This window comes from Mycolicibacterium chitae, from assembly GCF_900637205.1.
Taxonomy (GTDB): domain Bacteria; phylum Actinomycetota; class Actinomycetes; order Mycobacteriales; family Mycobacteriaceae; genus Mycobacterium; species Mycobacterium chitae.
This window is the reverse complement of the sequence record NZ_LR134355.1, coordinates 4,204,614-4,432,104: the sequence shown is the minus strand read 5'-3', so window position 1 is coordinate 4,432,104 and position 227,491 is coordinate 4,204,614. Positions and strand designations below refer to the sequence as shown.

The following is a 227,491-nucleotide window of genomic DNA, read 5'->3' as shown; positions in this document are numbered from 1 at the left end:
ATTCGGCTCGCGGGCCAAGGTGAGGCCGGGCTGCGCGGTGCGCCGTCGGGCGACCTCTACGTCACCGTGCACGTGCGCCCGGACAAGGTATTCGGCCGCGACGGCGACGACCTGACCGTCGCCGTGCCGGTCAGTTTCTCCGAGTTGGCGCTGGGCACAACGCTTTCCGTGCCGACGCTGGAGGGCAAGGTCGGCGTCCGGGTGCCGAAGGGCACCGCGGACGGACGCATCCTGCGGGTGCGCGGCCGCGGTGTGCCCAAGCGCAGCGGCGGCAACGGCGACCTGCTGGTCACCGTGAAGGTCGCGGTGCCACCCAACCTGGAGGGTGAGGCCCTCGAGGCGTTGGAGGCCTACGCCGAGGCGGAGCGCGCCAGCGGGTTCGACCCGCGGGCCGGCTGGGCAGGGAATCGGATGTGATGTCCCGTGAGCAAAGCTGACGATTCCCGCCGTAACGAATCGCGCACGTTCCTGATCTCGGTGGCCGCCGAACTGGCCGGCATGCACGCGCAGACCCTGCGCACCTATGACCGGCTGGGTCTGGTGTCGCCGCAACGGAGTTCGGGTGGCGGCCGGCGCTATTCGGAACGCGACGTGGACCTGCTGCGCGAGGTGCAGCGGTTGTCGCAGGACGAGGGCGTCAACCTGGCCGGCATCAAACGCATCATCGAGTTGACCAATCAGGTCGAGGCGCTGCAGTCCCGCGTCGCCGAGATGACCGAGGAACTCGCCGCGGTGCGGGCCGGCCAGCGCCGCGACCTCGTCAAGCCGCAGACCTCCACCGCGGTGGTGGTCTGGCAGCCGCGACAGTCGCGCCGCTGAATCAGCAGCCAGCCGCTGAATTAGCAGCCAACCGCTGAATCAGCAGCAACGGCGTCCTCAGCCGAACGGCGGGTCGTGCTGAATGCGTTCCGCCGGCGCGCCTTTGGCGATCAGGGCGGCTTTGGTGGCGTTGACCATCGCCGGGCTGCCGCTGATCAGGATCTGCCGATCGCCCCAGCCGCCGTAGCGGGTCACGACCTCCGGTAGCAGACCGCTCTGCCGGACGTGCAGCCCGCGCGGCGGCTGCACGTCCGGGTAGTCCGTGGCCCAGGGCGGGTCGGTCGAGTACTCGCTGACCGGGGTGACCGACAACCACGGGTTGTGTGCGGCGACCTGCCAGAGCGTCTGCAGGTCGTACAGCTCGCACGGGTAGCGGGCCCCGAAGAACAGGTGTACCCGCGGATTGACCCCGTAGCGGGACATGTCCATGATCAGCGCGCGCAGCGGCGCGAGCCCGGTGCTGCCGGCGATCATCAGGACGTCGCCGCCGTCGCGGTCGACTTCCAGTGCGCCGTGCGAACTCGACACCGCCCACCGGTCGCCCGGCCGGGTCTCGGCGACGACGGCGTTGCTCACCATGCCGCCCGTGACGGCGCGGACGTGGAATTCGATGCGGCCGTCGGGCTGCGCCGGGATGGCCGGCGACAGGTAGCGCCAGCGCCGCGGGCACTGGGGCACCTCGACCTTGACGTACTGGCCCGGCAGGTAATCGAGCGGGCTGTCGAGTTGCAGCCGCACCACCGCGAGGTCCCGGGACACCCGATGGTGTTCGAGGACCGTGCCGCCCCAGCGGCCCGGGCCCGGCTCGGCCTCGGCCGCGCCGCTCATGACCCCGGCGATGAAGTTGATGGCCTGGCGGGCGGCGTCGTCGAGCGCGTCGGTCCACTCGTCGGACAGGTCGCTGCTCAGCGTGGCGTACAGCGCGTGCGCCAGGGTCTCGTAATGATCCTGTGTCACACCGTATTTGCGATGATCGCGACCCAGCTGGGCCAAGAACGCCACGGGCTCCTCGGCGCGCTGCGCGATGAATTCACCGAGCACGAAGTCCAGCACCTGGCCGAACAGGGCGCGTTGGCCGGCCATGTCCGGCGGGAACAGGTCGCGCACCGGCGGGTCGATGGCGAACCAGCAGGTGTAGAACCGCCCGATCAACTCGTCGGCGTCGGGCCTGGTGACGGCGGCGTGCAGCACCGACAGCGCAGCGCGATCTTCGAGGCCCACGCTGCCCGATCTTATGCGCGCGAGCGCCGCTGCCTCACTCCAGCCGCGACAATCAGCAGCACGCCCACCGCGGCCCAGCAGCCCAGCACCACCAGCGCGGTGCCGGCCCGCGGGTCGGGGAACGAGTCGCCGAAGTAGGCGGTCGAGCGCAACAGGGTGGCATTGGCGCCCTGGGGCAGAAACTGGCCGAAGGCGCCCCATCCGCTCGGCAGCAGTTCCGGTGCGCTGTTGATGCCCGACAGCGGGTTGCCCAGCAGGATGGCGGCGGCCGCGCCGATTCCCAGGCCGACCCGCCCGAACAGCGCGCCGAGGCCGAGCAGTACCAGCCCGGTGGCGGCGATGCCGGCGAACAGTCCCGCGGTCACGCCCCAGAAGTTCTGCTCGATGGAACCGAACAGGTAGCGCAGCAGTGCGGTGACGGTCAGCGCCGCGACGGCGGCGAAGCCGAGCATGGTGGCGGTCTGTAGCCCTGGCCGCCCCGAGAACACGAGGACCAACGCGATGGCGGGCAGGAGGCCGGCCAGCGTGAGCGGCAGCGCGGCGGCGGCCAGGCCCACCCCGCGCGGGTCGGCCTCGGGTAGCGGTGCGAGATCCTCGGTGCGCAAGGGCATTCCGGCGGTCTGCGCCATCGAGTTGCCGATCTGGGTCAGGGCCTGGGCGATCATCGGACTGGCCCCGGTGGCCAGCAGCAGGGTGGGGCCGTCGGGGCCGACGGTCAGGCCACCGTAGACCTCGCGGTGGCGGATCGCGGTGGTCAGGGCGTCCCGGTCGTCGTAGGCGGTGACCGCGAAGCCCCCCGGCGCGTTGCGGGCCAGCGCCGACTCGATCTGCGCGACGGCAGGTGGCGGGCCGGCGACGCCAAGGGGGACGTCGTGGGGTTCGGACTGGGTGGCCGGCAGCGCGAACGCGACGAAGATCACCGCCAGCGCGACGGTCAGGGCCACCACGATGCCGACGGCCTGGGCGGCGGCGGGCGGACGGTGCGTTGACGTGGCCATGGGACCCCCAGGTATTCATCGGGTGTTGAAATTGCCTCGTCGAGCGTAACGCCGACGCGGGCCTGTTTTCAACACTGGATGAAATGTTACTGTCGGCGCATGCCCTCACCTGCCGAAAAGCCGCGCCGCCGCGGCCGCCGCCAGGGTGCGGCGGTCTCCCGCGAGGACGTGTTGCTGGCCGCCAAGCAGCGCTTCGCCGAGCAGGGCTATGCGGCCACCACGCTGCGTCAGGTCGCGGGCGACGCCGGGGTGGACGCCGCAATGGTGTCGTACCTGTTCGGCTCCAAGGACGGGCTGTTCCGCGAATCGATGCGGCTGATCCTCGATCCGCAGCGGCTGGCGACAGTGATCGCGCAGGCGCCGCGCACGGAACTTGGCGCGCGCTTGACCCACGCCTACCTCGGCATCTGGGAGCGCCCGGAATCAGGCGCCAGCATGGTCACCATGCTGTCCTCGGCCACCTCGAATTCTGCTGCGCACGAGGCATTTCGGGAGTTCATGCGCGACTATGTCCTGGCCGCGGTGGCCGGCGCGCTCGGCGGCGGCCCCGACACCCGGCTGCGCGCGATGCTCGCGGCCACCAATCTGGTCGGGACCGCGCTGCTGCGCTACGTGATGGCGGTCGGACCGCTGGCGGAGGTGTCGCTGGAGGAGGCCGCCGCCATGATCGGCCCCAGCGTGCAGCGCTACCTGACCGCCGATCTCGACGAACTGGGCATACCGGCGCGCTATCGCCAGTGAATCACCCGCGCCACCAGAGCTACCGGCGGTCGCTGGGCCGGTTGCCGTCGAACTGGTTCTGCCCCAGGGAGTCCAGGAAGGCGGGGCCGCGGCGGTCGAACTCGCGCAGGTAATCCTCGGCCCAGCCGGCGTACGGCTGGTAGGCCAGGTACTCGTTGCGGAAGCGGTCGTCGTCGGAAAGCTCGGTGGCGCAGAACGCCGGGATCTCCAGGTCGACGACGGGCCCGCCCCGTTCGACCTCGGCCAGCACCAGCGGGGCGTTGCCGCCCAGGAACCGGTCGACGACCCAGCCGTCCTCGCCCAGCCACACCGAGTACCGGATCTTGGCCACCACGTGTTCGGCCCGGCGCACGATCTCGGAGGCCACCAGCGCGTCGATTTCGCGCTCGGCCTCGTACCGGGTGCCGCCGACGGCGGGGCCCTTGGTGGTGACGGTGCCGATCGAGTCCTCGCCGAGGGCCGTCGCGAGTTCGCCCGGGGCGGTGCCCATCTCGGTCGGGGCGGCGCCCTGGACGCGGACCCGCACGGCGTAGCCGTCGGCGGCGAACAGGTAGGCCTGCACGATCAGCGCGGGCGAGGGGTCGGCGGCGACCACGGCGGGCAACTCGCGAACGAAGAACTTGCGCTCGAACTCGAAATCTCCGGCACCGGTATCGGACATGACTAAACGTTAGCCCAGCTCAGCACCGTCGTGCCGGGACCGCCACGCTCACAGGCCGTGAATTCCTTTGTAGAGCACCAGCAGGCCGATGACGATCAGGATCGCGGCCATCAGCGTCGCGTGCTGGCGTTCCATCCAGTCCTTGAGCCGGGCCAGCGGCTGGGTGAGTCGGTCGCCAGAGGCGGCGTAGGCCAGGATCGGTAGGGCCACCGTGCTGCCGGCCACCGCGACGAAGTAGGCCACCGCGGCCCACACCTGCGGCTGCCCGATGCCGGCCGTGCCGATCGCCAGACCGGCGGCGATGCAGATGAACAGCACCTTGGGGTTGGCCACGACCAGCGCCGCCGCGGTCACCAGGGCGCGCGCCGGGGTCAGGCTGCCGAGCTTGCGCATCCAGGCCGGCGAATGTTCGGACTTCTTGCGGTTGGCCCAGCGGTAGAGGCCGAACACGGTCAGCAGCGCGCCGATCACGATGCGCAGCCAGGACGCCCACGACGGCGGCTTGTCCAGGTTGCCGAGCAGATCGGAGACCGCGACGAAGATCGAGGTCAGCGCCCCCAGGCCCAGCAGCCAGCCGGCGGCGAACGCCAGCGCGGTCGGCCGCGGCCGGGCCGTGTGCAGGGTCAGCACCGCCGGGATGATGCTCAGCGGGGACAGCGCGATCACCAGGGCCAACGGGATGAGTTCGGCGAGCGCAGAACCGAAGCTGGGACTCACCCGCTCAACTTAGCCGGGTCCGGTCCCGCGTGCGCCCAAAAAAAGATAGAGTTGAGCGGAACAGACTCAACCTTGACTGCGTTGATGGATAGGACAAGCATTTATCGGGCCACCTGCTGGCCCCTTCTACAGAAAGAGTGGAGGTGTCGTGGACTCGTTCAACCCGACCACGAAGACCCAGGCGGCGCTGACCGCGGCCCTGCAGGCGGCTACCGCCGCGGGGAACCCGCAGATCACCCCCGCCCATTTGTTGATGGCACTGCTCACCCAGAACGACGGGATCGCCGCGCCGTTGCTGGAGGCGGTCGGAGTTGATCCCGCGACCATTCGGGTCGGGGCGCAACGCGAACTCGACCGGCTGCCCAGCGCCAGCGGCGCCAACACCAGCCCGCAGCTGTCCCCGGAGTCGCTGTCGGCGATCACCGTCGCGCAGCAACTGGCCACCGAGATGGACGACGAGTACGTCTCCACCGAGCATCTGCTGGTCGGCCTGGCCACCGGCACCGGTGACGTCGCCAAGCTGCTGACCGAACACGGCGCCTCGCCCGACGCGCTGCGCGAGGCGTTCGTCAAGGTGCGCGGCAGCGCCCGGGTCACCAGCCCGGACCCCGAGGGCAGCTACCAGGCGCTGGAGAAGTACTCCACCGACCTGACCGCGCGCGCCCGCGAGGGCAAGCTGGACCCGGTCATCGGGCGGGACACCGAGATCCGCCGCGTCATCCAGGTGCTGAGTCGTCGCACCAAGAACAACCCGGTGCTCATCGGTGAACCCGGCGTCGGCAAGACCGCCATCGTCGAGGGCCTGGCCCAGCGCATCGTCGCCGGCGACGTGCCGGAGAGCCTGCGCGACAAGACCGTCATCGGCCTGGACCTCGGCTCCATGGTGGCCGGCGCCAAGTACCGCGGCGAGTTCGAGGAGCGGCTCAAGGCCGTCCTGGACGACATCAAGAACTCGGCCGGTCAGGTCATCACGTTCATCGACGAGTTGCACACCATCGTCGGCGCCGGTGCCACCGGCGAGGGCGCGATGGACGCCGGCAACATGATCAAGCCGATGCTGGCCCGCGGTGAGCTGCGGCTGGTCGGCGCGACCACGCTCGACGAGTACCGCAAGTACATCGAGAAGGACGCCGCGCTGGAACGCCGGTTCCAGCAGGTCTACGTCGGGGAGCCGACGGTGGAGGACACCGTGGGCATCCTGCGCGGCCTCAAGGACCGCTACGAGGTGCACCACGGCGTGCGCATCACCGACTCCGCGCTGGTGGCCGCGGCCACGCTCAGTGACCGCTACATCACCTCGCGCTTCCTGCCGGACAAGGCCATCGACCTGGTCGACGAGGCCGCCTCGCGGCTGCGGATGGAGATCGACTCCCGGCCCGTCGAGATCGACGAGGTCGAACGCGTCGTGCGTCGCCTCGAGATCGAGGAGATGGCGCTCGCCAAGGAAGAGGACGAGGCGTCCAAGGAGCGGCTGGAGAAGCTGCGCTCGGAGCTGGCCGACAAGAAGGAGCAGTTGGCCGAGCTGACCACCCGCTGGCAGAACGAGAAGAACGCCATCGACATCGTCCGCGAGCTCAAGGAACAGCTCGACGGGCTGCGCGGCGAGTCCGACCGGGCCGAACGCGACGGCGACCTCGCGCGCGCCGCAGAGCTGCGCTACGGCCGGATCCCGGAACTCGAGAAGCAACTCGACGCCGCGTTGCCGGCCGCCGAGGCCCGCGAGAACGTGATGCTCAAGGAGGAGGTCGGACCCGACGACGTCGCCGACGTGGTGTCCGCCTGGACCGGTATCCCGGCCGGCCGGATGATGGAGGGCGAGACCGCCAAGCTGCTCCGGATGGAGGACGAGCTGGGCAAGCGCGTCGTCGGGCAGCGCGCCCCGGTGGCCGCGGTCTCCGATGCGGTGCGGCGCAGCCGGGCCGGCGTCGCCGACCCGAACCGGCCCACCGGCTCGTTCCTGTTCCTGGGCCCCACCGGCGTCGGTAAGACCGAGCTGGCCAAGGCGCTCGCGGAATTCCTGTTCGACGACGAACACGCGATGACCCGCATCGACATGAGCGAGTACGGCGAGAAGCACTCGGTGGCCCGCCTGGTCGGTGCGCCCCCGGGCTACATCGGCTACGACCAGGGCGGTCAGCTGACCGAGGCGGTGCGCCGTCGGCCCTACACGGTGGTGCTGTTCGACGAGGTCGAAAAGGCCCACCCGGACGTGTTCGACGTGCTGCTGCAGGTCCTCGACGAGGGCCGGCTGACCGACGGACAGGGCCGCACCGTGGACTTCCGCAACACGATCCTGATCCTGACCTCGAACCTGGGGTCGGGCGGGACCGAGGAGCAGGTCATGGCGGCCGTGCGCGCGGCGTTCAAGCCGGAGTTCATCAACCGGCTCGACGACGTGCTCATCTTCGACGGGCTCAACCCGGAGGAACTGGTCCACATCGTCGACATCCAGCTGGCGGCGCTGCAGAAGCGGCTGGCGCAGCGGCGACTCACCCTCGAGGTGTCGCTGCCGGCCAAGCAGTGGCTGGCCGAGCGCGGGTTCGACCCGCTCTACGGTGCCCGGCCGCTGCGCCGGTTGGTGCAGAAGGCGATCGGTGACCAGCTGGCCAAGATGCTGCTGGCCGGTCAGGTGCACGACGGTGACACCGTGCCGGTCAACGTCAGCCCGGACGGCGACGGCCTGATCCTCGGCTGATCCGATCGCGGCGAGCGGGCCCGGAATCGCGCCAAAACGCCCCACGGCGTGCGATGCTGGGCCTGCTCGCCGTCCTGCCGCGCGGTGTGTGACGGGGTTGTGACCCGCGGTCTTTCTCTGATCGGCCGGCGAGCAGATAGGCTAGGTGTAATGGTCCCGCTCTGGTTCACGCTGTCCGCACTCTGTTTCACGGGTGCGGCGGTGCTGCTGTACGTCGACAACGATCGGCGTCGTGGGCTCGGTCGTCGTCGGAAGTCCTGGGCGCGTTCGCACGGCTTCGACTACGAACCCGAGTCCACCGATGTGCTCCACCGCTGGAAGCGCGGGGTGATGTCCACCGTCGGTGATGTCACCGCCCGCAACGTGGTGCTCGGCCAAATCCGTGGTGAAGCCGTCTTCATCTTCGATCTCGACGACGTGTCCACCGTCATCGCGCTGCACCGCAAGGTCGGCACGAGCGTCGTGATGGACCTGCGGCTCAAGGGCATCAAGGAGCCCCGCGAGAGCGATATCTGGCTGCTCGGCGCCATCGGGCCCCGGATGGTCTATTCGACCAACCTGGACGCCGCGCGGCGCGCGTGTGACCGCCGCATGGTGACCTTCGCCCACACCGCCCCGGACTGCGCCGAGATCATGTGGAACGAGGAGAACTGGACGCTGGTCTCCATGCCGATCTCGAGCACCCGGGCCCAGTGGGACGAGGGGTTGCGCACCGTCCGGCAGTTCAACGACCTGTTGCGGGTGCTGCCGCCGACCGCGCAGCGCGCCATCGCCGCGCCCCGGCGCAACGCGGCCCCCGGCCGGCCGCTGGCCGCGCCCGTGCGCGCCGAGGCGCCGCCGGCCCGACCCCCGGCCCCGGCCCAGCCGGCCCGCCGTCCGGCGCCGCCGCGCAATGTCAGGCAAGCTCCCCACTTCCAGCGATAGCCCGATAATCCGTGCCGCTCACCCCTGAACTCACGGCGACCGACCGCGCCGAATTGGCCGCCCTGGTCCGCCAACTCTCCGTTGTCCGCGGCCGCGTCGTGCTGTCCTCGGGCAAGGAGTCCGACTACTACGTCGATCTGCGCCGGGCCACGCTGCAACACCGGGCCTCGCGCCTGATCGGCTCGCTGATGCGCGAACTCACCGCCGACTGGGACTACGCCGCCGTCGGCGGGCTGACCCTGGGTGCCGACCCGGTGGCCACCGCCGTCATGCACGCCGAGGGCCGGCCGGTGGACGCGTTCGTGGTGCGCAAGTCCGCGAAAACCCATGGCATGCAGCGCCTCATCGAGGGCTTCGACGTCGAGGGGCAGCGCGTGCTGGTCGTCGAGGACACCAGCACCACCGGCGCCTCCCCGTTGACCGCCGTGCGGGCCGTCCGGGAAAAGGGCGGCGAGGTGGTCGGGGTGGCCACCGTCGTCGATCGCGCCACGGGTGCCGCCGAGATCATCGAGGCCGAGGGGCTGCCGTACCGCAGCGTGCTCGGCCTGGACGATCTCGGGCTTGCCGATGGCTGACAAGCACCGCCGCCGCAGGCCCCCGGAACCCGAACCGCAGGACGAATTCGAGGGCATCGACTGGGACGACACCGTCGACGTCGTGTGTGTCGGTATGGGCGTGGCGGCCACGGCGGCCGCGCTGGCCGCGGTCCGACTCGGCCTGACGGTGCTGCGGGCCGCGCCCGCCGCGGTCCACGACGAGCCGACCGCCGAGTACCTGCGCCAGGTCACCGACGACATTGTGGTCGACGACACCGTCACCGACGACATTGTGGTCGAGGGCATCGTGCCCGCCGAGTTCGAGGCCGACGTCCTGCCGCTGCGCCGCGTCGAGGGTCCCGTGCCGCACCGCGAGGAATTCGCCAAGGGGGCAGTGTCTTTCGACGGTGCCGCACTGCGGACCTGGGCCGCTCAGTGCCTGCCCGCCGGCGGCGGCGTGCTGTCGACGGCGGTCGCCGACCCGAACCGGACCACCGTGTCGGTCGGGGTCGTGGACCGGCTATCGGAGTCCGGCACGGTGGCCGACTGGGTGGCCGAGCGGGCGCGCGAACAGGATGTGCCGCTGGTGCCCGTCGAGAATCTCGCGCATCTGGTGTTCGACGACGGCCGCGTGTCCGGCGTCGCGCTGACGACGGATGTCGGGGTCGAGTTGGTCCGCGCGCGCCACACCGTGGTCCTCGCCCTGCGCGACGACGCCGTGCTGTCCTGGCCGCCGATCGGCGACGGCGCCGAGATGGCGTTCGTGACGCGGGCGGCCAGCCGGTTCGGGCGGTTGGAGTTGTTGGTGCGGGACGATTCGCTACCGCGGTAGCGGTTCTGCCGTGCTGAACGGCAACTCGATATGGCCCTGGGCCAGTAGTCTTTCCATCGCCATGCCCTCGAGCGGCACCGACAGCAGATAGCCCTGGGCCCGGTAGCAGCGGTGCGCGGCCAGGGTCTGGGCGGCGGCGACCGTCTCCACCCCCTCGGCCACCAGGCCGAGCCCGAACGCCTCGGCGAGCGCGATGATGGCGCGCACGATGGCCAGGTCGCCGGCGCTGGAACCGAGGTCGCGGACAAAGCTGCGGTCGATCTTGAGGGTGTCCACGGGCAGCGACTTCAGATGCGACAACACGCTGTAGCCGGTGCCGAAGTCGTCGATGGCGATCTGGACGCCGACCTCCTTGAGGGCCGCCAGGGTCACGCGGGCCGCGTCGATGTCCTGCACCACCAGGGACTCGGTGATCTCGAGGCACACCGAGTCCCCCGAGAGGCCGAACTCGTCGAGGATCTCCGCGACCCGGTCGGCGAACCCGTCGGCAACCAGCTGCACCGGGGAGACGTTCACCCGCAGCACGGCGTCGGGACCCACGCCGCGCGCGCGCCAGTCGCTGAACTCGGTGCAGGCGCGGCGCAGCACCCAGCGGCCCAATTCGCCGGCCAGGTTGATGGATTCGGCCACCCCGATGAACGAATCCGGGAACAGCAACCCCCGGGTCGGGTGCTGCCAGCGCACCAACGCTTCGGCGGCCAGCACCTCCCCGGTGCGCATGTCGACCTCGGGCAGGTAGTGCAGCACCAGCGCGTCGCTCTCGATGACACTCTGCAGGTGCAGTTCGACGTCGTTGCGCAGTGCCGTGCGCATCGCCATGTTCTCGGTGAAGACGCGAACCGCGTTGCCGCCGGTGTCCTTGGCCTCCAGCACCGCCTGATCGGCGCGGCGCAGCAGGTCCGAGACCGAGTGCCGCCCCGGATCGCCTACGGCCACACCGACACTGACCGTCCGGGCCAGCATCTCGCCGTCCACGGCGACGCGTTCGCTCAGCGCGGCGTGCAGTCGGTCGGCCAGCACCTCGGCCTCGGCGGCGCTGCACGCCGTCCTGGGTACCACCACGAATTCGTCGCCGCCGAGACGCGCGATCAGGCAGTCCGCCGAGGCGGTCTCCTCCCGCAGCCGCTGCGCCGAGACGCGGATGAACTCGTCGCCGGCGGTGTGCCCGAGGTAGTCGTTGACGGCCTTGAGCCGGTCGAGATCCAGGAACAGCACCGCCACCGGCCCGGGGCGGCCCGCGGCCAGTCGGTCCTCGAGGTGGGCGACCAGCGCGCGGCGGTTGTACACCCCGGTCAGGTCGTCGTGCTCGGCCAGGTAGCGCAGTTGATCCTCGGCCTTGATCCGGGCCTGGACCTGAGCGAACAGCGAACCGATGGCCTCCAGCGCGTTGAGTTCGGCCGAACTCCATTCGCGATCACCGAATTTGACGAAACCCAGCACCCCGGTGGTGACGTCGCCGGAGACCAGCGGCGCCGCCGCCATGGAGCTGTGCGGAACGCCGCCGCCGCCCTCGATGGTCTGCTGGTACTCGCCGGTGGCCGGCTCGGGCCGGAACACCTGCGGCTTCTTGCCGTGCTCGGAGATCGCGAACACCGGATCGGCGTCGGCGAAGTAGATCACCTTCAACGGGTCAGGGTCCGGGACCACCGGCCGCACCGGCCACTCGGCGACCAGGATGGACGCCTTGAGGTCGTGGTCGTTGCTGCGCAGGAAGCTCACGTCGACGTGGAAGTGCTCCACCAGATCCGCCAGGATCGGCTGGATGACGGCGACGGCGTTGGCCGCTTCGACCGCCATCAGCCGGGTGGCCACCGAGGTCACCACCACGTCGAGGCTCCGGGCCATCGTTACCCCCGCTGCCTGGCCAGCGCCCGGCGCCGGCTGCGCCCCGTGGTGGGCGGCGCTTCGGCGAAGCGCAGCAACAGGATCAGGCCGGCATCGCCGGGTACGTCGACCACGCGGCGGAACCGCTCGGAGAGCTCCTGCAGTTGCGGCGCGTAGCGGGCCGAGACCTCCCGCAGTTCGGGCTCGTCGTGGGCGTGCAGGAACACCGGTGAGATCGGTTGCACCGCAAGGCCTCGCGCGGCCGCCGCCACCCACACCGCCTCGGCGCCCTGACCGCCGCGGGCGTAGTCGAGCAGCGTGCGCCCCTCGACCCACACCACGCCCACGCCGGAGCTGACCCGGAGCCGCTCGCCGACCTCGTCGCCCAGCGCGGATCCGGCGTCCCAGTCGGCCAGGTGCGCCATGACGTCGGAGCGGCGCAACACCTCCAGGACGGCCAGGTCGCTGTCGTCGAGCCCGAGCAGCCCGACCTCGATTCCGGAGTCCGGTTCCGGGTCCGTGGGCCAGCGCAATTCGCTGATCATCTCCCGATGCAGCTGCGGCGTCAGATAGCGGATGCGGTCGGTCTCCGCCAGGATGTCGATCAGCGTGTCGAGCTCGGCGCCGGCGGTGACGACCCGCAGCCGGGCGCCCTCACCGAGCGCCGCGGCTTCCAACGCGCCGACGGTCCCGGGGTCCAACTGACCGGGAGTGCCCCGGTTGCGGTTGGTCTCGCGGTGCCACATCGCGTCGTAGAGCCCGGCCAACTCGGCGTCCTCGCCGGGTGCCAGGCGCAGCGTCGCGGCCAGCGGAACCTGCGAATCCTGGTGCCAGCGCAGCGGTCCCAGCAGCCGCTGCGCCGCCGCGGCCACCCGCGCGTTGAACACCGCGGCGCCGACGGCGACCGCCCCGCCGCGATGCGCGACGTCGATGGTGGCGCGGTAGCCGGTGTCCAGGCGCACCGACACCGAATCCGGTTCGGCCACAATGCGCCAGGGCTGCGCGTTGCCGCCCGAGGGGGCCCGGTTGGCGGCCGCCGCGATGCGCTCGGCCGCCCCGGCCGGCGCCGCGGCGCTATCCGGTGCGGCGGTCTCGACGGGCTCGGGCGGTGCGGGCGGTTCGGCCAGCGCGTCGAGCGCGGCGCCGACGTCGACCCGGGTGCGCCCCGACGGCAGCGGCTCCCCGAGCCCCAATCGTCGCACCGCCTCGGCGATCGTCGTCGCACCCAGCACCACGTCGGCGGCCAGTTGCGGCCAGGTGGTCAACGTCCGGCCCACCTCCACCATCGACGCCGCGGCCCGGGCCGAGGCGCGGGGGACGTCGAGATGGCCGAGCATGTGCGGGATCTTGTCGCGCGCCGACATCCCCGCCAGCGCGTCGGCGTCGACGGCCCCCAGCAGCCCGTGCAGGATCGGCCGGTCCGGTTCGACGTCGAAGCGTTCGACGTCGACCAGCCCGCGGTCACTGGTGGCCATCAGCACCGGAACCCGGTGCCGCCGCGCCACTTCCCGGACCACGGCCTTGATGTCGAGCGAATCGCATTCCTCGATCACCACGTCGGTGTCGGCGACGAAGTCGTCGACGGTGTCGGCGGTGACGCCGTCGCGCAGCACCGTGACGGGCAGGTAGGGATCGAGTTCGGCGATGCGCCGCGCCGCGGACACCGCCTTGTTCACGCCGAGGTCCAGCACGCCGGCGGGGACCCGGTTGAGGTTCGACAGCTCCAGCACGTCGAAGTCGGCCAGCCGCAGCTCACCGCAAAGCCCCTGGGCGGCAAGGGTATGGGCGATGACATGGCCGACGCTCAGGCCGGCCACCGCGACCCGGAGCCGGCCCAGGCGTCGCTGCTCCTCGGCGGTGATCAGGTTCCGGTTGCGGTCCAACCGGAGCCGGCGAAAGCCCGCCGGCCCCAGCAGCGCCACCACCGTCCGCCGCCACGGGTAGTACACCCACCGGGGCGTCTCACCGAGCAGGTCCGCCCCGGCGGGCGGGCGCAACTCGCGCAGCTCGGCGAGTTGCGCCGCCCGATGGTCGAGGAACTCCAGGGCCGGGTCCGCGCGCAGCCCGGCCAGGGTGTCCCGGTCGTCGGCGAGCGCTTCGTCGAGGATGACCGCCCGCCAGCGGGTGGGGTCGGGGTTGCTCATCGGCGCCTGCTCACCCGCGCCGGGATCGGGCCGTCGGCGACCAGCGTGAAATGGACTGCGAGCGGAAAGGATTGCTCCAGCGACTCGATCTCGACCTCCCGGATCAACGTTGCCACGGCCAGCGTGGCCTCCATCATCGCGAAGTGGTCGCCGATGCACGAGCGCGGCCCCCCGCCGAAGGGCAGGTACTGCCAACGATCGCGTCCGGCGGCCCGCCCCGGCGCGAAGCGGTCCGGGTCGAAGGCCAGCGGGTCGTCCCACAGCCGCGGATCGCGCTGGACGGCCATCCGGCCGAAGGCCAGCGTGGTGCCGGCCGGCACCCGGTAGCCACCGACGTTCAGGTCCCGCGTCGCGGTGCGGGTGCCGGTCGGGGCCGGCGGGCACAGCCGCAGCGCCTCCTTGACCACCTGATGGGTGTAGCCCAGGCCGGTCAGATCGGCGCCGGTGAGCGGATGCGCCCCGAGGCCGCGGACCTCGTCGGCCACCCGCTGCTGGATCTGCGGATGCCGCCCCAGCTGCCACAGGGTGTAGGTCAGCGTGGTGGCGACGGTGTCGTGACCGGCGAACAGGAAGATGATCAGCTCGTCGCAGATCTCCTTGTCGGTCAGGGCCCGGCCGGTGACCGGGTCGGTCGCCGCGATCAACGCCTGCACCAGCGGGGCCTCGCGCTCCGGCTGGGCGCGACACTGCTGCAGGATGTCGTTGGCCAGGGCACGCAACTCGGCGCTGGCCCGCAGGGCGCGGCGCCGTCGGGGCGTCGGCAACCAGGCGGGCGACCGGACCGGCCGCAACGCCCGACGCACCGCATAGGTCAGCGCGGTCTGCAGGTGCTCCTCGATGAGCTCGGTCCGGTCCTCGAGGTCGATGCCGAACACCGACTTGCCCAGCGCCCGCATGGTCAACGCGCGGGCTTGGGCACTCAGGTCGATCCGGTCGCCGTCGCCCCAGCCGCCCACCACGGAGGCCGCCGCCGCGGTGGCGTGGCCGCCGAGCTGGGCGATCCGCTGCTTGGTGAAGACCGGCTGGATGGTCCGCCGGCGCGGCAGCCACCGGTCGTGCGGCAGGTTGACGAGGTTCTCCCCGAGGATCGCGCGCAGCTCGGCGAACACCGGCGACATCTTGTCGACGGTGCCGTCGCGCACGCCGAGCACGTCCCGGATCGCCCGCGGCGAGGTGGCCAGCACGATCGGCGACATCAGCCACCGGGGTGCCAACACGATGCGGGTGACCGGGCCGCCCACGTCGCGCAGCAGTTCGGTCCCGGTGTGGTAGGACTTCACCGCCGCGAGCCGCTGCCGGTAGGGCAGCGGGTTGCGCGGCGCCTCCGGCAGTTGGTCGATCGGGGTGTCGGCGTCCGGCGCCGGGGCGGCCGTCCGGGGGTGGAGCACCGCTGTCATGCCGAGGCCCCCTGGCTGACGCTGTGGCGCCGGAGCATGGCCGTCTCGCGCAGGATCTTCGCCACCTGGTCGGGCTCGGCGTGGTTGGCGAAGGTGCTGCGGTCCCACCACATCATCGTGGTCGCGTAGCGCTCGTCGGGATACGGCGTCGCGGGGATGTGCGAGGCCACCACGCCGCCCGAGGACTTCCACCGGTCCAGCACGTAGGCCGCCGCGGTGGCCATGCAGAACTGGATGTCCATCACGGCCATGGCGTGGAACCCGGACCGGGCGATGGCGCGGGTCAGGGCCCGCGCGTGGCCCGGCTCGTCGGTGACCCAGGCGGACTTCATCTCCAGGATCCCGAACGGCGCGCGGTCGTCGATCATCTTGCGGACCGCGGCCAATCCGGGCTGGCCGGCCCACTCGACGACGGCGTGCGAGTCGTCGGCGTCGACCAGCGGCCCCTTGGCCCGCACACCGGCGACGATCCGATCGTTGCCGTCGATAGCTACAAAGAAGAGAACGGTGTCGCTGCCGTCGCGGATCGAGTCGATGTCGAGTGCGCATTCGACGCCGTGTTTCCGGTAGCTGTAATCGGCTCCGGCGAGGTATTCCTGCCAGAGTTCCGGTTCGTCGGCGGGGCGGGCGAGCAGGAGTGTGCACTCCGTGTCGGGATCCCACCAGCGTGCGCCGGCGTCGAGACGAACCGAGGACGTGAACAATTCGGACTGCTGAGGGTTCACTGCTTTCCTATCTGTTGGTCAGTCCGGCACGGAACTCGTGCTGGGCTGAGTTCTACTTTGCGAGTACCCCGACCCGGTAAATAAATACGACCAATTATCTCGCGAACGGTCCCGCGTGCCCGGGCATTCTTGCTGATCAGACGCATGACCGGGGGTTCACGCAGATCGCGTACATATATATGACAGCAATTGGTTAGCGAGGGTAGTGATTCGATGGTGAAATCGCGGTAAAAAAGGCGGCGATTCGGCAATTCGGAACCGGGTGGCGGCTATTTGCGGAGCCTTCACGCGCGCGTCAATTTTGGGGCCCAGGGGCGCGGCTGCGCCCCGGAGGCTACCGGGCCGGCGAACCGCCCGGGCGCGAGCGGTCGGTCGGCACAGAGAAGAAGGAGGCCGACTGGAAACCCGCCGACGATCGCCACGGTGGCCGTCGTCGGGTTCGAACCGTGCCCGCGGCGCGCGGTCGCACGGTTCGCACGGCAACTTCACAAAAATTTGCTAGGAATGCCCGATCGGCGGGCGAAAGCGGCGTGCCGAGGGCCGCCGTCTACAGTGCCCAGGTACGCCTCGGCGGGTTTCGAGGCCCTGATCGACGTGCTGGAGCCACCTGTGGACACCCTACGAGCCATCGCGGTCGTTGTGGTGGCTCTCTTTCTGGCCTCCTGCGGTCGCGGCGCCGAGGCCGCCCACACCTACGGCGCCGACACCGCCGCCCTGGGCACCGCGCAGTCCGTGTTGGGTTGGAACATCTCCGTGGCCAACCTGCGCTTCGTCGCCGACCACGTGCTCGTCGACGTCGACGCGGCGGTCGCCGACCCCGACGGCAAACACATCGAGCCGAAGGACATCCGCTTCGGCCTGTACGGCGGCCTGCTGCACCCGATCGAGGCGACCGGACTGGGCAGCTGTCAGCGCGTCGTCGGCTCCGATTTCACGCCGCTGGCGACCCCGGAGCCCGACCGGCTCTCCGGCACCGTGTGCCTGGGCCCCATCCGCGACCAGTCCCAGGTCCGCGGGGTGTACGCGTATTCGCCGGCCGAGCGGATCCCCGGCACCGTCGTCGCCTATCCCGCGGCCTACCCGGTGGGGTTGCCGCCGACCAACGCCAGCGACTCCGGATTGGAGCTGTCCAGCACCAGCGTGGAGGCGTGGCGCGCCGACGGTCAGCGGCTCACCCCAGCGGCACTGGGCGACCCGACGGCTTTCGAGGGCAGCGGCTACATGCTGCTGGGCCTGCGGGCCCAGGCCGTGGGGCAGCGCTACCGCGACGACTCCGAGGCGCGCGGCGGCCCGATGATGGTGCTCGCGGCCCCGTCGCTGCCGCCGCCCGGGCTGAGCCCCGCCTGCTCGACCTACGGCGCATCGGTGCTGGTGCTGCCCGACGCCTCCTACGATTCGGTGCAGCTGGAGGCTTCGCTGTGCACCCAGGGGGAGATCAACGAGGCGCTGCTGTACGCGACGGTTTCGGTGGTCGGCACGCACGCCGCCGTCTGGCTCGACGACGAGCGGGACCGGCGGTGAGCTCCGAGGCCGACGAACCCGGCCCGACGGAGTGGGGAGCCTCGCCCACCGGGGTCGGCCCGTGGCCGGGCGAGCTGCCCGAGGACCCGCGCTACGACCCGGAGTTGTTGCGCGACGGTGACACTCGCAACGTCGTCGACCCGTACCGGTACTGGACCCGCGAGGCGATCATCGCCGACATCGACCGGCGTCGGCACCCGCTGCACATCGCGATCGAGAACTTCGGCAACGACGCCAACATCGGCGGGGTGGTCCGCACCGCGAACGCCTTCGCCGTCGACACCGTCCACATCGTCGGGCGGCGGCGGTGGAACCGGCGCGGGGCCATGGTCACCGACCGCTATCAGCGGCTGCGCCACCACGACACGACCGCCGAATTGCTCGACTTCGCCGCGGCGGCGGGTCTGACCGTCGTCGCCGTCGACAACGTGCCCGGCGCGGTCCGCCTCGAACACACCGAACTGCCCCGCGAGTGCCTGCTGGTGTTCGGTCAGGAGGGCCCGGGCATCACCCCGGAGACCGCCGCGGGTGCGGCCACGGTGGTGTCGATTGCTCAGTTCGGCTCGACGCGCAGCATCAACGCCTCGGTGGCGGCCGGCATCGCCATGCACCGCTGGATCACGCAGTGGGGGGACCTCAACCACGCCTGGTAAGGCAGGATGAACTTTCATGGATCAGGTATGGGCCAACCGCGCGGCCTCGGCCGAGGCCGCCATCACCGCGCGCCACCTCAAGAAGCTCTGGGGGCTGCCGAAAACCCAACTCGGCGTCGTGGCCTGGCCGCCCACCGGCAGCGACAAGCGGTTCAAGACCTGGCACTACTGGTGGCAGGCCCATCTGCTGGACTGTCTGATCGACGCCGAGATCCGTGATCCGCAACCCGAGCGCGTGGAGCGGATCACCCGCCAGATCCGGGGGCAGTGGATCCGGAACACCGGCTGGGTCAACAACTACTACGACGACATGGCCTGGTTGGCGCTGGCGCTCGAGCGCGCGGGACGCTTCGCCGGGGTGGTCAAACCCGGCCCGCTGACCAAGCTGGCCACCCAGTTGGTCAACGCCTGGGTGCCCGAGGACGGCGGCGGCATCCCGTGGCGCAAGCAGGACCAGTTCTTCAACGCCCCGGCCAACGGCCCGGCGGGAATCTTCCTGGCGCGCTACGGCGATCGGCTGCGCCGCGCCCAGCAGATGGCCGACTGGATCGAGGAGACGCTGCTGGACCCGGAGACCCTGCTGATCTTCGACGGCATCAAGGCCGGGTCGCTGGTGCGCGCACAGTACACCTACTGCCAGGGCGTGGTCGTCGGTCTCGAGACCGAACTGGCGGTGCGCACCGGCGAACAGCGGCACGGGCAGCGCGCGGCCCGGCTGATCGGCGCGATCGCCGAACACATGGCCCCCGAGGGGGTGCTCAAGGGCGCCGGCGGCGGCGACGGCGGGCTGTTCTTCGGCATCACCGCGCGCTATCTCGCCGAGGCCGCCAACACCCTGCCCGGCGACGACGCCGAGACCGTCACCGCGCGCGAGACGGCGCGCAAGATCGTGCTGTCCTCGGCCCGCTCGGCGTGGGACCACCGCCAGACCGTCGACGGCCTACCGCTGTTCGGCCCGTTCTGGGACCGCGCCGCGGTCATCCCGGCGGCCGTGGCCGCCGAGGGCGAGCAGGCCCAGTTCGTGGCGGGCGCGGTCAACGCCTCGGCCGCGCCGGAGCGCGACCTGTCCGTGCAGCTGTCCGGCTGGATGCTGATGGAGGCCGCTCACACCCTGGGCGACGCGCCGGACTAGGCCGTGTCTGATAAATGCGGTAGCCAGAGTGTGATGGCCCGTAGGACTGCTGCGCCCCGGTAGACGATGGCGAGTTTGTCGTAGCGGGTGGCCAGACCACGCCACTGCTTGGTGACGCTGAATCCTCGTTCAACAACGTTGCGGCCCTTGTAGTCCTCGGCGTCGAATGCTGGCGGTCGGCCGCCGTGGGTGCCTCGACGTTTTCGGTGGCCGATCTGATCGGACGGTTCGGGAATGACGGCGACGATCCCTCGTCGGCGCAGCCGCTGCCGGGTCGCTCGGCTGGAATAGGCCTTATCTCCGCGCAGGCGATCGGGCCGGGTGCGGGGCCGGCCAGGCCCGCAGCGCTCAACTTTGAGGTGGGCGAGCAAATGCTCCAGGACTGGTCCGTCGCCTGCCTGGCCGGCGCTCACGAGCACCACCAACGGTCGTCCGTGGCCGTCGACGAGGTGATGGATCTTGCTGGTCAGCCCGCCGCGCGAGCGACCAATGCCGTGGTCAGGCGGCTCGCTCGCCAGATTTGTGTAATTCGACCCAGCCCCCTGTGTCACGGGTGATGTTCGTGGCATGTTGGTGAGCGCGGGCGATCGTGGAATCCACCGACACCGCCCAGTCGATGATCCCGGCCTCGTCGGCGGCGGCCAGCAACCGAGCCAGCACCATGTCCCAGGTGCCGTCGGCACTCATTCGTCGATGCCAGGTCCAGATCGACTGCCACGGCCCGAACACCTCCGGCACGTCGCGCCAGGCGATCCCGCACCGATACCGATAGATGATGCCTTCCACCATCGAACGCGCATCCTGAAAGGGTCTGCCCCGCTTACCCGTACGTGCAGGAAGCAGATCCTCGATCAACGACCACTGAACATCGGTAAGCAGCTGAAACCGCGACATACCTCAAGCCTCCGGCATAACACCCGAAACCTTTGTCAGACACGCCCTAGTCCAGGTCGACGGTGAGTTCGGCCTCGGTGGCCGCGACGATGTCCTCGACCGTGACGCCGGGGGCGAGTTCGCGCAGCTTCAGCGTCCCGTCGCCGACGACGTCGATGACGCCGAGGTTGGTGATGATCCGGTCGACGACGGCCTGACCGGTCAGCGGCAGGCTGCACACGTTGACGATCTTGGGGTTGCCGGCCTTGTCGGTGTGCTCCATCAGCACGATGACCCGGCCCGCGCCGTGCACCAGGTCCATGGCGCCGCCCATGCCCTTGACCATCTTGCCGGGCACCATCCAGTTGGCCAGGTCGCCGTTCTTGGCGACCTCCATGCCGCCGAGCACCGCGGCGTCGATGTGCCCGCCGCGGATCATGCCGAACGACAGCGACGAATCGAAGTAGGCCGCACCGTCATTGACGGTGACGGTCTCCTTGCCCGCGTTGATCAGGTCGGGGTCCACCGCGTCGTCGGCGGGATAGGGCCCGGTGCCCAGGATGCCGTTCTCGGAGTGCAGCGTGACGCGGACGTCACCGGACAGGTAGCCGGGGATCAGGGTCGGCAGACCGATCCCGAGGTTCACGTACTCGCCGTCGATCATTTCCTTGGCGGCCCGCGCGGCCATCTCGTTGCGGGACCAGCCGGTGGCGGTGGGGGCTGTGGTCATCTCAGTTACGCCTTCTCTTCGCGAACGGTGCGCTTCTCGATCTTCTTGTCCTGCGGTCCGGTGTGGACGATGCGCTGCACGAACACACCGGCCAAATGCACTGCGCCGGGGTCGATCTCGCCGGGTTCGACGAGCTCCTCGACCTGGACGATGGTGATCTTGCCGGCCATCGCCGCCAGCGGGTTGAAGTTCATCGCGGTCTTGTTGAACACCAGGTTGCCCAGCGTGTCCGCGCGCTTGGCGTGTACCAGGGCGAAGTCGGCGTTGATGGATTCCTCGAGGACGTACAGCTTGCCGTTGAATTCCCGGACTTCCTTGGGCGGGGAGGCCACCGCGACCGAGCCGTCGGCGGCGTAGCGCCACGGCAGACCGCCGTCGGAGACCGGGCTGCCCACGCCGGCCGGGGTGTAGAAGGCGGGGATGCCCGCGCCGCCGGCCCGCAGCCGCTCGGCCAGGGTGCCCTGCGGGGTCAGTTCGACCTCGAGTTCACCGGCCAGGTACTGCCGGGCGAACTCCTTGTTCTCGCCCACGTAGGAGGCGGTGACGCGGCGGACCTTGCCCAACTCCAGCAGCACGCCCAGGCCCAGGCCGTCGACACCGCAGTTGTTGGAGTACACCTCCAGGCCGGTGGCGGGCAGTTCGGCGACCGCCGCGATGAGTTGGTCCGGGATGCCGCACAGTCCGAAGCCGCCCACCGCCAGGTGCGCGCCGTCGGTGATGTCGGCGACCGCGTCGGCTGCCGACGCGTACACCTTCGAAGTCATCGCGTGATTCTCCTCAACCGTTCGTCGGATGCATGTCCACTCTGCAAACACCGTGGACGTCCCGTCCAGTGAACAGTCCCGTGGCCATCGGGATCAACCCCAACCGCATAACCCGGGACAAGTGTTCGCGGACTGATTCGGGCGCAACTCGTGCGTTCACTCTGTGGACGCTAGACTTCGCGGTGTGACACCGCGGGTGCAGTCCTCCCAGGTGGTCGCCCGCGTCGGTGCCCTGCTGCGGGCGGTCGGGACCACCGAACCGGTCGGCGCGTCCACCACCGAGTTGGCTCGGACGGCCGGGCTGGCCCGGCCCACGGCGCACCGGTTGCTGGGCGCGCTGGCCGAGGAGGGCCTGATCGATCGGGACACCGCGACCGGGCGCTGGTCGCTGGGGCCCGAGCTGTATCTGCTGGGCGCGGGTGCGGCCGACCGCTACGACATCATCGAGCAGGCCCGCGACATCGTCATCGGACTGGCGCGCGAGACCGGTGAGAGCGCGTTCCTGTCCGCGCGGCGCGGCGACGAAACCGTCTGTGTGTTCAGCGAAGAGGGCAGCTTTCCGGTGCGCTCGCACGTGCTGCACGTCGGCATCCGGTTTCCGCTGGGCGTCGCCTCGGCGGGCCTGGCCATCCTCAGCCACCTGCCGGACCGCGAGATCGACGACTACTTCCGCCGGGTCCAGCTCGAATCGGACTGGGGCCCGACACATTCCGAGGAGGCGGTGCGCGCGCGGCTGGCGTCCACTCGAACCACCGGTTACGCCGTCAATCCCGCGCTGATCGTCGAGGGCAGCTGGGGCATGGGGGCGGCGGTGTTCGACCGCAGCGCCCGGCCGGCCTGGGCGCTGAGCTTGACCGGCGTCGAGACCCGCTTCCGGCCCGAGCGGCACCGCGAGCTGGGCACGCTGTTACTGGAGCGGGCGCACGAACTCTCCGGCCGGCTCAAGAGCGGATCGGCCTAACTCCACAGCGTCACATGGACTTTCGGTCGGAACCGGGTGACCCCGACCCCGGTGCCGCGGATCATCGCCTGGGTGCAGCGCGGGGTGGTGATGAAGCGGACGAGCTCGGAGACCGCGGGCTGCCGCGCATTCGGCAGCAGCGTGGTGGCCGACCACTCGCCGGCGTGCCGCAGGCCCGGCCCGTCCACGCGGACCAGGTGGCCGGCATCGAGATCCTTGGCCACCGCGAAGCCGATCGCCAGGGTCACGCCGGTGCCCTGCCGGACCTCCTCGAGCGCGGCGGTGTCGCTCTGGAAGATCCGCTGCCGGGACTCCGGGATCTCCAATTCGCGCAATATCCGCGCGATTTCACCGTCCGGGCCGGCCGACGGGCCCAGCATCCAGGTCTGCTCGCGCAGCAACCCCGGGGTCACGGCCGCGCTGGTCAGCGGGGAGCCCGGGGCGGTGACGGCGATCAGCTGGTACTTCAGGAACGGCCGCACCGCGAGGCTTTCGCCCGGGGCCTCGACGACCGGACCCAGCGCGACGTCGACCGCGCGCGACTCCACCAAGTAGCGGAACTGCCGCGCCGGATGCACGCTGAGCTCCACGGACAGATCGTCGGCGCGCGAGGAGAACAGCTCGATCAGGCCGGGCGCGGCGTGCTCGGCGAAGGCGCTCGAGGCCGCGATGCGCAACAGCCGCCGACCGTGCGCCGCCTCGGTGACCTCGGCGGCGGTCTGCTGCTGCAGGCCCAGGATCTCCACGGCGCGGGCGGCCAACCGGAGCCCGCCGGGGGTGAACGCCAGCCCCGCGGCGGTCCGCACGAACAGCTTGTCGTCGAGCTCCTTGCGCAGCTGCGCGACGTGCATGGACACCCCGGCGTCGGAGACCTCGAGTTCTTCGGCGGCGGCGCGCACCGAACCGAGGCGTACGACCGCCGAAAATGCCCGAAGCTGAGCCGGTGTCACGCCTGCAGACTAGACGTGTCCTAACCTGGGCACGTGCGAGATGTGCTGAGCGACCTCTTAGCGGTCTGGCGGTCCGGGGCGACCGCCGGGCTGGGGACGGTGGTGCGCACCTTCCGTTCCGCGCCCCGGCCGGCGGGCGCGGCCATGGTGGTGGCGCCCGACGGGACGGTCAGCGGATCGGTCTCCGGGGGCTGCGTCGAGGGCGCGGTCTACGAGCTCGCGACCGAGGTGATCGCTACGGGCGTCCCGGTCCTGCAGCGCTACGGGGTCAGCGACGACGACGCCTTCGAGGTCGGACTGACCTGCGGCGGCATCCTGGATATCTTCGTCGAGCCGGTGTCGCAGAACAACTTTGACCAGCTGGCCGCCGTGGCCGACGATATCGACGCGCACCGGCCGGTGGCGCTGGCCACCGTCATCGCCCATCCGGACCCGGCGCGGGTCGGTGGCCGGCTGGTGGTGCGGCCCGAGGAGGTGCACGGATCGCTGGATTCGGCGCGCGCCGATGCCGCGGTCACCGACGATGTGCGCGGCCTGCTGGCGGCGGGCCGCAGCGAGGTGCTCACCTACGGCCCCGACGGGCAGCGCCGCGGCGAGGGTATGGAGGTGTTCGTCGCCAGTTACGCACCGCGGCCGCGAATGCTGGTGTTCGGGGCCATCGACTTCGCGGCCGCCGTCGCGGCCCAGGGGTCCTTCCTGGGCTACCGGGTCACGGTGTGCGACGCCCGGGAGGTGTTCGCCACGCCCGCGCGCTTCCCGACCGCCGACGAGGTGATCGTCGACTGGCCGCACCGCTATCTGGCCGCCGAGGTCGCCGCCGGCGCCATCGACTCGCGCACCGTCATCTGCGTGCTCACCCACGACCCGAAGTTCGACGTGCCGCTGCTCGAGGTCGCGCTGCGCCTCGACGAGGTGGCCTACGTGGGGGCGATGGGGTCGCGGCGCACCCATGAGGACCGGCTGGCGCGGCTGACCGAGGCCGGCCTGACGGGGGCTGAACTGGCCCGGCTGGCCAGCCCGATCGGCCTGGATCTCGGCGGCCGTACCCCCGAGGAGACCGCGGTGTCGATCGCGGCCGAAATCATCGCGCGGCGCTGGGGCGGCGGCGGACGGCCACTGGCCGAGACCGCGGGCCCCATCCACGGCGAGATTCATCACGCCTGATCAGCGACCTTATTCAGGGTTCGCTTAACCGGCTATTGACGCCGTCGTCGGTATTGCCGACACTAAGACTCCCACGGTGAGTGTGAGGGGTGTCACATGCAGGTGCCCGGCCCATTCGAATACGAACGCGCCACCAGCGTCGATCAGGCCGTCGGTCTGCTCGACCGGTTGGGCGAGGACGCGATGATCGTCGCGGGCGGGCACAGCCTGCTGCCGATGATGAAGCTGCGGATCGCCAACCCCGAGTATCTGGTCGATATCAACGACCTCGCCGACGAACTCGGCTACCTCGAATTCGGGGATCCCGGGGCGGTCCGCATCGGTGCCATGACTCGGCACCGCGACGTGCTGGAATCCGAACCGCTGGCGGCGGTGCTACCGATCTTCCGCGACGCCGAGCGGGTGATCGCCGACCCGGTGGTACGCAACCGCGGCACCGTCGGCGGCTCGCTGTGTCAGGCCGACCCGGCCGAGGATCTGACCACGGTGTGCGCGGTGCTCGGCGCGGTCTGCGTGGCCCGCGGCCCGGGCGGGGTGCGCGAGATCGGGATCGACGACTTCCTGCAGGGCCCCTACGAGACGGCGTTGGCGCACAACGAGATCCTGCTGGAGGTGCGCATCCCGGTGCGCGAGCACACCTCCAGCGCGTACGCGAAAGTCGAACGCCGGGTGGGGGATTGGGCGGTGACCGCCGCCGGCGCTCAGGTGAGCCTGGACGGCGAGACCATCGCGGCGGCCCGGGTGGGACTGACCGCGGTGAACGCCGACGCGGCGGCGCTGCGTTCGCTCGCCGACGCCCTGACCGGCAAGCCCGCCACCGAGGCGACCTTCGCCGAGGCCGGCTCGGCAGCCGCCCAGGCCTGCGACCCGGTGGGCGACATGCGCGGCAGCGTCGACTACAAGCGCCACCTCGCCGGGGAGTTGACCATCCGAACACTGCGCCGTTCGGTCGAGCGTGCGCGCACCGGCAACCAGCGGCAGGGGGTTTGAACCATGCAGGTCACCATGACGGTCAACGGCGAGCAGGTCAGCGCGGAGGTCGAGCCCCGCACGCTGCTGGTGCATTTCCTGCGCGACACCCTCGGGCTGACCGGCACGCACTGGGGGTGTGACACCTCCAACTGCGGCACCTGCGTGGTGGAGGTCGACGGCGACCCGGTGAAGTCGTGCACGATGCTGGCCGCGATGGCCGCCGGCCACAGCGTGCGCACCGTCGAGGGCCTCGAGGTCGACGGCCGGCTCGATCCCGTGCAGGAGGGCTTCATGGCCTGCCACGGGTTGCAGTGCGGCTTCTGCACCCCGGGCATGATGATCACCGCCCGCGCCCTGCTCGACCGCAACCCGGATCCGGCCGAAGACGAGATCCGGGAGGCGATTTCGGGTCAGATCTGCCGATGTACCGGCTACACCACCATCGTGCGGTCGATCCAGTGGGCTGCGTCGAGTCAGCGGGGCGATTTCGGTGCGGACGTGCAGACCGAGGAAACCCTCGGCGGGGACGCCGCCGAACCCCTGCTCGAAGCCGGGAGCCAAGCATGACCACCATCGAGACCCGGCCCGAGGACACCGCCGACAACAACCAGAAACCCTGCGGTTACGGACGGATGCTGCGCAAGGAGGATCCGCGCTTCATCCGCGGCCGCGGCACCTATGTCGACGACGTGACCCTGCCGAAGATGCTGCACCTGGCCATCCTGCGCTCCCCGTATGCGCACGCGCGGATCAACAGCATCGATGTTTCCGCGGCCCAGGCGCATCCGAAGGTCAAGGCCGTGGTGACCGGCGCCGCGCTGGCCGAGAAGGGCCTGGCCTGGATGCCGACGCTGTCCAACGACGTGCAGGCCGTGCTGGCCACCGACAAGGTGCGGTTCCAGGGCCAGGAGGTGGCCTTCGTCGTCGCCGAGGACCACTACTCCGCGCGGGATGCGTTGGAACTCATCGACGTCGACTACGAACCGCTGGACCCGGTGATCGACGCCCGGCGCGCACTGGATCCCGAGGCCCCGGTGATCCGCACCGATCTCGACGGCAAGACCGACAACCACTGCTTCGACTGGGAGACCGGCGACGCGGCGGCCACCGAGGCGGTGTTCGCCCGCGCCGACGTGGTGGTCAAGCAGGAGATGGTGTACCCGCGGGTGCACCCCGCACCGATGGAAACCTGTGGCGCCGTGGCCGATCTGGACCCGGTCAGCGGCAAGCTCACGCTGTGGTCCACCACGCAGGCCCCGCACGCGCACCGCACCCTCTACGCGCTCGTCGCCGGGCTGCCCGAGCACAAGATCCGGGTCATCTCCCCGGACATCGGCGGCGGGTTCGGCAACAAGGTGCCGATCTACCCGGGCTACGTGTGCGCCATCGTCGGCTCGCTGCTGTTGGGCCGGCCGGTCAAGTGGATGGAGGACCGCAGCGAGAACCTGACGTCGACGGGATTCGCGCGCGACTACATCATGGTCGGCGAGATCGCCGCCACCGCCGAGGGCAAGATCCTGGCGATCCGCTCGCACGTGCTCGCCGACCACGGCGCGTTCAACGGCACCGCCGCGCCGGTGAAGTACCCGGCCGGGTTCTTCGGCGTGTTCACCGGCAGCTACGACCTCGAGGCCGCCTACGCCCACATGACCGCCGTCTACACCAACAAGGCGCCCGGCGGGGTGGCCTACGCCTGCTCGTTCCGGATCACCGAGGCGGTGTACCTGGTCGAGCGGCTGGTCGACTGCCTGGCCTTCGAGCTGAAGATGGACCCGGCGGCGCTGCGGCTGCGCAATCTGCTGAAGCCCGAACAGTTTCCGTACACGTCCAAGACCGGCTGGGTGTACGACTCCGGGGACTACGAGCAGACCATGCGGCTGGCCATGGACATGGTCGGCTACGACGACCTGCGCGCGGAGCAGGCCCGCCGCCGCGAGGCCGGTGAGCTGATGGGCATCGGCATGTCATTCTTCACCGAGGCCGTGGGCGCCGGGCCGCGCAAGGACATGGACATCCTGGGCCTGGGCATGGCCGACGGCTGCGAGTTGCGGGTGCACCCCACCGGCAAGGCCGTGGTGCGCCTGTCGGTGCAGAGCCAGGGCCAGGGGCATGAGACGACCTTCGCCCAGATCGTCGCCGAGGAACTGGGCATCCCGCCCGACGACATCGACGTCGTGCACGGCGACACCGATCAGACCCCGTTCGGGTTGGGCACCTACGGAAGTCGGTCGACGCCGGTGTCCGGGGCGGCCGCCGCCCTGGTCGCGCGCAAGGTGCGGGACAAGGCCAAGATCATCGCCTCGGGCATGCTGGAGGCCTCGGTCGCCGACCTGGAGTGGGACAAGGGCAGCTTCCACGTCAAGGGCGATCCGTCGGCCGCGGTGAGCATCGCCGACATCGCGATGCGCGCGCACGGCGCCGGCGATCTGCCCGACGGCATCGAGGGCGGGTTGGACGCCCAGATCTGTTACAACCCCGAGAATCTCACGTATCCGTACGGCGCCTACTTCTGCGTCGTCGACATCGATCCCGGTACCGCGGTCGTCAAGGTGCGCCGCTTCCTCGCCGTCGACGACTGCGGCACCCGGATCAACCCGATGATCATCGAGGGCCAGATCCACGGCGGCCTGGTCGACGGCATCGGCATGGCGCTGATGGAGATGATCGCCTTCGACGAGGACGGCAACTGCCTCGGCGGATCGTTGATGGACTACCTGATCCCGACGGCCATGGAGGTGCCGCACTTCGAGACCGGGCACACCGTGACCCCGTCGCCGCACCACCCCATCGGGGCCAAGGGCATCGGCGAGTCCGCGACCGTCGGTTCGCCGCCGGCGGTGGTCAACGCGGTCATCGATGCGTTGGCGCCGTTCGGGGTTCGGCACGCGGACATGCCGCTGACACCGTCGCGGGTGTGGGAGGCGATGCAGGGTCGGGCGCGGCCCCCGATCTAGAGCGCAGGAGGCAGGCCATGATCAGCACCGAACGAGTCGGGGAACTGCGGCGGACACGGACACCGTTCGTGCACGCCACCGTGGTGCGCGCACAACCGCCCGCCTCGGCGCGGCCCGGCGACGAGGCGATCCTGTTGGCCGACGGCACCATCGAGGGCTTCGTGGGCGGCCAGTGCGCGCAGAACTCGGTGCGCAAGGCCGCCCTGGGCGCGCTCGAGGTGGGGGAGTCGCTGCTGCTGCGGGTGCTGCCCGACGGCGAGGTCGACTTTCCGGAGGCACCCGGCGCCGCCGTCGTGGTCAACCCGTGCCTGTCCGGCGGCGCGCTGGAGATCTTCCTGGTTCCGGAGATGCCCGCACCGCTGGTGCGCATCCACGGGACGACGCCGATCGCCGACGCGCTGGCCGACCTGTGCGCCACGGTGGGCTACGACACGGCGCGGGGGACCGACCCCGTTGGTGATTTCGTGGCCGGCAGCGCGGTGGTGATCGCCAGCCACGGCGGACCGGAAGCCGAAATCCTGCGCGCGGCACTGGATGCCGGCGTCGGGTACGTGGGCCTGGTGGCCAGCCGGGTCCGCGGTGCGCAGATCCTGGCCGAGGCGGCCGTCGGCGACGACGAACGCGCCCGGGTGCACACGCCGGTGGGCCTGGACATCGGCGCGCGGACCGCCCCGGAGATCGCCGTGTCCATCCTGGCCGAGCTGATCGCCGTGTTCCGGCGCGAAGGCCGCTCCGATGCGGGGGCCCCGGCGGCCGCGGCGGAGGTCATCGATCCGGTCTGCGGGATGAGTGTCATCGTCGCGGCGGCCACGCCGCATCTGCGTCTCGACGAACAGGATTACTGGTTCTGCGGCACCGGCTGCCGGGACTCGTTCGCCGCGGCACGCCGATGACGGCCGCGCGGGCCTTCGCCGACATCGATGATGTGGTGCGGCGTTTCGACGCGCACGACCACCTGCTCGACGAGGGGACCGCCGCGGCCTGCTACCTGGCGACGACGCTGCGGCGGCCGCTGCTGCTGGAGGGCGAACCCGGGGTGGGGAAGACCACCGCCGCCAAGACCCTGGCCGCGGTCCTGGACGCACCGCTGACCCGGCTGCAGTGCTACGAGGGGCTGACCGCGGCCGAGGCGCTCTACGACTGGAACTATCAGCGTCAGCTGCTGTCCATCCGGCTCGCGGAGGCCCGCGGTGCCGGGATCGCCGAGACCGACCTCTACACCGAGTCCTACCTGGTGGACCGGCCCATCCTGCAGTGTGTGCGGCACACCGGGCCGACCCCGCCGGTGTTGCTGATCGACGAGATCGACCGCGCCGACGACGAATTCGAGGCGTTGCTGCTCGAATTCCTCGGCGAGGCCAGCGTCACCGTGCCCGAACTGGGTACGTTCGTCGCGCAGCGACCGCCGGTGGTGGTGCTGACCTCCAACCGCAGCCGCGATCTGCACGATGCGCTGCGGCGGCGCTGCCTGTACCACTGGATCGACTACCCCGATCCGGCCCGCGCCGCCGAGATCGTGCGGCGCACCGTTCCCGGGGCCACCGCCGCGCTGATCACCAGCGCGGCCGAATTCGTCGGCGCCGCCCGCGATCTGGACCTCGACAAGCCGCCGGGTCTGGCCGAGACCATCGACTGGGTCGCCGCGCTCGCCGCGCTCGGCGTCGGGGATCTGGTGGCCGAGAACACCGACGCCCTCGTCAGCAGCCTGGGCGCGCTGGCGAAGACCCCCGACGATCACGAGTTGATCAGCGCGGCCCTGACCGAGACCAGCAGCAACCGATGAGAGGATTTTCGCGATGAAGATCGCCAACGAGTTCACCGTCAGCGCCCCGATCGCCCGCGCGTGGGAGGTGCTCACGGACCTCGAGGAGGTGATCCCGCTGATGCCGGGCGCCACGTTGGGTGGCCGCGAGGGCGAGGACGTGCTGGGCAAGGTGAAGGTCAAGGTGGGCCCGGTCACCAGCGAGTTCTCCGGCCGCGTGCGCTTCGTCGAACAGGACGCGGCGCAGTACCGCGCGGTCATCGACGGCAAGGGTAAGGAGGCCCGCGGCACGGGCAACGCGACCGCGACCGTGACCGCGCAGTTGCACGAGGATGGGGAGCGCACCCGGGTCACGGTGGACACCGACCTCAAGGTCGTCGGCAAGCTCGCCCAGTTCGGCAGCGGTATGCTGCAACAGGTTTCGGAGAAGCTGCTCGGTCAGTTCGTGGACTCGCTGGAGGCCAAGCTGGCCGCCGACGGGCAGACCGCCGAACCGCAGACCGCCGAACCGCAGACCGCTGAACCGACGGCGGCGCCCGTCGCCGCCGCACCGGCGCAACCGGCCGAGGCCGCGCCGATCGACCTGCTCGAGTTGGCCGGCGGGCAGACGCTCAAACGGTACGGCCCCATGGTGGCCGCGCTGTTCGCCGCGGCGGCGGCGGTCTTCGCCCTCGGCCGGGTGCTGCTCGGCAGGCGGGTCGAACGCGACCGCCGATGAACCGACCGTCGCTGCTGCGCGGTGTGGACCGGGCGGCCCTCGCGGTCGCCCTGGCGACCCGGCTGCGTGCGGCGGGGGTTCTGGTATCCGCCGACGGACCGGCTGAATTCGTGGCCGCACTCGGCGTCACCGCGCGGTCGCGCCGCGACGTGTACTGGGCGGCCCGGCTGACCCTGGTGACCCGCGCCGAGGACATCCCGGCCTTCGACGAGGTGTTCGGCTACGCGTTCGCCGACGCCGTGCGCGGCGTCGACCCGGTGTCGTCGAAATCCCGGGCCGCGGGCCGAGTTTCGCCGGCCGAGGGACTGTCGGACGCGGGCGGGGCGACGGTCGAGGGCCTGCCGTGGCTGACCCGGCAGACCTCGATGGCCGGGGCCGATACGGCCGAGACCGATTCCGCGCTGGCGGTGCCTGATGTGTTGCCGAGCCGGTTGCGGGTGCGCGCCGACCAACCCTTCGAGGCCTTCGACGCCGCGGATCTGCGCGTCATCGGCGACTGGCTGGAACGCACCGCGCCGCGGTGGCCGCAGCGGCGCACCCGTCGTCGCGAGCAGAGCCGGCGGGGCCGGCGGATCGACCTGCGGCAGACCATGCGTGCCTCGCGGACCACCGGCTGGGAGGTCGTGACGCTGATCCGCACCCGTCGTCGCCGGCGGCCGCGTCGCATCGTATTTCTGTGCGACGTCAGCAGATCCATGCAGCCCTACGTCACGGTCTACCTGCACCTGATGCGGGCGCTGGCGGTGCGGCCCCGGATGGCGCGCCCCGAGGTGTTCGCGTTCTCGACCTCGCTGACCCGGCTGACCCCGGCGCTGTCGCACCGCAGCGCCGAGGTGGCGCTGGCCCGGGCCAACGACCGGGTCGCCGACCGCTACGGCGGCACCCATCTGGGCCCGGCCGTCGCCGACTTGGTGCGCGGCCCGCACGGCAGTGCGCTGCGGGGCGCGGTGGCCGTGATCGCCTCCGACGGTTGGGACGCCGACCCGCCCGAGGTGCTCGAGCGGGCGATGCGCCGGTTGCGCGGTCGGGCCGAGCGCGTGGTGTGGCTGAACCCGCGCGCCGCGGCGACGGGATTCGTGCCGACCGCCGCATCGATGGCCGCGGCGCTGCCGTACTGCGATGTGTTCCTGCCCGCGCATTCGCTGACCGGACTGGTCGAACTGTTCGACGAACTCGCCGCCTAAGATCGGCCCATGACCTCCGCGCAGCGTGCCAACATCGACTTCCCGTCCCGCGTCGGCGTCTGGTGGGCCAGCGACCCCTGGGCCATGCCCGAGGCCCAGGACATCGCCCGCGAGATCGAACAGCTGGGCTACGGCTCGTTGTTCCTGCCGGAGACCGTCGGCAAGGAGTGCCTCACCCAGTCCGCGGCTTTCCTGGCCGCCACCGAGCGGCTGGTGGTCGGGACCGGCATCGCCAACATCCACGTTCGGGTGCCGTCGGCCGCCGAGACCGGCGCCCGCACGCTGACCGCGCTGTACCCGGGCCGGTTCGTGCTGGGCCTCGGGGTCAGCCACGGCCCGCTGGTGGAGCGCGGTCTCGGTGGCACCTACGCCAAGCCGTTGGCGACCATGCGCGGCTACCTGGAAAAGATGGCCGCGGTGCCGCCGCAGATCGAGCCGGGAGTCGGCCGCCCGCCGGTGTTGCTGGCGGCGCTGGGCCCGAAGATGATCGAGCTGTCCGGCACCCACGCCGACGGCGCGCACCCGTACCTGGTCACGCCGTCGCAGACCCGGGTCACCCGGGACATCCTGGGCCCGGACAAGTGGATCGTCTCGGAGCAGGCCGTGGCCATCGGCGGTGACGACGCCGATCAGCTGCGCCGCGCACACAGCCACCTCGAGGTGTACAGCGGCCTGCCGAACTACCGGAATTCCTGGCTGCGGCAGGGCTTCGACGAGTCCGATCTGGTGCGCGGCGGCTCGGAGCGGTTGGCCCGCGGCGTGGTGGGGATGGGCTCGGCCGAGCAGGCCGCCGAGGTGGTCACCGCCCACCTGGACGCCGGTGCCGACCACGTGGTCATCCAGGTGCTGGGCAACACCCCCACCGACGACCCGCGCCCGGGCCTGCGGGAGCTAGCCGCGGTGCTGAAGCTGGGGTAGCCGCTAGGCGGCGGTGTTCTTGGCCTCGCGGCGCCGGCGGTACCACTCGTAGACCATCGGCAGCACGGAGATCACCACGATCAGGATGATGATCGGCTCGAGCAGGGTCTGGATGATCTCGAACTGACCGAGCCAGTAGCCCAGCAGGGTGAGCCCGATGCCCCAGACCAGCGCGCCGACGACGTTGAACAGCGTGAATACCGCGTAGTTCATCCGGGCCGCGCCGGCGGTGATCGGTGCCAGTGTCCGCACGATCGGGATGAAGCGGGCGATCACGATGGCGAACGGGCCGCGCGATTCGAAGAACTTGTGTGCCTCGTCGAGGTACTTCTGCTTGAGGAAGCGGGCATCCGGCTTGAACATGGCGGTGCCCACGTTGCGGCCGATCCAGTAGCCCACCTGGCTGCCGGCGACCGCGGCGATCGGGATGAACAGCAGCAGCTGCCACAGCTGGAAGTTGGCGTCGCTACCCGCCGAGGCGGTGCCCGCGGCCAGCATGCCCGCGACGAACAGCAGCGAATCGCCCGGCAGCACCGGGAACAACACCCCGGACTCGACGAACACCACCAGCAACAGACCCAGCAGGGCCCAGGTGCCGAAATACCCGATCAGGGTGATCGGGTCCAGAAAATCCGGCATGAGCGCAAGGGTGGTGGTGCTGGTCATGACGTCTCAACATACCGGGGGTTGGGGCCGGATCGGTAAACGCCGAGCCGTAGCCCGGTTGTGCGGCGCACTCGGACCACGAATACGGTTCAACTGAGATACTGCTATCGACGCACCCAGTTACGCCACATGCAGGAGGATGTTTCATGCCTATCGCCACTCCCGAGGTCTACGCCGAGATGCTGGGCCGCGCCAAGGAGCATTCCTTCGCATTTCCGGCCATCAACTGCACGTCCTCGGAAACCATCAACGCCGCCATCAAGGGTTTCGCCGACGCCGGTAGCGACGGCATCATCCAGTTCTCGACCGGTGGCGCGGAGTTCGGTTCCGGCCTCGGGGTCAAGGACATGGTGACCGGCGCCGTCGCGCTCGCCGAGTTCGCCCACGTCATCGCCGCCAAGTACGACATCACGGTGGCCCTGCACACCGACCACTGCCCCAAGGGCAAGCTCGACACTTTCGTGCGTCCGCTGCTGGCCATCTCGGCCGAGCGCGTGAAGAACGGCCAGAACCCGCTGTTCCAGTCGCACATGTGGGACGGCTCGGCGGTGCCGATCGACGAGAACCTGGACATCGCCAAGGAACTGCTGAAGCTGTCGGCCGAGGCCAAGATCATCCTGGAGATCGAGATCGGCGTGGTCGGCGGCGAGGAGGACGGCGTCGAGGCCGAGATCAACGAGAAGCTCTACACCACCCCCGAGGACTTCGAGAAGACCGTCGAGGCCCTCGGCGTCGGCGAGCACGGGAAGTACCTGCTGGCCGCGACGTTCGGCAACGTGCACGGCGTCTACAAGCCGGGCAACGTGAAGCTCAAGCCGGAGATCCTGGCCGAGGGGCAGAAGGTCGCGTCGGCCAAGCTGGGCCTGGCCGAGGGCTCCAAGCCGTTCGACTTCGTCTTCCACGGCGGGTCGGGTTCGGCGAAGTCGGAGATCGAGGAGGCGCTGGGCTACGGCGTCATCAAGATGAACGTCGACACCGACACCCAGTACGCCTTCACCCGCCCGGTGGCCGCGCACATGTTCACCAACTACGACGGTGTGCTCAAGATCGACGGCGAGGTCGGCAACAAGAAGACCTACGACCCGCGCAGCTACCTGAAGAAGGCCGAGGCGGCGATGACCGAGCGAGTCATCGAGGCCTGCAACGACCTGCACAGCGCCGGCCGGTCCGTCTCCGCGGGGTAACCGGCCCCGTCGCTAATCTGAGGTGACTCAGGCAGCGAGGTAGATGTGGCAGGGATCATCGACGTGGCCGCGGCGGCGGGCGTCTCGCCGACGACCGTCTCCCACGTCCTGAACAATCGCGGCCGCATCGCCGAAGAAACCCGGGCCAAGGTCCTCGAGGCGGCCCGGCAGCTGGGCTACCAGGCCAATGTGCACGCCCAGCAGCTGGTCACCCGGCGCAGTCGGATCATCGCGATCCAGATGCCGGACCTCGGGGACACCCCGGGCCCGTCGCTGCCCCACTCGGCGTACTTCCTCGAACTCATCAACGGGGCCGCGGCGGCCGCCGACAGCGGCGGCTACGCGTTGGTGGTGTCCCCGTCCGGTGGCAACGCCGGCGTGCTGAGCGGGTTTGCCATCGACGGGGCCATCATCGTCGACCCGCACGGCGAGGAACCGGTCTTCCGGACCGACGTCCCGATGGTCACCATCGGGGTGGCCGAGCACAGTGAGCGTGAGGTGCTGCGGGTCGACAACGACCACGCGGGAGCGGCCCGCCAGGTGCTCGACCACTTTGCTGAAGCGGGTCGGCGGCGCCCGGCCCTGCTCACCGACGAGACCCGACGCAGCTACGTCAAGGACGTCCGCACCGGGTACCGGTCCTGGGTGGCCGAGCGGGGTGTCCCGGAGACCCTCGTCACCGTCGGTGCGCTGGACAAAGACACGCTCGACGCCGCCTTCGCGGAGCTGTTCGCGGTCCCGGTCGACGCGGTGTACACCAGCTCCGACGACCTGGCCCTGGCCCTGTTGGACGCGGCGACCCGGGCCGGTTTGCGGGTGCCGCAGGATCTGGCCATCGCCTCCGCGGTCGACGACCGGGCGCTGTCACTGACCTCCCCGCAGATCTCGGCGACCAACCTGTTCCCGTTCCGCACCGGGGAGACGGCCGCCGAGTTGCTCATCGAACGCCTCGAGAACGGCCCCGGGGCTTTGCCCGGCCCGCTGATGCCGACCGAGTTCGTCGCCCGGGGGTCCTCGGCGCCGGCCTAGCCCGCTGTCGAGCCTGCCGTCCGGGGCCTGCCGTCGGGCCTCCGGACACCGATTTGGGTGATCCCCTTGACACCTGCGCGCGGCCGTGACTACGGTCACAACCCAGTTAGCCAAAACCATTTGGCACGACGATATGGCTGCCGGGGCGATGCGTCCGGCGCCCCACAAGAAGTGCGTTCCACCCGCCGGATCAGCAGTGCAAAAACGTTTTACCTGGAGGCAATGAATGTCGAGAGTCCGCGCCCAGGCCAATCGCGCCGCCGTCGAGGCGCTCCTGGCCGCCGACCCCGTGCTGGTCGGAATCGAGAGCGCGCAGGAGGCGATGGGGCTGCCCCCGTCGACCGTGCTGACCTCCGGGCCGACCATGCCGTTCGATGCGTACACGGGAGGTCAGCGCGCGGCGATCATCGGCGGCGCGCTCTACGAGGGCCTGGCCGCCGACGAGGCCGCCGCGGTCGCCGCGTTCGAGCGCGGCGAGATCGCGGTGCGGGGCTGTCAGGAGTTCGGCTGCGTCGGGTCGCTGGCCGGCGTCACCACGGCGTCGATGCCGGTGGCGGTCGTGGTCAACGACACCACCGGGGATCGCGGCTACTGCACGCTCTACGAGGGCGACAGCGCCGACCGGCTCAACTACGGCACCTACACCGCGGCCACCCGGGCGAACCTCGAAGCGCTGCGCCTGCGCATCGCGCCGGCGCTGAACAGTCTGATCGCCGCGCAGACCGAACCGCTGCGGCTCAAGCCCATCATGGCGCGCGCCCTGACCATGGGCGACGAGTTGCACAGCCGCAACGCCGCCGCGACGCTGCTGTTCCTGCGGCGACTGCTGGTCGGCGCCAAGCAATTCGGCGATGACCTCGGGCATGCCCTGGACTCGCTGTGCGACGACTACTTTTTCCTGCGGCTGTCGATGGCGGCCAGCAAGGTGATGGCCAACGCGATGCGCGGTTTCGACGGCTCGAGCGTGGTGACCGCGATGTCCTTCTCCTGCGCGCAATTCGGGGTTCAGACCTCCGGTACCGGCGATACCTGGTTCACCGGGCCCCTGCCCACGTTCGAGGACTTCCGGATCGAGGACGGATACGACGCCGACGACATCGAGTTCATGGGGGGTGAGAGCATCATCACCGAGGTAGTCGGTCTGGGTGGGGTCGCACAGGCGGCCGGGTTGCCGTTGCAGAGATCCAGTGGACGCAGCGTAGTGAGGATGGTCGCCCGAACCACCGCCATGTACGACATCACCGTGACGGAGAGCCCCGACTTCCTGATCCCCGTCCTGAACTACCGCGGCACGCCGCTGGGCCTGGACGTCGAGAAGATCGTGCAACCCACCGGAGTCACCCCATTCCTGGACATCGGCATCGCGGGCCGCTCGGGCCGCCAGATCGGTGGGGGAGTGGCCCGCGCCCCGCTCGAACCGTTCCGCAAGGCATGGGAGGCGTTGACGGCGACGGCCTAGCCGGCCGGGCCCGGCCCGTCGCCCAAGAATCTTTGACCTACGTATTCCGGTGAGACCAAAGGAATTTCGACATGAAAGAAGAAGTCGCAGCCGCGGCTGAACCGACCACCGCCATGGTGGACGTGGTCGGCAAGGTGGAAAGTTACGGAATCGAATACATTCCGGACGAGGACCGACACTCCCGACCCCGAAACCTGCTGTGGATCCTGTTCGGCGGGAGCATGACGTTCGGGATCATCGTCATCGGCTGGGTCCCGGTCTCGCTGGGCCTCGGCTGGTGGGAGTCGGCCAGCGCCATCGTGGTGGGCTCGGCCATCGGTGCCACCCTGATGGCACCGATGGGCCTGCTCGGGCTGCGCAGCGGCAGCAACAACCCCGTCGCCAGCGGGGCGCACTTCGGCGCGCTGGGCCGGATGATCGGCTCGGCGCTGGGCATCACCGCCGACATCGTCTTCGCCGCACTGTGCATCTGGGCGGCCGGCGAGGTCCTGGCGCGCAGCGTGGTGCGCATCTTCGGCGTCGAAAGCCAAGCCGTCACAGTCGCATTGCTGATCATCGCCTACGCGCTGGTGGCGATCGTGATGACCATCATCGCGGTGATGGGCCACGCCAACATGGTGACCTTCACCAAGTGGATGGTGCCCACCGCCGGCTCCATCATGATCCTCTACATCTTCGTCGCCGCGAAGAACTTCGATCCCAGCTACGCCGGCGGCGACTACGCACTCGGCAGCTTCTGGCCCACCTGGATCCTGGGCATGCTCGCCTGTGCGGGCACGGTCAACTCCTACGGCCCCTACGTCGGCGACTGGACGCGGCACATCTCCACCAAGAAGTACCCGCCCCGGCACTCGGTCGCGGCGGCCTGGGTCGGCGGCTTCTTCGGCATGGGCGGCGCCTTCATGTTCGGCGCCTACACCGCGGTCACGTTCAAGGACCCGATCAACGCCTACGCCACCGAATTCGCGAACAACGTGCCCTACTGGTTCCTGTTCTTCGCGCTGTACCTGGCCTTCATCCCGGGCACCGCGCAGGCCGTGATCAACATCTACAACATGGGCCTGGACTTCTCGTCGATCGTCCCGGGCATCAGCCGGGTGCGGGCCACCATCTACCTGTCCATCGTGTCCACCGTGCTGGTCTTCATCGGCGCGTTCTACCAACAGCTTTCGGCGATCGTCAGCTCGTACCTGGCCATCCTGATCGTGCTGGGCGCCCCGTGGACCATCATCAACCTGATCGGCTACTTCAACAACCGCGGCTACTACGACCCGGACTCGCTGCAGGTCTACAACCGCGGCCAGATGGGCGGCCGGTACTGGTCCTCGGCGGGCCTGAACCACCGCGCGGTGATCGCCTGGCTCTCGGCCGTGACCGTCGGCATGCTGTTCGTGAACACCGGTTGGTACGTCGGACCCGGCGCGCGACTGTTCGACGGCGCGGACTTCGGCTTCATCGTGTCGACCAGCGTGGCCGCCCTGGTGTACTTCCTGTTCCTCAAGTTCAACCCGGAACCGGCCTACAACTTCGGTCCCAAGGGCGCGCGCATCGCCAGCGCGCCGGAGTCGCGGTACGGCGACTTCATGCCGATCCAACCGATGGACATGAGCAAGGTCCGCTGGCGGATCGGCTAGTCGGGACCTGCAACGAACTCCCCGCAGAGGTGGTGACCAGCAACATCTTTCACCAGTAACGAAACTGCCCGAACGCACAACAGAAAGAAAAGCGAGAAGCACTCACATGGATACCCTCAACGACATCGACTCGTCCTACTCGGCCAAGGCCCAGGAACTCGCCGACGCCGGCGTGCGGTACGTCACCGCCTCGTGGGCCGACATCTTCGGCCGCAACCGGGCCAAGAGCCATCCGGTCGGTCTGCTGCCGGAACTGATGGCCGGCTTCGCGCGCTACACCCCGCGCGGAATCAACGGCATCGGCGCCATGGACCCGGTCGAGGAAGAGGTCACGGCGCTGCCCGACATCGACACCCTCACCGTGCTGCCCTGGGACAACCGCTTCGCCTGGATGGCCTCGGACATGTGGTCGGACAAGGGCGAACCGTTCTCCCTGTGCCCGCGGTCGATCCTGAAGAAGCAGATCGAGCGCGCGGCGAACCAGGGCTACCGCTGCACCCTGGGCATCGAACCGGAGTTCTACGTGTACCGCCCCGACGACCTCAACTCCGGCGGGTTCGGTTCCCTGACCGCGACCGGTGGCATCGAGCCCAGCCCGGCCTACGACGTCGAAACCTCCTATGACGTCGCCGATTTCCTCGACGACGTGGTGAGCACCATGGAACAGATCGGCCTGAAGGCGTTCGCGCTGGGCGCCGAGGGCGGGGTGGGCCAGTTCGAGATCGACTTCTACTACAAGGATCTGCTGGAGATGGCCGACCGGGTCACCCTGTTCCGGCTGATGGTGCATCAGGTGGCCAAGCGGCACGGGCTGGCCGTCACGTTCATGCCAAAACCTTTTGCCAACCTGTGGGGCTCCGGCGCGCACTTCAACCTCGGGCTCTACTCGGTGGACGGATCGGGCGAAAGCGTTCTGCGCCTGGGTAATCCGGCCATCCCCGGCGAGGAGGAGTGGTCCAAGGAGTCCAAGTACTTCGTCGGCGGCCTGCTCAAGCACGCCCGCGCGCTGACGGCGATCACCAACCCCCTGGTCAACTCCTACAAGCGGCTGACCCCGCGGCTGGTCGACGGCTCGGTGTCGTGGGCGCCCATCAAGATCGCCTACGGCCCCAACAACCGGTCCTGCATGATCCGGCTGCCGGAGAACCGTCCGGCCATCGAGGTTCGCAACCCGGACGCGTCGGCCAATGTCTATCTGGCCGGGGCGTTCCTACTGGCGGCCGGGCTCGACGGCATCGCCAACGAGATCGATCCCGGGCCGGAGATCACCGAACTGGCCTCCGAGCGCGCCGAGATCTCGCGGCTGCCCCGAACCCTGCTCGAGGCCGTCGAGGCGTTCGAGGCCGACGAGTTGACCTACGAGGTCTTCAGCGAGGACTTCATCAAGGACTACGCGGAGACCAAGCGCATGGAGTGGGAGAAGGACCACCTGCCCGTCGGCGACGCCGAGCGCGCCGATCACCTGGTGTACTTCTAGGCCCTTTCGCACGAAGTCGAGTCCGTCCGGTACGGCCAGCTCGGCCGCACCGGACGGCGTCAACAGACGGTACGGAAACGGTGGATCATGACGGTGATTGCACAGAATTGGTTGGCCCCCTTGGTCGACGAGGTGCGGCCGCACCTCGCCGGCGGAGCGGTGTCGACCTACCTGCCGGAGCTGCGTCGGGCGCCCGCCGACGAGCTGGCCGTGGCGGTGGATCTGGGCGACGGGAACGTCCTGACGGCGGGAAACCTGCACGCCCGCTTCACCGTTCAGAGCGTGGTGAAGGTCTTCACGCTGCTGCTGGCGCTGCACTATCGCGGTGAGGAGCACGTCTTCGCCCGCGTCGGCCGCGATCAGGGGATCGGCTCCTACAACTCGCTGGAGACGTTCATCCGGGGTTCCGGCGTGCCGGTGAATCCGTTCGTCAACGCCGGCGCGCTGGTGGTCGTCGACATGCTGCCCGGTGACCGGCCGCAGGGGCGGGTCGCCGAGCTGCTGGAGTTCCTGCGCGCGCTGACCGGAAATCCGACGATCGCGGTCAACGAGGCCGTCGCGCGCTCCGAACTGGCGCTCTCGGACCGCAATCGGGCGCTGGGCTACTTCCTACGCAGCCAGCGCCTGGTGTCCTGCGACGTCGAGGAACTGCTGTGGGCCTACTGCCAGATGTGTGCCGTCGAGGTCGATGTCGTCGACCTCGCGCACGCCGGGCGGGTGTTGGCCGACGGGGCCGACGTGCACCTGGGGGGCCGGCTGTTGCAGGCGTGGCACGTGCGGCTGGTTCGGCGGCTGATGTTGTTCAGCGGCATGTACGAGGCCTCGGGCCGCTACGCCACCGAGGTGGGCATCCCGGCCAAGTGCGGCGTCTCGGGCGCCATGATCGGGGTGGTGCCGCGTCGGGCCGGGGTCGGGATCTACGGGCCTGCGCTCGACGAGTCCGCCAACAGCATCGGCGGCCTGCGGCTGATGCGGCTGCTGGCCCTAACCCTCGAGATCGAATGAACTGGGAGTGGCAGCAACAGGCGGCCTGCATAGGTCAGGATCTGTTGTTCTTCCACCCCGACGGGGAACGGGGCCGGCACCGGCGGGCCCGGCAACTCAGCGCGAAGGCGGTCTGCGATCGGTGCCCGGTGCGACGGCAATGCCGGGAGCACGCGGTGCGGTTCCCGGAGCACTACGGAACGTGGGGCGGCCTGGCCGAGGAGGAGCGTGACGGGATCGGCGGGTCCGGTCGACCGTTCGGGCGACGGGTCCGCCGCGCTTCGGTCTAGGGCTGGCCTAGGGGACGAACGACACGTCCGTGCACGGGGCCAGCAACTCCTCGAGGGGCGCGACCACGGCTGCCGGATATTCGGTGACGGTCTCGGTCAATGCTTCTCGGGCGTCGTCGGCCAGGGCGCCGATGCGCGCGCATACGGATCGCGCGGCCTCGGTTGCCACGACTATGTCCTTTACCTCTTCGATCTGCGCGTCCTCGGCGTTAGGTTGTCCCAGCGTCGCGCTCAGCACCTGGCGCTGGGATGGCCCTGCAGCTTCGAGGGCGAGTTGCATCAACAAGGTCGGCTTGGCGGATCGCACATCGTCTCCGTTGCGCTTGCCGCTGTGTTGGGTGTCGGCGAACAGGTCGGCGAGATCATCGCGAAGCTGGAACGCCGCGCCGGTTGCTTCGGCGTACCGCCGCAGGAGGGAGACGCCATGCTCGGGCGCGTTCGCCAGCGCGAAACCGAGGTTCATCGGACGCGCGACGGTGTACGCGGTGGTCTTGTACCGCACGATCTTCGCCGCCGTATCCGCAGCGAAGTCGCGGGCGGCCTGTCCCCGCAATTCCAGTAGTTGGCCCGCGATGACCTCCGTGCGCATGGTGCGGAAGTGCCGCGTCACCTCGTCGGCGTGCGCACCGGGGACGGCTTTGACCGCGTCGACGAGCATGTCCTGGGCCAGGCCCCATAACAGGTCGCCGAGCAATACGGCGGTGTGGTCACCGAACACCGCCGCGGGCCCCGACAGCGCGGCGCTGCGATGGTGCTCAGCCAGCGCGGCCCGCACCGACGGGCGGTTTCGTCGTAGGTCAGAGGCGTCGATCACGTCGTCGTGGACCAGGATCGCCGCGTGTAGCGTCTCGACCGCCGCAGCGACGCCGATCGCCGCGGAGCTGGGTTCGTCCTCGGGGGCGAAGGCCCGCCACGCGCCGTATAGAAAGGCCGGTCGGAGCCGCTTGCCGCCGTCGGCGGCCGCTGCCAGGCACTGCGCGGCGAACACCTCCAGGGTCGGGTCGATGCCGGCGAGCCCGGCGACGAGATCGCCGGTCACCGCATCCGCGATGCGTTGATCGACAGCACCGAGGAACGCCTGTTGGCTCGTATCGCCCACCGGCCGATACTAAGGCCGGCGGCCTGCCCCCGTCGCCGGGAGCAGGGGACGTTGTAGTCCTCTACAGCCGAGGAGGCTCCGGCTGTACGCCCCACCCAGATTGCCCGCACAACGCGACAACCCTGATGTGACCGTGCTCATAATTCTGCCCAGCCACGGAAGGAGATGCCGCATGGGTGACATCGAAACAGACTCATCGCCAACGGAATTGAAGCGCGAGTTCTCGTTATGGTCGGCTTTCGCCTTTGCGTTCGCGTTCATCTCGCCGATTGTCGCCATGTACGGGATCTACGGGTTGTCGCTGGCCACGGCCGGGCCGGGGTTCTGGTGGACCTTTGTCATCGTCGGCTGCGGACAGTGCATCATCGCCTTGGCCTTTGCCGAACTGGTGTCCCGCTGGCCGCTGGAGGGTTCGATCTACCAGTGGACCAAGCGACTGGCCGGCAACGTCGCGGGTTGGCTGGCCGGCTGGGTGTACATGTGGGCGCTGGTGATCATCATGGCGACCGTGGCCTACGGCGGCGCCGGCTTCCTGGCCCAGCTGATCGGCATCGAGCATCCCAGCGCCGGCCAGCAGAGCTTCATCGCCCTGCTGATCCTGCTCGCCGGTTCCGGGGTGAACATCCTCGGCCGGGCCTTCCTCAAGGCGTTGATGCTCGGCAGCATCCTCGCCGAGATCATCGCCTCGCTGGGCCTGAGCACCTACCTGCTGATCTTCCATCGTCACCATGGCTTCGACGCCGTCCTGCAGGGCCCGGACCTGGCCACGGGTTGGTCCTGGGCCTACGTCGCGGGTCCGTTCCTGGCGGCGCTGGCCTTCACCGGGTGGTCGATCCTGGGCTTCGAGAGTGCCGGCGCGATCGCCGAGGAAGTCAAGGATCCGCGCCGAAATGTGCCCAAGGCCATGGTGTTCGCGGTCTCGTTCCTGGCCATCGTGATCGCCTACGCCTCGCTGGCCGTTACCCTGGCGGTGCCGGACTTCGATCGGATCACCTCCGGTGAAGAGCCCGACCCGGTCTACTACGTGCTCAAGAGCGCGCTCGGGGAGTCGGCCGTCAAGCCCATCCTGTTCCTGTTCGTCATCGGCTTCCTGGCCAGCTTCCTGGCGCTGCAGGCCTCGGCGTCGCGCGTCATCTGGGCCTACGCCCGCGACGAGGCGTTGCCCGGATCGACTGTGCTCAAACGGCTTTCCCGTACCGAGGCGCAACCGGTGCCCGCCATCCTGGTCACGGCGGTGATCGGCGCCCTGGTCTACCTGATCTCGACCACCGATGTGTACTCCGTGCTCGTGACGTTCACTGCTGGTGGCTACTACCTGGCGTTCCTGTTCCCGCTCATCACCGGCTTGATTGCGCGCCTGCGGGGCAACTGGGTGCCCGGTCCGTGGAACCTCGGGAAGTTCGGTACCCCCGTTGCGGTCCTGGCCGTGCTGTGGGCGGGCTTTGAATTCCTGAACATCGTGTGGCCGCGCAACGTCTACGACTCCTGGTACAGCAATTGGGCGTTCTTCGTGGTGATGGGACTGATCCTCGTGGTGGGTGTGCTGATCCTCCGGACCGGCCGCGCGAATCGCGGTGGTGCGCTCGCCGCCGATGACGAGGACGATCCGGTTCTGGTCGAGGTCGAGGCACAGGTCGCGCCGGTCGAGCGTGAGCTGACATGACCGGGCGGACAGCGTTGATCACCGGCGCCGGCAGTGGTATCGGCGCGGCGATCGCGAACCGGCTGCGGGGCAACGGATGGCGAATCGCCTCGATCTCGCAGGAGTCCGCGGAACACGCTGACCTGTCGATCATCGTCGATGTCGCCGACGAGACTTCGGTGCTCGAGGCGGTCCACGAGATCCGCCGCGAGTTCGGTGCCATCGACTCGGCCGTCGTGTGCGCGGGGCACTACGAGGAGGTTCCGGCCCTCGAGATCGACCCCACCGCGTGGACGCGCATGATCCGCGTGCACGTCGGGGGATTGATGCACGTCCTGCGAGCCGTACTGCCGGAGATGCGGGCGCGCGGGACGGGTCGCGTCGTCGGTATCGCCTCGGAGCGGGCGATCGGCGGCGGCAGCAACGACGCCCACTACGCGGCGGCCAAGGGCGCGGCCCTGAGCCTATTGCGCAGCGCCGCGGTGGAGGTGGCTGCCGACGGCGTGCTGATCAACGCCGTGGCGCCCGGACCGTGCGACACGCCGCTGCTCGGCCCCGATTCCTGGGAACGGGCACCGGAGTTCCTGCAGACGCTGCCCGCGGGACGGATCGCCACGCCCCAGGAGGTCGCTGAATTGGTGGAGGCGCTGGTCAGCGACGACCTGAACCTGTGCGCAGAAGTATTGTCCGTCAACAGCGGAACGGTGATCTGATGGCGGACCGTTCTCGGCGCGTATTGGTGACCGGTACCGACACCATGCTGGGCGCCGCGGTGCAGACGGCCTTCGAGGCGCGCGGTGACCGCGTCGTCGGGGTGTGCCAAGCGCGTGGGGATGCTTGCCGACTCCCACCCGACGCCGTCGTCGCGGACTTCACCGACCCCGGGCAGATCAGATCCGCGGTCGCCGACGCTGCAGACCTGCTGGCCGGTCTAGACACCGTGGTGACCGCACATGCGCTGCCCGTCGTGGGGGCGGTGTCGGACCTCGATATGACCGATTTCTGGGAGCACGTCGACTCGGCGCTGACCGGCACCTTCCTGGTAGCCCAAGCTGCCGCGGCATCGATCAGTGGTGGCGGCACTCCCGGTCGGATGGTCCTGACGACGTCGCGCTGGCATGTCGGCGGTCCCGGGTTGTCGGCCGTCGCGACCGCCGCGGGCGGGGTGGTGGCGCTCACCAAGACACTGACCCGAGACTTGGGCCCGTTCGGTATCGGGGTCAACGCCGTCGCAGTCGGATGTGTCGATTCCGAATGGTCGATCTGCGACGTGGCCGAACCCGCCGCGGCGGTACCAGCCGGCCGGGGCACGGTCGCCCAGGTGGCCAATCTGATCGAAGTGTTGAGCCGGTCGTCGTTAGGCGCCGCCGTGGGGCAGATTGTCAATGCCGATGGCGGGCGCTCCCGAAATCGTGTTTGAGAGAGGTCATTCGATGAACGAAGACAAGTCAGCAACCTCCATCGTGGGGGCCGTCGACCCGCAGGTGCAGCCGCGCTATGCGGGTTGGACCACCTTTGCCCGACTGCCGCGGTTGGAAGACGTCGAACACGCCGACGTCGTGGTGGTAGGTGTGCCCTTCGACAGCGCGGTGACTTACCGTCCCGGTGCGCGGTTCGGCCCCAACGCCATTCGGCAGGGGTCCCGGCTGACCCGCGGGTACAACCCGGCTTTGGATGTCAAGCCGTTCGAGGTGTGTCAGTTCGCCGACGCCGGAGACATCGCCTGCAACCCGTTCGACATCGCCGCCGCCGTCGATCAGGTCGCCGGCGAACTGGCCGCGCTGTTGGCCGAGGGCACCAAGGCGGTGATCCTGGGTGGCGATCACTCCGTGGCGTTGCCGTCCCTGCGGGCCGCCGCATCGGTGCACGGTCCGATGGCGTTGGTGCACTTCGACGCCCACCTGGACACCTGGGACGGCTACTACGGGGCAGACATCACCCACGGTTCGCCGTTCCGGCGTGCCTATGAGGAAGGACTGCTGCTCGACCAGAATGTGCACGTCGGTGTCCGCGGCTCCATCTACGACAAGAACGATCTCGTCGAGGATGCCAACTTCGGCTTCTCCTGCATCACCTGCCCTGACATCGACGCCCTTGGCGCGCAGGGCATCATTGGTCGCATCCGCGAACGCGTCGGCGATTCACCGGTGTACGTGTCTGTCGACATCGATGTGCTGGACCCCGCGCACGCTCCGGGGACCGGGACGCCGGAGGCCGGCGGCATGTCGAGCCGGGAACTGCTCGAGGTGATCCGTGGTCTGGTGGACGTGAATCTCGTCGGCGCCGACGTGGTCGAGGTGTCCCCGGCCTACGATCACGCCGAAATCACCGCCGTCGCAGCGGCCAACGTCACCTGGGAATTCCTATCCGTATTCGCGAGAAAGGCGCAACGATGACAGAACTGACCGCAGCGCAGCCCATCACCTGGCCGGACGGAAAGTCCTGCGCCGTGGCGTTCACCTTCGACGTGGACGCGGAGTCGCCCTTGCTCACAACGGATCCCGCATTCGCCGACCGGATGGGCGTGATGTCGCACCAGGCGTACGGGCCGCTGGTCGGTGTGCCCAGGCTGCTCGACATCCTCGGCGAACTCGACGTCGACGCCACCTTCTTCGTCCCGGGCTACACCGCGGAGCGACACCCGACGCCCATCCGCTCGATCGCGGAGGCGGGCCACGAGATCGCCCACCACGGCTACCTGCACGAATCGCTGGTCGGGGTCGATGAGGACACCGAACGGCGCATCCTGACCCGGGGCCTGGAGGCGCTGGCCAATATCGCCGGCGTGCGGCCCCGCGGATACCGCGCCCCCATGTGGGAGATGAACTGGCATTCCCCGAAGCTGCTGGCCGAGTTCGGTTTCGAGTACGACTCGACCCTGATGGATTCGGACCATCCCTATGAGCTGGCGGTGGGGGAGACGGACTCGTTGGTCGAGCTTCCGGTGAGCTGGGCCCTCGATGACTGGCAGCAGTACTGCTTTGTCCCGGACTTCTCCGGTGTGGGGCTCATCGAGACCCCCGCCAAGACCATCGAGCTCTGGCGAGCCGAACTGAACGCCATGCGTACCATCGGCGGCGCCTGGATCCTGACCAACCATCCCTTCCTGAGCGGGCGCCCGGGGCGGGCCTTCGCCCTGCGCGATTTCATTGCCGAGGTGTGCGCCATGGACGATGTGTGGGTCGCCAGCATGGCGGACATCGCAGCTCACGTCCGACGCCAGCAGCTGCGCCCGCGCACGTTGACCCGTCCCGTCTTCAGCCCGGTCGAAGGTAAGGAGAACGAATCATGACCGACATTCTCAGCCCCGAGAAACTTCGCGAGGCCTACCAGCATGTCTGGTTCGTGGTGGCCCGCTCGCAGGACATCAACGACGGCCCCTACTCCACCCAACTGCTCGATCAGAAACTCGTGGTCTTCCGGGACTCGTCCGGCGCAGCCCGGGTCACCGATCGGCGTTGTATCCACCGCGGCGGCAACCTCGCCGACGGTCGGGTGGTTGGTGACAGCATCCAATGTCCCTACCACGGCTGGCAATTCGACGGAGTCAGTGGCGTCTGCAACCGAATCCCGTCGCTGGCCGAGGGCGGGCGCATCCCGCCCAAGGCGGCCGTCAAGGCCTACCCCGTGATCGAACGTTTCGAATTCGTGTGGACGTGCCTGGGGGATCCCGTGTTCGATCTGCCGAACCCGCCCGAGATCGAGGACCTGGATCTCGAGTGGCGGGCGGCGGAACCCATCCACGCCGAGTGCGGCTTCATGGCCGCGACCGAGAACTTCAGGGACATGGCGCACTTTCCGTTCGTCCACGACCGGTCGATGGGCGAGGTGCCCGCGGTGATCCCGGACCTCAACGTGCAGCGCGAAGGTAGGGAGGTCACGGCCTCGTTCTTCTACGAGAGCATTCCCGGTTCGGAGTTCTCCGACGTCGGAGACGCGTGGATGCACTACCACTCGTACGCGCCGGGGATGGCGACCATCCTCTACGACTTCGGACCCGAGATCGGTAAGCGCTACCTGGTGGACTTCCCGTCGCCGGTCAGCTACGACAAGTGCACGATCTTCTGGGCGGTGGCCACCGACCGGAACTTCAAGGGCGGCAGCGTTGACGAGATCCTGGCCATCGAGACCACGGTGTTCGACGAGGACACCCCGATCCTCGAGGGGCTCGATCCGAAGGAGGTGCCGCTGGCGGGGCAGGCCATGGAAGTGTCCGCGCCGGCCGACGTCTACGCCCTGAACTATCGTCGGGCGACCCGGCATGCGGTGGAGACCATCCTGTCGGCGCGAGGGCTGTTACCCGCGGCGGTGAACGGCCGGGCATAGTGTCCGAGGGGGCCCCGTTACCGAACCGTGGAGCAACCAGGAATCGATGAAGCTACAAGTCATCCAACTCACGCTCGAAGCCGACAACATCATGTCGCTGGTGCTGCGTGATCCCAGCGGAGCCGAGCTCCCGCCATGGTCGGCTGGCGCCCACGTCCCGGTGACATTGCCGTCCGGTCTGATTCGCCAGTATTCGCTGTGCGGCCCGCGGGACGACCGCCACACCTACACCGTGGCCGTCCTGCGGGTCGACGGCGGCCGCGGCGGTTCGCGAGAGATCCACGACCGGTTGCGCCTGGGCGACTTCGTCGAGGTGGGCGCACCGCGCAACGAGTTCGAACTCGTCCCCGCCGAGCACTATCTGTTCGTCGCGGGCGGGATCGGCATCACCCCGATCCTGGCGATGCTCGAGGACCTGGCGGTGCGGCTGCCCGCGCCTGCGTCGGTGCGTGTGCTGTATGGGGCCCGGTCGAACTCTGCCATGGCATTCGTCCAACGGTTACGACGTCTGCACGACATCGACCTGCAGCTGATCGCCCAGGACATCGACGGCCTGCCGGATTTCGCAGCCGCGATGGCGGCCAGTCCGGCGGGGACTCAGATGTACTGCTGCGGTCCGCCGGCCATGCTCGCGGCGGTGACCGAACTGGAGCAGCTACATCCCGATCTCACGGTCCGCATCGAACGCTTCACCGGCGCCGGGCAACCACCTTCGCCACCACCGGGAGAGGCCGGTGATTTCGAGGTGGAACTGGTGCGTACGGGTATCACCGTCAGTGTCGAGGCGAACAAATCAGTGCTCGACGCAGTGCTGGAGGTTGCGCCGGACACGCCGTTCTCGTGTACGAGCGGTTTCTGCGGCACCTGCGAAACCAAGGTGCTCGAGGGCGAGGTCGACCATCGCGATGAGTTGCTGACCGACGCCGAACGCGCTATGAACCACACCATGATGATCTGCGTATCGCGGGCAAGGGCCGGGGCCAAGTTGAGATTGGACCTCTAGGATGGCCCGGCCGCGTCGGCGCTGTGAGCCGTAATGTCCAGAAACCGGGGCTCTTCCGGCGCTGGCGCGCATGACGGCTCGGTCACGCTCTCCGATCTGCTGGCTGAACCGGAGCTGTCCGTCCAGGCGGTGACCACTCCCGCCGACTCGGCAAAAGTGATCCGGTACGTCTACCCGACGGAACTCGTCGACCCCTCGAACTATCTGCGTGGCGAGGAACTCGTCGTCAGCGTCGGGGTGCCCGTCCACGACAAGCCGGTCGCGGACATCCGGCGCTACGTTGCCGACCTGGTGGAACACGGCGTCACGGCCCTGCTCATCGGCTTGGGGGATCTGTTCGCCGAACTCCCGACGGAGCTGGTGGAGGCCTGCCGTGCCCACGGCCTGGCCCTGCTGACCCTGGCCCCCGGCGTCCCCTTTCGCCGCATAGTCGACTGGATCGACGAGCGGCGTATCGCCGAGCGCACCGTCGATGCGCGCGAGCGGGATCTCGGCGCGCTGCTGCGCTGGTTCGTGGCGGGCACGCTGGGCGTGGGCCCGCTGGAGAATGCGCTCGCCGGTTACGGTCTGGCAGGTTTCCCGGTGATGGTTTGCGCCTTCCCGCTCGAGTTGCACGACGAGGTACACCCCCTGGTCGACGAGTACCCCGGTGCGGTGGCGATTCTCGAAGAGCAGCTACTGGTGTTGTGTGCCGGGGATGCGGCGTTCGCCTCCGCACTCGCCGAGTCACACCTGATCTGCGGGATCTCGGTAGCGCAGAACGCGCAAGCCATGGCGCACGCCATCCCGGAAGCCCTGGAGGCGCTGCGCGAGGCGGTGCGGCGCCGTCACGTGGTGCGCATCGATGACGTGTCGACATTGGAAGGATTGCTGGCCGCCGTGCCCAAGGTCCGCCTGGTGCCGTTCATCCACCGACTGGTCGTCCCGTTGGTCGATCATGACGCCAGAGCCGGGACGGGGCTACTGCCCTCGCTGCAGGTGTTCCTGCAACCGGGCAACGACATCGGCACCGCCGCCGCCAAGCTCTATGTGCATGTGAACACCCTGCGCAATCGCCTGGCGAAGGTCGCCGATCTGACCGGCGCCAACCCGTTGGACGAGGACGACCGGGTCCGGTTCCGGATCGCCATCTGGGCTGCGAGCACCATGGGGACCATCAAATCTGCGGAACCCGAACAGGTTCCGAGCCTGCGCTGAGCCCACTCAGGCAGGCTTGACCCGACGGCCGAACGGCGGTCGGGTACCGCGAAGACGATCCCGGTCCTCCTCGGTGAGACCACCCCAAGTGCCGTGATGCTCCGGGAAGGCCATCGCGTGGTCGCGGCATTGGGGTTGCACGGGGCACTGCTCGCACACGGCCTTGGCCCTCAGTTGCCGGTCTCGCCGGCGGGGCCCGCGTTCTCCCTCGGGGTGGAAGAACAAGGTGCCATCGTTGCCCAGGCATGCAGCGTCGTGCTGCCATGTCCAGAATTCCGAGCGCTTTTTCACAGGGTCCTCAGCCGGTGCTCTTTCAGTGTGGAGGGGACAACCTGAGAATTGATCATGTGGCATCCGAGCGGCTCATCGCCGATACACAGTGTGATCAATCGTCGGATCGCAAGTTGAGTCCCGCATAGTGGTGTAGCGCGGTTGCTGGGTTCGTCATCGTGTCGGTGATGGACGTGAAGCGGCCACCGCGTGATCCTTCGAGTCAACCTTCCACAGAATCCTCGAGGAGTCCCACGATGACCGCACCCCACATTGTCGACCCTGCCGGCCTTCTTGGCGAGGCCCTGTCCGAGGCATCCCCAGATCTGATGCGCTCGCTGCTGCAGACGGTCATCAACGCCCTGCTGTCGGCGGATGCTGATGCCGTGGTGGGCGCTGAATGGGGCCAGCCCACACCGGGGCGCCGTGCCCAGCGCAACGGGTATCGCCACCGCGGCCTCGATACCCGGGTGGGCAGCATCGATGTTGCAGTCCCGAAGTTGCGCAAGGGAACCTACTTTCCCGAGTGGCTGCTCGAACGCCGTAAGCGGGCCGAATCGGCGTTGATCACCGTGGTCGCCGACTGTTACCTGGCCGGGGTGAGCACGCGGCGGATGGACAAGTTGGTCAAGACCCTGGGCATCGACTCGCTGAGCAAGTCGCAGGTCAGCCGTATGGCCACCGACCTCGACGAGCACGTCGAGCAGTTCCGCCACCGCCCACTCGATTCTGCTGGTCCGTTCACCTTCGTCGCCGCGGATGCGTTGACGATGAAGGTGCGCGAAGGCGGGCGGGTGGTCAACGGGGTCGTGCTGCTGGCCACTGGCGTCAATGGCGACGGACACCGCGAAGTCCTGGGCATGCGGGTGGTCACCAGCGAGACCGGCCCGGCCTGGAACGAGTTCTTCGCCGACCTGGTCGCCCGTGGGCTGGCCGGGGTGCGGCTGGTCACCAGCGACGCCCATGCCGGCCTGCGCGAAGCGATCGCGGCCAACCTGCCCGGAGCCAGCTGGCAACGGTGTCGCACCCACTACGCGGCCAACCTGATGAGCATCTGCCCCAAGAGCATGTGGCCGGCGGTCAAAGCGATGCTGCACAGCGTTTATGACCAACCTGACGCGCCCGCGGTGGCCGCGCAGTTCGACCGGCTCATCGACTATGTCACCGACAAGCTGCCGGCGGTGGCTGACCACCTCAGTGCTGCACGCGAAGACATCCTGGCCTTCACTGCATTTCCCAAGGACGTCTGGACCCAGATCTGGTCCAACAACCCCGCAGAACGGCTCAACAAAGAGATCCGCCGCCGGACCGACGCCGTCGGGATCTTCCCCAACCGCGACGCCATCGTCCGCCTCGTCGGCGCCGTGCTGGCCGAACAGAACGACGAGTGGGCCGAAGGCCGCCGCTACCTCGGCCTCGACGTCCTCGCCCGATGCCGCCTGACTACCGTCACCAACGACAACCCTGAAATAGGAGCCGACGACATGCCCGCACTGACCGCCTAACCCACCGGATCACGCAGCACTACACCACTTCCCGGGACTTGACCGGATCGCAGAGACAGTGTGTAAGCGCGGTGGCCCCATCCGTCCGCGGCGACGGTCATCCGTCGAATGTGTGTGGCGGCAACCGAAAGTGCAGCAAGGTCGTACGGGGCCGCGTTGTGCAGACGGGCGAGGGCCCGCTGGGAACGGTCCAGGCTTGAACGGTTGCGCTCCTCCCAGGCGCGGATGCGCTCCGACGCGGAATCGCCCGGGTCGGATTGCGCGGCGTCGAGCGCGAGGGCCTCCAGCGACTCGTACAGGTTCTCCCGCAGCGCCAGCCTGGCCTGGGCATGCCAGCGGTCCCCACGGGGCAGGGCCGAGATGGAATGCAGCAACTGGTCGATCCCCAGATGGTCGGATAACGCGAAGTAGGTGTCCGCCAAGTCGATCGGGTCATGGCCGGGGTGACGTTGCACGGCGTCGGCGATGTCGAGGGCGCTGAACCAGTACAGCGACTCGCTGAGCGCGCGCGCGATCTCCGCGGGGACGCCTCGGAGTTGATACGCGGTCGCGGCGGCCGCCACCGCGTCGGCCTCTCGCCCCCGCAGGAGTCCACCGATGCGGGGTCGCAGCGCGGCGACGGTCGGCTGCAGCCTGCTGATCTCACCGACGATGTCGAGTGGTTGGCGGCGTTGGTTCAGCAGCCACCGCGCGGCCCGGTCGAGCAGCCGGCGGGCTTCGCTGCTCAGTTCGTGGGTCAGCGCGGACGGGAGGCCGGCGCCGCGGATGGCCGAGAGCAGCGGCGCGATGTCGAACAACTCGGCGGCGATGCAGAAGGACCGGACGACGTCCTCGGCGGTGGCCGCCGAATCGTCGGCAAGCCGGTGCGCGAAGGTCAGGCCCCCCGCGCTGACCAGGCGGTTGACCACCACGGTGGTGATGATCTCGCGCCGCAGCGGATGGTGTTGGAGTTCCTCGCCGTAGGTCTGGTGCAGCGGGGTGGGAAAGTACTCCCGCAGCATCGGCAGGAAATAGTCGTCGTCGAACAAGGTGCTGTGCTGCAGGTCTTCTTTCAGGTCGAGTTTGGTGTGCGCCAGTAACGTGGCCAGCTGCGGTGCGGTCAGTCCCAGGCCATGGCGTTCGAGATCATCGAATTCCTCCGCAGTGGGCAGGTTTTCGAGGTCCCGGCGCAGGCCACGACGATGCTCGAGGTCGCTCACCATCTCGGCGTGCACGCGGATCAGCCGGTGGGCGTCATGGCGCGCGCACCCCAGGATGGCGTTGTGGTCCAGGTTGTTGTCGAGCACCAGGGCCACCACCGCGTCGGTCATCGAGACCAGTAGGCGAGCCCGCTGTGGGCCGGTCAGCGTCCCGTCGGGCAGCGAGTTCAGCAGGACCTTGATGTTGACCTCGTGATCTGAGCAGTCGACGCCGGCGGCGTTGTCGATGGCATCGCTGTTGATCAGGCTGCCTGAGCGGGCGAATTCGATTCGTCCCCGGGCGGATACGCCGAGGTTGCCGCCCTCGGTGATGCAGCGGGCACGCACCGCGGCGCCGTCGACGCGCACCGCGTCGTTGACCTTGTCGTCGATCTCCGAGTGCTGCTCGGCGGCGGCCTTGACGTAGGTGCCGACTCCGCCGTTGAACAGCAGGTCGACCGGCGCGCACAGCATGGCGCGGATGAGGGCGTCGGGGGTCAACGCATCCACCGCGTCCTCGATGCCCAGCGCCGCGCGCAGTCGCGGGTTCACCGGGATTGTCTTGCACTCGCGCGACCAGACGCCGCCGCCGGGGCTGATCAGCGTCCGGTCGTAGTCCGCCCAGGAGGAGGACGGCAGGCCGTAGAGCCGTTGTCGTTCGGCGAAGGCCGCCGCGCGGTCCGGCGTCGGATCGCAGAAGATGTGGCGGTGGTCGAACGCGGCCACCAGGCCCAGTCGGGGACTGCGGAGCATGCCGTTGCCGAAGACGTCACCGCTCATGTCGCCGATACCGACCGCGGTGAAATCGTCAGCGGTGACGTCGATCCCGAGCTCGCGCAGATGCGCGGTGGCGCTGATCCAGGCGCCGCGTGCAGTGATGCCGAGCGCCTTGTGGTCGTAACCGGTGGAGCCTCCGGACGCGAAGGCGTCGCCGAGCCAGAACCCACGGTCCTGCGCGATTTCATTGGCAATGTCGGAGAACTTGGCGGTGCCCTTGTCCGCCGCGACGACCAGATAGGGATCGGCGGCGTCGTAGCAGACCAGATGGTCGGGCTGCTCCGGCGCACCGTCGGCCGTGACGTTATCGGTGACGTCGAGCAGGCCGCTGATGAACTGGCGGTAACCGGCCCGGCCCGCTTCCAGGTCGACCGGCGGCTGTTTCAGGACGAAGATGCCCTTGGCGCCCACCGGGACGATGACGGCGTTCTTCACGGCCTGCGCCTTCGCCAGCCCGAGCACCTCGGTGCGGTAGTCGTCGAGGCGGTCCGACCAGCGCAGGCCGCCGCGCGCGACCCGGCCGAATCGCATATGCACCCCCTCGATGGTGGGTGAGTACACGAAGATCTCGAACTTGGGACGGGGATGCGGGAGTTCCTCGATGTCCCCGGGTAACACTTTGAAGGCCAACCACGGTCGCGCTTCGGTCAGCACGTCCTTGGCGAAGGCATTGGTCCGGACCATGGCCCGCGCCACTGACGCGTAGCCGCGCAGGATGCGGTCGGCATCGAGGCTGACGACCTGGTGGATCTCGTGGCTCACCTGCTCCTGTGCGACGTGGACCCGCGCCTGCCGCTCGGGGTTGTCGGGGGCGACGCCGGTCGTGCCGAAGCGTGCCTCGAACAGCCCCACCAACGCCCGGGTGGCATCCAGATGGGCCAGGAGAATCTGCTGGATCCGATTCTGCGCGTAAGGCAATCGCGTCTGGCCGAGGTACCGGCCGAGTGCTCGCAGGATGGCGACCTGCTGCCACGACAATCCGGCGGCAAGGATCAGCGAGTTGAAATCGTCGGCCTCGGCTAGCCCGGACCACATGGCATGGAACGCGTCGGTGATCGCCGGGGTGTTGTCGGGGTTGAAGAGTGCTTCGCGCGCCGATCGTCCCGCGGCGACAGTGAATTCATAGCGGTACCAGGAAGTTCCATCGCGCTGCGTAGGGGCCGACGCGTGTTCTTCGAGCGCCTCGATGTCCAAGCTTTCCAGCACCGGCAGGATCCGCCGCAACGGCACCGGTTCCTGGGCCTCGATGATGATGCGGGCGTACCCGGACGTCGCGGTGTCGCGGTCCGTGGCCAGCAGGAAGTGGACGGGACGTTCGCCGGTATGCATCGTTGCATCTCTTCTCGTACGCCGGGGCGGACCGGGCTTTCGGTGAATTCCGTTGTGTGCAAACAATCGTCGGGCAGTTCGACTCAACCAACTATCGGACGACCGCTCGATCGTGGCGCCGCGCACCATGTCACAATTTGACGGACCGTGCATACACTATGTAAATGACGTTGACTGTCGCCGAAGTGCTTGAGTTGCCGGTGGTCCGAAGCGGTGAGCCCGAGGTGTTGAGCGGACGCAGGTTGACCGAACGGATCCGCTGGGCGCACAGCAGCGATCTCGCGGACCTGTCGTCGTTGCTCCAGGGCGGGGAACTGGTATTGACCACCGGCACGGCGTTGGCCCGCAAACCCCGAAAGTATCTGAGCGGCCTGGCGAAAGCCGGCGCGGTGGGCGTGATCGTCGAGCTGGGCACGGTGGTCTCGGAGCTGCCCGACAACACCGGACGCATTGCCGATGAGCTGGACATCGCACTGGTTGCGCTGCACCGGAAGACCCGTTTCGTCGAGGTCACCGAGGCCGTTCACCGTCGAATCGTGGCGGCCCAGTACGAGGAGGTCGCCTTCGACCGACACGTCCACGAGACCTTCACCGAGTTGAGCATGAAGGGGGCCCCGCTGACAGGCATCGTCGACGCCGCGGCCAAGATTCTCGACGAGCCCGTCGTTTTGGAGGATCTGTCGCACAAGGCCCTGGTTGTCTCCACCGGTACACCGGCTGATCTGCTCGCCGAATGGGAGATGCGGTCGCGGCGTAGCCCGGGTAAGCGATCCGACTCCGAGCCGTGGTTGGCCACGGGCGTGGGTCCGCGTTCGCAGCAATGGGGCCGACTGGTGATTCCCCGTCGGGCCGCCGATGCGGGCCGGGCCACCATGGTGCTCGAGCGGGCGGCCGCTGCCCTGGCCATGCGCCGCATGGTGGAGCGGGACAAGACCGGTTTGCAGCAACAGGCCCAGGGCGGGCTCATCGACGATGTGCTGCGTGGCCGGATCTCCGACGACCGGGACGCCGCCGCCCGCGCGCACGCACTGGGGCTGCGCCACTCCGCGCACTATCTTCCCGCCGTGGTGCGAGTGCCGGGACCCACCGCGTTCGGCGACCCCGTGGCGGCGCACCGCCGCAACGTCGTGCTGCTGGACGCGGTCGCGCACACCGTCAACGCCGCCGGGCACTCAGGGCTGTTCTCCATCCGCGGGGACGGCGAGGTGGCGGCGGTGCTGGCCCTGCGGGAGCACCGCGCGCCCGCCGCCGACAAGACGCTCGCGGCCCTGGGCGAGCGGATCCGGCGGGAGGTGCATCGGATCGACGGGGCCGAGGGCACGGTCCTCGCGCTAGGGCCCGCGGCCAGGTCGGTGACCGACACCATCGCGGGGCTCTCCGAGGCGACCGACATTGCCGAGGTTGCGATGGCCATGGAGGACGATCGTCCGTACTACCGCGCTTCGGACGTGCGGCTTCGCGGTCTGATCTCCCTGCTGCGGGACGACCGTCGGGTGCAGCGCTTCGCCGAGACCGAACTCAGGTCCTTGCTGACCGACACACCGCAATCAGAACCGACACACCTGACCGTCCTGCGCGAGTACCTGCGGTTGGCGGGCAACAAGGCCGCGGTCGCCGACCGGCTGCACGTCAGCCGGCCCTTCGTCTACAAGCGCCTGACCGAGATCCGCGAGCTACTCGGCGTCGATCTCGACGACGGCGAGTCGATGACCTCGCTGCACGTCGCGTTGCTGGTGCACGAGGCGTCCCGCCAACGCGCCTAGTTGTCAGGAAACCTAGTTGCCGGCGTCCTGGCAGATCTTCCACTGGTCGTCGCGGAACTGCAGGTCCAGGCTGCGCGTCGAGCGGGTGCTGGGATCGGACTCCACGAACGTCGTGACGTTGGCCTCGGCGTGACCGTCGTTGATGATCACCTGGTCGATGCTGGCGATCACCGGATTCTGGCCGGCGTCGATGATGCGCTGATGGGTCTCGGCCCACTTGCGGTCGTCGAGCTTGTTGTATTCGTCGGCGGTCTGGCCGCAGGTGATGCTGCGCAGCGTGGCCAGATCACCCTTCTCGATCGCGGTGTCATAACTCTGGATGGTCTCGCGGACCCGGTCCTCCTGGGACACCCCGATGGAGGTGCCGCGGGTCAGCAGCACGGTGGCTAGCACGGCGATGGCCACCAGCGCGGCGATCACCAGCACGACGGCGATCACCCAGCCCCAGCTGCGCTGCCGGGGCGGCTTCGGGCCGCCGGGGCGGGGCGGAATGGCCTGCGGGGTGGCGACCTTGCCGGAATCATCGGGCGAGTCCGGGGCGCCGACCGCGGTGAACACCTCGGTCTCCGGGTCCGGGTTGCGGTCGATGATCTGGGTCGAGCCGTCGTCCATGCCCGACGGGGCGGTGAAGCGGCGTTCGCCGGGGTCGACGGTGGGCAGCGCCGACTCGCCGCCGTCCTGCGCCTCGAAGATCTCGGTCTCGGGGTCCTCGCCGCGGTGGACGGCCTCGGTGACTGCGTCGGGGTCCTCGGGGTGCTCCGGCTGGCTCGATTCGTCGTCCGGATCGGGTCCTGGGGGAATCGACATCGGTGCTGCGGTCCTCCACGGTCTTCAGCTGGCTGGCGCTGCGGGGCAAATATCGGCATCAGCCTAACGCTGCGGCCGGGTCGGGCTCCCGCCCAGGCGGCACGGCACAATGGGCGCCATGACGCGGATGGGTGATCTTCTAGGGCCAGACCCGGTGTTCCTGCCGGCGGACATCGACGCCGAGGCCGCCCTGGCCGCCGGCGACAGCCCGACGGTGGTGGCGGCGGCGCATCCGTCGGCCTCGGTGGCCTGGGCCGGCCTGGCCGAGCAGGCGCTGGACGACGACAAGGCGGTCACCGCCTACGCCTATGCCCGCACCGGCTACCACCGCGGGCTCGATCAGCTGCGCCGCAACGGCTGGAAGGGCTTCGGGCCGGTGCCGTACTCGCATGAGCCCAATCGGGGTTTCCTGCGCTGCGTGGCGGCGCTGGCGCGGGCGGCCGACGTGATCGGCGAGACCGACGAGAATGCCCGCTGCCTGGATCTGCTCGACGACTGCGATCCGGCGGCGCGCAAGGAACTGGGCCTGGGCTAACAGCGGGCTAACAGTCCGCGCAGTCGGCGACCCCGCCAGGCGGTTCCACCTGGACGGTCGCGTGCTCGAGCCCGCGGGCGGCCAGCACCGCCCGGGCGTCGATGAGCACCCGGGTGGAGTCCGCGGCGCTCCGCAGGTGCGCGGTCGCCATGTCGCGGCCGGGCACCAGGGTCCAGACGTGCAGGTCGTGCACCTCGGTGACGCCCGGCACGGCCCGCAGCGCGGTGCGCAACTCGTCGACGTCGATGTGGCTCGGTGAGGATTCCGACAGGATCCGCAAGGCGGTGCGGGCCAGCGAGATCGCTCGCGGCAGCACCCACAGCGCGACCAGCACGGCGACCACCACGTCGGCGTAGGGCCAGCCGGTGGTGACGGTGACGATGCCGGCGATCAGCACGCCGATGCTGCCGACGGTGTCGGCCATGACCTCCATGTAGGCGCCCTTGACGGCCAGGCTCTTCTCGGCATCGCCGCGCAGCAGCAGGACCACCGCGGCGTTGGCCGCCAAACCCGCCAGGGCGACCACGATCAGCGGCATCCCGGGCACCTCGGGCGCGTCGCCGATCCGGTCGATCGCCTCGTAGAGGATGAAGCCCGCGACGCCGAGCAGCAGCACGGCGTTGGCGACGGCGGTGAACACCTCGGCGCGGTGCCAGCCGTAGGTGCGTGCCGCCGAGACCGGGCCGTGCTTGGCCAGCAGCACCGCCGTCAGGCCCATGAACATGGCGACCAGGTCGGTGAGCATGTGCCCGGCGTCGGCCAGCAGGGCGATCGAGTTGATCAGCAGGGCCGTGGTCAACTCGACGGCGAAGAAGACGGCCAGAATGCCCGCGGCGATCAGCAGCCGGCTGACCCGCCTATCGGTATGACTGTGATCGTGTCCCGCACCCATGGGCCCGAATGTATGCGTACTTTCGCATGTATTCAAGGGGCCTCGCCGCGCGCCTCAGCGCAGCGACCAGAACAGCGCCAGGTCGAAGCCCACCGCCGCCATGGCGCCGCTGCCGCCCAGCAGCGCGAAGATCCGGTACACCAGCCCGAAGAACCACTGATTCAGCGGGGACATCAGCAGGACCACCACCAGCAGCAACACGCCCCACTGCTTGAATCCGCTCAGCGCACGCTGGGTCTGCGGGCTCAGGTGCGGTTCCAACGCGCCGTAGCCGTCCAACCCCGGGACCGGCAGCACGTTGAGCACGACGGCCATCACCTGCAGCAGCCCCAGGAACGCCACGCCACCCCAGAACACCGACCGCTCGGGGGTGGCCAGCACCGCGCCGGCGCCCAGCAGCAGCACCGCCAGCACCAGGTTGGCGAACGGCCCGGCCAGGCTGACCACCGTCCGCTGCCACTTGGTCATCGACCCGGTCCGCAGCCACACCGCGCCGCCGGGCAGGCCGATGCCGCCGAGCGCGACGAACAGCAGCGGCAGCCCCAGCGACAGCATCGGGTTGGAGTACTTCAGCGGGTTCAGCGTCAGGTAGCCGCGGCCGGCCACCTCGTGGTCGCCGAACCGCCACGCGGTGTAGGCGTGGCCGAACTCGTGCAGGCACAGCGAGACCACCCAGCCGGCGAACACGAAGATCAGCACGGCTGCGTGCGCCAGCGGGGGATTGGTGGCTTGGGCCGCCCCGCAGGCCCAGGCCAGCGCGCCGCCGAGGCCGGTGATCGCGAGGATGACCAGGAAGATCGGGCTCGGTCGCACCGACCGCCGCGGAGGCCGGAGGGGCCGCGTGTTCATGCCCCGAAGCTACCGGCCAGCGGCCATGGGCCAGCAGCTATGGCCCGAAGTTGCCGCCAGGGTCGTGCCGCCGCCGCCCAACACGACCCGGTGCGCAATTTCGGCCAGGCCTCCTGGCGCCCGTCAGCGCACCCGCAGCCAGCCCTGGGTGTGCCGGTAGAAGGTCGAGCGGCGCACCGGCCGCGGCATCGGCACGCCGTCGCGCACCACCGACGCGCCCGTGGTGCCGAGCTGCGCGGCGCGGCCCACCAGCCAGCCGGTGCGCTCGGCCTTCGGCGCGACCACCCGCGCGCGCAGCCCCGGCACCGCCGCGATGGGCTCGATGTGCACTTCCCACACCGTCCCGTCGAACAGCACCCCGTCGTCGACGATGCCCTCACCCTCGAAGCCCTCGGCGTCGTCGGCGGGCAGCCACCGGGCCTGACCCACCAGCACCGTTCCGGTCTCGTCGCGGATCAGTGGAATGCGTTGCGCCGCACCGCGGCGCGCGCGCCCGGCGCCGAAGCGGCCGCGGACGTGGGCCACCTCGACATCGAGCCGCTCGGTCTTGAGCAGTCGGGTCAACACGGCCGCCAGGTCGGCCTGCGAGCCGACGACGATCACCCGTCGCGCCGACTCCGTGGCCGCGTCGATGTCCGCGGCCGCGCCGGTATCGGTGCCCACGGTCACGGTCGGCAAATCCCGCAGCGGGCGGGGCGCCGAGCGGCCCCCGAACAGCAACACAGCGGTCAACGCACTAGTCAACGCAGCTCCTGGTCACTCTCTCGGATAGTGTGGGTCACCGGCTGGACACAATAATCAGGAGAAATGCCATGCCGGCAATCGTCCTCATCGGCGCCCAATGGGGCGACGAGGGCAAGGGTAAAGCCACCGATCTTCTCGGTGGGCGGGTGCAGTGGGTTGTGCGCTATCAGGGCGGCAACAACGCCGGGCACACCGTTGTCCTGCCCAGCGGCGAGAATTTCGCGCTGCACCTCATCCCCTCGGGAATTCTGACCCCGGGGGTCACCAACGTCATCGGCAACGGTGTCGTGGTCGACCCCGGTGTGCTGCTCACCGAGCTCAGCGGCCTCGACGCCCGCGGCGTGGACACCGAGCGGCTGCTGATCTCGGCCGACGCCCACCTGTTGATGCCGTACCACGTGGCCATCGACAAGGTCGTGGAGCGCTACGCGGGCAGCAAGAAGATCGGCACCACCGGTCGCGGCATCGGGCCCTGCTACCAGGACAAGATCGCGCGGATCGGGATCCGGGTCGCCGACGTCCTCGACGAGACGCTGCTGGCCGAGAAGATCGAGGCCGCCCTGGAGCTCAAGAACCAGATCCTGGTCAAGGTCTACAACCGCAAGGCGCTGGACGCCGACGAGGTGGTGGCCAACCTGCTGGAGCAGGCCGAGGGGTTCAAGCACCGCATTGCCGACACCCGCCTGCTGCTGGGCCAGGCCCTGGAGAACGACGAGACGGTGCTGCTGGAGGGCTCGCAGGGCACGCTGCTCGACGTCGACCACGGCACCTACCCGTACGTCACGTCGTCGAACCCGACCGCCGGCGGCGCCGCGGTGGGCTCCGGCATCGGTCCCACCCGGATCACCACGGTGCTGGGCATCCTGAAGGCCTACACCACCCGCGTGGGATCCGGCCCGTTCCCCACCGAGTTGTTCGACGAGCACGGCGAGTACCTGGCCAAGACCGGCGGCGAGGTCGGCGTGACGACGGGCCGGGCGCGGCGCTGCGGCTGGTTCGACGCCGTGATCGCCCGCTACGCGACCCGGGTCAACGGCATCACCGACTACTTCCTGACCAAGCTCGACGTGCTCTCGTCGCTCGAGACCGTGCCGATCTGCGTGGGCTACACCGTCGACGGCAAGCGCACCGACGAGATGCCGATGACGCAGGCCGACATCGTTCGCGCCGAGCCCATCTACGAGGAGCTGCCCGGCTGGTGGGAGGACATCTCCGGGGCGCGGGAGTTCGACGACCTGCCCGCCAAGGCGCGCGACTACGTGCTGCGGCTCGAAGAGCTTGCCGGAGCGCACATCTCGTGCGTCGGGGTGGGTCCGGGTCGGGATCAGACCATCGTGCGGCGCGACATCCTGGCGGGCCGCTAGTGTCCGCCGACTACGGCCTGGACCCTCGGCGCGTCGATCCGAACTACGACCGGCACGGCGGTTTCCCGGTGTTCGAGCCCGCCGACCCCGGTCCCGGGTTCGCCCGGTTCCTGACCGCCATGCGCCGCCTGCAGGACCTGGCGGTCTCCACCAACCCGGACCCGGACACCTGGACCGACGTCGCCGGTCAAGTGGAAGCCTTGGTGGCGCAGCTGGATCCGTTCCAGTCCGGCGAGGGTGTGGGCCCGGCCAACCGGGTGCCGGATCTGCCCGGCGCGGGCAGCCTGCTGATGCCGCCGTGGATCGTCGACAAGTTCGAGCCCGACGAGGTGCTGCTGCGGGTCACGTTCAGCCGCTATCACGTCGGCGGCAACGACGCCGTGCACGGCGGGGTGCTGCCGCTGCTGTTCGACTCGCTGTTCGGCATGGTCATCCACGCCACCGGCCGCCCGATCAGCCGCACCGCGTTCCTGCACGTCGACTACCGCAAGGTCACGCCCGTCGACGTCGAACTCAACGTCCGCGGCTGGCTGCGGGAAGCCGAGGGGCGCAAGGCGTTCGTCAACGCCGAGCTGCGCGACGCCGACGGCAATCTGCTGGCCGAGTCGCACGGGCTCATGATCCGGCTGCTGCCCGGCCAGCCTTAGCCTCGATCCACTGATGAATTGGCTGGTCAGTGAGTGTCGGAACGAGGAAAGTGCCCCTTGAGCTGGGATGATTGGTGTTCTCTAGGCATCAATCAGACCGGTTCAGAAAGGCACTTCCAGTGCAAGTGTCCCATAGGTTCGCCGTGTCCTCGGCAGTGTTCGACGATGCCCATCTCGTGTCGTGCGCTGGGCTTGTGCCGGTGATGACCTTGGCGGAGCAGTGCGGACTGACGGCGCTGCTGGAACGCAAGGTTCGGTTCACCTGCGAGCGGATCAAATCTGGTGCGGCCAATCCGTCACCCAAGCTGAGCACGCTGATCGCCGGGATGTGCGCCGGTGCAGACAGCATCGATGACCTCGACATCGTGCGCTGCGGCGGGATGAAAACGCTCTTCGACAGTGTGTATGCGCCATCCACGATCGGAACTTTGCTGCGGGAGTTCACCTTCGGTCACGCTCGCCAACTCGATGGTGTGCTGGGAGAACACCTGGGCGCACTCTGCGAGCGAGTGCCACTGCTGCCCGGTGCTCACGAACGGGCATACATCGACATCGACTCGCTGCTGCGCCCGGTCTATGGTCACGCCAAACAGGGCGCTTCCTACGGACACACCAAGATCGCCGGGAAACAGATCTTGCGCAAAGGTCTCTCACCGTTGGTGACCACCCTGAGCACCGACCACGGCGCTCCGGTGATCACCGGAGCCCGACTGCGGGCCGGAAAGACCAACTCTGGCAAGGGCGCAGCGAGCATGATCGCTGCGGCCGTGGCGACCGCCCGCGGGGCCGGAGTCAGTGGCCAGATCCTGGTCCGCGGCGACTCCGCCTACGGCACCAGCACCGTGGCCGCGGCCGCCCGCCGCGCCGGAGCCCGGTTCTCGCTGGTGCTGAACAAAACAACAACCGTGGCTGCGGCGATCGAGTCGATCCCCGAGAACGCCTGGACCCCCGTGTCCTACCCGGGTGCGGTCCGCGACCCCGACACCGGTGTCTGGATCTCCGATGCCGAAGTCGCCGAAATCGGCTACACCGCCTTCAGTTCCACCGAAACCCCGATCACCGCCCGCCTGATCGTGCGCCGCGTCAAAGACGCCCGCTACCCCGACGCGTTGTTCCCGGTGTGGCGGTATCACCCGTTCTTCACCGACTCCGGCGAACCCATCGATGCCGCTGATATCACTCACCGCCGCCACGCGATCATCGAGACCGTGTTCTCAGATCTGATCGACGGACCCCTGGCCCACATGCCCTCAGGACACTTCGCCGCGAACTCAGCATGGATCCTGTGCGCGGCTATCGCCCACAACCTGCTGCGCGCCGCCGGCGTACTCGCCGGAGGAACCCACGCGGTGGCCCGCGGGGCCACCTTGCGCCGCACAATCGTCAACGTCGCGGCCCGGCTGGCCCGGCCCCAACGCCGACCGATCTTGCACCTACCAACACATTGGCCGTGGACAGACCAGTGGCTGGCACTGTGGCGCAACACCATCGGCTACAGCCCACCAGCAGCCACCCCCGCCTGACCACCGCCGAGAGGCCCGACCAGAAAACCACAGGAAAAGCTGGACAGACCAGCGACTACCTCGTGCTCACACCCCTGCAGACCGAAAAACAGCCACAACAGACACATCAACCACTTCAGTCCACGGATCGAGGCTTAGCCTCGATCCACTGATGAATTGGCTGGTCAGTGAGTGTCGGAACGAGGAAAGTGCCCCTTGAGCTGGGATGATTGGTGTTCTCTAGGCATCAATCAGACCGGTTCAGAAAGGCACTTCCAGTGCAAGTGTCCCATAGGTTCGCCGTGTCCTCGGCAGTGTTCGACGATGCCCATCTCGTGTCGTGCGCTGGGCTTGTGCCGGTGATGACCTTGGCGGAGCAGTGCGGACTGACGGCGCTGCTGGAACGCAAGGTTCGGTTCACCTGCGAGCGGATCAAATCTGGTGCGGCCAATCCGTCACCCAAGCTGAGCACGCTGATCGCCGGGATGTGCGCCGGTGCAGACAGCATCGATGACCTCGACATCGTGCGCTGCGGCGGGATGAAAACGCTCTTCGACAGTGTGTATGCGCCATCCACGATCGGAACTTTGCTGCGGGAGTTCACCTTCGGTCACGCTCGCCAACTCGATGGTGTGCTGGGAGAACACCTGGGCGCACTCTGCGAGCGAGTGCCACTGCTGCCCGGTGCTCACGAACGGGCATACATCGACATCGACTCGCTGCTGCGCCCGGTCTATGGTCACGCCAAACAGGGCGCTTCCTACGGACACACCAAGATCGCCGGGAAACAGATCTTGCGCAAAGGTCTCTCACCGTTGGTGACCACCCTGAGCACCGACCACGGCGCTCCGGTGATCACCGGAGCCCGACTGCGGGCCGGAAAGACCAACTCTGGCAAGGGCGCAGCGAGCATGATCGCTGCGGCCGTGGCGACCGCCCGCGGGGCCGGAGTCAGTGGCCAGATCCTGGTCCGCGGCGACTCCGCCTACGGCACCAGCACCGTGGCCGCGGCCGCCCGCCGCGCCGGAGCCCGGTTCTCGCTGGTGCTGAACAAAACAACAACCGTGGCTGCGGCGATCGAGTCGATCCCCGAGAACGCCTGGACCCCCGTGTCCTACCCGGGTGCGGTCCGCGACCCCGACACCGGTGTCTGGATCTCCGATGCCGAAGTCGCCGAAATCGGCTACACCGCCTTCAGTTCCACCGAAACCCCGATCACCGCCCGCCTGATCGTGCGCCGCGTCAAAGACGCCCGCTACCCCGACGCGTTGTTCCCGGTGTGGCGGTATCACCCGTTCTTCACCGACTCCGGCGAACCCATCGATGCCGCTGATATCACTCACCGCCGCCACGCGATCATCGAGACCGTGTTCTCAGATCTGATCGACGGACCCCTGGCCCACATGCCCTCAGGACACTTCGCCGCGAACTCAGCATGGATCCTGTGCGCGGCTATCGCCCACAACCTGCTGCGCGCCGCCGGCGTACTCGCCGGAGGAACCCACGCGGTGGCCCGCGGGGCCACCTTGCGCCGCACAATCGTCAACGTCGCGGCCCGGCTGGCCCGGCCCCAACGCCGACCGATCTTGCACCTACCAACACATTGGCCGTGGACAGACCAGTGGCTGGCACTGTGGCGCAACACCATCGGCTACAGCCCACCAGCAGCCACCCCCGCCTGACCACCGCCGAGAGGCCCGACCAGAAAACCACAGGAAAAGCTGGACAGACCAGCGACTACCTCGTGCTCACACCCCTGCAGACCGAAAAACAGCCACAACAGACACATCAACCACTTCAGTCCACGGATCGAGGCTTAGCCTCGGGACCGTCGGCGGGGTCCAGCCGCGCCGGCCACCACACCTTCGGCCCGATCAGCGTGAACAGCGCCGGGATCACCACGGTGCGGACCAGGAAGGTGTCCAGCAGGATGCCCAGGCCCACGATGATGCCCAGCTGCGTCAGCACGATCAGCGGCAGCACGCCCAGCACGCAGAACACCGCGGCCAGCACGATGCCGGCGCTGGTGATGACCGCGCCGGTGGCCGAGACCGCCCGCACGATGCCGGTGCGGGTGCCGAACGTGGCGGTCTCCTCGCGGGCCCGGGTCACCAGGAAGATCGTGTAGTCGACGCCGAGGGCCACCAGGAACAGGAACGCGAACAGCGGGGTGGTGTTGTCCAGCGCCGGGAAGCCGAACACGTGGATGCTCACCCAGCCGCCCAGGCCCAGCGCGGCCATCGAGGACGCCACGGTCACCACGACCAGCAGCAGCGGGGCGACGACGGAGCGCAGCAACACCAGCAGGACCGCCAGCACCACCACCAGGATGGCCGGGATGATCAGCAGCCGGTCGTGCACCGCGGCGTCGCGGGAATCCAGCGCCTGGGCATCGGCGCCGCTGACCAGCGCGCCGGGGTCGACGGACTGCACCGAATCGCGCAGCGCCGCAATCGTTTCGAATGCCTCATCGCTGGCCGGGGCGGCGTCGGTGATCACCGACCACTGCGAGCGGCCAGCACCGTCGTCGCCGCCGGGGGCCGCCGAGATGACGCCCGCGGTGCCCTCGATGGCGGCCTGGATCTGCGGACCGCGGTCGGTGGCCCCAATGACCCGGGTGGGGTCGGTCAGCCCGCTGGGGAAGTGCTCGGCCAGCCGCTCGTAGCCGGTCACCGATTCGGCCTTGACCCGGAACTGCTCGGTCTGCGACAGCCCGATCGTGGTGCCCAGCAGGCCGCAGGTCAGCACCGCCAGGCCGGCGATCGAGGCCACCAGCACCGCCACCGGCCGGCGCGCCACGGCGGTGGCGATGCGGTGCCAGACACCGCTATCCGTCAGGTCGCGATCCTCGTGCGACGGGATGAACGGCCAGAACAGCCGGACCCCGAACAGCGCCAGCAGCGGCGGCAGCACCAGCAGCGAGAAGGCCGCGGCCACAACGAGACCCGCGGCGGCCTGCAGACCCAGGCTGCGGGTGCTCGGCGCGCTGGCCAGCAGCAGCGTCAGCAGCGCCAGCACCACGGTGGCGTTGCTGGCCAGGACAGCCGGCCCGGCGTTGCGCACCGCGATGCGCAGCGCCTCGCGGTGATCGGAGCTGGACCGCAGTTCCTCGCGGTAGCGCGAGATCAGCAGCAGCGCGTAGTTGGTGCCCGCGCCGAACACCAGCACGCTGGTGATGCCCGAGGTGGACCCGTCCGGCGTCAGCCCGGCCAGCGAGGTGACCGTGCTGCCCAGGGTGGCGCCGACCCGGTCGGCGAAGCCGATCACGGCCAGCGGCACCAGGAACAGCACCGGCGAGCGGTAGGTGAGGATCAGCAGCAGCGCCACCACCGCGGCGGTCACCGCCAACAGCGTGATGTTCGCGCCGGAGAAGGCGCCGGCGATGTCCGCGCCGAAGGCCGGCCCGCCGGTGACCTCCGCGCGCAGCGTCTCCGGCAGCCCGGCGGTGGCGGCCCCGCGCACCGAATCCACGGCGTCGCGCAGTTCGAAGCCCGACAGCGTGCCGTCCATCGGGACGGCGGCCAGGGCGGCGATGCCGTCCTCGGACACCGTCATCGGCGGCCCGCCGGCCGGACCGCCGAGTTTTTCCTGCACGCGCTGCCGGGCCGCCTCGGCCGCCCCGACGTCCTCGGGCTTCAGCGGGGCGTCGTCGGTGCGGGTGACCACCAGGATGGCCGGGGCCTGATCGCCGCCCGGGAACGCCCCGGCGGCCTCGGCGGCGCGCGCCGACTCGGCCGAACTCGGCAGCGCGATCGGGGACTGCGAGGCGGCGTCGTTGCTGCCCGCCAACCCCAGCAGCAAACCGGAGGCCACGGCGATCAGCAGTGCGAGCACCCACGAGCGGGGCGCGGTGACGACGGCAGCAAGTCGGTCCCAGATCACGCGCTCAACGTACCCAGATCCTTCGATGGCCTAACCTTTCGGGTCCCGCGGGACGCCTATGGTGGAAAGCATGTCTGCGCCCCGAATCCTGCTGCTGGGTGCCGGGGATCTGGGCCGCGAGGTGGTGCTCAGCTTTCAGCGCCTCGGCGCGGTGGTGATCGCCGCGGACGCCCACCCCGATGCGCCCGCCCTCGCCTTCGCCGACGAGTCCGCTGTGGTCGATCTCACCGACCCCGACGCGGTGGCCGCGGCCATCGACCGGTTCGACCCCGGCTACCTGGTGACAGCCACCGATGACGTGGCCGCCGAGGCTTTGGCCGCCGCCGAGTCCGACGGCCTGCGGGTGGTCCCGGGCGGGCGGCGGACCCGGCTGACGCTGGACCGCGAGGCCCTGCGGCGGCTGGCGGCCGACGAACTGGGTCTGCCCACGGCGCCGTTCTGGTTCGCCGGATCCCTCGAGGAACTCGGCGCCGTCGCCGCGCACGCCGGCTATCCGCTGGTGGTCAAGCCGCTGGTGGCGCTGCCGGGCGAGGGGCAGTCGGTGCTGCTGCGGCCCGACGACCTCGAGGCCGCCTGGGGCCGGGCCACCTCGGCCGGCGCCGGCCACCGGGTGCTCGTCGAATCCGTGGTCGAGGTCGACGACGAGGTCACCCTGCTGACGGTCCGCACCGGCGAATCCGTGGCCACCCAGTTCTGCGAGCCGATCGGGCACCGGCACGTCGACGGCGTGCTGGAGGCCTGGCAGCCGCAGCCGATGACGCCGGTGGCGCTGGATTCGGCGCGCTCGATCGCCGCGCGGGTGGTCACCGCGCTCGGCGGCCGCGGCCTGTTCGGGGTGGAGTTGCTGGTGCGCGGCGACGAGGTGTACTTCTCCGACGTCACGGTCCTGCCGCACGACAGCGCCCTGGTGACCCTGCGCTCCCAGCGGCTGTCCGCGCTGGATCTGCACGCCCGCGCGGTGCTGGGGCTGCCGGTGGACACCATCATGATCTCCCCGGGCGCGGTCGAGGTGAGCTACCGGCCGGGCTCTCGGGATAACCTCTCCGAGGCCCTGAGCGTGCCGGAGACCGACGTGCTGTTGTTTCCGGCGCCGGTCGGGTCTCCGGGGGCCGGCCGCAGCCGGTTCGAGGTGGTGCTGGCGACGGCACCGGCCGTCGCCGGTGCCCGGGAGCGGGCCCGCCAGGCGGCGCAGGCGCTACGAGGGAGTAGATCGTGACCGACCAGAAGCCCGACTCCGACGGGGCCAGCGTCACGCCGTTTCTGGCCGCCCTGGCGATCATCGTGCTCGTCGTGATCGTGATCGGGGTCATGAGCTGGGCCAACAGTGACGAGGACGCGCTGCACGAGGGCGTCGTCCGCGCGGCGCTGGGCCAGAACGATGCGCTGCAGCGGCTCGACTACGAGGACTTCCGGACCTACACCTGCGCGCAGCAGGCCGGCACGGAGGCCGAGGTGCTGGCCCGGCAGCGCGAGTCGGTGGCCGAGAAGGGCGCGCGCTATGTGGGCAACGTCCTGGAGGTCAAGGTCGACGGGGGCAAGGTCGACGGCGACACCGCGACCGCCAACGTCGTCTACTACTTCGACAACGACAAGGACGCCATGATCGACACCCCGACCGAGTTCGTCCTCGAGGACGGCTCCTGGCGGGTGTGTTCGGCCACATCCTGACGTGTGGAAAACTTGCTCCGGTGAGTTACGCAGGAGATATCACGCCCGAAGAGGCGTGGTCGATGCTCAGCGCGGATCCGGAGGCGACGCTGGTCGACTGCCGGACCGACGCCGAGTGGAACTTCGTCGGTGTGCCCGACGTGTCGAGCCTGGGCCGCGAGGTCGTGTTCGTCGAGTGGAACCGCACCAACGGCACCCACAACGACGCGTTCGTGGCCGAGTTGCAGGCCGCGGGGGTGACGCCCGGAACGCGTCCGGTGATCTTCCTGTGTCGCTCGGGTAACCGCTCGATCGGCGCGGCCGAGGCCGCCACCGCCGCCGGGATCGGCCCTTCCTACAACGTGCTCGACGGCTTCGAGGGCCACCTCGACGCGCAGCGCCACCGGGGCGGATCCGGGTGGAAGGCGCTCGGGCTGCCCTGGGTGCAGTCATGAGCGAACCGGAGGTCCCGTCGGTCCGGATCCCGAAGCCGTTGCCGCCCGGCCTGGGTCAGGCCACCGTGGGTGTACGCGGCGGGTTGCTGCGCTCGCAGTTCGAGGAGACCGCCGAGGCGATGTACCTCAACTCGGGCTACACCTACGCCAGCGCGGCCGACGCCGAGCGCGCCTTCACCGGCGAGGTCGACCGCTTCGTCTACTCGCGCTACGGCAACCCGACCATCGCGATGTTCGAGGAGCGGTTGCGCCTGATCGAGGACGCCCCGGCGGCGTTCGCGACCGCCACCGGCATGGCCGCGGTGTTCACCGCGCTCGGCGCGCTGCTGGCCGCCGGCGATCGCCTGGTGGCCGCGCGCAGCCTGTTCGGGTCGTGCTTCGTGGTGTGCAACGAGATCCTGCCGCGCTGGGGCGTCGAAACCGAGTTCGTCGACGGCGACGACCTCGCCCAGTGGGAGGCGGCGCTGAGCAAGCCCACCCAGGCGGTGTTCTTCGAGACCCCGTCGAATCCCATGCAGTCGCTGGTCGACATCGCCGCGGTCAGTGAACTCGCCCACGCCGCGGGCGCAAAGGTGGTGCTGGACAACGTCTTTGCCACCCCGCTGCTGCAGCGCGGCATGCCGATGGGTGCCGACGTGGTGGTCTACTCCGGCACCAAACACATCGACGGCCAGGGCCGGGTGCTCGGCGGGGCCATCCTCGGTGATCAGGAATACATCGACGGCCCGGTGCAGACGCTGATGCGCCACACCGGCCCCTCGATCAGCTCCTTCAACGCCTGGACCCTGCTCAAAGGCCTTGAAACCCTTGCGCTTCGGGTCAACCACAGCAACGCTGCCGCGCAGCGGATCGCGGAGTACCTCGAGGCGCACGCCGGCGTGCGATGGGTCCGCTACCCGTTTTTGACCTCGCATCCGCAGTACGAGTTGGCCAAGCGGCAGATGAGCGGCGGCGGCACGGTGATCACCTTCGAACTCGACGCACCCGCCGACGGCGGCAAGCAGCGCGCGTTCGAGGTGCTCGACAAGCTGCGGGTCATCGACATCTCCAACAACCTCGGCGACGCGAAATCGTTGATCACGCACCCGGCGACGACCACGCACCGGGCGATGGGGCCGGAGGGGCGCGCCACCATCGGGCTCGGCGACGGGGTGGTCCGGCTGTCGGTGGGCCTCGAGGACGTCGAGGATCTGATCGCCGATCTGGACCAAGCGCTGGGCTGATCGCGTTATAGTCGCCCGGTGATCAGCGGTGACACGCTGACCGGGAGGGACCGCGAACTGACGACCCTGCGCCGCGCTCTGAGCGGGGTCGGCAACTTCGCCGGTGTACTGGTCGCAGGACCTGCGGGGGTGGGCAAGACGAGGCTCGCCCGTGAGTTGCTGTCCCAGGCCGCCGCCGCGGGCACCCAGACCGATTGGATCGTCGGCACCGCATCGGCCCGGCCGATCCCGTTGGGCGCGTTCACCGCAACCCTCGGCGAGCACGTCAACGATCCCAATCCCAGTGTGCGACAGGTCATCACGGCGCTGCTGGCCCGGCAACGCCAGGGGCGGGTGGTGATCGGCGTCGACGACGCGCATCTGCTGGACGGTTTCTCCGCCCACGTCGTGCACCAGCTCGCGCAGAGCCGCCAGGCCCGGCTGGTGGTGACGGTGCGCACCGGGGCCGACGAGCCCGACGCGGTCCGCGCGCTGTGGAAGGACGGACTGCTGGCTCGGCTGGACCTCGAGCCGCTGTGCCCGCAGGGGGCCCGCGCCATGGTCGAGGCGGCGCTGGAGGGTCCGATGGATGCCCGTAGCGCACAACGGTTCTGGCGGCTCACCGGTGGCAACGCGCTGTTCCTGCGGCAGCTGCTCAAGGATCAGGTGGCCGCCGGCCGGGTCCGCAAGGTCAAGGGTGTCTGGATCTGGGACGGCGACGTCGCGGTGTCGCAGAACATGAGCGATCTGGTGGGCAATCAGCTCGACCGGCTCCCATCGGAGGTGGCCACGGTCCTCGACGCACTGTCCCAGTGCGAGCCGCTCGACGTCGACATCCTGACCGACCTGGTGGGCCGGTCCGCGGTGGAGACCGCCGAACAGATGCACCTGATCACCGTCGAACGCCGCGCCGACGCGCTCACCGCGCGGCTGGCGCACCCCATCTTCGGCGAACTGCGCCGCGCGGCGGCCGGCGAGATGTACCTGTCGAAAATGCGTGGGGCGCTGGCGCAGCGGCTGGCCGGCCGCGACCCCGGCGACGCACAGGGCGCGGTCCGGCGCGCGTTGCTGCAGCTGGAATCCGATCTGCCGCCCGACCCGGCGCTCTATGTCGAGGCGGCGCGGGTCACCATGACCCTGCTGGATCTGGACCTGGCCCAGCGGTTCGCCGCGGCGGCGGCCGCCGCGGGTGCGGCCGCGGCCACCGAGATCATGGCCGTCAACCGCTTTCTGGCCGGCGACGGCCCCGCCGCCGAGCAGACCCTGTGCGAATTGGCCGCCCGCGGCACCGACCGGCACCGCTGGACGACGCTGCGCGCGGCGAATCTGATCTGGATGCTCGGCGATCCGACGGCCGCCGAGCGCCTGCTGGCCGAGTTGGCCGACGATGCCGAGACCGAGGCGCAGCGGGCCACCCGCTATTCGGTCGAGGCCTGCGTGGACGCGGTCTTCGCGCGCTGCGCCTCGGCGCAGCGCAAGGCCCGCTACGCGCTGGAGTGCCCCGAACTCTCCGACCTCAACGCGATGCTCGCCGCGGTGTCGCTGATCATGGCCGCCGGGGCGCTCGGCCACGCCGACGACATCGGGCCGGTGGCGCGCGCGGCGCTGGACCGGGCCACCGAATCCTTCGAGAGCTCGCACATGCGCTTCTGGTTCGCCGGCGTCTACGCGCGGGCCTGCCGGCTGACCGGCCGGCTCGAGGAGTGTCGTGGGGCCGCCGAGCTACTCGCCGAACTCGCGCAGGACATGCCGAGCCTGGCGTATGCGAATCTGGTGTTCATGGTCGGCGCGGCCGAGCTGATGGGAGGCGACGTCGGTTCGGCCACCAAGAAGCTGCACGAGGCACTGGCCGGGGTCGAAACCCACGGGGTGACAACGGGTTTGCGGGCGGCCTGCGTCTTCGGGCTGGCCGAGGCGCACGCCAAGCTGGGGGAGGCCGAGGCGGCCGCCGAGATGCTCGGCGAGGTGCGGCAGAGCGCGCGCCCCGAGTTCCTGTTCATGCACACCGCCCTGGCGCTGGCGACGGGCTGGGTGCAGGCCGCCGGCGGTGCCCTGCAGGAGGCGGTGGACACGGTGCTGGCCGAGGCGAAAGTGGCCCGCGACCGCGACCAGCCGACCCACGAACTGGCGTGTCTGCAGGCCGCCGCGCAGTGGGGAGCCGGGCACGACCTCGACCAGATCGCCACCCGGACAGCCGAATTGGCCGAGGCCCTGCGATTGCCGTTGGCCGACGCGGTGGCCCGGCACGCGGCGGGTCTGCTCGGCCAGGACGGCGAGGCGTGCTGGCCGCCTCGACGGCCTACCAGGAGATCGGCGACCGGGCCGCCGCGGACTGTTCGCCGCCGCGCTGGCCGCCCAGCTGGCCCAGGAGTGCGGCGGGCTGTGCACGCCGGCCACCCGCAGCCCGGTGTCGCCGACGCCGCTGACCGGTCGGCAGCGGGAGGTCGCCGAACTGGTGGTCGCCGGGCTGTCGAACAAGGAGATCGCCGATCGGCTGGTGACCTCGGTGCGCACCGTCGAGGGCCATCTGTACCGCGCGTGCCAGCGCGTCGGCGCGAGCTCACGCAGCGACCTCGCGGCCATCATGCGCGCCGGCCCGGGCAGTTAACCCTGGTCGGGCTTCCTCTCCTCGACACCCGTCGAGCTCTGGGCGCGCTCCTCGTAGGCCGAGCGGGTCTTGGTGTCGAAGTTCAGGAACACGGTGTCGTTGCCGAGCTTGTGCGAGAGCCAGCGCCGCGCCTTGGGCGGGAGCAGCTGGGTGACGGTGCTGACGGCGCGCAGCGGCCCGGGCACCGACAGGTGCGTGATGGCCGGCTTGTCGAGCACCTTGACCACGCCGGCGGCGATGTCCTCCGGCTGCACGGGCTTCTGCGCGGCCGACGTCTTGGTGCCGGTGATCAGCTCGGTGTTGGTGAAGGTGGGCAGCACGACGCTGACGTTGACGCCCTGCGGTGCGAATTCGTCGGCCATGGCGGTGGACAGGCCGACCACCGCGAACTTGGTGCCGGCGTAGACCACCTGGCCGGGCACGGCGATCATGCCCGACAGCGACGAGATGTTGACGATGTGGCCGCTGCGGCGCTTGACCATCTCCGGCAGCACCAGCCGGCAGCCGGTCAGTACGCCGTAGAAGTTGACCTCGATCGAGGTGCGGATGGCCTGCTCGGTCTGCTCGAGGAACGGCCCGACCGGCATCACGCCCGCGTTATTGATCAACACATCGATCTGACCGGTGCCGTCGGCGCGCGCCTTGTCCAGGAAGACCTCGAACGACTCGGCGTCGGTGACGTCCACCGGATAGCCGGTGACCTGCCCGAACCGCAGCAACTCGGTGACGGCGGTGTCCAGCACCGCGACGTCGCGGTCGCCGATGACGACCCGCGCGCCGCGGGCCAGCAGGGCCTTGGCGGTGGCGAAGCCGATTCCGCGGGCGGCCCCGGTGATGACGATGTTCTTGCCCCGGATGTTGTCCATGGCGCGAAACTTTACACGTGTCAAGTTTTGCCGGCCAGCGCCGCCCGGCCGGTCAGTTCGCGGATGGGACCGTGCCAGACGTCGCCGTGGCCGGGGATCAGCACATCGGTCTCGAGCATGGCCAGCGCGTCCAGGCTGCGCCGGCAGGCGGCCTCGTCGTGGTTGAACACCGACGGCAGCAACTGCGGGCCGCGCCGCCCCGAGGTGGGATGTCCGGTGACCAGCGCATCCCCGGAAACCAGCAGGCCGTCGACCAGATACGAGCAGTGGCCGCCGGTGTGTCCGGGCGTGGGGATCGCGATCGGACGGCCGGGCAGGGTTGCGCCGACGTCCTCGGTGAACACCCGCGCCGACGGGATCCCGGCCCGGATCAGCGCGCCTTTGCCGAGGATCCGCACCGCCCACGTCAGCCAGCGCGGGTGCCACGCGTGCATCGCCAGCGCGGCCACCGACGCCTGCTCGAGGTGGTCCCGCTGGGTGTGGCCGATCTCGTCGGCGTGGCAATACACCGGGGTGCCGTATTCGGCGGCGAACCAGATCGCGGTGCCCAGATGGTCAATGTGGGCGTGGGTCAACAGGATTGCCGTCACGTCGGCCGCGTGATATCCGAGCTGGCGCAGGGACGCCAACACCTCGCCGCGCTGACCGGGGAATCCCGCGTCGATCAGCACCACCCCGTCGGCACCGGCGATCAGGACCCAGTTCACCAGGTCGGTCTGGGCCACGTGGACGAGGTCGGAAACCGCGACCAACTCCCCCGAAGCAGGTGCCATCTCCCAGAGTTTAAGTCCTACGGGTAGAAAAGGAGGCGTGGCTGAACTCAAACGTGAACTGAAGCTGGGTTACAAGGCGTCGGCGGAGCAGTTCGCGCCGCGCGAGTTGGTGGAGCTGGCGGTGCTGGCCGAGGCGCACGGGATGGACAGCGCGACGGTCAGCGACCACTTCCAACCGTGGCGGCACGAGGGCGGGCACGCGCCGTTCTCGCTGGCCTGGTTGACGGCAGTGGGGGAGCGCACCCAGCGCCTGCAGCTGGGCACGTCGGTGTTGACCCCGACGTTCCGGTACAACCCGGCGGTGATCGCGCAGGCGTTCGCCACGATGGCGTGCCTGTACCCGGGCCGGGTGTTCCTCGGTGTGGGCACCGGCGAGGCGCTCAACGAGATCGCCACCGGCTACGCCGGCGAGTGGCCGGAGTTCAAGGAACGCTTCGCGCGGTTGCGCGAGTCGGTGCGCCTGATGCGCGAGCTGTGGCTCGGGGATCGGGTGGACTTCGACGGGGAGTACTACCAGACCAGGGGGGCCTCGATCTACGACGTGCCCGACGACGGGGTGCCGATCTACATCGCCGCCGGCGGGCCGGTGGTCGCCAAGTACGCGGGCCGGGCCGGCGACGGCTTCATCTGCACCTCGGGCAAGGGCGCAGAGCTCTACCAGGACAAGCTGATCCCGGCGGTGCGCGAGGGCGCGCAGCTCGCCGAGCGCGATCCGGAGAGCATCGACCGGATGATCGAGATCAAGATCTCGTATGACACCGATCCGGAGAAGGCGCTGGAGAACACCCGGTTCTGGGCGCCGCTGTCGTTGACCGCCGAGCAGAAGCATTCGATCGACGACCCGATCGAGATGGAGAAGGCCGCCGACGCGCTGCCCATCGAGCAGGTCGCCAAGCGCTGGATCGTCGCCTCGGATCCCGACGAGGCGGTGGCCAAGGTCTCCGACTATGTCGACTGGGGCCTCAACCACCTGGTGTTCCACGCGCCGGGCCACGATCAGCGGCGTTTCCTCGAACTGTTCCAGCGCGACCTGGAACCCCGGCTGCGCAAGCTCGGATAGCCCCGTGAGCAACGGCGACAACGGCGGCGTGTCCGGCATCTACATCGCCTCGCCGGAGGGGGACACCGGCAAGTCGACCATCGCGCTGGGCATCCTGCAGCGGCTGGCGGCCACCGTCCCGCGGGTCGGGGTGTTCCGGCCGATCGTGCGGGAGGGTGAGGCCCGCGACTACATCCTCGAACTGCTGCTGGCCCGCACCACCGCCGGCCTGAGCTACGAGGACTGCGTCGGCGTGACCTATCAGCAGGTGCACGACGATCCCGACGCCGCCATCGTCGCGATCGTCGACCGCTTCCACGCCGTGGCCCAGCGCTGCGACGCGGTGGTGATCATCGGCAGCGACTACACCGATGTGGCCACCCCCAGCGAGCTGGAGATGAACGCGCGGATCGCGGCCAACCTCGGTGCGCCGGTGGTGCTGGCGGTGCGCGCCAAGGGCCGCACCCCGCAGGAGGTCGCCCAGGCGGTGGCCGTGTGCCTGGCCGATATCTCCGGCCAGTACGCGCACACTGCCGCCATCGTCGCCAACCGCTGCGAACCGGACCAACTCGACGCGGTGACCGCCGCACTCGACGGCTTCGACCCCAAGTCCTATGTGCTGCCGGAGGAGCCGCTGCTGGTGGCGCCCTCGGTCGCCGAGTTGCGCGACGCGGTGGGCGGCACCCTGATCAAGGGCGACGAGGAGTTGCTCGGGCGCGAGGTGCTCTCGGTCATGGTGGCCGGGATGACCGCCGACCACGTGCTGGAGCGGCTGCGCGACGACCAGGCCGTGATCACCCCGGGCGATCGCTCCGACGTTGTGCTGGCGCTGATGAGTGCCCATGCGGCCGAAGGGTTTCCGTCGCTGTCGACGATGATCCTCAACGGCGGCCTCCGGTTGCACCCGTCGATCGCCGCGCTGGTCGACGGCCTGGGGTCGCGGCTGCCGATCATCGCCACCGATCTGGGCACCTTCGACACCGCCAGCGCGGTGGCGGCCACCCGGGGCCGGGTGACGGTGGGCTCGCAGCGCAAGATCGACACCGCGATCGAGCTGATCAACCAGCACGTCGACGTCCAGGACATGCTCGACCAGTTGGCCATCCCGATCCCGGACGTCACCACGCCGCAGATGTTCGAGCACGGCCTGGTGGAGCGGGCCCGCGCGGACCGCAAGCGCATCGTGTTGCCCGAGGGGGAGGACGACCGGATCCTGCGCGCGGCCGGGCGGCTGCTGCGGCGCGGGGTCGCCGACCTGACGATCCTCGGGGACGACGCCCAGATCCGGTTGCGCGCCGCCGAACTCGGCGTGGACCTGGCCGAGGCCACGGTGCTGAACCCGAAGACCAGCGAGCTGTGCGATCAGTTCGCCGAGCAGTACGCCCAGTTGCGCAAGCACAAGGGCGTCACGGTGGAGCAGGCCCGCGAGATCATCGCCGACGTGTCGTATTTCGGCACCATGCTGGTGCACAACGACATCGTCGACGGCATGGTGTCCGGGGCCACCCACACCACCGCCCACACCGTCCGGCCCGCCCTCGAGATCGTCCGGACCTCGCCGGGGATCTCCACGGTCTCGAGCATCTTCCTGATGTGTCTGTCCGACCGGGTGCTGGCCTACGGCGACTGCGCGATCGTGCCGGATCCGACCGCCGAACAGCTCGCCGACATCGCGATCAGCTCGGCGCGCACCGCCGCGCAGTTCGGCATCGAGCCGCGGGTGGCCATGCTGTCCTACTCCACGGGCAGCTCCGGGGCCGGCGCGGATGTCGAGAAGGTCAGGACCGCGACGGAATTGGTCCGGGAGCGGGCCCCCGAGCTGCTGGTCGAGGGGCCCATCCAGTACGACGCGGCCGTCGAGCCTTCGGTGGCCGCCACCAAGATGCCGGACTCGCAGGTCGCCGGCCGCGCGACGGTGCTGATCTTCCCGGACCTCAACACCGGCAACAACACCTACAAGGCCGTGCAGCGCAGCGCCGGCGCCATCGCGATCGGCCCCGTGCTGCAGGGCCTGAACCAGCCCGTCAACGACCTCTCGCGCGGTGCGCTGGTCGAGGACATCGTCAACACGGTGGCCATCACCGCGATCCAGGCGCAGGGAGAATAAGCAATGAACCGGACGGTTCTGGTGATCAACTCCGGCTCGTCGTCGATGAAATTCAGCCTGGTGCAACCGGATAGCGGCGTCGAGATCGCCGACGGCCTCGTGGAGCGGATCGGCGAGCGCGAGTCGATCGCGAAGGTGCAGTTCGGCGACCGCACGGTGGACCGCGAGTGCGCGGTGGCCGACCACGACGCCGCGCTGCGCCTGACCTTCGAGCTGTTCGACGAGGCCGGCGGCAACCTGGAGACCGTCGGCTTGGTCGCGGTCGGTCACCGCCTGGTGCACGGCGGCCGGGACCTGTACCGGCCGACGGTGATCGACGACGCGGTGGTGGCCAAGGCCCGGGAGCTGGCACCGCTCGCGCCGCTGCACAATCCGCCCGCGGTGATCGGCGTCGAGGTGGCCCGCCGGATGTTGCCGGACCTGCCGCACATCGCGGTGTTCGACACCGCGTTCTTCCACGACCTGCCCGCCGCGGCCGCCACCTACGCCATGGACCGCGAGTTGGCCGAGCAGTGGCGCATCCGGCGCTACGGCTTCCACGGCACCTCGCACCAGTACGTCAGCGAACAGGCCGCCGAGTTCCTGGACCGCCCGCTGGATCAGCTCAATCAGATTGTGCTGCACCTGGGTAACGGCGCCTCGGCCTCGGCGATCGCCGGCGGCCGCCCGGTGGACACCTCGATGGGCCTGACCCCGATGGAGGGCCTGGTGATGGGCACCCGCAGCGGTGACGTCGATCCGGGCATCGTGTTCTACCTGGCCCGCACCGCGAAGATGGCCGTCGAGGACATCGAGGCGATGCTCAACCGGCGCTCCGGGGTGTTCGGATTGGGCGGCGACAACGACTTTCGCGAGCTGCACCGGCTGATCGAGGGCGGCTCCGAACCCGAGGCCGGCCACGCCCGGCTGGCCTACGACGTCTATATCCACCGGCTGCGCAAGTACATCGGCGCCTACCTGGCGGTCCTGGGCGACACCCACGTCATCACGTTCACCGCCGGTGTCGGGGAGAACGACGCCAAGGTGCGCCGCGACGCGCTGACCGGCCTGGCCCCGCTGGGGGTGGAGATCGACGAGCACCTCAACGAGAGCCCGTCGCGGGGCGCGCGGGTGATCTCCGCGGACAACTCGCCGACCACGGTGCTGGTCATCCCCACCGACGAGGAACTCGCGATCGCGCGGGCCTGCGTGGCTGTGCTGGGCTAGAACGTGCTGGTGGGCCGCACCGTGTTGGCCATGTCCACCAGCGCGTAGCGGTGCGCGCGGCTCGGTGCCTGCCGGGCCAGGGCCCGCAGCGAGGATTCCACGCCGAGTTGCAGGCCGTGCAGCGTGAACGGGAAGCCCAGGATGTGGTTGGTGCCGGCCTCGTGGTCGACGATCCAGTCCAGCGCGGTGCCCAGCACCAGCGCCCGGATCTGCAGCACCCGCGGTTCGGTCTCCGGCAGCGCCTCGACGCGGCGCGCGGCGTCGCGGATCTGCTGCTCGGTGACCTCGCTGATGGACCGGCCCGACAGCAGCGTCACCGCGCTGGTGAGCCGGGCGGTGGTGAAGTGCCGCGACGCCGCGGGCACCTGGTCCAGGGTCTTGATCGCGGCGTCGCGCTCGCCGGCCACCGATTGCGCACGGGCCAAACCGAATCCGGCCGCGATGACGCCGTCGTCGGTGCGCCACACGGTGCGGTAGAAGTCCTGATCGGTGGTGCTGCCGGACAGCTCGGCGGTCGCGGCCAGCGCGAGCTTGGGGGCCAGCTCACCCGGCAGCAGGTCGAGCACCTCGGTGAAATGCTTTGTCGCCGAGTCGTAGTCGGCGGTCAACAGCTCCGATACCGCGCGGAACCACACCAGCCGCCACTGCCAGCCCACCCGCTCGGCCAGATCCTCGAGCTTGCGGGTGGCCTTGGCGACGTCGCCGAGGTCCAGCAGCGCGCGGATTTCCATCAGCGGCAACTCGATGGACTCGCTGAGGTCGATGCCCTCCGAGTCCAGCGCGCCGTGGCGTGCGGCGCGCAGCGAGTCCAGGGTCTGCACGGGCTGCGAGAGCACGTTGGCCGACAGCACGGTGGCGGCCACGTCGGAGCGGTCCACCAGCGGGACCGGCAGCGCGGTCACGATCTCGGCGGCGGTCAGCTTCTCCGAGTGCGGTTTTCCGTCCAGGTAGACGTCGGTGTGCGAGACCAGCAGGTCCACCCCGAACGTCGAGCGCGACCGGCTGAACACCGTCGAGAGCCCGGGGCGCGGCACCCCGGTGTCGGAGGCCACGACCTCGCGCAGCACGCCGAGCAGCTGCCCGGACATCTCGTCGGCTGTGGCGAACCGCCGCCGCGGGTCGGGGTCGATGGCCCGGCGCAGCACCCGCTCGAAGCTGTCGTACTCGTCGAGCACCGGGTCGTCGGCGGGCAACCCGTCGACGTAGCGGCCGTTCTTGGTGTGCAGCCGCAGTGTGAGCGCGGCCAGCGTGCGCCCCACGGTGTAGATGTCGGTGGCGATCGTCGGGCCGGTCCGCACGATCTCCGGGGCCTGGTAACCCGGTGTGCCATACAGGTATCCGAACGAGTTGATCCGCGAGACCGCGCCGAGGTCGATCAGCTTGAGCTGTTCCTCGGTGAGCATGATGTTCTCGGGCTTGAGATCGTTGTAGCACAGCCCGATCGAGTGCAGATAGCCCAGCGCGGGCAGGATCTCGAGCATGTAGGCGATCGCCTGGGCCACCGGCAGCCGGTCCTCGCGGCCCTGCTTGAGCGAGGTGCCGCCGACGTACTCCATCACGATGTAGCCCACCGGATCGCCGTGGCTGTCCGGGTGCTCGACGAAGTTGAAGATCTTCACGATCGACGGGTGCACGACCTCGGCGAGGAACTGCCGCTCGGCCATCGCGATGGCCTGGGCCTCGGCATCCCCGGAATGCACCAAACCCTTGAGCACCACGGGTCTTTCGTTGACATTGTGGTCGACGGCCAGATACACCCAGCCCAGGCCGCCGTGCGCGATGCAGCCCTTGATCTCGTACTGGTCGGCCACCATGTCGCCGGGGCCCAGTTGCGGCAGGAACGAGTAGGCGCTGCCGCAGTACGGGCACCAGCCCTCCGAGAGCGCCTTGCCCTCCGGGGTGGAACGGCCCACCGGCTTGCCGCAGTTCCAGCAGAACCGCTTGTTCTCCGCGACCACCGGATTGGTCATCAGTGCGCGCAGCGGGTCGATCTCGGGGACCCGCGGGATCTCGACCAGGCCACCGCCGAGGCGCCGCGCCGGCGCGATGGCCCGGGTGGCCAGGGTGACGTCGTGCGGTTCGGTGCCCGTCGAGGAGCCGTACAGGTCGTCCTCGTCGTCGTCGAAGTTGGGCCGGAAGATGGCCTGGGTGGCCATCGGTCGCATGGTCGACGCGGAGTCCAGCGTCATGTCGGCCGGCTGGGTGCTGGGGCCCCCGTCGTCGTGGTCGGTGGCACCGTGGCCGGTGTTCTCGTGGCCCGTGTTCTCGTCGAGTTCTGCCATGGCGCCCCTAGTCTCGGTACCGCGGGGTGGGGGGCGCCGGCGCCGGGCCCAGCACGGTGAGCCAGCGCCGGTACAGGGTGTTCCAGGTGCCGTCGCGGCGGATCCGTTCCAGGGTGCCGTTGACGAACCGCACCAGCCCGGTGTTGTCCTGGTTGATGCCGATCCCGTAGGGCTCCTGGGCCATGCTGGGGCCGACGATGTGCAGGAACGGGTCCTGGGCGGCCAGGCCGGCCAGGATGGTGTCGTCGGTGCTGACCGCGTCGACCTGCCGCTGTTGGATGGCGACCAGGCAGTCCGCCCAGGTCACCACGGAGATGATGATCGGCGCGGGGGAGATCGCGCGGATCCGCTTGAGCGAGGTGGTGCCGTCGACCGCGCAGACCCGCTTCCCGGACAGGTCCGAGGCGCGGGTGATCGCCGAGTCGCGTGGCACCAGGATCCGTTGGTAGGCAGTCAGATACACCGTGGAGAACTCGACCAGCTCGCGGCGCTCGCAGGTGATGGTCATGGTCTTGACGACGATGTCGACCTGATTGTTGCGCAGCGCGGCGATGCGCCCGGCCGACGACAGGATCCGGTACTCGACCTGGGTGGGGGTGCCGAAGATGTCGCGCGCCACCTCCCCGGCGATGTCGACGTCGAACCCGGTGATGGCGCCGGTGATCGGGTCGCGGAAGGAGAACAGGTTGTTGCCGATGTCCAGGCCGACGATCAGCCGGCCGCGGTTGCGGATGGTGGCGACGGCGTCCTCGGCTTCCTCGCGGTTGCGGAACGGCCGCAGGCTCGCGGTGGCGTCGCAATCGGCCTGCTCCTCGGGGGCCGGGATCGCGACCGGGTCGGGGACCAGTTCCTCGAGCCCGGCCGGGGTCGGCGGGGCCAGCGTCAGCCCGGGCACCGCGGTGCCGGAGTCGTATTGTGCGCAACCCGTCGCCAGGCCGACGGCCACCGCCAGCGCGGTCGCGGCCGCGCCGAGGCGGCGCAGTCCGGTGATCGACAGTGCGGCGATCATCGGTACTCGCTCATCCGCGGCCACAGCCCCAGCGCCACGGCCATCGCGGCGCCCAGCGAGAGCACCACGGCGCCGACCGTGGCGCCCGACAGGGTGCGGCCGGCCCGGGTGATGTCGGCGCGCAACCGCTCGCGGCTCTTCTGGATGCCTTCCGCCAGGGCGGCCTCGAGCTTGTCGAACGCCGGGGTGGAGTCGTCCTGCCCGGTGCCCAGCGCCACCTGGGTGGCGGCCTGATAGTTGCCCACCGAGATGTAGGCGTTGATCCGCTCGTCGGCCGCGCGCCACTTGGCCAGCAGCTGATCGGCCTCGGCCAGCGCCGACTTGTCGATCGAGTCGTCGCGCTCGAGGTACTCGGCGAGCTCTTGCTGCATGGTTTCGATGCGTTGGTAGTAGGACTGCTTGCGGACGTCCTCGTCGCCGCGGCGGATCAGCGACAGCGTCTCGTCGGCGCGGGCCTGCTGCGCGGTGATCGCCAGGTTCGTCACGGTCTTCAGCGACGTGGCCGCGGTGTTCTGCGCGCTGCGGCTCACGGCGGTGGAGATGACCAGGGCGGTGCCCACCCAGACGACCATGACCATGATCGCCAGCCCTCCCGCCACCAGCCCGATGTTGACCCGCCGCCGGGTGCGCCGCGCCAACCAGCGGTGCGCGAACGCGCCGAAAAGGATGGTGGCCGTGACGATCAGGATCACCGGCGACGGGATCCGGGTCGACGCCGTCGTCTCCTCGTCCACCTGCGACGAGGTCGCCTGATACAGCCGCTGGGCGTCGGGCAGGATGGTCTCCTGCATCAGCGACGAGGCCTCCGACAGGTACGACGAGCCCACCGGGTTGCCGGCCCGGTTGTTGGTCCGGGCGGTCTCGATCACCCCGGTGTAGACGGCGAGGTTGGCGTTGATCCGCGCGGTCAGCTCGCGCATCGATTCGTCCGTCAGGCCGCTGGCCGCCCGGGTCAGCGCCGCCGCGGCGTTGGTGATGGCCTGCTCGTAGCGCTGCCGGACCGGGCGGGGTTCGGCACCGGCGATGAAGGCGGTGGCGGCCGCGGCGTCGGCCACCGACAGCGTGGTGTACAGCTCGCCGGCCGCGAACGACAGCGGCTCGGTGTGGTTGAGCACCGTGGTCAGCGCCTGCTGACGGTGGTCGATGGTGGTCGACGTCGCGAACGCGCTGGACACCCCCAGGGTGGCCAGGATGACGCCGAGGGCCAGGATGCGGCCGGGGGTGGTCCACAGGAACCACCAACGGGGGTGGGCCGGCTCGTCGGGGGATCGGGACGCGAGCGGCTCGGTGGACGGGTGCGCCAGCTCCACCGTCACCGCTGCGGCCCCTTTACTGTCCGAATCCGACTATGTTCTGTGCGACGTCCCGTGCGACCCGACTCGTGTTCTCCCGCGATTCTAAGAGCTCGTTGTGAAAGTTGGGATGCGATCGCGCCCAGCGCGTCGGGCCGGGGCCGACGGAGCGGGGCACGCACTCCAATTGCGCTCCGCCTATCCTGGTGCCCGTGCGCGGCGACGGTGACGGCTGGGTGGTTTCGGAGGATGGCGCCCACTACTGGGGCCGCCACGGCGCGGCGGGTCTGCTGTTGCGGGCCCCCGGGACCGACGGCACGGCCGTGGTGCTGCTGCAGCACCGGGCGCCGTGGAGCCACCAGGGCGGCACCTGGGGACTGCCGGGCGGCGCCCGGGACAGCCACGAAACCCCGGAGCAGGCCGCCGTGCGCGAGGCGCACGAGGAGGCCGGGCTGGCCGCCGATCAGGTGACGGTGCGGATCAGCGTGGTGACCGCCGAGGTCGGCTCCGATGGCAGCGCTACCCACTGGACCTACACGACCGTGATCGCCGACGCGCCGACCCCGCTGGACACCGTGCCCAACCGGGAGAGCTCCGAGCTGCGCTGGGTGCCCGAGGACGAGGTCGTCGCGCTGCCGCTGCACCCGGGGTTCGCGGCCAGCTGGCCGAGGTTGCGCGAGGTGACCGCCACTATCCCGGTGTTCCGCTGAGCGCTGCGGCCAGGCGGGCCGCGGCCGCGCCGGGGTCCTCGGCGGCGGTGATCGCCCGGACCACCACCACTCGGTCCGCACCCGCGGCCAGCACCTCCGGCAGCCGTTGCTCGTCGATGCCGCCGATGGCGAACCAGGGCTTGGCGGGCTTGCGCGCCGCGGCCGCGCGGACCAGGTCCAGCCCCGGCGCCGCCCGGCCCGGTTTGGTAGGCGTGGGCCAGCACGGGCCCACGCAGAAGTAGTCCACCGACTCCTCGATGGCGGCGTCCACCTGCGCCTCGTCGTGGGTGGAGCGGCCGATCACCTGCCGGGCGCCGATGATGTCGCGCGCCACGTACAGCGGCAGATCGTCCTGACCCAGGTGCAGCACATCGGACTCGGCGGCCCGGGCGATGTCGGCGCGGTCGTTGACGGCGAACAGCGCCCCGTGCCGGCGCGCGGCGTCGGCCAGGATCTCGAGGGCGGCCAGCTCCTGGGCCGCCTCCAGCGGGCCGAACTGCAGCTCACCGGCCGATCCCTTGTCGCGCAGCTGGATGATGTCCACCCCGCCGGCCAGCGCGGCCTCGGCGAACTCGGCGAGATCACCGCGCTCGCGGCGCGCGTCGGTGCACAGGTACAGCCGCGCGGTGGCGAGGCGGTCCAACGGGAGCGGGGTAGGTGGGGTCACGCCGTTCAGGCTATCGCCGGACGGTGAGTACCCTGGTCGGAAGTAATCACGGGAGCCCGGCGGACCGGGCTGAGAGTGGATCTGCGCGCCGAGTGTCCCCGCGCGACCGGTCCTTACCGTCACACCTGATCCGGGTCATGCCGGCGAAGGGAGGAAACATGACACCTGGGACCGTAGCGGTGATCGGCGGCGGCGTCATCGGCCTGTCGGTGGCGCGGCGGGCGCTGCAGGACGGCTGGTCGGTGCGGGTGCACCGCAGCGACGTGCCCGGTGCGTCCTGGGTGGCCGGCGGCATGCTGGCCCCGCACAGCGAGGGCTGGCCCGGCGAGGAGGAACTGCTGCGGATCGGCCTGGACTCGCTGGCGCTGTGGCGCGCCGAGGGGCCCGGCTCCTACCGCGACGGTCTGCCGCCGGAGGTGGTGACCGCGCGCGAATCGCTGGTGGTCGCCGTCGACCGCGCCGACGCCGCCGACCTGAGGACCGTCGGGGACTGGCTGGCCGCCCAGGGCCACCCGATCGAACTCACCACCGCCGCGCGCGATATCGAACCGCTGCTGGCCCAGGGCATCCGGCACGGTTTCGTGGCGGCCACCGAACTGGCCGTGGACAACCGCGCCGTGGTGGCCGCGCTGGCGGCCGCCTGCGAGCGACTGGGGGCGCAGTGGGCGGGGCCGGTGGCCGACCTCGGCGACGTCGCGGCCGACGCGGTGGTGATCGCCAACGGGCTGGACGCGCCGACGCTGTGGCCGGGCCTGCCGGTGCGGCCGGTCAAGGGCGAGGTGCTGCGGCTGCGCTGGCGCAAGGGCTGTATGCCGGTGCCGCAGCGGGTGATTCGGGCCCGGGTGCACGGTCGGCAGGTGTACCTGGTGCCGCGGCACGACGGCGTGGTGGTCGGCGCCACCCAGTACGAGCACGGCCGCGACACCGCGCCCGCGGTGACCGGGGTGCGCGATCTGCTCGACGACGCCTGCGCGGTGCTGCCGGCCCTCGGCGAGTACGAGTTGGCCGAGTGCGCCGCCGGACTGCGGCCGATGACCCCGGACAACCTGCCCATCGTGGAACGTCTCGACGAGCGCACGCTGGTGGCCGCCGGGCACGGCCGCTCGGGTTTCCTGCTCGCCCCCTGGACCGCCGAACGCATAGCCAACGCATTGAAAGTGAGTGTCGCAGCATGAAGATCCTGGTGAACGACGAACAGGTCGAGGTCGACGAGCAGACCACCGTTGAGGCACTGGTGGACCGGTTGGGCTTCGGGGACAAGGGCATCGCCGTGGCCGTGGACTGGGCGGTGTTACCCCGATCCGATTGGCACACCGTGCTTTCCGACGGCGCCCGGGTGGAAGTGGTGACGGCGGTGCAGGGTGGCTGATTCCGTCCTCACCATCGCCGACCGCAAGTTCGGGTCCCGGCTGATCATGGGCACCGGCGGGGCGGCCAACCTCGCGGTGCTCGAGGAGGCGCTGATCGCCTCCGGCACCGAGTTGACCACGGTGGCCATGCGCCGCATCGACGCCGAGACCGGCACCGGCGTCGTGGAGTTGCTCGACCGGCTGGGCATCGCGGCGCTGCCCAACACCGCCGGGTGTCGCGGCGCGGCCGAGGCCGTGCTGACCGCGCAGCTGGGCCGCGAGGCGCTGCAGACCGACTGGGTCAAGCTGGAGGTCATCGCCGACGAGCGAACGCTGCTGCCGGATGCCATCGAATTGGTGCGCGCCGCAGAACAATTGGTCGACGACGGCTTTGTCGTGCTGCCCTACACCACCGACGACCCGGTGCTGGCCCGCCGGCTCGAGGACGTCGGCTGCGCGGCCGTCATGCCGCTCGGTTCGCCGATCGGCACCGGCCTGGGCATCGCGAATCCGCACAACATCGAGATGATCGTCGCCGCCGCCGGGGTCCCGGTGGTGCTCGACGCCGGCATCGGCACGGCCAGCGACGCGGCCCTGGCAATGGAACTGGGCTGCGATGCGGTGCTGCTGGCCACCGCGGTCACCCGCGCCTCCGACCCGCCCACGATGGCGGCCGCGATGGCCGCGGCGGTCACCGCCGGGCACCTGGCCCGCCAGGCCGGCCGGATCCCCAAGCGGTTCTGGGCGCAGGCCTCGAGCCCGGCACTGTGAGCGGTCCGGGCGGTTATGTCGCGCTGGGCAGTTCGATGGCGGCCGGGCCCGGCATCCCGCCGCGGGCGCCGGGCTCGCCGCGGCTGGCCGGCCGCTCGGCGCGCAACTATCCGCACCTGGTCGCCGAGGCGCTGTCGCTGCGGCTGATCGACGTCACCTACTCCGGCGCCACCACCGCCAACATCCTGGGCGAGTCCCAGTTCGGCGCGCCGCCGCAACTCGAGGCGCTCGACGACGGTCCCGGGGCGCGGGCGCAACTGGTGACGATCACCATCGGCGGCAACGACATCGGGTACGTGCCCATGTTGAGCGCGGCCACCACCCCGGCGGCGCTGCGCCGGGTGCCGCTGCTGGGCGCGCGGCTGCGGGAACTGCTGGACCCGGCCGCGCGCGAGGCGGCGCTGCGAACCCTCGAGGTGTCGATGCGCGCCGTCGGGCAGGCCGTGCGCGCCCAGGTGCCCGACGCGCGGGTGATGTTCGTCGACTACCTGACGCTGCTGCCGCCCGCGACTGAGCCCGCCCCGCCGCTGTCGGCCCGGCACGCCGAGCTGGGCCGGCACCTGGCCGACCGGCTGGCCACCATCACCGCCGAGGCCGCCGCCGACACCGGCTGCGAGATCGTCCGCGCCGCCGAGGCCAGCCGCGACCACCACGCCTGGTCAGCGGACCCCTGGACCCTCGGCACGGGCTTCGCCTTGGCCTTCCTGTTCGGCAAGCCGGCCCCGCTGCATCCCAACGCCGCGGGCATGGCCGCGGTCGCCGATCTGATCGTGGCGCAGTGGCGCCGCTAACGTGGTGCGCATGGCTGTTCTGGGTTCTGGGTCGCGGGCTGCGCTCGCCATGCTTGCCGTCTCCGCCGTCGTCGCCGCCGGCGGGTGCGGTCGGGACGCGGCGACGACGGACACCGAGGGGGACCGGGCGGCGGCCGCGGCCGAGTTCGGCACCACCATCGCCGAGCGGATCGAGACCGACGCGCTGCTGACCCACCTGCAGAACCTGCAGGACATCGCCGACGCGCACGACGGCAACCGGGCCTCCGGCACCCCGGGCTATGACGCCAGCGTCGACTACGTCGCGAACGCCCTGCGGGACAAGGGGTTCGACGTGACGATCCCCGAGTTCGAGGTGCGGGTGTTCCACTCCGAGCCGGGGCAGCTGACCCACGGCGACGCGACGCTGGTCGCCCGGGCGCTGCAGTACAGCGTCGGCACCGCGCCCGACGGCGTGTCCGCCCCGCTGGTGCCCGCCCGCCTCAGCGAGGCGCCCGGCTGCGCCAAGCAGGACTTCGAGGGCCTGCCGATGGACGGGGCGATCGCCCTGGTGGACCGCGGGGTGTGCCCGTTCACCCAGAAGGTGGCCCATGCCGCGGCCGCCGGCGCGGTCGGCGTCGTGATCGCCAACAACGTCGACGAGGAGCGGATGGGCGGCACGCTGGGGGAGAAGAACGAGGTGGCGATCCCCGTGGTCAGCGTCGCCAGGGCCGACGGCGAGCGGCTGCGGGCCGAGCCGGGCCCGGTGACGTTGCGCGTGCAGGCCGAGACGCGGCAGCACACCGGCCGCAACGTCATCGCCCAGACCACCACCGGCGACACCGACAACGTCGTGATGGCCGGCGCGCACCTGGACAGCGTGCCCGAGGGGCCCGGCATCAACGACAACGCGTCCGGGGTGGCCGGGGTGCTCGAGGCGGCGCTGCAACTCGGCAGCGCCCCGCCGGTGCAGAACGCGGTGCGGTTCGCGTTCTGGGGTGCCGAGGAACTCGGCCTGGTGGGTTCGGCGCGCTACGTCGAGTCGCTGGACCGCGAGCAGCTGACCGCGATCGCGTTGTATCTGAACTTCGACATGATCGGCTCGCCGAACCCGGGCTACTTCACCTATGACGGCGATCAGTCCGCGCCGCGGGACCGCAACGACCGCGCGCCCTGGGTACCGGAGGGCTCGGCCGGCATCGAACGCGCCCTGACCGCCTACCTGGACGCGGCCGGAAAGCCGGGGCAGGACACGTCGTTCGACGGCCGGTCCGACTACGACTCGTTCACGCTGGCCGGCATCCCGTCGGGCGGCCTGTTCACCGGCGGCGACGCGAACATGACCGCCGAGCAGGCCGAACTGTGGGGTGGGCGGGCCGGCGAGCCGTTCGACCCGAACTATCACAAGCCCGAGGACACCATCGACAACATCGACGCCACCGCGCTCGGCATCCACGGGGCCGGGGTGGGCTACAGCGTCGGGCTGTACGCGCAGGATCTCGGCGGCCGCAACGGCGTCCCGGTGCCCGCGGACCGGACCCGGCACGTGCTCACGGGGTCCTGAGCGTCGCCGCCGCCGCGATGGCGTCAGCCACCGCGCCCGGATCATCCAGCGGGACAAAGGTACTCGCGTTCGCCACCTCGGTGACGGCAGAGTCCGGGAACAGTCCGGCCAGCCGTCGCCCCAGTTCCGGGGTGAAGCAGCGGTCGCGGGTTCCCCACACCAACCGCACGGGCTTGGTGAACCGGTGCAGGCGCGGGGCGATTCCGGTCAGATCGGTGCGACCGATCGCGCGGGCCAGCGCGGCGAAGTCACCGGCGATCGCCGAGTCGGTCTGGACGGGGTCGAGCCAGGACGCGGTGAGCGCCGGGTCCAGGGAGCGCGCCAGCAGTCCGTAGCCCACTGGCGAGTGCCGCAGGAGACGGGGCCGCAGCAGCGTGGTGAGCAGCCGCGTCGAGAGTCCCGAGCGCATCAGCGCGAAGATCGCGTTGAACGGGAACGGCGGAAACTTGTCGAAGGCATCGCAATTGGTGAACACCACGCGGCCGATCCGCTCGGGATGGGCGTCGATCAGGAACTGGCAGACGCCACCGCCGGTGTCGTTGCCCACCAGCGTCACATCGCGCAGGTCCAGCGCGACGAGGAAGTCGTGGATCAGTTCGGCGACGCCGGCCGGGGACAGCGCGGCGCGGTCGGTGACCGGCGTGCGGTGCGCGCCCAGCGGCAGGTCGGGCAGCAAGCAGCGGAAGCCCTGCTGTGCCAGCGGTGCGGCGACGGCCGACCACAGGCGCGAGTCGACGAGCGCGCCGTGGACGAACAGGATCGGCGGATGCGGTGAATCCGGCGGGCCCAACTCGCGATAGGTGACGGTGGCCTGAGGCAGCGTGATGTGCGCCATGGTGGGCTATCCTCTCCGTCGAGGCAACTTACAAACACTAAGTATGAAAGTTACGTGCAGCCAGTATGGAAGTCAAGAGGCCGGCCCGCCGGACCCAGGCCGAGCGCACCGCGGCAACCCGCGCCCAGCTACTCGAGGCCGCCCGGAAACTGTTCGCCACCACGGGGTTCGGTGAGGTCTCCACCCAGGCGATCGTCGAGGCCGCCGGCGTCACCCGCGGCGCGCTCTACCACCAGTTCGCCGACAAGGCCGAGCTGTTCGCGGCCGTGCACGAGCAGGTGGAGGCCGAACTGGTGGCCGAGGTCGGGGAGGCCGTGGCCGCCGCGGCGCCCGGCGGGGCGCTGGCGGCCATGCGGGTGGGGGCGCGGCAGTTCCTGGACCGGTGCGCGGCGCCGGAGGTCCAGCAGATCATCCTGATCGACGCGCCGTCGGTGCTCGGCTGGGAACGCTGGCGCGAGGTCGGGCTGAAGTACGGCCTCGGCGTCATCGAGACGATGCTGGCCCGGGCCATCGCCGACGGCGAGATCCCCGAGCAGCCGGTGCGCCCGACCGCGCACGTGGTGCTGGGCGCGCTCGACGAGGCGGCCCTCTACGTGTCGCGGGCCGCCGATCCGCAGCGGGCGCGCGCGGAGATGGACGCGGTGTGCGAGCGGCTCATTGCCGGGATCGCGGGCTGACCACCCGGCTGCCACGCAGGGCCAACACCAGCAGCGCGCCGGCGCCCAGCACCATGGTCGGGATGGCCCAGCCGCGCCGGAACAGCAACGCGGACTCGCACTGCTCGGTGAGCGGGCCCGGGCCGCCGTCGGCGATCTCGGGGTGCGACATATCGGCGAAAAAGCCGGAACCGCAACTGATCTGCAGGCCGTAGTTGTCGAATTCGGACAGGTGCACCGGCTGCCACATGGCCAGCACCCCGATCAGCAGCACCAGTCCCGCCGCGATCATCGCCAGCAGTCGACGCGTGGTGAGTTCTCCGCCCATCAGATCAACCTCTTTCCCCGCCGGACCCTCCTGCGGATATCCGCCAGCAGCACGTGGCTGCCGCCCTGTCGAATGAACTTGGGGAGGAAGCGGTTGCCGAAGGACACAAGCAGGAACAGCCGCTCGAACCACTTCTGGCGACCCGCCGACCAGCTCACCCCGAGCGCGTCGCGGAACACCGGCGCCAAGAAGCCCGCGGTGAGGAAGCGCAGCAGCGGTCCGAAGCCCGGGCGCAGCAGTCCGGAGACCATCCGCAGGTGCAGCAGATCGGTCAGATAGTCGCGCACCGCGGTATCCATCGCGACCTGTTCGCAGGCGGTGTTCCAGTAGTCGTCGAACGCCGCGCGGGTGGGTGGCCACTGGTCCTCGGTGACCTGCAGCGTGGTGCCCAGCGTGAACGCCGAGCGGTAGAAGATCTCGGCGTGTTCGCCGGTGAGTTCGCCGCGCAGCAGCTGATAGGTGTCCTCCAGGCCGACGAAAAGGCAGGCGGCGACCCACATCTGCAGGTCCCGATCGAAGGCGTTGTACCGCACCGGGCTCTGCGGCGTCGAACGCACCTGCCGGTGCGCGCCGTCCACGGCCTCGCGGTAGGCGACCCGGTCGGCGTCGGTGCCCAGGATGGCCACGGCCAGGTAGCTGAACGTCGTGCGGGCGCGTTTCCACGGGTGGTGCATCAGGCTGCCCGAGGTGACTTTGCTCTCCACCACCCCGTGCCCCACGCCGGGCACGGACAGCTGCATCACCACGTTGGCCGCGCCCGCCGCGAACGACCAGAAGTCCATCGCGTCGGCGACGGTCGGTTCGCGGTCGTCCCACCGGGTGGTGCGCCGCCCGATGCTGATCCGGGTGTCGGCGGTGGACAACGGGCGCGGGGAACTCACGTCATGCACACGTTCGAGAACAGCAGTACTGGCCAGGAGACGATCGAGCCCAGGAAGGACACCACCAGATCGGCGCCCTGGAGGTGTTCGAGGTGGTCGGTGTGCGTCATCGACCAGATCGCCCCGATGATCAGGTAGGGGGTGCCGAGGATGATGCCGAGGCCGATGAGTTCCGCGATGGTGAACTGGTAACTCAGCACCGACCGAAGCTTGGCGAGCATATGCGCGTCCCTTCCCCTCACGTCCCACCCTCACGTCCCACTATGTTAACCAGGATTCGCCTACCGGGGTGGCGGGTTGGCGTCCTTTGGTCGTCGGCGTCGGTTCGGTGATGCGATCGCCGATGCCCGGTCTAATGTGGGTGCGTGCCGACCCGCCGAGCTGCCACCGCCGACGGCATCCGACGGCGCCCGAAGGACCGCAAGGCGCAGATCGCCCGCGTCGCCGCGGAGGCCTTCAGCAAGCGGGGCTACCACGCCGTGGGGATGGACGACATCGCCGCGCAGCTCGACATCACCGCCACGGCGCTGTATCGGCACTACACCAACAAGTACGACCTGTTCCGGGCCGCGGTTCTGACGCTGGGCCAGCAGCTGGTGGACGCCACCGCGTTCGTGGACGACGAGACCGATTCCCTGGCGCCCGCGGCGCAGCAGGAGCGGGTGGTCGGCGCCGTCATCGACGTGGCGATCGCCAACCGGGACCGCGGCGGGTTGTACCGCTGGGAGGGGCGCTACCTGCAGGGCGACGATCAGGCCCAGCTGATGACGCAGATCCGGCTGGTCAACCGGCGCATCCAACGGTCGCTGCGGCAGCTGCGGCCCACGCTGTCCTCGGCGGATCGCTGGATGTTGTCGGCCGGCGTCCTCAGCGTCGCGGGCAGCGTCGCCGACCACCGGGCGAAGTTACCCGTCGGGCAGATCCGGACGTTGCTGTCCGGGGTGGCCGCCGACATCCTGGCCGCGCAGTTGCCGACCGCCGCCGAGGCGGCCGAACAACCCGTCGTCGTGCCGCGGCCGGTCGCCGAACCGGATACCGTCGGCCGCTACGAGGCCGTGCTGCAGAAGTCGCTGGTGCTGTTCGACCAGCAGGGTTACCACGAGACCAGCATGGGTGAGATCGCCGCCGCCGTCGGCATTCCGACCTCGGCGATCTACCGGTATTTCGCGGGTAAGCAGGACATCCTCTCGGCGGTCTTCCACCGGGGCGCCGACCGCATCTCGGGCGAGCTGGCCTCGGGGCTGGCCGGGGTCGCCGACCCGGCCGAGGCCCTGCAGCGGCTGGTCGCGGCCTACGTGGCCAGCTCGTTCGCCAGCCCGGAGCTGGCCTATGTGTATTACACCGAGCGGGTCAACCTCAGCGCGGCGGATCAGGACATGCTGCGCAACGTGCAGCGCTCCACCATCGACTCCTGGGCGCGGCTGCTGATCTCGGCGCGCCCGGACCTCAGCGAGGGGCAGGCGCGTTTCACCGTGCACGCGGCCATGGCGCTGGTGGTCGACCTCGGCCGGTTGGTGGCCTACCAGGACTCCGCACAGGTCCAGGCCGTCGTGCGCCGGCTGATGCACGTGACGCTGGGCGTATAGGCGCCGGACACCCGGACGGTGTATATGAGAGCCATGACCATGCCTGGCACCTCTGACCGCTTCACCTCCGACGGCACCGACCGGGACGCGGTCACGCGTGCGGTCGAAGAGGCGATGGACGACGATCTCGACCTGCCGGAGTTGACGACGTTGGTGCGGTCGCTGCCCGCCGGCTGGGTCGTCGAGGTCCTCGACCGGTTGTCCTCGAAGCGCCGCGCGGTGCTGTACCGGCTGCTGGGCAAGGACCAGGCGCTCGAGGTGTTCGAGATGCTCGACCCCACCCTGCAGGGCGACCTCGTCGGCGCGCTGCAGGACGACGACGTCGCGGCGCTGTTCGCCGATCTGGATCCCGACGACCGGGTCGAACTTCTCGACGAGCTGCCGGCCAAGGTCGCCCGTCGGCTGCTGCAGGGGCTGCCGCCGCAGGAGCGGGACCTGACCGCGGGGATCCTCGGCTACCCGCAGCGCTCGATCGGCCGGCGGATGAGCCCCGAGTACGTCGCGGTGCGCCCCGAGATGACCAGCGCCGAGGCGCTGCGGCGGGTCAGTGCGCACCTCGATGACGCCGAGACGGTCTACACCATGCCGGTCGTCGACGACCAACGCGTGCTGGTCGGCATCGTCAGCTTGCGCGATCTGATGAGGGCGCCCGTCGGGACCCCCGTCGGGGAGGTGATGCAGCGGCCCGACGAGGTGCGGGCGACCGACGACGCCGAGGAGGCCGCCCGCCGGTGTGCGGACCTCAAACTGCTGGCCCTGCCGGTGGTCGACAACGAGCACCGGTTGGTGGGGATCCTCACGGTCGACGACGCGTTGGCGATCCTGGAAAGCGCGGACTCCGAGGACCAGGCCCGCATCGGCGGTGCGGAGCCGCTGCGTCGGCCCTATCTGGCCGCGCCGGTGAGCACCCTGGTGCGCTCCCGGGTGGTGTGGCTGCTGGTGCTGGCGGTCGGCGCGACGTTGACCGTCCAGGTGCTGGAGGTGTTCGAGGCCACGCTGGAGCAGGTGGTCACCCTGGCGCTGTTCGTGCCGCTGCTGATCGGCACGGGCGGCAACACCGGCAACCAGGCCGCGACCACCGTCACCCGGGCGCTCGCGCTCGGCGATGTGGTGCCCCGCGACCTCGGCAAGGTGTTGTTCCGCGAATTCCGCGTCGGGTTGTCGCTGGGCGTGCTGCTGGGCGTGCTGGCCTTCGCGGTGACCGGCCTGATCTACGGCCGCGACATCGGGCTGGTCATCGGGCTGACATTCGTCAGCCTGTGCGCCATGGCGGCCACGGTCGGCGGCGTGATGCCGCTGTTGGCGCGGGTGGTTCGGGCCGACCCCGCGGTGTTCTCCAACCCGTTCATCTCGACGTTCGTCGACGCCGCCGGCCTGTTGATCTACTTCGGCATCGCCAAGGCGGTGCTCGGGATCTAACGACCGCTGCGGGCCGCGTTCAGTCCCAGGTAGCCGATGTAACCGGCGCCGCCGAGCAGCGCCAGCTTGCGGGTCCGACGGCTGATCAGGCCCAGGCCGAGCGCCGTCTCGATGCTGCCGTTGGTGTAGATGTGCTGGCGCGTCTTGCGCGGGAACAACGGCTTGGACATCGGCTCGAACAGCTGCGGACGGACGAAGTGCGCCAGCCCCGTGGCGGCCAGCACCACCCCGGCGATCCGGGGCAGGGCGGCGGGCTTGGTGGATGCGTCTGACACTGGACGAACCTTTCTGTTCAAGCGAATTCGTAGTCGGTGACGGGGTAGGTCGAGGCCTCCCGCAGCGCGGCCCGGGTGGTCATGGGTCGCAGCAGCGTGGCCTCACCGGCCGGATTGTAATAGTACGAGCGGGCCGAGGCGCAGTCGCCGACGGTGAACAACGAGTCGCCCAACAGCTCCGTCATCTGGTCCAGATAGCGGGCGTTGGCCTTCTCAGTGACCTCGAAAGTCGTTGCGCCCCGGCGCTTCAGCTCGCCGAAGAGCCGGTCCATGTGGCGCATCTGATAGTCCATGGTGTTGAAGAAGTTCAGCCCCAGGAACGCATACGGGCTGGCCAGGCTCAGGAAGTTCGGGAACCGCGGCACCGTGACGCCCTGATAGGCCTGGAATCGGGTGTCGCGCCACCACTTTCCCAGGTCGCGTCCGTCGCGGCCGATCACCTCGATTGCCGGGAAGTTGGCCTCCCACAGGTCGAAGCCGGTCGCCAGTACCAGGGTGTCGAGCACGGTCTTGGTGCCGTCGGCGTTGACGATGCCGTCGGCCTCGACGCGGTCGATCCCGTCGGCCTGCAGATGCACGTGCGGGCGGGTGAACGTGCGGTAGTAGCTGTTGGAGAAGGTCGGTCGCTTGCAGCCGAACTCGTAGTCGGGGGTGAGCTTGCGGCGCAGGTTGCGGTCGCGGATGGACGCGAACCGATGCGCGCCGGCCAGGAGACGGGCCGCGCCGTTGAGTCGGCCGACGCTGTCGTAGCGCAGCACCCCGACATAGACCAGGAACTCGTAGAGACCGTCGGTGACGGCGCGCACCGCCCGTTGCGTCGCCGGGACCCGGGCGAACAACCGCCGCGCGAGGGCCCCGAAGCGGACGTCGATCTTGGGCACCACCCAGATCGGCGTGCGCTGGTAGACGGTGAGATCCGCCGCGCGGCGGGCCAATTCGGGGATCAGCTGCACGGCGGTGGCGCCGGTGCCGATCACCGCGACCCGCTCGCCGGCGGCGTCGTAGTCGTCGTCCCAGTCGGTGGTGTGCAGGACCCGGCCCTCGAAGCTGGTGATGCCGGGGATGTCCGGCATGCGCGGCTGGGACAGGAACCCCGTCGCGGTGATCAGGAACCGGGTGCTCAGCGGGTCCCCGGACTCGAGGGCCACCTGCCAGGTGTTGGTCTCGTCGTCCCAGCGCGCTCCGGTGACCACGGTGTTGAACCGCATGTGATCGCGCACGTCGTACTTGTCGGCGACGTCGGCGGCGTACCGCTTGATCTCCGGGCCGGGGGTGTAGAGCCGCGACCAGTTGGGGTTTGGCTCGAAGGAGTAGCTGTAGGTGGTGGTCGGCACGTCGACGGCCAGGCCGGGGTAGTGGTTGACGTGCCAGGTGCCGCCGAGATCGTCCTCGCGGTCCAGGATCACGAAGTTGTCGTAGCCCAGGCGTCGCAGTTCGATCGCGGCCCCGATTCCGCCGAAACCGGCGCCCACGATCACGAAGTCGAACTCGGGTGCGGCCATCTCCGAACCGTATCTTACTCAAAAGTAAGATGGAAGAGTCGTTTGCTAACCCAGCAGTGTCAGGGCCGCGTCGACGGCCAGCGCCGGCACGTCGAGGGTCTTGGAGCCCAGGTCGTGACGGGCCTTGGTGATCTCGACGATCGTGTGGGGCCCGCCGAGCAACGCGGCGGCCGCGCGCAGTTCCTCGATGCTGCCGAACGGGTCGGCGGTGCCGTGGGTGAACACCGTCGGCGCCGTGATCGACGGCAGGTGCTCGGTGCGGGCCCGTTCGGGCTTGCCCGGCGGGTGCAACGGGTAGGAGAACAGCGTCAGCGCGTCGACGGCCGTCCCGTCGGCGGCCGTCCCCTCTGCGACGACCATCGACGTCATCCGGCCGCCGTAGGAGTGGCCGCCGGCGAGCACCGGGCCGTGCCCGAGATCGTGGGCCAGCCCGATCGCCTCGGCGATGCCGGCCTGATCGGTGGCGGCCGAACCCGACGGCGGCCCCTTGGGGCGGCGTCGCCGGTAGGGCAGGTTGTAGCGGATCGCGAGCCAACCGCGCCCGGCCCACTCGTCGCAGATCCGGATCAGCAGCGGGGAGTCGCGGTTGCCGCCGGCACCGTGGGTGAGCAGCACCGTGCCGTTGGGGGCGGCGTCGGGGGTGTGCGCGACGCCGGCGATCGCGTCAAGATCCATCGGGCAGGCCGTGCAGCCGGAACAGCGGGTTGACCGGGCCGTGGCCGTGGCCCAGCGGATAGGCCGCACGGATGCATTCGGTGATCCAGGACTTCGCGAAGGCCACCGCGTCGGGCACCGAATAACCGTGCGCCAGTGCGGATGCCGTGGCCGCAGCCAGCGTGTCCCCGGCGCCGTGGTCGTGGCCGGTGTCCACCCGGGGCGCGGCGAACTCGTGGAAGTCGGTGCCGTCGAACAGCAGGTCCGGGCTCAGTTGCGAGGACCGCAGGTGCCCGCCCTTGACCAGCGCCCACTGCGTCCCCAGCGCGTGCAGCGCGCGGGCGGCGTCGCGCTGAGAGGCCTCGTCGACGACGTCGATGTCGACCAGTAGGCGCACCTCGTCGAGGTTGGGGGTCACCAGGGTGGCCAGCGGGAACAGTTCGGTGCGCAGCGAATTCAGCGCCGACGGGTGCACCAGCGGGTCGCCGTGCATGGACGCGCAGACCGGGTCGACCACCAGTGGGGTGCGGCCGGCCTGGCCCTCGGCGCGCCAGGTCTCGGCGACGCAGCCGATGATCTCCGCCGAGGCCAGCATCCCGGTCTTGGCGGCCTTGACGCCGATGTCGGAGGTCACCGCCTGGATCTGCCCGGCGATGATCTCCAGCGGAATCTCGTGAAAGGCCTTGACGCCCACGGTGTTCTGGACGGTGACGGCCGCCAGCGCCACGCAGCCGTGCAGGCCCAGCATCGCGAAGGTGCGCAGATCGGCCTGGATGCCCGCGCCGCCCCCGGAGTCGGATCCGGCGATGGTCAGCACCGTCAGCGGCGTCTGCCCGGGTTGCGCCAGCGGGAGGACGTTCATAGCGTCGATTCTGACACGGCCGGTTCCAACGGGAGGTACACCCGGTTGCCGTGCTCGGCGAACTCGGCGGACTTGGCCGCCATCCCGCGTTCGATCTCGCCGGCGGTGCCGTCCGGGTAGGCGTCCCGGATGTCCTGGGTGATGCGCATCGAACAGAACTTCGGCCCGCACATCGAGCAGAAGTGCGCGGTCTTGGCCGGTCCCGCCGGCAGCGTCTCGTCGTGGAACTCGCGGGCGGTGTCGGGATCCAGCGCCAGGTTGAACTGGTCCTCCCAGCGGAACTCGAAGCGCGCGGTGCTCAGGGCGTCATCGCGCTGCTGGGCGCGGGGGTGCCCCTTGGCGAGGTCCGCGGCGTGCGCGGCGATCTTGTAGGCGATGACGCCGTCCTTGACGTCCTTGCGGTTGGGCAGGCCCAGGTGTTCCTTGGGGGTGACGTAGCACAGCATGGCGGTGCCGGCCTGCGCGATGATCGCGGCGCCGATGGCCGAGGTGATGTGGTCGTAGCCGGGGGCGATGTCGGTGGCCAGCGGTCCCAGGGTGTAGAACGGCGCCTCCTCGCAGAGTTCCTCCTCGAGGCGGACGTTCTCCACGATCTTGTGCATCGGGACGTGGCCCGGACCTTCGATCATCACCTGTACGCCATGGCTTTTCGCGATCTTGGTGAGCTCGCCCAGGGTGCGCAGCTCGGCGAACTGGGCCTCGTCGTTGGCGTCGGCGATCGAACCGGGGCGCAGGCCGTCACCCAGCGAGAAGGTCACGTCGTAGCGGGCAAAGATCTCGCACAGTTCGGCGAAGTGGGTGTAGAGGAACGACTCGGTGTGGTGGGCCAGGCACCAGGCCGCCATGATCGATCCGCCGCGCGAGACGATGCCGGTCACCCGGTCGACGGTCAGCGGGATGTGCCGCAGCAGCACGCCGGCGTGCACGGTCATGTAGTCCACACCCTGCTCGCACTGCTCGATCACGGTGTCGCGGTACATCTCCCACGTCAGCTCGGTCGGTTCGCCGTCGACCTTCTCCAGTGCCTGATAGATCGGCACGGTGCCGACCGGGACGGGGGAGTTGCGCAGGATCCACTCGCGGGTCTCGTGGATGTTCTTGCCGGTGGACAGGTCCATGATGGTGTCGGCGCCCCACCGGGTGGCCCACACCATCTTGTCCACCTCCTCGGCGATCGACGAGGTCACCGCGGAGTTGCCGATGTTGGCGTTGATCTTCACCGCGAAGGCCTTGCCGATGATCATCGGCTCGCTCTCGGGATGGTTGTGGTTGGCGGGGATGACCGCGCGCCCGGCGGCCACCTCGCTGCGCACGAGTTCGGCTGGTACACCTTCACGTTCGGCGATGAACGCCATCTCGGCGGTGATCTCCCCGGCGCGGGCGCGCTGCAGTTGAGTGCCGCGGTCCCGGATGATCGGGCGGTGCGGCAGTCCGGCATCGAGGTCGATGCGCGCGTCCGGATCGGTGTAGGGGCCGGACGTGTCGTAGACATCCAGATGCTCGCCGTTGCTCAGGTGGATGCGGCGAAACGGCACCCGCGCGCCGTCGGGAAGTTCCCGATACACCTTGGCGCTTCCCGAGATTGGGCCACCGGACAGGTTGGCAATAGCAGAAATATCACTCATCGTGCACTCCCTACGCCGGCATTACCCGGTCAGGTTCGTACGGTCGACGACCCCAGTCGTCCTCTCAGCGCGCTCGGTGCGCACTCCCGTGTGGTTGTATCCGCGCCCACCATAGTGGGCGCCGCCGCGGACCGCTAGTGCGGTGCCTCAGAACGGTGGTGGTTCGGGTGGGGGTTCGGGATTCAGCGCGTAATACTGGGCGTTTTGGGTGCGTTCGTAGTTGATGCGGTAGGCGGTTTGTTGGGCGCGGGTCATGGTGCGGGTGGGCATGGCGTGGCCGCGGCCGGGTGTGGGTGGGGGTGCGGCGGGCAGGTCGAGGTGGCCGGTGGACCGCGTCAGGCTCGGGAACAGCAGGGCGCCATGGGGTTTGGTGCGATAGGTGTGGCCGGTCGGGGAGGTCCACAGGATGGTGCCGTCGTGGCGTTGGGTGTCTTTCCACCAGCGTGGACCGGTGTAGAAAGTTTTCAGCAAATGATGTCGACGGCATAAAATTTTGAGGTTCGACGGGTGGGTCGGCCCGTGTGGCCAGGGCACGGTGTGGTCGACGTCACAGACCTGGGCCGGGGCGTCGCAGCCGGGGAAGCGGCAGGTCAGGTCGCGGGCGCGGACGAAGGCGGCCAGCGCGGCCGAGGGCCGGTAGCCCGGTTCGGGGTCGCTGTGCTCGCCGGGATGAGCCAGTTGCAGTTGTTGGGTGGCACGTTCGGCGATGTCGGCAAGGGCTTGTTCGCTCAGTACTCCGTAGCCGGGTAGGTAGCCGGTGCCGGCGGCCGGGTCGGACAGCACGGTGATGACCACTTCGGGTTGCGGCGGGGCGGGGTCGGTGAGGGTGGGGCAGTCCTCGCGGCCGCATTGGCAAGCCATGGTGGTGGCCCCGGCCGCCAGGGCGCCGAGGGCGTCGGCGCGGCGGCGGGCTTTGGGGCGCGGGTCTTGGGGGCACACGGAGTCGGCGAGGGCATTGAGGCGGGTGTCGAAGGCGATGGCGTCGGGGGCGGCGACGGTGCCCCAGATTTCGGCGTTGCCGTCGCGGTCGGGGCCGATGCCGATCTCGCGGTCCTCGGCGGGGGTGCGGGTGGGTTTTTTGGCGAGCCGGTCGATGTCGAGGACGCAGGTGTCGATGGCGTCGGTCAGTTTCTTGCGGGACAGGCGGTTCCAGCGGTGCACCTGGCGGGCGATGATGGCGTCGAGGGTGGCGACGTCGGCGTCGTCGAGGATCAGTTCGGTACGGGCGACCAGGACGGTCAGGACGCGGTAGTCGACCAGGCCCAGGGCGAATTTGGCGGCGGTCTGGGGTAGGCGTTCGTGCAGGGCGACCGCGACTCGGATCAGGGCGGCCGCGCGTGCCCGGCTGATCCGCAGGGCGCAGGCGACTTCGGCGGTGACTTGTTCGTGGCCGTCGATGAGCCATTGTTCGCGTTGGTCGGCGTCGATCTCGTGCAGGCGGCGGTCGAACAGCTCGGCGATCGCGGCCACCCGACGTGCCGCGGTGGCGGCCTCGAGCCGGGCCGAGGCGCCCATGGCGTCGACCAGAGCGGAAGTGTCCAGCTCACGCACCTGCGTGACCGGCGGCAACACCTCCACTTCGAACATATGTGCAGTATGCCACCGGCCTATGACAAGGTGGTCCGGTCTCCGCGCAACTCGAGGACGAACGCCACGATCACCGCCGCCGCGGTACCGAGCCCGCTCAGCGCCAGCACGTACCAGAACGTGCCGCTGTAGGACGCGATGATCAGCAGGACGAACGACGTCAGCACGGCCGCGCTGGCCTTCCAGGTGAACCCCGGAACCAACGCGACCTCCGAGGCGTCGAGGTCGTCGTCGACGGGTTCGGCGCCGGTGCCGTCGGCCAGCTGGCGCCGGATCCGGAGGAAGCTCAGCCCGCCGACGATCAGGTAGATGACGGCGAGGACCAAGCCGATGCCCGCGCCGAGGTAGAAGAGGGTCACAACACTGCCTTCCTGATTACTGTTGTCCGGCGGGGACGCGCTCGTCGGGAGTGGGATCGGGATCGGGATCGGGATCGGGATCGCTGGGCGCGGCGTCGCGTTCGAGCAGCGCCCCGGTGCCGTCGGCGAGGCTGTCGAAGTCGAAGCGGGTGTTGGACCGCAGACTGACCACGATCGAGACGATGGCCGACGCCGCGATCAGGCCGATGATCCCGAACAGCGGACCGTAGGTGGGTCCGAGCGTCTCCCGCAGCGGGCCGCCCACGGCGACGCCCGCGAGCACCCCCGCGACGTACCCGGTCCCGGTCATCCGCGACCAGAAGATGCTCAGGGCCACCGGGATGAGCAGGCTGGTGCCGTAGAAGTACACCGTGGTCACGAGATTGACGTAGTCGATCCCGGTCAGCACCACCCCGCCGGCGATCGCGGCCGCGACGATCATGCTGCCCTTGGTGATGGTGAGCAGTGTTCGCTCGGATACCTTGGGCCAGTAGCGATGCACGATGTCGACCGCGACCAACGAGGTGACGCCCGAGAGGGCGCCGTCGATGGCCGCGAAGCACGCGTTGACCACCACCAGCGTGTAGAGCGCGATGATGAACACGGGCAGGCCGAGGCTGGCGATGACGTGCGGTCCGATCGCGCCGGCACCCAGCGGACCCAGCTGCTCCGGCGTCACGCCGTAGGCGACGCCGATGAAGCCGAGCAGGCCCAGGGCCATCGGGATGGGGTAGAACCACACGCCGGCCCACAGGAAGCTGCGGCCGAGGTCCTTGGGTCGGATGGCCCAAACCCGTTGCCAGAACGACTGATCCGCAATTACGTTGGTCAGCAGCCCGAGCGCCAGGGCGAGGCCGAAGCTGGCCGCGGTGACCGGGTTGAACGGGTTCAGGTGCTGGTCGCCGCGGGCCTGGACCTCGTTGAACACCAGGTCCGCACCGCCGGCCTTGGCGAGGGCGTACAACACCACCACCGACGATCCGACGCCGAGGAGCAGGGTGTTCAACGTCCCCGTGACCGCCGACGTCGTCAGCCCGCCGAAGTACGAGTACACCGTGACCACGACGATGCCGGTGACGACGATGCTGATCGGGGTGAGCCCGAAGATCTTGTTCATGACGAGCACCAACCCGGCGAGGTTGATCATGATCACGCCGAGCAGGGCGCCGATGAGGAAGACCAACGTCGCCACGCTGCTGACCGAGTTCTGGAACCGCGCCCGGATGAACTCGGCGAGCGTGTATCCCGACGGCATCTTCTGGCGCAGTTTCAGCGCGAACGGCACCATGATGATGATGGCGAGACCGTTGGGCACGATGAACCAGATCAGGCCCGAGGTGCCCCAGGTATAGGCCTGCGCGGAGGACAGCATCACCGCCATCGACCACGTCCACACCGAGATCAGCGACGCCACCCCGAACCCGAAGCCGAGCAGTCGGCCCGAGATCACGTAGTTGTGCGTCGTCCGGACCGCGCCCTTGACCGCGAGGGCGATGAGCAGCAGCACGATGCCCGGGCCGAACAGCAGGGCGTAGCCCAATCCGCTTGACTGGCGGATGAATTCGAGATCAGGCATGGATGGTCTCCTGGTGCGGGTGAGCGGTGGCGGGTTTCCAACCGAGTTCCGGCGCGATCTCGTCGGCGAACAGGCGCAGGCGGTCGACGTCGAGGTCCGCTCCGGCGGTGCCTTCTCGGACCGACGGGAACAATCCGGTGGTCGGGAAGAAGTCGGTGATGAAGCCCAGCAGGGCGGGATCGTCGAGGAGTTGCTGCGCGATCTCGCGCGAGGTGCCCGTGCGCGCCACCGAGGCCAGGTACTCCGCGGGGGTCAGCGCGCCCAGTTGCGGGAAGCGGTCCGCCAGGCCCCGCTGGGTGGCCGCCACGTCGGGGCCGAGGCGCTCCGCGATCGCGGCTGCGCTCTCCCCGTGCAAAGTGAAGCGCTGCGCGCCGATTCGCGCCTCGTCGAGGTTTCCGTGCAGCGCCTGCCATTCCTCGAGGTAGCCGACGATGAACCGGAGTTGATGGTGGATGACGTGGTCGTGGAACGCGCCGATGAGCAACCCGTTGTTGTTCCGGGCGATCATTCGCGCCCGCTCTTCACTGCTGGCGGTCTGCCACAGGCGGTTCCGCAGGCTCGGCGCGGCGGGGAAGAGGCGCTTGGGCTCCAGATCCGCGGTGGCCAGCTGTCCCGCGACCGAATCGGAGGCCGACAGTTGCCCGGTCGGCGCGGGCGCGTCCGGGCCGGCCAACGCGATGGTGGGTGCGGCGATGAACTCCGTGCACGTCCGCTCCTCCAACAGATGCTGCAGGATGGCGAGGTTGCGGTCGAAGATCTCATGCCTGTCGGCGAAGTCGATGCCGAACGTGTTGAACGCCTGCAAATCCCCGCGGGCGCCGCCCAGTCCGACCTGGACCCGGCCGCCCGCCAGTTCGTCGAGCACCGCCAGATCCTCGGCGAGCCTGATCGGGTGCTCGAACGGCAGGGCGATGACCGCCGTCGCGAGGTGGATCCTCGTGGTCCGCGCCGCGGCGTTGGCCAGCACCACCAGCGGCGACGGAACACTCCCGTCCTCGGGGCTGAAGTGGTGCTGCCCGATCCAGACGCTGTCGTAGCCGAGTTCCTCGGCGGCCACGATGCTTTCGACGAGTTCCTCGTAGGTCCGGCGCGCCGGCCGTTCGGCCGGGCTGGGCACCTGGGTGAAGAAGCCCAACCGGAAGGGCTTTCCGGGCTGCCGCAGGCGTGCGGCGCGCTCTTCGAGCTGCAGCTCAGACATCGGTGCGCAACGCTCCGTTCTCGTCGAAGGCGTCCTGGAACAGGTAGCTCGAGATGTAGCGGTCCGCGGAATCCGGGATCAGCGTGACGATCGTCCGAATGGTCGGGTCCTGCCGTTTGGCGACCTGCTGGGCGGCGGCCACCGCGGCGCCGCCGCTGAGGCCGGCGGGAATCCCCGCGTGCTTGGCGAGATCTCGGGCGACCGCGGCCGCCTCGTCCTCGGTGACCCGCAGCACCTCGTCGACCACCTCGTCGGCGAAGTTCGGCGACTTGAAGTTCGGGCCCAGGCCGTAGATCTTGTGCGGGTTGAACTCCTCGCCGCTGAGGACCGCGGAATTGTCGGGTTCGACCGCGAAGATCTTGATGTCGGGATTCTGCTCTTTCAGGAATGTCCCGATGCCGCTGATGGTTCCGCCTGAGCCGACCCCGATGACGGCCGCGTCGACCTCGCCGGCGGTGTCCCGCCAGATCTCCGGCCCCGTCGTTTCCCGGTGGATCTCGCGATTGATGGGGATGATGAACTGGTTGACGAAGAACGCGCCGGGTGTGGTGCGGGCGATTCGCTCGGCTTCCTCGACCGAGCCGCGCACGCCGTCCTCCTTCGGCGTCAGGACCAGCTCCGCGCCGAGGTTCTGGATGACGACCTTGCGCTCGTAGCTGGTGTCCTCGTAGATGACGATGACGACGCGGTACCCGCGGCTGGCACCCGCGGCCGCCAGTCCGATGCCGAGGTTGCCGCTGCTCGCGGCCACGATGGTGCCGCCGGGTTGCAACTGCCCGCTGTTCTCGGCGAAGTTGATCGCGCCGACCGAGAGTCGGTCCTTCACGCTCGCCGTCGGGTTGTAGTACTCGAGCTTCAGTAGGAGTTCGGTGTTCTCCATGGCGAACTGACCGTTCAAGCGCACGACGGGGGTGTTTCCCACCGTCTGGGTCACGTCGTTGAATATTCTTTTCTGGCGGGTTGCCACGTTGTCTCGTATTCGTATGTGTCGGGTGGGACGGGGCGTCGCCGACGTGTCGGTCGGCGAACGTGGTTGGGGGAGCGGGAAATAGCCCGAGAAGGCAACCTAGCGGCGAGTCCGGGGGCGGCGGAATGGATAAATTCAGAGTGAGCACAACCCAGGCCGACACTCAAAAAACAAATAGTGCGCTTCTAAATCTTATGTTAGCGTTGCGGCACCAGTCACCGACGCTTAGGGGTCACCGTGACGACGCAACCACTCACCACCATGGCGATCGGGCGAATCCTGCTGGGGGCGGCCGCCCTGGCGGCGCCGCGGGCCTTCGCCCGTGCGGTCGGGGTCTCGGCGCCCACGCCGGAACTGGCCTACATGACGCGGATCTACGGCGCCCGCGCGGTCGCCATGGGAATCGGGTTCGTGACCAGCGACCGCCCCGAGCGTGCCCGCTGGACGCGGCTGTCGCTGGCCGTCGACATCTCCGACACCGCAACGGGTCTAGGGCATCTGGTCCGGCGGGACGGCTCACAGCGGGCCATCGTCGCCATGGTCGCCCTGACCGGAAGCTACGCCGCGTTCGGCGCCCGGCACCTGCTCGATGCGCAGCGCCGGAAAGGTCAGTCGCCCAGTTCGACCAGCACCGGCGCGTGATCGCTGGGGGCGATGCTGCCCTTCTTGCCGGGGCGGCGTTCGTCCTTGACGATCTCGCCGTGCGTGACCCGCCGCGCGAACTCCGGGGAGCCCAGGATGAAGTCGATGCGCATCCCGCGGCGCTTCTGGAAGGCCAACTGGGTGTAATCCCAGTACGTGTACACCCCCGGCCCGGGGGTGAAAGGCCGTACCACGTCGGTGAATTGGGCGTCGGTCATGGCCTGGAACGCCGCGCGCTCGGCCTCCGACACGTGCGTGCGACCGTCGAACACGGAGATGTCCCACACGTCGTCGTCCTGCGGCGCGATGTTCCAGTCACCCACCAACGCGACCGGCAGCGCGGGATCGTCGGCCAGCCAGCCGGCGGCGGTATCGCGCAGCGCGGCAAGCCAGTCCAGCTTGTAGCGGTAGTGCGGGTCGTCCAACGCGCGCCCGTTGGGCACGTACAGGCTCCACACCCGCACACCGCCGCAGGTCGCCCCGAGCGCACGGGCCTCCGCGGCGGCCTCCACGTCGGGTTTGCTCGACCACGTCGGCTGGCCCTCGAACCCGACCTCGATGTTGTCCAGGCCGATGCGCGAGGCGATCGCCACCCCGTTCCACTGGTTCAGGCCGACGTGGGCGACCTCGTAGCCCAGCGCGGCGAACGGCATGGTGGGGAACTGCGCGTCGGTGCACTTGGTTTCCTGCATGGCTAGCACGTCGACGTCGGAGCGGCCCAGCCAGTCGACCACGCGGTCGACGCGGGTGCGGATGGAGTTGACGTTCCAGGTGGCCAGGCGCATGGATCAGATCGTAGGGGGTGCGGGTTCGCGCTAAAGTTCCCGCCGGAAGGGGGCCGCGCAGATGCTCACGATCGCGACGAACACGATCCGGCTGTGGTGGCAGACCTGGCCGACGCTGGTTGCGTTGTACCTCGTGGGTTGGTTCGTCCGGTACTGGGTGCTGCAGGGCGCCATCGAGGTGGGCCTGGCGCATGGTCGCATCTGGGGCAGCCTGGTGATCGTGTTGGCGCCCATCGTGCGGTTGCTGACGTTTCTGGGCATGTTCCTGGCCATCCGGTCCGTGACGCCCGCACTGCAACATGTCGGGGACGACGGGCAGAACCCCAGGGGGACCACCGACATCCTGCTGACCGCGATCCTGCCGTTCCTGGTCATCTACACCACGTGGAAGCTGATCTACGAGGACTACTACATCTACGTCACCACCGTGGACTTCACCACCGTGTTCCAGGGCGATGCGGACGCGGTCCGGGAGGTCGCGTCGGGCTATACCGGCGGTGAGGTCTGGGCGGTGATCGGCATCGCGTTCGTGCTGCGCCAGCTGATCACCCGCTTCCGGGCCAAGCTGCCACGCTGGACGATGGCGCTGGCCGTCTACTTCGAGGTGCTGTGGATCTTCCTGACCCTGCAGGCCGGTGCGTCGGCCCTGTTCGGCTCGCCCAAGTGGATCGCCGAGCGCCGGGTGATGGTCTGGATCGGCGAGACCAGGGCCGAACTGTTCTCGCACTTCGTCATCCTCGACGACTGGTGGACCTGGCTGGGCGCGCTGGTCGCGCTGCTGATCCCGGTGCTGGGGCTGTCGCTGGCCTGGCTGGCGATCACCGCCGCGGTGTACGGCGCCCCGTTCACCCCGACCTGGAGCGGGGCGCGCCGGGTGATGCTCGGCCACCGCGCCGACGTGGCCGCCGCCCACGCCCTGGAGCGCAGCCGCAACGTCCTGCAGCCGCGCTGGCAACGGATCCCCGGGGAGGTGCAATCCCGGCTGGTGGAGTTCGTCCGCGGCCAGTTCGGCCGGTTCGGCTCGATCGTCGACGCGGGCCGGTTGATCCTGCACGGCGGTCTGCTGCCGATCGCGTTCTTCGTCGCCGCCTACATCGGTCTGCTGGTGCTCGCCCCGGGTGGTGCGTACTTCGACATCAAGGTCAACGACGGCTACCTGTTCCGTTGGGTCGCCCTGGTGTTGGGCCCGCATCCGTGGCCGTGGTGGGAGAGCTTCGACGACGCGATCCGGATCGCGATCGGCGCGCTGATCGAGCCGCTGCGCGTGTGCCTGGTCGCCGCCACGTACTGGTACTGCGTCGAGCAGGTGCGGGCGCAGCAGGCCGAATCCCGGTCAGCCGGTGTCGAATCGGATGACCGTCGTCAGCTCTGACTGGTCGGGCATGACCCGCAGGTCCTCGTCGGGGATGCGGCTCAACAACAGTTCGACGGCGGTGATCTGGACGTCCGCGGGCACCTGCGCGTAGGCCACCAACGGCAGCGGCTTGCGGCAATCGGCGCTCAGTCCTTCGGATTCCAACCAGGAGTAGGAGCCGAACGGCATCGGCTTGGACAACCAGCGCCGGCCCTCGCCGTCGAGGAACGACACCGCGCAGCGCGAATAGGTGTCCGGGACCGAGGACGTCGCGCCGGCGAGTTCGTGGCGCAGCACGTACAGCACCGGGCGGGTGCCGGGGGCGGTCTCGACGGCGACGAAATCCGGTGGCGCAATGGGTGACAACTCCCACCGCACACCGTCGATGTCGGTCGACTCGCCGGCCGGCACCGCGTGCGCGGCCTCGAGGTAGCCGATGTTGCGCCACCACGCCGGGTACACCACCGTCGCACCGATCAACGCGGCCGCCACCACGATGACCGGAAAGGCCCAGCGGTTCCGGAACAGCCACGTCTTCATCCGGCCCCCAGCTCGTCGAGGTTCACCGCGTCTTCCAGCGGCATGGCGGCCACGTCGATGGGCAGCGAGATCTGGGAGTCCAGCGGGGCGTTGAGGGGATTGCCCCACTTCTCCTGGGTCTGGTTGGCGACCTTGAACTCGGCCGCGGCCGGGATGCTCGGCAGCTCGAAGGCGGCGACACCGGTCTTGGGCACCCCGATCGGCACCGGCGGCCCGCGGAAATTGCCGATCGAGGACTGGAAGGTGCGGCCGTCGGCGACCAACCGCATGGCGGGCCGGCCGTCACGGTCGTGCAGGGGTTCGTAGGTCAGCGAGAACACCAGCCACGCCGCGGTGGCGGGCACGCGGGTCAGTTGGCCGGACTGGGCGAAGGTCACCGCCCGCACCAGGTCCACGCTGTGCACCGTCACCGCGAGATCGCGGCCGATGGCGCGTTCGCCGACGCGAGCCTCGACGGGGATCGGCGCCCAGGTGTCCATCTTGGTGGGCATGTTCTTCCACAGCAGCATCGCCGCCGCCAGCAGCGCCACCGCCAACAGCGCCCGCCCCACCGGCAGCAGGCGCTGCGCCACCGGGCTCGTCACGCGGCCACCGGGTTGGGCAGCGTCAATTCGCCGTAGCGGTCCTCGTCGGCGAGCCACTGCCGGGAGATCCGGAAGGTCGAGTAGCCCTGCGACATGTTCCGGAACCGGAAGCTCAACTCGGCGACCCGGTCCAGGTCGCTGCTGGACACCACCCAAGCCAGCTGAATCTCCTCGGTGAAACCGGGTTCGGTGAGCGGCACGGTCTGGTTGTCGCGGACGCGCAGCGCCCCGGCGAAGTTGTTGGGCACGTTGGCCAACACGACGGCGTCGGTGGCGGTGGGCTCGTCGGGGGTGGCGCAGTCGTCGGGCTGGCCGACGATCGGGGTCGCCGTCGGGAACGGTGCGGCCGCATCGGCGGTGTTCTCGACGGTGGCGTCGAGCACCACGAACCGGCAGTCGGGGGTCAGGGTCGAGCGGATCCAGGGCAGCGTGCTGGTCACCTCGACCGCGTGCGCGGTGAACACGATCCCGCCGGTGTCATAGCTGGAGTCCAGCGCGACGGGGGTCACGTGGTCGGCGTCCTGCAGTCCGCCGAACGCGGCGGTCACCGCGAGCACCGCCACCACCCCCGTCTTGCGCCAGCGGGCCAGCGTCATCCGCTGCCACAGTCGCTTCGGCGGCCCTGCCGGTTGGCTCATGCGCTAAATCGTAAGGCCCAGCAACGATTGCGCATCCACATATCGGCCGCTGTGATGCAGCCGGAAGCCCGCCGCGGTGTACAGCGCCACCGCGGCCGCGTCGTGGTCGGGCACCTGCACGTAGGCGCGGGCGGCGCCGCGCTCGGCGCCCCAGGCCAGCAGCGCCGCGCAGAGTGCGCGCGCGTGCCCGCGACCTTGCTCCGCAACCGCCGGCTGCTCCTCGACCACCCGCAGCGACGAGATGCCCAGCCAGCGGGTGCCGTCGTGGGCGGCGGTGACCGCGCCGCGCGCCACCGCCGCGGACCCCAGCGCGGCAAAGGTGACCTCGCCGTCGACCACGGCCGTGAGCACATCGGCCGGGACGTCGCGACGATAGGTCGCGAGCCAGGCCGCGTCGGGGAGGGCCGCGAAGCTCACCGAGCCCTTCGCGAAGTCCCTCGCCGAGCCCTTCGCGGGCTCGATCCCGGTGTCGCGCACCATCACCCGGTAGGCCTCGACGCCCGCCGCGCGCACCGGCAGCAGCCGCTCGGGCAGCGCCAGCCACGCCGGCAGGCCGCGCTCGCGATACCAGGCGGCAACATCGGCCAGCCCGGCCAGGTGCGCCGAAACATCCAGCGGCACCGCGGAGTTGGCGCGCCGGGTGACGCCGTGACCGGCGCGCAGGAACCAGCCGTGCAACCACTGCTGTTCGACGCCGGGCCAGGCCATCGCCGCCGCGTGCTCGACGGCGCGGATCTGCGAGTTGCGCACCGGGGCGTGGGAGAGTTCGCGCACGCTGACCACGTCGGCGATGGGCACCTCGACGAGTTCGCCGGACTTGGTGCGGATCACCAGGTCCGGTGCCCCGCGGTCGAGATGGCCCACCACGTCGGTCAGCGGTTTGTCCGAGCCCGCGGGCAGCCGGTACCGCAGGCTGACCCGGCTACCCACCGCGGGTAACTCGACCGACACGTCAGTGACCGAACGGGTCGGGTACCTCGCCCGGCATCCAGGACTGGTCGGGCACACCCCAACCGTTGCGCTTCACGGTCTTCTTCGCGGCGCGGGCGTGCCGGCCGACCAGCCGGTCCAGATACAGGTAGCCGTCGAGGTGCCCGGTCTCGTGCTGCAGCATCCGGGCGAACAGCCCCTCGCCCTCGAGGGTGACCGGGTTGCCGTCGGCGTCCAGTCCGGTCACCCGGGCCCACTGGGCGCGGCCGGTGGGGAAGGACTCGCCGGGGACGGAGAGGCAGCCCTCGTCGTCGTTCTCGGGGTCCGGCATGGTCTCGGGCACCTCGGAGGTCTCGAGGACCGGGTTGACCACCACGCCGCGCCGGCGCGCGGTCTTGCCCCGCTCGTCGGCGCAGTCGTAGACGAACACGCGTTTGGACACGCCGATCTGATTGGCGGCCAAGCCGACCCCGTAGGCGGCGTCCATGGTGTCGTACATGTCCGCGATCAGTTCGGCCAGATCCGCGGGCAGCGAACCGTCCGCGCCGACCGGGACGGGTTGGGTCGCTGTGTGTAGGACGGGATCTCCCACGATCACAATTGGTCTGACTGCCATGGTCGGCAAGCTTAAGTCAGCCGACGCGCGGGGCTTCTTGCCGTGTCATCTGTTGCAGGCGTGGTTGAATGTTGCCGCAGACGACAGCGATGGAATTTGATTGGCGAAAGGGCCAAAAGACGATTATGGACGGCGCCATGGCAAGGGCTGAGCGGTCGGGCGATGACGCTGAGCTCACCGATGGGCTGACCCGTCGTGAGCACGACATTCTGGCTTTCGAACGGCAATGGTGGAAGTACGCCGGCGCGAAGGAAGAAGCCATCAAGGAGCTGTTCTCGATGTCGGCCACCCGCTACTACCAGGTGCTCAACGCGCTGGTGGACCGTCCCGAGGCGCTGGCGGCCGACCCGATGCTGGTGAAGCGGCTGCGTCGGCTCCGGGCCAGCCGGCAGAAGGCGCGCGCCGCCCGCCGGTTGGGCTTCGAGGTCACCTGATTTTTCACCCGCTAGGCTGGGCCGGATGAACGAGCGCGTCCCGGACTCCTCAGGCCTACCGCTGCGCGCCATGGTGATGGTGCTGCTGTTCCTGGGGGTCATTTTCCTCCTGGTCGGCTTCCAAGCCCTGGGCGGCAGCGGTGACGCCGACGACGAGGCCGCCACCACGACCACCGTCACCACCTCGGCGACGCCCACCTCGGAAGAGGAGGCCGCGCCCGAGGAGGAAGAGGCCGCTCCGCGGGCCGACGTGCGGGTCTACAACATCTCCGAGGTCGCCGGCGCGGCCGATCGCACCGCCACCCGGTTGCGCGACGAGGGCTGGACGGTCACCGAGACCGGAAACCTGACGCTGCCCAGCGTCCAGGTCACGACGGTGTACTTCGGCGACGCCGAGGGGGAGCAGGCCGCGGCCGAGGAACTGGGCCGGGTACTGGAAGCTCCGGTCGAACCGCGACTCCTCGAACTTGTCGAGCAGCCACCGGGCGTCGTCGTAGTCGTCACAGGTTAGGCTTTGGCTCATGGTCAAGCCAGCCGCCGCACTTTTGTTTGCCGCCCCTGTTGCCCTGCTCGCCGCCTGCTCGCCTCCGGGGGAGAACCCCAGCGACGCCCCGGGCACCACGCCGTCCATCTGGACCGGCTCGCCCGCACCGTCGGGAGTTGACGAGGGACACGGCGAAGCCCACGGTTCCGGGAGCGCCGACACGCTGACGGTGCCCATCAACGATGCGTCCGGCGCGCAGGTCGCCACCGCGACCTTCGAGTTCAGCAGCGGCTACGCCACCGTCACCGTCGAGACCACCGGCACCGGCAAGCTCACCCCCGGTTTCCACGGTCTGCACCTGCATTCGGTCGGCAAGTGTGAGCCCAACTCGGTGGCCCCCGACGGCGGCGCCCCCGGCGACTTCCTCTCGGCCGGTGGCCATTTCCAGGTTCCCGGCCACAGCGGACACCCCGCCAGCGGTGACTTGACCTCGCTGCAGGTGCGCCAGGACGGGTCCGCCCTGCTGGTGACCACCACCGACGCGTTCACCCAGGACGACCTGCTCGACGGCGATCAGACGTCGATCATGATCCACGAGCAGGCCGACAACTTCGCCAACATCCCGCCGGAGCGCTACAACCAGGTCAACGGCACCCCGGGTCCGGACGAGACCACCATGGCCACCGGTGACGCCGGTAAGCGAGTGGCCTGCGGTGTCATCTCTGGGGAGTAGCGCCCACATCGAGTTCGCCGGCTCCTACCGGCCCACGGTCGGAGTCGAATGGGAGTTTGCCCTCGTCGACGCCGACACCCGCGACCTGAGCAACAACGCCGCGGAGGTCATCGCCGAATTCGGTGAGAACCCGCACGTCCACAAGGAACTGCTGCGCAACACCATCGAGGTGGTCACCGGCATCTGCCGCAACACCGCCGAGGCGGTCGACGACCTGCGCGGCACGCTGCGCTCGGTCAAGCAGGTGGTGCGGTCCCGCGACATGGAGTTGTTCTGCGCGGGCACGCACCCCTTCGCCACCTGGGACACCCAGCAGCTGACCGACGCGCCGCGCTACGCGGAGCTGATCAAGCGCACCCAGTGGTGGGGTCGGCAGATGCTGATCTGGGGTGTGCACGTGCACGTCGGGGTGTCGTCGTCGCACAAGGTGATGCCGATCATCTCCGCGCTGCTCAACCAGTACCCGCACCTGCTGGCGCTGTCGGCGTCCTCGCCGTGGTGGGCCGGGGAGGACACCGGCTACGCCAGCAACCGGTCGATGATGTTCCAGCAGTTGCCCACCGCGGGGCTGCCGTTCCAATTCCAAACCTGGGACGAATTCGAGGGTTTCGTCGCCGATCAGAAGAAGACCGGCATCATCGACCACATCAACGAGGTCCGCTGGGACATCCGGCCCTCGCCGCATCTGGGCACCATCGAGGTGCGCATCTTCGACGGGGTCTCCAACGTGCGCGAACTCGCCGCGCTGGTGGCCCTGACGCACTGCCTGATCGTGGACCTGGACCGGCGCCTGGATTCCGGCGCGGCCCTGCCCACCATGCCGCCCTGGCATGTGCAGGAGAACAAGTGGCGCGCCGCGCGCTACGGCCTGGACGCGGTCATCATCCTCGACGCGGACAGCAACGAGCGGCTGGTCACCGAGGACCTCGACGACGTACTGACCCGGCTGCAGCCGGTGGCCCGCTCGCTGGGCTGCGTCGACGAACTCGATTCCGTGGCCGACATCCCCCGGCTGGGGGCGTCCTATCAGCGGCAGCGCCGGGTCGCCGAGGAGCACGACGGCGACCTGCGCGCCGTGGTGGACGCCCTGGTCGCCGAGTTGGAGGAATAGGCTGACGCCATGACGGCCCCGACGCCGATGTTCCCGTTGCAGTCGGCCCTGCTGCCCGGGGAGTCGCTGCCGCTGCGGGTCTTCGAGCCGCGGTATTCGGCGCTGGTGCGCGCCTGCCTGGACACTGACGATCCGGCCTTCGGCGTGGTGTTGATCGCCCGCGGCCGCGAGGTCGGCGGCGGCGACGAACGCCACGACGTGGGAGCGCTGGCCCGGATCGTGCAGTACGCCGATCACGGTGCCGGGCGGTATCAGCTGAAATGCAGTGTCCAGGAACGGTTCCGGGTCACCGAATGGCTGCCCGACGACCCGTTTCCGCGCGCCGTCATCGAGCAGTGGCCCGACGAACCCGGCGGGGCCGGTGCCGCTCAGATGGACACGGCGATGGCCGCGCTCGAGGACGACATCTGGTCGCTGCTGGAGTTCCTCGCCGCGGCCCGCGACATCCAGCTGACCAGCCGCGACTCGGTGCTGGGGGCGTTGCCCACCGAGCCGGGGGCGCGGTTGTACGCGCTGGCCGGTTGCGTGCCGATCGGTCCGGCGGACCGCTACGCGGTGCTGGCCGCGCCCGGCCCGACGCAGCGGCTGACGGCGCTACGGGAGGCCGTCGAGACCGTCGACGCCATGGCGCGGTTCCAGGCCTCGAACCCGGACTGAGATCCCGGACCGAGTTCACAGCCCGGCGCCGGCCTCGGCGAGCATCGCGGGCAGCCGACCCGCGCCCGTGACGTCGCGCAGCCGGCGCTGCGCCTCGGCGGCGTACCGGCGGGCCTCGGCGTCGCGACCCTGCAGCCGTCGGGCGTGGGTGAGTTCGATGAGCAGCGGGACCATCGCGCCGGTGCCGTCGCGCTCGGTCGGACTGTCGGCCAGGAGGGCGTAGCCGTTGGCGGCGTCGGCGGCCGCGGCGTCGATCTCGCCGAGCAGGCGGTGCGCCCGCGCCGTCGAGGTCCAGGTGTTCACCGACTGCGGGACCCGGTTCAGCTGGGAGTTCGCCCGGATCTCGCTGGCCGTCCGGATCGCCGCCGAGGCCCCGGGCCGCTCGCCGCGGCCGGCCAGCACGACGGCCTTGAGCGCCCAGGCGCCCGCCAGCGCGATGGGTTGCCCGGCGCTGGCCGGCAGCGCCAGCACCTCCTCGCACAGGGCCAGCACCTCGTCGCCGGGGCCGTCGACCCAGCAGCACAGTAGCGCCGCCGAGGCCATCTGCATGGGCATCCACACGTGGTCGCGGGGACACAGCCGGCAGCCGGTGCGCGCCCACTCCAGAGCCTGCTCGACGGCGCCGAAGTGGAAGCAGCCGCGCACGAAGTACACCAGCGACAGCGTGGTGGTGGACCCGTTCGGATTCCTCGACAGCGCTTCGGTATTGGCCAGCCACGCGGCCATGTCGGTGGTGTCGCCGCGCAGCCCGGCCAGCACGGCGGTGGCCAGGCTCAGCGTCGTGGACTTGGTGATCAGCTCCGGCGGCAGCTTGTCGAGCCAGCGGTTGACCACCGCGCCCTGATTGCTGACGTTGACGATGGTCGGATACAGGGCGCCGATCAGCCGAGCGGCCGCGTTGAACTCGCCGGCCTCGATCAGGTGGTGCACGGACTCGGGCAGCTGATCGTGCTGTCGGTACCAGTCCGCGGCGCGGCGGTGCCGCTCGATGAGTTGCTCGCCGGTGGCCGCGCGGGCCCGCAGCACCGCACCGAAGGTGTGGTGCAACCGTTTCCAGTACCCCGCATCGTCCAGCGCGACGACGAACAGGTTGTCATCGAGTTCGTCGAGCAGCTGCCGGGAATCCGTGGCATCCCGAATGTGGTCGCACAGTTCGGGATTGAAGCGTTCGAGGATGGCGATCTCCTCCAGGAACCGCAGCTGGGCGGGTTCGAGCAGGGTGAGCACCTCCTCGGAGAAGTACTCGTGGGTGCGACGGTCCGGCTGGGTCAGCGCCTGCAGGACGGACGCCGGCGCGGCCCCGTTGCGCAGCGCCATGCCGGCCAGGTAGATGCCGGCCGGCCAGCCGTCGGTGCGTTCGACGATGTGGTCCACCTGCTCGGGGGTCAGTTCGACCTTCAGCCGGTCGATCAGCAGCTCGCGGGTCTCGGCCCGGTCGAAGGCCAGGTCCTCGGTGTCCAGCACCACCAGGTGGCCGCCGATGGCCAGCCGGGCCGCCGCGATCGGGGCCGGGTGCGCGAGCAGATCAACAGCCGGCAGCACGCGGGATGGACGTGGGTGAGGAACCACTGCAGCTGGCGCATCACCGCCTCGTCGCCGACGTGGTGCAGGTCGTCGAGCACCACGGTCAGCCCGTCCTCGCGATCGGACAGGGAGCGGTCGGACAAGATGTCGGCCATGTCGATCAGCACCGCGTCGGCGTCGGCACCGCCGGTCAGCCGGCTCAGCAGATCACTGCCGAAATCGGCTCGGGCGGTGCGGATCCCGATCAGCACCGCGGTCCAGAATCGGCTGGCCTCGTCGTCCTCGGAATCCAGCGAAACCCACGCGCAATCGCCCGCCAGGGTCCGGACGTGCTCGGCGGCCAGCGTGGACTTGCCGCTGCCGCCCGGCGCGGTCAGTTGGACGTGCGGGCTGTTGTCGCCGCGCAGCAGACCCACCAGTCGGCCGCGAGCGATGTGGTCGGGGTGCGGTCCCGGCCGCCGGAACTTGGTCAACGGATACAAAGCCGACAGGTCGATGGCACCGCTGCGGGTGGCCGCCCGGTCGTGTTTGGCGCCCACCAATTCGTCGATGGTGGTGCCCGATTCCCAGGCGTCCAGCAGGGCCCGCACCGCGGCCAGCGAGAACCCCTCGGCCTGCAGCGCCTGGATGGCGGCCATCCGCTGGATGTGCAGGTCTTGGTAGTAGCCGGTCCGGCCGACCATGCGGGGCGGCGGTAGCACGCGACGCTCGTGGTAGGCCCGCACGTTGCGTGCCGACGTGTTCGTGACGCGGGCGAACTCGTCGATGGTGAGATCGTCGGCCAACTGCGCTACCTGTTCTGTGTCCCGGCGGGATTTGTGCCCAGCGTACAAGAGCTATCCGCCATTAACTGATGGCTCATTGATTTGCTCATTGCGCGCTCGGTCCGCAGGTGACGGAATAGCTGGAGCAAACAATGCCGCGCGTCGCGACCGCGCCCGTAGCGGAGCGTGGCGTACGTGTCGCGAAGTTAGCGAATGAAAGGGGGATCGCGCAGTGCTGCGGCGATATCGACACCGTCCGGCCGAGGTCTGGAATTTGCTGAAAGTGTCCGTACCGCATCATGGCGCGCGGGTGCGGCCCGAATCCGCGCTGGTCTCGCGCTCGCCCGGGCACATTCCGGAGTGGTGGGGCGGGCCCGCCCGTTTTGTCGGGACCGACGGCCGGGCGGTGTTTGCTGCCGGGTGGGGTCGTGGCGATGGCGAGTAGGGCTTCGGGCGAGCCGATCCGCGGCCTCATCCTCACCGCGCTCGCCGAGTCGGACCGGCCCCTCAGTACCGCCGAACTTCGGCGACGGCTGTCGATCGCCTTCGACGTCTACGTGTTGAACGAGACGTTGTATCGCAGCCTGGCGATCTTGGCGCGCCGCGGCGACGTCGCCAAGATCGAGAGCCGCGGCCGATCGGCGCTGTGGCAACTGCGTGCCGACGCTCCCGACGCCGTCGGCGACGTCGCGATCACCCCGCCGACCGGCGCGCCCTCGCGACCCGAGCGCGGTTGGCGCACCGGCACCGACTGCCTGAAGATCCTGCGCACCGACGGCGTACTGCTGCACATGAATCAGCGCGGCTGCGTGGCGCTCGGACTCGACCACGACGAGCGGGATTTCGGCATGCCGTGGCTGGATCTGCTCCCCGAGCAGATTCGCAGTCAGGGCCTGCGGGCGCTGCGCGACGCCGTCGACGGCAGCCGGTCCTCCTTCGCCGGGGTCACCATGGGCCCCGACGGGCAGCCGCAGTACTGGGACAACGTGCTGACGCCGATCGAGGGGGACGACGGCCGCATCCGGGAGATCCTGTGCACGTCCCGCGACGTCACCGAGCAGGTCCGGCGGGGCGAGGCCGGCGCCGTGACGTCGTCGTCGCAGCCGGGCCCGGCCGCGGCCGGGCGCTCGGGGCGGCAGCGGCGCGGCGGTGCGGTCGCCGACCGGCTCAACCGGCTGTTCGAGACCATCCGGGCGCCGGGGCAGGGCCCGTACACGAACTCCGAGGTGCTGCGCGCGCTGGCCGACCGCGGGGTGTACATCTCGGCGCCGTACCTGTCGCAGCTGCGGCGCGGGAACCGCAAGCGGCCCTCGGAGGCGACGGTGAACGCGTTGGCCGAATTCTTCGGGGTGCTGCCGGTGTACTTCGCCGACACCTACGACGAGGAGGACCTGCAGTATCTGGTCCGGCTGGACAACGATCTGCGCTGGCTGGAACTGACCCACGACCCCGAGGTGCGGCGGTTGACCACGATGATGCTCGAGCTGCCGGCCCGCGACCAGGACCAGCTGTGGGGGAATCTGGACTGAGCTAGCGATCCGGGGCGGCGTCGCGTTCCCGTTCGTTACGCATCTCGTCGACCGTGAGCCGGTCCTCGAGATTCTGCTCCCGGTAAGCCAACTGGCCCACCCGCTGCGCGATCACCGGCGCGGTGATCACCGTGAACAGGCCCGTCAGGATGAGCATGCCGATATCGGCGTTGCCCTGCATCCGGGTCGCGGCGCCGGAGAGCACCAGCAGCAGCCCGAGCACCTGTGGCTTGGTGGCGGCGTGCATGCGCGACAGCGTGTCGGGGAAGCGCACCACACCGATGGCCGCGGTCAGGGCCAGCGCCGAGCCGCCGAGGATCAGCGTGCCGGCGATGACGTCGGTCAGGTTCAGGTCGCTCAGGTTCATCGGGTGACCTCCGGACTCTCGGTGTCCGGCACCCGGAACCGGGCGATGCTGACCGAACCGACGAAGCTGATCAGCGACAGCGCGGCCATGCTGTAGGTGACCGTGCTGTCCAGGCTGAAGGCGGCCCACGTGCCGATCCCACACATGGTCACCGCGATCATGGTGTCCAGCGACACCAGCCGGTCCAGCGTGCTGGGGCCCGACAGCAGCCGGAACATGGTGATGGCCGCGGCCGACGACAGCATGATGCCGGCCAGGACCCAGACGACGATCATGTGCGCTCCACCTCCGCATCCGCCCCGTCATTGTTGCTGTTGTGGCCATCGCCGTTGTGGCCGTTGCTGTTGCGGCCATTGTTGCCGTTGGCCGCGGGTCGCCACTCCTCGTCCCGCTCGAAGGCGCGGATCAGGAGCCGCTCCACCCAGGCGGCCTGCCGATAGAACTTGCTCACCGCCTGCTCGGTGCTGGCGTCGATGACGTGCACGTAGAGCATCCGGCGTTCCTGGTCGATCTCGAGCACGATCGATCCCGGGATGACGTTCATGATGTTGACCGACAGCGCGAGCACCAGATCGGACTTGAGGTTCATGTGCGCCCGCAGCACCGCGGTGATCGGCGGTCCCGTCGGCCGGATGGCCAGCCACGCGATCTGGGTACTGGACAGCACCAGCGACCACGCCACCCGCAGGATGAGATAGGCCAGCGAGATGGGGTGGACGCGGCCCTCCACCGGGACGGGCGGCAGCGGCAGCAGCACCGTGATGATCAGCGCGAGGGTCAGGCCGCTGATCACGTTGGCCGCCGAGAAGTTGCCCCACAACAGGATCCAGACCAGCGTCAGCCAGATCAACATCCAGATCCGCAGGACCAGCCAGCGGCCGGTGAATTTCTTCATGGGCGATCACCCACCACCGACGAGATGTACTGGTTGCGGTCGAGAACCTGATCGGCGGCGCGGTCGCTGTAGCCGATGATGGGCCCGGCGAACACGGTCAGGCACACGCCCACCGCGATCAGCGCGCCCGTCGGCAACAACATGCCGAGCGGCATCCGGCCGACGTCGTCGCGGTCGGCGAACACCACGTCGTCGTCGGAGTCCTCCAGCAGCGCCGACGGGGAGGCCGCCGAGAGTTCGCCCTCGGGGGCGTCGACCCGCTCGCGCCAGAACGCCTTGGTCCACACCCGGGCCACCACGTAGAGGGTCAGCAGGCTGGTGACCACCGAGCCGCCGACCAGCACCCAGGCCAACACCGAGCCGACCTCCGCACCGGCCTCGAGCAGCGCCACCTTGCCGATGAAGCCCGAGAACGGCGGAATGCCGCCGAGGTTGAGCGCGGGCACCACGAACACGAAGGCCAGCACCGGGCTGGCGGCGGCCAACCCGCCGATCCGGCGCAGCGTCGAGGCCCCGGCCTGCCGCTCGATCAGGCCCACCACCAGGAACAGCGTGGTCTGCACGATGATGTGGTGCGCCACGTAGTAGATGGCGCCGGACATACCCAGTTGGGTGGACAGCGCGACGCCGAACACCATGTAGCCGATGTGGCTGACCAGGGTGAAGGACAGCAGACGTTTGATGTCGTTCTGGGCGATCGCACCCAGGATGCCGACCAGCATCGTCAGCAGCGCGGCGACCAGCAGGATGCCGTCCAGTTCACCGCCCGGGAACAGCAGCGAGTGCGCCCGGATGATCGCGTAGACGCCGACCTTGGTCAGCAGGCCGGCGAACACCGCGGTGACGGGCGCGGGCGCGGTGGGGTAGGAGTCGGGCAGCCAGGCCGACAGCGGGAAGACCGCGGCCTTGATGCCGAACGCGACGAGCAGCACGGCGAACAGCGCGCTGCGGGTGCCGCTGCTGACGTCGTCGAGGCGCAGCGCGAGTTCGGCCATGTTCAGCGTGCCGGTGGCCGCGTAGACCAGGGCCAGGCCGAACAGGAAGACCATCGACGAGACCATCGAGACCATCACGTAGGTGATGCCGGCACGCACCCGGTCCTTGCTCGCCCCGATGGTCAGCAGCACGAAGCTCGCGGTCAGCAGCACCTCGAAGCCGACGAACAGGTTGAACAGGTCACCGGCCAGGAAGGCGTAACACACGCCCGCCGACAGGACCAGGTAGGTCGGCAGGAAGATCGACACCGGCTGCTGCTCGTCGCCGTCGCGGATACCCTGCCCGATGGCGTAGTAGACGACCGTCAGCAGCACCACCGTGGACACGATCAGCATCAGCGCCGAGAGCCGGTCGACCACCAGCGTGATGCCCAGCGGTCCCATCCCGGGCTCGGATTCGCCCCAGCCGCCGACGTGCACGGCGATGGTGCCGTACCGGTCGGACAGATACAGCAGCACCGCGCAGACCGCGACGATGGCCGACAGCGAGAACAGCGTGAGGAACCGCTGCAGCCGGGGCCGCCGGCCGGCGATCAGCGACACCGCCGCGCCGAGCAACGAGATCAGGACCGGCAGCGGCACCAGCCCCGGGCCGAGGTGTTCGGAGATCAACGCGACCCCTCCCGGCCCGGCAGGGCGTCGAGCTCGTCGGGTTCGTCGGTGTCGGGATGGGTGATGGCGGCCTCGTCGATGTCGTCGGCGTCGTCGATGTCGGAGATGTCCGCGATTTCGGCGGCCTTCGAGATGCTGGTGTCCTCGATATCGTCGGCGACCTCCTCGGCGGTGGTCAGTCGGTAGGAGCGGTAGGTCAGCGCGAGCACGAAGGCGGCCACGCCCATGGTGATCACGATGGCGGTGAGGATCATCGCTTGCGCCAGCGGATCGGCGGTGGTGGTTCCGTCGGCGCTGCTGCGCCCGTACACCGGCGGATTGCCCGCGCGTCCACCCGCGGACAGGATCAGCAGGTTGATGCCGTTGCTCATCAGCAGCAGGCCCAGCAGCATCCGGGTCAGGTTGCGTTCCAGCAGCATGTACACGCCGCAGCTGACGAGCGCGCCGATCAGGATCAACTGGAGGAGATAGGGGGTCATCGCACCCCCGCCTTCGGCACGTGCGCCCAGCTGGAGACCTCTTCGTCGAGGCGGGCGCCGAGGCTGCGCAGCACGTCGAGCACCAGCCCGACCACGATCAGGTAGACGCCGAGGTCGAAGAACAGCGCGGTGACGAATTTGACGTCGCCCAGGATCGGGACGTCGAACTCGATGAGCGCCGAGGACAGCGGCGGCGCACCCAGCAGCAGCGAGCCGACGGCGGTGCCGGCGGCCAGCGCCAAGCCGGCGCCCAGGATCTTGCCGGCGTCCAGCGGCAGGGCCTCGCCGAGTTCGTAGCGGCCACCGGCCAGGTAGCGCAGCACCAGCGCCAGGCCCGCGGTGAGCCCGCCGGCGAAGCCGCCGCCCGGGGTGTTGTGGCCGGTGAAGAAGAAGTACGCGGAGAGCACCATGATCAGCGGGAAGATCAGCCGGGTGGCGACCTCGAGTACCAGCGAGCGGGCGCGCGGGTCGCGGTATTCGCTGCCGCGCAGCCAGGTGATGTCGCCGACGGCCGGGCTGTAGCTGGTGCTGATCATGCCGATGTCGGGTTGGCCGGCATCGGCGATGCGCGGTGCGACGCCGAAGCGCCGGTTGCGGAACACCAGCGAGGCGACGCCGGTGGCGGCCACCACCAGCACCGAGATCTCGCCCAGGGTGTCCCAGGCCCGGATGTCGACGAGGATGACGTTGACGGTGTTGGCGCCGTGGCCGCGCAGATAGGCGGCGTCGGGCAGCAGGTCGGCGATGGGGCGCCCGTTGCGCGCGGCCATGGCGAACGCGGCCAGGCCGGTGACGGTGGAGCCGACGGCGATCGCCAGCAGCGCCCGGGGCAGCCGGAACCGGCGCATCTGGGCCACCTCGGCCTCGGCCGGCAGCGTGCGCAGCACCAGCACGAACACCACCAGGGTCAGCGTCTCCACCAGGAACTGGGTGAGCGCGAGGTCGGGGGCGCCGTGGAAGGCGAAGATGGCGCCGCAGCCGTAGCCGGTGAGCCCGACCAGCAGCACCGCGGCCAGCCGGTTGCGCAGCAACGCCGCGCCCAGCGCACCGCAGACCATCAGCACGCCGACGATCACCTGCAGCGGTTCGTCCCACAGCGCGATATCGGGACGGTCGCGCGCACCCAGCAGCAGCACGCCGACAGGCAGCAGCACCAGCGTGATCAGGATGGTCGACTGGGTGGCCGGCAGCGAGCCGCGCTGCGTCGAACCGGTCAGCTTGATCGACAGGAAGTCCAGGGCGCGCAGCGTGAAGTCATACATCCGGTCGGCGTTGCCCAGCGGCAGATAGCCGATGCGGGTGCGGCGCAACCGGGCGCGCAGGAAGAACGCCGCGATGCCGCCGCCGAGCACCAGCGCCGACAGCAGCAGCGGCAGGTTGAACCCGTGCCACAGCGCCAGGTGGTAGTCCAGGCCGCCCGGCAGCGTGTTCGCGTACGGCGCGAGGATGCGCTCCAGCGCGGCCGGCACCAGCCCGAAGCCGAGGCCCGCCAGCGCCAGGACGGCCGGCGGCGCCATGAACGCCACCTTCGGCTTGTGCAGGTCGGCGACGCGCGTGCTGGGACCCCGTAACCCCTTGCGGGCGAACGCGCCCCACAGGAAGCGCAGGCTGTAGATGGTGGTGAACAACGAGCCGAGGACGACACCGGCCAACACATAGGGCGCCCACGGGCCCAGGGCGTGGCTGTGCAGCAGCGTCTCGAAGGCGGCTTCCTTGCCGATGAAGCCGAGGAACGGCGGCAGCGAGGCCATGCTGGCGGCGGCCAGGGCCGCGATGGCGAACAGCCACGGCGCCCGATCGCCGAGCCAGGCCAGCCGACGGATGTCGCGGGTGGCGGTCGAGTGGTCGATGATGCCGACCACCATGAACAGTGCGGCCTTGAACATCGCGTGCGCGCACAGCATGGTCAGGCCGGCCAGCATCAGGTTGCCGCCGCCGGCGCCGACCAGCACCGTGATCAGGCCCAGCTGACTCACCGTGCCGAAGGCCAGGATGAGCTTGAGGTCGTATTCGCGCACGGCCCGCCAGCCGGCCAGCAACATGGTCGCCACGCCGAGGATCACCACCATCGGCCGCCAGGGCGCCGCGTCGGCGAAGCCGGGCGTCATCCGGGCGATCAGGTAGACCCCGGCCTTCACCATGGCCGCCGCGTGCAGGTAGGCGCTGACCGGGGTGGGCGCGGCCATGGCGCCGGGCAGCCAGAAGTGCATGGGCACGATCGCGGACTTCGACAGCGCGCCCACCAGGACCAGGATCAGCGCGATGTCGATGACCAGGCCCGTCGGCGGGTTGGCCACCAGCTCGGAGAGCAGATAGGTCCCGGAGTACTGGCCCAGGATCACGATGCCGACCAGCATCGCCAGCCCGCCGAAGGTGGTGACCAGCAGCGCCTGGGTGGCGGCGCGGCGGCTGGTGGCCCGCTCGGCGTAGTGGCCCACCAGCAGGAACGACAGCACCGTGGTCAGTTCCCAGAAGACGTAGAGCAGCAGCGTGTTGTCGGCGACCACCAGGCCGAACATGGTGCCGGAGAACGCGACCAGTTCGGCGGCGAAGCTGGGCAGCCGGTTCTCGATGCGGCCGTCGCGATGGTGGAAGTAGCTGCCGCAGTAGAACAGCACCAACGCGCCGATGGCCAGCACCAGCACGCTCATGATCGCGGCCAGGGTGTCGAACCGCAGGTCGATGTCCATCGCCAGCTCGGGCACCCACTCGATGCGCACGTGGTGGGCCGCATCGCCGCGGTTCTCCGCGGTGGGCCAGTAGACGACCACCCAGATCAGCGACAGCAGCGGCACGAGTGCCAGCGGGTAGAACGCGCGGCGCCCCCACCTGTTCACCAACAGCGGCGCGACAGTGGCAGCGACCGCGTGGGCGAACAGGACGGCGAGCATGGCACTCCTACTCTCGGGCGCTTCAGCGCGCCGGGCTCGGGGTGTCAGCCTCTGCGGGCTATGTCTTTCCCGGGAATTCTACGGTGTGTCTCAACTCGAACTGTCGCCCGCCATCGGGGCAACGGGCTAACTGCGGGCTAACGGTTGTCGGCGAAGGCGCGCAGCGCATCGACCTGAATCGGGTCGAGCGAGGGCCGCACGGTCTGCAGCGCGGCCTGCACATCGGCCAGTGTGACGTCGGCGGCATCGATGGAACGGCGCATGGCGGTCAGCGCCGCTTCCCGCAGCAGGGCAACGCAGTCGGCGGCGCTGTAGCCGTCCAGATCGTCGGCGATCGCGTCCAGGTCGACGGCCTGTTCGCCCTCCGTCACCAGCGGTACCGACTTGGCGGCCGAGGCGAGGATGTCGCGGCGCGCCTCGGCGTCGGGCGGCTCGACGAACACCAGCCGTTCCAGCCGGCCGGGCCGCAGCAGCGCCGGGTCGATCAGGTCGGGCCGGTTGGTGGCGCCGAGCACCACGACGTCGCGCAGCGGTTCGACGCCGTCGAGTTCGGTCAGCAGCGCGGCGACGACCCGGTCGGTGACCCCGGAGTCGAAGCTCTGCCCGCGCCGCGGGGCCATGGCGTCGATCTCGTCGAGGAACACCAGCGACGGCGCGGAGTCGCGGGCCCGCCGGAACAGCTCGCGGACCGCCTTCTCCGAGGAGCCCACCCACTTGTCCATCAACTCGGCGCCCTTGACCGCGTGCACGGACAGCCGGCCGGTGCTGGCCAGGGCGCGCACCACGAAGGTCTTGCCGCAGCCGGGCGGCCCGTAGAGCAGCACGCCGCGCGGCGGGTCGACCCCGAGCCGGGAAAAGGTGTCGGGATGCTGCAGCGGCCACAGCACGGCCTCGGTCAGCGCCTGCTTGGTGGCCACCATGTCGCCGACGTCGTCGAGGGTCACCGAACCGACCGCGACCTCCTCGGTGGCCGAGCGCGACAGCGGCCGGATGACGGTGAGCGCGCCGGTCAGATCGTCCTGGGTCAGTGCCGGTGCCGCGCCGTCCGCGCTGGCCCGCGACGCCGCCCGCAGCGCCGCCTCGCGCACCAGGGCCTGCAGATCGGCGACGACGAATCCCGGTGTGCGCCCGGCGATCTCGTTGAGTTCCAGGCCGGTCGGCGGGTTGGTCGGGACGCCGCGCAGCAGCACCTCGAGCAGTTGGGCGCGGGTGCCGGCGTCAGGCAGCGTGAGGCCCAGTTCGCGATCGCACAGATCCGGGGCGCGCAACCGCGCGTCCAGGCTGTCCGGGACCGCGGAGGTCGCGACGAACGCGACGCCGGCGGTGGTGACGGCCCCGCGCAACTCGGTCAGGATCAGGCTCGACACGGGCTCGGGGCGGCCGTCGACGCCGGCGGGCAGCAGCGCGTCGATGTCGGTGATCAGCAGCACGCCACCGCTGCGGACCGCGGCGATCGCGTCGGTGACGGTGCGCAGGCGGTCCTCGGCGGCCAGCGCGCCCACCTCGGGCCCGTCGAGTTCGACGACACGGCGCTGCGCGCACACCGTGCGCACCATGGTGGCCTTGCCGACACCGGCCGGTCCGGTGACCAGTACGCCCAGATGCGCCGGCGCGCCCAGGGTTTCGAGCAGGTCCGGCTCATCCAACGACAGCTTGAGCCACTCGGTGAGCTTGCTCGCCTGCGCGTGCGCACCCTTGAGGTCGTCGAAGGCCACGGCGGGGGGACGCTGGGGTTCCGGCGCGGCGGTGGTCCCGGTCGCGGTGGTGCTGACAGTCGCGGTGGTGCTGACAGCGGGGGCGCCATTGCCCCAGGTGACCACGGAATTGGGCTGCACGCTGACGGGGCCGGCCGGGTCCACGGCGCTGACCGTGAGCAACTCCGAGGTCCAGGTGATGCCGACGGCGGCGGCCAACGCGGCACTGGCCGCCGAGGTGGACGTTCCCGGCCCCAGGTCGCGGGGCAGCAGCGACACCGTGTCGCCGACGGTCATGACCTTGCCCAGCAGGGCCTGGCGCAACGTCGCCGGCGATACCGAATGGGTGGCCAGGCCCGACCCGGTGACCGTCACCGATTTGGCGCCGTACACCGTCACCGGGGCCACCACCACGGTCGCGTCCTCGCGCAGGCCCGCGTTGGACAGCGTGACGTCGTCGAGCAGTGCGGTGCCGGCCGGCACGTCCGGGCCGGCCAGGCCGACGACGGCCGCGGTGGTCCGCGCCCCGGTCAGCGATACCGCGTCCCACTCCCGGATCCCGAGGGCGGCAACGGCTTCCGGATGCAGCCGCACCACGCCGCGGCGGGCGTCCAGCGCGGCGGTGTTGAGCCGGGCGGTCAGCGACAGCTGGGTCACGGCCCACCCGGTCTACGCAGGCCCAGCCGGGCCGAGGAGCGCCGGCGCACCAGGCGCCGGTTCGGGTGGTTGGCGCGGCGGATGGCGCGGCGCGCCTGGCGCTGTTGCTTGGGTTTGTCGTCCCACACCTCGGGGTGCTTGGAGAGCCAGTCCTTGGTGCGCACCGCGAACGGGATGTGGATGACGTAGGCCAGGATGATCGCCAGGATCACCAGGTAGCCGTACTGGATGGAGGCGGCGACGCCGATGGCCAACAGGGCCAGCAGCGGGACGACCATCCGCGGCGGGATCGCGAACGTGTGGATCTTGCGCATCGGGATGGTGCTGACCACCAGCAGCGAGACCCCGATCATCCAGATCGACACCGCGATCTCCGAGGTCCACCAGCCGTCGCCGAACTGCATCTTGGCGGCCAGCGGGCCGATCGCGCCGATGGCGCCGGCCGGGGCGGGCATGCCGGTGAAGAACTGCTTCTCGTACTCGGGTTGGTCACCGGACAGCATCGCGTTGTAGCGGGCCAGCCGCAGCACGATGCACACCGCGTAGAGCAGCACCACGATCCAGCCGATGCGCGCCTCGGACAGCAGGGCCGCGTACACGATGAGCGCCGGGGCCACGCCGAAGTTCACCGCGTCGGCCAGCGAGTCGATCTCCTCGCCCATCTTCGAGGTGGCCTTGAGCAGCCGCGCCATCCGGCCGTCGAGGGCATCGAGGATCGCGGCGACGGCCAGGAACGCCATCGACTCGGTGTAGCGGCCGTCGAGCGCGAACTTCACCGCGGACAACCCGAAGCAGATCGCCGCGACCGTCATCGCGCTGGGCAGCAGTCGGGTGGCCTGCCCGGTGTTCAGGCGCGGCTTGTTCAGGCGTGGTTTCACGGCAGCTCGGCAATCACGGTCTCGCCGGCGATCGCGCGCTGCCCGAGCGAGACCAGCAGCTTGGCGCCCGCCGGTAGGTAGGTGTCCAGACGCGACCCGAACCGGATCAGGCCATAGGTGGCACCGATGTCGACCTTGTCGCCCACCCGCGCGTCGCAGACGATGCGGCGGGCCACCAGCCCGGCGATCTGCACGACGACCACGTCGAGGCCCTCGGGGGTGCGGATCACCAGGCTGTTGCGCTCGTTGTCGGTGCTGGCCGCGGGCAGATCGGCGGTGCCGAACAGGCCCGGGCGGTGCACGGCGGCCACCACCTCGCCGCCGACCGGTGCGCGCTGCACATGGGCGTCGAGCACCGACAGGAAGATGCTGACCCGCAGCAGCGGCTCGTCGGGCAGGCCGAGTTCGGGCGGCGGGGTGGCGTTCTCGATCAGGCAGACCTGCCCGTCGGCGGGGGCGACGACCACCCCCGGCCGCGTCGGCGAGACCCGGGGCGGGTGCCGGAAGAACGCCGCGTTCGCTGCGGCGGCGGCCAGCCCGGCCGTCCACATCCAACGGCGGCGACGGCCGAGCGCGGCGACGGCCAGGCTCGCTGCGACGAACGGGATGCCCGCCGGGTGCATCGGCGGCACCTGGGAACGGACAAGCTGGCTGAAGTGTGCAGCGTCGAAACGCGGAGCTTCGGACGTGCGAGGGCGTCTGGCCACGTCGGCCATTCTATGTAGTGCGGCCGACGGCGGGCCTAGGCCGTGTCTGATAAATGCGGTAGCCAGAGTGTGATGGCCCGTAGGACTGCTGCGCCCCGGTAGACGATGGCGAGTTTGTCGTAGCGGGTGGCCAGACCACGCCACTGCTTGGTGACGCTGAATCCTCGTTCAACAACGTTGCGGCCCTTGTAGTCCTCGGCGTCGAATGCTGGCGGTCGGCCGCCGTGGGTGCCTCGACGTTTTCGGTGGCCGATCTGATCGGACGGTTCGGGAATGACGGCGACGATCCCTCGTCGGCGCAGCCGCTGCCGGGTCGCTCGGCTGGAATAGGCCTTATCTCCGCGCAGGCGATCGGGCCGGGTGCGGGGCCGGCCAGGCCCGCAGCGCTCAACTTTGAGGTGGGCGAGCAAATGCTCCAGGACTGGTCCGTCGCCTGCCTGGCCGGCGCTCACGAGCACCACCAACGGTCGTCCGTGGCCGTCGACGAGGTGATGGATCTTGCTGGTCAGCCCGCCGCGCGAGCGACCAATGCCGTGGTCAGGCGGCTCGCTCGCCAGATTTGTGTAATTCGACCCAGCCCCCTGTGTCACGGGTGATGTTCGTGGCATGTTGGTGAGCGCGGGCGATCGTGGAATCCACCGACACCGCCCAGTCGATGATCCCGGCCTCGTCGGCGGCGGCCAGCAACCGAGCCAGCACCATGTCCCAGGTGCCGTCGGCACTCATTCGTCGATGCCAGGTCCAGATCGACTGCCACGGCCCGAACACCTCCGGCACGTCGCGCCAGGCGATCCCGCACCGATACCGATAGATGATGCCTTCCACCATCGAACGCGCATCCTGAAAGGGTCTGCCCCGCTTACCCGTACGTGCAGGAAGCAGATCCTCGATCAACGACCACTGAACATCGGTAAGCAGCTGAAACCGCGACATACCTCAAGCCTCCGGCATAACACCCGAAACCTTTGTCAGACACGCCCTAGTCGCCACCGAGGTCCCAGACCCGCACCGGGGTGTTCGCGTCGATGTCGGTGACGTCCTCCGGTATCTCGAGCAGGCAGTTCGCCGACGCCAGCCAGCGCAGGTGGTGCGAGGCCGGCGGCCCGTAACTGGTGACGGTGCCCGCGGCCCGATCGAGCACCCCGCGGCGGAACTGGCGCTTGCCGCGCGGGGACGAGCACGCCTCGGTCAGCACGGCCTCCCGGTGCGACCGGCCCGGCTGCGGCAGGTCCATCGCGGCGCGCAGCGGGGTGCGGATGAACACCTCGAAGGACACCAGCGCACTGACCGGGTTGCCCGGCAGGGTGATGATCGGCACCGCGCGCTCGCCCACGGTGAGCGTCCCGGCGCCCTGGGGCATGCCGGGCTGCATGGCGACCTTGACGAAGTCGACGGAAGCGGAAGGGCCCCCCAGTGCGTCTTTGACCACCTCGTAGGCGCCCGCGCTGACCCCGCCGGTGGTGATGATCAGATCGGAGTCCCCGACGTGGGACGCCAGCGCCGCGCGGAACTCCTCGACGTCGTCGCCGGCCATGGGGGAGGCCACCACCTCGGCGCCGGCCTCGCGGACCGCCGCGGCCAGCATGACCGCGTTGGACTCGTAGATCTGCCCGGGTTGCAGGGGGGTGCCCGGGGCCACCAGTTCGGTGCCGGTGGACATCACCAGCACGCGGGGTCGTGGCCGCACGGTCAGTTCACCGATGCCCAGCGCTGCGGCCAGGCCCAACGCCGCGGGCGTGACGATCTGACCGGCGCGCAGCACCGTGGTGCCCGCGGTGACGTCCTCGCCGGCGCGGCGGATGTGGCGCCCGGGTTCGGCGGCGGCGCGGATCTCGACGGTCTCGGTGCCCGCATCCGTCGCCTCGACCGGCACCACCGTCGTCGCCCCCGCCGGCAGCGGCGCACCCGTCATGATGCGGTGCGCGGTACCCGGTCGCAACGTCAGCGCATCGGTCCGGCCGGCCGGAATATCTTCGGCGACAGGGAGTTCGACCGGGGTCTCGGCTGAGGCGGTGGCCACGTCCTCGACGCGTACCGCATAGCCGTCCATCGCGGAGTTGTCGAAACCGGGCAGCGAGAGGTCGGCGACCACGTCGGCGGTCAGCACCAACCCCTCGGCCTCGGACAGGGGCAGTGTCGCGGCTGGGCGCGCGGCGATCAGGTCGGCGACGACGCGTTGATGTTCGGGGACGGTGCGCATGTCAGATGTCGAACTTCACGCCGGTCAGTTCCTCGGAGACGGTCCACAGCCGCTCCTGGACCGCCACGTCGTGGGACTGCTTGCTGGACCGCACCAGCACCGGGTAGCCGCGCAGTTCGCGGAAGCCGGCCGGGCCGTAGTACTGGCCGCCGGTGACCGCGGCGTCGGTGGCCGCCCGCAGCGTCGCCAGCGCGCCGCGGGCCGGGCTGTTGGTGACCAGTCCGGCGACCTGGCTGAACCCGGGCAGGCTGCTGCCGGGGATGTGGCGCATGAGTTCGGTGTTGGAGATGCCGGGGTGCGCGGCGACCGCGATGGTGGGCGCACCCGCGGCGGCCAGGCGGCGCTGCAGTTCGTAGGCGAACATCAGGTTGGCCAGCTTCGACTGGCCGTAGGCGGCCACCCGGTTGTAGCTGCGTTCCCACTGCAGGTCATCGAAGCGGATGCCGGCCTGGATGTTGTGCGCGATGCTGGTGACCACCACCACCCGCGAACCCTCGACGTTGCGGAGGCGGTCGAGCAGCAGGCCCGTCAGCGCGAAATGACCGAGATGATTGGTGCCGAACTGCAATTCGAAGCCGTCGGCGGTGGTCTGCTTCGGCGGGTACATCACCCCGCCGTTGTTGATCAGCAGGTCGATGCGCGGATGGGCGGCCCCCAGTTCGGCGGCGGCGGTGCGCACCGACTGCAGCGAACCCAGATCCAGGGCCTGCACGCGGACGTCGGCGCGCGGGGTCAGACCGAGGATCTTCGCGGCCGCGGCGTTGCCCTTCTCCACGTTGCGCACGGCGAGTACCACCGTGGCGCCGCGGGCGGCGAGCACGCGCGCGGTCTCGTACCCCAGGCCGGTGTTGGAGCCGGTCACGATCGCGACGCGTCCGGATTGGTCGGGAACCTGTGCTTCGGTCCATTTCTGGCTCATGGATAGAACATACGTGGGGCATGCTCTAGTCATGGGTGCACCACTGCAGATGATGAGAGATCCGGCGTATCCGCCCAGCCGCAGCGCACCGGTGGTGTGGGCGCTGGGCGCGGCGATTCCCTGGCTGATCTTCGCGTTCGCGCAGTTGATCTGGTTCGTCCTCGACGGCCGGTGGCTGTGGCTGCACGGGCTCGCCGCGCTGTTCACCGTGGTGGGCGCGGTGATCTCGGTGGTGGTCGCGCCGCTGTGGCGCTATCGCGTGCACCGGTGGGAGATCAGCCCGCAGGCGGTGTACACCCGCACGGGTTGGCTCACCCAGGAGCGCCGCATCGCGCCGATCTCGCGGGTGCAGACCGTCGACACCTACCGCGGCCCGCTGGACCGGTTGTTCGGCCTGGCCAACGTGACGGTGACGACGGCGTCGTCGGCCGGCGCGGTGCACATCGTCGCGCTGGACGCCCCGGTGGCCGACCAGGTGGTGGCCCAGCTGACCGACATCGCCGCCCTCGGCACGCACGATGCGACATGAACCCGACTGATTGGCAACGGCTTTCGCCGCGCATGCTGCTGGTGCACCCGGTGCACGAGCTGCTCCGGCAGATCCCACTGCTGATCGGCTCGATCGTGCTGGGCTCGGCCACCGAGAACCCGGTGTGGCTGCTGCTGGGCGTCGGCGTCATCGTCAGCCTGGGCCTGGCGCGCTGGTTCACCACCACCTACCGCATCGACGAGCACGACGTCTCGCTGCGCACCGGCGTGCTGCAACGCAACTCGCTGTCGGTGCCGCGCAACCGGATTCGCTCGGTACAGACCGAGGCGCGGCTGCTGCACCGGCTGCTGGGCCTGACCGTGCTGCGGGTCAGCACCGGCCAGGAAGCCCGCGGCGACAACGCCTTCGAACTGGATGCGGTGGAAACCCAGCAGGTCGAGCGGCTGCGCGCGGTGCTGCTGGCCGACGCCGTGCAGGCCGACCCGGGGCGGCCCGCCGCGGCCGAGACGGTGCTGGCCTCCTGGAAGCCGGCGTGGCTGCGCTACAGCCCGCTGAGCTGGTCCGGGCTGCTCACCATCGCGGCCGGGTTCGGGCTGATCTACCAGGCCGGGTTCGGCGCCGCGCTGCAGGAATCCACGGCGGTGCAGACCGGGCTCGACGCCGCCGAGCGGATCGGCGCAGCGGCCACCGTCGCGGTCGTGGTCGGCGTCGTCGTGCTGGCCTCGGTGGTACTCGCCGTCGGCCGGTCGCTGCTGACCTACGGCAACCTGGTGCTCACCCACCGCGTCGACACGCTGCACCTGACGCACGGTCTGGTGCGGGTCCGCGAGCACACCTACGACCTGCGCCGCCTACGCGGCGGCACGCTGCGCGAACCGCTGCTGGTGCGGTTGATGGGTGGGGCCCGGTTGGACGCGGTGATGACCGGTGTGGCCGGGGTGGGGGAGTCGTCGTTGCTGCTGCCGCCGTGCCCGGCCGAGACCGCGCAGCGGGTGCTCACCGGTCTGGTCGGCCGCGGCGACGTGGTGACGGGCCCGTTGGTGGCGCACGGCCCGGCGGCGGTGCGGCGCCGGTGGTTTCGGGCGTTGGTCGTTCCCGTCGTCGCCGGGGTGGCGCTCGCGGTGTGCGCCGGGTGGGTCGGGGTGCCGGGCTGGGTGTGGCCGCTGTGGGTCGCCTTCGGCGGGCTCAGCGTCTGGCTGGCGATCGACCGGGTGCGGGCGCTGGGGCACCGCGTCGACGACCGGTGGCTGGTGGCGCGCAGCGGCAGCGTCGAGCGGCGCCGGGACTGCGTGCAGACCGCGGGCATCATCGGCTGGACGGTGCGGCAGACGTACTTTCAGCGCCGGGCCGGGGTGGCGACCCTGGTCGCGGCGACTGCGGCCGGCACCAAGCGCTACGTGGTGGTCGACGTGCCCGCCGAGTGGGCGTGGACCGTGGCCGCGACGGCGTCGCCGTGGGTGGCCCGCAGTGTGTGGGCGCACACATAGCTGCCGGGCGCCGCAGCCCCTAGGGTCGCAGCATGGCGATCGGCGGAGTGCTCTTTGACATCGACGGTGTGCTGGTCACGTCGTGGCGGCCGATCGAGGGCGCCGCGGAAACCCTGCGGACCCTGGCGGATCGGCAGATCGCGCGGTCGTACCTGACCAACACCACCACCCGCACCCGGGTCCAGATCGCCGACCTGCTCACCGAGGCGGGCATGCCCGTCGGGCCCGACGACGTCGTCACCGCCGCCGTGCTGACTGCCGACTTCGTCCGTAATCGGTACCCGGACGCGCGATGTTTCCTGGTCAACAGCGGCGACATCGCCGACGACATGCCGGGGCTGGACATCGTCTCCTCGGTGGACGCCCGGGGCGGGCCGATGCCCGAGACCCCCGATGTGGTGCTGCTCGGCGGGGCCGGACCCGAGTACGACCACGTCACGCTGTCGTGGGTGTACGACTGGATGGCGCAGGGGGTGCCGGTGGTTGCGATGCATCGCAGCACGTCGTGGGAAGCCAGCGACGGGTTGCGGATCGACACGGGCATGTACCTGCTGGGGATGGAGGAGGTCAGCGGGCGCAAGGCGATCGCCGTCGGCAAGCCCGCCCCCGAGGGTTTCCTCTCCGCGGCCGCGCGCCTCGGCGTCGAACCCGACGAGATGTACATCGTCGGCGACGACCTGAACAACGACGTGCTGGCCGGGCAGGTGGTCGGGATGACCGGGGTGTTGGTGCGGACGGGCAAGTTCCGCCAGGACACCCTGGACCGGTGGGCTGCCGACGAATTCGCGATGCAGCCCAACCACGTCGTCGACTCGGTGGCCGACCTGCCGGAGTTGCTCGGCCTGTAGGAATTCTCGGCGCGGTCGATGAGTTCCGGTGCGCCCCGGAGTCAGTACGGGCATGACCAATGAAACAGTGAGCACGACCCGCACGATCGAGGCCGATGCGGCGGCGGTGTTCGGCGTCCTCGTCGACCCGTCCACACATGCCACGATCGACGGCACCGGGTGGGTGCGGGAGTCGTTGGACGATGTCCGCCTGACCGAGGCCGGCCAGATCTTCCGGGTGGTGGTGGGCCACGACAATCCCTCCGACGGACGCTTCGAAACGGCGAACCGGGTGGAAGTCTTCGCTGCGCCCGATGCCATCGCGTGGCGGCCGGGCGAGATGCAGGAGGACGGCAGCTTTGTGTGTGGCGGCTGGATCTGGCGCTACGACCTGGCGCCCTCGGGCCCCACGGCGACGGCAGTCACGCTGTCTTATGACTGGTCGGAGGTCTCGACGGAGCTCCGAGAGAAGATCGGCTTCCCGCCGGTCAGCGCCGAACCGCCGTTCGGACTCCAACACCTCGAGAACTCGCTGCGGAATCTGGCCGACCTCGCCGAGGCGCGCGTCTAGCGCGGTCACCGCCCCTGGCCCACCCATTATGGTCGACCGATGGACTTGGTGGTGGCCGCGGCGGTGGGAATTGTCGCGCTTGCCGCGATCATCACGTTGACGGTGCTGCTGATCGTGTCCCGCCGGCAATTGGGAGCGGCCCGGCAGGAAGTCGAACGCCTGCGGGAGGAACAGGGCCGCCGTCGCCGTCGGCGCGGTGTTGCACCGTTGGCGATCAAGACCGTCTGGCAGACCGCGGATTCCCTGTTGAACAAGGGGATTGGCGCCACGGTGCGCAACTCGATCGAGGATCTCGCCGGCTGGGCGCAGGTCGAGCGGCCGGATCTGGCGCGGCTGACCGCCGACGGGGACGTCGTCATCGCCTTCTCCGATATCGAGGGTTCGACCGAACTCAACGAGTCGCTGGGGGATCGCGAGTGGATCAAGGTGCTCGAGCGGCACAACAAGCTCGTCGGCAAGCTGGTATCCGAGCACGGCGGGCATGTCGTCAAGAACCAGGGCGACGGATTCATGATCGCCTTCGGGTCCGCCGCCCAGGCGGTGCTGTGCAGTATGGCGATCCAGCGGGCGCTGGCGGAGCGGGCCGAGCGGCATCGATCCATCCGGGTGCGAATCGGTATCCACCTGGGCAGTTCGGTGCGCCGTGGTGACGACCTGTTCGGCAGGAACGTGGCGATCGCCGCGCGCGTCGCCGACCAGGCCGCCGGTGGCGAGGTCCTCATCACCGATGCGGTCCGAACCGCGCTGGACACCGCGGACGTGGAGTTCGGCCCGCCCCGCGAGGTCGACCTGAAGGGGATTCGCGGTAGCCACCAACTCTTTCCGGTGCGTTGGGCCGAGCAGGTCAGTCAGGGGTAGGCCCTACTTCGGTAGGCCCCATTTCGCCGAGGGTGCATCGAGTGCACGTTTTCGGGGCGCTTTATGTACACCGGATGCGAGCTCGCCGGTCAGAGATCCAAGATCATCTTCAACGCGCGGTCCACCTGGCCCATCGTTGACTCCGAGAGCGTTCCGAGTCGACGCACCAACCTGGCGCGGGCCACGCCGCGGACCGCGCGACAGACCGCGACACTGTCGGCGTCCACCCCGTCCGCCGCGGTCAGCGTCGGCCGCAACGGAGTCGCGACCCGTGAACTCGACACCGGTACGACCACAACAAGTTCGGCAGCCTCACCGGTCAACAGCTGCTCCGTCGAAACGATGACGGCCGGGCGGTGTTTGCCCGGTTCCCCCGGCCGGGCTGCGCCCAGTGCAACGAGCCACAGCTGGCCTCGCCGGGGATCCTCAGTCGAGGCCATCGGCATCCGCCTGAGCCCAGTCACGCTCCTCGTCGGCCACGTTCGGGTCGTCGGCCTCGGCCAACGTCGCTGCCCGTTCGGCGGCAAACGCGGCCTCGCGCTCAGCTCGAGCGCTCCATTCCTCCAGCAGTGACGCCACGCTCACGCCACGCTCACGCGCTTGCGCCGCGAGTCGATCGCGCACGGTCACCGGCACCCGGATCGTAGTTGTTGCGGTAGCCATACCGAGATGCTATTTAGGTAGATAAATTTTGTCTACCTGTCGGCGATGCCGCGCACACCTACCGGGTGGGCCTGAACGCGACGCGACTGCTGTACGCCTTCGGCGACGTGGTGGTCGGCTGGCTGCTGCTGCGGGGCGGACTTCGTGATGGAGTTGGACGAAGCGGCCTTCTGAGGCCCAACGCTTCACGCGCTTACGCCGAGGTTCGCAGTCATCAGGTGGCTGCGAACCTCGGCGTAAGCCGTCGTCGGGCTGCGAGGTCGAGGCGGTCGAACGCACACCCCGGCCCGCAGGCACGGCCGTCGACTGCGATGCCGACGCGAGATCACCCCGCCCTGCAGGTGCAGAACCTCGTCGATGCCCACGGGTTCGGTCCTGACGAAGCAGGTGTGGGGTTACCAGTGCCCGGCGGCGATCTGTGGGCAACCGTTTATGCCGAGGTCTGCAGCCACCCGGTGACTGCGATCCTCGGCCTTGAGGTCACTTACGCACGATGCACAGGGCGTCGACCGCGACAAGCCCGTTCTCGGTCACCAGAAGTGGGTTGACGTCCAGGGACTCGATCCAGTCCCGGCCCGCGGCGGCCAGCCGGCCGAACCTCAGAGCTCGCGGTGCAACACCCGCACGGCCTCGATGCGGGCCTGCAACTGATCGCGGGTGGCCGCGGCCACGGGCGGGCCGCCGCAGCGGCGCCGCAGCTCGTTGTGGATCCAACCGTGCGGCTTGCCCGACTTGTGATGCGTGGCCGACACCAGCGCGTTGAGTTCGCGCCGCAGCTCGCGCAGCTGGCCGTGCGTCGAGGCCACCTTGGGCAGTTCGCCGGAGGCCGTCCGCTTCTGCAGCTGCTCGTCCTGACGCCGGTTCAGCAGGTCGCGCATCTGGTTGGCGTCCAACAGCCCGGGGATGCCCAGGTAGTCGGCTTCCTCCTCGCTGCCCGCCGGGGTCGCGGTCCCGAACGACGAACCGTCGAAGATCACCTGATCCAACTCGGCCTCGGCGCCCAGGGACTCGAAACCGTTGTCGAGTTCGCCGGGCTCGTCCTTGCGCTGTTCGCGCAGCTCGGCGTCCAGCGGGTCCTCGTCCTGGTTCTCCCGGTGCGGCTTGCCCAGGACGTGGTTGCGTTGCTCCTCGAGCTCGCTGGCGAGCTGCAGCAGGTTCGGCACCGAGGGCAGGAAGATGCTCGCGGTCTCGCCCGGGCGCCGCGACCGCACGAACCGGCCGATCGCCTGGGCGAAGAACAGCGGGGTCGAGGCGCTGGTGGCGTACACGCCGACGGCCAGCCGCGGCACGTCGACCCCCTCGGAGACCATCCGCACCGCGACCAGCCACCGCGACGTCGACTCCGAGAACTGGCTGATGCGGTCCGAGGAACCCGGGTCATCGGAAAGCACCAGCGTGGGCGCCTCGCCGGTGATCTTGTGCAGCAGCTCGGCGTAGGCGCGCGCGGCGGTCTGATCCGAGGCGATGATCATGCCGCCGGCGTCGGGGACGTGGGCACGCTTCTGCTGCAGCCGCTTGTCGGCGGCGGCGATGACGGCGGGCATCCACTCGCCGGCCGGGTTCAGCGCGGTGCGCCAGGCCCGTGCCGTCTGCTCGGCGGTGAGCGGTTCACCGAGTCGCGCAGCATGTTCCTCGCCCGCGCTGTCGCGCCACCGGGCCTCGCCCGAGTACGCCATGAACACCACCGGCCGCACGACGCCGTCGGCCAGCGCGTCGGCGTAACCGTAGACATGGTCGGCCACCGAACGCTGGAAGCCGGCGGGGTCGGGTTCGTACTTCACGAACGGGATGGGGCTGTCGTCGCTGCGGAACGGCGTCCCGGTCAGGGACAGCCGCCGCGTCGCATCGTCGAAGGCCTCGCGCATGGCCTCGCCCCAGCTCTTGGCGTCACCGCCGTGGTGGATCTCGTCGAAGACCACCATCGTCTTGCGGTTCTCGGTGCGGACGCGGTGCCGGGTCGGGTGGCTGGCCACCTGCGCGTAGGTGACGACGACGCCGTGGTATTCCGAGGACGTCTGCGCCGAGGAGTTGCTGAACCGCGGATCCAGGGCAATGCCCATCCGGGCGGCGGCGTTGGCCCACTGGATCTTGAGATGCTCGGTGGGGACGACGATGGTGACGGTGTCCACGGTGCGTTCGGCCAGCAGTTCGGCGACGATCCGCAGGGCAAAGGTGGTCTTGCCGGCCCCGGGGGTGGCCACAGCCAGAAAGTCCCGCGGCTTCGCTGCCAGGTATTTCACCAAAGCTCGTCGTTGCCAGCCCCGCAAAGCCTGGGTGCTGGGCGCTGCGTCAGCCCGCACCCGATGACTCCTCTCTGGAACGGAATGCAGCCTAATGCAATGGCTTCAGGCGGGGTATTCGGCCGCGGCGTGTCGAGGGCGCGTGTCGGGATCGACTTGGCGGAAGGCCCGGTGAGCGTGGTTGCTGCGGACCGTCAGACGAAGAAGTTGTCGTTGTCGATGAACCACTGGGTGCGTTCCTCATCGGTCAGCTCGCCGAGCCGGGCCAGTCCCTCGAAGTAGTGCTCACGAGGCGCCCCGGGGGCGAACAGCATGAGCATCGACGCCGGCGCGTCGGCCTCATTGCCGAAGCCGTGGATGCCGCCCGGCGGCACGTAGAGGAAGTCGTGCGGTCCGGCGGTGGTCCAGTGGGTGCCGTCGTAGATGCGCACCGAACCGGACAGGACGAAGAACGCCTCCGACATCGCGCGGTGGAAATGCGGCCCGGGTCCACCCGCCTGCGGCGCGAGGTCGACGCGGTAGAGGCCGTAATCGCCGTCGGTCTGCTGTTGGTCGGCCAGGTAGTGGTAGCGGACCTGACCCGGCGCCTCGTAGTCGGCGGCGTCGTCCGCGCGCCGGACCCAGGCGCTGGCCTCGGGCCGGTCCTTGGTGTACCGGGCCGACGGGTAGGGCGGTACGTCCCTGAGATTCCAGAACGACATCTTCGCCAGCCTACGGACCGGGCGCGGCTCAGGACGGGGTGTGCGCGCGGTGGGTGCGCAGGTTCACCGCCCGCGCGGGCAGCAGCTGGCTGCGCTCCTCCTCGGTCAGCCCACCCCAGACGCCGAATGGCTCCTGGAAGGCCAGGGAGTGCTCCCGACAGCGCAACATCACCGGGCATTCGGCGCACACCCGCTTGGCCTCCTGCTGGCGGCGCCGCCGGGCCCGGCCGCGTTCTCCATCGGGATGGAAGAAGATCGACGGATCCCGCTGGCGGCACAGGGCCTCCACGCGCCAGTCCCACGCCTCGGGGCTGAACACCGGCGGCTCGGTCAGCAACGACGCCATGTCAGGACCCGGCGCCCGCGGTCCTGCGCTGCACCCGCGCATACGCCGCGGTGGCGCCCAGGGCCATCAGACCCACCAGCAGGTACTGCCACGCCTGCGACAGCTCGAGGAAGATGGTCGCGTTGCTGATCACCTGCAGCAGCAGCACACCGAACAGCACGCCGATGAAGCTGCCGCGCCCACCGAAGATCGACGCGCCGCCGAGGACGACCGCGGTGATGGCCGCCAGCGTGTAGCTGATGCCGGCGGTGGGATCGCCCACCCCGATCTGGGCCATCAGGAGCAACGCGCCGACCGCCGTCAGCAGCGAACAGGCCAGGTAGGCGATCATCTGCACCGCGTCGACACCCACGCCGCGCTTGCGGGCGGCCGCCTCGTCGGATCCGGATGCGCGCAACCGCAGCCCGAAAGAGGTTCGACGGGAGGCGAATTCGAGGCCGACGAGCACGATGACGCCAACGATGACGGCAATGGGGAACGGGCCGACGCGGGTGCTGATGGCCTCCACCACGTCAAGCGCGATGATGCCGCCCGGCGCGTCGCGCCACACCAGCGACAGGCCCTGCAGACCGGTGTAGGTGATGAGCGTGGCCACCACGGGGACCACCTTGGAATATCGGACCATGGCGCCGTTGGCGGCGCCGACCCCGGCGGCCAGGACGAACATCAGGACGAATCCCAGTATCCACCAACCGAATCCGTAGCCCTCGACGATGAAGAAGGACGCGACCACCACCAGCGTTCCGCTCAGCGGGCCCACGGACAGGTCGATCCCGCCGGTCAGCATGACGACCAGCTGCCCGGCCGCGAGGAACAGCACCGGGGCCATGAGCATCAACAGATTGGCGATGTTGAACTCGGACAGGAAGCGGCCGTTGACGGCGGTGGTGAGGGCGCCGAGGGCCAGGATTGCGGCCAGCAGCACCAGACTCGGCGACTGCTGGCTGGCGAGCAGACGCTGCCAGCGGCTGGGTTTGCCGACCCGCGGGGCAGTGACGGCCCCGGCCTCCTCGTCGGCGCGACCGGCGGTCAGCGAGGCCTCGGTGATGGCGTGCTCGGTGACCTCGTCGCCCACCAGTTCCTTGACGACTCGGCCGCGGGAGAACACCAGCACGCGGTCGCACAGGCCGGCGAGTTCGACGTCGTCGGAGCTGAGCACCACGACGGGGGTGCCGGACTCGGCGACGTCGCGCAGCCGGTGGTAGATCTCCGAGCGCACGCCGACGTCGATGCCCTGGGTGGGCTCGTCGCACAGCAGCAGTTCCGGCGACGAGAGCAGCGCCCGGCCCAGCACGACCTTCTGTTGGTTGCCGCCGGACAGGGTGCCCACCTCGGTGTCGATGGTGGCGGTCTTGACGCCGAGTTCGTCGACCTGTTCGTGCGCCAGCGAGCGCTCGATGCTCGGCGAGACGAAGCCTGCGCGGGACACCCGGTGCAGCGCGACCAGCGAAAGGTTCTCGCGCACCGACAGAATGGGGGAGATGCCCTCGATGCCGCGTTCCTGCGGCATCAGGATGATGCCCTTGTCGCGGGCGGCGCGCGGCGACGACAGGCGCAGCTTGCCGCCGCCGACGGAGACCTCGCCGTGGCAGGCCGTGGCGCCGCCGAGGGCACGGATGAACTCGCGCTGACCGTTGCCCTCGACACCGGCCAGACCCAGGATCTCGTGGCGCCGGATGGTGGTGGTGACGCCGGGTGCGTCGGCGGCCCCGAAATCCGAGACGACGACGGCCGGTTCGCCCAGATCGTCGGAGCGGTCCGGGAACAGCGCCTCCACCGTGCGTCCCGCGATCAGCGTGACGATCTCTTCCTCGGTGGTGTCGGCGGCGTCGAACTGACCGCGAATTCGCCCGTCCCGCAACACCGTGATGCGGTCGGCGAGGGCGAAGACGTCGGGCAGGCGGTGGCTGATGTAGATGACGGCCACGCCGGCCGCGGACAGCTCGCGGATCAGCTCGAAGAGGCGGGCGGTCTCCGCGGCGGCGAACGGTTCGGTCGGCTCGTCGAGGATCAGCACGCTCGGATTGCAGGCGAGCGCGCCACAGATCTCGATGGCCTGCTTCTCGGCCAGTCCGAGCTGACCCGCCGGCACGGTCGGATCGATGGGAATGCCCATCGGCGTGAGCTTTTCGGCGGCCCACGCGTCGACCTCGCGCAGCGGTGGGCGCAGGCTGGGCGGCACCGCCAGGGCCAGGTTCTCGGCCACCGTCAGATCGGGCAGGATCGCCGGGATCTGGTAGGCGATGGCCAGGCCGGCTTCCTTGGCCGCCAACGGTGAGGCCGAGGTCAGCTCGTCGGCACCGATGCGCACGGTGCCGCGGTCGGGGGACAGCGCACCGGAGGCGACCGCCATCAGCGTCGACTTGCCGGCGCCGTTGCCGCCGACCAGCGCGTGGACCTCGCCGGGGACGGCCTCGAAGCTCACGTCGTCCAGTGCGGTGACGCCGGGGAACGTCTTGGTGATGCCGGCGACCGACAGTCCGCGCCGGGAGGTGGGTGCCATGGATGTGGATGCCACAGTGGTGGGCCCTTCGTCGGTGTGGCTGACTGCGGGGGAGTGGGGGGTCATCGGTAGATCTCCGCGAGCTGCTCGGTGCTCAGCTCGGCCGAGGTGACCGCGCTGCTGGGCAGGTTGCGATCACATTCCGGGGGCAGATTCGGGTCCAGCGAGTCCCAGACGATCGGCACGTTGACGATGTCGGGTTCGGGCTCCGGGATGTCCTGGGCGGCGGCGACGGCCTTGCGCAGCGCGAGGCGCACGATCCAGGTCCGGGACGTCACGGCGACGATCTGGAACTGCGGCTGGGCCGCCTTGTTGTCGACGTAGGCGCAGGCAAATCCGTTGTTGTCGTTGGCCGTCCACACCGGCAGCGGTCGGCCGGCCTGCAGGAAGGCCCGGATCCCGCCCAGCGAACCGTCGCCGGAGTCGGTGATGACGGCGTCGATCTTGGGGTACTTGGCCAGCAGGCCCGAGGTGACGCGCTGGGTCTGCGCGGGGTTCCAGCCGGTGTCGATCGGGGTGCCGGGGTCGTTGAGCAGCGTCACGTTGGCGCAGTCGGGGTTACCGGCGAGCTCGTCCTCGATGCCGTGGATCTCGCTGAGGCTCTGCGCATTTCCCGGTGTGCCGCCGAGGAAGACGGCGTTGCCGCCGGCGGGGCCCAAGGCGTTGCACACCCACTGCGCCCACATCGCGCCGTCGGTCACCGTGTTGTGGCCGACGAACGTTGTGTAGTCGACGCCGGGGGTGCCGCCCGGGCTGGCGGTGTAGGGGACCACGGCCACCCCGGCCTCGAAGGCCTCGCGCAGGGTGGGGAGCAGGGCGGGGCCCGCGTCGGGGAACACGACGAGCGCCTCGACGCCGAGCGCGACGAGGGCCTTGATGTCGCTGATCGCCTTCTGCGGGTTGTTCTGCCCGTCCGCATACGGAAGCACCTCGAGGTTCGGGCACTTGGCGGCCTCGTCCTCGAACTCGGCGCGCGCGGTCTTACGGAAGGCGTTGTCGCCCACACCGTCGGCGAGCGCGACCTTGATGGGGCGGTCGCCGCAGAATTCGGTGATGGGCCGCAGTTCGTCGACCGCACCGCTGAGTTCGGGGTCCAGGTAGACGGGGTCGACCTCGAACGCCGCGGGTTCGCTGAACGGTCCGCCGGCGCACGACGTCAGCGACAGGGCCAGCAGCGCCGCCGCCGGGGCGGCCAGCATTCGTGCCGAGATAAAACGGCTGAGCACGTTGATTCTCCTGGGGGTCAAGACTTCTGGGTCTGGGAGTCGGGGCGGAGCCGGACGAATCGGCGCCAGTCCACGCCGCGCAGGATGATCGCGGCGGCCAGCACGAGGGCCTGGATCAGCAACTGCATGGCGGTCGACGCGCCGGCGGCCAACACCACCTGTCCGAGTTGGGTGAGGAACAGCGCGGCGACGGCGGTGGCGATGATCGACGAGATCCCGCCGCGCAGCAGCGTGCCGCCGAGCACCACCGCGGCGATGGTGGTCAGCTGGTAGCTCTGCCCCAGCTGCAGGTCCGGGGTCCGCAGATAGGCCGCGAGCAACATGCCGGCCGTCGCGTAGGCGATCCCGGCCAGTACGTAGGCCATCACACCGTGCGTGGAGGTGCGGATGCCGGCGATGCGCGCGGCCGGCACCCCGGCGCCCACGGCGATGAAGCGCCGCCCGGCCACGCTCTGCTTGAGCACCACGTGGGCCACGACCACCAGCACGACCGCCAGTAGGAACAACGTCGGGATGCCGCCCACCGAGCTCACCGCGAAGGCGCTCACGGCCGGGTCGGCGGTGCCAGGGAAGCCGCCGGAGAGCACCAGCACCACGCCGGTCAGCAGCGAGTTCACCGCCAGCGAGGCGACGAAGGCGGCCACCGAGAACCACACCACCGCGAGGCCGATCACCAGCCCGGACAGCGCGCCGGCGGCGATGCCCAGCAGCACGCACATCAGCGTGGACATCCCGGTGCCCTGGGCCAGCTTGGTGACGCACACCGCGGCGATCGCCATCACGCCCGGCACCGACAGGTCGATGCCGCCGTGGGTGATGACCAGCGTCTGGCCCAGCGCGGCGATGGCCATCACGCCGGCGAAGGGCAGCATCGCGGTCAGCGCCGAGGCCGTCATGCTGCCGGGCGCGATCAGCGGGCTGATCACGAAGACGGCGACCGCGAGCAGCCAGATCGGCATGAACCGGTCGGTGCGGATTCGCTGTAGGAGGGTGGTGTGGCCGGTCTGCGGCCGGGTGTCCGTCTCGGACGTCAGAGCTGACATGGTCGAGTTCCTCGAGTTCGGGGGGCGGGTTCGGCTCAGACGCTGGTGTAGCCGCCGTCGACGGCCAGGGCCGCACCGGTGACGAAGCTGGCGTCGGGGCCGAGCAGAAACGCGATGGTGGACGCCACCTCGGCGGCCTCGGCGACGCGGCCGATGGGATGCGCGGCGTAGAGATCGCGGCGGGCGGCCTCAGGATCGGGTTGCGATCCGAGATAGGTCGCGAGCTGCCGGGTCTCGACGGTGCCCGGGCTCACGACGTTGGCGCGGATGCCGCGCGCGGCGTATTCGACCGCGATCTGCCGGGTCAGTTGGGCGACGGCGCCCTTGGAGGCGCAGTAGGCGGCCTGGTTGGGGAGCGCCACGGTGCCCGAGATCGACGACAGGTTGACGATAGCGCCGGGCCGGCCGGCCTCGACGAGGCGGCGCACGAACTCGCGGCAGAGCAGGAAGACGCCGGTCACGTTGACCGACTGCAGCCGGTTCCAGTCCTCGAGCGTGGTCTCGGTCAACGGTTTGGAGATCATCACCGCGGCGGAGGTGACCAATCCGTCGACGGTGCCAAAGGCCGCATACCCCGCGTCCAGCGAGGTGGCGGCGGCGTCCTCGCCGGAGGCGTCGGCGGTCACGGTGATCGCCTCGGCACCCGCCGCGCGGATGTCCGCGGCGACCCGCTCCAGCTCGTCTTCATCGATGTCGACGAGCACCAACCGGTGTCCGCGCGCGGCGAGCAGGGCCGCCGTGGCCGCGCCGATCCCGCTGGCAGCGCCGGTGATCAGGGTCGTGTTTGTCGTCGTGTCGGTTGTCGTCGAAGCAGTGGTCGAGGCGGTGTCGGTCATCAGCGCGACCGCCCGTCGACACACTGCATGCTGCACGCAGAGTATGCCACGTCACACACATTGACATGCTGCATGCAGCATGTCAATGTGGGCGAAGAACACGAAAAAGGGAGCAGCGTGACCGACGATCAGTCACCCGTGGGCGCGGGCGAGGCGGGTACCGCCGTGGTCGCCGTCGCGCAGGTTCCGTCCGTGCTCGGCGATCCGGACGCCAACATCGCATCGATGGCCCGCTGGTTGCGGCTGGCCGCCGACCGGGGTGCGGACCTGACGGTATTTCCCGAGTGCGCGCTGTCGGGCTACATGATGGACTCGCGCGCACAGGTCGAGGCCGCGGCCGTGGAGGCCACCGCAGAGCGGCTCGCACCGCTGGTCGAAACCGCTTCGGATACGGGCTCTTTCGGAGTCCTGGGCCTGCTCGAGCGCGACGGCGACAAGGTCTACAACAGCGCCGTGTTGATCGGCCCCGACGGCATCGTCGGCTCCTATCGCAAACAACACCTGCCCCGGCTGGGTGCCGATGCGTTCGTCGACCCCGGCGACGGCAAGGCGCCGCGGGTCTACGACATCAACGGACTGCGCGTGGGCATCATGATCTGCTTCGACCTGCGCTTCCCGGAGTCGGCCCGCGAGCTGGCGCTCGGCGGGGCCGATGTCATTGCCATGCCCACCAACTGGCCGCTGACCGCGGGGTTCCTCGCCGACCACATGACGCGGGTCCGCGCCGTGGAAAACCTGGTATACGTGGCGGTCTCGGACCGCTGCGACCGCGAGTCCGACACCGATTTCCTGGGCCGCAGCCAGATCGTCGCCCCGTCGGGGGAGGTACTGATCGACGCCGGCACCGAGGAGGGCATTGTCCTGGCGCCGCTGGACCTCACCCGATCCCGCACCAAGACCCTGACTTTCGACGACCCGCCGTTCTCGCTGCAGGTGTTCGACCAACGCCGCCCCGAGCTGTACTCGGCGCTGACCACCCCGACCGACCGTTCGACAGGAGACGACCACCATGTGTGGACCCGGAATCATCGATGAGCGCACGCGCAACACGATCGCCGCGCATGCCGCGAAGTTCCGCGAGATCACCATGAGCCCCTTCGGCCCCGACGACGAGATCGGCATGCTGAACCTGATCAGCCCGGAGAAGTCGCGCGAGGTGATGCGGGCCGCCGACGGCGGCGCCGCCATCGACCTGTCGGTCGACTACTTCATCGGCATGCCGTCCTGGACCAAGGCCGGCGACCCCGGCTTCCAGCAGTGGATGACCCACACCCCGGTGGGCACCGTCCTCGACGACATCACCGGAGTCGGGACCGAACAGAACGAGCTGGTGGCCTACTCGGGTGACGCGATGTCGATGTACACCCACTGCGGCACGCACATCGACACGCTGAACCACTTCGGCTATCACGGCAAGATCTTCAACGGATACGAAGCGGCGCAATGCATCAGCTCGCGGCACTGGATCAAGTGCGGGGCCGACAAGTTCCCGCCGATCATCACCCGCGGCGTGCTGTTCGACATCGCGGGCCTGCACGGCGTCGACGTCCTGCCGGAGAACTACGGCATCGGCGCCAAGGACCTCGCCGACGCGCTGGCGCGGCAGCAGGTGGAGTTCCGGCCCGGCGACGTCGCGCTGGTGCGCACCGGGCGCATGCAGTATTGGCCGGACACCGATCGCTACATCAACAACGCCCCCGGGCTCAACCGCGAAGGCGCGGAGTTCCTGGCCGAGGCGGGTGCTGCGGTCATCGGCGCGGACAACCTGGCCCTGGAGCAGTCGCCGTCGCCCGATGCGGAGAACTGGCAGGTGGTGCACACCTACCTGCTCGCCGAGGCGGGCGTACCCATCATGGAGGTCGTCGACTGCGAAACCCTGGCCGGAGAGGGCCTTTACGAGTTCGCCTTCATCGGTGCATGCATGAAGGTTCGCGGCGCCACCGGCGCTCCCATGCGTCCGCTCGCGATGCCGCTGCTGCCCTGACCGGGCTCGAAAGGATCCACATGTCTGAATCGTCCGGGTACCAGCCGGGCACCTCGGCCGTCGACAGCAGTCGGACGTCGTACGGGGATGCCGGCTTCAGCCGCTATCTGCGGCGGGCGTTCTTGGCCTCGGCGGGCTACGACGACGAGAGTCTCGAGCGTCCGATCGTCGGAATCGCCGTCACGCAAAGCGATTACAACACCTGCCACCGCGACATGCCCGCGCTGCTCGCGGCGGTCAAGCGGGGTGTCGAGCAGGCCGGCGGCCTGCCGATGGAGTTCCCGACCATCTCGCTGGGCGAGATCCTCACCGCGCCGACCACCATGTTGTTCCGCAACCTGATGGCGATGGACACCGAGGAGATGATCCGAGCGCTCCCGATGGACGCCGCGGTGCTGCTCGGTGGCTGCGACAAGACCGTGCCCGCCCAGCTGATGGCGGCGGCCTCCTCCGAGATCCCGGTGATGCTCGAGGTCGTCGGACCGATGATGACCGGCTCGTGGCGCGGGGAGCGGCTGGGCGCCTGCACCGACTGCCGCCGGTTCTGGGGCGCACACCGCGGCGGCGAGCTCGACGGCGACGAGATTGTCTCCGTGCGACAGGAATTGGTCTCGACCACCGGTACCTGCACCGTGATGGGCACCGCCTCGACCATGGCCGCGCTGACCGAGGCCTTGGGCATGATGCTGCCCGGCGGGGCGACCCCGCCCGCGGTCAGCGGGGCGCGGCTGCGGCACGCCACCCAAACCGGCCGCCGCGCAGTGGAATTGGCGCGCACCGGCGGACCGCTGCCGCGCGAGGTACTGATCCGCGAGGCGTTCGAGAACGCCATCCGGGTGTTGGCGGCGATCGGCGGTTCGACCAACGCGCTGATCCACGTGCTCGCGGTGGCGCGTCGCGCCGGCGTGCCGCTGGAGATGGCCGACTTCGACAAGATCGGCTCGGACACCCCGCTGCTGGTGGACTGCAAGCCGTCCGGCGTGGGCTACATGGAGGACTTCCACCGGGCCGGCGGCGTGCCCGCGCTGCTGACCGAGCTGGCCCCGCTGCTGCACCGCGACCATCGCGGCGTCAGCGGCCGGTCGATGGGCGAGCTGATCGCCGAGACCGACGGGCCGGCCGAGTGGCAGAACACGATCCGGCACCTGCCGGACCCGCTGGGTCCGCCCGGGGCGCTGGCCGTGCTGTCCGGGTCACTGGCGCCCAACGGGGCGATCATCAAGGCCTCGGCCGCCAGCCCGCACCTGATGCAGCACACGGGTCCCGCACTCGTCGTGGACAATCCGGCCGACGCGTCGGCGATCCTGGACGACCCGGATCTGGACGTCACTCCCGAGCACGTCCTGGTCATGCGGTACTCCGGGCCGGTGGCGGCCGGGATGCCGGAGGCGGGTGCGCTGCCCATCCCGGCGAAGCTGGCGCGCGCCGGGGTCCGGGACATGGTGCGCGTCTCGGATGCGCGGATGAGCGGGACGTCGTACGGCACGGTGGTGCTGCACTGCGATCCCGAGGCCGCGGTGGGCGGACCGCTGTCGGTGGTGCGCAACGGCGACCTGATCCGGCTCGACGTGCCGAACCGGTCGATCGACCTGCTGGTGCCCGACGACGAGATCGCCGAGCGGCTGCGGTCGTTCACGCCGCCGGCGCGGGCGGCACGCGGATGGCGGCGGCTCTACGAGGAGACGGTGCTGCCGGCAAGCCAGGGCGCGGACCTGTCGTTCCTGTGAGCAGGGACGACACGGCCCACGGAAGCAATACGGCGCATGCTGCATACATCTATGCTGACGAAAATGTGCTGGCTCACCAGGGAGACGTGAATCGTGTTCGACGCCGGGCAGGTTTCACTGACCGATCGGGTCTATGAGGAGTTGATGCGCGCGATCCGCGCGGGCGAACTCCAACCCGGCACCATGCACTCGGTCGTGGAGATTTCGGGCCGGCTCGGGGTGTCCCGGACCCCGGTGCGTGAGGCGCTGCTGCGCATGGCCAGCAACGGCATGGTGCGCTTCGAGCGCAGCCGCGGCGTGCGGATCCTCGAGGTGTCCACCCGCGACATCGAGGAGATCTACTCGCTGCGGATGATGCTGGAGGTCCCGTCGGCGTACCGGGCCGCCGAACTGCTGACCGACGAACTGCTGGCCCCCATCGAGGACGCGTTCGGCCGGATGCAGGACGCGACCAAGGCGGGCGACGAGGCCAGCTTCCAGGCCGCCGACGTCGACTTCCACGCCGCGATCCTCAACGTCGCGGGCAATCGGCGCGTCACGGAGGTCGCCGCGAACACCCGCATCCAGATGATGGACCGCGGCCTGTCGACCACCGCCACCCGAACCCTGGTCGACATCCTCCTGGTGCACGAGCGGATCCTCGATGCGATCCGCGGCCGCGACCCGCACGCGAGCGCGGCCCGCATGCGTGATCACCTGGTCGAGACGGTCACCCTGCTGCTGACCCAGTCCACCGGCGACGACTCGCTGGCGAGCGCGTACACGCCGCCGCCGCTGCCCGTCTAGAGGCCGGCGTCGAGGCCGGCTCCGCCGCGGGCGAACTGTCTTGCACTCGTCGAGTCCGAGTGCTAAGAATGCAGTTGGCACTCGCGACCGGCGAGTGCTAGGTCGGGACGGTGAGGCAAGGGTCCGCACCTGCGGGGCACACCCAGGCCGTCCGTCGCGGGCACTGCACCCGACCAAGAGCACGTGCATCCCCAATTCGGAGGAACACTTCGCAATGGCTAAGACAATTGCGTACGACGAAGAGGCCCGTCGCGGCCTCGAGCGGGGACTCAACGCCCTCGCCGACGCGGTAAAGGTGACGCTGGGGCCCAAGGGTCGCAACGTCGTCCTCGAGAAGAAGTGGGGCGCCCCCACGATCACCAACGATGGTGTGTCCATCGCCAAGGAGATCGAGCTGGAGGACCCGTACGAGAAGATCGGCGCCGAGCTGGTCAAGGAAGTCGCCAAGAAGACTGACGACGTCGCCGGCGACGGCACCACCACCGCCACCGTTCTGGCCCAGGCGCTGGTTCGCGAAGGTCTGCGCAACGTCGCGGCCGGCGCCAACCCGCTCGGCCTGAAGCGCGGCATCGAGAAGGCCGTCGAGACCGTCTCGGAGAACCTGCTCAAGTCGGCCAAGGAGGTCGAGACCAAGGAGCAGATCGCCGCCACCGCCGGGATCTCCGCGGGCGACACCACCATCGGTGACCTGATCGCCGAGGCCATGGACAAGGTGGGCAACGAGGGTGTCATCACCGTCGAGGAGTCCAACACCTTCGGCCTGCAGCTGGAGCTCACCGAGGGCATGCGCTTCGACAAGGGCTACATCTCGGGCTACTTCGTGACCGACGCCGAGCGTCAGGAAGCCGTCCTGGAGGATCCCTACATCCTGCTGGTCAGCTCGAAGATCTCGACCGTCAAGGACCTGCTGCCGCTGCTGGAGAAGGTCATCCAGTCCGGCAAGCCGCTGCTGATCATCGCCGAGGACGTCGAGGGCGAGGCCCTGTCGACCCTGGTGGTCAACAAGATCCGCGGCACCTTCAAGTCCGTCGCCGTCAAGGCCCCGGGCTTCGGTGACCGCCGCAAGGCGATGCTGCAGGACATGGCCATCCTCACCGGTGGTCAGGTCGTCAGCGAAGAGGTCGGTCTGTCGCTCGAGACCGCCGACATCGCGCTGCTGGGCCAGGCTCGCAAGATCGTCGTGACCAAGGACGAGACCACCATCGTCGAGGGCGCCGGGGATTCCGACGCCATCGCCGGCCGGGTGGCCCAGATCCGTTCCGAGATCGAGAACAGCGATTCCGACTACGACCGCGAGAAGCTGCAGGAGCGCCTGGCCAAGCTGGCCGGCGGTGTTGCGGTCATCAAGGCCGGGGCTGCCACCGAGGTGGAGCTCAAGGAGCGCAAGCATCGCATCGAGGACGCGGTCCGCAACGCCAAGGCCGCCGTCGAGGAGGGCATCGTCGCCGGTGGTGGCGTGGCCCTGCTGCAGTCGGCCCCGGCGCTCGACGCCCTCAAGCTCGAGGGTGACGAGGCCACCGGCGCCAACATCGTCAAGGTGGCGCTATCGGCCCCGCTGAAGCAGATCGCCTTCAACGCCGGCCTGGAGCCGGGCGTTGTCGCCGAGAAGGTCAGCAACGAGAAGGCGGGTGTCGGCCTGAACGCCGCCACCGGCGAGTACGAGGACCTGCTCAAGGCCGGCGTCGCCGACCCGGTGAAGGTCACCCGCTCGGCGCTGCAGAACGCGGCGTCCATCGCGGCGCTGTTCCTCACCACCGAGGCCGTCGTTGCCGACAAGCCGGAGAAGGCCGCCGCTCCCGTCGGCGATCCGACCGGTGGCATGGGCGACATGGGCTTCTAAGAAGCTCGGCTTCTGAGAAGTTCAGCACCAGTATCGGGAAAGCCCGGTCCCTCGCGAGGGACCGGGCTTTTTCGTGTTTCGCTCAGAGTTCGTGCAGCGGAGTGGGTTTGAGCAACGACGTGGCGACCACGCTGATCAGCGCGGTGCCCACCAGATACGCGCAGGCGATCCACGGGGAACCGCCCGCCGCGGCGATCAGCGCCGTGAGGATCATCGGGGTCAGGCCCGAGGAGAAGATGCCGGACAGCTGGTAGACCGTCGACAGGCCGGTGTAGCGGATCCGCGCCGGGAACAGCGAGGCATACAGCGTGCCCTGGGCCCCGTAGAACAGCGCGTGGATCGCACCGAACACCACCAGCATGCCGAGCGTGTAGAAGACGATGTTGCCGGTGCCGAACAACGCGAACACCGGGAAGACCGCGACGGCGTAGGCCGCGATGCCGATCGTGTAGATCCGTTTGGCGCCGAACCGGTCGGTCAGCAGACCGGACACCGGCAGCAGCACCGCCATCAGCAGGGAGGCCGCGGTCACCGCGACCAGTACCGGAACCTTCGGGAGCTCCAAAGTGGTTGTGGCGTAGGCGATCGCGAACACACCCCAGGTGTTGAACGCCGCACCCTCGCCCCAGCGGGACAGCATGCCCAGCACCGTCGAGCGCAGCACCGGCGGCCGGAACACCTCGCGCAGCGGCACCGCGGCCCGCTCGCCGCTGTCCCGGACCTTCTCGAACGACGGTGTCTCGCTGGCCTTCAGACGCACCACGACGCCGAAGATCACCAGCACGATGCTGAACAGGAAGGCGATCCGCCAGCCATAGGCCAGGAACGCGTCGTCGGGCAGTACCACCTGCAACAGCGCGAACACCCCGGTGCCCAACGCGAGTCCCAGCGCCAGGCCCACCTGCGGGATGCTGCCGAACAGCCCGCGCCGCCGCGGCGGCCCGTGCTCGACGGCCAGCAGCACCGCGCCGGCCCATTCGCCGCCGAGCGCGAAGCCCTGCACCACGCGCAACAGCAGCAGCAGGACCGGCGCCAGGACGCCGATCTGGGCGGCGGTGGGCAGCACGCCCATCAGCGCGGTGGCCCCGCCCATCAGCACCATCGTCAGCGCCAGCGTCTTCTTCCGGCCGATCCGGTCGCCGATGTGGCCGAACACGAAGCCGCCGATGGGACGCACCACGAAGCCGACGGCGAACGTCGCGAACGACAGCATGGTGCCGACGAACGTGGTCTGGTCGGGGAAGAACGCCTGGTTGAAGACCAGGCTGGCGGCCGTGGCGTAGAGGAAGAAGTCATACCACTCGATGGTGGTGCCGACCAGGCTGGCCCACAGCGCGGTGCGGGCCTGCGGGGTGATCGCGGTGCTTTCGCTGTCGTCCGCGGGCACCCGTTCGTCGATGAGAGTCACGTCATTTAGTTAGGCCACAGCCGGGGGTCGCAGCGCCACGGTTGCGCGCGCGGTGATTCGAACCTCGGGGACCGTGGGATAGGCTCGCCGATGCCCGGCGTTGCCGGGGCCGTGGTGTCCAGTGAAGTCCGGTACAAGCCGGCGCTGTCCCGCAACTGTGAAGCCGATACCCCTCGGGGACGGACGAGCCAGGTCAGCTGAGCCGCGGTCAGACGGACTCCTCGGACGAAGGACTGGTTCTGATGCACACCGTGCGCCGCCTGCCGGCGCTGCTTGCCGCTTTGCTCGCGGTCGGGCTGATCGCCGCGTGCGGATCCGACCCCGAACCCGCCGAGACCGACGCGCAGGCCACGCCCGAACGTGTTGTCTCGCTGAGCCCGTCGGCGACCGAGACGCTGTGGGCCATCGGTGCGGGATCGCAGGTCATCGCCGTCGACGGGCAGTCGAACTACCCGGCCGACGTGCCCACCCAACAGGACCTGTCCGGCTTCACCCCGAATGTCGAGGCGATCATCGCCTACCAGCCCGATCTGGTGATCATCGACGACGCGCCGGACGACCTGGCGGCCGGCCTGCAGGCCGCCGGCATCCCGCTGCTGTCCCAGCCGGCTCCGACCACACTGGACGACGCGTACGCCCAGATCGAACAGATCGGCGCGGCGACCGGGCGCATCGGCGACGCCGCCGAACTGGTGTCCCGGATGCGCACCCAGATCGCCGAGGTCGTCGACGACACCCCACCCGCGGAGCTCAGCTACTACCACGAGCTCGACCCGTCGCTGTTCAGCGCGGGCAGTGCCTCGTTCGTCGGGCAGCTCTACGGCCTGTTCGGGCTGACCAACATCGCCGACGGGGCCGACGCCTACCCGCAGCTGTCCGAGGAATTCGTCGTCACCGCCGACCCGGACCTGATCTTCCTGGCCGACGTGCAGTGCTGCGGTGTCACCGCGGCGACCGTCGCCGACCGCGCCGGGTGGGCCGAGGTGGCCGCCGTGCGCGACGGCCGCATCTACGAACTCGACGCCGACGTGGCGAGCCGCTGGGGTCCGCGCATCGTCGACACGGTCGAGCGGATCGGCGAAGTCATCACCGAGGTCCACGCTGTCTCGGCGCCCAACTGACCGGCGCCGCGCGCTGGTCGTGGCCGCGGCCGTGCTCGGCACGGTCGGGGCGGCATTGCTGGCGATCTTCGTCGGGCCCGCCGACCTGCCCGCCCGCGGCGTGCTGCTCGCGCTGCTCGACGGGCTGCCCGGCGTCGACGTCGAGCACGGGCTGACCACCGCCCAACACGCCGTGCTCTGGCAGATCCGCCTACCGCGCGTGGTGCTCGGGGCGCTCGTAGGCGGCACGCTGGCGATCGCCGGCGCCGCCTATCAGGGGGTGTTCCGTAACCCGCTGGCCGACCCTTACCTGCTGGGGGTGTCCAGCGGCGCCGGGCTGGGTGCGACGGCGATGATCGTATTCGGCCTGGCGGCAAGCACATTCGCGGTTCCCCTGGCGGCATTCGCCGGTGGCATCCTCGCGGTGACCGCCACCTATCTGCTGGGCCGCGGTGTGGGCGGTGGGCGCACCGAGGTGGTCATCATCCTGGCGGGTGTCGCGGTGGCGGCATTCGCCAACGCGGGGCAGACCTTCCTGCAGCAGCGCTACGACGACTCCATGCGGCAGGTGTACAGCTGGCTGCTGGGCCGGCTGAGCACCAACGGCTGGACCGAGGTCGCCGTCGCCCTGCCGTACGTGGTGCTGACGGTGCTGGTGATCCTGTTGTTCGGGCGGATCCTCGACGTCATGGCGGTCGGCGACATCGAGGCGGCCAGCCTGGGCATCGACCCGCGGCGGGTGCGGCTGCTGTTGGTCGCGGTGGCGACGTTGGGCACGGCGGCGGTGGTCAGCGTGAGCGGGTTGATCGGGTTCGTCGGCATCGTCGTCCCGCACGCCGTGCGGCTGTTGGTCGGCCCGGGACACCGGCTGCTGCTGCCGCTGTCGGTGCTGTTCGGCGCGGCCTTCCTGATGCTGGCCGACGTACTGGCGCGCTGGGCGCTGTCCCCGGCCGAGCTACCCATCGGCGTGGTCACCGCCGCCATCGGGGCGCCGTTCTTCCTGGTGGTGCTGCGGCGCAGTAGGAAGATGACGTGACCGCCGTGGTGTCGTGTGCGGACCTGACCGTCGTCCGCCGCGAGGCGTCGGTGCTCCGCGACGTGCACCTGAGGGTCGCCGCGGGCGAATGGGTCAGCGTGGTCGGCCCGAACGGGGCCGGCAAGACGACGCTGCTGCATGTGCTGGCGGGGCTGATCCCGATCGGCAAGGACGCCCGGCTGACCGGAACCGTGCGGGTCGCGGGCCTGGACCCGCAGGCGGCGCGGCGCCCGCAGATCGCCGCGGCGGTCGCGCTGATGCCGCAGCGACCCACCGTGCCCGACGGCGTCAGCGTCACCGAACTGATCACCCTGGGCCGCACCCCGCACATCCCGCGGTTCGCCATGCCCTCGGCCGCCGACCGCCAGGTGGTGCGCGACGCGATCGAGCGCCTGGACCTCGGTGGCGTGGCCGAGCGGCCCGTCACCGAACTGTCCGGCGGTGAGTTGCAGCGGGTGGTGTTGGCCCGCGCGCTGGCCCAGCAGCCGTCGGTGCTGATCCTCGACGAGCCCACCAGTGCCCTGGATGTCGGTCATCAGCAGCAGGTGCTCGAACTTGTCGACGCGATGCGGGATGCCGACGGGCTCACCGTGATCGCCGCCATGCACGATTTGACGTTGGCCGGCCAGTACGCCGACCGGATGGTCATGTTGCGCGACGGTCGAGTGGTCGCCGACGGTGTCCCCGCCGAGGTGCTGACGGTGGCTCGGATCGCCGAGGTATACCAGGCCCGGGTGGAGGTGGTGCAGCGCGGCGGCAACATCGCGGTGCTGCCGGTGCGGGACGGGGCGCGCTGATGGAAGTGCTGTTGCTGGGGACCGGCAGCGCCGACGGGTGGCCCAGCCCGTTCTGCGAATGTCGTTCGTGCCGTTGGGCGTCGGCGGCCGACGAGATCCGCGGGCAGACCGCCGCGCTCGTCGACGATGCGCTGATGATCGATTGCGGTTACGAGGCGCCGCGCGCGGCGGTGCGGTTCGGGCGGACGCTGGCCGGGGTGCGCCACATCCTGTTCACCCACGGCCATTTCGACCATGTCGGGCCCGCGGCCCTGGTGATGCGGCACTGGGTGGGGGCCACGGAACCGCTCGAGGTGCTCGCCCCTTCTGCTGTGCTCGATCAGTGCCGCGACTGGGTGGGGCCGCGGGACCCCGTCACGTTCCGCGCGGTGGCCGCCGGTGAGCAGCTACGCCTGCCGGGGCCGCGCGGCGACTACCTGGTGCGGGTGTTGGCCGCGGCGCACGCCGGCGTGATCGGCGACCCCGCGGTGCTGTACGACGTGTCCCGCGCGGGCGCAAGGTTTCTGTGGGCCACCGACACCGGACCGCTGCCGGCCGAGACCGCCGCGGCGATCGCCGGGGCGAAGTTCGATGCGGTCTTCCTGGAGCAGACCTTCGGCAGCAAGACCGACCACGGCACCGAGCACCACGACCTGCCGGCGTTCGCGCAGACCGTGCGGGGGCTGCGCGAATCCTGTGCGGTGCATGCCGATACCGACGTCGTCGCGGTGCATCTGAGTCACTACAACCCGCCGGGGGACGAGTTGGCGCGGGCGCTGGAGCGGTGCGGTGCGCGGGCCGGGCGCGACGGGGAAGTGGTGCGGGTGAGCACATCCGAGGCGGTCGGCGCCTACCATCACTGCCGTGGGGAACGGTGACGCTGGGCTGAGGGGCCGGCGGACGGCGTGGATGCTCGCCGCGGTGGTGTGCGCCCTGGCCGTGGTACTCGGAGTCGTGTACGTATCGAAGCCCGCACCCGCCGCCATGGCCATCGCTCCCGGCATCGGGATCGTGGCCGAAGATCCCGCCGGGCGCGTCGCCACGGTGTGCACTCTCGGGTTCCTCGCCAGGGGCGCCGATGGGGCGCGTTACGCATTGACCGCCGGACACTGCGACAAGGGGGGTGACGTGACGCTGTCCGATCGGGCCGATGGCAACCTCCGCAAGATCGGCCGGTTCGCGCACTCGGTGCCCGGGCACGATGAGGGTCCGGACATCGCAGTGATCCGGCTTGAAGACGACGAGTTGCCACGCGACCCGTGGATTTTGACCGAGCGCCGTGTCAGGGGTGACACCACTACCGTCCTCCTCGAAGAGGACATGTTGTGTTTCGATGGCAGGATCAGCGGCCAGCAGTGCGGCAACTATTCGCTTGTGCTGCATACGGTCCGGTCGCGGCAGGCCATGGCGAACCTGGCCTTCTTCACCGCCACGGCGCAACCCGGCGATTCCGGAAGTCCCGTGTATCGGCTCGAATCCGACGGATCGGCTACGGCGGTGGGAATCCTCAGCGGCACCGTGGGGGATATCGGGGTGGTGGCGACGCTGGTGGAGCCCTACCTGGAGCAGTGGGGCTTGAGGCTGGACACTTTCAGGCCTTGAACACGACGCAGTCGTGCAAACAGCCGCTCTCGGCGGCCGGTGAACCGGGGGCGGCCTTGCGGTGCAGCAGCGCCTTGGTCGGCACCACCCGCAGGGCGCCCGCGTCGGCCGGTTCGGCGCGGCCGTCGACCATCAGCGCGTAGCCGCCCGACTCGCGAGGCGGCCACAGCAGCGAGACATCGGCTCGGGCAGCCACATTGGTGCTGGTGCGGTCGCCGACCGCCCCGACGTCGAGGACCCCGTCGACCAGGGTGGGTTCGACCATCACGGTGTGCGGTTTGCCGCCGTCGCCGGTGGTGATCAGGAAGGCCTGGTCGAAATCGGCCAGGGCCTCGGTGAGGCGGATCAGGTCCACTGCGGCGCTCATGCTGCCCCTTCGGGTTCGGGTTGACGGCCGCGGACCAGCTTGCCGGGCCGCGCCGGGGTGGGGACTCCATTCTCCGCGATGATCTCGCCGGAGACGATGGTGGCGACGTAGCCGTCGGCGGTCTGGTCGAGCCGTCGGCCGCCCGCGGGTAGGTCGTGGGCGACCACCGGGCGGTGCAAGGTCAGCCGGTCGGCGTCGATGACGTTGAGATCGGCCTTGTAGCCCTTGGCAATCCGACCGCGGTCGTGCAATCCGGCGACCCGGGCCGGCACCGAGGTGAGCTCGCGCACCGCCTCGGCGATCGACAGCCGACCCGAGGCGCGGTCGCGCACCCAGTGCGTCAGCATGTAGGTCGGGAAGGACGCATCGCAGATCATGCCGTAGTGCGCACCGCCGTCGCCCAGGCCGAGCACCACGTCGTCGCGGCGAATCAACTCGGCCACGGTGTCCAGCGAGTTGTCCCGGTAGTTGGCCAGCGTGACCAGCAGCATGGCGCGGCCGTCGTCGTCGAGGACGCGGTCGTAGGCCTCCTCGAGCGGGCTGACGCCGCGGGCGCGGGCCCGCGCACCGATGCTGTCGGCCGGGTCCGGCTCGTAGTTCGGCGGTTCGCCCAGCGGGAACATGAAGTCCCACAGCTGCGCGGCGAACATCAACGGGTGCCCCTCGCCCGGGGCGTCGGACAGGATCCGTTGCCGCACTTCGGGTTTACGCATTTCGTCCACGCGCTGATCCAGCGGCAGATCGGCGATCTCCTGATAGCTCGGGTACAGCACGAACGGGTTGCCGGACAGTTCCAAGCCCAGCACCAGCCCGATGGGGCGGGGGAAGATCTGGGCGGTGATGTCGCCCCCGTCGGCGTTGGCCTTCTCCACCATGGTCAGCGCGTCGAGGAAGAACGGCGGGCCCGCGTTGCCGATGGCCAGCGTGAACGTCACCGGCAGTCCGACGTCGGCGGCCACGTCGAAGACGGTCTGCAGCACGGGTTGGTAGTCACCGGCCACCAGATCAGGCACGAACTGGATCAACCCGCCGCCCGCGTCGTCGAGGCCGCGGGCGATGGCCTCGATCTCGGCGTACCCGGCGTCGTAGCTGGGGATGGGCCGACCGCTCTCGCTCTTGTGGATGGTGAAGCGCGAGGTGGCAAAGCCCAATGCGCCGACCTGGACGGCCTCGGCGGCCAGCTTGCGCATCAGGGCTAGGTCCTCCGGGGCGGCCGGTTCGAGGTCCACGCCGCGCTGTCCCATCACGTAGACGCGCAGCGGGGAGTGCGGCAGGAAGGCGGCCACATCAATGTCCCGGCGCCGGGCGTCGAGCGCATCGAGGAACTCGGGGAAGGTCTCCCAGGTCCACGGCAGGCCGTCGACCATCACCACGCCGGGGATGTCCTCGACGCCGGCCATCACGTCCACCAGCACCTCATGGTCCTGCGGGCGGCACGGCGCGAAGCCGACCCCGCAGTTGCCCATCACCGCGGTGGTCACCCCGTGCGCCGAGGACGGGGTGAGGCGCTCGCTCCAGATGGCCTGGCCGTCGTAGTGGGTGTGCAGGTCCACGAAGCCGGGCGTGACCAACAGTCCGGTGGCGTCGACCTCCCGGGCCGCGGTCCCGGAGACGGTGCCGACCTCGGCGATGACCCCGTTGCGGACGGCGACGTCAGCGGTCCGGGGTGGGGCGCCCAGTCCGTCGACGACGGTGCCGTTGCGGATGATCAGGTCGAAGTCGGCGTCGGTTGTCATACCTCGAATGTACGGTGACCCGATGATCGATCACTTGGGAATCAACTGCACCGACTGGGGCCGCGCGCAGGAGTTCTACGACCGGGTGCTCGGGGTGCTCGGCTACAGCCGGCAACTGGACTACGAGGTGGCCCTCGGCTACGGCCGCGACGGGCATCCGGCGTTCTGGATCGCCGACGGATCCCGCAACGGTGCCAACGGGCCGAACCGGGAGGTACACATCGCGTTTCAGGCCGCCGACGCCGCTGCGGTGCGGGCGTTTTACGACGCCGCGCTCGCGCTGGGGGCCGAGTCGTTGCACGCGCCGCGACTGTGGCCCGAGTACCACGAGAAGTACTACGGGGCGTTCGTGCGGGACCCCGACGGCAACAATGTCGAGGCCGTCTTCCACGGCGGCGCTTAGAGCGCGTCGCGCACGGCGCGGATCTGCGCCTCGTTGCGGTGCTCCATGTCCTCGAACTCGGCGGCGGTGCACTGCGCGTGGTCACCGATGCCGCCGAGGTTCTTGGTGTGGCTGTTGATCAACTCCACGTTGTGCGTGTGCGCGCCGATGACCTTCTGGCCGAAGGCCTTGGCCTCGGAGAAGTTGCCGAACATCCCCGAGCCGACGGCAGTGCGCGCCAGGGTGCCGGCGCTCTGGTCCGCGTGGTCGGCCGCGGTGTAGGAGTCCTTGCCGCCCGCCCGCAGGCCCTCGGTGTTGACGTACATGAACCCAACTTAGAAAGGTTTGCCCGGGTGCCGCAATTCAGGGTGAATTGCCTGTGCCAGGACAACCGGTAGGTTTTTCGTCGTGAGGGGCGTCGGTCTGGGGGCGGTTGGGTGAGCGCGCCCAGTTTTCAATACCTGGACGCCGCGTCGTTGGTGGCCGCCGCCGGGGGCGATCCCTGGCAGGCCGACGAGGAGATTCAGTCGGGTGACCCGGGCGAGATCAGCGGTCTGGCGGATGCGTTCCGTCAGGCCGGCGGGCATCTCAAGTACGCCGATGACCAGTTCAACGCCGCCAAACGGCAGTTCGAGGCGTCCTGGGACCGCGAGGACACGGTCGAGCACCCGATCAACGACGACGCGGAGGTGCAGAAGGTCAGCGCCGCGCTGGGCGGACAACCCGCAGCGCTCACCCAGATCGCGGTGGCCCTCCAGCAGATCGCGGCCGCGCTGGCCACGGCGCAGCGCGACAGTGCTGTCACGATCCGAGATCTCAACGCCGATCTGCTCGACATCGACGACGAAATCGGCGAGGCCATGGATGAGATGCCGTTCCGGGCTTCGGAACTCATCGTCGAGGCGCAGCAGGTGGCCAAAACCGCACTGGACCAGGTTAATTCGACCCGTGGCGCGTACGTCCTGGAGCTCCAATCGGGCGAAGCATCGCTGATGGAGACCGGGTATGTTCCCGCGGCGATCGACGGTTCCGACGGGACGCCCGGGGACACGCCGCAGGAGGCTGCAGCGGAATACGACCGGTCCGGTCAGCGCGCCAAGGACGAGGAGACGGTGGCGAATGCGCGTCGGTTGCATCCGCACGGGCATCTGCACTGGTCCCTGGACGAGATTGCCGCTGATCGCAGGCTCGACGACTACACCAGCGTCACCGACCCCGTCAACGGTGCCGAGCGCTACGGCGATGCCGCCGAACAGGAGGAGGCCGCGCGCCTGGCCGGCAGTCGGCTTGCGGACTTCAACATGGTGCACTCCGTCGGTCCCGTCCCGAGGGACACGGTTTTGGGCGGCGACATGCGCGATCGCGCGCGCGGCCGTCTTTTGCTGCAGCGTCAGTTGCAGGATGCGCAGCTGCCATGGAGTCCGCGGCCGATGTCGGCCGACGATGCGACCCGGAAGATCAACGCGATGGAGGTCCAGGACCGGGCAGCCGCGTTGACGAAGCTGCACGAAGTGTTGGAGAACGGCTGCGGGCTTTCCCCCGAGGCGGCGCAGGCCATGGTCGAAGGGATCTCCCGGGGTGTGATGCCGCAGGAGTATCTGGACGCGGCCGACGGGGTGAGCAAGGTGTTCGGCGCGGGAGAGGGGGCGGTGAATAAGTTCGCTGAAGTACTACCCCGCGGGGCAGGTGGGTCTCCACTTGGTGCATTCACCGATGCGGATATTCAAGCCTTGGGAAAGCTCGGCCAGCGGCTGGGAACGGTCGGAAGTGTCGTCACGCTTGGCGTAGGCGCATACGACGTTTTGGTCAACGACAAGTCGTTGCTGGAAGTAGGAGCCAAGGCAGGGGGTTCCGCCGCCGGTATCTGGCTGGGCATCAAAGGGGGTGGGTTGGTCGGCGGGGCTATCGCCGGTCCGCCAGGTGCCTTCTTCGGGGCGCTGCTCGTGGGAACCGCAGGGGGGTTTGTCGGGGATGACGTCGCTGAGAAGGCACTGGCGTGGATGAAGAACTAATCGGTTACGAGGCCGGCGGCGCGTTCGCCAATGGGCTCTCTCAAATGTTCGTCGAACGGCCACACACGTTGGTCTTTGCGGCGGTAGCGATGCTTCTGGTCATCCTGACTGCGGAAGCCGATGGTGGCGGACGCAACCTTGCGGCGCAGCGGAAATGGTTCTGGGCTACCACGCTAGGGGCTGCGTTTGCAGTGTTCATCGCAGGCTTGCCGGACGTTGCGACCGGAACTGGACTGGCCCTGATCGCCGTCATGCTCCAGACGGTGCGCGCCTACTTCTCCACCCAGTACCTCAAGATCGGTCACCGCGTTGTTGCATTCCATAGTGCGGACCCGCTTCCCCGCGACGAGAAACCGGTGCCGTACGGTCCCCGCACAACGGCGACGAAGATGTGGTGGATCGTCGTAGCCTGTACGGCTGGTGGATCGGTGAACGTGTTCGCCTATCTCATGGACCGCGAAATCTCGTTGGCGGGCGTGGTCTGGGTGGGTTTCTGTGTCGTGCTGCCGTTCACTCTCGGTATCTTGGACGGCATTGGCCGCCAACGGGTCGCGCGCGGCCAATCTCTGCAATTCGCGGTCATTTCGGTGATCAGTGCTGGAATCTTCACCGTGTGCTATCTGGCCATTTACGGCGCGGCGTTGCGACGCGGCACCACGCAGCGATAAGCGCGGGTGACGAAGGTCGATACCGAAGGGATGGGGGAGTGCGTACGTGCAGGGACTCGCGCAACTGGTGGCCGAGCGATGCGCTCCGGATCTGAGCGATAACGGCGGAGGCACTGGATGGCGATAGAGACGGTGCGTGTGGACGCACAGGGACTCGCGCAACTGGCTGCCGAGCGACCGCATACGCTGATCTTCTATGTGGCGACGATGGCGTTCGTCGCTCTTACCCTCATTCCACACGGCAGCCGCGGTGATCTGTCCCGTCAGCGCAAGATTTACTGGGGCGGAACATTTTCCGCGGCCATTTGCGCGTTCATCGCTGCGCTCCCAAATATCAGCACCGGGTTGATCGTGGCGGGCCTCTGCGTCTTCTGTTTGGCGCTGCCCGCGTATTTTGGTACGCAGTTGATAAAGATCGGCGATCGAGTGGTCGCGTTCGAAAGCGCCGCTGCTCTCCCCGCTACTGCCGACGGCAGGGATCCCTACACGCCGCGAGTTTCTGCTTCGAAGGTGTGGTGGCTCGCTGTTTTTGGCGTCGTAATCGGAGCAGTGAATGTGCTCGGGTATGTGATCGGCGGTGACCCGGTGGCTTACGGATTGCTGGGGTTGTTCTTCTTCACCGTTCCGCCGGCGGTGACCGGCCTTGGCGACGGCAGGTACCGCCAGCGCGTTGCGCGCGGTCAGTACCTTCAATTCGGCATCATCACCATGCTCTCGGCGGGGATATTCACCGTCTGCTACCTCGTTGCCCACTCGGTGGGGTTGCGTATGCGTCAACCATCGCGGTAGCCGAGGCGTAGCGTCGGTGCCATGACTGACACCCCTAACGCAGCGGTGCAGGAACTGTTGCGAGACGCATTCACCCGGCTCGTCGAGCACTCCGATGAGCTCACCGACGGCCTCACCGACGAGGTCTCCTTCTACCGCCCCACCGAGGACGCCAACAGCATCGCCTGGCTGATCTGGCACAGCGCCCGCGGACAGGACCTCCAAGTGGCCGACATCGCCGGTGTGGAACAGGTGTGGACGAGCGAGGGTTGGGTCGACCGATTCGGGTTGGACCTACCGCGCGCCGACATGGGCTACGGGCATTCCAGCGCCGAGGTCGCCAAGGTCCGCGTCAGCGCTGACCTGCTGGCGGCCTATTACCAGGCCGTGCATGCCATGACGCTCGACTACGTCACCAGCCTCACCGACGAGGAGCTGGGCCGCATCGTCGACGACAACTGGGACCCGCCGGTGACCGCGAGTGTGCGGTTGGTCAGCATCGTCGACGACTGCGCCCAGCACCTGGGCCAGGCCGCCTACCTGCGCGGCATCGCCCCAGGAACATCCTGACCGGAGGCTGCAGGGTGTCGCACAGTTGCAGGGCGCTGCTGCGCAGCCACGCGGACGAGGATGGTCGGCTGGCTCCGGACGACCCCCGATCGGATGCCGTCACCTCCGGGTAACGGATATCCACAGGGCGACTGGCGCAGGTTGTGGATGACTGTCACCCGGACGTGACGGATTACGGTCGAAGGCCCGCGCGGAGAGCAGCGAACCGTGGTTCGACACGCCTAACCGCGGTCGGCCACCAGGGTCCGCTGCACCTCGAGGCGGCGCAGCTTGCCTGACGATGTCCGCGGCAGGGTTCCGGGCTCGACGAACAGCACCTTGGCGGGCACCACGCCGCATTCGGAAGCCACCTTGCGCACCAACGTGACTCGCGTTTCTTCCTCGTCCCCGCCGCGGAACTCCGCGGCGATCACCAGGCCCGGCCGCGCGCTCTGCTCGTCGGACCCGACCGCGACGACGGAGCCCTCCCGCACGCCCGGCACCTGGCCGGCGATCCGCTCGATCTCGCTGGGAAAGACGTTGCGTCCCGCGATGTGGATGAGTTCCTTGACCCGGCCGCAGACCACGAGGCCATCGTCGGTGAAGTAACCCAGATCGCCGGTGCCGAACCAGTTTCCGGGATCGCAGGGTGTGTCACCGAGGTAGCCGGACATCATGGAGTCCCCGCGGACCTGGACCTCGCCGACGTCGCGCCCCGCCGCCTCGGCGACCGGGAAGTCGACCGGCTCGATGCGGATCTCCATGCCGCTGATGGCGTTCCCGAGAACCGCGTGGCGCCGCAGCATCTCGCCGTCGTCGGTGGTGACGCGAACCTCGTCGAACTGCAGACCATTGCCGGGCGGGGTGACCGAGACCGCGCAGGTCGATTCGGCCATGCCGTAGGCCGGTGAGAGTGCTCCGCCGTCGAACCCGAACCGCTGCATCTCGGTGGCGAATCGGGCCATCCCGGCGCAGTCGACGGGTTCGCCGCCGTTGAGCGCGAACCGGATGCTACTCAGATCGCAGTCCGGCAACCGGCTGGCGTACTTGCCCAGCACGTTGTACGCGAAGTTCGGCGCGGCGGTGAGGGTGGCGCGACTGTGGGCCAGCCAGCCCAGCCACCTGAACGGCATCGCGGAGAACGCGGACGTGGGCGCCTGATAGGAGGGCAACCCCGAGAGTGCGGTGGTGAGCAGGAAGGTCAGACCCATGTCGTGGTAGAGCGGCAGCCAGGACAGACCGGAGTCGGTTCCGCGGTCGATCCCGACGCGTTCGCTGATGCCGGAAATATTGGCCAGCACCGCGTCATGGGACAGCTGCGCGGTCTTGGGAGTACCGGTCGATCCCGCCGTGCCCTGCAGGATGGCCGGGCGGTCGGTACCGACGGCACTCAGCGTGGTCGAACGCTGGGCGTGCGCGAGGGGACTCACATCGTGCACACAGCGTTGATCGTCGCGAGATTGCAGGTCAGCCAGGCGATCTCCGTGACTGTAAACCGCAGTGGCGCCGATGTTTTGGCATCTGCTCAGCGTTGCTTCGGCCCACTGGCCGGGGTCGGCGCCGCGCACCGGGCCGGGCAGCAGGGCGACGCTCGCGCCGGCCAGCCAACTGCCGAAGATCGCCGACAGCAACTCGATGCTCGGCTCGCCGATCAGTGCCACCGCCTGCGCGGGACCGTGGTCGTGGACCGCTTCGGCGAAGTTCTGCGCGCGGGCGTGCACCTCGCCCCAGGAGTGCGGCGTCCACGTCTCGTGATCGGCATTCAGGACATGTAGGTCGTGCGGCGACGAGGTGAGCGCCGCCGACAGCTGGTCGACGAGCCTGCTCATGCCAGTCCTCCAGCGGTCTTGGCCTCGAGAATGTCGTCGAGTTCGCCGATCGTGCTGGAATCCAACAGTTCCTGCTCGGACAAGACGATGCCGAGCTTGGCTTCGATGGCCGCGGCCGCAATCGTGAAACCCGTCCAATCCAGGCAGACGTCGGTGACCAGGCGCGAGTCCCGGCTGATCCGGCATGAATCGATATTCAGGTCGTTGCAAAGGATTTCAGAGAGTGAGTTGCTCACGCTCAGGTGCGCTGTCGAAGCCATGAAGGCGGACCGTACACCGATCAAGATCTACCCTCCAGACCTACCTCGCCGGAGTTTCGGGTGCAGCTAATTACTTGTGTGTTGACTCCGCGGTATGAATTCATTCGCACGTGTGGGTGTGAGATGTGGTCCAGTGGCGCAACAGGTTTGAGTTTTACCATCGCGAAAACTATCCGCGAAAGTGCAGGTGCCCGGCGCGGTCCGGGTGACCCAGTGTGGGCCGAGGGTGCACTCGGCGGTGGGCTGTGGTTCGGGTGGTTCGAGGCGGTCACGAGGTGACCCAAAGCGCGGTTCGTGCAGCCCCGTGCGACAACAGCAACCGTGGTTTTCCTGGGCGGAACTGGGCCATACGGTGGGGTCTCGGTAAGTTCGAATGCGACGACAGAGGGAGGCAGTCGGTGCGGTTCATGCTCACGGCGCTGCTGTGGCTGCTGGCCACGGTGGCGCTGGCGGTGGCGCTGCCGGCAGCCTGGCTTCAGAAGAACGTCGTTGACCTCGACGGATACGCGGCATTCACCGAACAGGCCGCAACCGATCCGGCGTTGCAGCAGGCTGTGGCCGGGGAACTGACCACTCAGTTGGTGAAGCTGGGTTACACCGGGGACCAGGAGTTACTGCGGGATGTGGCGTCGGTCTATACCGGTGGTGCCGACTTCCCGGGTCAGTTCGCCCAGGCCAACCGGTTTGCCCACCGGTGGCTGTTCTCGGACACGATCACCGCGGGGGAGGACCCGCAGGGACGTTGGGTGGTCGACCTCGCGCCGATGCTGCAGGACAGCTCGTTCAATGCGACCCTCGAGCGGTTCGACATCTCGGTGCCGGAGACGCTGCCGGTGCCGTTGACGGAGAATGCGCCGGACTCGATTCGGCCCGGCCAATTGCGCGCCGTTGCCGCCTGGGGCCCCTGGGTGAGCGTGGGTGCGACCATCCTGGCCGGTGTCTTCGCCCTGCTGGCCCTGGCGTCGGCACGCTCGCGCGGTAAAGCCCTTGCCGCCCTCGGTGTTTCGGGCTTATTCATCGGCGCGGCCGGCTGGGCCGGCTTGGAAGTCGGGCGACGCTACGTCAACGAGGCGCTGGCGAACACCAGCGCCGACGTCCGGCAGATTGCCGAAGCGCTGATCCGCCACGCGACCGACAGCATGCATCAATGGCTCAACATCGCGTTGGCCGCCGGTGGCGGGTTGGTGGCGCTGGGAGTGCTGGTGGCACTGCTCGGTGGGCTGCGGCAACGGACGGTCCGTGAACCGAGTTGATCCGCTACTGCTCATCGGTGTCCGGGGCGAGCGCGGGTGGTCGGTCGGGGCGACGATCACTGGCATCCATCGCGTAGACGCGGCCGTTGATCTTGATGTGGTTAGTCCATTTGAATGCGACGAAGGCAAACCAAAGAGTCATAGCCGGCACGAAGAACAGCAGGTTCCGCCACTCAGGGAACTGTGTCGCCGACAACAGTCCGATAGCCAGTGCATTACCCACCCAGAAAATCCGACGCTGAATCGAGTCGGGTGACAGCGTCGCCGATTTCCATGGCGGGAGCATGGCGCCCAGATTGGCCAGCGCCATCGTAATCAGGCCTGACCAGAGCAGGATTGAAGTCATCATAGGAACCTAACGATTGCGTGGCCCATGAGCCGGGTCTGTGCGGGAAGCGTTGCCTGGTAGCGATGCCCGGTGGACTGCGGCAATCGACGGTCCGCGAACCGAGATGATCCGCTATTGCTCATCGGTATACGGTGCGAGTGCCGGTGGTCGGTCGGGTTTGGGGAAAGCTGCGTAGGTCCGGCCTCGGATTCTCAGGTGGTTCGTGAATTGAACGGCCGTGGCGACGACCCCAAGTCCCATCGCCGCCGTGATGAACGTTGCGGCTCGCCAGTCGGGAAGTTGTCCGATGAACAGCAGGAGGAGCCCCGCGGCGCATCCGCTCCAGTAGACGCGCCGTTGGATGGAATCGGGCGACAGGGTGGAGGATTTCCGTAGCGGGAACCAGCCGCCGACAGCTCCGAAACCGATACAGGCCATGGCACTGCAGAACCAGACCATCTTTGCTTCCTCACTTGCGAACTCCGGCGCGATGCCGGATCCGACCCATTCTGACGTTGACTATCCCGCTGAGTCGATCCGTCGCCCGATGTCGCTTCCGACTGCGTTGCCACCTTTACTAGCGAAGTACACCGCCGTGGCAACGATGGCGGCGGTGGTCCAAGGGCCAGTGACTGACCCTGCCAACGCTGCGGTGGCCCAGGCTGCGCCGACGCCGCCGAATACGCCGCCCACAGCCGCGCCTGCTTCCTCGTTGCGGTTCTCACCACCTTGAAACCATTCCGCTCCGGCAACTCCGAGCTGGAACAAGTTGCCTACGGTGCCTGCTCTGCTCGCCAGCTTCTGCAGTGTCTTCGCGTCGGAAGCTGAGAGCAGATCCGTCGGGGCGTTGTGACGGTTGTCCGGAATCGCCCAGCCGTAGGCTTGTGCACCAGACAAGACCGGTCCGGCGTTGCTGGCCAGGTTCGACAGCGTCTTGAGCGCCCCCTCCTCCGACATCCCGTCTCTGGTCAGCGCGAAGAACGCTTGCCTGGTCGCGGTGACGCGGGCGAATTGCTCACCGTCGTCGAGGGTTTGGGTGGCCTGGTCGGGCGTCATGGGTCCCACGTCGTGAAACAGGCCGTCGCCCAGGTGGATTCGGCCCGATCCGAGTTGACGCTGCATGTCGAGCCGTTGCTGAGCGCGCGTGCGGGCATCGCCGCCGAGGACGGGATCCTTGGGAAGCGGCCCCATGAAGTTCGCCATCCGGAAGTCATCGAGGCGTTCGCCGGCCAAGCGGCGGGCCTCCGGGGCGGCGGCGGGGTCGTTGACGGTGCCGAAGTCCCGCAGGCGCGCGGCCGCGTCGGCCTTGTCCTGGGTCATCTCCCCGGGCGCATTCACCAGCTCTTCGTCCTTGGCACGCTGGTTGGTGTCGTAGTGCTCGGTCGCCGACTGTCCGCGCTGTTCGTCGCCCGGAACACCGTCGCCGTCGACATCGTCGATGGCCGCCGGGTCGTAGCCGTGCTTGTGGCGCAGGTCGGTCAGCGCCTCCTGCAGCTTGGCCGCGTAGCTGTCACGGAAGATCTCGATGGCGCCCAGGGACGCGGTCGTCTTCGCGATTGCTGTCTCTTCGAGCCCGGAGATGTTCATGTCCGCGGCCAGCGCCGCGCCGATCAACCCGTCGAGCTGCACCAGGTGATCGTTGAGGCTGTCGATATTGAAGCTGCTCATGCGCTGCGCCTCGGCGAGATTCGCGGCGATGTTCTGCAGGTCGATGCCGATCTGCGGAAGCTGCTCGGCCTGCACGAACAGTTGGGTCTTCGCGCGCTGCACCTCGGCGGCATCGTCGATGGGATGCTCGCCGTTCTCCCGGTTCCACGACTCGTGGAAGCGTTCGGTCGCGGCGTTGAACTCGTTCCACGTCTCGTCGGTGCACGCCCCGGCGGCGTAGAAGGCACGGGCCAACTCGGAGATCTGGCCGGCATCGCCGGATTCCAGCGAGGCGTACACGTTCCACGGATCGCCGCCGGCCGCAGCGATCAGTGCGCCGACGTCGATGTGGTTCAGGCTTGGGTAAGCGACCACTTCACGGCCTGTAGCGCCTCGGTGTTACGTCGTTCCATGTCCACGAAACACGAAGCGGTGACATGGGTTTTGTCGCCGAGCACCCCGAGGCGTCGCTCCTGGTTGCGCAGCCTGGTCGCGTGCTGAGTGTGGGCGCCGTCAATTCCGGTCGAGAACAGTTCGGCCGCCGCGAAGTCGCCGAACATCCCGGCGCACACCCGCCCGCGCGACAACGCCTGGACGCCCTCATCCGCAAAACCGGCGGCGGCGTAGGACTTGTTGGCCCCCGCCCGCATCTGCTCCACGTCCACGAACACGGTCAGCTCCCCTCAGCAAACATCGTGCCTGAGCCTAACGGCAGTTGCGGAGGTGTCTATTCACCTTTTTCCGCGCTGCGCACGTCGAGACGGTGGTGCGTCGCCGGAGCGGCGCGTCGCGGATGAAACGGCAGCGTCGCGTCAGTTGTTGCCGCGACCCGAACCCGAGGGCTCCCAGGTGCTCATGGCCGCATCCAGACCTTCGTCGTCCAGCGCATCCACCGGCAACGGCTGCTGATTGTCGTTGCGGCGCATGCCGTCGAGGAGGATGGCCGTGAACCGGCGCCACAGGTCGCGGTCGACGTTGCCGGCGAATTGGCTGACCACGCCGCCGATCAGGCTGATGATCGGCATGTCGGTCGCGGAGATGTCGGCCCGGAGGTACCCGTCGGTCTGTGCCCGTCCGACCAGTTCCGCCACCACCGGGCCGAGGCGGCCCTTTGCCGCGACCACGCGATCGCTGCCGTATTCCTTGCTGAAGGCCATCTCTCGAAGACCGCGGTCGGTGGCGGTCAGCTCGCACATCTGCTCGACGAACCATGCGAAACCGTCCCAGGAGTCGTCGTGCTGCAGACCGGCCTCCGCCAGGGCCGTGAGCTGATCCAGTCCGTCGACGAAGATCGCCTCGAGTAGTTCGTCCTTGGTGCCGAAGCGCCGATACACCGTGCCGACGCCCACACCCGCGTGCCGGGCGACATCGTTCAGGTTGGGCTCGAGGCCTTGTGCCGCAAACAGATCGCGGGCCGCCTCGAGGACCCGGGCGCGATTGCGCTCGGCGTCCTTTCGCAGCGGGCGGCCCGTCGACTCACGTGTCACCGCACCGAGTGTAATGCGACGCACACGAAAGTGGATTGACCTGATCCGCTTAGTTCGTTAGCTTTGCTGATTAGCCATGCGACCTCTCCCCGCCGCCGGGGTCGTTACGACGCCGGAAGGCCCTACATTGATTGCCGTCGATCGAAACCGCGCACCAGCCGCGTCTGCCGGCATCACCTCGGGGGGACGCGGACGATGCTGAAGGTGATCATGCGCATCTGGCTGCCCGTCATGATCGTGCTGGCCGTGGGGGCCGGCGTGCTGGTGGTCTCGCAGCTGCGGACGGTCTTCGGCGCGGAACCGGTGCTGGTGACCCCGATCGGCGCCGATACCGCGGAGAAGTTCGTTCCCAAGGTCGTGACCTACGAGGTGCTCGGTTCGGGCACGGCCGTCGTCAACTATCTGGACCTGGACGGCAAGCCGGTGCGGGCGGGGACGGTGGCCCTGCCGTGGACGCTGACTCTGGAGACCACGGCGCCCTCGGTGGCGCCCAACGTCATCGCCCAGACCAACGGCCAGGCCGTCACCTGCCGGATCACCGTGGACGACGAAGTCAAAGATGAGAGGACGGCTACGGGCGTGAACGCGCAGACCTACTGCCTGGTGAAGTCCGCATGAGCGCCCCGGTTGACGACACGCCGACGGCCCCGATTCGCGAGCGCCGGGCCTGGCTGCCGCGGCTGATCCGCATCTTCGCGCTCCCGATCATCGTGGGCTGGGTCGTCATCATCGGTCTGCTCAACACCACGGTGCCGCAGCTCGAGGTGGTCGGCAAGCAGCGCGCCGTGTCGATGAGTCCGCAGGACGCGCCGTCGATGATCGCGATGAAGCGCATCGGCACCACCTTCGAGGAGTACGACACCAGCAGCTCGGTGATGATCGTGCTCGAGGGCGAGGACAAGCTGGGCGTCGAGGCGCTCGAGTTCTACCTGCAGATGGTGGCCGATCTGCGCGCCGACACCGAGCACGTGCAGTACGTGCAGGACCTCTGGTCCGATTCCTTCACCGCCGCGGGTGCGCAGAGCGTCGACGGCAAGTCCGCCTATACCCAGGTGTACATCTCCGGCGACCAGGGCGAGACCTTGGCCAACGAATCGGTGCGAGCGGTTCGCGACATCGTCGTCAAACACCCGAGGCCAGAGGGTGTCGAGGTCTACGTCACCGGTTCGGCGGCGACGACCACCGACCAGAACGTCGTGGGCGACGAGAGCATGCGGACCATCGAAATGCTCACCTTCGGCGTCATCATCATCCTGCTGTTGCTGATCTACCGGTCCGTCACGACGACGCTGGTGCTGCTCAGCATGCTTGCGATGGGATTGCTGGGCGCCCGCGGTCTGATCTCGTTCCTGGGCTACCACGGTGCCTTCGGCCTGACGACCTTTGCCACCAACATGGTGGTCACCTTGACCATCGCCACGGCGGTCGACTACGGGATCTTCCTGGTCGGCCGATATCAGGAGGCGCGCCGGTCCGGCAAGGACCGAGAGTCGGCGTACTACGAGATGTTCCACGGGACCGCGCACGTCGTGGCGGCCTCCGGATTGACCATCGCGGGAGCGACCTTCTGCTTGAACTTCACCCGGTTGCCCTACTTCGAGAGCATGGGCACGCCCATGGCCATCGCGATGGTGTTCGGTATCACGGTGGCGTTGACGTACGGCCCCGCGATCATCTCGGTGGCCAGTCGGTTCGGAAAGATCCTGGAGCCCAAGAAGGCGCAGGGCCAGGGCTGGCGTCGCGTCGGTACCTCCACCGTCCGCTGGCCGGGCGCGTTCCTCGTGGTCGCCCTGGCGGCCTGCATGGTGGGTCTGCTTGCGCTGCCCAGCTATCACACGACCTACAACGACCGGCTGTACCTGCCCGACGACATCTCGGCGAACATCGGTTACGCGGCGGCCACCCGGCACTTCTCCGAGGCGCGGATGAACCCGGACGTGCTGATGGTCGAGACCGACCGCGATCTGCGAAATCCCGCGGGCTTCTTGATGATCGACAAGATCGCGAAGGCGCTGTCGAGGGTCGAGGGCGTCGCGCAGGTGCAGGCCATCACCCGGCCCGACGGCAAGCCCATCGAGCACACCACCATTCCGTACATGATCGGCCAGCAGGGCGTCGGTCAGCTGATGGCCAACGACTACCAACAGGGCGTCATCGACAACATCCTGGCCCAGGCCGACGAGATGCAGCACACCATCGACTCGATGGAGCGGATGAACTCGATCACCCGCGATCTGTCGGTGGTCGCGCGGAACATGGCCGACAAGATGAGCGACACCTCCCTGACCCTGCAGGATGTGCGCGACAGCCTGGCCGACTTCGATGACTTCTTCCGGCCCATGCGCAACTACTTCTACTGGGAGCCACACTGTTTCAACATTCCGGTGTGCTGGTCGATGCGTTCGATCTTCGAAAGCCTCGACGGCATGTCGACCATGTCCGATGATTTCCAGGACATGGTTCCCGACATCGACCGGATGGCGGATCTGACACTGGAGATGACCGCGGTGATGCCGGGGATGATCCAGTCGATGAAGAACCAGAAGCAGATGATGTTGAACCAGTACCAGGTTCAGCGGGCTCAGCAGGACCAGACGATCGACCAGCAGGAAGACAGCGCCGCGATGGGCGAGGCGTTCGACGAGGCCCTCAACGACGACTCGTTCTACGTTCCGCCGGAGGCGTTCGACAACGCCGACTTCAAGCGCGGCATGGAACTGATGATGTCTCCCGACGGACATGCCGTGCGGTTCACCATCATTCACCAGGGCGACCCGATGACCGAGGAAGGCATCTCCCGCATGGAGCCGCTGAAGAAGGCGGCAGCCGCGGCGATCAAGGGAACACCCCTGGAAGGGTCGCTGGTCTACCTCGGCGGCGCCGCCGCGATGTTCGACGACATGCAAGAGGGCGCCGATTACGACCTGCTGATCGCGGTCACTGCGGCCCTGCTGTTGATCCTCGTCATCATGATGATCATCACCCGGGCCCTGGTCGCCTCGTTGGTCATCGTCGGGACCGTAACGTTGAGTCTGGGCACCGCCTTCGGTGTGTCGGTGGTGCTGTGGCAGCACATCATCGGCATCCCGCTGCACTGGATGGTGCTGCCGCTCTCGGTGATCATCCTGGTGGCCGTCGGGGCGGACTACAACCTGCTACTGGTGTCGCGCATGAAGGAGGAGATCCACGCCGGCCTGCGTACCGGCACCATTCGCGCCATGGCCGGCACCGGCCCCGTGGTGACCGCCGCCGGCCTCGTGTTCGCGCTCACCATGGCGACGATGGCGGTCAGCGACCTGATCGTCATCGGGCAGGTCGGCACCACCATCGGCATCGGCCTGATGTTCGACACCTTCGTCATCCGAGGCCTGATGACGCCCTCGGTCGCGACGCTGCTCGGACGGTGGTTCTGGTGGCCGCTGGCGGTGCGGCAGCGGCCCCGGCCGTCGCCGTGGCCCAAGCCGATCCAGCGCGACCCCGAGGATGCGCTGAACTGAGCGGCGCGGCGGCCTACTCGGCCGCCGCGGTGCCCAGCATCCGGTGCAGGAAGTTGTAGCTCAGCGCGGACTTGAACGCGGTCTGGGCGTTGTCGGCCGCGCCGGCGTGCCCGCCCTCGATGTTCTCGTAGTAGCGCACCCGGTGCCCGGCGGCCTCGAGCGCGGCGGTCATCTTGCGGGCGTGCCCCGGATGCACGCGGTCGTCCCGCGTCGAGGTGGTCATCAGCAGCTCGGGGTAGTCGGCGTCGGCCGAAATATTCTGGTAGGGCGAGTATTCCGCCATGAACTCCCAGTCCGAGGGCTCGTCGGGGTTGCCGTACTCGGCCACCCAGGACGCCCCGGCCAGCAACAGATGGAACCGTTTCATGTCGAGCAGCGGCACCTGGCAGACCAGCGCCCCGAACAACTCCGGATACCGGGTCAGCATGACACCCATCAGCAGGCCCCCGTTGCTGCCGCCCTGGGCGCCGAGTTGCTCGACGGTGGTGATGCCCTTTGCGACGAGATCGGTTGCCACCGCGGCGAAGTCCTCGTACACCTTGCGCCGGTTCTCCCGCATCGCCTGGGTGTGCCAGGTGGGTCCGTACTCGCCGCCGCCGCGGATGTTGGCCAGCACGTAGGTGCCACCGCGCGCGAGCCACAGTCGGCCCAGCACGCCGTCGTACCCGGGCGTGCGCGCCACCTCGAAACCGCCGTAGCCGCCCAGCAGCGTCGGCCGCGGCCCGTCGGCGTTCGACGGACCCACCACGAAGTAGGGGACCGCGGTGCCGTCGGCCGAGGTGGCGAAATGCTGCACCACGCCGATCTCCTCGGCATCGAAGAAGGCCGGCGCGGCCTTGATGGGCTCCAGGGGGTCGCCCACCGTCCCGTACAGCAACTGCGACGGCGAGGTGAAGCCGCTGGAGTCGAGGAACACCTCGTCGGAGAGTTCATCGGTGGCCACGATCACGGTGTTGGTGTTGTCCGGGATGCCGGGCACCGCGGTGCGTTCCCAGGAACCGGGCGTGACGACCTCGACCCGGCTGGCCACGTCGGCCAGGGTGACCATCACCAACCGGTCGCGCGTCCAGGCGTAGTGGTGCAGGGCGGTGTGCGCATCGGGGGCGAACACCGTGGCCAACGTCGCTGTGCCGGCGAGAAATTCGTCGTAGTCGGCGGCCAGCAGCGACCCGGCCGGGTATTCGGTGGTGCCCACGAACCAGGGGGAGCGCAGCTCGATCAGCAGCCAGTCCCGGTGCACCGACACCGAGGCGTCGGTGGGTGCGTCGATGCGGATCAACTCGTCGCCGCGCAACTCGTAGACCTCGTCGTTGAAGAAATCCACGGCGCGACGGATGAACGTCCGCTCGTACCCGGGGGTGCGGTCGACGGCCGCGGCGGCGATGACGTCCTGCTGCGAGGCGGAGAACACCGTCGCGGCCTCGGCCAGCGGCTGTCCGCGCTGCCAGCGCTTGACCAACCGCGGATAGCCGGAGTCGGTCAGCGAGTCGGGCCCGAAGTCGGTGCCGATCAGCACCGTGTCCGCGTCAGCCCAGGTGATGTGCGTCTTGGCCTCGCCGACCTCGAAGCCGTCGGACACGAATTCCTTGGTCCCCATGTCGAACTCGCGCACGATCGCGGCGTCGGAGCCGCCCCGGGACAGACTGACCAGGGCCCGGGTGTGGTCCGGCTCGATGACGTCGGCGCCGGCCCACACCCAGTTGGCGTCGTCGGCGGCGGCCAGCTGGTCGACGTCGATGAGGATCTCCCAGTCGGGCGTCTCGGTGCGGTACTGCTCGAGGGTGGTGCGCCGCCACAGGCCGCGGGGGTTGGCCGCGTCGCGCCAGAAGTTGTAGAGGAACTCGCCGCGCCGGCGCACATACGGGATCCGGGTGTCGGTGTCGAGCACCTCGAGCGCCTCGGTGCGCATCTGCTCGAACCGCTCGTCGCACAGCTCGGCCTGCGTGGGCTCGTTGTGGGCGCGCACCCAGTCCAGGGCGGCCTCCCCGGAAACGTCTTCGAGCCAGAGGTGCGGGTCGTTCGCCGTTGCGTCAGCCATGTCGCCATTGTCCCGACCGGATCAGTCCCGACGGGATTAGGGTGGGGTGCATGGCGGTCCCTCCGCGCGTCCTGATCACCAGCAGCGCCGCCAGCCAGCTCGCTGCGCTGCAGCAGCGGCACGGGCCGGTGATGTTCCACCAGTCCGGCGGCTGCTGCGACGGCTCCTCGCCGATGTGCTACCCCGACGGGGACTTCATCGTCGGGGATCGCGACGTGCTGCTCGGCCTGCTCGACGTGACCGCGCAGCGCCAACCCGACGGCGTGCCGGTGTGGATCTCCGGTCCCCAGTTCGACGCCTGGAAGCACACCCAGCTGGTCATCGACCTGGTCTCCGGGCGCGGCGGCGGGTTCAGCCTGGAGGCCCCCGACGGGGTGCGGTTCCTGTCGCGGGGACGCGCGTTCTCTGAGGCCGAGGTGGCGACGTTGGCGCAGGTCCCGGCGATCACCGGCGCCGAATACGAGCGGGGGGTGGACGCACCGGGCCCGCGCGGGGCGGTGGTGGCCCACGCCGCAGATGTCTGTCCGATACCGAATCGGTAACTGTGTGAACCATGCCCCCCCGCTGATACGGGGTGGGGACCGCGCGGCGTCGTACTGTCGTGACCGTGATTCCCCTTCCGAGGGCGTGGCAACTGACCGGCGCGATGCTGATCGGCGCCGCGGTCGGCGTTGTCCTGGGTGTGCTCGCGACGCTGCAGGTGCAGGCGTCGCTGCGGCCGGACGCCGTCATCGCGCTGGTCCTCGGAGTCCCGACCGTGCTGGGCCTGCTGTTCATCTTGACCGCGAGCCGACGCTGGATGACCGTCGTGGGCGCGTTCACCCTGGCGATCGCGCCGGGCTGGTTCGCCGTGCTGGTCCTGATCCAGGTGGTGCATGGTGCCTGAGTCGAAATCACCCTGGTTCACCCCGGCGCAGCGCCTCGACACCGGCGAGATGCCGCTCACCGAGCCGCACCCCGCGCCCATTTTCGACACCGGCCCGCATCCCGAACCGTTGAGCCTGTGGGGCAGCCCAGAGGAGGCCGCCGAGGCCGAGGCCGCACTCGACCGCGCCGAACGCGACATCGCCGAGGACCCGGACCTCACCGCCGCCGCCGACGACGGGGTCGTCACGCGGTCGGAGCCGGTCCCGGTGCCGGCGCAGCCCACCGCCGTCCCGAGCCAGCTGGTCCACGTCAAATGGTGGAAGTTCGTCCTGGTCACGCTGGCGGTGTGGGCGCCGGCGGCCGCGGCCGGGGCCGGCCTGTACTACTGGTGGTTCCAGGCCATGGACAAGGGCGGACCCGAACTCGCGGTGCTGCTGATGGTCATCGTGTGCACCGTCGCGGGGCTGTTGCTGGCCATGGTCGAACACCGCCCGCTGGTCTCGGTGACCTCGATCGCGGTGATGACCGCGCCGTTCGCCGCCGGTCTGGCCGCCGCGGCGCTGTACGGGATGTACGTGTTCGGCTGGATCACGCCCTGAGCACCCAACCCTGGACGGGGGAGCGCGGCCGCCTACTAGGCTGAGGGACGTGACTCACTTTGACGTCGTCGTGCTCGGAGCTGGCCCAGGTGGTTACGTCGCCGCCATCCGCGCTGCGCAACTCGGACTGAAAACCGCCATCGTCGAACCGAAGTACTGGGGTGGTGTGTGCCTGAATGTGGGGTGCATCCCGTCCAAGGCGCTGCTGCGCAATGCCGAGTTGGCGCACCTGTTCACCAAGCAGGCCAAGGCCTTCGGCATCAGCGGTGAGGCCAGCTTCGATTACGGTGCGGCTTTCGATCGCAGCCGCAAGGTGGCCGACGGCCGGGTGGCCGGGGTGCACTTCCTGATGAAGAAGAACAAGATCACCGAGATCCACGGGTACGGCAAGTTCACCGGGGCCAACACCTTGGAGGTGGCGCTCAACGAGGGCGGCACCGAGAGCGTCGAGTTCGACAACGCGATCATCGCCACCGGCAGCAGCACCCGCTTGGTGCCGGGGACCTCGCTGTCGGAGAACGTGGTGACCTACGAGAACCAGATCCTGTCCCGCGAGCTGCCGTCGTCGTTGATCATCGCCGGGGCCGGTGCCATCGGCATGGAGTTCGCCTACATCTTCAGCAACTACGGGGTCGACGTCACCATCGTGGAGTTCCTGCCGCGGGCGTTGCCCAACGAGGACGCCGAGGTGTCCAAGGAGATCGAGAAGCAGTACAAGAAGCTCGGTGTGAAGATCCGGACCGGGACCAAGGTCGAGTCGATCACCGACAACGGGTCGTCGGTGACCGTCGCGGTCAGCAAGGACGGCAAGAGCGAGGAACTGCAGGCCGACAAGGTGTTGCAGGCCATCGGTTTTGCGCCCAATGTCGAGGGCTACGGGCTGGAGGCCGCCGGGGTGGCGCTGACCGACCGGCAGGCGATCGGCATCGACGACTACATGCGCACCAACGTGGGCCACATCTATGCCATCGGCGATGTGACCGGCAAGCTGCAGTTGGCCCATGTCGCCGAGGCCCAGGCCGTGGTCGCCGCGGAGACCATCGCCGGTGCGGAGACCCTGGCGCTGGGGGATTACCGGATGATGCCGCGCGCGACGTTCTGTCAGCCGCAGGTGGCCAGCTTCGGGTTGACCGAAGAACAAGCCAAGGAAGAGGGCTACGACGTCAAGGTGGCCAAGTTTCCGTTCACCGCGAACGGCAAGGCGCACGGGCTGGGGGATCCCACCGGATTCGTCAAGCTGATCGCCGATGCCAAGTACGGCGAGCTCATCGGCGGGCACCTGATCGGCCCGGACGTCTCGGAGTTGCTGCCCGAGCTGACCCTGGCCCAGAAGTGGGACCTGACGGTCAACGAATTGGCCCGCAACGTGCACACCCACCCGACCCTGTCGGAGGCCCTGCAGGAATGCTTCCACGGCCTCTCCGGGCACATGATCAACTTCTGATATGCGATCCGCGGCAGTCTTCGCAGCGGCAGCCATCGCGGCGCCGTTCTCGTTGTGCGTGGCGGGGCCCGCGGCGGCCGCCCCGGGGGCCCCGGACCTCAGCGCGTACCAGCCGGCGCCCGTCGAGCGCTATCTGGACACCTCCGCCAACGGCGGCGAGGTGTACTTCCAGACGCCCGACGGGCTGCTGTGCGCCATGCGGCCCGCGCAGGGCCGCGCTGGCTGCGACGGGCCGCTGCCCGGAGCGCCGACCGCGGCCAACGAGATCGTGTTGTCGGGCGACCAGTACAGCCGCGGCCTGCGCGCCACCGCGACACCGCAGTTCGTCAAGCCGACCGGCGGCGCCGCACGGGTGCTCGAGGTGGGGCACAAGATCACCTTCGCCGACTTCGAGTGCGCCGTCGGCGAGGGCCCGAAGACGGTGTGCACCAAGGGCACTCCGCCCTCGGCGTGGATGACGGTGTCGGCCGACGGCACCGGGATCGGGCCGCGCACCGCGGGCCTGCCCGCCGACGTGCCCGACCCCAACGACTTCATCGGCAGCGACGACAGCTACCTCGTGGGCATCGGACCGAAGAACGTGTTCCCGGTGTTCAGCGTCAGCGGTGGACTCACCTGCAAGATCGGCATGTTCAGTGGCGGCGAGATCGCTTGCGACGGTGAGCTTCCGGGTGTCGACAACGGTGACAACGAGGTGTTCACGCGCGTCCCGGGGCCGGTGGGTACCCGCAAGGCGGGCAGCCCGCCGTTCAGCACGCCGGCCTATCCGGGCCCCGTCCGCGAGTTGCCGGCCGGTCATCGCATCGATTCTCACGGCGGCACCTGCATGGCGCTCGAGGACGGCGGTGTCGCGTGCCTCGCGGCGGTCGGCGGCCCGCCCCAGGGCTTCGTGGTGACCGCCGAGGACACCGAGACCTTCGGCGGACAGCCCGGCTAGTCCGGGAAGTCCATCGGCAGCTTCAGCGTGTTCATGGTCGCGGCCAACGTGTCGTATTGCCCGGCCAGCATGCAGAATTCGATGAGCTGCTTGGTGTTCAGCTGGGCGGCCAGCGTGGCCCAGGTCGCCGCTGTCACGCCCCGGTCCAGGACGAACTCGTCGGTGGCGCGCAGCAGCGCGCGCTGACGGTCGGTCAGGCCCTCGGCGTCGGGGCCGGCGAAGATCTTCTGCTGCAACGCATCATCGAGGCCGCGGCTGCGCGCCAGGCGGCGGTGCTGCTGCAGTTCGTACTCGCAGTCCCGCAGCGAACCCACCCGCAGGATCACGGTCTCGGCGTCCTGACGGGACAGCCGCCCCCAGTACAGCAGCACCCCGGAGAACGGCAGCCAGGACCAGAACAGCGCGCTGTGCCGGGACAACGCGTTGAACAGGTGGAACTGCGGCGCGCGGATGCCCCGCGCGCCGAGCCGGCAGATGACCCAGTTGATGGGGCCGACGTCGCGCACGGTGCTACTGACCGGGAAGCGGACGGGCTCGGGTTCGTGGGGCTCGGGTTCGTGGGACAAGGGACACCTTCCTAATGCTTGACCAGGTACGGGGACACGGTGCTGCGGTGTTCGTCGAGGTCCAGGGCGCGGCCCAGCGCGGGGAAGGCCCGCTGCGGGCAGTTGTCCCGTTCGCAGACCCGGCAGCCGGCGCCGATGGGGGTGGCGACCCCGCCGGAGAGGTCCAATCCTTCGGAGTAGATCAGGCGGTGGGCGTGGCGCAGTTCGCAGCCCAGGCCGATCGCAAAGGTCTTGCCCGGCTGGCCATATCGGGCCGCGCGGCGTTCGACGGTGCGCGCCACCCACATGTAGTTGCGCCCGTCGGGCATCTCGGCGATCTGCACCAGGAGCTTGCCGGGGTGGGCGAACGTCTCGTAGACGTTCCACAGGGGGCAGGTGCCGCCCGAGGAGGAGAAGTGAAAACCGGTGGCGGACTGACGTTTGCTCATGTTGCCGGCGCGATCGACCCGGACGAAGGAGAACGGCACGCCCCGCATGGAGGGGCGCTGCAGCGTGGAAAGCCGGTGGCAGATGGTCTCGTAGCTGGCCGAGTAGAACGCCGAGAGCCGTTCGATGTCGTAGCGGAACCGCTCAGCGACGTCATGGAATTGGCCGTAGGGCAACACCACCGCGGCGGCGAAGTAGTTGGCCAACCCCAGCCGTGCCAGCGTGCGGGACTCGGCACTGGTGAACTTGCCCTCGTCGACCTTCTCGTCGATCAGCGCGCCGAACTCCAGGTAGGCCAGTTCGGTCGCGAGGCGGAACACCTGCTGGCCGGGGGACAGGTGCGCGCTCATCTCCAGGGTCTTGGTTTCCGGGGTGTAGCGGTGCAGCACCGTCTCGCCGAGGTCGATGCGCTTGACGATCCGCACCCCGTGCAACTGGGACAGCCGCTGGGCGATGTCGCCGGCCAGGTCGCCGCGGTGCATGCGGATGCGGACGGTGAGGTCCTCTGCGGCGGTGTCCAATTCGTCCAGATAGTTCTGGCGTTGATAGAAGTAGTCGCGCACCTCTTCGTGCGGCATGGTGATGGCTCCGCTACCGCTGCCCTCGGCGTTGAGGTTGAACCGGCCTTCCGTGGCGGAGGCCAGCTGGGCCTTGGTCCGGCGGTACCGCTGATGCAGGTGGACCATGGCCTTCGCCAGTTTCGGGTGCGCGCCGACGAGCTCGGCCACCTCGGCGAGGTCCACCTCGAGGTCCAGGTCGCGGTCCAGGGTGACCTCGCGCAACTCGGCGATCAGCCGGGTGTCGTCCTGGGAGGCGAAGAACGTCGCGTCGACCCCGAACACCTCGGTGATGCGCAACAGCACCGGCACGGTCAGCGGCCGCACGTCATGCTCGATCTGGTTCAGGTAGCTCGGCGAGATCTTGAGCAGCTGTGCCAGCGCTGCCTGGCTGAACCCGCGCTCGTTGCGCAGCTGCCGAACCCGGGAGCCGACGAACGTCTTGGACACGTCGACCAGGCTACGCGGGGGTGTTAACCCGACCTTCGCAGCCTTGGCAGCTGCGCGCGGGCTAGCTGGGGCGCAGGCCGGGCTGGCATGATCGCAACCGGGTGGAGGGGCTGGTCGGTGAGGGGGAAGCGATGGCGGGAAGTGGTGCGACGGTGAGTTCGGGACTGGGTAAGACGTTGATGCCGGTGCCCGATCCGCATCCGGACGTGTTCAACCGCGAGTGGCCGCTGCGCGTCGGCGACATCGACCGCGAAGGCCGGCTGCGCTTCGATGCCGCGTGCCGCCACATCCAGGACATCGGGTCGGACCACCTGCGCGAACTCGGTTTCGAGCAGACCCATCCGCTGTGGATCGTGCGGCGCACCATGGTCGACCTGATCCGGCCGATCGAGTTCCAGGACATGCTGCGCCTGCGCCGCTGGTGTTCGGGCACGTCCAACCGGTGGTGCGAGATGCGCGTGCGCATCGATGGCCGTAAGGGCGGCCTGATGGAATCCGAGGCGTTCTGGATCAACATCAACCGGGAGACCCAGGGCCCGGCGCGGATCTCCGACGACTTCCTCGAGGGCCTGCGGCGCACCACGGAGGTGGACCGCCTGCGCTGGAAGGCCTATCTGAAGGCGGGTTCGCGCGAGGACGCGGCCGAGATCCGCCCGTATCCGGTCCGGGTGTCCGATATCGACCTGTTCGACCACATGAACAACTCGGTGTACTGGACCGTCATCGAGGACCATCTGCAGTCGCACCCCGAACTGCTCGCCGCGCCGTTGCGGGTGACCATCGAGCACGACGCCCCGGTGGCGCTCAACGACAAACTCGAGATCCTCACCCACGTGTATCCGGCCGGTTCGACGGAAATGTTCGGGCTGGAACTGTCCGACCGCGCTGTTACAACGCTCACATATGCCGTCGGGGACGAGGTCAAGGCCGTCGCCGCGCTCTTCGCGATCTAACAGTACGCTTGTCCGGTATTTATCCGGGTTGACCTGCGGCAATGTTGTTACCGGTCAGTAGCTACTGTACCGGTTCAGTTGGAAGAATCTTCGCAAACTTTGCAAGATTGTCGTCGGGCGTGGCTGAAGTTGGCATCGAAATCGGGTGGACCAGCACATATGGATGGTGGCATGGTGTTCTCAACGCACCCGTGAAGCTGACTAGGCGTTAACAATCCGGCGATCCCGGCAACGTCGCAGCGGCTTGACAGATGATCTACTCGAAATCCGCAAGGAGCCAAGATGTCGACAGTCGGCACTCCCAAGTCCCCCGAACAGATCCAGCACGACTGGGACCACAACCCGCGCTGGAAGGGCATCACCCGTACCTACAGCCCCGAAGACGTCGTCGCCCTGCAGGGCCACGTGGTCGAGGAGGCCACCCTGGCCCGTCGCGGCGCCGAGGTGCTGTGGTCCCAGCTGCACGACATGGAGTTCGTGAACGCGCTCGGCGCGCTCACCGGCAACATGGCCGTCCAGCAGGTCCGCGCCGGCCTCAAGGCCATCTACCTCTCCGGCTGGCAGGTCGCCGGTGACGCCAACCTGAGCGGCCACACCTACCCGGACCAGAGCCTGTACCCGGCCAACTCGGTGCCGCAGGTGGTGCGCCGGATCAACAACGCGCTGCTGCGCGCCGACGAGATCGCCAAGGTCGAGGGCGACACCTCCGTCGAGAACTGGCTGGCCCCGATCGTGGCCGACGGCGAGGCCGGCTTCGGCGGCGCGCTCAACGTCTACGAGCTGCAGAAGGCCATGATCGCCGCCGGTGTCGCCGGATCGCACTGGGAGGACCAGCTGGCCTCGGAGAAGAAGTGCGGCCACCTCGGTGGCAAGGTGCTGATCCCCACCCAGCAGCACATCCGCACGCTGACCTCCGCGCGGCTCGCGGCCGACGTGGCCGACGTCCCGACCGTGGTCATCGCCCGCACCGACGCCGAGGCCGCCACGCTGATCACCTCCGATGTCGACGAGCGCGATCGCCCGTTCATCACCGGTGAGCGCACCGCCGAGGGCTTCTACCGGATCACGAACGGCCTGGAGCCGTGCATCGCCCGCGCCAAGGCCTACGCGCCGTACTCCGACCTGATCTGGATGGAGACCGGCACCCCGGACCTCGAGCTGGCCAAGAAGTTCGCCGAGGGCGTCAAGAGCGAATTCCCGGACCAGATGCTGGCCTACAACTGCTCGCCGTCGTTCAACTGGAAGCAGCACCTGGACGACGCCACGATCGCGAAGTTCCAGAAGGAACTCGGCGCGATGGGCTTCAAGTTCCAGTTCATCACGCTGGCCGGCTTCCACGCGCTCAACTACTCGATGTTCGATCTGGCCCACGGCTACGCCCGCAACCAGATGACCGCCTACGTCGAGCTGCAGGAGCGCGAGTTCGCGGCCGAGGAGCGCGGCTACACCGCCACCAAGCACCAGCGCGAGGTCGGTGCCGGCTACTTCGACCGGATCGCCACCACGGTGGACCCGACCAGCTCCACCACCGCGCTCGCCGGGTCGACCGAAGAGGGCCAGTTCCACTGAGGCTTTCTCGATAGGTCAGGCGACCACCGCAGTAACCACTGAGCAGACGCAAGCTCGCCCGAATTGAGTTGTCCCACGGCGAGTTTGCGTCTGCTCGCGTCTTGAGGAGTCAAGTGAGTTCAGAACCGATCACCCGGGTGGGCGTCGTGGGGGCCGGGCAGATGGGGGCAGGAATCGCGGAGGTGTCCGCCCGCGCGGGCGTCGATGTGCTGGTCTTCGAGACCACCGACGCGCTCGCCGCCGCCGGGCGGCAGCGCCTGACGAAGTCCCTGCAGCGCGGCGTGAGCGCCGGCAAGATCACCGAGCCCGAGCGGGACGCGACGCTCGACCGGCTGTCGTTCACCACCGAGCTGAAGGATCTGGCCGACCGGCAGTTGGTCGTCGAGGCGGTCATCGAGGACGAGGCCGTCAAGACCGAGATCTTCGCCCGGCTCGACGCGGTCATCGAGGATCCCGACGCCATCCTGGCATCGAACACCTCCAGCATCCCGATCATGAAGATGGCCGCGGCGACCCAGAACCCACAGCGCGTGCTGGGCTTGCACTTCTTCAACCCGGTGCCCGTGCTCCCGCTGGTGGAACTGGTCACCACGTTGGTCACCGGCGAGGCCGCCGCCGACCGCGCCGAGACCTTTGCCGGCGCGGTGCTCGGCAAGCAGGTGGTGCGCTGTCCGGACCGGTCGGGCTTCGTGGTCAACGCGCTGTTGGTGCCCTACCTGCTGTCCGCCATCCGGATGGCCGAAGCCGGGGTTGCCGAGACTGACGGCATCGACAAGGCCGTGGTGGCCGGGCTGTCCCACCCGATGGGGCCGCTGCGGCTCGCCGACCTGATCGGCCTCGACACCCTCGAGCTGATCGCCGACAAGATGTACGAGGAGTACAAGGAAGCGATGTACGCGCCGCCGCCGCTGTTGCGGCGTATGGTCGAGGCAGGGTTGCTGGGCAAAAAGTCCGGCCAGGGTTTTTACAAGTACTAGGAAATTCGCCAACACCGCGCTTTGGCGTCTGGCCCTCGCGTTGGTTAGCCTATCGAGCGGTGGACCTTCGGGTCCGCGTCGGGAGATGCGGTCGCCGCCCGGCTGACCGCCACCGTCGGAGCCTTTGCTCGGACCCGCGCGTAGTCAATAACAAGGAGTGTCACGGAGCATGTCATCGGTCGATCCTGAACTTGCGCCCTACTACGAGGAATCGCAGTCGATCTACGACATCTCGAACGAGTTCTTCGCCCTCTGGCTCGGGCCGACCATGGGTTACACCTGTGGCTACTACGAGCGCGAGGACATGACGCTGGAGGAGTCGCAGAACGCCAAGTTCGACCTGGCGCTGGGCAAGCTCGACCTCAAGCCGGGGATGACCCTGCTCGACATCGGCTGCGGCTGGGGCGGCGCCCTGGAGCGGGCCATCACCAAGTTCGACGTCAACGTCATCGGCATCACGCTGAGCAAGGCACAGTCGGAGTGGGCCCGCGAGCGGCTGGCCAAGATCGACACCAACCGCAGTGTCGAGATCCGGCTGCAGGGCTGGGAAGAGTTCAACGAACCCGTCGACCGCATCGTGTCCATCGGCGCGTTCGAGGCCTTCAAGGCCGAGCGTTACCCGGTGTTCTTCCAGCGCGCCTACGAGATCCTGTCGGCCGACGGCGGCCGGATGCTGCTGCACACGATCCTGGCGCACACCCAGCAGTTCTTCCGTGAGAACAACATCAAGCTGACGATCAGCGATCTCAAGTTCATGAAGTTCATCGGCGAGGAGATCTTCCCCGGTGGGCAGCTGCCGGCGGTCGAGGACATCGAGAAGCTGGCCGCGGACTCGGGCTTCACGCTGGAGCGCACCCACCTGCTGCGCCCGCACTACGCGCGGACGCTGGACATGTGGGCGGCCAACCTCGAGGCCAAGAAGGACGAGGCCATCGCCATGCAGGGCCAGGAGGTCTACGACCGGTACATGAAGTACCTGACCGGTTGCGCCGACTTCTTCCGCCGCGGCATCACCAACATCGGCCAGTTCACCCTGGTCAAGTAGCCCCTCGTTCCTCGGGGATCGTCGCTAGGCGGTCGCAAGCCGCTTCTTCTCCGCCTTCACGTCGAAATCGGCTGGCGGCCAAGACAACTGAAGTGACTTCAGCGTCTCGATCAGCAACTCGGTGACGGCCAGTCGGCTGTACCACTTCTTGTCGGCGGGCACCACGTACCACGGTGCGTGGTCCGTCGACGTCTTGTCCAGCATCGCCTGGTAGGCCTCGCGGTACTGCGGCCACAGCGCCCGCTCGTCGAGGTCGCCGGGGTTGTACTTCCAGTGCTTCTCGGGATCCTCGAGCCGGTCGGACAGCCGCTGCTTCTGCTCCTCGAGCGAGACGAACATCGCCACCTTCACGATGCTGGTGCCCGCCTCGGTGAGTTCCTTCTCGAAGGCGTTGATCTCGTCGTAGCGGGCGCCCCAGACATCCGGCGCGACCAGGTTGTGCACCCGCACCACCAGCACGTCCTCGTAGTGCGACCGATCGAAGACCCCGACCTGCCCACCCGTCGGGAGCGCCTTGCGGATCCGCCACAGGTAGTGGTGCTGCAACTCCTCGGGGGTGGGCACGCCGAAGCTCTTGTACTGGATGCCCATCGGATTGCCCGCGCCCACAACATGTTCGACGATGCCGCCCTTGCCGGCGGTGTCCATCCCCTGCAGGACCAGCAGCACCGAACGGTGATCGCCGCGGCGGCCGTTGGCGTAGAGCATCTCCTGCAACTCGGCGAAGCGTTCGTTGCGGTCGCGCTGCAGTTCCGGGGCGTCGTCCTTGTCGCCGTCGAAACCCGGCGAGGAGTTCGTGTCGATGTCCTCGATCCTGTCGCCGGCCTTGAAGGCGAGGATCTTCTGCGGCTTGTGGGTCCAGAGCTCCGGAAGCGTCATGTGCGGAGCCTAAACGAGTCAGTCCGGCGGGGGCGGTAGCACCGGCGACGGGTGCGGCATGCTGTTGAACCGCTCGAGGGACCCGCCCACCTCGACGATGCCGCACAGCGCGTTCCACGCCAGCATGGTCAGGTAGTCGATCAGCTCGTCGGAGCTCGTCCGCCGGTGCGACATCCACGAGTGCGTTGCCAGCTGGACCCCGCCGACGATCATGTAGGCCCACGGCTCGACGCCCTTGGTGTCCATACCCACCCGTTGCATGCGCCGACGGAACATCACGGCCAGCATCCCGGCGATGATTCGTTCGCTGTCAGCGATCACCTTGCTTTTGCTGGCCGAGCTGTTCGCAAAGACAAATGGGTAGATTTCCGGCTCCGCGGCGACCGTCTCCACATAGACCCGGATGATCTCCCGAACCAGGTCGTACCCGTCCCGATCGGTCGACAGCGCGGCGGCCATGTTCGGGATCAGGGTGGTCTGCGCGAAGCGCATCATCACCGCGGTCGTCAGGTCGTTCTTGTCGACGAAATACCGGTACAGGACGGTCTTCGAGACCCCGATTTCCGCTGCTATCTCGTCCATGCTGACGTCGCGACCGCGGGACCGGATGGCTTCCAGGGTCCCGTCCACCAACTCGTTGCGGCGGTCCACCTTGTGCTTGTGCCAGCGTCGTTTGCGGCCGTCGACCCGGACGGTGCCCGGTTGGGGTTGTTGTGCCACTGTGGTGCAGATCCGTTTCCGTAGGTGACCTTCATAGTACGGGTCGAGGACACCTGGGAACCCGGGGACGGTCACAGTAACTGGTTTGCGTCGCTCGGGGTTGCGCCGCCGGGGATAGCGGATGATGGTTGGGTGGCTGTACGACCGGAATTGCCGGTAACGAAGAACAGTGAGCCCAGCCTGCCGTCGTTGTTGGCCGGGGCCACCGCGATGGCGCAGACGCGCGGTTCGCTGGCGGAGTCCATCGCCGGAGCCGACCCGGTCGGGGACGCCGAGCGGCAGCGGGCGCTACGCCGGATGAAATTGGTGGCGCTGAGCTTCCTGCTGGCGGCGACCGTGATCTTCCTGGTGTGCACCTGGGCGCAACGCGACGGCACCGCGCCGGCCTGGGTGGGCTACGTGCGCGCCGCCGCCGAGGCCGGCATGGTCGGCGCGCTGGCCGACTGGTTCGCCGTCACGGCCCTGTTCAAGCACCCGCTCGGGATACCGATCCCGCACACGGCGATCATCCGGCGCAAGAAGGACCAGCTGGGCGAGGGCCTGGGGACCTTCGTGCGGGAGAACTTCCTGTCGGCCGACGTCATCGAGACCAAACTGCGCGACGCCCAGGTGCCCAGCCGGGTGGGCAAGTGGCTGGCCGAGCCCGAGCATGCCCGCCGGGTGGCCGAGGAATCCGCGGTGGTGCTGCGGGTCCTGGTGGAACTGCTCAACGACGACGACGTCCAGCAGATCATCGACCGGATGATCGTGCGGCGCCTGGCCGAACCGCAGTGGGGCCCACCGGTGGGCCGGGTGCTCGCGCAACTCCTGGCGGAGAACCGCCAGGAGGCGTTGATCCAGTTGCTGTGCGACCGCGCCTTCCAGTGGTCGCTGAACGCCGGGGAGACCATCGAACGCGTCGTCACCCGGGACTCACCGACGTGGTCACCGCGCTTCGTCGACCATCTCGTCGGCGACCGGATCCACCGGGAACTGATGGACTTCACCGACAAGGTGCGCCGCGACCCCAACCACGAGCTGCGTCGGTCGGCCACCCGGTTCCTGTTCGAGTTTGCCGACGACCTGCAGAACGACCCGGCGACCATCGCCAAGGCCGAGAACGTCAAGGAACAGTTGATGGCCCGCGACGAGGTCACCCGCGCCGCCGAGACCGCGTGGAAGACGTTGAAGCGGTTGGTGCTCGACGGTGTCGACGACCCGTCCAGCGCGCTGCGCACCCGGGTCACCGACTCGGTGATCCGGATCGGCGAATCGCTGCGCGACGACGCCGATCTGCGCGAGAAGGTGGAGAACTGGATCGTGCGCGCGGCGCAGCATCTGGTGGTCCAGTACGGCGTGGAGATCACCTCGATCATCACCGAGACGATCGAACGCTGGGACGCCGACGACGCCAGCCGCCGCATCGAATTGCACGTCGGTCGCGACCTGCAGTTCATCCGGATCAACGGCACCGTGGTGGGTGCCCTGGCCGGCTTGGTCATCTACTCTGTGGCGCAAATCATATTCTGACCTGCGCTAACTAGTGCTTGCAATTGTTAGCACCCCGTCGTAGGGTGGGAGAAGTGTCAGGTTGTGACACTCACACCGACGGGAGGGGCAGTCATGTCGCAGGACGAAAAGCTTGCCGCCGTGGTGACCCATGCCGCCTCCGATATCGGCAGCTTCATCCGCACCCAGCGGGAGGCCGCGCAGGTGTCGGTGCGGCAGTTGGCCGAGAAGGCCGGGGTCAGTAACCCGTACCTCAGCCAGATCGAGCGCGGTTTACGCAAACCCTCCGCCGAGGTGCTCAACCAGATCGCCAAGGCGCTGCGCGTCTCGGCGGAAGTGCTCTATGTCCAGGCCGGGATTCTCGAACCGGGGGAGAGCAACGCGGTACGCGACGCCGTGGTCACCGACACCGCCATCACCGAACGGCAGAAGCAGGTGTTGCTGGACATCTACAACTCGTTCATCCAACAGAACGAAGCGGCCATCGAGCAGGACGCGATTGCCGCGGGCGAGGAGTCGGCCACTGAATAACCGACGCGCACCCTCCCGATCAGCACGTGAGACAGATTTGCCACCGAAAGGATTGATCACCATGGCAGAAAACCCGACCATCGAAGAACTGAAGGCCCCGTTGCTGGCTGCTGTGGGCGCCGCCGACCTGGCCCTCGCGACCGTCAACGAGATCGTCGCCGCCCTGCGTGAGCGCGCCGAGGAGGCCCGCACCGACGCCAGCAGCCGCGCCGAGGAGCGTCGCACCAAGCTGACCGGCCGCGTCGACGACGCCCGGGACCGCCTGGCGGCGCTGCAGGAAGAGCTGCCCAAGGAGTTCGGCGAGCTGCGCGACAAGCTGACCGCCGACGAACTCCGCCGCGTCGCCGAGGGCTACGCCGAGCAGGCGCAGGCCACCTACAGCCGCCTCGTCGAGCGCGGCGAGGCCGCCATCGAGCGGCTGCGCAACCAGCCGGCGCTCGAGGACGCCGCCGAGCGCGCCGAGGGCTACGTCGACCAGGCCGTCGAGGTCACCCAGGACGCGCTGGGCACCGTGGCCGCGCAGACCCGGGCCGTCGGTGAGCGGGCGGCCAAGCTGGTCGGCGTGGAGCTGCCGGGCCGTGTCGACGAGGCCGTGTTGGACGCCGAGATCGCCGTGGAGAACGTCGCCAAGAGGGCGCCCGCCAAGAAGGCCCCGGCCAAGAAGGCTCCGGCGAAGAAGGCCGCCGCCAAGAAGGCCCCGGCCAAGAAGGCGCCCGCCAAGAAGGTCACCCAGAAGTAAGTACGCCCAGCTCCCAGCAGCTGGAGTCGACCAGTCGATGACGCCCGATTAGGGTGGTGAGGTGATTCTTGCCAACCTAACGGGCGTCATTGCGTTGGTCCTCATGGTCGCCGCGGCCGGCGTCGGCCTCTACGCGTTCGTGCACGCCGCGCTGCAACGTGCCGACGCATACCCGGCCGTCGACAAGCTGACCAAGCCGGTCTGGCTGCTGATCCTCGGCGTCGCGCTGCTGTTGGTGCTGTTGTTGGACATCTTCGGTGCGGCGATCTGCGCGGCCGCCGCGGGCGTGTACCTCGTCGACGTCAAGCCCAAGTTGCTCGAGATCCAAGGAAAGTCGCGCTGAGCAACATGCGTCACCGATTCGGTGCGGCGGTCCTGACCGCCACGGCCCTCGTGGCGCTGTCACCGGTGCTGGGCACCGCCGGGGCCGACGAGACCGCGCCGCCGGACCTGATCGAGCACACCGAGTGGGCGCAATGGGGTGATCTGAAGAGCCTGCGGGTGTACCCGACGGCCGCGGGTCGCGCCGAGGCCGCCCAGCTGCGGAACCGGCCGGTCGGGGAGGCCGCCTGGCGGCAGGTGCTCGACGCGGCCCCTGAGGCCGACCTTCCCGGCATGCGCGAGCAGTTCCTGTGCCACTGGCAGCTGGCCGAATTCGCACACCCGGGCAAGGAGAGCTGGAACATCGAGCCGTGGCGGCCCGAGGTGGACACCGCCACCATGATCGAGACCGGGTGCAACCCCGGCGGCACCCAGGAGCCCTTCTGATGACGAACTGGACCCGGGCGCGCGTGGCCGGCCTGGTCGACCACACGCTGCTCAAACCGGAGGCCACCGCCGACGCGGTCACGGCGCTGGTCGCCGATGCGGTGCACCTCGGCGTCTATGCGGTGTGCGTATCGCCGTCCATGGTCGGCGCGGCCGCCGCGGCCGCCCCCGCCGAATTGGCGATCGCGACCGTGGCCGGCTTCCCCTCCGGCAAACACCTGCCGGAGATCAAGGCCCGCGAGGCCGCGCTGGCGGTCGCCGCCGGCGCGACCGAGGTGGACATGGTCATCGACGTCGGGGCCGCGGTCTCCGGGGACTTCGCCGCGGTGGGCGCCGACGTCGCCGCCGTGCGCGCCGCCGCGCCGACGGCGGCGCTGAAGGTGATCGTCGAATCCGCGGCGCTGCTGGACCACGCCGGGGCGGACGCCCTGGCCGCGGTGTGCCGCGCCGCCGCCGACGCGGGCGCCGACTTCGTCAAGACCTCGACGGGATTCCATCCGTCCGGCGGGGCCTCGTTGCGGGCCGTCTCGGTGATGGCCGACACCGTCGGGCCGGCGCTGGGCATCAAGGCCAGCGGCGGCATCCGCACCGCCGAGGACGCGATCGCGATGCTCGACGCGGGCGCCACCCGGCTGGGGCTGTCGGGGACCGCCGCGGTGCTCGACGGCCTGCCCTGACCCGCGCGATCACAGACCGGCGAAGCAGGGATCCTCGTTGGCCGGCGGGATGGTCGCGTTCGTCGTCGAGAACACCGCCGTCACACCGGAATCGGTGACGTCGACGCTGTCGGCGTGGATGCCCATCGGGTAGCCCTTGGTGAGCTGCGAGGTGAAGGCGTCCAGCACGGGCTGCACGGTCTCGCGCGGCAGGGTGAAACCGAGCCCGCTGACGCTGAGCACGTCCAGGGCCAGCCCCTCCTCGTCGATGCGCGGCTTGGCGGTGATGCTGCCCAGGCCGCCGCGCAATTCGATGGTGCCGTCGTTGGTATTGGTCTGCACGTCCGAGACGATGCCGCCGAACAGCGGGATGGCGCCCTGCACGGTCTCCTTGATGCCCTCGGCGGTCCAGGTGATGGTCGCCACCAGCGAGCCGATGGTGCCGCCGGAGTTGGCGGTCTCGGCCAACTGGACATCCTCGATGTCGATGTTGACCGTCATGCCCTTGGCGTCGCGCACCTGATTGCCGGCGGTCTCGATCGAGATGTTGGTGTACTTCTTGCGGGCGTGCTGCCACAGGAACGGCGGCACCACCCCGAACGAGGCGCTGGCCTCGTCCTCGACGACGCACGACGTCACCTGCGCCACAATGGTATTGGCGCGGTTACGGGCGTAGAGCTCACCGGCGAGCACGCCGGCGATGCCGAGTGCGGCCACGATCACCAACACCAGGGCCACCGACAGCGGATCGGAGAAGAACCTGCGCAGGGGGTTCTCCTTCCCGGGCGGCGGCGGGGGTGGGGGCGGCGGGGCGTCCTGGCGCGGGATGTGCTGGGTGGCCGGATCCGCCTGCGGGCGTTCGATGCGCTCGGTGGGGCGGGCCTCGGCGCCCGGCGCGCTGCTCATGCGCTCGGTGGCGGCGGAGGGCTCGGGCGGCGGGGGCTGCTGCGGTTGACCTTGGGTGGGGCGGGCCCACATCGGGTCATCGCCGTGCGGCGGGTTCGTCACCCGCGCGATTCTGCCCTATCGAGCTGAGCGAAGGACGAGCGGTTGCTGAGCACGGCCAACGTCTCGCGCGCTTTGCCGACGGCCGCGAGGTCCAGATCGTGCATCACCAGCTGCGGATCTTCGCCCGCCGAGGCCAGCACCTGACCGTACGGACCGACCAGCACGCTGCCGCCCACCCCGGTGGGTCCGGCCTTGGCGACCTCGTCGCCCGGATAGGCCTGGTCGACGGCGGCCAGGTAGCACGCGGTGTCCAGCGCGCGGGCCCGCGCCAGCAGCGTCCACTGGTCGAGCTTGCCGGGCCCGGACCCCCAGGACGCGCTGACGGTGATCAGCTGCGCCCCGCGGCGAGCCAACTCCACGTACAGCTCGGGGAACCGGATGTCGTAGCAGGTGGTGATGCCGACGGTGACGTCGTCGACCTCGATGGTCACCGGCGTGGCGCCCGGGGCCACGGTCCGGGACTCGGTGAAGCCGAACGCGTCGTAGAGGTGGATCTTGTCGTAGTGCGTGTCGACACCGGGCCCGGTGGCCAGCAGCGTGTTGGTGACGCGGTCATCGGCGGTGGGACAGAACATGCCGGCCAGCACCGTCACCCCGGCCGCCGCGGCGATCCGGCGCACCCCGTCGGCCCAGGGTCCGTCGACCGGTTGGGCGACCGGCTTCAACGACACCCCGAAGCGGCACATGGTGGCCTCCGGGAACACCACCAGCCGGGCGCCGTCGTCGGCCGCGCGACGGGTGAGGTCCTCGACCGTCGCCAGGTTGGCCACCGGGTCGGTGGTGCTGACGATCTGGGCCAGGGCTATGCGCATGACCCCAGGTTAGGCCCGCGCTCAGGTGGGGGCCACAACCGACCAGGGGACCGTCAGCACCGCGTCGCGCACCTTGCGGCGGGCCGGTTCGAGCGCCAGGCCGTCGGCCCGCAGCGCGGCCAGCGTGGCCCGCCAGCGTTCCCGGGGGCCGAACACCCCGTGCGCCGCGGCCCCCGCCCAGGCCCGGTCGGCGGCGCCGAGCAGCGCGTGCACCGGCTCACCGGAGACGTTGCGGTGGATGAGGACCTTCGGCAGCCGCTCGGCCAGATCCGACGGGCGGTCGATGTGCTGCGGGTCGCAGGCCAGCGTCAGGCTGATCGGTCCATCGCGGTCCAACAACACCCAGCAGCACCGGCGGCCCAACTCGTCGCAGGTGCCGTCGACGATCAGGCCGCCGGGGGCCAGTGCGGCCTGCATCGTCGACCAGGCCGCGGCGACGTCGTCGACCGGATACTGCCGCAGCACGTTGAACGCCCGCACCAGCACCGGGTGCAGGCCGGCCAGTTCGAAACCGCCGAGCGCGAAGTCCACGGCGTCGGTCGCCGCGGCCCGCCCGGCGGCCACCCGCTCCGGGTCGATCTCGAGCCCCACCACCCGCACGTCGGGACGCACCCCGCGCACCCGGGTGGCCAACTCGAGGGTGGTGATGGGCAGCGCGCCGTAGCCGAGGTCGACCACCAGCGGGTCGACGGCCCCGGTCAGGGCGGCGGTCACCCGCGGCGCGTGCACCAGCCAGCGGTCGGAGCGACGCAACCGGTTGTGTCCGGTGGTGCCGCGGGTGGGCTGTCCGATCGGCCGGATCAGTGCTGCCGGTCCAGGATCCACGCCGTGGTGAAGCGCTGCTCGCTGATCAGCAGGTCGACGAGTTGAGTGCCGATGAAGCCCTCCACCTTGCCGCCGACGAGCGGGATCTTGACCTCGACGGTGACCTTGAGGTCGGCCTTGGATCCGGCGCCGTCGGGCACCAGGTTGCCCGATCCGGTCACCGAGGCCGGTGCGCCCGGGATGCGGGCGGCGACGCTGGCAGTCGACCGGTCGGCCACTACCGCGCTCCACTTTTCCTCGCGCTTGATCTGCAGGTCGCCCTGGTGGAACTGGGTCACGAAGCCCGGCATCCGGTCGGCGCGCAGCACCTGTGTGGTGGCGACGACGATCGCCCCGTCGGCGCTGAGGTCGAGGGTGTCCAGTGTCGCCTCGTCGGCCCCGGAGTCGGCCAGCCGGGCCAGCCAGTACTGCTCGTCGGCGAACGCCGAATGCACCTGTGTGACGCTGCCCTGGTAGTTGGCCGACAAGTCGAATGAGCGCGGCATGACTGGTCAGGCTACCGTTACGGCCCGTGGGCGGTTCGCAATTCGCGGGTGCGGCGGTCACCGAGCAGGTGCCGCTGGCGCCGCTGACCACCCTGCGGGTGGGGCCGGTGGCACGTCGGGTCATCACGGCCGTGCACACCGAGCAGATCGTGGCTGCGCTGCGCGAACTGCGCGGTGAATCGGTGCTGCTGCTCGCGGGCGGGTCCAATGTGGTGCTGGCCGGCGAGCAGCCGGACCTGACCGTGCTGCGGCTGGCGTCGAACGGGATCGTCGTCGACGGCAATCTGGTGCGCGCGGAGGCCGGCGCGGTCTGGGACGACGTGGTGGTGGCCTCGTTGGCCGCCGGGTTGGGCGGGTTGGAATGCCTGTCGGGCATCCCCGGTTCGGCCGGCGCCACGCCGGTGCAGAACGTAGGGGCCTACGGCGCCGAGGTCGCCGACACCATCACGCGGGTGCGGCTGCTGGACCGTCGCACCGGGGAGCTGTCCTGGGTCGGCCCGGAGGCGCTGCGCTTCGGCTACCGCACCAGCATCCTCAAACACGGCCCCGATGCCGCGCACCACGTGGTGCTCGAGGTCGAATTCGCGCTCGACGCCGCGGGACGCAGTGCGCCGCTGCGCTACGGCGAACTCGCCGCCACCCTCGGCGCGAGCGCCGGCGACCGGGCCGAACCGGCGCGGGTGCGCGAGGCCGTGCTGGGCCTGCGCCGCGGCAAGGGCATGGTGCTCGACGCCGAGGATCACGACACCTGGAGCGTGGGGTCGTTCTTCACCAATCCGGTGGTCAGCACCGCGGCGTTCGAGGCGGTCGCCGCGCGCGCGGACGGCCCGGTCCCGCACTATCCGGCCGGAGACGCGGTGAAGCTGGCCGCGGGCTGGCTGGTGGAGGCCGCGGGCTTCGGCAAGGGCTTCCCGGGCGACGATGCGCCGGCCCGGTTGTCGACCAAACACGCGCTGGCCCTGACCAACCGCGGCGGGGCGACCGGCGCCGACATCCTCGCCCTGGCGCGCCGGGTGCGTGACGGCGTCCTCGACGCCTTCGGCATTCGGCTCGAGCCGGAGCCCGTCATCATCGGCGCGGTGCTCTGAGCGGCGCCGACGGGGTCCGTATCCTTTTTTCTGTGAGGCCAGCGCGCGATCCAGCGGCACCGAAGGCGGTCACGCGGCGAACAGCGATCGGCGCGTTGGCGCTGGGGGTGTTGACGCCCGGGGCGCTGGCGGCCTGCCTGCGGTCCGGGGACGGCCCGGGCGCCGAAGCGGGGCCACCGCCGGCCCCCGAGATCGAATTCACCCCGGCCGCCGACGCCACCGACGTGCTGCCCACCGACCCGGTGCGCGTCGAAGTGCGCTACGGCCGGCTGCAGCGGATGACGCTGCGCAATCCCGACGGCAAGGCCGTCGCGGGGACCATCGATCGAGAGCGCACCGCGTTCGTGACCACCGAACCGCTGGGCTACGACGCGACCTACACCTGGGACGGCGCCGTGGTGGGCGCCGACGGGCAGGCGGTGCCGGTCTCGGGCAGCTTCCGCACGGTCAGCCCCACGCGCGTGGTCGGCGGGCAGTTCCAGTTGGCCGACGGCCAGACCGTCGGCGTGGCCGCCCCGATCATCCTGCAGTTCGACGCGCCGATCAGCGACAAGGCGGCCGTCGAGCGCGCGCTGCGGGTCACCACCGAGCCGCCGGTCGAGGGCGGCTGGGCGTGGCTGCCGGACGAGGCCGCCGGCGCCCGGCTGCACTGGCGCACCCGCGAGTACTACCCGGCCGGCACCACGGTGCACGTGGACGCCCCGCTCTACGGCGTGCACTTCGGCGACGGCGCCTACGGGGCCGCGGACTCCACGCTGGACTTCGCCATCGGCCGCCGCCAGGTGGTGCGCGCCGACGCGGCCAGCCACCGCATCCAGGTGCTCACCGACGCCGGGGTGATCATGGACTTCCCCTGCAGCTACGGCGAGGGCGACGTGGACCGCAACGTCACCCGCAGCGGCATCCACGTGGTCACCGAGCGCTACGAGGACTTCTACATGACCAATCCGGCCGCCGGGTACGCCAACCTGCGCGAACGGTTCGCCGTGCGGATCTCCAACAACGGCGAGTTCATCCACGCGAACCCGGCGAGCCTGGGCTCGCAGGGCAACGCGAACGTCACCAACGGCTGCATCAACCTGTCGCTCGAGGATGCCGAGCAGTACTTCCACTCGGCGGTCTACGGGGATCCGGTCGAGGTCACCGGGACCCGCATCGAACTGTCCTACGCCGACGGCGACATTTGGGACTGGGTGATCGGCTGGGACGACTGGACGGCGATGTCGGCGCTGACCGACGAAGAGTCCGGCGCGGCGCTGCCGAGCACCGTCCCGGCCACCCCGACGGACGCCCCGACGCTGTCTACGGAAACCCCGTCTACGGGGCGCCCCGGCGGTTGAACCGGCCGTTGGGGGCCTGGTCGCGGGGGCGGATCACGATCTGATCCAGGTTGACGTGCGACGGGCGGTCGGCGACGAATCCGATCACCTCGGCGACGTCGCGCGCGACCAGCGGGGTGATGCCGGCATACACCGCGTCGGCGCGCTGTTCGTCGCCCTCGAAGCGCACCAGCGAGAACTCGGTCTCCACCGCGCCGGGCGCAATCTCGGTGAGCCGCACCGGCTTTCCGAGCAGTTCGCCGCGCAGGGTGCGGTGCAACGCGCCCTGGCCGTGCTTGGCCGCGGTGTAGCCGGAGCCGCCGTCGTAGGTCTCGAAGGCGGCGATGGAGGTGACGGTGACGATCAGACCGTCACCGGACGCGACCAGCTGGTCCAGCAGCGCCCGGGTGACCCGCAGCGTGCCCAGCACGTTGGTCTCCCACATCCAGCGCCAGTGCTCCAGGTCGGCGTCGGCCACCGGCGCCAGTCCCTTGGCGCCGCCGGCGTTGTTGACCAGCACGGACAGCTCGCCTGGCAGCCCGCGCACCACCTCGGCCAGGGCCGCCGCCGAGGCGTCGTCAGTGACATCCGTCACTGCCGCGGTGCCGCCGATCTCGGCGGCCAGCGCCGTCACGCGTTCTTCCCGCCGCGCCGCGACGACCACATGAAAGCCAAGAGCTGCAAGAACTTTCGCGGTCTCTTCGCCGATGCCCGAGCTGGCCCCGGTGACAACAGCGATCTTCTGGGCCCCGTCGTGAGATTCGGTCATCGTGCCAACTCTAGCGACTGTGTTAAATTCTGCTCCGTGTCCAACCGGTACCAGGGAACCAGCCGCGCTCCGCACGCCATGGCGTGTGGGGCGCTGTCGTGTTGTTGTCCCGGTAATCACCGCGTCTGACATGTCCTGACTCCGTCAGGTTGGCGCGGTTTCCTCGACGCCCCAACCGAACCGGACCCTTAGGACAACTCACGTGCGTACCACCCTCGCCCCCGTTTCTCATCTGCATCCGCTGCGCTCCCGGCACCAGGTCGTGCCGCCGGCCCTGCGGGTCGCCGACGGCGCCGCCGCGGCCGTCTTCGCCGCGGTGCGACTGCGCGGACCGGTGGCCCGCGACGCCATCGCCGGCAGCACCAAACTCTCGATCGCCACGGTGAACCGGCAGGTCACCGCCCTGCTGGAGGCGGGTCTGCTGCGCGAACGCGCCGACCTGGCCACCTCCGGCGCCATCGGTCGCCCCCGAGTGCCGGTCGAGATCAACCACGAGCCCTACCTGACCGTCGGCGTGCACATCGGCGCCAAGACCACCAGCATCGTGGCCACCGACCTGTTCGGCCGCACGCTGGACGCGGTCGAGACGCCCACCCCGCGCGGGGCGCAGGGGCCCGCGCTGGCGGCCCTGGCGGCCAGCGTGCAGCGCTACCTGAGCCGCTGGCACCGCCGGCAGACGCTGTGGATCGGCGTGGCCACCGGCGGCATCGTCGACAGCGGCCTCGGCGTCGTCGATCACCCGCGGTTGGGCTGGAGCCAGGCCCCGGTGGGTCCGGTGCTGGCCGACACGCTGGGCCTGCCGGTGTCGGTCGCCGCCCACGTCGACGCGATGGCCGCGGCCGAACTGCTGCTCGGAGTGCGCCGCCTCAACGCGCCCGCCACCAGCCTCTACGTCTACGCCCGGGAGACCGTCGGCTACGCGCTGATCATCGACGGCCGGGTGCACAGCCCCAGCAGCGGGCCCGGGACCATCGCCAACCTGCCGGCGCACTCGGAATTGCTCGGTGGCACAAGGGTTCTGGAGACCACCGTCAGCGACGAGGCGGTGGTGGCCGCGGCCCGTCGGCTGGGCGTCGTCTCGGGGCAGGGCTCGGAGGTGTCCACCGTGGCCGCGGTCGTGACCGCCGCGCGCCGCGGCAACGAGTCCGCCCAGCGGCTGCTGGCCGAACGGGCCCGGGTGCTCGGCGAGGCCGTCGCGCTGCTGCGCGATCTGCTCAACCCGGACGACCTGGTGGTCGGTGGGCAGGCGTTCACCGAATACTCCGAGACCCTCACCGGCGTCGAGGCCGCGTACGCGCAGCGCTCGGTGCTGGCGTCCCGCGAGATCCGCATCACCGCCTTCGGCAACCGCGTGCAGGAAGTCGGCGCCGGTGTGGTGTCACTGGGAGCGCTGTACGCCGATCCGCTGGGCGCGTTGCGGCGCGCCACCCGCCCGCGGGTCAGCGCGGCCGTCGCGCACTGACCGCGCTTACCTGGGGTACCGACCCCTGGTGTAAGGATGAAGTGTGCGCGTCGCAGTGTTGTCGGTCCATACCTCGCCGCTGGCCCAGCCGGGAACCGGTGATGCCGGGGGGATGAACGTCTATGTCCTGCAGACCGCACTGCACCTCGCGCAGCGCGGGGTCGAGGTGGAGATCTTCACCCGGGCGACGTCGTCGGCCGATGCGCCGGTGGTGCCGGTGGCCCCCGGGGTGGTGGTGCGCAACGTGGTCGCCGGCCCGTTCGAGGGCCTCGACAAGTACGACCTGCCCACCCAGCTGTGCGCGTTCACCGCGGGCGTCCTGCGCGCCGAGGCCACCCACGAGCCCGGCTACTACGACATCGTGCATTCGCACTACTGGCTTTCCGGGCAGGTCGGCTGGCTGGCCCGGGACCGCTGGGCGGTGCCGCAGGTGCACACCGCGCACACCCTGGCCGCGGTCAAGAACGCGGCGCTGGCCGAGGGGGACTCACCCGAGCCGGCGCTGCGCGCAGTCGGCGAGCAGCAGGTGGTCGACGAGGCCGACCGGCTCATCGTCAACACCGAAGACGAAGCGTGCCAGCTGGTTTCGCTGCACAACGCCGACCCGTCCCGGATCGACATCGTCCATCCCGGGGTCGACCTGCAGACCTTCACCCCCGGCGATCAGGCCGCGGCGCGCGCGGCCCTGGGGTTGCCCGCCGAACCGACGGTCGCCTTCGTGGGACGCATCCAGCCGCTCAAGGCCCCCGACGTGCTGCTGCGCGCGGCGGCCAAAATTCCCGGGGTGCGCATCGTGGTCGCCGGCGGCCCGTCGGGCAGCGGCCTGGCCGCCCCCGACGGATTGATCCGCCTCGCCGACGAATTGGGTATCTCCGATCGGGTGACGTTCCTGCCGCCGCAGTCTCGCGAGGACCTGGTCAACGTGTACCGCGCCGCCGATCTGGTGGCGGTGCCGAGCTATTCGGAATCGTTCGGCCTGGTGGCGGTCGAGGCCCAGGCGTGCGGCACGCCGGTGGTGGCCGCCGCGGTCGGCGGCCTGCCGGTGGCGGTGCGCGACGGACAGACCGGCGCGCTGGTGGACAGCCACGACCCCGACCGCTGGGCCGGCGCGCTGGGCGACCTGCTGCAGCACGCCGACCTGTCCGCGATGGGCGCGGCCGCGGTGTCGCACGCCTCGACCTTCTCCTGGGACCACACCGTCGACGCGCTGCTGGGCGCCTACCGCCGGGCGATCACCGACTACGACCTGGTGCACCACCGCAGCGCGCGGGAAACCGTGGGGGCGCCGTCGGTGCGGCGGGCGCGGCGCTGGACCCGGCGACGTGGGGTGCGTGCATGAGTCCGCAGTCGGAGCAGGTGCAGGCGCTCATCGAGGCGGCGCTGGACGAGCGTGAATTGGACTACTCCCGGCACGAGGGCGCGCACGGCGGCCTGCCGGGGCTGGTGGTGCCGCTGCCGGGGGAACGCAAGCTCACCACCAACACCATCCTGAGCATCGGCGAGCACTCGGTGCGGGTCGAGGCGTTCGTGTGCCGCAAACCCGACGAGGACTTCGAGGCGGTCTACCGCTTCCTGCTCAAGCGCAACAATCGGCTCTACGGGGTGGCCTACACCCTGGACAACGTCGGCGACATCTACCTCGTCGGCCGGATGGCGCTGGAACTGGTCACCGCCGACGAGATCGACCGGATCCTCGGGCAGGTGCTCGAGGCGGTCGACTCGGACTTCAACACGTTGCTGGAACTAGGTTTTCGCTCGTCCATCCAGAAGGAGTGGGCGTGGCGGGTGGCGCGCGGCGAATCGTTGAAGAACCTCGCGGCCTTCGAGCACCTGATCGACGAATAGCGCTCGCGGCTCGCGAGTGCCCCGTCGCCCCGGCGGGCATGAGAAGATTCGGGGCATGTCTGACTCCACATTGGTGCTGCTCCGGCACGGCCAGAGCGAATGGAATGCGCTGAACCTGTTCACCGGCTGGGTCGATGTCGACCTGACCGAACTGGGCCGCGCCGAGGCGGTCCGCGGCGGCGAGTTGATGGCCGAGCAGGGACTGCTGCCCGATGTGCTCTACACCTCGCTGATGCGGCGGGCCATCACCACCGCGAATCTCGCTCTCGATGCCGCCGACCGGCACTGGATCCCGGTGCACCGGGACTGGCGGCTCAACGAGCGGCACTACGGCGCGCTGCAGGGCCTGGACAAGGCGGCGACCAAGGAGAAGTACGGCGAGGAGCAGTTCATGGCGTGGCGCCGCAGCTACGACACGCCGCCGCCGCCCATCGAGAGGGGCAGCGAGTTCAGCCAGGACGCCGACCCGCGCTACGCCGACATCGGCGGCGGCCCGCTGACCGAATGCCTGGCCGACGTGGTGGCGCGGTTCGTGCCCTACTTCACCGAGGCCATCGTCCCGGACCTGAAGGCCGGCAAGACCGTGCTGATCGCCGCGCACGGCAACTCCCTGCGGGCGTTGGTCAAGTACCTCGACAACATGAGCGACGAGGACGTGGTGGGGCTGAACATCCCCACCGGCATCCCGCTGCGCTACGACCTCGACGAGAACCTGAAGCCGAAGGTTCCCGGCGGCACCTACCTGGATCCCGAGGCCGCGGCCGCGGGTGCGGCGGCGGTGGCCAGCCAGGGCGCCAAGTAGCGCACCGGCGCACCGCCCGCAGCTCCTTGGGCAAGCGGCGGGCAAACGCCAGATGAACTGGGGTGAACGGCACCCGAACTCCTGGTCGGCGGACTGTGACTTGTCTCGTTTTGGCCGCTCGCTGCTGGGATGACGTTCACTGACCTGCGTACGATCTTCGCGTGAGTGTGGTGTCGGCACTGGCCCTGGCCGGTGTAGTGGCCGCGGTGAGTCTCGCCGCGGGTGTCGCCGTCGGCGCCTGGGTGTGGCCGCGGCTGGTCGGCCGCCGGCAGCGCAAGGCGACCGAGCTGGCCAACTTCGCCGTCGCCCAGATGCTCAAGCACACCGTCGACCTGGCCCCGCAGGGCATCGTCGTGGTCGACGGCTACCGCAACGTGGTGTTCATCAACGAGCGCGCCCAGCACGGCGAGCTGGGCCCGGTGCACGACGGCCTGCTCGACGACCGGGCCTGGCGGGCCGTGCAGCGCACCTTGGCCACCGGCGACGACACCGATGTGGATCTGTCGCCCCGGCGCCGCAGCCCGGTCAGCCGGCCGGGGATGTCCATCCGCGGCCACGTCCGCCGGCTCGCCGACGACAGCAAGTACGCGGTGATCTTCGTCGACGACCAGTCCGAGCAGGCCCGGATGGAGGCCACCCGGCGCGACTTCGTCGCCAACGTCAGTCACGAACTCAAGACCCCGGTGGGCGCCATGGGCGTGCTGGCCGAGGCGATCCTGGAATCCGCCGACGACCCCGAGACCGTGCGCCGCTTCGGCGAGCAGGTGCTCGGCGAGTCCAAGCGGTTGGCCAACATGGTCGGCGAGCTGATCGAGCTGTCCCGGCTGCAGGGCGCCGAGAAGATGCCCAACTTCGACACCGTCGACATCGATATCATTGTGTCCGAGGCGATTTCGCGCTACAAGGTGGCCGCCGACAACGCCGACATCACGATCGCCACCGACGACCCGGCGGGGTTCGAGGCGGTCGGCAATCAGCCCCTGCTGGTCACCGCGGTGGCCAACCTGATCTCCAACGCCATCGCGTACTCGCCGCAGGGTTCCACGGTGTCGATCAGCCGTCGTCGGCGCGGCGACAACGTCGAGATTGCGGTCACCGACCGCGGGATCGGCATCGCGCCCGCCGATCAGGAGCGGGTCTTCGAGCGTTTTTTCCGGGTGGACAAGGCGCGCTCCCGCGCGACGGGCGGCACCGGCCTGGGCCTGGCCATCGTCAAGCACGTGGCGGCCAACCACAACGGATCGATCCGGCTGTGGAGCAAGGCGGGCACCGGGTCGACGTTCACGCTGTCGGTGCCGGCCCGCCGGGATGCGATGAGGTTAGTTGATGAGTAGGAAATCCGAGAGAGGACCGTTGTAGGCAATGACCAGTGTGCTGATCGTTGAGGACGAGGAGTCGCTGGCCGATCCCTTGGCGTTCTTGCTGCGCAAGGAGGGGTTCGAGGCCACCGTGGTGACCGATGGGCCGAGCGCGTTGGCCGAATTCGAGCGGTCCGGCGCCGACATCGTGCTGCTGGATCTGATGCTGCCCGGGATGAGCGGCACCGACGTGTGCAAGCAACTGCGGCTGCGCTCGAGCGTGCCGGTGATCATGGTGACCGCGCGGGACAGCGAGATCGACAAGGTCGTCGGGCTCGAGCTCGGTGCCGACGACTACGTGACCAAGCCGTATTCGGCGCGCGAGCTGATCGCCCGCATCCGGGCCGTGCTGCGCCGCGGCGGCGAGGTCGACGACGTCGCCGGCGACGTCGGGGTGCTCGAGGCCGGCCCGGTCCGGATGGACGTCGAGCGCCACGTGGTGAGCGTCAACGGAGATCCGATCACGTTGCCGCTCAAGGAATTCGACCTGCTCGAATACCTGATGCGCAACAGCGGACGGGTGCTGACCCGCGGTCAGCTCATCGACCGGGTCTGGGGTGCGGACTACGTCGGCGACACCAAGACCCTGGACGTGCACGTCAAACGGCTGCGGTCCAAGATCGAGTCCAACCCCGCGAATCCGGTGCTGCTGGTCACCGTGCGAGGCCTGGGATACAAGCTGGAAGGCTGATTTCGGCCCTCAGCAACTTTTGCTAGGGTGTGCGCCCGGTGTCGACGTGGGGGAGCTGGGCGGTGGAGATCGGGGGATCGGCCTGCCGTGCCTGTGGTTCGGCGGGCCTGCAGCCGGTGCTGGCGCACGACGGGCTGACCCTGGTGCTGTGCCCGGACTGCGGTCTGGCGCAGCTGCCGACCCGCGCCGACGAGGCCGACGCCGCCGTCGGGCCACCGTGCCGGCCGCGCGGGCCGACCCGCGCCGAGGACGTCACCCAGGCGGTCCGCACCGCCGATGCCGCCGACCTGCTCCGCGGTGAGACGGTGCGCCACTTCGGCGGCGCCCACGGGGGCAGCTGGCTGCCGCTGCTCACGGCGATGGGGATGCGCACCGTCTACGGCGGTCCCGCCGATGTGGTGGTCGACTCCTTCGGCGCCATGCACGACCGCGGTCAGCGGGCGGCCATCGCGCAGTTGGCCGCGGCCACCGCGCCGGCCGGGGTGCTGCTGATGCAGTTCGATCCGGTGGCCGAAAACCTGCGCCGCGGTGAGTGGGACATGTTGTCGCGCAATCACTTTGCCTATTACTCGCTGACCTCTCTGAGCCGCCTGCTGGCCGCCGAGCAGATGTCGGTGGTCGCGGCCTGGAAGCTGGATCTGCACGGCGGCACCACGATGTTGGCGGCCGTGCACGCGTCGCAGTGGCCCGTCGACGCCGAGGTCTCGCGGATGCTCACCGAGGAACACCAGCTGGGGGTGGCCAGCGGCGACGGGTTCGAGGACCTGCGGCGACGGAGCGGCCGGGACCGCTGAGTCAGGGGGCGGCGCGGGTCGCCGGATGCACCGCGATCAGGCCCAGGCCGCTGCGGCGCCGGCACATCGCGGCCAACTCGCCGTACGCCTTCTCGCCGAGCAGTTCGGTCAGCTCCGGTGCGTAGGACTCGAAGACAGGTTTGACGCCGACGTGCGCGGCCGGGTCGCCCGTGCAGTACCAGTGCAGGTCGGCGCCACCGGAACCCCAACCGCGGCGGTCGTATTCGGTGATCGTGGTCTTGAGGATCTCCGAACCGTCCGGCCGGGTGACCCATTCCTGGGTGCGCCGGATCGGCAGCTGCCAGCACACCTCGGGCTTCATGGTCAACGGCTCGACACCGAGCTTCAGCGCCTTGCTGTGCAGGGCGCACCCGATGCCCCCGGCGAATCCCGGGCGGTTCAGGAAGATGCAGGCGCCCTTGTACTTGCGGGTGCGCCAGTTGGGCTCGTCGTCGTACTCGTCGAGCTCGAGGTAGCCCTTGCGGCCCAGGCCCTTGTCCCGGAATTGCCAGTCCTCGGCGGTCAGCTGTCCGACGGCGTCGTCGAGGCGGGCGCGGTCGTCGTCGTCGGACAGGAAGGCGCCGTGCGAACAGCACCCGTCGTCCGGCCGTCCCTCGACGGTGCCCTGGCAGGCCGGCGTGCCGAAGACGCAGGTCCATCGGGACAGCAGCCAGGTGAGGTCGGCGGCGATCACATGCTCGTCGTTGTCGGGGTCGAAGAACTCCACCCACTCGCGCGGGAAGTCCAGATCGACCTCGCCGGGATGCACACCATCTGCCACCTGACCAACGGTAGACGAGAACGCCGCACCGGGCGCAACGGCGCGGGTCGCTATGCTGCGTAATTGCGGGACATGAACTGGCGTCGGACCGCGAGTCACGAGGACACTGGGACCAGAGGTCTGAAGACAACTCACAGCGTTCATCTTTAGGATGACCGCTGTTGACCGTGCAGAACTGGAAGGAGTCGGCGCCGAGCGCTCACCGCAGACCGCGGCAGGCGCGCTGGTGGCGGAGGCAAGCATGCGAGCGCTGTCGAGAGAAGCGGAGAACGGCCCCCCGCAGTCGTTGCGGGACGGCGTGATCCTGCGCGAACTCGACGGCGAAGCCGCAGTGGTGGAAACCCCGGTGGACAGGCGAGGCAACAGACGATGACTGGACCAGACAACGGGCAGGCGGGCACCCGCCCGATCTCGGTGGCCGAATTGCTCGCCAAGAACGGCACGATCGGCTCGCCGCCGGTGGGCGGCCGCCGTCGTCGTCGCCGCGGCAACAGCGATGCGGTGACCGTCGCCGAACTCACCGGTGAGATCCCCGTCGTCACCGACGACGCCGAGCCCGAAGCCGAGGACAGCGCCACCGAGGCGCCCCCCGAACCAGCCGCGGCCGTCGTCGAGACGCCCGAGGCCCCCGTCGAGGAGGCCGTCGAGGAGGCCGAGGAGCCCGAACCCGAGGTGCCGGTGGCCCCGCAGCGGTCCGCCGAACCGCTGCCGCGGCGCGGCCCGGCGACCCAGCCGGAACGCAGCAACTATCCGCGGCCGGAGCGCAAGCGCGACCGCACGGCGCCGCCGCCGCGGGGCCGCGGTGCCGGCGCGGAGCTGATGAGCCCCGACCCGATCGACGTCGAGGACCCCGACGCCGAACTCGCCGCGGACCTCGATGCGTCCGCACCCGACGAACTGGGTCTCGGTCTCGGTATCGGCGAGGCGTCGTACCTGCGGTCCAGCGATGACGCGCTGTTCGGCGGGGACAGCGTCGCCGACGATGCGGCGCGGCGCCGCGGCGCGGTCCGCGACCTCGACGATCTCGACGACCTCACCGCCGACGGCGACCTCACCGTCGACGGCGTCGATGTCCTCGACGAGGATGCCGACGACGAACTCGGCGACGACGAGCCGCTGACCCGGGGCCAGAAGTTCCTCCGCGGCGCGGGCATCGCGCTGCAGTCGATCGTCGCCGTCGCCTTCGGCGGCGGTCTGTTCATCGCGTTCGACCAGCTGTGGAAGTGGAACAGCCTGATCGCGCTGGTGCTGGGCGTGCTGGTCATCCTCGGCCTGGTGGTCGGCGTGCGGATCGTGCGCAAGACCGAGGACATCGGCAGCACGCTGACCGCCGTGGCCGTCGGGGCGCTGGTGACCTTCGGTCCACTCGCCCTGCTGCAGGCCAGCTAGCACCGCGAGCCGTGCGCCCCGCGATCAAGGTCGGTCTCTCGACCGCCTCGGTGTACCCGCTGCGAACCGAGGCGGCCTTCGACTACGCGGCCCGGCTCGGCTACGACGGTGTCGAACTGATGGTGTGGGCCGAGACGGTCAGCCAGGACATCGATGCGGTGCAGGAACTCTCCGAGCGTTACAACATGCCCGTGCTGTCGGTGCACGCGCCGTGCCTGCTCATCTCGCAGCGGGTGTGGGGGCCCAATCCGATCAGCAAGCTCGACCGCAGCGTGCGCGCCGCCGAGCAACTCGGCGCCCAGACGGTGGTGGTACACCCGCCGTTCCGGTGGCAGCGGCGCTACGCCGAGGGGTTCAGCGCGCAGGTCGCCGAGCTCGAGGCCACCAGTGACATCCTGGTGGCCGTGGAGAACATGTTCCCGTTCCGGGCCGACCGGTTGTTCGGGGCCGGGCAGTCCTCGATCGAGCGGATGCGCAAGCGCGGCGGCCGTCCCGGGGTGGGCATCTCGGCGTTCGCGCCGTCCTACGATCCGCTGGACGGCAACCACGCCCACTACACGCTGGACCTGTCGCACACCGCCACCGCCGGCACCGACGCCGTCGAGATGGCCCGCCGGATGGGCGAGGGCCTGGTGCACCTGCACCTGTGCGACGGCAAGGGCGCCTCGGCCGACGAGCATCTGGTCCCGGGCCGCGGCACCCAGCCCACCGTGGAGGTGTGCCAGATGCTGGCCGCCAGCGACTTCAGCGGCCACGTGATCCTGGAGGTCACCACCTCGGCGGCGCGCTCGGAAGCCGAGCGTGAGGCGTTGCTGACCGAGTCCCTCGAGTTCGCCCGCACCCACCTGCTGCGATGACGGGACCCGCCACCTTCGCCCGGGCGATGACGCTGAACCCGGCCGAACTCCTCGACTCCGACGGCGACGCCGACGCGGTGTTCGCCGGCGAACTGAACCTGCACTGGACCATCGGTTCGAAGATCCACGGCGGGGTCATGCTGGCGCTGTGCGCCAAGGCCGCCGGCCTGGCGGTCGCCGACACCGATGCCGGGCACGCGCCCGTGGCGGTGTCCGCGAGCTTCCTGTCCGCGCCGGATCCGGGGGCGGTGCGGTTGGTGGCCCGGGTGCGCAAACGCGGCCGCCGGGTCAGCCTCGTCGACGTCGAACTGGTGCAGGGGCAGCGGGTGGCCGTGCGCACCTCGGTCACGCTGGCCGAGCCCGAACACGACGCGGCGCCGCTGCTGGTGACCAACCCGGTGCCGGCGCAGATGCCGCCGGAGCCGCCCGCCGAGATCGAGTCGATCGGCCCGGGCCACCCGCTGGCCGAGATCAACCACCTGGCTGCCGGCTGCGACATCCGGCCGGACATGTCCGGGCTGTGGGCGCCGCCGACCGGTCAGGCCCCGGTGGCCCGCCTGTGGGTGCGGCCCCGCGACGAGGTGCCGGACGTGCTGTTCGCGTTGATGTGCGGGGACATCTCCATGCCGGTGACGTACGGGGTCGGGCGGACGGGATGGGCGCCGACGATCCAGCTGACGGCGTACCTGCGCGGCCTGCCCGCCGACGGCTGGCTGCGGATCATGTGCACCACGACGCAGATCGGGCAGGACTGGTTCGACGAGGACCACCTCGTGGTGGACAGCACCGGCCGGATCGTGGTGCAGACCCGGCAGCTGGCGATGGTCCCCGCGTCCTGAGATTGCCCCCAGAGCGCCGAGATCGCCCGGCGCAGGGGAAGCCACCCGGCACGGCCCGTAGACGCAGTCCCGGCGCGTGGGCCGAGCGGATATAGGGTTTGCGTCCATGGCCAGAATCGCGATCATCGGCGGCGGAAGCATGGGTGAGGCCTTGTTGGCGGGGCTGTTGCGCTCCGGTCGGCAGGTGAAGGACCTCGTGGTCTCGGAACGGATGCCCGACCGCGCCAAGTACCTCGCGGAGACCTATTCGGTGCAGGTGGCCGCGGTCGGCGATGCCGCCGAGCACGCCAACTTCGTGGTCATCGCAGTCAAGCCCACCGACGTCGAGCAGATCCTCGACGAGGTCGCCGAGGCCGCGGCCAAGGCCGAGTCCGACAGCGCCGAGCAGGTGTTCGTCAGCGTCGCCGCGGGCGTGCCGACAAGCCTGTTCGAGGCCAAGCTGCCGGCCGGGTCCCCGGTGGTCCGGGTGATGCCCAACACGCCCGCTCTGGTCGGCGCCGGCATCAGCGCGTTGGCCAAGGGCCGGTTCGTGACGCCCGAGCAACTCAAGGGCGTCGCCGATCTCTTCGATTGCGTGGGCGGGGTGCTCACGGTCGCCGAAACTCAGATGGATGCGGTGACGGCGGTGTCGGGCTCGGGGCCGGCCTACTTTTTCTTGATGGTCGAGGCGATGGTCGACGCCGGCGTCGCCGCGGGCCTGTCGCGACCGGTGGCCACCGATCTGGTGGTGCAGACCATGGCCGGCTCGGCGGCGATGTTGCTGGACCGGCTGGACAACGCCCGTCGGCCCGACGCGGACGGCGCGGTACCGGCCGGGGTGGATACCACTGCGGCCCAGCTCCGCGCGACCGTGACGTCCCCCGGCGGGACCACCGCGGCCGGTCTGCGCGAGCTCGAGCGGGGAGGTTTGCGGGCCACCGTCGCCGACGCCGTCTTCGCCGCAAAAACACGCTCTGAGCAGTTAGGAATCACAACAGAGTAATTCACCGAATTTCCACTGATTACCCCACACCCGTCGCAGCAACCCCATCAGTCCCGCTATTCTCCTCGGTGTATGCACGTGTTCGTTCCAGCGGAGGGGAAGCCGCTGGAGCCGGCCGTGCCTGATTGATTGGGTTGCGATGACGTCTATGAACGGGCCATCGGCTCGGGACTCGGTTAGTGCGAAGCGGGACGCTGGGAATTCGGGATCCGCGGAAGGGCAGCCGGCCAAGGCGCAGTTCCTCACTGTCGCCGAGGTCGCCTCGCTCATGCGGGTCAGCAAGATGACGGTGTATCGGCTGGTTCACAACGGTGAACTGCCCGCCGTCCGCGTGGGCCGATCGTTCCGGGTGCACGCCAAGGCGGTGCACGACCTGTTGGAGACCTCGTACTTCGACGCGGGCTGACGGGACCGTGCCGCACCTGGCACGGGCCCCGTTTTCGGTTAATCCGGCCGACTTCGGTAAGGTGGCCGGGTTAAGTCGTGTCGAGGCATCGGTAGGTAGCGGAGTACATGGGTTCAGTCATCAAGAAGCGGCGTAAGCGTATGTCGAAGAAGAAGCACCGCAAGTTGCTTCGCCGCACCCGCGTGCAGCGTAGAAAACTCGGCAAGTAGGCGACCGCGTTCGTCCGCCGGCATGCTGCGGGCCGTATCGGCCGGTAGCCTGACTGGATGGATTCGGACGAGACGGGGAGCGCCGCGCATCCAAAGGTCGTTCTGGTCACGGGGGCCTGCCGTTTTCTCGGCGGGTTCCTGACGGCCCGACTGGCGGCCAATCCGGACATCGACCGCGTCATCGCGGTCGATGCCGTCACGCCCAGCAAGGATCTGCTGCGCCGGATGGGGCGCGCCGAGTTCGTGCGGGCCGACATCCGGAATCCGTTCATCGCCAAGGTCATTCGCAACGGCGACGTGGACACCGTGGTGCATGCCGCGGCCGCGTCGTACGCGCCGCGCAGCGGCGGCCGGGCCACGCTCAAGGAATTGAACGTGATGGGCGCGATGCAGCTGTTCGCGGCCTGTCAGAAGGCGCCGACCGTGCGCACCGTGGTGCTCAAGTCGACCTCGGAGGTGTACGGGTCGAGCGCGTTCGACCCGGTGATGTTCACCGAGGACACCACCAGCCGGCGGCCGCTGGGCGAGGGCTTCGCCCGCGACAGCATGGACATCGAGGGCTATGCCCGCGGGCTGGGCCGGCGTCGGCTGGACATCTCGGTGTCCATCCTGCGGTTGGCCAACATGATCGGTCCGGCGATGGACACCCAGCTCTCGCGGTATCTGGCGGGTCCGGTCGTGCCGACCACCGTCGGCCGGGACGCGCGGCTGCAACTGCTGCACGAGCAGGACGCGCTCGGTGCGCTGGAACGCGCGACGATCGTCGGCCGGGCGGGCACCTTCAACATCGGCGCCAAGGGCATCATCATGATGTCGCAGGCGATCCGGCGGGCCGGGCGGGTGGCGTTGCCGCTGCCCTCGGTGGGGGTGCGGGTGGTCGACTCCTTGCTGAAGGCCACCGGCGGCGCCGAGATCAACCGCGATCAACTTCGCTACATGACCTACGGCCGCGTCATGGACACCACCCGGATGCGCACGGAGCTGGGCTACGAACCCAATTGGACGACCCTCGAGGCGTTCGACGACTACGTGCGCGGCCGGGGTTTGACCCCGATCATCGATCCGCGGTGGGTACTCTCGACGGAGAAGCGCGCGGTGGCACTCGCGCAGCGGTGGGGAAGCTAGAAATCTTGGCAACGGGTGGGGAGAAGGTAAGCAGCGTGGCGGGTGGATCCAAAGCGAAAGTGATTCCGCTGCACGGCAATTCGAGCCGTGCAGCAACTGCGCGAAGGGCGGGTCAACGCGCGGAGGCCGCGCGTCGGCACCCGTCGTTGCTCGCCGACCCCGGCACCCGCGCGACCGCCGAGGAGATCGCCGCGGTGGTGCGCGACATCGACGCGCACCGCGCCGGTGGCGGCTCGACGGCCGAGGAACCCAAGGCGCCCAACGAGTTGGCCCAGAAGATCGCCGGCTTTGCCGAGTTCGCCCGCAAGCGCCTCACCGGCGACTACGTGGTCGACGAGTTCGGCTTCGACCCGCACCTCAACGAGGCGATGTTCCTGCCCCTGCTGCGGATGTTCTTCCGATCCTGGTTCCGGGTCGAGGTCAGCGGCGTGGAGAACCTGCCGGCTGAGGGCGCGGGGCTGGTGGTGGCCAATCACGCCGGGGTGCTGCCGTTCGACGGTTTGATGCTCTCGGTGGCCGTGCACGACCACCACGCGACCAACCGGGACCTGCGGCTGCTGGCCGCCGACATGGTGTTCGACATGCCGGTGCTGGGCCACGCCGCCCGCAAGGCCGGCCACACCATGGCCTGCACCTCCGATGCGCATCGACTGCTGGACAGCGGCGAGCTGACCGCGGTGTTCCCCGAGGGCTACAAGGGCCTGGGCAAGCACTTCAAGGACCGCTACAAGCTGCAGCGGTTCGGCCGCGGCGGCTTCGTGTCGGCCGCGCTGCGCACCAAGGCGCCCATCATCCCGTGCTCGATCGTCGGGTCCGAGGAGATCTACCCGATGCTCGCCGACGTCAAGCTGCTGGCGCGGCTGCTGGGCCTGCCGTATTTCCCGGTGACGCCGCTGTTCCCGCTGGCCGGCCCGGCCGGGCTGGTGCCGCTGCCGTCCAAGTGGCACATCGCCTTCGGCACGCCGATCCCCACCGCCGACTACGACGAGTCGGCCGCCGAGGATCCGATGGTCACCTTCGAGCTGACCGACCACGTGCGCGAGACCATCCAGCACACCCTGTATCAGCTGCTGGCCAACCGCCGGAACATGTTCCTGGGCTGAGCTGGCTGGGCTACGGCCGTGGGCTACAGGCCCAGGCGCGCGGCGATCGCGGCGACCTGCTCGTTGGCCTCGGAATCGTTGGCGGCCTCGCCGATCATGGTGACGACGCTGGTGATCACCGGCTCGCCGTTGCCGTCGGTGACCTCGGCGCGCACCTCGGTGATGACGGTGCCGTGCGACTCCAGCACCGAGTCCAGGTAGGAGTCGAAGTACAGCTCGTCGCCGACGGCCAGCGGCCGGTGGAACTTGAATTTCTGGTCGCGGTGGATCACCCGCGCGATGTTGATCCCCACGTCGAACTTCTTGAACATCTCGAGCTGGACGCGTCGGCCGGCCACCGCGATGAAGGTCAGCGGCGCGATCACCGAGGGGTGGCCGAGTTCGGCCGCCGCGTCGGCGTCGAAGTGCGCCGGATGGTCGTCCAGCACGGCGCTGGAGTATTCGCGGATCTTCTCGCGGCCCACGACAAACTTGTCCGGGTAGCGGTAATGCGTCCCGATGATCTCTTCGGCGATTGCCATGGGTGCTGTGCGTCCTTGCTCTGCAATTGACAGACGTGTTCAGCGGCGGAGTTTATCAACCCGCCGGTCGAGCTCAGTTGTCCTGGCGACGCGAGGCGATCGCGGCCAGCGCCCCGCCGGCCGCGCCGAGGGCCAACGCCGACGGCACCCCGATCCGGGCCGCCTTGCGCGCGGTGCGGAAGTCACGGATCTCCCAGCCGCGCTTGCGGGCCAGGTCGCGCAACTCGGCGTCGGGGTTGATGGCCACCGCGGTGCCCACCAGCGTCAGCATCGGGACATCGTTGTAGCTGTCCGAGTAGGCCGTGCACCGGCGCAGGTTGAGGCCCTCCCGGATGGCCAGCGCGCGCACCGCGTGCGCCTTGCCCGCGCCGTGCAGGATCTCGCCGACCAGGCGGCCGGTGAACACCCCGTCGACCGATTCGGCGACCGTGCCCAGCGCACCGGTCAGGCCCAGCCGGTCGGCGATGATCGCGGCCAACTCGTAAGGGGTGGCGGTGACCAGCCACACCTGTTGACCCGCGTCGAGGTGCATCTGCGCCAGATCGCGGGTGCCGGGCCAGATCTTGTCGGCGATGATCTCCTCGTAGATCTCCTCGCCGACGGCGGACAACTCCGCGGTGGTGCGGCCCTCGATGAACGACAGCGCCTTGCGTTTGCCCTCGGCGACGTCGTCGCTGTTCTCCTTGCCGGTCAGCTGGAACTTCGCCTGCGCGTAGATGAAGCCGAGCACGTCGCGGTAGGTGAAGTACTTGCGGGCGGCGAGCCCGCGCGCGAAATGCACCAGCGAGGACCCGTGCACCATGGTGTTGTCGACGTCGAAGAAGGCCGCGGCGGTCAGGTCGGCAGGAGGCGGCTGCGGCGCAGCGGATTCCTCGGTCAGCGACTCGACGGCGGCTTCGGCGCTGGCCGCGCCCGCGATGGGCGGCGACGCGCCGTCGGCGCCGTCGGTGCGAGGTTCTGCCGGCTCTGTCACACGGACACCCCCTGTACTTCGAGTACTTGCCCGGTCACCCTATCCAAGTGCCACAATGCGGCGGATGAGCGCCGCGCAGGTCTGCCTGCTGGTCCGGTCCGGGTGTGAGATCTGCCATCGCCTCGGCGAGCAGTTGGCGGGGTTGGCCACCGAGCTGGAGTTCGAGCTGAGCACCGTCGACGTCGACGAGGCCGCCGCGGCGGGCGACCCCGCGTTGCGCGCCGAGTACGGCGATCGGCTGCCGGTGGTGCTGCTCGACGGCGCCGAGCACAGTTACTGGGAGGTCGACGAGCCGCGGCTGCGTCGCGACCTGGCTGCACGCCGCGACGCGCCGTGACGTCGCTGGCCAGACCTGATAATTTGGTTAGTTCGCAGGTGGGCGGCTACGGTTGTAGCCAGAATGAGCTGTATTTTCTTCACCTGATAGCGGCAAGGGAGCGTGCTGGGTGAGTGCTCGGTTGGTGACTGAGGCGGTGCTGTGAGCGTCCTGCTATTCGGGGTGTCGCACCGCAGTGCGCCGGTGCCCGTGCTCGAGCAATTGGCGACCGATGAGTCCGATCAGGCCAAGATCATCGATCGGGTGCTCGAGTCGCCGCTGGTGAGCGAGGCCATGGTGCTCTCGACCTGTAACCGCGTCGAGGTCTACGCCGTGGTCGAGGCGTTCCACGGCGGCCTGTCCGCGATCGGCCAGGTGCTCGCCGACCAGTCCGGCATGCCGATGGGGGATCTGACCAAGTACGCCTACGTCCGCTACGCCGAGGCCGCCGTCGAGCACCTGTTCTCGGTGGCTTCGGGCCTCGATTCGGCCGTGATCGGCGAGGCCCAGGTGCTCGGCCAGGTGCGCCGCGCCTACGCGACCGCCGAGGCCAACCGCAGCGTGGGACGCACGCTGCACGAACTTTCCCAGCGCGCCCTCTCGGTGGGCAAGCGGGTGCACTCCGAGACCGGGATCGACGCCGCGGGCGCCTCCGTGGTCTCCGTGGCGCTCGGCATGGCCGAGAGCCGACTGAGCGGCCTGGCGGGCCGGACGGCCGCGGTGGTGGGCGCCGGTTCGATGGGCGCCCTCTCGGGTGCGCACCTGGTGCGCGCCGGCATCAGCACCGTGCACGTCGTCAACCGGTCGGTGCCGCGGGCCCAGCGCCTGGCGGCCAACCTGCGCGAGCAGGGCGTGCAGGCCACCGCGATGAGCCTCGACGACCTGCCGGCCGCGCTCGTCGACGTCGACGTGGTGATCAGCAGCACCGGTGCGGTGCGCCCGGTGGTCTCGCTGGCCGACATGCACAACGCGCTGGCCAAGCGCAACGGCGGTGGCAGCAACCCGCGCCCGTTGGTCGTCTGCGACCTCGGGATGCCCCGGGACGTGGACCCGGCGGTCAGCGGCCTGCCGGGCGTCTGGGTCGTCGACATGGACCGCATCCAGCGCGAGCCCTCGGCGCGGGCGGCCTCCGCCGACGCCGATGCGGCCCGCTCGATCGTGGCCACCGAACTGGCGACGTATCTGGCCGGTCAGCGGATGGCCGAGGTCACCCCGACCGTGACGGCGTTGCGACAACGCGCCGCCGACGTCGTGGAGGCCGAACTGCTGCGGCTGGACAACCGGCTGCCGAGCCTGGACTCGTCGCACCGTGACGAGGTGGCCCGCACGGTGCGACGGGTGGTCGACAAGCTGCTGCACGCGCCCACCGTCCGGGTCAAACAGCTCGCCAGCGCGCCGGGCGGCGACAGCTACGCCGAGGCGTTGCGGGAGCTCTTCGAGCTCGACCCGACCGCCGTCGACGCGGTTGCCGGCGCGACCGAATTGCCTTTGGTGGCAACGGATCTCGACCCCCTGACCGAACCATCCGAGTAGCTTGGAAAGTACCTCGCAAACACATTCGCAGTCCTCGCAGTCCAACGTGATCCGGATCGGCACCCGCGGCAGCCTGTTGGCGACCACGCAGGCCGGCACCATCCGGGACGCCCTGATCGAACGCGGACATCCCGCCGAACTGGTGATCATCGCCACCGACGGGGACCTCTCGTCGGCACCGATCGCCGAGATCGGCGTCGGGGTGTTCACCGCCGCCCTGCGGGAGGCGATCGCCGACGGGCGCGTCGACGCCGCCGTGCACTCCTACAAGGACATCCCGACGGCGTACGACCCCCGGTTCCAGATTCCGGCCGTCCCGCGCCGCGAAGATCCGCGAGATGCGCTGGTGGCACGCGATGGGCTGGTGCTGGGCGAGTTGCCGGCCGGCTCCACGATCGGCACGTCATCCGTGCGGCGGGGGGCACAGCTTAGAGCACTGGGTCTCGGTTTGGAAATTCGCCCCCTACGAGGCAACCTAGATACCAGGTTGAACAGGGTAAGCAGCGGCGAACTCGACGCCATCGTGGTGGCCAAGGCGGGACTCTCCCGAATCGGACGCCTCGACGCAGTCACCGAAACGCTGGAGCCGGTACAGATGTTGCCGGCACCGGCTCAGGGGGCTCTGGCGATCGAATGCCGTGCCGGTGATACCGCGTTGGCGCAAGTGTTGGCGGAGTTGAACGACGCCGATACGCACGCAGCAATCACCGCAGAGCGTGTCCTGCTCGCCGAAATGGAGGCGGGTTGTTCCGCACCGGTCGGCGCGATCGCGGAAGTGGTCGAGTCGATCGATGAGGACGGCAACGTCTTCGACGAACTGTCGTTGCGCGGTTGCGTGGCGGCGGTGGACGGATCCGACGTGATCCGCGCGTCCGGTATCGGGCCTGCCGATCGGGCACGGGAGCTGGGGCTCTCGGTGACCGAGGAGTTATTCGAGCTGGGTGCGCGCGAACTGTTGGGTCACTGACGGCCACGAAGCCTGGAAGGGCAGGAGTTTGCAGATGACTCGAGGGCGTAAGCCGAAGCCGGGGCGCATCATGTTCGTCGGCTCGGGTCCGGGTGATCCGGGCCTGCTGACGACGCGGGCTCGGGGCGTGCTGGTCAACGCCGCACTGGTCTTCACCGACCCCGATGTGCCGGATCCGGTGCTGTCGGTGGTGGGGTTGGAGTTGCCGCCCGCGGTGGGACCCGCACCGGCTCCCGAACCCAAGGGATCTCCCGAGAAGAACGGTCAGGCACCGGCCAAGGACGAGACCGCGCCGCCGGTGGTGAAGATCGGACCGGACATCCGGCCCGCGCTCGGCGATCCGGCCGAGGTCGCCAAGACCCTGATCAGCGAGGCCAAGACCGGCGTCGACGTCCTCCGGTTGGTCGCCGGTGACCCGCTGTCGGTCGATTCGGTGCTGGCCGAGGTCAACGCCGTTGCCAAGGCGCAGATGGTCTTCGAGATCATCCCGGGCCTGCCGGCGTCCACCGCGGTACCCACCTACGCCGGGCTGCCGCTGGGCTCCTCGCACACTGTCGCCGACGTGCGCGCCCCCGAGGTCGACTGGGCCGCGCTGGCCGCGGCGCCGGGACCGCTGATCCTGCACGCCACCCCGCAGCACCTGGCGGATTCGGCGCGCACGCTGATCGAGTTCGGCCTGGCCGAGAACACCCCCTGCGTGGTCACCGCGCAGGGCACCACCTGCGCGCAGCGCAGCGTGGAAACCGTGCTGTCGGGGCTGACCGACCGGGCCGCCATCGGCGGCACCGATCCGGCCGGTCCGCTCACCGGTCCGCTCGTGGTCACCATCGGCCGCACCGTGGCGCACCGCGCCAAGCTGAACTGGTGGGAGAGCCGGGCGCTGTACGGCTGGACCGTGCTGGTGCCGCGCACCAAGGAGCAGGCCGGGGAGATGAGCGACCGTCTGGTCACCCACGGGGCCACCCCCGTCGAGGTGCCGACCATCGCCGTCGAGCCGCCGCGCAGCCCCGCGCAGATGGAGCGCGCGGTCAAGGGCCTGGTCGACGGTCGCTACCAGTGGGTGGTGTTCACCTCCACCAACGCGGTGCGCGCCGTCTGGGAGAAGTTCGGCGAGTTCGGTCTGGACGCCCGCGCGTTCTCCGGCGTGAAGATCGCCTGCGTGGGCGAGGCCACCGCGGATCGGGTGCGCGCGTTCGGGATCAGCCCCGAGCTGGTGCCCTCGGGTGAGCAGTCCTCGCTGGGCCTGCTCGACGACTTCCCGCCGTACGACGACGTTTTCGATCCGGTGAACCGGGTGTTGTTGCCGCGCGCCGACATTGCCACCGAAACGCTGGCCGAGGGCCTACGCGAGCGGGGCTGGGAGATCGAGGACGTGACGGCCTACCGCACGGTGCGGGCCGCCCCGCCGCCGGCGCAGACCCGCGAGCTGATCAAGACCGGTGGTTTCGACGCGGTCTGCTTCACCTCCAGCTCGACGGTCCGCAACCTGGTCGGCATCGCGGGAAAGCCGCACGCCCGCACCATCGTTGCGTGCATCGGGCCCAAGACCGCCGAGACGGCCACGGAGTTCGGCCTGCGGGTGGACGTGCAGCCCGAGACCGCCGCGGTGGGACCGCTGGTCGAGGCGCTGGCCGAACACGCCGCCCGGTTGCGCGCCGAGGGTGCGCTGCCGCCGCCGCGTAAGAAGAGCCGCCGGCGCTAGCGCGCTCGTCAGGAGACGCATGAGCTATCCCCGGGTGCGTCCGCGCCGACTGCGGTCGACGCCGGCGCTGCGCCGTCTGGTTGCCGAAACCTCGCTGGAGCCAAGGCATCTGGTGTTGCCGATGTTCGTCGCCGACGGCATCGACGCACCGCGGCCCATCGCTTCGATGCCCGGGGTGGTGCAGCACACCCGCGACTCGCTGCGGGCGGCGGCCGCCGCCGCGGTCGACGCCGGCGTCGGGGGCCTGATGTTGTTCGGGGTCCCGCGCGACGAGGACAAGGACGCCGCCGGGTCGGTGGGGGCGCACGCCGACGGCATCCTGAACGTGGCCCTGCGGGACCTGGCCGCGGATCTCGGCGATGCCACCGTGCTGATGGCCGACACCTGCCTCGACGAGTTCACCGATCACGGCCACTGCGGCGTCCTGGACGCCGCGGGCCGCGTCGACAACGACGCCACTAACGAGCAGTACGTGAAACTCGCGGTGGCCCAAGCCGACTCGGGTGCCCACGTGGTGGGGCCCAGCGGCATGATGGACGGTCAGGTGGGGGCCATCCGCGACGGACTCGACGCCGCCGGGCACACGGAAGTCGTCATCCTGGCCTACGCGGCCAAGTTCGCCTCGGCCTTCTACGGACCGTTCCGGGAGGCCGTGGGCTCGAGCCTGTCCGGGGATCGGCGCACCTACCAGCAGGACGCCGGCAACGGCCGCGAGGCGGTGCACGAGATCGAACTCGACATCGCCGAGGGCGCCGACATGGTGATGGTGAAACCGGCGATGGCCTACCTGGACGTGGTGGCCGCGGCCGCCGAGGTGTCGCCGGTCCCGGTGGCGGCCTACCAGGTCTCGGGGGAGTACTCGATGATCTCCGCCGCGGCCGCCAACGGTTGGGTGGACGGTCCGGCCGCGGCCCTCGAGTCGCTGATCAGCATCCGCCGCGCCGGTGCGGACATCGTGTTGACCTACTGGGCGGCCGATGTCGCCGGTTGGCTGGCGTGACGACGCCGAGTCGTCCCGAGGACGTCGACACCGCTTTCTGGTTGTGGGTGGCGGCGCTGCCGCTGCTGGTGGTCGGTTTCCTCACCGACATCGCGACCGCGCCGACCGGGGTGCCGATCGTCATCGCCGCGGCGGTGTTCGTGGTGATCATTCTCGTCGCGGTCGTCGTCACGTTCCTGGTGCTGATGCGCGCCGGGTACCGCTGGGCCCGCACCGTGCTGACCGCCGGGGGACTGAGTTCGATCATGTACGTGGCGGTGAACCTGTTCGTCACGGAGCGCTCCGAGACCGGCGCGCTGATCTACGCGGTGACCGGGATCTTCGGCGCGGTGCTGACGGCCGGCGGCATCTATCTGCTGCATCGCCGGGATTCGCACGCCTACTTCACGCGGTGAGGCCCGCGCTAGGCTGACCGGCGATGACTGATCCACAGGCGCGTCCCCGCGTTGTCGATGTCGGTGTCTGGCTGGTGCTGGGCGGCGCGGTGCTGCTGATCTTCGGCGGCCTGATGTCGATCACCCTGAAGTTCGAGACGGTGCGGTCGGTGGCCGACGAGTCGATGTCCGACGAGGCGTTGAACGACTACCTGACGCTGCACCGCGGGGCCGGGGTGTTCTGCCTGGTGGCCGGGCTTGCGCTGGCCTTCGTCGCCAGCAAGACCCGCACCCGCGACGAGCGGTTCCGCCGCGCGACGGTGGCGCTGTCGCTGGCCGGCATCGTGCTGGTCGCGGTGCTGTCGCTGCTGGTCGGCACCAACATGATCGCCCTGCTGTCGATGCTGCCGCTGATCGTCGCGGTCATGCTGCTGCGCAGGCCCGCGGCGACCGGATGGTTCACGCCCGCGGCGACCCGGACGGAGGACCTTGATGGCTGAGCTGGACGACCCTACCGAGGAGATCCTGTTCGCCGAGAACGGCGCGAGTTGGGCGTGGCTGCTGGCCGGGCCCGTGGCCGCGGGCGCAATGCTGGCGATCCAGCTGAGCAGCGGCGCCGGTGTGCAGTGGGTGGTGCCGATCGCGTTCCTGGTGCTGGTGACGGGCTTCGTCGCGCTGCAGGTCAAGGCCGCCCGGATCCACACCTCGGTGGAACTGACGCGGACCCACCTGCGTCAGGGCACCCAGACGCTGAACCTCGACGAGATCGTCAAGGTGTACCCGGCCCCGCTCGACGGGGGCCGTCGGCATTACGACGGCAGGATCCTGAATCGCAGCAATGCCCTGAGCAACCGCGCCATGAAGCAGGCCGGCCTGGATCCGGCCGACTTCGAGGAGCAGGCGCCGCCGCCTGCGCCGGACACCGATCGCGCCACCGTGGAGAAGTGGCAGTCGGCCCGCGCGCTGGGCGAGCTCACCGGGGTACCCCGCGGCCGCACCGGCATCGGCCTGCGGCTGACCGGTAAGCGCACGGTGCAGGCCTGGGCGCGCAAGCACGCGGCCCTGCGGGAGGCCCTGACCCCGCTGATCGAGGAGCGCACGGACGCCGGCGGGCGGCCTTGACCTCGGCTCGGCGGGCCGCGGTCGAGTTGGGCCTGGCGGTGGCGGCCGCGGTCGGCTGCCTGGTGAGCTGGCTTGCGGCGAATTCCACCGTGGACGTGGCGCCGGTGCTGGACAGCGAGCCCGCGACCACGTCGATCAGCTACTACCCGCCGTTGTTGGCGCTGGCCCTGGCGTTGGCGACCGTGGCCGGGGTGCTGACGGTCCTCGCGGTCGCCCGCCTGCGCCGACGGTGATGCCGCTCACCCTCGGTTGGAACAGAGTTCAAAATCTGTAACACTGTGTCCATGACCGAGTTGATGGACACCGAAGCGCTGCCCGACGCCGCGCCCCTGGGCGGCGACTCACTGATCTGGCGCTACTTCGGCGACAACCGGATGTACCTGATCGGCCCGCGCCCGGCCGTTCTGCAGAACATGCTCGCCGAGCTGGGCCAGGGCGTCCTGGACCACTCGGTGTTCTTCTCCGACACGGCCGAACGCCTCAAGCGCACCATCCCGCCGATCTTCAACACCGTCTACGGCTCGCACGAGAACAACGCCGGGCTCAACGTGCGCGACTTCCACGTCGACATCAAGGGCGAGATGCCCGACGGCGCCCGCTATCACGCGCTGAACCCGGAGACCTACTTCTGGGCGCACGCCACGTTCGTCGAGCAGGTGCTGTACTTCGCCGACACCTTCGTCAAGCGCCTCAGCGACGCCGAGCGCGAGCAGATCTACGCCGAATCCAAGACCTGGTACCGCCGCTACGGCGTCAGCGACAGCATCCTGCCCGCCGACTACGCCGAGTTCACCGCCTACTGGGACCGGATGATGGACACCGTCGTCGTCCCGCACAAAACCGCGCAGTACGGCGTCGGCTACGTCACCAAGGGCTTCCCCAAGCCCAAGGCAGTCTCGCCGCTCGCCTGGAAGCTCGTCGCCCCGGTGTTCAACCCGCTGGCCGCCTTCCTGACCACCGGCGGTCTGCCGCCGCGCGCCCGGGACATGCTCGACCTGCCGTGGAGCGACAAGCAGGAGCGTCGTTACCAGCGCTTCGCCGCGGTGTGGCGCTCCAAGCCGGTCAACTGGATCTGGGGTCGACTGCCGATGTCGGTGCGCTACAACAAGTTCGCCTGCAAGGCCTACGCCCGAGAGGGTGTCACGCCATAGTCGGCAACAAGGCTGACACGGCCACCGCCGCCATCCTGGACGCGGCGGTGGCCGAGTTCGAGCGGCACGGCTTCCGCCGCGTCGCGCTCGACGAGGTCGCCCGCCGCGCGAAGGTCAGCCGCACCACCATCTACCGGCGCTTCGCCGGCCGCGACGAACTCGTCGCGGCCGTGATCGACCGGGAGAACGAGACGCTGTTCGGCGAGATCGCCGAACACATCAAAAGCGCTGGGCCAAAGGCGAATGTCTACGTCGAGGCGTTCACCGCGGCCATCGTGAAGTTCCGCGACCATCGGGTGCTCAACCGGATGCTCGTCGACGACCCGGCGCTGGCCCTGGAACTCGCCCACGAGCATTACGCCGCGGCGGTGGCCAGAATCGTTGCGGCCCTGCACGTCATCTTCCCGGTCGGGTTCGCCCAGCGGGTGGGGGAGCAGACCGTCGCGGCGCTGGCCGATACCATCCTGCGCTATTCGCTGATGGTGCTGCTGCTGCCGAGCCTGCAACCGCTGGACACCGAGGACGAGATCCGGGCCTTCGCCACCGAGCATTTTCTGCCCAGCTTGCCTGCGGCACTGCGCACGGTTGGCGTATAACTTTCGGACATGGCTTCCCTGGACCAGATCGCACCCGCATTCGTCGACATGGCCCATTCGATCGTCTGGGCCTCGGTGGCCACGGTGGACCCGCAAGGCCGGCCCCGCAGCCGCGTCCTGCATCCCCTGTGGGAGTACGACGGCGCCGAGTTGGTCGGCTGGATTGCGGTGGGCCCCACCGGCATCAAGCGGGCCCATATCGCCGCCCAGCCGGAGATCTCGATCAACTACTGGGCCACCAACCATGACACCTGCAGCGCCGAGTGCGCCGTGGAGTGGGTGTTCGACGACGACGCGCGCACCGCGGTGTGGGAGAAGTTCAAGACCGCCCCGGAGCCGGTCGGTTACGACCCGGCGATCATCCCGCCGTGGAGCGGCGGACCGACATCGCCGGCGTTCGCGGCGTGGCGGCTGCACCCGCGCCGGTTGCGGGTGATGCCCGGGCGCGTCATGACGCAGGGCGCCGGCGAGGTGCTCACCTGGCGGGAGTGAGCTC

230 protein-coding genes, 2 pseudogenes and 1 riboswitch (2 of these 233 only partly in view) are annotated in these 227,491 nt (G+C 69.5%); of the genes and pseudogenes, 136 read left to right on the top strand and 96 right to left on the bottom strand.

The genetic code is table 11. The annotated features are described in order from the left end of the window. Both dnaJ and EL338_RS21295 read left to right on the top strand, forming a co-directional pair. On the top strand, positions 1–417 hold the final stretch of the coding sequence (gene dnaJ, locus EL338_RS21300) for a molecular chaperone DnaJ (RefSeq protein WP_126335561.1). 762 nt of this gene lie to the left of the window's left edge; the window shows 417 of its 1,179 coding nt (coding positions 763–1,179); its start codon lies beyond the left edge, outside the window; it ends in the stop codon at positions 415–417. An 81-nt stretch (positions 418–498) separates the two neighbouring features. Continuing rightward, complete coding sequence (locus EL338_RS21295) at positions 499–819, top strand: heat shock protein transcriptional repressor HspR (protein ID WP_235666565.1); 321 nt, start codon at positions 499–501, stop codon at positions 817–819. Positions 820–876: 57 nt separating this feature from the next. On the opposite strand, the gene EL338_RS21290 is transcribed toward EL338_RS21295, so the two are convergent. Both EL338_RS21290 and EL338_RS21285 read right to left on the bottom strand, forming a co-directional pair. Beyond that, positions 877–2,040, bottom strand: a complete 1,164-nt coding sequence (locus EL338_RS21290) for an FAD-binding oxidoreductase (RefSeq protein WP_126335559.1) — start codon at positions 2,038–2,040, stop codon at positions 877–879. 11 nt (positions 2,041–2,051) lie between these two features. Continuing rightward, on the bottom strand, positions 2,052–3,038 hold the full coding sequence (locus EL338_RS21285; protein WP_126335558.1) for an ABC transporter permease: 987 nt from the start codon (positions 3,036–3,038) through the stop codon (positions 2,052–2,054). Between the two features lie 99 nt (positions 3,039–3,137). Here EL338_RS21285 and EL338_RS21280 point away from each other — a divergent pair, with 99 nt between their 5' ends. Then, the gene (locus EL338_RS21280) at positions 3,138–3,779 is read left to right on the top strand and encodes a TetR/AcrR family transcriptional regulator (RefSeq protein WP_126335557.1); all 642 of its coding nucleotides are present in this window, start codon (positions 3,138–3,140) and stop codon (positions 3,777–3,779) included. A gap of 19 nt (positions 3,780–3,798) precedes the next feature. Here EL338_RS21280 and EL338_RS21275 read toward each other — a convergent pair whose 3' ends face one another. Both EL338_RS21275 and EL338_RS21270 read right to left on the bottom strand, forming a co-directional pair. Beyond that, positions 3,799–4,440: a CYTH domain-containing protein gene (locus EL338_RS21275; RefSeq protein WP_126335556.1), complete on the bottom strand. Its 642-nt coding sequence runs from the start codon at positions 4,438–4,440 to the stop codon at positions 3,799–3,801. A gap of 48 nt (positions 4,441–4,488) precedes the next feature. Next, positions 4,489–5,157 carry a GAP family protein gene (locus tag EL338_RS21270; protein ID WP_126335555.1) on the bottom strand — a complete coding sequence of 223 codons (669 nt, stop codon included), beginning with the start codon at positions 5,155–5,157 and terminating at the stop codon, positions 4,489–4,491. Positions 5,158–5,305: 148 nt separating this feature from the next. Between EL338_RS21270 and clpB the strand changes: the two genes are divergently transcribed. The 4 genes from clpB (at position 5,306) to EL338_RS21250 (ending at position 10,144) form a co-directional block, all read left to right on the top strand. Then, entirely contained in the window at positions 5,306–7,852 is a 2,547-nt protein-coding gene (clpB, locus tag EL338_RS21265) for an ATP-dependent chaperone ClpB (RefSeq protein WP_126335554.1), read from the top strand. A gap of 150 nt (positions 7,853–8,002) precedes the next feature. Continuing rightward, positions 8,003–8,776 carry a trehalose monomycolate transport factor TtfA gene (gene ttfA, locus EL338_RS21260; protein WP_126335553.1) on the top strand — a complete coding sequence of 258 codons (774 nt, stop codon included), beginning with the start codon at positions 8,003–8,005 and terminating at the stop codon, positions 8,774–8,776. 11 nt (positions 8,777–8,787) lie between these two features. Further along, the gene (gene pyrE / locus EL338_RS21255; protein WP_126335552.1) at positions 8,788–9,351 is read left to right on the top strand and encodes an orotate phosphoribosyltransferase; all 564 of its coding nucleotides are present in this window, start codon (positions 8,788–8,790) and stop codon (positions 9,349–9,351) included. After that, on the top strand, positions 9,344–10,144 hold the full coding sequence (locus EL338_RS21250; RefSeq protein WP_126335551.1) for a hypothetical protein: 801 nt from the start codon (positions 9,344–9,346) through the stop codon (positions 10,142–10,144). The genes pyrE and EL338_RS21250 overlap by 8 nt, the downstream gene beginning before the upstream one ends. On the opposite strand, the gene EL338_RS21245 is transcribed toward EL338_RS21250, so the two are convergent. From EL338_RS21245 to EL338_RS21230, 4 genes are read right to left on the bottom strand one after another with little or no spacing between them, the layout of a single operon-like run. Further along, on the bottom strand, positions 10,133–11,989 hold the full coding sequence (locus tag EL338_RS21245) for a putative bifunctional diguanylate cyclase/phosphodiesterase (RefSeq protein ID WP_126335550.1): 1,857 nt from the start codon (positions 11,987–11,989) through the stop codon (positions 10,133–10,135). The two genes, EL338_RS21250 and EL338_RS21245, sit on opposite strands and share 12 nt — an antisense overlap. Before the next feature lie 2 nt (positions 11,990–11,991). Beyond that, positions 11,992–14,112 (bottom strand): Rv1355c family protein, encoded by a 2,121-nt coding sequence (locus EL338_RS21240; protein ID WP_126335549.1) that lies wholly within the window; start codon positions 14,110–14,112, stop codon positions 11,992–11,994. Continuing rightward, complete coding sequence (locus tag EL338_RS21235) at positions 14,109–15,509, bottom strand: cytochrome P450 (RefSeq protein WP_126335548.1); 1,401 nt, start codon at positions 15,507–15,509, stop codon at positions 14,109–14,111. Before EL338_RS21235 ends, EL338_RS21240 begins: the two co-directional genes overlap by 4 nt. Next, the gene (locus tag EL338_RS21230; RefSeq protein ID WP_179967117.1) at positions 15,506–16,234 is read right to left on the bottom strand and encodes a hypothetical protein; all 729 of its coding nucleotides are present in this window, start codon (positions 16,232–16,234) and stop codon (positions 15,506–15,508) included. The genes EL338_RS21235 and EL338_RS21230 overlap by 4 nt, the downstream gene beginning before the upstream one ends. A 609-nt stretch (positions 16,235–16,843) precedes the next feature. Between EL338_RS21230 and EL338_RS21225 the strand changes: the two genes are divergently transcribed. The 3 genes from EL338_RS21225 to EL338_RS21215 are packed head-to-tail and all read left to right on the top strand — an operon-like array spanning position 16,844 to position 19,540. Next, a complete protein-coding gene (locus EL338_RS21225) occupies positions 16,844–17,755 on the top strand; it encodes a hypothetical protein (protein WP_126337009.1) in 912 nt (303 codons plus the stop codon). Then, complete coding sequence (locus EL338_RS21220) at positions 17,752–18,408, top strand: TrmH family RNA methyltransferase (RefSeq protein WP_126335547.1); 657 nt, start codon at positions 17,752–17,754, stop codon at positions 18,406–18,408. The genes EL338_RS21225 and EL338_RS21220 overlap by 4 nt, the downstream gene beginning before the upstream one ends. Positions 18,409–18,424: 16 nt before the next feature. Further along, positions 18,425–19,540 (top strand): glycoside hydrolase family 76 protein, encoded by a 1,116-nt coding sequence (locus EL338_RS21215; protein WP_126335546.1) that lies wholly within the window; start codon positions 18,425–18,427, stop codon positions 19,538–19,540. On the opposite strand, the gene EL338_RS21210 is transcribed toward EL338_RS21215, so the two are convergent. The 3 genes from EL338_RS21210 to EL338_RS21200 all read right to left on the bottom strand — a co-directional run bounded on the left by EL338_RS21210 (position 19,537) and on the right by EL338_RS21200 (position 21,907). Continuing rightward, a protein-coding gene (locus EL338_RS21210; RefSeq protein ID WP_410431126.1) for an IS5 family transposase occupies positions 19,537–20,434 on the bottom strand; the annotation gives its coding sequence in 2 pieces (ribosomal slippage) (positions 19,537–20,089 and positions 20,088–20,434; 900 coding nt in all). The two genes, EL338_RS21215 and EL338_RS21210, sit on opposite strands and share 4 nt — an antisense overlap. A gap of 46 nt (positions 20,435–20,480) precedes the next feature. After that, positions 20,481–21,143 (bottom strand): 3-oxoacid CoA-transferase subunit B, encoded by a 663-nt coding sequence (locus EL338_RS21205; RefSeq protein ID WP_126335545.1) that lies wholly within the window; start codon positions 21,141–21,143, stop codon positions 20,481–20,483. Between the two features lie 5 nt (positions 21,144–21,148). Further along, positions 21,149–21,907, bottom strand: coding sequence for a CoA transferase subunit A (locus EL338_RS21200; RefSeq protein ID WP_126335544.1), 759 nt, complete (start codon positions 21,905–21,907; stop codon positions 21,149–21,151). Positions 21,908–22,091: 184 nt separating this feature from the next. On the opposite strand from EL338_RS21200, the gene EL338_RS21195 reads away from it, so the two are divergent. After that, positions 22,092–22,868 carry an IclR family transcriptional regulator gene (locus tag EL338_RS21195; protein ID WP_179967116.1) on the top strand — a complete coding sequence of 259 codons (777 nt, stop codon included), beginning with the start codon at positions 22,092–22,094 and terminating at the stop codon, positions 22,866–22,868. Here EL338_RS21195 and EL338_RS21190 read toward each other — a convergent pair. Beyond that, positions 22,865–23,818, bottom strand: coding sequence for a LysR family transcriptional regulator (locus EL338_RS21190; protein WP_126335543.1), 954 nt, complete (start codon positions 23,816–23,818; stop codon positions 22,865–22,867). The two genes, EL338_RS21195 and EL338_RS21190, sit on opposite strands and share 4 nt — an antisense overlap. A 33-nt stretch (positions 23,819–23,851) precedes the next feature. On the opposite strand from EL338_RS21190, the gene EL338_RS21185 reads away from it, so the two are divergent. The 9 genes from EL338_RS21185 (at position 23,852) to EL338_RS21145 (ending at position 33,490) form a co-directional block, all read left to right on the top strand. Beyond that, positions 23,852–24,982 (top strand): XdhC family protein, encoded by a 1,131-nt coding sequence (locus EL338_RS21185; protein WP_126335542.1) that lies wholly within the window; start codon positions 23,852–23,854, stop codon positions 24,980–24,982. A gap of 96 nt (positions 24,983–25,078) precedes the next feature. Next, positions 25,079–25,972, top strand: coding sequence for an FAD binding domain-containing protein (locus EL338_RS21180; protein ID WP_126335541.1), 894 nt, complete (start codon positions 25,079–25,081; stop codon positions 25,970–25,972). 3 nt (positions 25,973–25,975) lie between these two features. Beyond that, positions 25,976–26,521 (top strand): (2Fe-2S)-binding protein, encoded by a 546-nt coding sequence (locus EL338_RS21175; protein WP_126335540.1) that lies wholly within the window; start codon positions 25,976–25,978, stop codon positions 26,519–26,521. Next, positions 26,518–28,908: an aerobic carbon-monoxide dehydrogenase large subunit gene (locus EL338_RS21170; RefSeq protein WP_126335539.1), complete on the top strand. Its 2,391-nt coding sequence runs from the start codon at positions 26,518–26,520 to the stop codon at positions 28,906–28,908. Before EL338_RS21175 ends, EL338_RS21170 begins: the two co-directional genes overlap by 4 nt. 17 nt (positions 28,909–28,925) lie before the next feature. Then, positions 28,926–29,801 (top strand): XdhC family protein, encoded by an 876-nt coding sequence (locus tag EL338_RS21165; protein ID WP_126335538.1) that lies wholly within the window; start codon positions 28,926–28,928, stop codon positions 29,799–29,801. Next, on the top strand, positions 29,798–30,691 hold the full coding sequence (locus EL338_RS21160) for an AAA family ATPase (RefSeq protein WP_126335537.1): 894 nt from the start codon (positions 29,798–29,800) through the stop codon (positions 30,689–30,691). Before EL338_RS21165 ends, EL338_RS21160 begins: the two co-directional genes overlap by 4 nt. Before the next feature lie 13 nt (positions 30,692–30,704). Beyond that, complete coding sequence (locus EL338_RS21155; protein WP_126335536.1) at positions 30,705–31,388, top strand: SRPBCC family protein; 684 nt, start codon at positions 30,705–30,707, stop codon at positions 31,386–31,388. Further along, a complete protein-coding gene (locus tag EL338_RS21150; RefSeq protein ID WP_126335535.1) occupies positions 31,385–32,572 on the top strand; it encodes a vWA domain-containing protein in 1,188 nt (395 codons plus the stop codon). The genes EL338_RS21155 and EL338_RS21150 overlap by 4 nt, the downstream gene beginning before the upstream one ends. Positions 32,573–32,581: 9 nt before the next feature. Next, positions 32,582–33,490 (top strand): LLM class F420-dependent oxidoreductase, encoded by a 909-nt coding sequence (locus tag EL338_RS21145; RefSeq protein ID WP_126335534.1) that lies wholly within the window; start codon positions 32,582–32,584, stop codon positions 33,488–33,490. 3 nt (positions 33,491–33,493) lie between these two features. On the opposite strand, the gene EL338_RS21140 is transcribed toward EL338_RS21145, so the two are convergent. Continuing rightward, on the bottom strand, positions 33,494–34,156 hold the full coding sequence (locus EL338_RS21140) for a DedA family protein (protein WP_235666240.1): 663 nt from the start codon (positions 34,154–34,156) through the stop codon (positions 33,494–33,496). 146 nt (positions 34,157–34,302) lie between these two features. Between EL338_RS21140 and fbaA the strand changes: the two genes are divergently transcribed. From fbaA to EL338_RS21105, 7 genes are all read left to right on the top strand, one after another. Continuing rightward, positions 34,303–35,340 carry a class II fructose-bisphosphate aldolase gene (fbaA, locus tag EL338_RS21135; RefSeq protein ID WP_126335533.1) on the top strand — a complete coding sequence of 346 codons (1,038 nt, stop codon included), beginning with the start codon at positions 34,303–34,305 and terminating at the stop codon, positions 35,338–35,340. Positions 35,341–35,385: 45 nt separating this feature from the next. Further along, on the top strand, positions 35,386–36,369 hold the full coding sequence (locus tag EL338_RS21130) for a LacI family DNA-binding transcriptional regulator (protein ID WP_126335532.1): 984 nt from the start codon (positions 35,386–35,388) through the stop codon (positions 36,367–36,369). A 226-nt stretch (positions 36,370–36,595) separates the two neighbouring features. Continuing rightward, the gene (locus EL338_RS21125; protein WP_126335531.1) at positions 36,596–37,828 is read left to right on the top strand and encodes a YlbE family protein; all 1,233 of its coding nucleotides are present in this window, start codon (positions 36,596–36,598) and stop codon (positions 37,826–37,828) included. A gap of 71 nt (positions 37,829–37,899) precedes the next feature. Then, positions 37,900–39,462 carry a purine-cytosine permease family protein gene (locus tag EL338_RS21120; RefSeq protein WP_126335530.1) on the top strand — a complete coding sequence of 521 codons (1,563 nt, stop codon included), beginning with the start codon at positions 37,900–37,902 and terminating at the stop codon, positions 39,460–39,462. 106 nt (positions 39,463–39,568) lie between these two features. Beyond that, positions 39,569–40,939: a glutamine synthetase family protein gene (locus EL338_RS21115; RefSeq protein ID WP_126335529.1), complete on the top strand. Its 1,371-nt coding sequence runs from the start codon at positions 39,569–39,571 to the stop codon at positions 40,937–40,939. Between the two features lie 87 nt (positions 40,940–41,026). Then, entirely contained in the window at positions 41,027–41,944 is a 918-nt protein-coding gene (gene glsA, locus EL338_RS21110) for a glutaminase A (RefSeq protein WP_126335528.1), read from the top strand. Continuing rightward, complete coding sequence (locus EL338_RS21105) at positions 41,941–42,213, top strand: WhiB family transcriptional regulator (protein ID WP_126335527.1); 273 nt, start codon at positions 41,941–41,943, stop codon at positions 42,211–42,213. Before glsA ends, EL338_RS21105 begins: the two co-directional genes overlap by 4 nt. Before the next feature lie 7 nt (positions 42,214–42,220). Here the strand turns inward: EL338_RS21105 and EL338_RS21100 are convergent, their stop codons facing one another. Further along, positions 42,221–43,252, bottom strand: coding sequence for a polyprenyl synthetase family protein (locus EL338_RS21100; protein WP_235666239.1), 1,032 nt, complete (start codon positions 43,250–43,252; stop codon positions 42,221–42,223). A 232-nt stretch (positions 43,253–43,484) separates the two neighbouring features. On the opposite strand from EL338_RS21100, the gene EL338_RS21095 reads away from it, so the two are divergent. The 8 genes from EL338_RS21095 (at position 43,485) to EL338_RS21060 (ending at position 51,480) form a co-directional block, all read left to right on the top strand. Beyond that, positions 43,485–44,975, top strand: a complete 1,491-nt coding sequence (locus tag EL338_RS21095) for an APC family permease (protein ID WP_126335525.1) — start codon at positions 43,485–43,487, stop codon at positions 44,973–44,975. After that, a complete protein-coding gene (locus EL338_RS21090) occupies positions 44,972–45,667 on the top strand; it encodes an SDR family NAD(P)-dependent oxidoreductase (protein ID WP_126335524.1) in 696 nt (231 codons plus the stop codon). Before EL338_RS21095 ends, EL338_RS21090 begins: the two co-directional genes overlap by 4 nt. Further along, the gene (locus EL338_RS21085; protein WP_126335523.1) at positions 45,667–46,374 is read left to right on the top strand and encodes an SDR family NAD(P)-dependent oxidoreductase; all 708 of its coding nucleotides are present in this window, start codon (positions 45,667–45,669) and stop codon (positions 46,372–46,374) included. Before EL338_RS21090 ends, EL338_RS21085 begins: the two co-directional genes overlap by 1 nt. 13 nt (positions 46,375–46,387) lie before the next feature. Beyond that, positions 46,388–47,350, top strand: coding sequence for an agmatinase (speB, locus tag EL338_RS21080; RefSeq protein WP_126335522.1), 963 nt, complete (start codon positions 46,388–46,390; stop codon positions 47,348–47,350). Then, on the top strand, positions 47,347–48,246 hold the full coding sequence (locus EL338_RS21075) for a polysaccharide deacetylase family protein (RefSeq protein ID WP_126335521.1): 900 nt from the start codon (positions 47,347–47,349) through the stop codon (positions 48,244–48,246). Before speB ends, EL338_RS21075 begins: the two co-directional genes overlap by 4 nt. Further along, a complete protein-coding gene (locus EL338_RS21070; RefSeq protein WP_235666238.1) occupies positions 48,243–49,280 on the top strand; it encodes a Rieske 2Fe-2S domain-containing protein in 1,038 nt (345 codons plus the stop codon). The genes EL338_RS21075 and EL338_RS21070 overlap by 4 nt, the downstream gene beginning before the upstream one ends. A gap of 46 nt (positions 49,281–49,326) precedes the next feature. Beyond that, on the top strand, positions 49,327–50,283 hold the full coding sequence (locus EL338_RS21065) for a PDR/VanB family oxidoreductase (protein ID WP_126335519.1): 957 nt from the start codon (positions 49,327–49,329) through the stop codon (positions 50,281–50,283). A gap of 129 nt (positions 50,284–50,412) precedes the next feature. Beyond that, positions 50,413–51,480 (top strand): PucR family transcriptional regulator, encoded by a 1,068-nt coding sequence (locus EL338_RS21060; protein ID WP_235666237.1) that lies wholly within the window; start codon positions 50,413–50,415, stop codon positions 51,478–51,480. A gap of 6 nt (positions 51,481–51,486) precedes the next feature. Here the strand turns inward: EL338_RS21060 and EL338_RS21055 are convergent, their stop codons facing one another. Next, a complete protein-coding gene (locus EL338_RS21055; RefSeq protein WP_372940786.1) occupies positions 51,487–51,771 on the bottom strand; it encodes a WhiB family transcriptional regulator in 285 nt (94 codons plus the stop codon). A gap of 236 nt (positions 51,772–52,007) precedes the next feature. Between EL338_RS21055 and EL338_RS21050 the strand changes: the two genes are divergently transcribed. After that, positions 52,008–53,255: an IS256 family transposase gene (locus EL338_RS21050; protein WP_126331946.1), complete on the top strand. Its 1,248-nt coding sequence runs from the start codon at positions 52,008–52,010 to the stop codon at positions 53,253–53,255. Here EL338_RS21050 and EL338_RS21045 read toward each other — a convergent pair. Then, positions 53,252–56,539, bottom strand: coding sequence for an NAD-glutamate dehydrogenase domain-containing protein (locus EL338_RS21045; RefSeq protein WP_163791872.1), 3,288 nt, complete (start codon positions 56,537–56,539; stop codon positions 53,252–53,254). The genes EL338_RS21050 and EL338_RS21045 overlap by 4 nt on opposite strands. Before the next feature lie 164 nt (positions 56,540–56,703). On the opposite strand from EL338_RS21045, the gene EL338_RS21040 reads away from it, so the two are divergent. After that, positions 56,704–58,302, top strand: coding sequence for a PucR family transcriptional regulator (locus tag EL338_RS21040; protein WP_126335515.1), 1,599 nt, complete (start codon positions 56,704–56,706; stop codon positions 58,300–58,302). 12 nt (positions 58,303–58,314) lie between these two features. Here EL338_RS21040 and EL338_RS21035 read toward each other — a convergent pair whose 3' ends face one another. Further along, complete coding sequence (locus EL338_RS21035; RefSeq protein WP_126335514.1) at positions 58,315–59,109, bottom strand: Rv0361 family membrane protein; 795 nt, start codon at positions 59,107–59,109, stop codon at positions 58,315–58,317. Between the two features lie 118 nt (positions 59,110–59,227). Between EL338_RS21035 and EL338_RS21030 the strand changes: the two genes are divergently transcribed. Then, entirely contained in the window at positions 59,228–59,644 is a 417-nt protein-coding gene (locus tag EL338_RS21030; RefSeq protein WP_163791870.1) for a DUF3151 domain-containing protein, read from the top strand. 7 nt (positions 59,645–59,651) lie between these two features. Here the strand turns inward: EL338_RS21030 and EL338_RS21025 are convergent, their stop codons facing one another. From EL338_RS21025 to EL338_RS21015, 3 genes are all read right to left on the bottom strand, one after another. Next, a complete protein-coding gene (locus EL338_RS21025; RefSeq protein ID WP_126335513.1) occupies positions 59,652–60,536 on the bottom strand; it encodes a cation diffusion facilitator family transporter in 885 nt (294 codons plus the stop codon). Positions 60,537–60,590: 54 nt separating this feature from the next. Further along, entirely contained in the window at positions 60,591–61,385 is a 795-nt protein-coding gene (locus EL338_RS21020) for a site-2 protease family protein (protein ID WP_126335512.1), read from the bottom strand. Between the two features lie 123 nt (positions 61,386–61,508). Then, a complete protein-coding gene (locus EL338_RS21015; RefSeq protein ID WP_179967115.1) occupies positions 61,509–62,117 on the bottom strand; it encodes a peptidase M50 in 609 nt (202 codons plus the stop codon). An 80-nt stretch (positions 62,118–62,197) separates the two neighbouring features. On the opposite strand from EL338_RS21015, the gene EL338_RS21010 reads away from it, so the two are divergent. The 4 genes from EL338_RS21010 to EL338_RS20995 all read left to right on the top strand — a co-directional run bounded on the left by EL338_RS21010 (position 62,198) and on the right by EL338_RS20995 (position 67,324). Beyond that, on the top strand, positions 62,198–63,493 hold the full coding sequence (locus EL338_RS21010; protein ID WP_126335510.1) for an adenylosuccinate synthase: 1,296 nt from the start codon (positions 62,198–62,200) through the stop codon (positions 63,491–63,493). After that, the gene (locus EL338_RS21005) at positions 63,493–64,140 is read left to right on the top strand and encodes a PaaI family thioesterase (RefSeq protein ID WP_126335509.1); all 648 of its coding nucleotides are present in this window, start codon (positions 63,493–63,495) and stop codon (positions 64,138–64,140) included. Before EL338_RS21010 ends, EL338_RS21005 begins: the two co-directional genes overlap by 1 nt. A gap of 119 nt (positions 64,141–64,259) precedes the next feature. After that, positions 64,260–65,663 (top strand): IS1380 family transposase, encoded by a 1,404-nt coding sequence (locus tag EL338_RS21000; RefSeq protein ID WP_126333800.1) that lies wholly within the window; start codon positions 64,260–64,262, stop codon positions 65,661–65,663. A gap of 257 nt (positions 65,664–65,920) precedes the next feature. Continuing rightward, a complete protein-coding gene (locus tag EL338_RS20995; protein ID WP_126333800.1) occupies positions 65,921–67,324 on the top strand; it encodes an IS1380 family transposase in 1,404 nt (467 codons plus the stop codon). A 115-nt stretch (positions 67,325–67,439) separates the two neighbouring features. Here the strand turns inward: EL338_RS20995 and EL338_RS20990 are convergent, their stop codons facing one another. After that, a complete protein-coding gene (locus tag EL338_RS20990; protein ID WP_235666236.1) occupies positions 67,440–69,524 on the bottom strand; it encodes an MMPL family transporter in 2,085 nt (694 codons plus the stop codon). A gap of 70 nt (positions 69,525–69,594) precedes the next feature. Here EL338_RS20990 and purT point away from each other — a divergent pair, with 70 nt between their 5' ends. The 5 genes and pseudogenes from purT to EL338_RS26665 form a co-directional block, all read left to right on the top strand. After that, the gene (purT, locus tag EL338_RS20985; RefSeq protein ID WP_235666235.1) at positions 69,595–70,740 is read left to right on the top strand and encodes a formate-dependent phosphoribosylglycinamide formyltransferase; all 1,146 of its coding nucleotides are present in this window, start codon (positions 69,595–69,597) and stop codon (positions 70,738–70,740) included. Further along, the gene (locus tag EL338_RS20980; protein WP_126335507.1) at positions 70,737–71,192 is read left to right on the top strand and encodes an Rv0361 family membrane protein; all 456 of its coding nucleotides are present in this window, start codon (positions 70,737–70,739) and stop codon (positions 71,190–71,192) included. The genes purT and EL338_RS20980 overlap by 4 nt, the downstream gene beginning before the upstream one ends. A 20-nt stretch (positions 71,193–71,212) precedes the next feature. Further along, positions 71,213–71,626, top strand: coding sequence for a rhodanese-like domain-containing protein (locus EL338_RS20975; RefSeq protein ID WP_126335506.1), 414 nt, complete (start codon positions 71,213–71,215; stop codon positions 71,624–71,626). Next, on the top strand, positions 71,623–72,849 hold the full coding sequence (locus EL338_RS20970; RefSeq protein ID WP_126335505.1) for an O-succinylhomoserine sulfhydrylase: 1,227 nt from the start codon (positions 71,623–71,625) through the stop codon (positions 72,847–72,849). Before EL338_RS20975 ends, EL338_RS20970 begins: the two co-directional genes overlap by 4 nt. Positions 72,850–72,867: 18 nt before the next feature. Then, positions 72,868–73,212 (top strand): annotated as a pseudogene (locus EL338_RS26665) (ATP-binding protein); the annotation flags it as partial. 1,100 nt (positions 73,213–74,312) lie between these two features. On the opposite strand, the gene EL338_RS26660 reads toward EL338_RS26665, so the two are convergent. After that, on the bottom strand, positions 74,313–74,471 hold the full coding sequence (locus tag EL338_RS26660) for a hypothetical protein (RefSeq protein ID WP_170217472.1): 159 nt from the start codon (positions 74,469–74,471) through the stop codon (positions 74,313–74,315). 79 nt (positions 74,472–74,550) lie between these two features. After that, complete coding sequence (locus EL338_RS26865) at positions 74,551–74,832, bottom strand: hypothetical protein (RefSeq protein WP_170217470.1); 282 nt, start codon at positions 74,830–74,832, stop codon at positions 74,551–74,553. A 43-nt stretch (positions 74,833–74,875) separates the two neighbouring features. Between EL338_RS26865 and EL338_RS26860 the strand changes: the two genes are divergently transcribed. After that, positions 74,876–75,436, top strand: a complete 561-nt coding sequence (locus EL338_RS26860) for a helix-turn-helix transcriptional regulator (RefSeq protein ID WP_170217468.1) — start codon at positions 74,876–74,878, stop codon at positions 75,434–75,436. On the opposite strand, the gene EL338_RS20960 is transcribed toward EL338_RS26860, so the two are convergent. Together EL338_RS20960 and EL338_RS20955 are read right to left on the bottom strand one after the other, a co-directional pair. Next, a complete protein-coding gene (locus tag EL338_RS20960) occupies positions 75,433–76,302 on the bottom strand; it encodes an SDR family oxidoreductase (protein ID WP_126335504.1) in 870 nt (289 codons plus the stop codon). The two genes, EL338_RS26860 and EL338_RS20960, sit on opposite strands and share 4 nt — an antisense overlap. Positions 76,303–76,322: 20 nt before the next feature. After that, complete coding sequence (locus tag EL338_RS20955; RefSeq protein ID WP_126335503.1) at positions 76,323–77,075, bottom strand: MBL fold metallo-hydrolase; 753 nt, start codon at positions 77,073–77,075, stop codon at positions 76,323–76,325. Between the two features lie 37 nt (positions 77,076–77,112). Between EL338_RS20955 and fgd the strand changes: the two genes are divergently transcribed. Genes fgd through EL338_RS20940 form a run of 3 tightly spaced genes read left to right on the top strand, consistent with a single transcriptional unit; the run spans position 77,113 to position 81,427 of the window. Further along, complete coding sequence (gene fgd / locus EL338_RS20950) at positions 77,113–78,135, top strand: glucose-6-phosphate dehydrogenase (coenzyme-F420) (RefSeq protein WP_126335502.1); 1,023 nt, start codon at positions 77,113–77,115, stop codon at positions 78,133–78,135. A 4-nt stretch (positions 78,136–78,139) separates the two neighbouring features. Then, positions 78,140–80,221, top strand: a complete 2,082-nt coding sequence (gene pta, locus EL338_RS20945) for a phosphate acetyltransferase (RefSeq protein ID WP_235666233.1) — start codon at positions 78,140–78,142, stop codon at positions 80,219–80,221. A gap of 3 nt (positions 80,222–80,224) precedes the next feature. Continuing rightward, the gene (locus EL338_RS20940; protein ID WP_126335500.1) at positions 80,225–81,427 is read left to right on the top strand and encodes an acetate kinase; all 1,203 of its coding nucleotides are present in this window, start codon (positions 80,225–80,227) and stop codon (positions 81,425–81,427) included. Here EL338_RS20940 and EL338_RS20935 read toward each other — a convergent pair. The 3 genes from EL338_RS20935 to glnX all read right to left on the bottom strand — a co-directional run bounded on the left by EL338_RS20935 (position 81,424) and on the right by glnX (position 86,034). Continuing rightward, positions 81,424–83,616, bottom strand: a complete 2,193-nt coding sequence (locus tag EL338_RS20935) for a serine/threonine-protein kinase PknG (protein WP_235666562.1) — start codon at positions 83,614–83,616, stop codon at positions 81,424–81,426. The two genes, EL338_RS20940 and EL338_RS20935, sit on opposite strands and share 4 nt — an antisense overlap. Before the next feature lie 100 nt (positions 83,617–83,716). After that, positions 83,717–84,718 (bottom strand): glutamate ABC transporter substrate-binding protein, encoded by a 1,002-nt coding sequence (locus tag EL338_RS20930; protein WP_126335498.1) that lies wholly within the window; start codon positions 84,716–84,718, stop codon positions 83,717–83,719. Next, the gene (gene glnX / locus EL338_RS20925) at positions 84,715–86,034 is read right to left on the bottom strand and encodes a protein kinase G-activating protein GlnX (RefSeq protein WP_126335497.1); all 1,320 of its coding nucleotides are present in this window, start codon (positions 86,032–86,034) and stop codon (positions 84,715–84,717) included. The genes EL338_RS20930 and glnX overlap by 4 nt, the downstream gene beginning before the upstream one ends. 188 nt (positions 86,035–86,222) lie before the next feature. On the opposite strand from glnX, the gene EL338_RS20920 reads away from it, so the two are divergent. Then, entirely contained in the window at positions 86,223–86,720 is a 498-nt protein-coding gene (locus EL338_RS20920; RefSeq protein WP_126335496.1) for an NUDIX hydrolase, read from the top strand. Here EL338_RS20920 and thiE read toward each other — a convergent pair. After that, on the bottom strand, positions 86,701–87,387 hold the full coding sequence (gene thiE, locus EL338_RS20915) for a thiamine phosphate synthase (RefSeq protein ID WP_126335495.1): 687 nt from the start codon (positions 87,385–87,387) through the stop codon (positions 86,701–86,703). The genes EL338_RS20920 and thiE overlap by 20 nt on opposite strands. A 158-nt stretch (positions 87,388–87,545) precedes the next feature. Between thiE and thiO the strand changes: the two genes are divergently transcribed. From thiO to EL338_RS20890, 5 genes are read left to right on the top strand one after another with little or no spacing between them, the layout of a single operon-like run. Then, positions 87,546–88,562, top strand: coding sequence for a glycine oxidase ThiO (gene thiO / locus EL338_RS20910; RefSeq protein ID WP_126335494.1), 1,017 nt, complete (start codon positions 87,546–87,548; stop codon positions 88,560–88,562). Then, positions 88,559–88,756: a sulfur carrier protein ThiS gene (thiS, locus tag EL338_RS20905; protein WP_126335493.1), complete on the top strand. Its 198-nt coding sequence runs from the start codon at positions 88,559–88,561 to the stop codon at positions 88,754–88,756. The genes thiO and thiS overlap by 4 nt, the downstream gene beginning before the upstream one ends. Next, on the top strand, positions 88,749–89,507 hold the full coding sequence (locus tag EL338_RS20900) for a thiazole synthase (protein WP_126335492.1): 759 nt from the start codon (positions 88,749–88,751) through the stop codon (positions 89,505–89,507). The genes thiS and EL338_RS20900 overlap by 8 nt, the downstream gene beginning before the upstream one ends. A gap of 35 nt (positions 89,508–89,542) precedes the next feature. After that, positions 89,543–90,298 carry an SGNH/GDSL hydrolase family protein gene (locus tag EL338_RS20895; RefSeq protein WP_126337004.1) on the top strand — a complete coding sequence of 252 codons (756 nt, stop codon included), beginning with the start codon at positions 89,543–89,545 and terminating at the stop codon, positions 90,296–90,298. A gap of 10 nt (positions 90,299–90,308) precedes the next feature. Then, complete coding sequence (locus tag EL338_RS20890) at positions 90,309–91,820, top strand: M28 family metallopeptidase (RefSeq protein ID WP_126335491.1); 1,512 nt, start codon at positions 90,309–90,311, stop codon at positions 91,818–91,820. Here the strand turns inward: EL338_RS20890 and EL338_RS20885 are convergent. Then, a complete protein-coding gene (locus tag EL338_RS20885; protein ID WP_126335490.1) occupies positions 91,807–92,655 on the bottom strand; it encodes an alpha/beta fold hydrolase in 849 nt (282 codons plus the stop codon). The two genes, EL338_RS20890 and EL338_RS20885, sit on opposite strands and share 14 nt — an antisense overlap. A 65-nt stretch (positions 92,656–92,720) precedes the next feature. Here EL338_RS20885 and EL338_RS20880 point away from each other — a divergent pair, with 65 nt between their 5' ends. After that, the gene (locus EL338_RS20880; RefSeq protein ID WP_126335489.1) at positions 92,721–93,332 is read left to right on the top strand and encodes a TetR/AcrR family transcriptional regulator; all 612 of its coding nucleotides are present in this window, start codon (positions 92,721–92,723) and stop codon (positions 93,330–93,332) included. Here EL338_RS20880 and EL338_RS20875 read toward each other — a convergent pair. The 3 genes from EL338_RS20875 to EL338_RS20865 are packed head-to-tail and all read right to left on the bottom strand — an operon-like array spanning position 93,310 to position 94,741. After that, positions 93,310–93,639: a hypothetical protein gene (locus EL338_RS20875; RefSeq protein WP_126335488.1), complete on the bottom strand. Its 330-nt coding sequence runs from the start codon at positions 93,637–93,639 to the stop codon at positions 93,310–93,312. The genes EL338_RS20880 and EL338_RS20875 overlap by 23 nt on opposite strands. Continuing rightward, positions 93,639–94,520 carry an oxygenase MpaB family protein gene (locus tag EL338_RS20870; protein ID WP_235666232.1) on the bottom strand — a complete coding sequence of 294 codons (882 nt, stop codon included), beginning with the start codon at positions 94,518–94,520 and terminating at the stop codon, positions 93,639–93,641. Before EL338_RS20870 ends, EL338_RS20875 begins: the two co-directional genes overlap by 1 nt. Beyond that, the gene (locus EL338_RS20865) at positions 94,517–94,741 is read right to left on the bottom strand and encodes a hypothetical protein (RefSeq protein WP_126335487.1); all 225 of its coding nucleotides are present in this window, start codon (positions 94,739–94,741) and stop codon (positions 94,517–94,519) included. The genes EL338_RS20870 and EL338_RS20865 overlap by 4 nt, the downstream gene beginning before the upstream one ends. 144 nt (positions 94,742–94,885) lie before the next feature. On the opposite strand from EL338_RS20865, the gene EL338_RS20860 reads away from it, so the two are divergent. Both EL338_RS20860 and mgtE read left to right on the top strand, forming a co-directional pair. After that, positions 94,886–96,106: a TetR/AcrR family transcriptional regulator gene (locus EL338_RS20860; protein WP_235666231.1), complete on the top strand. Its 1,221-nt coding sequence runs from the start codon at positions 94,886–94,888 to the stop codon at positions 96,104–96,106. Positions 96,107–96,139: 33 nt separating this feature from the next. Further along, complete coding sequence (gene mgtE / locus EL338_RS20855; RefSeq protein WP_372943056.1) at positions 96,140–97,525, top strand: magnesium transporter; 1,386 nt, start codon at positions 96,140–96,142, stop codon at positions 97,523–97,525. On the opposite strand, the gene EL338_RS20850 is transcribed toward mgtE, so the two are convergent. The 10 genes from EL338_RS20850 to EL338_RS20805 all read right to left on the bottom strand — a co-directional run bounded on the left by EL338_RS20850 (position 97,522) and on the right by EL338_RS20805 (position 108,097). Beyond that, complete coding sequence (locus EL338_RS20850; RefSeq protein WP_163791868.1) at positions 97,522–97,800, bottom strand: DoxX-related protein; 279 nt, start codon at positions 97,798–97,800, stop codon at positions 97,522–97,524. The two genes, mgtE and EL338_RS20850, sit on opposite strands and share 4 nt — an antisense overlap. Before the next feature lie 17 nt (positions 97,801–97,817). After that, positions 97,818–99,302: a flavin-containing monooxygenase gene (locus tag EL338_RS20845; RefSeq protein WP_126335486.1), complete on the bottom strand. Its 1,485-nt coding sequence runs from the start codon at positions 99,300–99,302 to the stop codon at positions 97,818–97,820. A 45-nt stretch (positions 99,303–99,347) separates the two neighbouring features. Then, complete coding sequence (locus EL338_RS20840) at positions 99,348–99,977, bottom strand: alpha/beta hydrolase family protein (RefSeq protein ID WP_126335485.1); 630 nt, start codon at positions 99,975–99,977, stop codon at positions 99,348–99,350. Beyond that, positions 99,967–100,818: a bifunctional hydroxymethylpyrimidine kinase/phosphomethylpyrimidine kinase gene (gene thiD, locus EL338_RS20835; RefSeq protein WP_126335484.1), complete on the bottom strand. Its 852-nt coding sequence runs from the start codon at positions 100,816–100,818 to the stop codon at positions 99,967–99,969. The genes EL338_RS20840 and thiD overlap by 11 nt, the downstream gene beginning before the upstream one ends. Continuing rightward, positions 100,815–102,443 carry a phosphomethylpyrimidine synthase ThiC gene (gene thiC, locus EL338_RS20830; RefSeq protein WP_170217466.1) on the bottom strand — a complete coding sequence of 543 codons (1,629 nt, stop codon included), beginning with the start codon at positions 102,441–102,443 and terminating at the stop codon, positions 100,815–100,817. The genes thiD and thiC overlap by 4 nt, the downstream gene beginning before the upstream one ends. After that, positions 102,434–102,543: riboswitch (TPP riboswitch) on the bottom strand. (Overlaps the previous gene by 10 nt.) A 47-nt stretch (positions 102,544–102,590) precedes the next feature. Further along, positions 102,591–104,030, bottom strand: coding sequence for an HNH endonuclease signature motif containing protein (locus tag EL338_RS20825; protein WP_126335483.1), 1,440 nt, complete (start codon positions 104,028–104,030; stop codon positions 102,591–102,593). Positions 104,031–104,050: 20 nt separating this feature from the next. Then, complete coding sequence (locus tag EL338_RS20820; protein ID WP_126335482.1) at positions 104,051–104,389, bottom strand: hypothetical protein; 339 nt, start codon at positions 104,387–104,389, stop codon at positions 104,051–104,053. A 16-nt stretch (positions 104,390–104,405) separates the two neighbouring features. Next, positions 104,406–105,965 carry a sodium:solute symporter family protein gene (locus EL338_RS20815; protein WP_126335481.1) on the bottom strand — a complete coding sequence of 520 codons (1,560 nt, stop codon included), beginning with the start codon at positions 105,963–105,965 and terminating at the stop codon, positions 104,406–104,408. Then, a complete protein-coding gene (locus tag EL338_RS20810) occupies positions 105,958–107,163 on the bottom strand; it encodes an LLM class flavin-dependent oxidoreductase (RefSeq protein WP_126335480.1) in 1,206 nt (401 codons plus the stop codon). The genes EL338_RS20815 and EL338_RS20810 overlap by 8 nt, the downstream gene beginning before the upstream one ends. Continuing rightward, complete coding sequence (locus tag EL338_RS20805; RefSeq protein ID WP_235666230.1) at positions 107,156–108,097, bottom strand: PLP-dependent cysteine synthase family protein; 942 nt, start codon at positions 108,095–108,097, stop codon at positions 107,156–107,158. The genes EL338_RS20810 and EL338_RS20805 overlap by 8 nt, the downstream gene beginning before the upstream one ends. A 270-nt stretch (positions 108,098–108,367) precedes the next feature. On the opposite strand from EL338_RS20805, the gene EL338_RS20800 reads away from it, so the two are divergent. Further along, positions 108,368–108,772, top strand: a complete 405-nt coding sequence (locus EL338_RS20800) for a hypothetical protein (RefSeq protein ID WP_126335478.1) — start codon at positions 108,368–108,370, stop codon at positions 108,770–108,772. Here EL338_RS20800 and EL338_RS20795 read toward each other — a convergent pair. After that, positions 108,739–109,557 (bottom strand): exodeoxyribonuclease III, encoded by an 819-nt coding sequence (locus EL338_RS20795; RefSeq protein WP_126335477.1) that lies wholly within the window; start codon positions 109,555–109,557, stop codon positions 108,739–108,741. The two genes, EL338_RS20800 and EL338_RS20795, sit on opposite strands and share 34 nt — an antisense overlap. 61 nt (positions 109,558–109,618) lie before the next feature. Between EL338_RS20795 and EL338_RS20790 the strand changes: the two genes are divergently transcribed. Beyond that, positions 109,619–110,929, top strand: coding sequence for a hypothetical protein (locus EL338_RS20790; RefSeq protein ID WP_126335476.1), 1,311 nt, complete (start codon positions 109,619–109,621; stop codon positions 110,927–110,929). Here EL338_RS20790 and EL338_RS20785 read toward each other — a convergent pair. Genes EL338_RS20785 through EL338_RS20765 form a run of 5 tightly spaced genes read right to left on the bottom strand, consistent with a single transcriptional unit; the run spans position 110,891 to position 114,219 of the window. Further along, positions 110,891–111,451, bottom strand: a complete 561-nt coding sequence (locus tag EL338_RS20785) for a hypothetical protein (protein ID WP_126335475.1) — start codon at positions 111,449–111,451, stop codon at positions 110,891–110,893. The two genes, EL338_RS20790 and EL338_RS20785, sit on opposite strands and share 39 nt — an antisense overlap. Further along, entirely contained in the window at positions 111,448–112,035 is a 588-nt protein-coding gene (locus EL338_RS20780; protein ID WP_126335474.1) for a hypothetical protein, read from the bottom strand. The genes EL338_RS20785 and EL338_RS20780 overlap by 4 nt, the downstream gene beginning before the upstream one ends. Then, on the bottom strand, positions 112,032–112,673 hold the full coding sequence (locus EL338_RS20775) for a hypothetical protein (protein ID WP_126335473.1): 642 nt from the start codon (positions 112,671–112,673) through the stop codon (positions 112,032–112,034). The genes EL338_RS20780 and EL338_RS20775 overlap by 4 nt, the downstream gene beginning before the upstream one ends. A 3-nt stretch (positions 112,674–112,676) precedes the next feature. Then, positions 112,677–113,624 carry an N-acetylglutamate synthase, CG3035 family gene (locus tag EL338_RS20770; RefSeq protein ID WP_126335472.1) on the bottom strand — a complete coding sequence of 316 codons (948 nt, stop codon included), beginning with the start codon at positions 113,622–113,624 and terminating at the stop codon, positions 112,677–112,679. A gap of 1 nt (position 113,625) precedes the next feature. Continuing rightward, a complete protein-coding gene (locus EL338_RS20765) occupies positions 113,626–114,219 on the bottom strand; it encodes a peptide deformylase (RefSeq protein WP_126335471.1) in 594 nt (197 codons plus the stop codon). A gap of 125 nt (positions 114,220–114,344) precedes the next feature. Here EL338_RS20765 and napA point away from each other — a divergent pair, with 125 nt between their 5' ends. Genes napA through EL338_RS20740 form a run of 5 tightly spaced genes read left to right on the top strand, consistent with a single transcriptional unit; the run spans position 114,345 to position 117,638 of the window. Then, complete coding sequence (gene napA / locus EL338_RS20760) at positions 114,345–114,653, top strand: nucleoid-associated protein NapA (RefSeq protein ID WP_126336998.1); 309 nt, start codon at positions 114,345–114,347, stop codon at positions 114,651–114,653. Positions 114,654–114,678: 25 nt separating this feature from the next. Beyond that, a complete protein-coding gene (locus tag EL338_RS20755) occupies positions 114,679–115,164 on the top strand; it encodes a LytR C-terminal domain-containing protein (protein WP_126335470.1) in 486 nt (161 codons plus the stop codon). 10 nt (positions 115,165–115,174) lie between these two features. Continuing rightward, complete coding sequence (gene sodC / locus EL338_RS20750; RefSeq protein ID WP_126335469.1) at positions 115,175–115,870, top strand: superoxide dismutase[Cu-Zn]; 696 nt, start codon at positions 115,175–115,177, stop codon at positions 115,868–115,870. After that, positions 115,851–116,981, top strand: coding sequence for a glutamate--cysteine ligase (locus tag EL338_RS20745; protein ID WP_126335468.1), 1,131 nt, complete (start codon positions 115,851–115,853; stop codon positions 116,979–116,981). Before sodC ends, EL338_RS20745 begins: the two co-directional genes overlap by 20 nt. Positions 116,982–116,990: 9 nt before the next feature. After that, entirely contained in the window at positions 116,991–117,638 is a 648-nt protein-coding gene (locus EL338_RS20740) for an LON peptidase substrate-binding domain-containing protein (protein WP_126335467.1), read from the top strand. A gap of 15 nt (positions 117,639–117,653) precedes the next feature. Here EL338_RS20740 and EL338_RS26970 read toward each other — a convergent pair whose 3' ends face one another. Both EL338_RS26970 and EL338_RS26645 read right to left on the bottom strand, forming a co-directional pair. Beyond that, complete coding sequence (locus EL338_RS26970; protein WP_494337386.1) at positions 117,654–118,955, bottom strand: winged helix-turn-helix domain-containing protein; 1,302 nt, start codon at positions 118,953–118,955, stop codon at positions 117,654–117,656. A 92-nt stretch (positions 118,956–119,047) separates the two neighbouring features. Then, the gene (locus EL338_RS26645; RefSeq protein WP_235666229.1) at positions 119,048–119,947 is read right to left on the bottom strand and encodes a MerR family transcriptional regulator; all 900 of its coding nucleotides are present in this window, start codon (positions 119,945–119,947) and stop codon (positions 119,048–119,050) included. A gap of 413 nt (positions 119,948–120,360) precedes the next feature. Here EL338_RS26645 and EL338_RS26955 point away from each other — a divergent pair, with 413 nt between their 5' ends. Beyond that, positions 120,361–121,455, top strand: coding sequence for a PAS domain-containing protein (locus EL338_RS26955; RefSeq protein WP_163791865.1), 1,095 nt, complete (start codon positions 120,361–120,363; stop codon positions 121,453–121,455). 1 nt (position 121,456) lies between these two features. Here EL338_RS26955 and mnhG read toward each other — a convergent pair whose 3' ends face one another. The 12 genes from mnhG to EL338_RS20670 all read right to left on the bottom strand — a co-directional run bounded on the left by mnhG (position 121,457) and on the right by EL338_RS20670 (position 134,749). Then, complete coding sequence (gene mnhG / locus EL338_RS20725) at positions 121,457–121,807, bottom strand: monovalent cation/H(+) antiporter subunit G (protein WP_126336997.1); 351 nt, start codon at positions 121,805–121,807, stop codon at positions 121,457–121,459. Between the two features lie 11 nt (positions 121,808–121,818). Beyond that, positions 121,819–122,097 carry a monovalent cation/H+ antiporter complex subunit F gene (locus EL338_RS20720; protein WP_126335465.1) on the bottom strand — a complete coding sequence of 93 codons (279 nt, stop codon included), beginning with the start codon at positions 122,095–122,097 and terminating at the stop codon, positions 121,819–121,821. Then, entirely contained in the window at positions 122,094–122,717 is a 624-nt protein-coding gene (locus EL338_RS20715; RefSeq protein ID WP_126335464.1) for a Na+/H+ antiporter subunit E, read from the bottom strand. Before EL338_RS20715 ends, EL338_RS20720 begins: the two co-directional genes overlap by 4 nt. Beyond that, positions 122,714–124,324, bottom strand: a complete 1,611-nt coding sequence (locus tag EL338_RS20710) for a Na+/H+ antiporter subunit D (protein WP_126335463.1) — start codon at positions 124,322–124,324, stop codon at positions 122,714–122,716. The genes EL338_RS20715 and EL338_RS20710 overlap by 4 nt, the downstream gene beginning before the upstream one ends. Then, a complete protein-coding gene (locus tag EL338_RS20705; protein ID WP_126335462.1) occupies positions 124,321–124,803 on the bottom strand; it encodes a Na(+)/H(+) antiporter subunit C in 483 nt (160 codons plus the stop codon). The genes EL338_RS20710 and EL338_RS20705 overlap by 4 nt, the downstream gene beginning before the upstream one ends. Further along, positions 124,800–127,694 (bottom strand): Na+/H+ antiporter subunit A, encoded by a 2,895-nt coding sequence (locus tag EL338_RS20700; protein WP_126335461.1) that lies wholly within the window; start codon positions 127,692–127,694, stop codon positions 124,800–124,802. Before EL338_RS20700 ends, EL338_RS20705 begins: the two co-directional genes overlap by 4 nt. 137 nt (positions 127,695–127,831) lie before the next feature. After that, complete coding sequence (locus EL338_RS20695) at positions 127,832–130,045, bottom strand: AAA family ATPase (RefSeq protein ID WP_126335460.1); 2,214 nt, start codon at positions 130,043–130,045, stop codon at positions 127,832–127,834. Next, on the bottom strand, positions 130,042–130,857 hold the full coding sequence (gene pssA, locus EL338_RS20690; RefSeq protein WP_276006302.1) for a CDP-diacylglycerol--serine O-phosphatidyltransferase: 816 nt from the start codon (positions 130,855–130,857) through the stop codon (positions 130,042–130,044). Before pssA ends, EL338_RS20695 begins: the two co-directional genes overlap by 4 nt. 62 nt (positions 130,858–130,919) lie before the next feature. Further along, positions 130,920–131,630 (bottom strand): phosphatidylserine decarboxylase, encoded by a 711-nt coding sequence (locus tag EL338_RS20685; RefSeq protein WP_235666228.1) that lies wholly within the window; start codon positions 131,628–131,630, stop codon positions 130,920–130,922. 35 nt (positions 131,631–131,665) lie between these two features. Further along, positions 131,666–132,563 (bottom strand): IS5 family transposase gene (locus EL338_RS20680; RefSeq protein ID WP_410431126.1). Its coding sequence is split into 2 segments (ribosomal slippage): positions 131,666–132,218 and positions 132,217–132,563, totalling 900 coding nucleotides; the frame shifts between segments, so codons are not numbered across the junction. 46 nt (positions 132,564–132,609) lie between these two features. Next, positions 132,610–133,830: a molybdopterin molybdotransferase MoeA gene (gene moeA / locus EL338_RS20675; protein WP_126335457.1), complete on the bottom strand. Its 1,221-nt coding sequence runs from the start codon at positions 133,828–133,830 to the stop codon at positions 132,610–132,612. A 1-nt stretch (position 133,831) separates the two neighbouring features. Then, a complete protein-coding gene (locus EL338_RS20670; protein WP_126335456.1) occupies positions 133,832–134,749 on the bottom strand; it encodes an SDR family NAD(P)-dependent oxidoreductase in 918 nt (305 codons plus the stop codon). Between the two features lie 52 nt (positions 134,750–134,801). On the opposite strand from EL338_RS20670, the gene EL338_RS20665 reads away from it, so the two are divergent. From EL338_RS20665 to EL338_RS20645, 5 genes are read left to right on the top strand one after another with little or no spacing between them, the layout of a single operon-like run. Next, positions 134,802–135,278 (top strand): PH domain-containing protein, encoded by a 477-nt coding sequence (locus EL338_RS20665; protein ID WP_126336996.1) that lies wholly within the window; start codon positions 134,802–134,804, stop codon positions 135,276–135,278. After that, positions 135,275–136,726 carry a PH domain-containing protein gene (locus EL338_RS20660; RefSeq protein ID WP_126335455.1) on the top strand — a complete coding sequence of 484 codons (1,452 nt, stop codon included), beginning with the start codon at positions 135,275–135,277 and terminating at the stop codon, positions 136,724–136,726. Before EL338_RS20665 ends, EL338_RS20660 begins: the two co-directional genes overlap by 4 nt. A 32-nt stretch (positions 136,727–136,758) precedes the next feature. Further along, a complete protein-coding gene (locus tag EL338_RS20655) occupies positions 136,759–137,574 on the top strand; it encodes an HAD-IIA family hydrolase (RefSeq protein ID WP_126335454.1) in 816 nt (271 codons plus the stop codon). A gap of 52 nt (positions 137,575–137,626) precedes the next feature. After that, complete coding sequence (locus EL338_RS20650; protein WP_126335453.1) at positions 137,627–138,124, top strand: SRPBCC family protein; 498 nt, start codon at positions 137,627–137,629, stop codon at positions 138,122–138,124. A 39-nt stretch (positions 138,125–138,163) separates the two neighbouring features. After that, complete coding sequence (locus EL338_RS20645) at positions 138,164–138,982, top strand: adenylate/guanylate cyclase domain-containing protein (RefSeq protein ID WP_126335452.1); 819 nt, start codon at positions 138,164–138,166, stop codon at positions 138,980–138,982. 89 nt (positions 138,983–139,071) lie between these two features. On the opposite strand, the gene EL338_RS20640 is transcribed toward EL338_RS20645, so the two are convergent. From EL338_RS20640 to EL338_RS20595, 9 genes are all read right to left on the bottom strand, one after another. Beyond that, entirely contained in the window at positions 139,072–139,422 is a 351-nt protein-coding gene (locus EL338_RS20640) for a type II toxin-antitoxin system PemK/MazF family toxin (RefSeq protein WP_126335451.1), read from the bottom strand. After that, positions 139,409–139,645, bottom strand: coding sequence for an antitoxin (locus EL338_RS20635; protein ID WP_126335450.1), 237 nt, complete (start codon positions 139,643–139,645; stop codon positions 139,409–139,411). Before EL338_RS20635 ends, EL338_RS20640 begins: the two co-directional genes overlap by 14 nt. 599 nt (positions 139,646–140,244) lie before the next feature. Next, on the bottom strand, positions 140,245–141,945 hold the full coding sequence (locus EL338_RS20625) for a DEAD/DEAH box helicase (RefSeq protein ID WP_126335449.1): 1,701 nt from the start codon (positions 141,943–141,945) through the stop codon (positions 140,245–140,247). Between the two features lie 134 nt (positions 141,946–142,079). Beyond that, positions 142,080–142,586 (bottom strand): cupin domain-containing protein, encoded by a 507-nt coding sequence (locus EL338_RS20620; RefSeq protein WP_126335448.1) that lies wholly within the window; start codon positions 142,584–142,586, stop codon positions 142,080–142,082. A gap of 28 nt (positions 142,587–142,614) precedes the next feature. After that, positions 142,615–142,932 (bottom strand): WhiB family transcriptional regulator, encoded by a 318-nt coding sequence (locus tag EL338_RS20615; RefSeq protein WP_126335447.1) that lies wholly within the window; start codon positions 142,930–142,932, stop codon positions 142,615–142,617. Position 142,933: 1 nt separating this feature from the next. Next, the gene (locus tag EL338_RS20610) at positions 142,934–145,435 is read right to left on the bottom strand and encodes an ATP-binding cassette domain-containing protein (RefSeq protein ID WP_126335446.1); all 2,502 of its coding nucleotides are present in this window, start codon (positions 145,433–145,435) and stop codon (positions 142,934–142,936) included. Between the two features lie 62 nt (positions 145,436–145,497). Then, on the bottom strand, positions 145,498–146,661 hold the full coding sequence (locus tag EL338_RS20605) for a substrate-binding domain-containing protein (RefSeq protein WP_126335445.1): 1,164 nt from the start codon (positions 146,659–146,661) through the stop codon (positions 145,498–145,500). 17 nt (positions 146,662–146,678) lie between these two features. After that, entirely contained in the window at positions 146,679–147,704 is a 1,026-nt protein-coding gene (locus EL338_RS20600; protein ID WP_126335444.1) for an ABC transporter permease, read from the bottom strand. A gap of 35 nt (positions 147,705–147,739) precedes the next feature. After that, entirely contained in the window at positions 147,740–148,540 is an 801-nt protein-coding gene (locus tag EL338_RS20595; protein WP_126335443.1) for an SDR family NAD(P)-dependent oxidoreductase, read from the bottom strand. Between the two features lie 117 nt (positions 148,541–148,657). Here EL338_RS20595 and EL338_RS20590 point away from each other — a divergent pair, with 117 nt between their 5' ends. The 5 genes from EL338_RS20590 (at position 148,658) to groL (ending at position 154,877) form a co-directional block, all read left to right on the top strand. Then, positions 148,658–149,575 carry a carbon-nitrogen hydrolase family protein gene (locus EL338_RS20590; RefSeq protein ID WP_197721902.1) on the top strand — a complete coding sequence of 306 codons (918 nt, stop codon included), beginning with the start codon at positions 148,658–148,660 and terminating at the stop codon, positions 149,573–149,575. Continuing rightward, positions 149,550–150,524: a cyclase family protein gene (locus EL338_RS20585; protein ID WP_126335441.1), complete on the top strand. Its 975-nt coding sequence runs from the start codon at positions 149,550–149,552 to the stop codon at positions 150,522–150,524. The genes EL338_RS20590 and EL338_RS20585 overlap by 26 nt, the downstream gene beginning before the upstream one ends. 20 nt (positions 150,525–150,544) lie before the next feature. Then, positions 150,545–152,251, top strand: a complete 1,707-nt coding sequence (locus EL338_RS20580; RefSeq protein ID WP_126335440.1) for a dihydroxy-acid dehydratase — start codon at positions 150,545–150,547, stop codon at positions 152,249–152,251. Between the two features lie 93 nt (positions 152,252–152,344). Next, positions 152,345–153,037: a GntR family transcriptional regulator gene (locus EL338_RS20575; RefSeq protein ID WP_126335439.1), complete on the top strand. Its 693-nt coding sequence runs from the start codon at positions 152,345–152,347 to the stop codon at positions 153,035–153,037. 214 nt (positions 153,038–153,251) lie between these two features. Further along, entirely contained in the window at positions 153,252–154,877 is a 1,626-nt protein-coding gene (groL, locus tag EL338_RS20570; RefSeq protein ID WP_126335438.1) for a chaperonin GroEL, read from the top strand. Positions 154,878–154,959: 82 nt separating this feature from the next. Here groL and EL338_RS20565 read toward each other — a convergent pair whose 3' ends face one another. Then, on the bottom strand, positions 154,960–156,276 hold the full coding sequence (locus EL338_RS20565; protein ID WP_126336995.1) for an MFS transporter: 1,317 nt from the start codon (positions 156,274–156,276) through the stop codon (positions 154,960–154,962). Between the two features lie 251 nt (positions 156,277–156,527). Between EL338_RS20565 and EL338_RS20560 the strand changes: the two genes are divergently transcribed. The 5 genes from EL338_RS20560 to EL338_RS20540 are packed head-to-tail and all read left to right on the top strand — an operon-like array spanning position 156,528 to position 160,799. After that, a complete protein-coding gene (locus EL338_RS20560) occupies positions 156,528–157,406 on the top strand; it encodes an ABC transporter substrate-binding protein (RefSeq protein ID WP_126335437.1) in 879 nt (292 codons plus the stop codon). A 13-nt stretch (positions 157,407–157,419) separates the two neighbouring features. Beyond that, entirely contained in the window at positions 157,420–158,421 is a 1,002-nt protein-coding gene (locus EL338_RS20555; protein ID WP_235666561.1) for a FecCD family ABC transporter permease, read from the top strand. Next, entirely contained in the window at positions 158,418–159,218 is an 801-nt protein-coding gene (locus EL338_RS20550; RefSeq protein ID WP_126335436.1) for an ABC transporter ATP-binding protein, read from the top strand. Before EL338_RS20555 ends, EL338_RS20550 begins: the two co-directional genes overlap by 4 nt. Then, positions 159,218–160,075 carry an MBL fold metallo-hydrolase gene (locus EL338_RS20545; RefSeq protein ID WP_126335435.1) on the top strand — a complete coding sequence of 286 codons (858 nt, stop codon included), beginning with the start codon at positions 159,218–159,220 and terminating at the stop codon, positions 160,073–160,075. The genes EL338_RS20550 and EL338_RS20545 overlap by 1 nt, the downstream gene beginning before the upstream one ends. A gap of 31 nt (positions 160,076–160,106) precedes the next feature. Then, a complete protein-coding gene (locus EL338_RS20540) occupies positions 160,107–160,799 on the top strand; it encodes a S1 family peptidase (protein WP_126335434.1) in 693 nt (230 codons plus the stop codon). Here EL338_RS20540 and EL338_RS20535 read toward each other — a convergent pair. Next, the gene (locus tag EL338_RS20535) at positions 160,789–161,166 is read right to left on the bottom strand and encodes a pyridoxamine 5'-phosphate oxidase family protein (RefSeq protein WP_126335433.1); all 378 of its coding nucleotides are present in this window, start codon (positions 161,164–161,166) and stop codon (positions 160,789–160,791) included. The two genes, EL338_RS20540 and EL338_RS20535, sit on opposite strands and share 11 nt — an antisense overlap. Continuing rightward, positions 161,163–162,902, bottom strand: coding sequence for an N-acyl-D-amino-acid deacylase family protein (locus EL338_RS20530; RefSeq protein WP_126335432.1), 1,740 nt, complete (start codon positions 162,900–162,902; stop codon positions 161,163–161,165). The genes EL338_RS20535 and EL338_RS20530 overlap by 4 nt, the downstream gene beginning before the upstream one ends. A 22-nt stretch (positions 162,903–162,924) precedes the next feature. On the opposite strand from EL338_RS20530, the gene EL338_RS20525 reads away from it, so the two are divergent. Beyond that, a complete protein-coding gene (locus tag EL338_RS20525; RefSeq protein WP_126335431.1) occupies positions 162,925–163,305 on the top strand; it encodes a VOC family protein in 381 nt (126 codons plus the stop codon). Here the strand turns inward: EL338_RS20525 and EL338_RS20520 are convergent. Beyond that, positions 163,302–163,610: a DUF2563 family protein gene (locus EL338_RS20520; RefSeq protein ID WP_126335430.1), complete on the bottom strand. Its 309-nt coding sequence runs from the start codon at positions 163,608–163,610 to the stop codon at positions 163,302–163,304. The two genes, EL338_RS20525 and EL338_RS20520, sit on opposite strands and share 4 nt — an antisense overlap. Positions 163,611–163,721: 111 nt before the next feature. Here EL338_RS20520 and EL338_RS20515 point away from each other — a divergent pair, with 111 nt between their 5' ends. The 4 genes from EL338_RS20515 to EL338_RS20500 all read left to right on the top strand — a co-directional run bounded on the left by EL338_RS20515 (position 163,722) and on the right by EL338_RS20500 (position 167,302). Then, the gene (locus EL338_RS20515; protein WP_126335429.1) at positions 163,722–165,296 is read left to right on the top strand and encodes a putative alpha/beta hydrolase; all 1,575 of its coding nucleotides are present in this window, start codon (positions 163,722–163,724) and stop codon (positions 165,294–165,296) included. Then, positions 165,281–165,964, top strand: a complete 684-nt coding sequence (locus tag EL338_RS20510; protein ID WP_126335428.1) for a hypothetical protein — start codon at positions 165,281–165,283, stop codon at positions 165,962–165,964. Before EL338_RS20515 ends, EL338_RS20510 begins: the two co-directional genes overlap by 16 nt. A gap of 117 nt (positions 165,965–166,081) precedes the next feature. After that, a complete protein-coding gene (locus tag EL338_RS20505; protein WP_126335427.1) occupies positions 166,082–166,753 on the top strand; it encodes a hypothetical protein in 672 nt (223 codons plus the stop codon). 21 nt (positions 166,754–166,774) lie between these two features. Then, positions 166,775–167,302 (top strand): mycothiol transferase, encoded by a 528-nt coding sequence (locus EL338_RS20500; RefSeq protein ID WP_126335426.1) that lies wholly within the window; start codon positions 166,775–166,777, stop codon positions 167,300–167,302. A gap of 221 nt (positions 167,303–167,523) precedes the next feature. On the opposite strand, the gene mbtM is transcribed toward EL338_RS20500, so the two are convergent. Both mbtM and EL338_RS20490 read right to left on the bottom strand, forming a co-directional pair. Continuing rightward, positions 167,524–169,110, bottom strand: coding sequence for a long-chain-fatty acid--ACP ligase MbtM (gene mbtM, locus EL338_RS20495; RefSeq protein WP_126335425.1), 1,587 nt, complete (start codon positions 169,108–169,110; stop codon positions 167,524–167,526). After that, positions 169,107–169,370, bottom strand: a complete 264-nt coding sequence (locus EL338_RS20490; protein WP_126335424.1) for an acyl carrier protein — start codon at positions 169,368–169,370, stop codon at positions 169,107–169,109. The genes mbtM and EL338_RS20490 overlap by 4 nt, the downstream gene beginning before the upstream one ends. Positions 169,371–169,768: 398 nt before the next feature. Between EL338_RS20490 and EL338_RS20485 the strand changes: the two genes are divergently transcribed. Next, on the top strand, positions 169,769–170,623 hold the full coding sequence (locus tag EL338_RS20485; protein WP_126335423.1) for a hypothetical protein: 855 nt from the start codon (positions 169,769–169,771) through the stop codon (positions 170,621–170,623). Positions 170,624–170,627: 4 nt separating this feature from the next. Here EL338_RS20485 and EL338_RS20480 read toward each other — a convergent pair whose 3' ends face one another. From EL338_RS20480 to EL338_RS20465, 4 genes are all read right to left on the bottom strand, one after another. After that, positions 170,628–170,969: a hypothetical protein gene (locus EL338_RS20480; protein ID WP_126335422.1), complete on the bottom strand. Its 342-nt coding sequence runs from the start codon at positions 170,967–170,969 to the stop codon at positions 170,628–170,630. A 501-nt stretch (positions 170,970–171,470) separates the two neighbouring features. Further along, complete coding sequence (locus tag EL338_RS20475; RefSeq protein WP_126335421.1) at positions 171,471–172,973, bottom strand: putative alpha/beta hydrolase; 1,503 nt, start codon at positions 172,971–172,973, stop codon at positions 171,471–171,473. Beyond that, positions 172,952–173,269 carry a DUF2563 family protein gene (locus tag EL338_RS20470; protein ID WP_126335420.1) on the bottom strand — a complete coding sequence of 106 codons (318 nt, stop codon included), beginning with the start codon at positions 173,267–173,269 and terminating at the stop codon, positions 172,952–172,954. The genes EL338_RS20475 and EL338_RS20470 overlap by 22 nt, the downstream gene beginning before the upstream one ends. 141 nt (positions 173,270–173,410) lie before the next feature. Beyond that, the gene (locus tag EL338_RS20465) at positions 173,411–174,085 is read right to left on the bottom strand and encodes a TetR/AcrR family transcriptional regulator (protein WP_126335419.1); all 675 of its coding nucleotides are present in this window, start codon (positions 174,083–174,085) and stop codon (positions 173,411–173,413) included. Between the two features lie 195 nt (positions 174,086–174,280). Here EL338_RS20465 and EL338_RS20460 point away from each other — a divergent pair, with 195 nt between their 5' ends. Together EL338_RS20460 and EL338_RS20455 are read left to right on the top strand one after the other, a co-directional pair. After that, a complete protein-coding gene (locus tag EL338_RS20460; protein WP_126335418.1) occupies positions 174,281–174,703 on the top strand; it encodes an MmpS family transport accessory protein in 423 nt (140 codons plus the stop codon). Further along, positions 174,700–177,582, top strand: a complete 2,883-nt coding sequence (locus EL338_RS20455; RefSeq protein WP_126335417.1) for an MMPL/RND family transporter — start codon at positions 174,700–174,702, stop codon at positions 177,580–177,582. Before EL338_RS20460 ends, EL338_RS20455 begins: the two co-directional genes overlap by 4 nt. A 13-nt stretch (positions 177,583–177,595) precedes the next feature. On the opposite strand, the gene EL338_RS20450 is transcribed toward EL338_RS20455, so the two are convergent. Continuing rightward, complete coding sequence (locus EL338_RS20450) at positions 177,596–179,620, bottom strand: prolyl oligopeptidase family serine peptidase (protein ID WP_126335416.1); 2,025 nt, start codon at positions 179,618–179,620, stop codon at positions 177,596–177,598. A gap of 50 nt (positions 179,621–179,670) precedes the next feature. On the opposite strand from EL338_RS20450, the gene EL338_RS20445 reads away from it, so the two are divergent. The 5 genes from EL338_RS20445 (at position 179,671) to EL338_RS20425 (ending at position 183,467) form a co-directional block, all read left to right on the top strand. Next, complete coding sequence (locus EL338_RS20445) at positions 179,671–180,162, top strand: DUF779 domain-containing protein (protein ID WP_126335415.1); 492 nt, start codon at positions 179,671–179,673, stop codon at positions 180,160–180,162. Between the two features lie 65 nt (positions 180,163–180,227). Continuing rightward, positions 180,228–180,506 carry a putative holin gene (locus EL338_RS20440; RefSeq protein WP_126335414.1) on the top strand — a complete coding sequence of 93 codons (279 nt, stop codon included), beginning with the start codon at positions 180,228–180,230 and terminating at the stop codon, positions 180,504–180,506. After that, positions 180,499–181,086, top strand: a complete 588-nt coding sequence (locus EL338_RS26295) for a hypothetical protein (RefSeq protein WP_235666227.1) — start codon at positions 180,499–180,501, stop codon at positions 181,084–181,086. Before EL338_RS20440 ends, EL338_RS26295 begins: the two co-directional genes overlap by 8 nt. A 49-nt stretch (positions 181,087–181,135) precedes the next feature. Then, on the top strand, positions 181,136–182,530 hold the full coding sequence (gene lpdA, locus EL338_RS20430) for a dihydrolipoyl dehydrogenase (RefSeq protein WP_126335413.1): 1,395 nt from the start codon (positions 181,136–181,138) through the stop codon (positions 182,528–182,530). A gap of 1 nt (position 182,531) precedes the next feature. Further along, positions 182,532–183,467 carry a hypothetical protein gene (locus tag EL338_RS20425; protein WP_126335412.1) on the top strand — a complete coding sequence of 312 codons (936 nt, stop codon included), beginning with the start codon at positions 182,532–182,534 and terminating at the stop codon, positions 183,465–183,467. On the opposite strand, the gene EL338_RS20420 is transcribed toward EL338_RS20425, so the two are convergent. Together EL338_RS20420 and ramB are read right to left on the bottom strand one after the other, a co-directional pair. Then, the gene (locus EL338_RS20420) at positions 183,464–183,973 is read right to left on the bottom strand and encodes a carboxymuconolactone decarboxylase family protein (RefSeq protein WP_235666560.1); all 510 of its coding nucleotides are present in this window, start codon (positions 183,971–183,973) and stop codon (positions 183,464–183,466) included. The two genes, EL338_RS20425 and EL338_RS20420, sit on opposite strands and share 4 nt — an antisense overlap. 71 nt (positions 183,974–184,044) lie before the next feature. After that, positions 184,045–185,466, bottom strand: a complete 1,422-nt coding sequence (ramB, locus tag EL338_RS20415) for an acetate metabolism transcriptional regulator RamB (RefSeq protein WP_126335410.1) — start codon at positions 185,464–185,466, stop codon at positions 184,045–184,047. A gap of 131 nt (positions 185,467–185,597) precedes the next feature. Here ramB and EL338_RS20410 point away from each other — a divergent pair, with 131 nt between their 5' ends. The 4 genes from EL338_RS20410 (at position 185,598) to EL338_RS20390 (ending at position 190,010) form a co-directional block, all read left to right on the top strand. Then, positions 185,598–186,419, top strand: coding sequence for an acyl-[acyl-carrier-protein] thioesterase (locus EL338_RS20410; protein WP_126335409.1), 822 nt, complete (start codon positions 185,598–185,600; stop codon positions 186,417–186,419). Between the two features lie 282 nt (positions 186,420–186,701). Next, a complete protein-coding gene (aceA, locus tag EL338_RS20400; protein WP_126335407.1) occupies positions 186,702–187,988 on the top strand; it encodes an isocitrate lyase in 1,287 nt (428 codons plus the stop codon). 161 nt (positions 187,989–188,149) lie between these two features. After that, positions 188,150–188,965 (top strand): 3-hydroxybutyryl-CoA dehydrogenase, encoded by an 816-nt coding sequence (locus EL338_RS20395; RefSeq protein WP_235666559.1) that lies wholly within the window; start codon positions 188,150–188,152, stop codon positions 188,963–188,965. Between the two features lie 169 nt (positions 188,966–189,134). Continuing rightward, positions 189,135–190,010 (top strand): cyclopropane mycolic acid synthase family methyltransferase, encoded by an 876-nt coding sequence (locus EL338_RS20390; RefSeq protein ID WP_126335405.1) that lies wholly within the window; start codon positions 189,135–189,137, stop codon positions 190,008–190,010. Between the two features lie 24 nt (positions 190,011–190,034). Here EL338_RS20390 and EL338_RS20385 read toward each other — a convergent pair whose 3' ends face one another. Then, positions 190,035–190,889, bottom strand: a complete 855-nt coding sequence (locus EL338_RS20385; RefSeq protein ID WP_126335404.1) for a polyphosphate kinase 2 family protein — start codon at positions 190,887–190,889, stop codon at positions 190,035–190,037. A gap of 18 nt (positions 190,890–190,907) precedes the next feature. Continuing rightward, a complete protein-coding gene (locus EL338_RS20380) occupies positions 190,908–191,621 on the bottom strand; it encodes a TetR/AcrR family transcriptional regulator (protein WP_126336992.1) in 714 nt (237 codons plus the stop codon). A gap of 198 nt (positions 191,622–191,819) precedes the next feature. On the opposite strand from EL338_RS20380, the gene EL338_RS20375 reads away from it, so the two are divergent. From EL338_RS20375 to deoC, 6 genes are all read left to right on the top strand, one after another. Beyond that, on the top strand, positions 191,820–193,118 hold the full coding sequence (locus EL338_RS20375; protein ID WP_126336991.1) for a DUF445 domain-containing protein: 1,299 nt from the start codon (positions 191,820–191,822) through the stop codon (positions 193,116–193,118). A 93-nt stretch (positions 193,119–193,211) separates the two neighbouring features. Further along, entirely contained in the window at positions 193,212–193,628 is a 417-nt protein-coding gene (locus EL338_RS20370) for a helix-turn-helix domain-containing protein (RefSeq protein WP_126335403.1), read from the top strand. Positions 193,629–193,689: 61 nt separating this feature from the next. Further along, positions 193,690–194,367, top strand: coding sequence for a heparin-binding hemagglutinin (locus EL338_RS20365; RefSeq protein ID WP_126335402.1), 678 nt, complete (start codon positions 193,690–193,692; stop codon positions 194,365–194,367). 103 nt (positions 194,368–194,470) lie between these two features. Next, positions 194,471–194,710, top strand: coding sequence for a DUF2516 family protein (locus EL338_RS20360; RefSeq protein ID WP_235666558.1), 240 nt, complete (start codon positions 194,471–194,473; stop codon positions 194,708–194,710). Between the two features lie 5 nt (positions 194,711–194,715). Continuing rightward, positions 194,716–195,135 carry a DUF2599 domain-containing protein gene (locus EL338_RS20355; RefSeq protein WP_126335400.1) on the top strand — a complete coding sequence of 140 codons (420 nt, stop codon included), beginning with the start codon at positions 194,716–194,718 and terminating at the stop codon, positions 195,133–195,135. After that, positions 195,135–195,812 (top strand): deoxyribose-phosphate aldolase, encoded by a 678-nt coding sequence (gene deoC / locus EL338_RS20350; protein WP_126335399.1) that lies wholly within the window; start codon positions 195,135–195,137, stop codon positions 195,810–195,812. The genes EL338_RS20355 and deoC overlap by 1 nt, the downstream gene beginning before the upstream one ends. A gap of 9 nt (positions 195,813–195,821) precedes the next feature. Here the strand turns inward: deoC and EL338_RS20345 are convergent, their stop codons facing one another. Genes EL338_RS20345 through EL338_RS20330 form a run of 4 tightly spaced genes read right to left on the bottom strand, consistent with a single transcriptional unit; the run spans position 195,822 to position 198,921 of the window. Beyond that, complete coding sequence (locus EL338_RS20345) at positions 195,822–196,769, bottom strand: LmeA family phospholipid-binding protein (protein ID WP_163792259.1); 948 nt, start codon at positions 196,767–196,769, stop codon at positions 195,822–195,824. A 26-nt stretch (positions 196,770–196,795) separates the two neighbouring features. Beyond that, positions 196,796–197,611, bottom strand: coding sequence for a carbon-nitrogen hydrolase family protein (locus EL338_RS20340; RefSeq protein ID WP_126335398.1), 816 nt, complete (start codon positions 197,609–197,611; stop codon positions 196,796–196,798). 21 nt (positions 197,612–197,632) lie between these two features. Further along, a complete protein-coding gene (locus tag EL338_RS20335) occupies positions 197,633–198,436 on the bottom strand; it encodes a class I SAM-dependent methyltransferase (RefSeq protein WP_235666225.1) in 804 nt (267 codons plus the stop codon). Beyond that, on the bottom strand, positions 198,412–198,921 hold the full coding sequence (locus tag EL338_RS20330; protein ID WP_126335397.1) for a DUF2505 domain-containing protein: 510 nt from the start codon (positions 198,919–198,921) through the stop codon (positions 198,412–198,414). Before EL338_RS20330 ends, EL338_RS20335 begins: the two co-directional genes overlap by 25 nt. 26 nt (positions 198,922–198,947) lie before the next feature. Here EL338_RS20330 and EL338_RS20325 point away from each other — a divergent pair, with 26 nt between their 5' ends. Next, complete coding sequence (locus EL338_RS20325) at positions 198,948–200,009, top strand: UDP-N-acetylmuramate dehydrogenase (RefSeq protein ID WP_126335396.1); 1,062 nt, start codon at positions 198,948–198,950, stop codon at positions 200,007–200,009. Between the two features lie 32 nt (positions 200,010–200,041). Next, on the top strand, positions 200,042–201,349 hold the full coding sequence (locus tag EL338_RS20320; RefSeq protein ID WP_126335395.1) for a L,D-transpeptidase: 1,308 nt from the start codon (positions 200,042–200,044) through the stop codon (positions 201,347–201,349). Here EL338_RS20320 and EL338_RS20315 read toward each other — a convergent pair. Continuing rightward, complete coding sequence (locus EL338_RS20315) at positions 201,327–202,097, bottom strand: SDR family NAD(P)-dependent oxidoreductase (RefSeq protein ID WP_126335394.1); 771 nt, start codon at positions 202,095–202,097, stop codon at positions 201,327–201,329. The two genes, EL338_RS20320 and EL338_RS20315, sit on opposite strands and share 23 nt — an antisense overlap. Positions 202,098–202,299: 202 nt before the next feature. Here EL338_RS20315 and EL338_RS20310 point away from each other — a divergent pair, with 202 nt between their 5' ends. The 7 genes from EL338_RS20310 (at position 202,300) to EL338_RS20280 (ending at position 209,049) form a co-directional block, all read left to right on the top strand. Beyond that, positions 202,300–203,559: an ROK family transcriptional regulator gene (locus EL338_RS20310; RefSeq protein WP_126335393.1), complete on the top strand. Its 1,260-nt coding sequence runs from the start codon at positions 202,300–202,302 to the stop codon at positions 203,557–203,559. A 43-nt stretch (positions 203,560–203,602) separates the two neighbouring features. Continuing rightward, positions 203,603–204,898, top strand: coding sequence for a D-inositol-3-phosphate glycosyltransferase (mshA, locus tag EL338_RS20305; protein WP_126335392.1), 1,296 nt, complete (start codon positions 203,603–203,605; stop codon positions 204,896–204,898). Further along, positions 204,895–205,404 carry a type III secretion system chaperone family protein gene (locus EL338_RS20300; RefSeq protein ID WP_126335391.1) on the top strand — a complete coding sequence of 170 codons (510 nt, stop codon included), beginning with the start codon at positions 204,895–204,897 and terminating at the stop codon, positions 205,402–205,404. The genes mshA and EL338_RS20300 overlap by 4 nt, the downstream gene beginning before the upstream one ends. A gap of 55 nt (positions 205,405–205,459) precedes the next feature. Continuing rightward, a complete protein-coding gene (locus EL338_RS20295; RefSeq protein WP_126335390.1) occupies positions 205,460–206,206 on the top strand; it encodes a phosphoglyceromutase in 747 nt (248 codons plus the stop codon). A 161-nt stretch (positions 206,207–206,367) separates the two neighbouring features. After that, positions 206,368–207,540, top strand: a complete 1,173-nt coding sequence (locus EL338_RS20290; RefSeq protein ID WP_126335389.1) for a sensor histidine kinase — start codon at positions 206,368–206,370, stop codon at positions 207,538–207,540. A gap of 28 nt (positions 207,541–207,568) precedes the next feature. After that, entirely contained in the window at positions 207,569–208,255 is a 687-nt protein-coding gene (gene regX, locus EL338_RS20285; protein WP_126335388.1) for a two-component sensory transduction protein RegX, read from the top strand. A 38-nt stretch (positions 208,256–208,293) separates the two neighbouring features. Next, complete coding sequence (locus EL338_RS20280; protein ID WP_126335387.1) at positions 208,294–209,049, top strand: hypothetical protein; 756 nt, start codon at positions 208,294–208,296, stop codon at positions 209,047–209,049. A 1-nt stretch (position 209,050) separates the two neighbouring features. Here the strand turns inward: EL338_RS20280 and EL338_RS20275 are convergent, their stop codons facing one another. Further along, entirely contained in the window at positions 209,051–209,830 is a 780-nt protein-coding gene (locus tag EL338_RS20275) for a DUF3109 family protein (RefSeq protein WP_179967114.1), read from the bottom strand. A 124-nt stretch (positions 209,831–209,954) separates the two neighbouring features. Between EL338_RS20275 and EL338_RS20270 the strand changes: the two are divergent. The 9 genes and pseudogenes from EL338_RS20270 to EL338_RS20230 form a co-directional block, all read left to right on the top strand. Then, positions 209,955–210,203 (top strand): annotated as a pseudogene (locus EL338_RS20270) (Ppx/GppA phosphatase family protein); the annotation flags it as partial. Continuing rightward, entirely contained in the window at positions 210,200–211,219 is a 1,020-nt protein-coding gene (locus EL338_RS20265; RefSeq protein ID WP_126335385.1) for an Rv0497 family membrane protein, read from the top strand. The pseudogene EL338_RS20270 and the gene EL338_RS20265, both read left to right, overlap by 4 nt. Positions 211,220–211,230: 11 nt before the next feature. Beyond that, on the top strand, positions 211,231–212,076 hold the full coding sequence (locus EL338_RS20260) for a sugar phosphate isomerase/epimerase family protein (RefSeq protein ID WP_126335384.1): 846 nt from the start codon (positions 211,231–211,233) through the stop codon (positions 212,074–212,076). After that, entirely contained in the window at positions 212,073–212,915 is an 843-nt protein-coding gene (locus tag EL338_RS20255) for a thioesterase family protein (protein ID WP_126335383.1), read from the top strand. Before EL338_RS20260 ends, EL338_RS20255 begins: the two co-directional genes overlap by 4 nt. A gap of 106 nt (positions 212,916–213,021) precedes the next feature. Further along, positions 213,022–213,897: a pyrroline-5-carboxylate reductase gene (proC, locus tag EL338_RS20250; protein WP_126335382.1), complete on the top strand. Its 876-nt coding sequence runs from the start codon at positions 213,022–213,024 to the stop codon at positions 213,895–213,897. 139 nt (positions 213,898–214,036) lie between these two features. Then, positions 214,037–214,303: a helix-turn-helix domain-containing protein gene (locus EL338_RS20245; protein WP_126335381.1), complete on the top strand. Its 267-nt coding sequence runs from the start codon at positions 214,037–214,039 to the stop codon at positions 214,301–214,303. A gap of 107 nt (positions 214,304–214,410) precedes the next feature. Further along, positions 214,411–214,512: a 30S ribosomal protein bS22 gene (locus tag EL338_RS20240; protein ID WP_003402602.1), complete on the top strand. Its 102-nt coding sequence runs from the start codon at positions 214,411–214,413 to the stop codon at positions 214,510–214,512. A 57-nt stretch (positions 214,513–214,569) separates the two neighbouring features. Then, positions 214,570–215,637 carry an NAD-dependent epimerase/dehydratase family protein gene (locus tag EL338_RS20235; protein WP_126335380.1) on the top strand — a complete coding sequence of 356 codons (1,068 nt, stop codon included), beginning with the start codon at positions 214,570–214,572 and terminating at the stop codon, positions 215,635–215,637. Positions 215,638–215,672: 35 nt separating this feature from the next. Next, on the top strand, positions 215,673–216,740 hold the full coding sequence (locus tag EL338_RS20230) for a lysophospholipid acyltransferase family protein (protein ID WP_126335379.1): 1,068 nt from the start codon (positions 215,673–215,675) through the stop codon (positions 216,738–216,740). 23 nt (positions 216,741–216,763) lie between these two features. Here the strand turns inward: EL338_RS20230 and EL338_RS20225 are convergent, their stop codons facing one another. Continuing rightward, a complete protein-coding gene (locus EL338_RS20225; protein ID WP_126335378.1) occupies positions 216,764–217,261 on the bottom strand; it encodes an FAS1-like dehydratase domain-containing protein in 498 nt (165 codons plus the stop codon). Positions 217,262–217,334: 73 nt separating this feature from the next. Further along, positions 217,335–218,234, bottom strand: a complete 900-nt coding sequence (locus EL338_RS20220; RefSeq protein ID WP_179967113.1) for an HAD family hydrolase — start codon at positions 218,232–218,234, stop codon at positions 217,335–217,337. A gap of 64 nt (positions 218,235–218,298) precedes the next feature. On the opposite strand from EL338_RS20220, the gene EL338_RS20215 reads away from it, so the two are divergent. The 12 genes from EL338_RS20215 to EL338_RS20160 all read left to right on the top strand — a co-directional run bounded on the left by EL338_RS20215 (position 218,299) and on the right by EL338_RS20160 (position 227,487). Then, positions 218,299–218,571, top strand: a complete 273-nt coding sequence (locus EL338_RS20215) for a glutaredoxin family protein (RefSeq protein WP_126335377.1) — start codon at positions 218,299–218,301, stop codon at positions 218,569–218,571. Between the two features lie 141 nt (positions 218,572–218,712). Then, complete coding sequence (locus tag EL338_RS20210) at positions 218,713–220,083, top strand: glutamyl-tRNA reductase (protein ID WP_126335376.1); 1,371 nt, start codon at positions 218,713–218,715, stop codon at positions 220,081–220,083. A gap of 46 nt (positions 220,084–220,129) precedes the next feature. Continuing rightward, on the top strand, positions 220,130–221,050 hold the full coding sequence (hemC, locus tag EL338_RS20205; RefSeq protein ID WP_126335375.1) for a hydroxymethylbilane synthase: 921 nt from the start codon (positions 220,130–220,132) through the stop codon (positions 221,048–221,050). A 34-nt stretch (positions 221,051–221,084) separates the two neighbouring features. Continuing rightward, the gene (locus EL338_RS20200; RefSeq protein ID WP_126335374.1) at positions 221,085–222,752 is read left to right on the top strand and encodes a bifunctional uroporphyrinogen-III C-methyltransferase/uroporphyrinogen-III synthase; all 1,668 of its coding nucleotides are present in this window, start codon (positions 221,085–221,087) and stop codon (positions 222,750–222,752) included. Between the two features lie 19 nt (positions 222,753–222,771). Then, entirely contained in the window at positions 222,772–223,752 is a 981-nt protein-coding gene (hemB, locus tag EL338_RS20195; RefSeq protein WP_126335373.1) for a porphobilinogen synthase, read from the top strand. Then, on the top strand, positions 223,740–224,147 hold the full coding sequence (locus EL338_RS20190) for a hypothetical protein (RefSeq protein WP_126335372.1): 408 nt from the start codon (positions 223,740–223,742) through the stop codon (positions 224,145–224,147). The genes hemB and EL338_RS20190 overlap by 13 nt, the downstream gene beginning before the upstream one ends. A 23-nt stretch (positions 224,148–224,170) precedes the next feature. Further along, positions 224,171–224,626, top strand: a complete 456-nt coding sequence (locus tag EL338_RS20185; protein WP_126335371.1) for a hypothetical protein — start codon at positions 224,171–224,173, stop codon at positions 224,624–224,626. Further along, entirely contained in the window at positions 224,619–225,248 is a 630-nt protein-coding gene (gene mce1N, locus EL338_RS26630; protein ID WP_235666224.1) for a transport-regulating membrane protein Mce1N, read from the top strand. Before EL338_RS20185 ends, mce1N begins: the two co-directional genes overlap by 8 nt. Further along, entirely contained in the window at positions 225,245–225,481 is a 237-nt protein-coding gene (locus EL338_RS20175) for a hypothetical protein (protein WP_126335370.1), read from the top strand. Before mce1N ends, EL338_RS20175 begins: the two co-directional genes overlap by 4 nt. A gap of 51 nt (positions 225,482–225,532) precedes the next feature. After that, positions 225,533–226,399, top strand: a complete 867-nt coding sequence (locus tag EL338_RS20170) for an oxygenase MpaB family protein (protein ID WP_126335369.1) — start codon at positions 225,533–225,535, stop codon at positions 226,397–226,399. A 47-nt stretch (positions 226,400–226,446) separates the two neighbouring features. After that, positions 226,447–226,995, top strand: a complete 549-nt coding sequence (locus EL338_RS20165) for a TetR/AcrR family transcriptional regulator (protein ID WP_327390516.1) — start codon at positions 226,447–226,449, stop codon at positions 226,993–226,995. Between the two features lie 9 nt (positions 226,996–227,004). Beyond that, a complete protein-coding gene (locus EL338_RS20160; RefSeq protein WP_126335368.1) occupies positions 227,005–227,487 on the top strand; it encodes a pyridoxamine 5'-phosphate oxidase family protein in 483 nt (160 codons plus the stop codon). Here EL338_RS20160 and EL338_RS20155 read toward each other — a convergent pair. Beyond that, positions 227,471–227,491: the final stretch of a heavy metal translocating P-type ATPase gene (locus tag EL338_RS20155; protein ID WP_126335367.1), read on the bottom strand. Its footprint extends 2,241 nt past the window's final position; only the last 21 of its 2,262 coding nucleotides appear in the window; the start codon falls outside the window, past its right edge; it ends in the stop codon at positions 227,471–227,473. The genes EL338_RS20160 and EL338_RS20155 overlap by 17 nt on opposite strands.

Coding starts and splice junctions, on each gene's coding strand:
- EL338_RS21295 (WP_235666565.1), top strand. CDS start 499: ATGCACGCGCAGACCCTGCGCACCTATGACCGGCTGGGTCTGGTGTCG.
- EL338_RS21285 (WP_126335558.1), bottom strand. CDS start 3,038: ATGGCCACGTCAACGCACCGTCCGCCCGCCGCCGCCCAGGCCGTCGGC.
- EL338_RS21280 (WP_126335557.1), top strand. CDS start 3,138: ATGCCCTCACCTGCCGAAAAGCCGCGCCGCCGCGGCCGCCGCCAGGGT.
- EL338_RS21275 (WP_126335556.1), bottom strand. CDS start 4,440: ATGTCCGATACCGGTGCCGGAGATTTCGAGTTCGAGCGCAAGTTCTTC.
- ttfA (WP_126335553.1), top strand. CDS start 8,003: ATGGTCCCGCTCTGGTTCACGCTGTCCGCACTCTGTTTCACGGGTGCG.
- EL338_RS21250 (WP_126335551.1), top strand. CDS start 9,344: ATGGCTGACAAGCACCGCCGCCGCAGGCCCCCGGAACCCGAACCGCAG.
- EL338_RS21245 (WP_126335550.1), bottom strand. CDS start 11,989: ATGGCCCGGAGCCTCGACGTGGTGGTGACCTCGGTGGCCACCCGGCTG.
- EL338_RS21240 (WP_126335549.1), bottom strand. CDS start 14,112: ATGAGCAACCCCGACCCCACCCGCTGGCGGGCGGTCATCCTCGACGAA.
- EL338_RS21235 (WP_126335548.1), bottom strand. CDS start 15,509: ATGACAGCGGTGCTCCACCCCCGGACGGCCGCCCCGGCGCCGGACGCC.
- EL338_RS21215 (WP_126335546.1), top strand. CDS start 18,425: ATGGATCAGGTATGGGCCAACCGCGCGGCCTCGGCCGAGGCCGCCATC.
- EL338_RS21205 (WP_126335545.1), bottom strand. CDS start 21,143: ATGACCACAGCCCCCACCGCCACCGGCTGGTCCCGCAACGAGATGGCC.
- EL338_RS21200 (WP_126335544.1), bottom strand. CDS start 21,907: ATGACTTCGAAGGTGTACGCGTCGGCAGCCGACGCGGTCGCCGACATC.
- EL338_RS21180 (WP_126335541.1), top strand. CDS start 25,079: ATGCAGGTGCCCGGCCCATTCGAATACGAACGCGCCACCAGCGTCGAT.
- EL338_RS21175 (WP_126335540.1), top strand. CDS start 25,976: ATGCAGGTCACCATGACGGTCAACGGCGAGCAGGTCAGCGCGGAGGTC.
- EL338_RS21170 (WP_126335539.1), top strand. CDS start 26,518: ATGACCACCATCGAGACCCGGCCCGAGGACACCGCCGACAACAACCAG.
- EL338_RS21165 (WP_126335538.1), top strand. CDS start 28,926: ATGATCAGCACCGAACGAGTCGGGGAACTGCGGCGGACACGGACACCG.
- EL338_RS21160 (WP_126335537.1), top strand. CDS start 29,798: ATGACGGCCGCGCGGGCCTTCGCCGACATCGATGATGTGGTGCGGCGT.
- EL338_RS21155 (WP_126335536.1), top strand. CDS start 30,705: ATGAAGATCGCCAACGAGTTCACCGTCAGCGCCCCGATCGCCCGCGCG.
- EL338_RS21150 (WP_126335535.1), top strand. CDS start 31,385: ATGAACCGACCGTCGCTGCTGCGCGGTGTGGACCGGGCGGCCCTCGCG.
- EL338_RS21145 (WP_126335534.1), top strand. CDS start 32,582: ATGACCTCCGCGCAGCGTGCCAACATCGACTTCCCGTCCCGCGTCGGC.
- EL338_RS21140 (WP_235666240.1), bottom strand. CDS start 34,156: ATGACCAGCACCACCACCCTTGCGCTCATGCCGGATTTTCTGGACCCG.
- fbaA (WP_126335533.1), top strand. CDS start 34,303: ATGCCTATCGCCACTCCCGAGGTCTACGCCGAGATGCTGGGCCGCGCC.
- EL338_RS21125 (WP_126335531.1), top strand. CDS start 36,596: ATGTCGAGAGTCCGCGCCCAGGCCAATCGCGCCGCCGTCGAGGCGCTC.
- EL338_RS21120 (WP_126335530.1), top strand. CDS start 37,900: ATGAAAGAAGAAGTCGCAGCCGCGGCTGAACCGACCACCGCCATGGTG.
- EL338_RS21115 (WP_126335529.1), top strand. CDS start 39,569: ATGGATACCCTCAACGACATCGACTCGTCCTACTCGGCCAAGGCCCAG.
- glsA (WP_126335528.1), top strand. CDS start 41,027: ATGACGGTGATTGCACAGAATTGGTTGGCCCCCTTGGTCGACGAGGTG.
- EL338_RS21105 (WP_126335527.1), top strand. CDS start 41,941: ATGAACTGGGAGTGGCAGCAACAGGCGGCCTGCATAGGTCAGGATCTG.
- EL338_RS21095 (WP_126335525.1), top strand. CDS start 43,485: ATGGGTGACATCGAAACAGACTCATCGCCAACGGAATTGAAGCGCGAG.
- EL338_RS21090 (WP_126335524.1), top strand. CDS start 44,972: ATGACCGGGCGGACAGCGTTGATCACCGGCGCCGGCAGTGGTATCGGC.
- EL338_RS21085 (WP_126335523.1), top strand. CDS start 45,667: ATGGCGGACCGTTCTCGGCGCGTATTGGTGACCGGTACCGACACCATG.
- speB (WP_126335522.1), top strand. CDS start 46,388: ATGAACGAAGACAAGTCAGCAACCTCCATCGTGGGGGCCGTCGACCCG.
- EL338_RS21075 (WP_126335521.1), top strand. CDS start 47,347: ATGACAGAACTGACCGCAGCGCAGCCCATCACCTGGCCGGACGGAAAG.
- EL338_RS21070 (WP_235666238.1), top strand. CDS start 48,243: ATGACCGACATTCTCAGCCCCGAGAAACTTCGCGAGGCCTACCAGCAT.
- EL338_RS21065 (WP_126335519.1), top strand. CDS start 49,327: ATGAAGCTACAAGTCATCCAACTCACGCTCGAAGCCGACAACATCATG.
- EL338_RS21050 (WP_126331946.1), top strand. CDS start 52,008: ATGACCGCACCCCACATTGTCGACCCTGCCGGCCTTCTTGGCGAGGCC.
- EL338_RS21045 (WP_163791872.1), bottom strand. CDS start 56,539: ATGCATACCGGCGAACGTCCCGTCCACTTCCTGCTGGCCACGGACCGC.
- EL338_RS21040 (WP_126335515.1), top strand. CDS start 56,704: ATGACGTTGACTGTCGCCGAAGTGCTTGAGTTGCCGGTGGTCCGAAGC.
- EL338_RS21035 (WP_126335514.1), bottom strand. CDS start 59,109: ATGTCGATTCCCCCAGGACCCGATCCGGACGACGAATCGAGCCAGCCG.
- EL338_RS21030 (WP_163791870.1), top strand. CDS start 59,228: ATGACGCGGATGGGTGATCTTCTAGGGCCAGACCCGGTGTTCCTGCCG.
- EL338_RS21025 (WP_126335513.1), bottom strand. CDS start 60,536: ATGGGTGCGGGACACGATCACAGTCATACCGATAGGCGGGTCAGCCGG.
- EL338_RS21020 (WP_126335512.1), bottom strand. CDS start 61,385: ATGAACACGCGGCCCCTCCGGCCTCCGCGGCGGTCGGTGCGACCGAGC.
- EL338_RS21010 (WP_126335510.1), top strand. CDS start 62,198: ATGCCGGCAATCGTCCTCATCGGCGCCCAATGGGGCGACGAGGGCAAG.
- purT (WP_235666235.1), top strand. CDS start 69,595: ATGTCTGCGCCCCGAATCCTGCTGCTGGGTGCCGGGGATCTGGGCCGC.
- EL338_RS20970 (WP_126335505.1), top strand. CDS start 71,623: ATGAGCGAACCGGAGGTCCCGTCGGTCCGGATCCCGAAGCCGTTGCCG.
- EL338_RS26660 (WP_170217472.1), bottom strand. CDS start 74,471: ATGTGCGAGCTCTCGAAGGATTCGGTGGCCCGGTCCAGCGCCGCGCGC.
- EL338_RS20960 (WP_126335504.1), bottom strand. CDS start 76,302: ATGGACAACATCCGGGGCAAGAACATCGTCATCACCGGGGCCGCCCGC.
- EL338_RS20955 (WP_126335503.1), bottom strand. CDS start 77,075: ATGGCACCTGCTTCGGGGGAGTTGGTCGCGGTTTCCGACCTCGTCCAC.
- EL338_RS20940 (WP_126335500.1), top strand. CDS start 80,225: ATGAACCGGACGGTTCTGGTGATCAACTCCGGCTCGTCGTCGATGAAA.
- EL338_RS20935 (WP_235666562.1), bottom strand. CDS start 83,616: ATGACGCTGGACTCCGCGTCGACCATGCGACCGATGGCCACCCAGGCC.
- EL338_RS20930 (WP_126335498.1), bottom strand. CDS start 84,718: ATGATCGCCGCACTGTCGATCACCGGACTGCGCCGCCTCGGCGCGGCC.
- thiO (WP_126335494.1), top strand. CDS start 87,546: ATGACACCTGGGACCGTAGCGGTGATCGGCGGCGGCGTCATCGGCCTG.
- thiS (WP_126335493.1), top strand. CDS start 88,559: ATGAAGATCCTGGTGAACGACGAACAGGTCGAGGTCGACGAGCAGACC.
- EL338_RS20895 (WP_126337004.1), top strand. CDS start 89,543: ATGGCGGCCGGGCCCGGCATCCCGCCGCGGGCGCCGGGCTCGCCGCGG.
- EL338_RS20890 (WP_126335491.1), top strand. CDS start 90,309: ATGGCTGTTCTGGGTTCTGGGTCGCGGGCTGCGCTCGCCATGCTTGCC.
- EL338_RS20885 (WP_126335490.1), bottom strand. CDS start 92,655: ATGGCGCACATCACGCTGCCTCAGGCCACCGTCACCTATCGCGAGTTG.
- EL338_RS20880 (WP_126335489.1), top strand. CDS start 92,721: ATGGAAGTCAAGAGGCCGGCCCGCCGGACCCAGGCCGAGCGCACCGCG.
- EL338_RS20875 (WP_126335488.1), bottom strand. CDS start 93,639: ATGGGCGGAGAACTCACCACGCGTCGACTGCTGGCGATGATCGCGGCG.
- EL338_RS20865 (WP_126335487.1), bottom strand. CDS start 94,741: ATGCTCGCCAAGCTTCGGTCGGTGCTGAGTTACCAGTTCACCATCGCG.
- mgtE (WP_372943056.1), top strand. CDS start 96,140: ATGACCATGCCTGGCACCTCTGACCGCTTCACCTCCGACGGCACCGAC.
- EL338_RS20845 (WP_126335486.1), bottom strand. CDS start 99,302: ATGGCCGCACCCGAGTTCGACTTCGTGATCGTGGGCGCCGGTTTCGGC.
- EL338_RS20840 (WP_126335485.1), bottom strand. CDS start 99,977: ATGGATCTTGACGCGATCGCCGGCGTCGCGCACACCCCCGACGCCGCC.
- thiD (WP_126335484.1), bottom strand. CDS start 100,818: ATGAACGTCCTCCCGCTGGCGCAACCCGGGCAGACGCCGCTGACGGTG.
- thiC (WP_170217466.1), bottom strand. CDS start 102,443: ATGAGTGATATTTCTGCTATTGCCAACCTGTCCGGTGGCCCAATCTCG.
- EL338_RS20825 (WP_126335483.1), bottom strand. CDS start 104,030: ATGTTCGAAGTGGAGGTGTTGCCGCCGGTCACGCAGGTGCGTGAGCTG.
- EL338_RS20815 (WP_126335481.1), bottom strand. CDS start 105,965: ATGCCTGATCTCGAATTCATCCGCCAGTCAAGCGGATTGGGCTACGCC.
- EL338_RS20810 (WP_126335480.1), bottom strand. CDS start 107,163: ATGTCTGAGCTGCAGCTCGAAGAGCGCGCCGCACGCCTGCGGCAGCCC.
- EL338_RS20795 (WP_126335477.1), bottom strand. CDS start 109,557: ATGCGCCTGGCCACCTGGAACGTCAACTCCATCCGCACCCGCGTCGAC.
- EL338_RS20790 (WP_126335476.1), top strand. CDS start 109,619: ATGCTCACGATCGCGACGAACACGATCCGGCTGTGGTGGCAGACCTGG.
- EL338_RS20785 (WP_126335475.1), bottom strand. CDS start 111,451: ATGAAGACGTGGCTGTTCCGGAACCGCTGGGCCTTTCCGGTCATCGTG.
- EL338_RS20775 (WP_126335473.1), bottom strand. CDS start 112,673: ATGAGCCAACCGGCAGGGCCGCCGAAGCGACTGTGGCAGCGGATGACG.
- EL338_RS20765 (WP_126335471.1), bottom strand. CDS start 114,219: ATGGCAGTCAGACCAATTGTGATCGTGGGAGATCCCGTCCTACACACA.
- napA (WP_126336998.1), top strand. CDS start 114,345: ATGGACGGCGCCATGGCAAGGGCTGAGCGGTCGGGCGATGACGCTGAG.
- EL338_RS20755 (WP_126335470.1), top strand. CDS start 114,679: ATGAACGAGCGCGTCCCGGACTCCTCAGGCCTACCGCTGCGCGCCATG.
- sodC (WP_126335469.1), top strand. CDS start 115,175: ATGGTCAAGCCAGCCGCCGCACTTTTGTTTGCCGCCCCTGTTGCCCTG.
- EL338_RS20740 (WP_126335467.1), top strand. CDS start 116,991: ATGACGGCCCCGACGCCGATGTTCCCGTTGCAGTCGGCCCTGCTGCCC.
- EL338_RS26970 (WP_494337386.1), bottom strand. CDS start 118,955: ATGGCGCTGCGCAACGGGGCCGCGCCGGCGTCCGTCCTGCAGGCGCTG.
- EL338_RS26955 (WP_163791865.1), top strand. CDS start 120,361: ATGGCGAGTAGGGCTTCGGGCGAGCCGATCCGCGGCCTCATCCTCACC.
- EL338_RS20720 (WP_126335465.1), bottom strand. CDS start 122,097: ATGATCGTCGTCTGGGTCCTGGCCGGCATCATGCTGTCGTCGGCCGCG.
- EL338_RS20715 (WP_126335464.1), bottom strand. CDS start 122,717: ATGAAGAAATTCACCGGCCGCTGGCTGGTCCTGCGGATCTGGATGTTG.
- EL338_RS20705 (WP_126335462.1), bottom strand. CDS start 124,803: ATGACCCCCTATCTCCTCCAGTTGATCCTGATCGGCGCGCTCGTCAGC.
- EL338_RS20700 (WP_126335461.1), bottom strand. CDS start 127,694: ATGCTCGCCGTCCTGTTCGCCCACGCGGTCGCTGCCACTGTCGCGCCG.
- pssA (WP_276006302.1), bottom strand. CDS start 130,857: ATGACGGTCGCGGCGATCTGCTTCGGGTTGTCCGCGGTGAAGTTCGCG.
- moeA (WP_126335457.1), bottom strand. CDS start 133,830: ATGCGCACCGTCCCCGAACATCAACGCGTCGTCGCCGACCTGATCGCC.
- EL338_RS20670 (WP_126335456.1), bottom strand. CDS start 134,749: ATGAGCCAGAAATGGACCGAAGCACAGGTTCCCGACCAATCCGGACGC.
- EL338_RS20665 (WP_126336996.1), top strand. CDS start 134,802: ATGAGAGATCCGGCGTATCCGCCCAGCCGCAGCGCACCGGTGGTGTGG.
- EL338_RS20660 (WP_126335455.1), top strand. CDS start 135,275: ATGAACCCGACTGATTGGCAACGGCTTTCGCCGCGCATGCTGCTGGTG.
- EL338_RS20655 (WP_126335454.1), top strand. CDS start 136,759: ATGGCGATCGGCGGAGTGCTCTTTGACATCGACGGTGTGCTGGTCACG.
- EL338_RS20650 (WP_126335453.1), top strand. CDS start 137,627: ATGACCAATGAAACAGTGAGCACGACCCGCACGATCGAGGCCGATGCG.
- EL338_RS20645 (WP_126335452.1), top strand. CDS start 138,164: ATGGACTTGGTGGTGGCCGCGGCGGTGGGAATTGTCGCGCTTGCCGCG.
- EL338_RS20640 (WP_126335451.1), bottom strand. CDS start 139,422: ATGGCCTCGACTGAGGATCCCCGGCGAGGCCAGCTGTGGCTCGTTGCA.
- EL338_RS20635 (WP_126335450.1), bottom strand. CDS start 139,645: ATGGCTACCGCAACAACTACGATCCGGGTGCCGGTGACCGTGCGCGAT.
- EL338_RS20620 (WP_126335448.1), bottom strand. CDS start 142,586: ATGTCGTTCTGGAATCTCAGGGACGTACCGCCCTACCCGTCGGCCCGG.
- EL338_RS20615 (WP_126335447.1), bottom strand. CDS start 142,932: ATGGCGTCGTTGCTGACCGAGCCGCCGGTGTTCAGCCCCGAGGCGTGG.
- EL338_RS20610 (WP_126335446.1), bottom strand. CDS start 145,435: ATGGCACCCACCTCCCGGCGCGGACTGTCGGTCGCCGGCATCACCAAG.
- EL338_RS20600 (WP_126335444.1), bottom strand. CDS start 147,704: ATGTCAGCTCTGACGTCCGAGACGGACACCCGGCCGCAGACCGGCCAC.
- EL338_RS20595 (WP_126335443.1), bottom strand. CDS start 148,540: ATGACCGACACCGCCTCGACCACTGCTTCGACGACAACCGACACGACG.
- EL338_RS20585 (WP_126335441.1), top strand. CDS start 149,550: ATGTGTGGACCCGGAATCATCGATGAGCGCACGCGCAACACGATCGCC.
- EL338_RS20580 (WP_126335440.1), top strand. CDS start 150,545: ATGTCTGAATCGTCCGGGTACCAGCCGGGCACCTCGGCCGTCGACAGC.
- groL (WP_126335438.1), top strand. CDS start 153,252: ATGGCTAAGACAATTGCGTACGACGAAGAGGCCCGTCGCGGCCTCGAG.
- EL338_RS20560 (WP_126335437.1), top strand. CDS start 156,528: ATGCACACCGTGCGCCGCCTGCCGGCGCTGCTTGCCGCTTTGCTCGCG.
- EL338_RS20545 (WP_126335435.1), top strand. CDS start 159,218: ATGGAAGTGCTGTTGCTGGGGACCGGCAGCGCCGACGGGTGGCCCAGC.
- EL338_RS20540 (WP_126335434.1), top strand. CDS start 160,107: ATGCTCGCCGCGGTGGTGTGCGCCCTGGCCGTGGTACTCGGAGTCGTG.
- EL338_RS20535 (WP_126335433.1), bottom strand. CDS start 161,166: ATGAGCGCCGCAGTGGACCTGATCCGCCTCACCGAGGCCCTGGCCGAT.
- EL338_RS20530 (WP_126335432.1), bottom strand. CDS start 162,902: ATGACAACCGACGCCGACTTCGACCTGATCATCCGCAACGGCACCGTC.
- EL338_RS20525 (WP_126335431.1), top strand. CDS start 162,925: ATGATCGATCACTTGGGAATCAACTGCACCGACTGGGGCCGCGCGCAG.
- EL338_RS20520 (WP_126335430.1), bottom strand. CDS start 163,610: ATGTACGTCAACACCGAGGGCCTGCGGGCGGGCGGCAAGGACTCCTAC.
- EL338_RS20505 (WP_126335427.1), top strand. CDS start 166,082: ATGGCGATAGAGACGGTGCGTGTGGACGCACAGGGACTCGCGCAACTG.
- EL338_RS20500 (WP_126335426.1), top strand. CDS start 166,775: ATGACTGACACCCCTAACGCAGCGGTGCAGGAACTGTTGCGAGACGCA.
- mbtM (WP_126335425.1), bottom strand. CDS start 169,110: ATGAGCAGGCTCGTCGACCAGCTGTCGGCGGCGCTCACCTCGTCGCCG.
- EL338_RS20490 (WP_126335424.1), bottom strand. CDS start 169,370: ATGGCTTCGACAGCGCACCTGAGCGTGAGCAACTCACTCTCTGAAATC.
- EL338_RS20480 (WP_126335422.1), bottom strand. CDS start 170,969: ATGACTTCAATCCTGCTCTGGTCAGGCCTGATTACGATGGCGCTGGCC.
- EL338_RS20460 (WP_126335418.1), top strand. CDS start 174,281: ATGCTGAAGGTGATCATGCGCATCTGGCTGCCCGTCATGATCGTGCTG.
- EL338_RS20455 (WP_126335417.1), top strand. CDS start 174,700: ATGAGCGCCCCGGTTGACGACACGCCGACGGCCCCGATTCGCGAGCGC.
- EL338_RS20450 (WP_126335416.1), bottom strand. CDS start 179,620: ATGGCTGACGCAACGGCGAACGACCCGCACCTCTGGCTCGAAGACGTT.
- EL338_RS20445 (WP_126335415.1), top strand. CDS start 179,671: ATGGCGGTCCCTCCGCGCGTCCTGATCACCAGCAGCGCCGCCAGCCAG.
- EL338_RS20425 (WP_126335412.1), top strand. CDS start 182,532: ATGCGATCCGCGGCAGTCTTCGCAGCGGCAGCCATCGCGGCGCCGTTC.
- EL338_RS20410 (WP_126335409.1), top strand. CDS start 185,598: ATGGCGGGAAGTGGTGCGACGGTGAGTTCGGGACTGGGTAAGACGTTG.
- aceA (WP_126335407.1), top strand. CDS start 186,702: ATGTCGACAGTCGGCACTCCCAAGTCCCCCGAACAGATCCAGCACGAC.
- EL338_RS20395 (WP_235666559.1), top strand. CDS start 188,150: ATGGGGGCAGGAATCGCGGAGGTGTCCGCCCGCGCGGGCGTCGATGTG.
- EL338_RS20390 (WP_126335405.1), top strand. CDS start 189,135: ATGTCATCGGTCGATCCTGAACTTGCGCCCTACTACGAGGAATCGCAG.
- EL338_RS20385 (WP_126335404.1), bottom strand. CDS start 190,889: ATGACGCTTCCGGAGCTCTGGACCCACAAGCCGCAGAAGATCCTCGCC.
- EL338_RS20375 (WP_126336991.1), top strand. CDS start 191,820: ATGGCGCAGACGCGCGGTTCGCTGGCGGAGTCCATCGCCGGAGCCGAC.
- EL338_RS20370 (WP_126335403.1), top strand. CDS start 193,212: ATGTCGCAGGACGAAAAGCTTGCCGCCGTGGTGACCCATGCCGCCTCC.
- EL338_RS20365 (WP_126335402.1), top strand. CDS start 193,690: ATGGCAGAAAACCCGACCATCGAAGAACTGAAGGCCCCGTTGCTGGCT.
- EL338_RS20360 (WP_235666558.1), top strand. CDS start 194,471: ATGGTCGCCGCGGCCGGCGTCGGCCTCTACGCGTTCGTGCACGCCGCG.
- EL338_RS20355 (WP_126335400.1), top strand. CDS start 194,716: ATGCGTCACCGATTCGGTGCGGCGGTCCTGACCGCCACGGCCCTCGTG.
- deoC (WP_126335399.1), top strand. CDS start 195,135: ATGACGAACTGGACCCGGGCGCGCGTGGCCGGCCTGGTCGACCACACG.
- EL338_RS20345 (WP_163792259.1), bottom strand. CDS start 196,769: ATGTGGGCCCGCCCCACCCAAGGTCAACCGCAGCAGCCCCCGCCGCCC.
- EL338_RS20340 (WP_126335398.1), bottom strand. CDS start 197,611: ATGCGCATAGCCCTGGCCCAGATCGTCAGCACCACCGACCCGGTGGCC.
- EL338_RS20330 (WP_126335397.1), bottom strand. CDS start 198,921: ATGCCGCGCTCATTCGACTTGTCGGCCAACTACCAGGGCAGCGTCACA.
- EL338_RS20315 (WP_126335394.1), bottom strand. CDS start 202,097: ATGACCGAATCTCACGACGGGGCCCAGAAGATCGCTGTTGTCACCGGG.
- EL338_RS20300 (WP_126335391.1), top strand. CDS start 204,895: ATGAGTCCGCAGTCGGAGCAGGTGCAGGCGCTCATCGAGGCGGCGCTG.
- EL338_RS20295 (WP_126335390.1), top strand. CDS start 205,460: ATGTCTGACTCCACATTGGTGCTGCTCCGGCACGGCCAGAGCGAATGG.
- regX (WP_126335388.1), top strand. CDS start 207,569: ATGACCAGTGTGCTGATCGTTGAGGACGAGGAGTCGCTGGCCGATCCC.
- EL338_RS20265 (WP_126335385.1), top strand. CDS start 210,200: ATGACTGGACCAGACAACGGGCAGGCGGGCACCCGCCCGATCTCGGTG.
- EL338_RS20255 (WP_126335383.1), top strand. CDS start 212,073: ATGACGGGACCCGCCACCTTCGCCCGGGCGATGACGCTGAACCCGGCC.
- proC (WP_126335382.1), top strand. CDS start 213,022: ATGGCCAGAATCGCGATCATCGGCGGCGGAAGCATGGGTGAGGCCTTG.
- EL338_RS20245 (WP_126335381.1), top strand. CDS start 214,037: ATGACGTCTATGAACGGGCCATCGGCTCGGGACTCGGTTAGTGCGAAG.
- EL338_RS20240 (WP_003402602.1), top strand. CDS start 214,411: ATGGGTTCAGTCATCAAGAAGCGGCGTAAGCGTATGTCGAAGAAGAAG.
- EL338_RS20235 (WP_126335380.1), top strand. CDS start 214,570: ATGGATTCGGACGAGACGGGGAGCGCCGCGCATCCAAAGGTCGTTCTG.
- EL338_RS20225 (WP_126335378.1), bottom strand. CDS start 217,261: ATGGCAATCGCCGAAGAGATCATCGGGACGCATTACCGCTACCCGGAC.
- EL338_RS20215 (WP_126335377.1), top strand. CDS start 218,299: ATGAGCGCCGCGCAGGTCTGCCTGCTGGTCCGGTCCGGGTGTGAGATC.
- EL338_RS20200 (WP_126335374.1), top strand. CDS start 221,085: ATGACTCGAGGGCGTAAGCCGAAGCCGGGGCGCATCATGTTCGTCGGC.
- hemB (WP_126335373.1), top strand. CDS start 222,772: ATGAGCTATCCCCGGGTGCGTCCGCGCCGACTGCGGTCGACGCCGGCG.
- EL338_RS20185 (WP_126335371.1), top strand. CDS start 224,171: ATGACTGATCCACAGGCGCGTCCCCGCGTTGTCGATGTCGGTGTCTGG.
- mce1N (WP_235666224.1), top strand. CDS start 224,619: ATGGCTGAGCTGGACGACCCTACCGAGGAGATCCTGTTCGCCGAGAAC.
- EL338_RS20170 (WP_126335369.1), top strand. CDS start 225,533: ATGACCGAGTTGATGGACACCGAAGCGCTGCCCGACGCCGCGCCCCTG.
- EL338_RS20160 (WP_126335368.1), top strand. CDS start 227,005: ATGGCTTCCCTGGACCAGATCGCACCCGCATTCGTCGACATGGCCCAT.